Consider the following 229,849-nt stretch of genomic DNA (forward strand, 5'->3'; position numbering starts at 1 on the left):
CGGCGAGGTTCGCATTGGTCGCGACGATGATGCGGACGTTCGCCTGGCGGATGCGCGTTCCACCCACGCGGCGATACGTGCCGTCCTGCAGAAAGCGCAGCAGCGACGCCTGCGCCTTGAGCCCGAGCGCGTCGATTTCGTCGAGGAACAGCGTGCCGCCGTCGGCCTCGCCGATCAGTCCCGAACTGTCGAGTTTCGCGTCGGTGAATGCACCGCGTTCATGGCCGAACAATTCGCTTTCCACCAGCATTTCCGGCAACGCGCCGCAATTGACCGGCACAAAGGCGCGTTGCTTTCGCTCGCCGAGATAATGAATCGCCCGCACGGCCATTTCCTTGCCGGTGCCGGTCTCGCCGAGCACCGTGACCGGCACTTCCACGCTGGCGATCTTTTCGATTTGCCGTCTCATCGCATGCATTGCCGCGGACGAGCCTAGCAGATTGAGACGAACGAACGGATCCATGCGCACCCCGGAAGCTGGTCTATAAATTTGGCCGTCCGCGAGCGCCTCGCGGACGACTTCTTTTCTTGTAGAGCAACGCGGCGAGGCCGCAATTTCTTATATAGCGTATAGCTGAATCGGATGTCGGGAGGCGGATTAGCGCACGCATTTCGCATATCCTCGATATGCGCTCTAAAGCATAACGGCTTTCAATTAACTTTAAAGAAATTGTGCTAATTGCATAACCGATATGTGCCATCCCTGCACCGGTGAATCGCAGCATAACGAATCGCGACGCGCGTAGCCAGAAGAAAAAACCACGAGCGATTACGGTCGGTTAACGGAGTGTGGCCAGGCTGCGGTGCAGTACGAGCGTTGCCTATGCGCTAGTGGATGGAATTTCGGTGGCTACCAAAATTTAATTAACCGGAGATGACAGTCTGCTACTTCATGTGCGGAGTCGTCAGGATGCGACCAATTCCGGCCACACTATATTTCGCCGTCCCGAACATTTCTCTTTCGTTGACACATAACGTTAAGTAGATCGACATGGGCGATCTCCCCCTGAAAACTTCGGCGCACCAGACTCGATAAACGGTGGACTAGATGCCCAATTTTTTCAGCGAGCCGCAAGAGCCATGCAGTCCGCTTTGACGAAAAAGCATGTGTGCGGCAGCACTTCGCGCCCATTGTCGATTGCAGGCGCGGGCAGTTCATCGGGGACCCGGATTGGCCATCCGGCAATCACAGGATTGCGCAAAAACCTGTATGGATGTACAGTGCCTCCCGATGGATGTCCGAACCTGCCCACGAACCGTGGTGCGGGATCTCGCGAGCCACGCCGCGTAGTCGTGACGCTCCGCAAACGTGGGGCAAGCCCAAGGAGAAAACATGTTTCGATTTGCGATCCGAGGTGCTGTGCTGCTGGCGTTCGCTTCGACAGCGGTAGCCGGCGAGCACTACATCGAGATCTGGAACCCGCCGGAAGCGCGGCTCCCGCAGCCATCCGTTAGCGGCAAGGGTATGGCGGGCAAGACGCCGCTCATTCCCCACCATGCATCGAGAGCAACGCCGCGTCGGGTTGCGGATCCGGTTACGAGATCCGCTCCGGGCAAACGCGTGGCGGACACCTTTAAAAAGCCCATATCACCACGCCCCACCGACATCCCTCGCATCATGACGCCTGAAGGCAATGTGCTTCGTGTGAACTACACCGGTTCGCCGGTCCTGGTGCTGCGCTGATCGAAACGTCCCTCGCGGCAAGTATCGAAGCTGTGCTCGTCATATGAGTCGCGTTTGAGTCACGTTTATCCCCGCGACTTCACCGGCTTTTCCATGCATGCATCGACGTCGATACTTTCCTGATCGTCACCCTGCGCCCGGCTCGCCAGCCGCAAATAAGCGGCCGCGAGTCGTCGAAGCTCGTCTTCGGATGCGTCTTCAATGCCGATCAATTGATCGTTCGCCGCGCGATGCGACGCGAGCAGTTCATTCAGCTTCAGATGCACCGCCACGCTGTCCTTGTTCTGACTTTGCTGGATCAGAAAGACCATCAAAAAGGTAATGATGGTCGTGCCGGTATTGATCACCAGTTGCCAGCCGTCGGAAAAGTGGAATAGCGGACCCGTCACGCCCCAGACGATCACCGTGATTGCCGCGACGCCGAATGCAACCGGTGAGCCGGCCAGCCGCGTGACCGAACTGGCGAAGGTATCGAAAGCGCGCGTGATGGGGTGGCGTGCCGCGTACGCTGGGCTCGCTGTGTCCGGGACGGTGCTCAGGCTGTCTGCGTAAGAGCCCGGTTTTGCTGCTCGCATGGCTGCCTCCAACGGTTGTGATCCACATCCGCTGGGTAGCATTTTGCGTGCCGTGTGGCTGTGGCATGTGTTGGAGGATCATGCCGCCATGAAGCATGCGGTTACGCACGGCGTCGACGCTGTTAGTCAGTACAGGCGGGACACGCTACCGTTGTCGCTGTGGGCTCGCTGACCGGCTTGCCTGTCGGCTTATTGGCCACCTTGTTGGCGACCTTGCTGGCCGAATGAGTTACCGCCTCAGCCACCCCAGCCGCAACCGTCGCACCCTGCTCCCCCCGCCCGAAACTCAGCAACACACCGAGCCCCAGCAAGGCGAGCGCGCTACCAAGCAGAAGATCGGCCGAAATCCCGACGTGATCGACCACCATCCCGCCCACCAGCGAGCCGAGTGCGATCGCCACCTGAATGATGCTGACGAACAAAGCCGACCCGGCTTCCGGCGAATCCGGCGTGGCGCGCTGAATCCAGATACTGAAACACAACGGCAATGCGCCGAACGAAACGCCCCACGCGAGCACGAGCGCCGTTACGCCAATCGACGAATGCTGCAACAGCGGCAACGATACCAACGCGACCATCAGCAGCGACACCATCACACCCAGCGAGATCTTCAGATTGCGCGTGACCGTGGACGACACCGCGAAGTTGGAGACGAACCCGATAATGCCGAAACCGAGCAGCAGCCAGGTAATCGTGGACATGTTCAGATTCGCATTGCGCAACAGGAATGGCGTGATGTACGTGTACGACGAGAAATGCGCGCCGAACACCAGCGCCACCATCAGCATGCTTTTACGCGGATGCGAACGGCGCAGCAACGTCACGAGATCGTGCAGGCGCAATGCCGCATTCGACGGCAACGACGGCACGAAGAAGAACTGCGCGACGAGCGCCACCGCAACCAGCACCCCGGTCGCCATGAACGAAGCACGCCACGATGCGAAACTCGCGATGAACGTGCCGAGCGGCACGCCGATCACCGTTGCGCACGTTACGCCAGTCAATATCGTCGCCATGGCGCGCGCGGAATCTTTCGGCCGCACGAGGCGGCCTGACGCCGCCGTAGCCAGCGTCCAGAAACCGCCCAACGCGGCGCCGAGCAACGCACGGCCCACCAGCATGAAAAGGAAATCCGGCGCAAAGGCGGAGATCAGATTCGACGCCAGCAGCAACGCGGTGAGCAGCAGAAAAACGCGCCGCCGATCCATGCGCCCCGCCACCAGCATCAGACCCGGCGCCGAAATCGCCGCGATCACGCCGGGCACGGTGACCATCAACCCGGCAGTGCCCGGCGAGACGCCCAGATCCGCCGCGACGCGCGGCAACAATCCGACCGGCAAAAATTCGGTGGTCACGAAGGCAAAAGCGCCGATTGCAACGGCGCCGACCGCGAGCCACGAACGCACGGACGACGATGCACCATCGTCCGTCGAGGCGTGGCTCGACGGCAGATTATCTTCCATCAACATAGTATTGTTTGCGGGTTACTTAACAACGAGTGGGATTGGAGCGGCAGTGCCGGGCTAATCGAGTCGCGGACTGCCCACCCTGAATAAAAAAGCAGGTCCTGTGGACCTGCCAGAGATTGCGTCACCGGAACTCAGTGAGTGAAAACCAGTATGCGCACACCATAACATCGTATTAAACCGCTCGCTGACCGCCCCGAAAAATCGCAGTCGCGCGTGGGGTTATTGATGCGGTCCTGGCGCGTGGGCATAGCGCTTGCGCAAGCGCACGCGAGCGCTGCTTCTTAACGATGTCATCGGGGGATTTGCATGAAAGCGGTGCGAAGTTGCGATGTCTGTCACGCGCACCGCACCTTCGCCCGCCGGCCCTTTTCATTGACCAAAATAAACCCGGCATAATGGCCCGGAAGAACACGGCTGGCTCTGCCGGCCGCCCATTTCCGATTGCCCCGCGGCCACGCCGCCATAAGACGCGTTCCGCACGCGCTGCACGGGCTGTCCCGCTTCTCCGAACGACATGTCGGTGGTTGCTTGCACCGATTCGTTCGCGTTCTGTTGCATCAGCGTGCGGCCCGACATACCGTCGCCTTCGCCGCTATCCGTCTGCAGCGCGCCGACACTCACCGGCACGAGCAGCAGAACCGCGCTTGCCATTGCGACCCATAGATAAAATTTCATGTCCAGACTCCTCGAATCCGGCGCAGCAGAACTCGTCCTCCCAAAGAATTGATCCGCGAAAAAACGCCTGGCCGCCCAATCGGGCCGACGGACGAGTCATTGCTAATGCATGACTGCTGCGGCGAGTCACCGAACTAAACGAACTATTCATTGCCAGACCTGCAACCGATGTCGGACGCGTTCTCGCGGCGCGCCGGAATCGATCGCCACAGGCTGGAAACGCGGATTTTGGCTCCGCTGTTCCGTTATAGGTCGGCCGCTCAGGAATTCAATCTCCGACTCGCAAGCTATGCGATTTGCCGTCGGACCGGTTCGCTTAGCCGCACTCGCGAACAAAATCCGACAAACCAGCGCGTGCGTTGCCCGCGCAGTGCGTTATGATGCTGCCATAACGTAAAAAAACGGCCCCACGCGAGGCACCGGCGAGAGACGGAAGCGTGGACGTGAAACCAGCCGGACGCACTCAGCGCATCGTCAACATCGTTCGTTCCCAGGCGGCCGCAAGGCTTATCCAGCCTTATCTGCCGTCAGGCAGTGCGCCGGAATACGCGCTGAATGTGCTTGATCGTGCCGATCGGCATAGCTGGTATTAATGGCAGCCTGACCGGACAAATGCAGTACCGCAATTTACGGAGCAACGTTATTTAACGCTGCCAGAAGCATTTCCTTCAATCGATAACCCGACCGCGGGCCGGCCCCATTTAGATGGGCTACAGGCTTACGCGGCTTTTCCTTGCAATCTGTAACTGACAGAACGCCGGACGCTTTAGAAGGACGAATATCTTATGGACGAAAGGAAGCGAGATAGCATGATTGCGTATCTCCGCCATCGCATGGAAGAGTTTGGTATCGAGCCGGAAGATCTGGCTGCGATATTGGCGGCCGAGCCCGCAGCTCAAAAGGACGCACGCTACCGTAGCGCGACCGGAGATAGCTGGGACGGCCAGGGCGACATGCCGCAGTGGCTCAAACAGGCAATCAGCGCAGGGCAATCAATCGACCACTTTGAATTGTCGGCAGCGCCGGCGCCCACTCCGCAGCCGAAGAAAAACGTGGACTGGAAAAACGATCCGTTCGCAGGCAGCCCGCTGGCCCGTTCGAACAATCGTTAATCCGGCGCTCACGCGTTGCAGGTGGTGAGTTGCGGCGGCACCGTGTATTGCGGCAATTGAATGAATGCGCTGATCTGCCGCACGATTTGCCAGAACAGTTTGTCGAACAGCCGCCCGCGTTCCGCCTCCGAAACGTCGTCCGCCAGCGGATCGGCAAAGCTCCAGCGATACAAAGCCGGTTCCCCCGGAAAGACAGGCGCGTAAGGCGCGGCGACGAAGTCGTCCATGGCCACGATGACATCCATTCGCGGTGCCCACTCGCCGGTGAATTCCAGCCAGCTTTTGGCGCCGAGTACGCCGAGTTCCGAAATGCCCGGCCGCAATTGCGCCACGGCAAATGGATGAACCCGCGCGGCCGGTTCCGGCCCCGCGCTGAATGCATCGAAACGGTGTCCCGCTAGTTCCCGCAATAAAGCTTCGGCAATAATGCTGCTTGCTGAATTCTCACGGCAGAGAAACAGCACCTTATATTTTCTGGTCACGCTCACCCCGTACCCATATATTTTTGCTTCTGTGCAGCATTCTGCCGTCGCAGTCTTGCGCCCTCGTGACACTACGATGACCTGATTGATGGCGCTACGGGAAGTTGTACCAGGGGACTCGACTCTCCGGCGCCGCGCAATGCTTCTGCCCGCCAGTGTAGCAGCGTGAACAACCATGCTTTCATTAAGCTGTCGCTCATGCGCCGATACGCTGCGTTTCGTCACATGACTGCGGCGCATCAATCTCGTCAACTCGCGGCCTCGCTGTCGCGCCTCTCCGACACGATCCGATTAGCCGCGTCGCTGCCTTGCACCGTCGCGGGAAGAGTCGGCTCGAACTGCATGGCGGCTGCGGCAGGCTTGCTAACTGCCTTGACGCCGTTCGCAATGCCCGGCGCCGCGACGTAGGGAACGAAGGCCGCCACTGCGACGACAATAATGAAAGTGAACATGAGCGTCGTACCTCGTGGAGGGACTGCGTGAAAGACCGCGTGAGGGATTGCCTGATGGTGGAGATAGGTCAGAACGGAACGGCATTCGCTCGACTCGCGTCGCGAACGGTAAGAACGTGTCTTTGATTCTAGAAGCGCGGCTTGCCGCGCTAAAGGCCGAGGTCTCTATCAAATCGGCCTACGTCTATGGTCTGGCGGCCAACCTGTCTTTCGTCACACCACGGCGGATTCTTCGGCCTCTTGCGATGGCTCGTTGTCTTGTTCGTTCTGCTGCGCTCCCGTGCGGCTCAAAAACGCGAACGACGCACACGCGGACAGCAGCGTGATCACGATCAATACGTGCAGCAAACTCGTGAACGCCTGCGTATAGCTGAGCGCGAGTTCGTGCCGGCTGATTTGCGGCAAACTCGCGGCGGCGCTTGCCAGGTCGCCCGTGGTCAAACGCTGCGCGGCTTCGGCAATGCGCTCTGTCATCGCAGGGCTGCCGTCCGCTGTTATTCGCGTAAGGCTGTGTTGCGCGAGGCCCGCGAGTATCGCCGTGACGATCGCGAGCGCAATGCCTTCGCCCGCCACCCGCGTCGTGCTGAAAATGCCCGTGGCCATGCCCGCGCGCTCCTTCGGGACGACACTCACCGATAGTCCGTCCATCAAACCCCATGGCATCCCCGCGCCGATGCCGACGATCAGCATCGGCACAATCGCGGACCCGCGCGATGCGCCGATGTCGACACAGCTCAGCCAGTAAAGTCCCGCTGCGGCGATCAGAAAACCGAGCCCCGACAGCACGCCCGCCGATATCCACCGCGTCAACGCAGCAACCAGCAGCGGCACGGCAAGCAACGGTGCCGACAACGCGATCATCAGCAGGCCCGCCTCCATTTCGCTGAGACCCTCCGCGCCGATAAAACGCAGCGGCAACATCACGATCAGCACGATGTAGCAGTAGCAGGTGCCGACCGGCAGAATCTGCACCCCCACGAAACGCGGATAGCGAAACAGGCTCAGATCCAGCATCGGCCTGGCGACGTGCAGTTCCACCGTCACGAACACGGCCAGCATGACCGCCGACGCGCCCAGCAGGCCGACCACCAGCGCGCTGGACCAACCGGCTTGCGGCGCCTGAATCACCGCAACGGTGAAGAGCCCGAGCGTGCCGGTGAAGCTCAGCGTGCCGGGCCAGTCGAGACCGGTGGCGGCCGGGTCGCGTGTTTCGCGCATGCGCGGCACGCCGAACACGAACGCGAGCGCGCCGATCGCGGCGATCGCCACGAAGATCGCGCGCCAGCCGAAGTGCGTGATCAACGCACCCGCCATTAGCGGACCGAATGCGAGGCCGAGACCGAAACTCGTCCCCAGCAGGCTGAACGCGCGCGTGCGGGCGTGGCCGGTGAATTCCTGCGCAAGCGCCGCGGATCCGCTCGCCAGCGACGCCGCCGCCGCGACGCCCTGCAGCGCGCGCAACGCATCGAGCCAGGCCACCGAAGGCGCCAGACTCAGCGCCACCGACGCCACGATAAAACCGCCCAGCCCGGCCACGAAAAGCCGCTTGCGGCCGAACTGATCGGCGAGCGCGCCGGCCGCCATCAGCAGGCTGCCGAAGCTCAGCATGAAGGCGTTCGTGATCCAGGTGAGCGCGCCCGCGCTGCCGCCCAGATCGCGCCCGATCGCGGGTGTAGCGACCGCGCCGCCCGAGAACGCCAGCGGCAGCACCAGCGCGGATAAACAGACGGCGGCAAGAATCAGCGGTTTGGCGCTGGCCTCGCCGTGTGACGTTACAGTTTTCATCGATCAGTCCTTCCCCGAAATCCGGCCGTGGCATGGCGTGGCGAACCACGAGCGCCGGCCGGACGCGCCCGCGAAGCACCAGCACTCAAAGGCGTCATTCTGGCGACGGCGACGGGGCGGATAAAGAGCCTCCAGGTCGTGACTGAGCGGCCTGAAACGCGACAATCAGCGATGCTGAAGACGTAGCGGCGGCTTGGGGATTCGCTAACTACACGGCAAAAGGTCGGCAGCGATTGTCGCCATCACGGCGACACAGCATTTCCGTCAGACGGATTTTTCCGGGCGGCCGTCACGTTCATACTGGTGGTGATCTTTTACGCCGATGCGGCCTGAACCCCGCGCGCGGCACACCATGACGGGACCATCGGATGTTGAACAGAAACGCCATCAGCTCGGGCGCCTATCTCGAGAGCTTCGATTCGCTGCCCAAAGAAATGCTCTGGACCCAGGAGCGGATCGACGCGTCGCTCGCGCAAACGCTGCGCCAGCGTCCGGACGACGGCGAGGTCTGGGTGTTCGCTTATGGCTCGCTGATGTGGAATCCGATCTCCGACTTCGACTGCCGTCGCATCGCGACACTGCATGGTTGGCATCGCAGTTTCTGCATCCGGCTGATCGCGGGCCGTGCAACGCCTGAACAGCCGGGTCGCATGCTCGCACTCGAACCGGGCGGCAGCACGCAAGGCGTCGCGCTGCGCCTGTGCGGCGCGACGCTCGTCGAAGAATTGCGGATTCTGTGGATTCGCGAGATGGTGACCGGCGCGTATCGTCCGACCTGGGCACCCGTGACGCTCGAAGACGGCACGCAAGTCCAGGCGATCGCCTTCGTGGCCGAGCCGCAGGATCAGCAATACGAAGGCGACGCGCGGGCGTCGACGATCGGCGCGTCGATGGCGGTCGCGACGGGCCTGTTCGGCACCAATGCCGAGTACGTGTTCAAGCTACAAACCGCGCTCGTCGATTGCGGACTCAACGATCCTTATATCGACGACCTCGCGGCCGAACTGGCGCGACTCACGAACCAGCCCGCGTGATGCGTCAGAACCGCAAGCCGTTCAGGAATTGAAACCAGAGACCCCCGAGTACACCGGCGGGATGCGCGGCGGAAGTGGGGTCGGTGGGTTTGTCTTCATGCTGTTCTTCGCGCTTGTCGTCACGCGTGTCCTCGCGCTTGCCGCGGCCCGCGCGATTCGCCGGCGCTTCACGCGTCGCGGTGCCCGGTTGCGCGGAAGCCGAACCTGAAGCCGCCGCCTGCGCCGAAGCAGGCTTTGCGTTGTTGTCGAACGCGGCTTCGGCAGTCGCAACCTCCACGTCAACCTTCGCTGCCGCCGCTGCCGTCTCGCGCCGCGCCCTCTGCAAGGCCGCCACGCTGTCCGCGATCTGCGCGGCTCGCCGCGCCTCGCAGCGGCGCCCGAGCAACACGCCGAACAGCACGTCGCGGTTGTGGCCTTCGTCGGCGAAACGCATGGCGAGCGACACCATCTCCGCGTAGGCCACTTCGTCGGCGGCTCGCGCTGCTGCTTCGCGCTCCGCCTGAGCCCGTTGCTGACGCGTACGCTGCGCCTCCCAACCGCGCATCTGCTCGGCGTAGACGGCGTCGTACACCTTGCGTTGCGCGGCGTCGGAGAGGAGCGCGTACGCGTCCTTGATCTCCTGAAAAGTGGCGCGCGCAACGTCTTCCGCGCCGCTGTTGCGGTCCGGGTGCCACTTCATCGCGGCCTTGCGGTAGGCCCGCTTGATTTCGTCGTCGGTGGCGTGCGTGGGCACGCCAAGCGTTTCATAAAGAGTTGCCATTGCCTGCTCGACCTCGCCGTGAATCGCGTCGCGGATCATCCTAGCATGTGAAAAATGTCAGCCATCTGCATGAGCGCGCATGAACCGGCGTGACCGCGATTTCACGCCAAGGGCTTCGCGCGTCGCACGCGGCCAGCAGAGAGACTTGGTGGCGCACGCGAAAACCGCCCCGCTTTTCGAACGCTTTCTCGCGAAGCTGTCAGTTCCGGCGATAAAACAGAATACGGTTGGGGCGCAAAATCCCAATCGCACGCGCGATATTCGCGCCGATAGACGACATTCACCGTCGAGCAATATCTCTTCAAAAAACACCGTCGCGCGAGCAACCCCGTCGATTCGATTCCTATCTTCCGCCATTCCATAAAACCAACAGAATTCCACCGATTACTTTCTACAACTCGCTTCAACCGCTTCAGATTTTTTCGGCCCAGCACATTAACCCGCTCACCTCGCGCGCTATTCGCGCAATCGCGACGCATTCGAATCGCATAAATAAAATTACCAATACCTTTCATTTTTAAAATCCGTACTTCCTCTTCATGAAACTTTTTGTATTTTTATCAAAAAAAGTTTGCTATGTAATTTTTTTTCTTGATATCTTCACGATCCCAAGAGGGTCTGTAATGTGCCGCATGGAAAAAAGTATGAAACCTGTCGGACGAAAGTAGGCTGATTGCATATGTTTTTCAGGCCTTTTTATTCCCGAAAACGAGGTTTCAGCATTCCCGCTATACGCCCCCATGCCGCTTGAGCAGACGAAGTTGACGTTAAAACGATAGGTCGCAGTTTCGGCCATGCCTGAGTGAGACACGAGAAAACGAAGCACTTTCATTTCCATCACCCGGTAATCCGACACGTTGAAATTTAGCGTGTCCCGTCTGTTCGCCTTCAGCTTCGCGCACGGTAAATCAGCGCGAGGCGAAGTGAATGGATGGGACAGCTTTATATGGTGCGGCGCAATATCGCCGCCAATCGCGTGGTGAGGTTCACGAGACCTCGCCAACCATTTTTGGCGTAGCTCTATTTACAAGCGAGAAAGGGGAAAAATTGAAACAGCGTGCATTGGCATTAGCCATAAAAAGAATAATCTGGGCCGAGTTGGCGTTTTCGGCTGCGCTCGCCGTACCGGCATTCGCGCAGAGCCAGCCTACTGCGGCGGGAAATACGGCCGCGACACCGTCTGTCAATAGCGCTACGCCACCGGCCACGAGCCCGGCCACAACCCCGGCGACCGCGTCCAAAGAGAAGGTTCAACAGATCAAGACCTTCGAAGTGACCGGATCGCTGATTCGCAGCGCCGACAAGGTGGGCTTCAATCAGGTTCAGAAGATCACGGCGAAGGACATAGAAAACAGCGGCTATACCAATGTGGCCGACTACCTGCGCAACGTGTCCGCCAATTCGGCCAGCAGCTGGGGCGAGGGATCGACCAACAGCTTCGCGCCGGGCGGCGCGGGCATCGCATTGCGCGGCCTCAGCGAAAAGTACACGCTGGTGCTGGTCGACGGGCAGCGTGTCGCGCCTTACGCATTCGCCGTCAACGGGACCGATCAGTTTTTCGACGTCAATACGTTGCCGCTGAACATCATCGATCGCATTGAAATCGTGAAGACCGGCGCCGTCTCGCAGTACGGTTCCGACGCCATTGCCGGTGTGGTGAACATCATCACCAAGCACAACTTTCAGGGCCTGGAACTGGGCGGCAGCTACGGCGGCGCCACGCAGAACGGCGGCGGCCAGGGCACGACCCGCTTCAGTATCCTGGGCGGTATCGGCGATCTGAATTCGGACCGGTTCAACGTGACGGCCGCGCTCAGTTACTACAAATCGAACGGCTTTCTGGCCTCCGACCGCGATACGACGCAGAACCAGGATTTCTCGAATCAGCCCGGCGGCCTCTCGAACCAGTCGCCGTCGTACTGGCGGCGCGGCAACGGCATCGGCAACGTGCCGCTGAGTCCTTGCCCCAACGGCGGCACGGTCGCGCCGGCCAATGCCAATGCGCAGACTTATGGTTCCGGCGGCACCGTCTGCCAGAACAACACCGCCTACGCGACCTCCCTTTCGCCGTGGACCGAACGCCTGAGCGCAAAGGTCCACGCCGACTTCAAGATCAACGACGCGATGCAGGCGTTCGCCGATCTGTGGGAAAGCAACAATACGACCAACACCAACAATTTCGTCGGACGGTTGAGTTCCAGCACGCAGACTTACGATCCCGCCACCGGCGGCGTCAACCTGATCTCGAACGTTGTGCCTGCAAGCAATCCCTACAACCCGTTCGGCGTGCCGACGCAGCTTCGCTACGCGTTCCCGGCCACGCAGTCGGTGCGCACGAGTTCCAATTTCTGGCGCGCCGCTACGGGTGTGAAGGGCTCGTTCACCACCCCCGGCATTGGAGACTGGGACTGGAGCGCCGCGTATACGCATTCGCAGAACACGGTGTCGAACACCTTTTCCAACCTGATCAACGCGAACGCGCTGACCAACATCATTCAGAACGGTGGGTTCGACTTTGCCAATCCGGCCGCGACGCCGAACGGCCTGAATGGGTTGTACGGCAGCACCTCGACGCAGGCGATCACGAAACTCGACGCGGTTGACGCCACGCTGGCGACACCTCATCTGTTCACGCTGCCCACCGGCGACGTCGGGCTCGGTTTCGGCACCCAGTTCCTGCATCAGAGTCAGTACATCGGCACCGGCGCGGGCTACGTGAACGGCACCTACGTCAATCCGTCGATCCAGTCCGTCGACGGCGAACGCAACGTGGCCGCGGTCTATTACCAGGTCGATATTCCGCTCCTGACGAACCTGACCTTCAGCCAGTCCGGCCGTTACGATCACTACAGCGATTTCGGCGGTGCGTTCTCGCCGCGTTTCGCGCTTCGCTTCCAGCCGGTTCGTCAATTGACGATGTACGGGTCGTACACGCGCGGCTTCCGCGCGCCGACGCTGATTGAAAACACCTCGTCAAAAACGTTCGGTGCCCAGGGAGCGATTGATCCGCACGATCCGAACGATCCGGGCGCTTATGTGTTGCGTGAAGAAATCCAGGCGGGCTCGCGCAACCTGCAACCGGAGCGGACCAGGAACTACAACCTCGGCTTCCAGTTGTCGCCGACCCGCACCACCGACATCGGCTTCGACTGGTACAAGATCCACATCGACAACGTGATCGGCACGGACGATATCCAGTCCGTGGTGAATGAGAACGATCCGTCGAAGGTCATCCGGAACCCGAATGGCTCGATCGCGTATGTTTTGCTGCCGTACCAGAACCTGGCGTCGCTCGATACGGACGGCTTCGAAACGACGTTCCGGCAATCGGTGGCCACCAAAATCGGCACGTTCACCCTGTCCGGAGACTGGACGTACGTGTGGCACTTCAAAATGCCGGTGGGTGGCGTCACGACCGATTTCGCCGGCAACAACGGTGCGCAGAATACGCCGTTCGGCGCCAGCTTCCCGCGCTGGAAGGGCAATACCGATCTGAACTGGAACTACCAGAAGTGGAATGCCACCTTGACCTGGGTTTATACCGGGCCTTACGCGCAAGCCATTCTGCCGTCGGGGAACTATCCCGGCATGAAGGACGGCGTGTCGTCCTATAGCCAGTTCAATCTGTTCTTCAGCTACACGGGGATCAAGCACTGGACGCTCTATGCGGGTGTCGACAACATCTTCAACCGCGCACCGCCGTTCGATCCGACCTTCATGAACGCCAGCTACCAGTCGGGTTACGACACCTCGCTGTACTCCTATGTCGGGCGTTTTGCCCAGATCGGCGCGACCTACAAGTTCTGACGCACCACTACCGGGCCGCCTGCGGCCCGGTTCTCCACTCCCCACGATAGACGAAAAAAAGGCCTCGCCACTTAGCGTAGCGAGGCCGAGTCCCATGTCAAGGAGATGTCATGGAGGAGACGATTCGATCATAGCGTCCGCCCAGTGCGCCCCCAACGAATCGTTCGCCATATGCTTATCCCGCATCGATCCAAGTGCATTCCAGCGCACATTCGCGAGCAGAAAAAAGACCCGCTGCCTCACGCGGGTTATATCGTTAGAACAAAAAGTCGCTTCGCGCAGCAGGCGATGGTCTTTAAGATGACACTTCAAAGTCCGGTTCGTCCCGGCTTCGCTGCGCGCAGCCCCGCGCCGGCAAGCTGTGAGCCGTTACCGAAGGAGCATTTCGTTGACCAGTTTCGATCATCAGCGCCGGCCACTCGTTATCGGCATCGGCGGCACGACCCGCGCCGCCTCGTCGACCGAGCGCGCGCTCGGCTTTGCGTTGCGCGGCGCGGAAGCCGCCGGCGCACAAACCCGCCTGTTCGGCGGCACCTTCCTGCATAGCCTGCCCCACTACGCCCCTGAAAATCCCGCCCGCACCGACGAACAGCTCGAACTGATCGAAGCCGTGCGCCACGCGGACGCGCTGATCATCGCCACGCCGGGTTATCACGGCGGCGTGTCCGGGCTCGTCAAGAATGCGCTGGATACGCTCGAGGAATTGCGCGCCGACGAGCGTCCGTATCTGGACGGCCGCGCGGTCGGCTGTATCGTCACCGCGTACGGCTGGCAAGCCGCCGGTTCGGTGCTGACGTCGCTGCGTTCCATCGTCCATGCGTTGCGCGGCTGGCCCACGCCGTTCGGCGCCGGCATCAATACGCTGGAAACGCGCTTCGACAGCGTCGACACCTGCTCGGATCCGAAAGTGGTCGATCAGCTCGCCACGGTCGGCCAGCAGGCCGCGCAATTCGCACTGGCTTTTGCCTCGCATCGCACGCCTTCTGCCGCGTCGGTCTCCGGCGCGCAGAACGAAGCAGCACGCAACGAAACGCAACCCGCGCGCCTGTTGCACGCCGTTTAATCCTCTTCGAAACACGTTGCCTGAACGCCGTGGCGCCGCATTAGCGGTCCACGGCGTTCGCGCTTGTCCGAACCGTGCGCCACATAACAGACCACGGCCCCGCCACGCCGGATAGTGTGTGCGAGCACAACCGATATGGTCCGATGCGAACGGATGAAGTCCGTTCCCGAACCCCGCTGATTTGCTTACGACGAATGATTCGTTCACCGGCTGCGCAGTGCCCTCTACGCTTGATCCTGCCCGCCGACTCACCGGCCGCCCGACGCTGCCAATACGCGTCCCACGCGCCGGTTTCCTCGACAACGCAAGCGGGCATACTCACTGCCACGACCATGAATTCACATCTCCGCTACAAGGGTTACGAAGTCGCGCCGGTTGCGCAACGCCTGCCCAACGGCCTGTTCGCCGCCAACCTGACGATCGAGAAAACCGCTGCGAACCACGAGCAAGCCTATTCATTCGACGCGCTGGATTACTTCTTCGACGAAGAGCATGCGCTCGCGTACGCGTTCCGCTGGGGACGCATGTGGATCGATAACCACCAGTAACGCCATCCGCTACGGCCTTGCGTCGACCGGCGTCGACGCAAGGCAGGTTGTGCCAGAATAGACGACACCTCGAGCTCGTCCCTGCACGCCTGCCATGACCGACGTATCGACCGTTGTCGCCGCCCTCCGCTGCCCGCTTTTCCCTGCCCCTTCCTCCCGTACCGATCCGGCGGTCGTAGCCGAATGGCCTGCGTTCGCGCGTGCCGCACTGCGCTCGCTGCCTGCCACCAAACCCATCGCGCCGACCCGGCACCCTAACCTATGGAGACACCGGCCATGACATGGACCGTCGATGAACAACTCGCGCTAACCGCCACCGACGCCATCGCCGCCATCCAGTCGGGCCGCCTCAAAGCCGCCGACTACGTGGCCACGCTGCTCGCGCGCGCGGCGTCGCTTGGGAGCCTCAACGCGCTGACCACGCTCGACCTCGACGGCGCGCTCGCCGCCGCACGACGCATCGACGCGTTGCCGGCCGCCGCGCTCGCGCAATTGCCGCTAGCCGGCTTACCGATCGTCGTGAAGGACAACATCAACACAGCCGGTTTGCAAACCTCGGCGGGCACGCCGGCGCTGGAAGGCTTCATCCCGAAGGCGAACGCGCCCTCGGTGCAGCGTCTGATCGACGCCGGCGCGATCGTGCTCGGCAAGGCCAACATGCACGAACTCGCGTTCGGCATCACCAGCACGAATCTCGCCACGCACGCGGGCCCGGTGCGCAATCCCTACGATCCCACGCGGATTCCGGGCGGTTCGTCGGGCGGCACCGCGGCTGCGATTGCCGCGCGCATCGTGCCCGCCGGACTCGGCACCGATACCGGCGGCTCGACGCGCATTCCGGCGGCGTTGACGGGCACCGCGGGGTTTCGTCCTTCGGTCGGCAATGGCGGCGCTGAACGGCGTTATCACGACCCGGACGCCGTGGTGCCGATCAGCCATACGCGCGATACGGTCGGGCCGATGGCACGCACCGTCGCCGATATCGCGCTGCTGGACGGCGTGATTACCGGCAGCGGCGCGTTGCCGGATATCGCGCTGAGCGGCTTGCGCATCGGCTTGCCCGCGTCGCTGTGGGACGGGCTCGAGCGCCAGGTAGACGACATTGCGCGCGACGCGTTGCGGCGGCTCGAAGCAGCGGGCGTGGTGTTCGTGCCGGTGGCAATGCGTGAGCTCGATCATTTGAACGGCATGGTGGGCGGCCCGATTGCGATCCACGAGGCGCGCGACGACGTGCCCGCCTGGCTCGTCGCGAACGACGCGCCGGTTAAAACCGTCGCCGAACTCGCGGCCCGCATTGCGAGCCCGGACGTCCGTGCGATTTACGACGGCGTGCTCGGCGACGTGCTGGCCGCGCAATACGACGACGCGTTGAATCTGTGGCGGCCGCGTTTGCGGGCGTACATGGCCGCGACCTTCGCCGACGAGCGGCTCGACGCGCTGCTGTTTCCGACCACGCGTCTCGCCGCCGCGCCGATCGACGATGTGTATGGCTCGTCGTTCGTCAGCATCGACGGCGGCGAACCGATCGACACCATGGACGCGTTCCTGCGCAATACCGATCCGGCCAGCACGGCGGGTATTCCGGGGCTGTCGCTGCCTGCCGGCATGACCCCGGGTGGCTTGCCGGTCGGCCTGGAACTGGACGGGCCGCTGGGTGAGGACCGGCGGCTGCTGGCAATCGGCGTCGCGTTCGAGCGGTTGCTCGGTGTGCTGCCCGCACCGACGCTTTGATCCGCGCGCGACCTCCTTTGAAAATACCGACGAAATACCGATGATCGCACCGACAAAAACGCCAACCGATGCACCGTTGAAAACACACACGTCCCGCCTGTCACGGCGGGCTCTTTCGCGCCGCAGCGTCGGCCTGTTGTCTGCGATGGCCGCGCTGACCGTCGCGCTCGCGGCCACTGGCTGCGCACGCCTCGCCACGATCGATTCCAACGCGCTGTGGAAAATCGTCGACCTGCGCTGCGTGCCGTCGCAACAGGCAACCGGCACACCGGGCCAATGCACGACCGTCGATCTCGACCAACGCTATGCGATCCTGAAGGACATTGTCGGGCGGTCGCAGCATCTGCTGATTCCGACCGACCGCATCACCGGGATCGAAAGCCCGCTCGTACTGGCGCCGCACGCGCAGGACTATTGGGTCGATGCATGGGATTCGCGCCGTTACGTCGAGCAATCGGTCAAGCGCACGCTGCCCGACAATCAGCTCGGCCTTGAAATCAATTCGAAGTACCGGCGTTCACAGAACCAGTTGCATATTCACATCGATTGCATGCGTGGCGATATCAGCGACGCGCTTGCACGTCACGCGAAAGATGCACCCGGCGAATGGCATTGGGACACGCTCGACGGCAACCGCTACCGGATCATGCGCGTCACCACGCTGACGAACAGCGGCAATCCTTTCCGCGTCGTCGCACGCGATAATCCGGGCGAAGCGGCGATGGCCACGCAGACCATACTCGTGACGGGCGCGGGGCCGTCCGCGCAACAGGACGGCTGGCTGCTCGTGAATAGCGGCACCGAAGTGGACAACGGCAGCGGCACGGCGGAGCCCCTGCTCGATCACGCCTGCCGCGTGGCGGACGCGCATTGACCACCATTGACCGCCGGATCGGGCCGCACGCGCGCTGGCGATATGTACCCCGCCTAAGCACGTTCGGGCAGATGCATTGCTGAACAAAATGGTTCTGGCGGCGCCCATGGGTCCGTAGGATCGGTCTGAACATGCACTTCGACCGATCAAGCCCATGGCGTTTTACCTCGACGATACGCAGCGCAAAACCCTCGCCCAACTCGCGACAAGCTGGACATGGCGCACGCAGTGGCCGACATGGACGCTGATCGTCACGATTTACAGCGGATGGTTCGGTGTTGCCACCCATGCGCGCGAGCTCGGGTTGCCGCTTACCGTCGCACTGCTGGCTTTGCTCGGCGCGTGGTACATGTCACTGCAGCATGAACTGTTGCATGGTCATCCAACCCGCTCGCGCCTGTTCAATGCAGCACTCGGTATCGCGCCGCTTGCCGTGTGGTTTCCCTATGGCATCTATCGCAATTCGCATCTTCAGCATCATGACGATGCGCATTTGACGCACCCGGAACGCGATCCGGAAAGCTACTTCGTCAATGCATTGGTGTGGCAACGCGCGGGGTGGGCGATCCGTGCGTTGCTGACGTTCCGCAATACGTTTATCGGCAGATTGCTGGTTGGCCCGGCGTTTTCTATTGCAGCAACCGGTGTGGATGCACTCACCAAAGTCAGGCGCGGTGATTGGCGAGATGTGCCGGTGTGGTTTGCGCACTTTGCGGCGTTGACTGCTTTAACGCTGTGGTTGCGGAATGACTGCGGAATTCCGGCGTGGGCGTTTATTGTGGGTGTGGGTTACGGCGCGTTGTCGCTGGGTTCCATTCGCTCGTTTCAGGAACATCGCGTCGCGCAGGCTTCTGAACATCGTACGGTGATTAACGAAGCGTCGTGGTTCTGGCGGCTGCTGTTTCTGAACAACAACTATCATCTGGTGCATCATGACCTACCGCATGTGCCGTGGTTTGCGCTGCGGGGAATCTATGAGATGTCGCGTCAGCAATACGTTGAGCGCTCAGGTGGCTTTCTGGTCCGGGGTTACAGCGAATGGGTCACGCGCTATGGATTCGCTGCGGTCGCGCATCCCGTGGCGGCCGCTTCGTCCGACGTAGACCGGCGAAATCCGTCGCTCGGAACGCTCGCCAAATTCACGAATGAACGAAAACGCTCGACTCACGCACGAGCGTACCGGCGTCGCCCAACGGGTTTTCGGTGACGACCTCAAGCCGTAACTGACGATGCCGTCTGTGGTGCCATTCAACACCAAAGGGACTCCGGACGCTGCTGGCACTCGCGCTCAATTAGCCTTCAGCACATAAGCCGATTGACTATCGGGCCACCAGTTAATAACAAGAAGACGTCCAGTACTGACCTCAAGCGACTTGTTGAACGGGTCCAGAATTCCGGATGAATAATGAAACGCGCTGCCGTCCTTGGTCTTGATGAGAAAGATGACCGGCATCGACCGTAAGTCCTGCGGATTCGTGCACCGGATGATTTCGATGTTGGCCGGGTCCGCGTTTCCGGAGAAGCCGCTTCGCACCCCATCGCCGGGATATCCGCAGGCCGGGAAAGCCCAGCCATCGGGTACTGATGGACCGGTCAACTTCAGATAGCCGGCGGATATACCACCGCCTACATCAGGAGCGCTTCGGAAAAACTTGATCTCCGCGGACTCCGCCTGGAGCGACTGGCGACGCGACTGATCGACCACCTTGTATGAGCCGCTCAAATCGTTCTCATCAGACTGGCTCGATGGAACCGTGGTGACGCATCCCGTCAACAGACATGCCGTGGCAGCTACGGCGAAGACTGCCCGCGCGGCATTATTTTTGAGCGTGTTTTTCATCGTTGTGACCTTGTCTACATCGTCGGCAAAGTCTGTTTATCGGCATTTTCTTTGTGCGCTTTAGCCACATGCCTCAAAAGGCACACCGAGTTTGCTCTAATCCATGCTCCCGCCTTCACCCCACCAGTCCCGGCAATACCCGCATCAAGGCACCCGCGCAATCAATTGATGATGCGCGGTCTCGCCAATTGCGCCGCGCTCGCTGCCGTGCGTCTCGTTGTCGGAGTGATACACCACGAGCACGGCGTTGGCATGGCTCATCCGAGCCGGTGCAACCATGCTGACGTTTGCGAAGCCATTCGAATCGGCGACAAAAGAGTTGCCGTTTCCCGTACCGTCAACCGGCGTGAAACCAGTGGGTTGCTGGTCGAAGTGATTTTCGAAAAGGCTGAATTTCCCACCGGGTTTCAGGCCGTGCAACTGCACCGTTACGTCTTCCCGACCATCCGCGCGCGGCTTCAGCATCACGGTGCCACCGGCTGTGAACCATTGCCCGGCCGTCATCCCCAAGGGCGTACCTTTAGCCGTATAAAGATCCGTTGCGCCGGCATCGTCAATCTGTGCGTTGCGCACACCCGCAACATGTTCGATACCCTGCCAATAGCGCTCCGCCTGGGCGCTTTTGTCGTGCACGAAGACCTGCGGGTCGAGAATCGTTGGCGACGTCACCTCGCGGGAAAAATAGGCGGCATGTGTTTCGAACGGCAGCGTGACCGTCGGGTTGGTCTGCGCGTGCGCGAAGGCCGACAAACAGGAAAGGGCGCCAATGAGAAGAGAGATCAGTCGCATATTCAATGAAAGAACCGGAAGATTGTTATCGAAGAGACGTCGACGCATGGCCCACCAGGTTAAGACGAATTTCCTTGTCGCAATGACGCAGCGCCCCACCCGTTTCGCGCTGAGATCCGGAGCCGGGAAGGCCGTGATAAAAATGAACGGCAGCGTAGAGCCGAATTGAAAAAAAGCCGTTAATGAAGCGCGCCACGCGCCGTTTTCGGGTAGAGCGTCTCAAGTGCCTGCTCGAACGTTGCTCGCGAGAACGGCCCCAGATGCATTGCCAGCAGCTTGCCGTTCTGGTCGTAAAACAGCGTGGTCGGGAACGCTCTTGCGCCGACTGCGCGCGCAACGGCAAGGTTCGGGTCACGCGCGAGGTTGTGCAGCACAAGGCCGTGCTCCGTCACAAAGTCGTTCACTGCGGTTTCCGACTCCCCCTGATTGATAAACGCGATGTCCACCTGCGTGAAGTCTCTTTGCGCTTCGGCCAGAACGGGCATCTCGGCTCGACATCGCCCACACCAGCTCGCCCACAGATTCACGACTAGCGGCTTGCCGTCGTGATGGGCAAGGGGCTGCGGGTTGCCATTCATATCGAGCACCTCTACCGCGGGCAGAAATGCTGCAGGCTCTCCCGTGTCGGAGAAAGCCGTCGCCAGGCCCCAACTCGCGCATCCGGCAAAAACCGCGAGCATCGCGGCGCGGCGCACGTGTCGCCGCTTCGCGAGCAGCACTAGCAGAACCATCGCGCCGGCTACGGCGCCCGGTACCGGCTCGAAGCCGAGGTCGCGGAAATCGAGCATTTTCAGCACGTCTCCCCGATAGGCCGGCAGGTATTGCCCAACGAACGCGAGTCGGGACACCAACAGTCCGGTCACCACGCTATACAGAATGGTCGTTTCCGCTGCAGGGCCGCCATGGTTGGCCATGCGCGCCACCCAAAGCGCAATGCCGATGCTCGCCAGAAGAATGAGCGGCGCGACCGGGAACGAATAAGGGCCGATGTTCATTGATGGGCGGCGCGTGCCGGAACCTTGCCCAGCAGGATATTCAGGCCTTCGGAGATCAGCGGATGCGCGATGATCGCGTCGCGCACCGCCGTATAAGGGAGCTTGCCGATCATGGCCATCTGTACGGCCGTCACCACGTCGCCGGCGTTCGTGCCCAGCATCGTGAATCCCAGAATCTGGTCCGAATGCTGATCGACCAGAACCTTCATGAAGCCCTTCGTCGCTCCATTCGTGCGGGCGCGCGGCACGACCGCCATCGGAATCTTCGCCACCCGCACGTCGATACCGCGTGCCTTCGCTTCGGTTTCGTTCAGGCCGATGCGGCCGAGTTCGGGTTCGATGAACAGAGCGTAAGGAACGATGCGGTTTTTCGTCGTCATGTTGCCGCCAGCAAGTTGCGACTTCAGGACGCGGTAGTCATCGAACGATGCGTGTGTGAACATCGGTGTGCCCGCCACTTCGCCGATGGCCCAGGTGTTGGCGGCAGTCGTCGCGAGCCGCTCGTCGACCTTGATGAAGCCACGTTCGTCCGTTTCGACGCCGGCTGCGTCGAGCGCCAAATTCGTCGTCACAGGCGTGCGTCCCGCGGCGACGAGCACATGCGTGCCCGACACCAGCGCGCCGCTTTCCAGTTCGATCGTGACGGCGTGGCCCGACGTGCCCGTCACCTTAACCGGCCTGGCACCGACCAGAATCTCGACGCCCTCTTCGGCCAGCGCAGCCTGAATTTCCGACGTGACGTCTTCATCCTCGCGCATCGCAACACGGGGCGCTTCCTGAATGAGCGTCACGCTGCTGCCCAACCGCCGGAACGCCTGCGCCATTTCGAGGCCGATATAGCCGCCGCCGATCACGATCAGATGGTCCGGCAGCGAATCCAGTTGCAATGCTTCGACGTGCGTGAGCGGTTGTGCGTCTTTCAGACCCGGCACGTCGGGAATCGCGGCGGTGGTACCCGTATTGATGAAAACGTGCTCACCCTCGATGATCCGGGCAGCGCCTTCGTTCGTCTCGACATGAATCCTGCGCGGACCGACGAAGCGGCCGGTTCCCAATACCAGATCAAGGCCCGAGCCGAGAAATGCTTTCAGATTGATGTCCACCATGCCACTCACCACCGAGCGCACGTTACCGAGCACCTTTTTCATATCGGTTTTCGGGCCTTCGGTCACGTCGCTATCGTGCCGATGAGCATTGCGCACATGTGCGATCCGCGCATTCTGAATCAACGCCTTGGTCGGGATACAGGCCACATTGATACACGATCCGCCGATCATTCCGCGCTCGATCAGCGCAACCCGCTTGCCGGCTTGAGCCAGGTCCATCGCGAGTGTTTTGCCGCCCTTTCCGCCGCCGAGGAAAACATATTCATAGTGTTCGACATTCGACATCGCCAACTCCAGTTTGGGTTATCGCCCGGTGCGTTTCAACGGGAAGCGCATCGGCTCGGATCTCAGTGGCTGAATTCTATGAGCCCAACCGGCGTTTGCCGACGCTCGCGACGCTCGAAAACTAGCTCGATCGTCTCAATTGCCGCTATGAGTGTGAATAAAGATGACTTGTCACTCGAGTAACCCAGGCTATCCATGCGTATCGGTCCGGCTCGTTTTCGCGTTTGGGATGACTTGCCGCGTGAGACACTGGACGCTCACTTGCGCGCTATCGCCGGGACCAGTCGATGCTGCGCGATGCGACATTCGTCGTCCGCATGGCGATTTTCTTCAATTTTGGGAGCTACCGGTTATGACCCGTTCCGCCGCTGAATCGTTCGCACTTCCGCCCCACGTGATCAGCTTGCCGAGTAGCGCGGATTTTTCGACCACGGTGGCTCGTATCGAAGCCGCATTCGCGAGCCGCCATATCACTCTTTTCGCCAAGGTGGACCAGGCGCAGGCGGCGGCAGGTTCCGGCGCCGTTCTTCGGCCGACAGTTTTGCTGCTATTCGGCAATCCCGCGGCAGGTACGCCGATCATGGCGGCGAATCCGCATGCCGCGGTTGAATTGCCGTTGAAAGCCGTAGTGTGGGAGGACAGCGAAGCACGTGTCTACGTTGATTACCTCGACGTGACCCAGGTTCTGGCCGATGGCTATGGACTCGATCCCGCCTCGTTCGAAAAGCTCGAGAAGATTCCCGACATGCTGCGCAGCGCGATTACCGTCTGAAGAGGCAAGCGCCCCGCGTGCTTTGCGGGGCGCGTCGCCTTTCGCCTTACCCCTCCCGTCCTTCCACCACACGTTGCTACGGCATACGTTCGTCTAGGGTCGCCTGTCCAAAGACGGCGCGCGGCTAGTCGTTCGTAGAATGGGACTGCAGTGCGTACGCATCTATTCTTGTCATCAAGATTGCAACGTCACAACCGGGAGAAATGAAATGCATACGATCAAGTGTCTTGAGCTATTCAAGGCAGTCGCAGAACATAAAAGTTTTTCGAGGGTCGCCGCTGCAAACAACATCTCTCCCAGTGCGGTGACGCGTGCCATCCAGGAACTCGAAACGGAACTAGGTGTCCGGTTGTTTCACAGAACAACGCGAAAACTTTCGGTAACGGACGTCGGCATGTCGGTCTACAACCGGGCGGTCTCGTTGCTCGACAACTATTCGGAGATCAAAGGCATCAGCGAAGCGTGCGCCGGTACGATGAGCGGAACGGTGCGGGTGGCGATACAAAGGCTTCTTGGATTTGACTCCCTGTCGTTAACGCTGGATCAATACATGCGTTCCCACGATAACGTGACGGTGAGCGTCGATTTTTTCGACGCCGGAGATGACCCCCTCGCCTCTGGAGCAGACCTAGCCATCTCGTTGCAGAGCGAAGTTCGTGATGTCTACATTGCCAGGCAGATTGATTCTTTGGGCATGTCGCTCTTCGGCGGCAAGCGGTTCTTGGCGGAGACCCGTGCTTTGTTCCCTTCTGATCTTCTTCCGCAACAGCGCATGTCACCTGGCGGAAGCCACTGGGATCTAATAGCCCGTGGATCAGAAAGGCACCTGGTGCTTCCTTGCAGCTCCCGTTTTCGCTCAGCGAGCCCGCAAGCCATTGCATCGGCTGCTGTACAAGGGTTTGGAGTTGCCTTGCTTTCGTCCGCGATAGCGAATCCTCACGTGAAAGCCGGAGAGCTTTTCCCCGTTTTTGAAGCCTGGAGATCGCTACCAGTGCCGGTGTCAATCAGCTATCGTTCTCGTCAGTTCGTTCCTGAGCGGGTGCGCGGCCTGATTGCTTACATCAGTGACACGATGGGTCTTCGGAATCGTAGTGACCCGTCACTATCCGTCCGTAACCTTATTCAGTCTGCCCAGATTGAGAACGCGGATGAGGTTCTTCAACCTCGCGAGCTTGAGACGTGTAGCCCGTAGGGAACGCGAGAAAGGCTCTGGCGAATGGATAAAGCGACATACGTTCGCGGCTGTCGCTCATCCGGCGCTGATCGCGTCTCCCCCTACACCGACTGTATCGTCCCAAACGAACGTCCAGCGCTCCCCGACCGCAGCGACGACGACTCGGAAGGCAGCGCCGGCACCACACGGGGCGACGGATTCGACGCCGTGCGTGCCGACCCGTAGGCAAACGCCGCACCCGCCATCCACGATAGCGAGGACGCCGTGCCGTACCAGGCCGCACTCGTCGTATCGTTCTCCGACGACGCACGGACGGACGCCGCCGACAACCCGGCCGCCGCGAGATTCGCTACGCCGCTCGCGATCTGCAGCCCGCGACTGAATCTGCCGCGCGTACCGTCGAGCGCGGCGTGCGCCATGCTGGTGACCGCGCTCAAGCCCCATGCCGCCGACGATGCATAACCGAGATTCGTCTGCGTGCTGTCCGTATTGAACACGGACGCAGTACTCAACGCCCCCGCGCTAAAGTTCATGAAGTTGCCGAACGATGCCAGCCGGCTGGAGGGCTGCGTATTGCTCGCCTCCGACAACCCCGCAGCGCCGCCCCATAACACCCCGCTTACGGCGCCGCTTGCCGTCGAAGCGACGGAACCCGGTACGACTCTCGACGCCACCAGCGACGCCCCCGCGGCCAGACCATCGACCAGCGGTGCGAATTTGCCCACTTTTTGCCGTGCGGTTTCGGGGCTCGCGGGCTGTTGCGCCACCTGTTGTACCGCTTGTTGGCCGCCCTGCTGCAAGGGCGGCTGCGCAGGCGGATGAAGCGGTTGCGACGGCGCCAGATCGATCGCGACATGGTCGGGACGCGGCCCGGAAGCCTCACTGCCCGACGGCCGATGCAGCATCGGCGACAGCACCGGCGAGTTCGAGCCGCTGGACGGATTGTGCTGCATCGGTGTCAGCCCCGGCCCGTTCGATCGGTTCGACGGCGGAGGACGCATCGGCGACAGCGTCGCCGCACGCTCGGGGCTGCTGTGCGGCGGCGGGGTCATCGGCGACAGCACCGGGCTGCTGGCATGCATACCGATCGGGAGAGGCGCGCTCCGAGGCGGCGGCCTACCGCTGCCGACCGCTCCGTGCCCAGGGTCGTAGCGGGGCGTGGGCGGATGGAAGACTGGATCGCTTTTTGCGTTGAGCGGCTTCGGGCCTTTACTTCCGTTGCCATCGGATTGCCGCATGAGATTGTCCTGGCGTCAGGTGGGTAAGCTCAAGAAGAAGGCGAACAGACCCAGGCTGATCGAATGCTTCTCTCACCCCTCCTTCACACAAGCTTCGTGCCAGTTGGCCGCCAATGTGGCGCGCGCCTTGCTCCACAAGACCCACGCCGCAATCCGGCGGCGCTCGCGCACGCCTTGCTATGGGCGCGAATTCACCCAGGCCGGCGCTTGCTTCGATGGCGAAACCACTCGTCCGTTAAGCGTGAATCCGCGTTGTACCGAGGTTGTTTCGTCGGGTGCGAGATGGGAAAAAATCGCCCCCTCTGGATCGAATCGAACCCTGGCGTCATGAGCGATGAATCCCCTTCCCGTGCTCGGCTATTCCAGGCGAACGAGGGAGAAACGCATCTCCCTCGCCACCCTCACTCCCGTTCAAGCGCCTCGATCGCTCCCGCAACACCCGCACCATAAGCAGGATCCGCCTGACTGCAATGCTCGATATGCAACTGCTGCACCGGCTTCGACACGCCATTCAACGCACGCGCCGTGTTATCGAACAACGTCTGCTGCTGCACGGCCGTCATGTTGCGGAACAGCGCGCCCGGCTGCGAATAATAGTCGTCGTCGACGCGATGATTCCAGTGATCGGCCGCGCCTTCTATCGACAAAGGCGGTTCGCGATAGTCGGGCTGTTCCTGCCATTCGCCCCGCGTGTTCGGCTCATACGGCGTGGCGCCACCCGTATTCGCATCCACCCGCAACAGCCCGTCGCGATGGTAGCTGTGCACGTACTTCGCACCACGCGGCGCATTCACCGGCACCTGGTGATAGTTGACACTCAACCGGTAACGTTGCGCGTCGCCATACGAAAACAGCCGGCCTTGCAACATCTTGTCGGGCGAGAAACTGATGCCCGGCACCACGTTGGCGGGTGCAAAGGCGGCCTGCTCGACATCGGCAAAGTGATTGTCGGGATTGCGGTTCAACTCCATCACGCCGACTTCGATCAGCGGATAGTCGCGCTTCGGCCAGACCTTGGTCAGATCGAACGGATTGATCGGATAACCGCCTGCTTCTTTCTCCGGCATGATTTGCACAAACAGCGTCCAGCGCGGAAACTCGCGCCGCTCGATCGCTTCGTACAGGTCGCGATGGTGCGTTTCGCGATCGCGGCCCACCAGCGCTTCGGCTTGCGCGTCGGTCAGGTTTTCAATGCCCTGCTGCGAGCGGAAATGGAACTTCACCCAATACCGTTCGTGCGCGGCGCTGATGAAACTGAACGTGTGGCTGCCGAACCCGTGCATATGGCGGAACGTCTTCGGAATGCCGCGTTCGCTCATGACGATCGTGACCTGATGCAGCGCTTCCGGCAATTGCGTCCAGAAGTCCCAGTTGCTCTCCGCGCTACGCAACCCCGTGCGCGGGTCGCGCTTGATCGCGTGATTCAGGTCCGGGAACTTCAGCGGATCGCGCAGGAAGAACACCGGCGTGTTGTTGCCCACCAGATCCCAGTTGCCTTCTTCGGTATAGAACTTCAACGCGAAGCCACGAATGTCGCGCTCCGCGTCGGCCGCGCCGCGCTCGCCCGCCACCGTTGAAAAGCGCGCGAACATTTCCGTCTTCTTGCCGACTTCAGAAAAAATCGCGGCCCGCGTGTACTTCGTGATGTCGTGTGTGACCGTGAACGTACCGAATGCGCCGGACCCTTTCGCATGCATGCGCCGCTCGGGAATGACTTCACGGTCGAAGTGAGCCAGCTTCTCAAGAAACCAGACGTCTTCGAGCAGCGCCGGGCCGCGTGGACCGGCGGTGCGAATATTCTGGTTATCGACGACGGGTGCGCCGAAAGCGGTAGTGAGCTTTTTCATCGGAGATCCTGTATCAAACCGATATGACAAGCGTGGTCATGACCGGTGGGGACTGTTCGAATGCTGGCGTCATTCACCCTGTGCCGCTGCCCCGCCTGTGCATGCGCAACCGGCATGATGAGCGTGGTCGGCGCGACTGTCGTCCCATGCCGAGCCGAGAATGATCTGGCAGAAGTTCAGCCGCTTGTACGACGGATCGCGCAGCTCCAGCACGTCGGCCTTGACGTTGCCGAAAGTCGTCTCGGGCTTCTTGATCGTCCCTTGCGCGAACGCGTCGATAATGCCGTTCTTGAAGGTCTTTTCGCGCGGGTGGGCGGCCACCACCTGGTTGCGCTGATCGTCGCTGAACTCGTGGTAGGTCAGACCCAGCACGTCCATCTCGACCCCGGCGGTCACGAGCGCGACCACCGGCTTCATGTGTTCGGGAACGCCCGGCGTCGTATGCAGCGCGATCGAAGCCCACACCTGCTCGATGTCGTACTCGTTCATGCGGTACTGCGTCATGAAATCGCGCGCGGCATTCGCGCCGTCCACTTCGAAGCGATAGCTCTCGCTGCTATAGGCCGGCATCAGGCCCATGTCGTGGAACATCGCACCGAGGTACAGCAGTTCCGGGTCGTACTTCAGGCCTTTGCGGTTGCCGCTCAGCGCGCCGAACAGGAAGACGCGGCGCGAATGGTTGTACAGGAGATCGGTTTCGGTATCGCGAACCAGTTCGGTCGCGGCGCGTGCAATGGCGCTGTCGGGTATTTCGATGCCTGCGATGATGGTGTTAGTCATGTCGGTTCCTTCGCTGATGGGTGAAGGGAGGACACACACGCCCTCCCGATGTCCGCCTGGTGCAGTGGTTTGCGTCCAGGCCTCGCGGTGAAACCAGTATTGGCTAACGGCCGCCGGCGGGCAACGAAGTTGGGCCGCTGAAGTCTGCCAACGTTGCCGTGTAAGCTGCCATTGGGCTTTGGCACGGCGCGTTGCCAGGCGGAACACCTCGCCTGGCTGGCAGACTCCGGCGGCTATGACGACTCCACTCGACTCGACTTGACCCGACTCCCTACCCGCTCAGAACGGCTTGGTCGGCAGATACTTGCCGTCGAGCGTGATCACCGCACGCGAACCGCCCTCCGGATCGTCGACCTTCTGGATATCGAGCTTGAAATTGATCGCACTGATAATGCCGTCGCCAAACTTCTCGTGCACGAGCGCCTTGAGCGTCGAACCGTAGACCTGCACCATTTCATAGAACCGGTAGATCGTCGGATCGGTCGGCACGCCCCCAGGAATACTGCCGCGCACCGGCACGGTCTGTAACAGGCGCACGGCGTCTTCATCGAGATCGAGCTTGGCGGCGACGACCCTCGCCGCGTCCGCGGGCAGTGGATGCTGGCCGAGCAGCGCGGCCGTGACGAAGGCGAGACTCAGACCGGTCCCTTCATTGATCTCTTCAAACGTCAGGTTCTTGCGAATCTTCGCTTCGATGACGACATCGGTCAGGTTCTGGCGGGAGCTTGGGTTGACTTGCGATTGGATCATGATGGTTCCTTCGGTTGAAAACACAGGATTCACGCAGCCAGGGAGAGCCGCGCAGGCGTGGCACAGCCATCAGGATACGCGGCGAGCGAAACGAAGCGGTTTGTCGTGCCCCGTCAGCTTCCGCGCATTGATCGCAATCCCGTACCAAATGGCACAAGACCGTGCAATCTTCGGCCGGGTCTGGTTCCGTATGCTCTCTGTGCAGCGACCCACTATCGCTGGCATACCAGAACGGGGCCGGGCACGACCGTTGTTCATACCGTACACGCGGCATCAGCGTGGTCACCGGGCCTCCAGATCGCTGCTCTCTCTCAACGTTGGAGAAATCGTATGGCCAATTACAAAACCACCACTCTCGTCGTCGGTGCGTTCGCTGCCGCTCTCGCCGCCTTGACGGCCACCTCCGCCAGCGCACAGGAATTCACCGCGGCGCAGAAGAAGATTCAGGCCGAGCATACGGCGCTCGTGAAGTCGGGCAAGGTCGAGCCCTGCTTCGGCACCGCAATGAAGGGGCAAAACGACTGCTACGCAGGGGCGGGCACCACCTGCGCCGGCACCAGCACGACGGACTATCAGGGCAACGCATTCAAGCTGGTGCCCAAAGGAACCTGCACCGGCATCTCCACACCGAGCGGCCCCGGCAGCCTGTCGCCGAAGGCCTAACATCGATCGGCGGCCGGGCTTCGTCGAGCCCGGCCTCGCAGTGCTCACCGCAACAATGGTTCGCCATGTCAGAGTCATTCCCGCACGACGCCCGACAGAGCCTGCCTCAACGCGCCGGGGTTGGGCTTAAGGCGCAGCACTACCACACGATCCTCGAATCGCGGCCGGACATCGGCTTTTTCGAGGTTCATGCGGAAAACTATATGGGCGCCGGTGGTCCGCCGCACCGCTTTCTGTCCGCCATACGCGAGCGCTACCCGCTATCGATTCATGGTGTCGGTCTGTCGATCGGCGCGGACCGGCCGCTCGACCGGGATCATCTCCAGCGCCTCAAATCGCTCATGGCCCGCTATACGCCAGGCCTGTTTTCCGAACACCTGGCCTGGTCCAGCCACGACTGCGGCTTTCTCAACGACCTGCTGCCGGTTCCCTACACCGCCCAGAGCCTCGCGCGCGTAGCGGACCACATCGACCAGGTGCAGGAGGTGCTCGGCCGGCCGATGCTGCTGGAAAACCCGTCGACGTACCTCGCTTTCGAGGAAAGCACGTATTCGGAGACCGACTTCATTGCCGCCGTCGCACAGCGCACCGGCTGCGGTCTTCTGCTCGACATCAACAACGTGTACGTCGCGTCGATCAACCAGCAGTGGGACCCGTTGGCCTATATCGACAACTATCCGCTCGCGGCGGTGCAACAGATTCATCTGGCCGGTCACACACGCGAGGCAGACGAAAAGAACCGTCCGCTGCTGATCGATACACACGATCGTCGCATTGCGGACATCGTGTGGGAACTCTTCGCACGGGCGATCCGCCGGACCGGTCCCCTTCCCACCTTGATCGAATGGGACGCGAACTTACCCGACTGGCCGACGCTCAAGGCGGAAGCCGAGCGCGCCGACAGCGTCGTTCAGACCGTCATGCTACCGGTCGGTATCGACCACGTAAGCAGCCGGCCGCCATTCATCGCCACGCGTCACCCGCACACAGAGGTGCAGACAACATGATCAAGCGACAAGTCCTGGTGTATTACGCGTGGAGCCGGCCAGGCGAGAACGGTGCACCGCTCCATGTGATCGACGACCGGTTTCCGGCCCTCTTCGAAAGTCGCAGGATGGGTTTCCCGCGATTCCACGAATTCTCCGACCCGCACGAGTTCGATCAGAGCATTACCGGTTTCCTCGACCACATCATGAAGCGCAACTTCACCGCCTTTGTCGAACTGGCGGCGGCGTTGACGGGCCAGAGTGTGACGGAGATCGAACGCGTCGCGGACGACGGCACCCTCACGCCGCTCGACGCGCATCTTCTGAACGGCGTCGACACGCTGATCGTCATCAGTTTCGACTCGCTGCGCACCGCTCAAACGGCGGGCAGCGATGAGATCGACGCGCTGCGCACCTTCCTTGGACACGCCGACCATCTCGCCTTCATCTGCCCACACCACGATATCGGCGATGTCACGGGGCTGCCGGAAAACGAGTTACTGGATCGTCAGATCGCCGAATTTCATCATCACGGCGACACGACGATTCCACCGCGGCAACGGTTCGGCGGGTTCGCGCGTTCGTTGCTCGCGGCTCTTGGCGTACCGGTGGAAAACCGCTTCGGACTCAGGCCGTTGGCTGAAGCGGATGGAACGCCAACGCCGATCGAAGCGGATACGGCACTCGATCGATTGGGCCTGCTTCAACGAGTTGGCACGTTCAATCTGCACGCGCATTTACCGCAGCTCGAACGACTCGGCGAGGCCGTCGAAAAACTCGATGTACTGGTTCGTCAGCGAATCGATCTCCACGCGCCGCCGCATCCGTTCACCGCTGACCGCTCGACCTTCGATGCGCTCCTGCAGTCTCGACCGGATACGTTCGCCGGCAGCCTGCTCGTGAGCGATACGACGCTCTGGAGTTCAACGGCTGGCGGTGTCGACAGTCTTCGCGAGTTGTGGACGAATGTCGTTCAACGCCCGCTACGAACCTGAGCGCGTAATGGCACACCAAAACTTGCTCCAGGCATCCGCTGAAGCGTCGAGCGGCAGAGCCGACGTCCGCGCGGGTCTGCTGCCCGATTGCTTATGCGACCGGCAGAGGCACTTCGCTGCGGCGCTACTGGATCCGGGTAGCCCCGTTCCTCCCGGCCTGGTCGGCCCCGATCACGAACCCAGCGAAAAGCGCTTTAACGTCTATCGGAACAACGTCGTGGTTGGCCTCGTCGAGACGTTACGGGCGGCTTATCCTGCCGTGTGCCGCCTTGTCGGCGACGACTTCTTCGCGGCGATGGCGCGCGTCTACGTCGCACTCGAACCGCCGAGGTCGCCCATCATGCTCAACTATGGCGAAACGTTCGCGGCGTTCATCGAACGATTCGAGCCGGCGAATAGCGTGCCGTATCTGGCCGACGTCGCCCGACTCGAACGGGCGTGGGTCGAGGCATATCACGCCGCGGAGGCGCTGCCGATCGACCCCGCGCGACTCGCCACGATCGACTCGCAAAGCCTGCCTCAGGTCGTCTTTGCGCTGCATCCTTCGTTACGCGTCGTACGGTCGTCGTTTCCCGCCGTGCGGATATGGCAGATGAACATCGACGGCGGTGAGCCCACCGCTATCGACCTATCCAGCGGCAGCGAAAATGCCCTCGTCGTACGCCCGCTTGCCGAAGTGGAGGTACGCCAGGTGCCGGCAAGCGCAGCGACTTTTATCCAGAGCGTTGCGGCGCACGCGTCGGTCGCCGAAGCGACGACCCTCGCTTTCGACGAAGACGCCGATTTCGATCTGGCCGGCACCCTTCGAGACCTGTTCGCGATCAACGCGATCGTCGGATGGCGTCTTCAGGAAGCCGCCGAATTCAGCCCCACCGAGAGGGTCGCATGAATCAGATTAGCGCACGGACCAAGGGCCGCTTCGAACTGCTGATTCGCACGGCGTTGGAGCACATTCAGGCGCTCGGCTGCATGCTTGCACCGCCCATGCTGCGAATCGCCCTCGCGCTACCGTTCTTTCGATCCGGTCTGACGCGATGGGACGGCCCGCTGTCCATTTCGCCCGCTACGCTTTACCTGTTCGAGAATCAATTCAAGGTTCACGCGTTCGGCGGCGCCTATGGTTTCCCGGCACCCGACACGGTCGCGCTTCTGGTGGCCGTGGCGGAAATAACCTTCCCTATTCTGCTGGTGCTCGGATTCGCGACCCGGTTCGCGGCCTTGGCGTTATTGGTCATGACCGGCGTGATCCAATTGGTCTTCCCCGATGGCTGGGCGAATTTCCATCTCTATTGGGCGTCGCTCGCCGTGGCGATCATGGCGCTCGGTGCGGGACCTGTGTCGCTGGATCGTCTGATAAGCCGCTGGTTCTATTCACGCGATATCTGACGATCGCATCAATGCCATTGCGCCGGTCAATCCGCACGACTCGCGTTTAGATTCTTTCCAGAGAGAAACAATGGACCACCCCGAGACCGCCGATGCGTGGAAGTACTCTCTCGACTTGCTATTGCGGATGCAGTTGCCGAAACCGCGCTGCGATTCCCGTTCCGTTTCCGGCGCGGACGCGCACGGTTGTGGCAAGCGCACCGATGTTGCCACCCGTGGCAAGCGACGCGCTCGCGTGCTCCGCGAGCGGGCTGTCCATCTGCACATCGTGGAGAAATATTCGAGTTCGGCGATCGCGGTCTGCTGGCGCGACGCGACTTCCGGGTGTTATGGCGAGCAATTGTGGAAAGCCGTCACGGCGCGGGCCGGGGCGACTTGCGCGTTAAGCGGTTTGCGGATTCGTCGCGGCGACGCGGTTTTTCGGCCTTGGGCCCGTGGCTATAAGCCGATCAATGGCGACTCGATGATCCTCGCATCGGCAGTCGAGCAAACCGCTCAGGAGGCGTGCGATTTACTCGCGCAGTAAGCAGGGTTCGACGTTATTCGCGCGCGCCTTTCATCGCACGCCGTCTGCCGTTTTCCCGCGCGAACGCGGCCGGCGTGCAGCCCACGTGACGGTGAAAACGCCGGGTAAAGTGGCTCTGATCCGCAAAGCCCGTCATGAGTGCGATTTCCGAAAGCGGAATGGCGGTTTCCAGAATGAGCGATTGCGCGCGACGAATCCGGCATTGTTCGACAAAGCCGATCGCCGTCATTCCCGTGCTCTGCTTGAACAGGCGCGTAAAGTGGAAACGGCTTACGTTCACTATGCCGGCAAGTTCAATGAGCCCGATCGGTCGATCGAGATTCTCTTCCACGTACGCGGTGATCCGCGCCACTTCGACCCGGCTCAACGCCGGCAAAACCTGCGGTACAACGGCTTCAAAGACGTTGTAACTACGAAGCAGGTGCGCCGCGAGCGCAAACGACATCTGATCGACAATGAGCGTCTGCGCGGGATGCGCCTTCCGGTCCAGTTCGCCGATCAGCACCTGCGCGATGTGTTCGATGATGGGATCTTTCGTCTCGAACACATTCCGAATCTCGATCTGCGACGTGCTACGGCGGCCAATCTGCTCGGCGGCCGATTCGATCAGCGCGGTCGGAATACGCAATCTTGCGGTTGCGGAGGCACTCCCTTCCCACAACGAGTCGTATCCGGCCGGCATGAGCATTGAAACGCCTGCCGTAACCAGACTTTCGTGGACGGTCCCGTCGCGGCCCTGCACGAGGCGCGCGCTGCCGGTCGGGCAATAGCAGATCAGATGATGATCGAGCGCGGGATAGCGCTCGGATACGTCGGGGAGCGGAGCGTACATGTCGACCGTGACGCCTGGCCACTCCCGCTCGCGCGTGGTCGCCGTGGGACGATGCGACAAGACATGCACGATCTCGTCGATGGTGACAGGTTTATCCGCGGTTTGAGAAATCGTTGACATGTCACAGTGCCGGATCTGCTTGCTTCGAGCCGAAATGCTAACACGACAATAGTCCCGCTCGGGACGCCGTGAATCACTTTGGAAAACGAAAAATCAGCACACGATCCAGCGTTCCATCATGAACGCCGCGATTGTGTTCTTCAGGCATCAAGTATCAACCAAACTGAGCACGAGTGTTCAATTCAACGCTCGCGCGTTCTGCTACGCTGAAGTCACCTTTCTATGTCGCGACCCATTTCGACTGGCCGCGAGGGCGACCGCCCAATCCCGTTCTTTCCTCCCCGTTCGTGTGAGCTCAGGGCGCTAGCTTGATGAAACATTACGATGTCATCGTCATTGGGTGCGGCGCGGGCGGTTACAACACCGCGATTCGCGCGGCCCAGCTCGGCCTCTCTGTCGCCTGTGTCGAACGAGCGTCGAATGTCGGCGGAGCGGGCATGCGCAGCGGCTGCATTCCGTCGCGATTGCTGCTTCATACTTCCGAAATCTACGAGCTGGCCAGCAAGAATGCCGCGCTGGGCATCGACTGCGCGCCCACGCTCAATCTCGCGCAAATGATGGCGTATAAAGCCGCCACCGTTGAGAAGATGTCGAACGGCGTTCACAAACTGCTGCACAAGCACGGCGTCACGCTCATCTATGGTCACGCGCTGCTTGCCGCCGCGGGACAGGTGGTCGTCAGAAAAGCGGGCGGCGTGCAGCAATCCTTGCGCGGAACCGCCGTTGTGATCGCCACGGGTTCGGAACCCATCCCGCTCCCCTTTGCCCCTTTCGATCACACGCGGATTCTCGATTCGGCCGATGCGCTGTCACTCGATCGGGTACCGCGACATCTGGCGATCATCGGCGCGGGTGCAATAGGCGTGGAACTCGGTTCGATCTGGCGCCGCCTCGGCGCGCGCGTCACGCTGATCGAGCGTCGCGATCGTCTCTGCCATTGGCTCGATCGCGACGTGACCGCCACGCTGGAACGCTCGCTGCGGCGACAAGGTATGGCGATCCGCTTGTCGAGCGACGTGATCGATATCGACAAGCGCACGGACAGTGTTTCCATTCGACTGCGCACGGCGGAATCGGGCGAGATCACCACGCTCGACGCCGATATCGCGCTCGTCGCGATCGGCCGCCGACCGTCAACGGCCGGCCTTAATCTTGCAAGCGTGCGCGCGCCCTCCGCGCAGGAGGACGTATTGCCTCAGCAAGGTCTGCTGACGCGGGCCGCGGGAATCTGGGTAATCGGCGACGCCGCCGCCGGCGCGATGCTCATGTCCAAAGCCGAAGAAGAAGCGATAGCGTGCGCTGAGCGGATTGCCGGTCTGCCCGGCTTCGTCAATTACGCGGCGATCCCCTACGCGCTTTACACGCGCCCCGAGGTCGCGATGATCGGCAAAACCGAGGACGAGCTTCGCGGAAGCGGCATGGCATATCGCGTCGGTTACTGCCCGATCGCCGGCAACGCGCGTGCCGCAATCGGCAGCACCACCGACGGGTTTGTGAAACTGCTGGTCGACGCGCAGACGAACCTGATTGCGGGCGCTCATCTGGTCGGCCCTGGCGCGGCCGATCTGGTTTCGCAGGTGGCCGTCGCCATGGAAGCCTCAATGCTGTGCGAGGATTTTGCGCGTATCTGTCATCCCCATCCCGTCTGGTCCGAGGCACTGCGTCAGGCCGCCATGGCCGCGGGCGGATGGATGATGCACGCCTAGCACGTAGCGCACGGCGTCACGGCGTCATGGCATGCGACTACACGCCCAACCTCAGCTTCGCGAGCCGCGGCCGCTAAACCGCGACTCCTGCAGATCGACTTCCCGCACCAGATCTCGCACCAGTTCGTCCGTCAGCTTGCCCGACTGGGCGACGCGATAAAGTTCGTCCCGTTCAGCGCCGAGCGCCAGCAGACGCAGCCGGCGTTCGATCTCATCGATCTGCAAGCCGCGCCTCGCGTCCAGTCCGCTATCGCCGCGCAATGCGATCTGCTCGCGATAGTGTGCGATAAGCCGCGCGCCGGCCTGCGAAAAAAGGTCGGCGTCTTCGCTTGCCTGGCGCGTCTCATGAAGCGCGCGCTCAACAGCAACGATTGCTGCCTGAGCCGCAGCGCCGCGAGCGTCGTCCTCCTGCCGCCGCGCCAAGGTGCCGGGCGGCACCTTGATACCGCCCAGCACATAGGGCAAGCCGACGTTCGCAGCAATCAGGGTAACGATGATCACGCCGGCGGCAAGCAGAATGGCGAGGTCTCTTGCCGGGAACGGCGAACCGTTTTCAACGAGCAACGGTAGCGTCATCACGCCGGAGAGCGAAACCGCGCCACGTACGCCCGCTAACGACGTCGCCGTAATCAGGCGCCAGCCGGACGTGTTGATCGTCTGATTGCCCGGGCCAGTGCGAAACACAATCACGCGCAAGGCAGCCCAGGTCCACAAGAACCGTATGAGAAGTAACGCGCAACTGATTGCGGCGACATAGATCAGCAGCCAGATTTCCTGCTGCCTTCCGGTTTGGCCGATAACTTGCCCACCCCGATCGATCACGCTGAAAAGCTGCTGCCCGAGAAGCACGAAGATCACGCCATTGCCGGCGAATTGAAGCGCATCCCAAACCGCCGCACGGCGAATGCGTGTACTGGCCAACGCCTTTCCCGCCAGCTCCTCGTAACTCATCACGATGCCCGCCGTCACGGCCGCCAGGATACCCGATGCGGCGAGCCGGTCGGCCACGACATACGCGCCGAACGGCAACAGCAAACTGATCAGAATCTGCGTGCCGGTTTCCTCGCCGAACAATCGCGCGGTCCAGTCCTTCGCCGCATTCGCCAGCAGCGTGACCGCCGCGCCTGCCGCCACGCCGCCCGCCACCAGCCACAGGAAGGTGCCGCTCGCTTCGGCGACCGAGAACGAGCCCGTTACCGCGGCGGCAATCGCAAAACGCAGGCAGACGAGGCCCGACGCGTCGTTCAGTAGCGCTTCGCCTGCGAGAACATTCATCAAGCGCTGCGGAATCGGTACGCGTTCCGCAATGGCCGACACGGCAACCGCGTCGGTCGGAGAAAGCGTCGCCGCCAACGCAAAGGCCACCGGCAACGGCATGAGCGGAATCAGCCAATGAATGAAGAACCCCGCGCCCAGGACCGTGAACAGAACCAGCCCGAGAGCGAATGCACCGATCGTCCACTTGTCGCGGAACAGGCCTTCTTTCGAAATGCGCCAGCCGTCGAGAAACAGCAAGGGCGACACGAACAGCAGCAGGAAAACGTCGGGTGCGAGCGAAACCCGGAACCGGAAGATCTGCGCCATCAGCGCGCCGATGGCGATCTGCACGATGGCAAGCGGGAGCGGAATCCGCGCGGCACGTTTGACGATACTGCTCGCAATGACACACGCGAGCAATACGAGAGTGAGGGTGATCGTTTCCAAGTTCAGCCCGCGGGCTTGCACGCCGGTCAGGAAAGAAGGAATCCAGATAATAGGCCATAAAAAACGGTCTGAACGACTCGATTCGATTCGTTCCCGCTAAAGAGCACCGATCAACAATTTCGAGCAAGAAGGTGCAATCCTCCGCGCGCTCGCGCAAGTATCGTCGCCTCGTGATGTCGTGTCCCGGACAACGCAACTTTCCGAATGCTCCCCGCCTGAACCATGTGGAGAGCCTTCATTGACGTTACTCGTCTTTGGCCTCGTCATCGTCTTTGTCGTCGTGGTGAGGTCGCTGTGGATCATGGCCAACCTCAATCACATGACGATGCCCCTGTCGCCGATCATGAAGATGCAACCCTGACCCGCGCGCGGTCGATCCAACCCTGCCACCGAGAGGCCCATGATGCGCGTTGCCCTGTTTGTGCCTTGCTATGTCGATGCCTTCGAGCCGGAGGTCGGCATTGCCACACTGAACCTGTTACGCCGGTTCGGTATCGATCCGCACTATCCGTTCGACCAGACCTGCTGCGGCCAGCCGATGGTCAATTCAGGCTGCCACGCCGAAGCGAAAGCGACCGAGGAACTGTTCGTGCGCAACTTCGCCGGCTTCGACGCGGTCGTCGTGCCGTCGGGAAGTTGTACGCACCAGATACGCTGTCACATGACCGCGGTCGAGCAGACCGACGAGGTCCGCCATCTACGCGAACGGACCTATGACCTCGTCGAGTTTCTGCACGACGTGCTGGAGGTCGACGGCTTTCCGTGGGCCGAATTTCCGCACAAGGTCAGCTATCACAACAACTGCAACGCGCTGCGCGGTCTCTCCCACGGCAGTATGTCGGAGCGGCGCGAAACGCCCCACTCCAAGCCGCTGGACCTGCTGCGCATGGTGAAGGGACTGGAACTGGTCGAGAAGGCGCGCCCGGACGAATGCTGCGGCTTTGGCGGCACCTTCAGCGTATTCGAGCCGGCAGTCTCCGTGAAAATGGGTCAGGACAAAGTCCGCGACCACGCCGCGGCCGGTGCGGACTATGTCGTCTCAGCGGACAGTTCGTGCATGCTGCACCAGAAAGGTTGCGCCAAACACCTCGGCCTGCCGCTCAGGTTTCGCCATATCGCGCAGGTGCTGAACGGAGATCCGACATGAGCGCTCAGGAAAAATCCCGTCACGCGCAAGACGGTTTGCCGGCGCTGCTTCACGACGAACTGCACAGCGACAACGATCATGGCGCCAAGAGCATGGCCGGCGACCGGCTGAGTCATGCGGAAGCCACCTCGCGCCCACTCCAGCCGCCGCCGCACGAGCCCCAGCCACGCGGCGCGGTGCTGCATCGCCGCCAGCCGGTCGATCACAACGAAGCGGCGCAGCGTTTCATCGACGCCCCACGCCATGAAAAGATGCACGACGAGCGCCTGTGGGATCTGCGCCAGAAACGCGACCGGCAGATGCATGCCATGCCCGAATGGGAGGCGCTGCGCGAGCTCGCTTCGTCGATCAAACAGCACACGCTGGCTCATCTCGGCGACCATCTCGAACGCTTCGAAGCGCAGGCCCAGGCCAACGGCATCCACGTTCACTGGGCGCGCGACGGCGCCGAGCATAACCGCATCGTCCACGGCATCCTGGCCGATCATCGCGTGAAGCGGCTGATCAAGTCGAAGTCGATGCTCACGGAGGAAACCGGCTTGCGCCACTACATGGCGGGCGTGGGCATCGAGGTCGTGGAGACCGATCTCGGCGAGCGCATCCAGCAACTCGACGACGAGCTGCCCAGCCACATTGTCGTGCCCGCCGTACACAAGCTGCGCGCCGACGTGGCGGAGGTGTTCGCGAGGACGCTCGGCACCGATCCGGCCAACAACGACGTGCACTATCTGGCCGAGCAGCAGCGCGAAAAGACCCGCCCGCTGATTCTCGACGCCGAGGCCGGCATGACCGGCGCCAACTTCGCGGTGGCGGAAACCGGCAGCTTCGTGGTCTGCACCAACGAGGGCAATGCCGACCTTTCCGCGAATGTGCCGCCGCTGCATATCGCTTCGATCGGCATCGAGAAGCTGATCCCGCGCGTCGCGGATCTGGGCGTGTTCATTCGCCTGTTGTCGCGCTCCGCGCTGGGCTCGCCGATCACGCAATACACGTCGCACTTTCGCGGGCCGCGCGACGGCGGCGAAATGCATATCGTGCTGGTCGATAACGGCCGCTCGGCGCGGCTCGGCGAGCCCGAATTCTGGCAGAGCCTGAACTGCATCCGCTGCGGCGCGTGCATGAACACCTGCCCGGTTTACCGGCGCTCGGGCGGACTCTCGTATGGCGCGACCTACTCAGGACCGATCGGACTCATTCTCGATCCGACATTCGACCGGCGCCGCTATTCCACGCTGCCGTTCGCCTCGACGCTCAATGGTTCGTGCACCAATGTCTGCCCGGTGAAGATCAACATTCACGAACAGATCTTCGCGTGGCGCAAGGTGCTGGCGGAGAGTCATGACATCGGCGTGGGCAAGCAGGCATTGATGAAGGCGGCGGGGACGGTCCTTGCCCATCCGAAACTCTATCGCGCGGCCATCGCGGTCGCCGACAGCGCGCTGAAGGTGCTACCGGACTTCGCGATCGCGAATCCGCTCAACAGTTGGGCCGCGTCGGGGCGCAGCATGCCCGAACCGCCGAAAGAGACTTTCCATCAATGGTACGAGCGAACCCAGGGCGGACGGGAGGACGAACAATGAGCGCACGCGACGCCATCCTCGCCACGGTGCGAGCCAACCAGCCGCAGGGCGACTACGCGCTGCCCGACCTGCCGATCTTTCCGTTCGACGACGGCGGCGCACGAAGCACGCTCTTCATCAACAATCTCGAAGCCATGGGCGGAAATGGTTTCGCGGGCGGTGGTATCGCCGACCTTCTGCGGGAGCGGTTTCCCGCCGCGAAAGTCATCGCCTCTGCGGTTCCCGACTACGCCGGGAATCGCGATCTCCGATCGATTATGGACCCGCGCGAGCTGGCCGATGTCGACGTGGCCATCGTGCGGGCAAAATTCGGCGTGGCGGAGACCGGCTCTGTCCTGCTAACCGACGACGCGCTGATATCGAACGCGGTGGCCTATCTCGCGCAGCATCTGATCGTGCTGCTCGCGCCGGACGACATTCTGCCGACGCTTCAGGAAGCCTATCGCCGGGCGGAATTTCACCAGCATCGTTATGCGAGTTTCCACACCGGTCCGTCTGCTACAGCGGATATCGAAGGCGTGCTCATACACGGCGCGCAGGGCGTCCGCTCGTTGACGGCAATACTGCAGCCAACGCGGTGAATCGACGCGCGTCAGCGATTCCCGCGAACGGTTATGGCTCGCGCTTGCCGATGGACTGCGCCGAGCGCAGCCCCGAGCGTCGTCGTCCCTGCTCGCGCGCAAACACCGCGGGCGTGCAGCCGACATGCCGATGAAATCGCCGCGTGAAATGGCTCTGATCGACAAAGCCCACCGTCAACGCGATCTCCGCGAGCGGTCGGTCGGTGTCGGTAATCAGCGATTGCGCCCGGCGGATCCGACACTGTTCGACGAAACTGATCGCCGTGCTGCCGGTGCTGCGTTTGAACAGGCGGCTGAAATGGAACCGGCTCATATTCACGACCGAGGCCAGATCTTCGAGGCTGATCGTGCGATCGAGATTGTCTTCGATGAATTCCGTGAGGCGCGCGATTTCGAGCTTGCAGAGCGAGCGCTCCGGCGAGACCTCCACCCATTCGAATGCGTTATAGCCGCGCAGCATATGGGCGGCCAGCGCGGTGGATAGCGCGTCGACGATCAACACCTGAACGGGATGCGCCGGCCGGTCCATTTCCACCAGCAGCGTCTGCGCGAGGCGCTCGATCACGGGATCGCGCACCTGAAACACATTGCGGATTTCCACCTGGCCCGGCCGCTGACCCACCTGCTCCGCCGCCGAGTCGACCAGCGAGGTCGGCACGCGCAGCCGCGCGGACAATCCCGAATCGCCTTCCCACGCCGACTCGTAGCCGGCGGGCATGATATAGGACGTGCCAGCCGTAATGACGCTTGCATGAACGACGCCGGCGCGGCTCTGAACCAGTTTCGCGCTGCCCGACGGGCAATAGCAGATCAGATGATGATCGAGGCCCGCGTGGCGCTCGGCGCAACCGAAGTACGGACGGTGAAGGTCGGCCGTCACGCCACTCCAGCCGCGCTCGCGGGTGGTGGCAATCGGCCGCTGGGGGCGCGCGCTCAGGATCTCGTCGATGGAGATCAATTTCGTATGGGCCAGCGCGGGCAGCCGGTTCTGAGCCACGGTGTTATCCACGAGCAACGCTCCGTTGACGCCGATAGCCGGACGCCGAAGGTGGTGCATGGCAGGTCGACTGAGCGACCCGGGAGGGCTGTCGCGCCGCTGCGGTGCGTGATGCGAAGCTGGCGGCCATGTGCGCCTCCCTTACGTGTCATGCCTGCAGGGCGAACGCCCGTATCCTGCGGCGATCCTGACGTTTTATTGTGTCACAAGTTTCAACAGCGCAGAGAGCATACGGAAGCGGAGCCCGCGGAAGATTGCATGGTCTTGTGCCATTTGGTATCGGATTGCGATCGACGCGCAGCCATGGCACGCGAGCTCGTCTAAATACGCGGCGGGAGCGCTGCGGCAAAGAATTCCGTCGCGCGGCGCACGCGTGCCGGTATGAAGCGGCGTTTCGGCCACACGAGGCTGACGTCTCTGACGTCGCTGATGAAGTCGTCGAGAATCGTGATCACGTCCGGATGCCGCAGTTCATCGGCGAGCGAGAGCTTCGCGAACAGGCCAATTCCCACCCCGGCCAGCACACCCGCGCGGATCGTTTCGACACTGTTCGACGACAGATTGCCGCGCACGGACACACTGAAGCGACCTTCCGGTCCGACAAACGGCCAATTCGCCGATTCCAGTAAACCGCCGTACAGCAAGCAATTGTGATCGACGAGTTCGGCGGGCGTTTGGGGGACGCCGTGCTGCTCGAAGTAATGGCGCGAACCGACGCAAACGAGCGGCGTGCAAGCCACACGTTTGACGACCGCATCGGGATCGTCGACCGGACCCACGCGGATCGCCAGATCGATTCGATCGTCCACCATGTCCCGCACGAAGTCCGAAAGAATCAGATCGACCTGAAGGCCGGGATTGAGCGACAACAGCTCGGGGATGAGCGGCAGAACGTGAAGACGGCCGAACGTCGAGGCCACCGCGATCCTGATCGGACCCGAGACCTCCAGCGTGCTGCTGGTCAGTTCGCCGTCGGCTTCATCCATCTCGTCGACCAGCGGTTTCGTACGGTCGTAGTAGCGCTGCCCCTGATCGGTCAGCGTCACGCTGCGCGTGCTTCGGTTGAAGAGCCTCACGCCGAGGCGTTTCTCCAGCGCGCCGATGGCCTTGCTGGTCGCGGACTGGGATTCGCCGGTTCTGCGTGCCGCGGCGGAAAAACCGCCCGCTTCGACAACGGCGATGAAGGCATTCAATTCCTGAAACCGGTCCATCGTGGCCTGCTCCTCGATTAATTCTCTCGAAGAATAAACCTTATGAACCATCCGCTGATTATCAATGCGGGGACCCGCCACTACGATGGTCTCAACATTCACGAACACACAGAAGGTGTCTCATGTCCTCTCTTCTCCAAGACAAGATCGCCGTGATTAGCGGCGGCACGACCGGTATCGGTCTGGCGATTGCGCAACGCTTCGTCGCCGAAGGTGCTCATGTGGTGATCTTCGGCCGCCGGCAAGCGCAGCTCGACGAGGCCGTCGAACGGATCGGCCGCAACGTCACCGCGATTCAGGCCGACGCCACGAAGCTCGACGATCTCGACCGGGTCGTGGCGGCAGTCAAGCGCGAACGCGGTGTCGTCGATATCGTCGTGTCGAATGCGGCGCTGGTGGAGCAGGCTTCGATCGATACGCTCACGCCCGAGCATTTCGACCGGACCTTCAATCTCAATGCGCGCAGCCCCGTGTTTCTGGTGCAGAAGTTATTGCCGCTCATGACGCGTGGCGGATCGATCGTGCTGGTGTCGTCGGCGATGCACGTTATGGGTATTCCGGGTCATACGACCTACGCGGCGACGAAAGCGGCGTTGCGATCCTATGCGCGCACATGGGCAGCGGAATTCAAGGATCGCGGCATTCGCGTGAACACGCTGAGTCCCGGCGTGACCGACACGCCGATGCTCGACTCGCAAGGCACCTCGCCGGAAGACCGCGAAGCGTTGGTGAAGATGTACCTGAGCATGATCCCGATCGGACGACTCGCGCAGCCCGAGGAGATGGCTAACGCGGCGGTTTTTCTCGCGTCCGAGCAGAGTTCCTATATGACCGGCGCGGATCTGATGAACGACGGTGGCGTCGGGCAGGTTTGAAAGAACCGACAACTTATTCATGGAGAGATCAATGAGCTACGCAATCATCGGACTTGGCAAGATCGGTACGGCCATCGCTCACACATTCGACCATCAGGGAATCGAAGTCATCGTGGCCGGCCGGCGGCCGGTGGACACGCTCGCGGCGCAGATCGGGCCATCGCTCGTGCCCGGGCATATTGAGGACGCGGTCAAGGCCGATGTCGTCATCCTGGCGGTGCCTTTCGCCGCTCATCGGGACATCGGGCGGATGGCAGACCACTGGCAAGGGAAGATCGTGATCGACGCCACCAACGCATTCGGCGTGCCGCCGGAAGAACTGGACGGGTTGCCCTCTACTGCCGCTGTGGCGAAAGCGTTTCCGGGGGCGAAGGTGGTGAAGGCCTTCAACCACGTGGCGGCCGCGACACTGGCGCAAGGGCCGACAACACCCGCAGGCGGCCGGCGAGTCGTGTTTGTTTCCAGCGACGACGACGCGGCCAGCGCATCGGTGGCGGCGCTCGCCGAGCGGCTTGGCTTCGCGCCGATCGAACTGGGCAAGATCGGCGAAGGTGGGTTACTTGTTCAGGCGCGAGGCCGCACGTGGGGGCGGCTTATTTTTCAGGATCTGGTTAAGTTTGATTGATGATCAGGCGTTCGGATAAATCGCGAATTCGGTAGCGACACGTCTGATAACGATGCTCATTTTCAACGCGATCGATTTAGCATCAGGAAAATTCTCGACTGAATCGCAGACAACGGCCTGGGCTGGCATGCGGGCCGCATTAACTTCTTTGTCTGACCGTCAATCGCGGCGATTTTCGCTATTTGTCAGTTAAACTCGCCGCTCTTTGCCTTTGCACTGAGAGCTTTATGGCCGTTGTCTGAGGTGATTTTGGAAAAGCATTTGAACAGAATATGAATGCGCTGGGTCTGCCGGCTCCATCGAGTCTGTTCGGGACCATTCAGGCCGCGACATCGAATGTCGCCACGATGTTAGCCGCGCTGAAAACGCCAGGACCTGGCGCGACGATCGCCGAACTCATTGGCGCGACGACCGCACTTGAGTTGCTGTCCGTAGTCGGCGCGCTATCGGCGTCGTTTTATGCGGGCGCATGCATCGGTTCGTTGATCGTCGCCTCCAATACCGCCATGAAATGCACAAGCCGAGCTACTGTCGCTTCAACGCTCCAGACGTGGGCAGGTCGAAATAGGCGGGTTATCCCGCACTCCATACTCGTATTTATTCAACGTCATCCCGAAGTGCTGATTGATACGCCGTCGCGGCGCAACTACGCATTTCTGGCATCGCACCAGCGGGTAACGGCATGAAGTGGATTCACGATAAAGCGGCGCTTCTGCTGGCGGCCCTCGCCTGCGCCGGCGCTGCGTGGGGGCTCATTCACTACTCGGGCCAGTGGTTCTACCTGCTGCTGTTCGTTCTGGCCTTTGCCGGGTTGTTCGCCGACAACCAGCGCTTGTGGGCACGTTTGAGAGACCTGGGCGAAGATCCAGCCCGCAAACCCCGCCGCGACTAGATCGAAGAGGCTTCGGCGCGCACAAATAGCCGACCGGATTTTTCCGACCAGATCCAATTTGTGTCGGTCGCCTCCAATTCACCCCGAATGCCGGTTCCCCCACATACCTCCGCCTTACGATTTGTCATCCTGACACCTCGGGCGTGTGTGGGGAGGTCGCCATGTCGGTCTATGTCGATGAAGGGTTTCGGCCCTGTGTCACGGAATGCGCGACGGTCGCGTTCCGGGTCTGCTGCGATGATCGCGTGCAGATCTTCGAAGTCAGCGCCGAGGCGCTGATCACCTTCTGCGGTGCGGCCAGCAAGCGCAAGCAGGACCTGCTGATCGCGTTCGAAGACGCGCAGCAGGAAATCCTGTCCGTCGCCGCACACAAATGGACGTTCAGACCGACCGAGGCGGTGCGGCTCGGCCTAGACGAATTCCGAATGGTCAGACATTAGGTGTGCCAGAATCGCGCTCATGACCTGGATCGCCGCCCTGCCGATGTATAACGTCACGCCCGCTCTCGCCTTCGAATGGCGCGAGTGGCTGGCCGACGTGTTGCTGCGGGTCAAGCCCGCCTGCCGCATCGTCGAACCCGACGAAGAATTGCACGGCTTCTGGCGTCGCCCCAACCTGCTGATCTCGCAGACCTGCGGCTATCCGCTGATGCATGGCTTGCACGAGCAGGTTCAGCTGATCGCCGCGCCGCGTTACGACGCGCCGGGTTGCGAAGGCGCGGACTATTCGAGCGTGCTGGTGACTCGCGCCGACGCGCCATTCGACACGCTGGCCGCCTGCCGCGGCGCGCGCGCCGCCTACAACCAGGACGACTCGAATAGCGGCATGAACGTGTTTCGCCACGCCGTAGCGCCGCTCGCAGACGGCGGCGCATTTTTCAGCGCCGTGGTGCGGACCGGTTCGCATCTCGGTTCGTTGCGCGCGGTTGCGGAAAATCGCGCGGACATCGCCGCGATCGACTGCGTGACGTTCGCGTTTATCGCCGATGAAATGCCGGAACTCGCGCGGCAAGTGCGCCGGATCGGCGTGACGGCGCCGTCGCCGGGACTACCGTTGATCGCGTCGAATACGGTGCCGTCGCAGACTATCGAAGCACTGCGCGACGCGCTGAACGACACGCTGCTCAATCAGCCCGAACGCGTAAAACGCCTGCGTTTGCAGGGCTTTTCCACACTGACGTTCGCCGACTACGCACGCATCGAACAACTCGAAGACGAAGCGCGCGCCGCCGGTTATCCGCGCCTCGCCTGAGCATTACCTCTGAGCGTTACGCCGACTTCACGTCCAGCACCAGAAGCTGCGCGCCGTCGGCCACCTGATCGCCCACCGCATACAACACTTCCGACACCGTTCCCGCGGCCGGCGCGCCGATCGTATGCTCCATCTTCATTGCTTCCATCACGATCAGCGGTGTGCCCTTCTCCACCACCGTGCCCGGTTCGACCAGCACCGCGATCACCTTGCCCGGCATCGGCGCGGTCAGACGGCCTTCGCCGCCTTCCGCATCCGCGGCATGCGCGAGCAGGTTCTGCCACTCGAACGCCAGCGTTTCGCCAAGGCAGAACACATGGAACGTATCGCCATCCACGAACACACGGCCGGTTGCCCGCGCGTCGCCGATAGTCGCGCGAAACTCATGCTCGCCCGCGCCGGCCGACCAGCTGAAGCCTTCGCGCACGCCGTCGTGTTCCAGCGTTTGCGTCTCGCCGTCGCGGGCGAACGTAACGGTGAACGCGCTTTCGTCGTCGAGATTGCGCCAGCCGAGCGTCTGCGTGTAGCCGCTATTCAGCCGCCAATGCGACAACGCATCCCACGGCGACGCGCCATGGGCGGTGCCGCCTTCGCGCGTCAGCAGCGCGGCGCAAGCGAGCGCCAGCGCTTCCTTGAACGGCTTCTTCACCGGCGCGAACAACGCATCGTGATGACGCTCGATCAAGCCGGTATCGAGATCGCCCGTGGCGAATGGCTCGCTCGTGACAATGCGCTGCAGAAACTCGACGTTGGTATGCGGGCCGACCACCTCGCACGCATGCAGCGCGCGGCTCATGCGCGCCAGCGCTTCCTCGCGCGTGGCGCCATGCACGATCAGCTTGGCGATCATCGGATCGTAGAACGGCGTGATGGTGTCGCCTTCGCGCACGCCGCTGTCGATCCGCACCGGTGCCTTGCGTCCCGGCTCGCCCATGCCGATCACGAACTCCACGCCTTCCGGCATGCGCAGATGCCTGAGCGTACCCGTCGACGGCAAAAAGCCGCGCGCCGGATGTTCCGCGTAGATTCGCGCTTCGATCGCGTGGCCGTCGAGCTTGAGTTGTTCCTGCGTGAGCGGCAGCGGTTCGTCGCCCGCGACGCGCAGTTGCCATTCCACCAGGTCCTGCCCCGTCACCATTTCGGTCACCGGATGCTCGACCTGCAGGCGCGTGTTCATTTCCATGAAGTAGAAATCGCCGCTGGCGGTCATGATGAACTCGACCGTGCCCGCGCCGACGTAATTCACCGCGCGCGCCGCGGCCACGGCCGCCTCGCCCATTTCGCGTTTGATTTCAGCGGACAAACCGGGCGCCGGCGCTTCTTCCAGCACCTTCTGGTGACGCCGTTGCACTGAGCAATCGCGATCGAACAGATACACCGCGCCGCCGTGGCGATCCGCGAACACCTGCACTTCCACGTGACGCGGCCGCGTCAGATACTTTTCGATCAGCACGCGATCGTTGCCGAAGCTGCTCGCGGCCTCGCGCTTGCACGACGCCAATGCCGCCACGAAATCCTCGCTGCGTTCGACCACGCGCATACCCTTGCCGCCGCCGCCGGCGCTCGCCTTCAGCAGCACCGGGTAGCCGATCGCATCCGCCTCACGGTGCAACAACGGCGGGTCCTGATCGTCGCCGTGATAGCCCGGCACGAGCGGCACGGCCGCTGCATGCATCAGCGCCTTCGCGGCGGCCTTCGAGCCCATCGCGGCAATCGCCGCGACCGGCGGTCCGATGAAGACGATGCCGGCCGCCTCGCACTGCTGCGCGAAGTCTTCGTTTTCCGACAGGAAGCCGTAGCCCGGATGCACCGCTTGCGCACCGGTGGCGCGCGCGGCTTCGATAATGCGCTCGACGCGCAGATAGCTTTCTTTCGCGCTCGATCCGCCGATATGCACCGCCTCATCGCAGGCGGCTACGTGTTTCGCGTCGGCGTCCGCATCGGAATAGACCGCCACGCTCGCGATGCCGAGCCGCTTGCAGGTCGCGGCGACGCGGCACGCAATCTCGCCGCGGTTGGCTATCAGGATCTTGTTGAACATGAAATGTCTCGATGAAGTGTGCCGTGGTTCGGGGCTGTTGTTCTGGTCAGAACCGTGCGGCGCCCTGGAGAAGATGCGGCGCTCACGGGTTCGTGCTGTTTCAATCGCGCCAGGACGGCGTGCGTTTTTCGAGGAACGACGCGACGCCTTCGCGGCCTTCCGCGCCGGCCCGCGTGCGCGCGATGCGCGCCGCCGTGTCTTCGATCAGCGCGTCGTTCAACTCGCGGCCCGCGATGTCCTGGACGAGCTGCTTGCACGCGCGCACCGCCTGCGGTCCGTTCGCGCAGAGCGTGCCGGCGATCTGCTGCACGGTCGCGTCCAGTTGCTCCGCGCTCACCGCTTCGCTGACCAGACCGAGGCGCAACGCCGTCGCGCAATCGAACTGCTCGGCGGTCGTGAAGTAGCGCCGCGACGCCTGCTCGCCCAACGCGCGAATCACATACGGCGCGATGGTCGCGGGAATCAGGCCGAGACGCGCTTCGGACAGACAGAAACGCGCGCTCTCCACCGCCACCACGATATCGCACGCCGAAATCAGGCCCATGCCGCCCGCGTACGCGTCGCCGTTCACACGCGCGATCACCGGCTTGTTGCAGCGATAGATCGACGCCAGCATGTTCGCCAGCAGCATTGCGTCGGCGCGGTTCTCGTCGTCCGAGTAACCGGCCATTTTCTTCATCCAGTTCAGGTCGGCGCCCGCGCAGAAGGCCTTGCCGTTCGCGGCGAGCACCACCGCGCGCACGTCGTCGCGCGTGTTCAGCGACGTGAAGGCCGAGGTGATCTCGGCAATCATCGTTTCGTTGAACGCGTTGCGCACGTCCGGGCGATTCAGCGTGACCGTGGCGATCTGGGCGGACACTTCAAGCGTCAGCGTTTCGTATTGCATCGTGGCTCCTGCGCGGGGTTGCGTGACTGTGCTGTGCGCGCGTCACATTCTGAACACGCCGAAACGCGTTTCTTCGATCGGCGCGTTCATGCTGGCGGACAGACCGAGACCGAGCACGTCGCGCGTTTGCGCCGGATCGATCACGCCGTCGTCCCACAGCCGCGCGCTCGCGTAGTACGGGTGGCCCTGATGTTCGTACTGGTCGCGAATCGGCTGCTTGAACGCTTCCTCTTCTTCGGCGCTCCATGCGCCGCCCTTGCCTTCGATGCCGTCGCGCTTGACCGTGGCCAGCACCGACGCCGCCTGCTCGCCGCCCATCACCGAGATGCGCGCGTTCGGCCACATCCACAGGAAGCGCGGCGAATACGCACGACCGCACATGCCGTAATTGCCCGCGCCGAACGACCCGCCGATGATCACCGTGAACTTCGGCACCTTCGCCGTGGCCACGGCCGTCACCATCTTCGCGCCGTTACGCGCGATGCCTTCGTTTTCGTATTTGCGGCCCACCATGAAACCGGTGATGTTCTGCAGGAACACCAGCGGAATCTTGCGCTGGCAGCACAGTTCGATAAAGTGCGCGCCCTTGAGCGCCGACTCGGAAAACAGAATGCCGTTGTTCGCGATGATGCCGACCGGGTGCCCCCAGATATGCGCGAAACCGCAGACGAGCGTGGTGCCGTAGCGCGCCTTGAATTCGTCGAAAGCGGAGTCGTCGACGATCCGCGCGATCACTTCGCGGATATCGAACGGCTTGCGTGTATCCACCGGAATCACGCCGTACAGGCTCTTCACGTCGTAGCGCGGCGGCTTCGGTTCCTGCAACGCGACCGGCACCTGCTTCACGCGATTCAGATTGCCGACGATGCTGCGCGCGATCCCCAGCGCATGCGCGTCGTTCTGCGCGAGATGATCGACCACGCCGGAGAGACGCGTATGCACGTCGCCGCCGCCGAGGTCTTCCGCGCTCACCACTTCACCGGTAGCGGCTTTCACGAGCGGCGGGCCGCCGAGAAAAATCGTGCCCTGATTCTTGACGATGATCGACTCGTCGCTCATGGCCGGCACATACGCACCGCCCGCCGTGCACGAGCCCATCACCACGGCGATCTGCGGAATGCCTGCCGCCGACAGATTCGCCTGATTGAAGAAGATGCGGCCGAAGTGATCGCGATCGGGGAATACGTCGTCCTGATTCGGCAGATTCGCGCCGCCGGAATCGACCAGATACACGCACGGCAGATGATTTTCCGCGGCGACTTCCTGCGCCCGCACATGCTTTTTCACGGTGACGGGATAGTACGTGCCGCCTTTGACCGTTGCGTCGTTACAGACGATCACGCACTCCTGCCCCGCGATCCGGCCGATGCCGGTGATCACGCCCGCGCCCGGCGCGTCGTTGTTGTACATCTCGTACGCGGCGAGTTGCGAGAACTCGAGAAACGGCGTGCCCGGATCGAGCAGTTGCGCAATGCGCTCGCGCGGCAGCAGTTTGCCGCGGCCCGTGTGTTTGTCGCGCGCGGCCTGGCCGCCGCCCAGCGCGAGCTTTTCGATCTTCGCGCGAAGATCGGCGACCAGCGCTTCGAGCGCCGCCGAGTTGGCGCGGAAGTCGTCCGAGCGCGGATTCAGCTTTGATTCGATGATCGGCATTGCGAGTCTTCTCCAGTTGCCGCGAAAGATGGGCTAGCGCTTACGCCGTCTCGGCAAACAACTCACGGCCAATCAACATGCGGCGGATTTCGCTCGTGCCCGCGCCGATTTCATAGAGCTTCGCGTCGCGCCACAAACGGCCGACCGGATACTCGTTGATATAGCCGTTGCCGCCGAGAATCTGGATCGCCTCGCCGGCCATCCACGTGGCTTTTTCAGCGGTGTAGAGAATCACGCCGGCGCAATCCTTGCGCATCTGGCGCACGTGTTCGGCGCCGAGCGTGTCGAGTTGACGGCCCACCGCGTACAGATACGCGCGGCACGCCTGCAACGTGGTGTACAGATCGGCCACCTTGCCCTGAATCAACTGGAATTCGCCGATGGATTGACCGAACTGCTTGCGGTCGTGGATATACGGCACGACCGCGTCCATGACCGCGACCATGATGCCGGTCGGGCCGCCCGCGAGCACCGCGCGTTCGTAGTCGAGGCCGCTCATCAGCACCTTCACGCCGCCGTTGAGCTGACCGAGAATATTTTCTTCCGGCACTTCGACGTTCTCGAACACGAGTTCGCCGGTGTGCGAGCCGCGCATGCCGAGCTTGTCGAGCTTCTGCGCGACCGAGAAACCCTTCATGCCCTTCTCGACGATAAACGCGGTAATCCCACGCGAATTCGCTTCGGGATCGGTCTTGGCGTAGACGACCAGCGTGTCGCAATCGGGGCCGTTGGTAATCCACATCTTGGTGCCGTTCAGCACGTAGTGGTCGCCCTTCTTTTCCGCACGCAGCTTCATGCTGACCACGTCCGAGCCGGCGTTCGGCTCGCTCATGGCGAGTGCGCCGACGTGTTCGCCGGAGACCAGCCTGGGCAGGTATTTCTCTTTTTGCGCGGTGGTGCCGTTGCGGTGAATCTGGTTGACGCACAGATTCGAATGCGCGCCGTACGACAAACCGACCGACGCCGACGCCCGCGAGATTTCTTCCATTGCGATCATGTGGGCGGTGTAGCCCATGTTCGCGCCGCCGTATTCTTCCGAGACCGTCATGCCCAGCACGCCCAGATCGCCGAATTTGCGCCACAGGTCCATGGGAAACTGGTCCGTGCGATCAATTTCCGCTGCGCGCGGAGCGATTTCTTTGGCAGCGAATCCCGCGATGCTGTCACGCAGCATTTCGATTTCTTCGCCGAGCGGGAATTGCAAACCGGGCAGGTTGCGCATTGCGGTGTCTCCAAAGTTCGTTGGCGGCCGGGCAGCCAGGTCAGGCTGCCGGCGGATCCGAGTGCGGATCGGCGGACGGCGGCGGCCTTGTGAGCCGCCCCAGTCGTCACGCACGAGGCGCGAAACCTTCAAGCCGCATTTCACGCTAGATTGACGTAAGCGTCAATAGGTATTTTTGAGTGTCACTCAGAAATAATCCAGAGCGCATCCGAAGCGGGCATGGCGTGATAGCATCGGCATAGACAGGCTGATCCGGCCTGCGTTCCGGCCGTACTTCCGGCCGCTTCCGCCTCCCAAATCTGAACTTGACTCATATGACGGTTGCCCTTAAGGCCGAGTTACCCGCCTCGCGCCGCCAGCCGGCCGGGCGCAAGTCGCAGCAGCGCGTGAAGGAGATTCTTCAGGCGGGGCGCGACGTGTTCTCGGAGAAAGGCTACGAGCGCGCCACGACCGCGGAGATCGCGCAACGCCTCGGCATTTCCGAGGCGACCGTGTTCAGCTACTTTCGCGGCAAGCGCGAGCTGTGCGCGCGGGTGATCGGCGACTGGTACGACGAGATCATCGAGGCGATCGAATCCGGCCTGCCGCGCGACGGCAACGTGCGTCAGCAGTTCGCGTTCATCGTGCGTACGCATTTACGGCTGATGCTGGTGAACGGCACCGATCTGTGCGCGCTGGTGCTGTCCGAAGGGCGCGCGCGGCATCACGAGTTGAGCGAGGCGCTCACCGAGCTGCAGCGCCGCTACACCGCCCCGTTGATGCGCGTCCTCGCGCAGGGCCAGGAGAGCGGACAGATTCGCGCCGACATGCCGCTGCGCCTGCTGCGCTCGATGGTGTTCGGGCCGATGGAACACGTACTGTGGGACGCCACGCTGGCGAACCGGCATATCGACATCGACGCGACCGCCGATCAGTTGATCGACGTGTTGTGGGCCGCGCTCACGCCGCCGGACCTGGCGGTTAGCGCGTTGCAGCAGTTCCGGGTGGAAGTGGCGGAGGCGAACCGGCGGTTCGAGGCGGCGGCGAAAAAACGCTAATCTACGGCTTCCGAGTTGAAGCCTGAAGGAGCGTCCACGTGCCTGAAGCAAAACCCGCAAAGCCCGCAACGCCGGCCAAGGCAGCCAAGCCGGCAAAAACTGCTAAACCCGCTAAACCCGCTAAACCCGCAAGCCCTGCCACGCCCGACAAAGCCGCAAAAGCCTCTAAAACCACCCCGGTCGCCAACATCCGAGTCGGCATCGGCGGCTGGACCTACGCGCCGTGGCGCGGGCCGTTCTACCCCTCGGATCTCACGCAAAGCCGCGAACTCGACTACGCGAGCCGGCACCTCACGTCGATTGAAATCAACGGCACGTTTTATGGTTTGCAAAAGCCGTCGAGCTACGAGAAGTGGTATCAGGAAACCCCGGACGATTTCGTTTTTTCGCTCAAAGCCCCGCGTTACGCGACCAATCGCAAAGTACTCGCGGACGCCAGCGAAACGATCGAGCGTTTCCTTGCGAGCGGCGTGCTGCTGCTCAAACAGAAACTCGGCCCGATCAACTGGCAATTCGCGACGACCAAGAAGTTCGATCCCGAAGACTTCGAAGCCTTTCTGAAACTGCTGCCGGCGAGCATTGAAGGACAATCGCTGCGCCACGCCATCGAGGTCCGCAACGACAGCTTCAAGACGCCGGAATTCATCGCGCTCGCCCGGCAATACAAAGTCGCCATCGTGCTGGCCGGCGACAGCGATTACCCGCAGATCGCGGACCTGACCGCGCCGTTCGTGTACGCCCGCATCATGGGCACCACCGACAAACACGCCAAAGGCTACGCCACGAAAACGCTCGACGCCTGGGCCGAACGCGCACGTCAACTTGCTACGGGCACGACGCCCGACGATCTGGAAACCTCCGCCGAACCACCATCGAAACTCGCCGCCCGCGACGTCTATCTTTACGTGATCAGCGGCTTCAAGGAACGCAATCCGGCCGCCGCCATGGCGCTGATCGAACGGCTCTGAGCGGGCCTACCCTGGCCCCTACCCTGGCCCCCGCCTTAGCCGCGTCCTCGCCAGCATGCTGGCCGTCATGCGCGAGTGTCATAATCCCGGCAGCGAATCCGCCCCCCCCCCCACTCACATACACAGGCCGTGAGGCTGTCGCCTCACCCGGTCCGGGAGAATATCTTGAGCGCCCTCGACAATCCCCTGCACGATCAGGAGGTCGGCTCGGCCGACGCCACCCAGGACACCACGCGAATCGACGACACGCGCATCGGCGCGGTCCGTCCGCTGATTTCCCCCGCGCTGCTGCAAGACGAATTGCCGGTGCCGCCTTCGGTGCAGACGCTCGTCGAAAAGACCCGCGCGGAAATCGCCGACATTCTGCATGGCCGCGACGACCGGCTCGTGCTGATCGTCGGTCCGTGTTCGATTCACGACCACGATCAGGCCATCGAATACGCCCGCAAGCTGAAGCACGCCGCCGAGTCGTACAAGGACGATCTGCTGATCGTGATGCGCGTCTACTTTGAAAAACCGCGCACCACGGTAGGCTGGAAAGGCTATATCAATGACCCGCGTCTGGACGGCAGCTTCCGCATCAACGAAGGCCTGCGTCTCGCGCGGCAACTGCTGCTCGACATCAACGGTCTCGGCTTGCCGACGGCCACCGAGTTTCTCGATCTGCTGAGTCCGCAATACATTGCCGATCTGATCGCGTGGGGCGCGATCGGCGCGCGCACGACGGAGAGCCAGAGTCATCGGCAACTCGCTTCGGGCTTAAGCTGCCCGATCGGTTTCAAGAATGGTACGGACGGCGGCGTGCAGATCGCCGCGGACGCGATCGTCGCCGCGCGCGCGAGCCACGCGTTCATGGGCATGACGAAAATGGGCATGGCCGCGATCTTCGAAACCCGCGGCAACGACGACGCGCATGTGATCTTGCGCGGCGGCAAGCAGGGACCGAATTACGACAGCGCGTCGGTGGACGCGACTTGCGTTGCGCTCAAATCAGCCGGCCTGCGCGAGCAGGTGATGATCGACTGTTCGCACGCAAACTCCGGCAAATCGCATTTGCGTCAACTGGATGTGGTGGAAAATCTGGCGCGACAATTGACGCAGCATGACCGCCGCATTATCGGCGTGATGCTGGAAAGTCATCTGGAAGAAGGCCGTCAGGATCTGAAAGCCGGGGTGCCGCTGCGTTACGGCGTGTCGATCACGGATGCGTGCGTGAGCTGGACGCAAACCGAACCGGTGCTGGAAACATTGGCCGCCGCCACCCGCAAGCGTCGCGCGGACTGACGACCGGGACTAACAACACGGGCTGACGACAAAAACCCACGCGCCGCACCAGCCACCGATGGTTGATCTCACCGAGGGTTGGGCAGCGCGTGATTCCTCACGCCCGATGTTTCGCTAGTCACGCGCAAAGACTGCGCGCGCGCAAAACTCCGGCGCGAAGCGCGTTGCATTACGACGCGTTGACAGCTTCCTTGAAAGCCTTGCCTGCGGTGAACTTCACCGTCTTGGCCGCTGCGATCTGGATCTCAGCGCCCGTCGACGGATTGCGGCCCACGCGAGCTGCGCGCGCGCCGGTCGAGAAAGAACCGAAACCGACCAGTTGCACCGTATCGCCACCCACCACGGCTTTGGTCACCGCTTCGACGATTGCGTCGATGGTTTGGCCGGTGGCCGCTTTGCTTTCGCCCGTCGCTGCGGCGACTGCATCAATCAGTTCCTGTTTGTTCATAGCACTTCCCGTATGGTAATCATGGAACCGGCGCCACATCTGTTGCGCCGGGACCGACACACTAACGCATAGGCGCATATTCGCGCAAACCTTGGGTGTAAGCCTTGTATCACCCGCCCAGCGGCAATTTGACGATTTTTTTCGGCAAAGTGCCATAAGAATCGTGCGCTTACGTGATTCTCGCGTCCGGCAAGCGTTAAATCCGAATCACAATCCGTTGCAATTTCAGTGCTTTAGCGCGACACAAGCCGATGTCGACGGGCTTTTTTACTATGTTATGGTGGATCGCCTGAAACACGGCCAGAACCGGTGGCAGCGCCCGGTAGTAAAGAATTCGGGAGAATAAAAAAATGAAATTTCGCCATATTGCAACATCCGCACGGCTCGTCCTGGCGCCCTGCGGGGCCGCTGCGGCCACCGCAAGCGGTTGCGCGAGCCTCGTTACGGCTACCGGTTCGACGTCGCTGCACTCAATCAATATGCATTAATCGACGGGCGGCACAATTGACATATCGCCCGTTTTCGGCAGGTCGGAGTTACCGCACCGGATTTATTTCTGCGTTAATCACCCTCAAGCTTGCCCCAGTCCTGCCGATATACAAAGCTGCGTTGGCGGCGCAAACGTTAAAAGGACGGGCATGGTTCGACTAGCCAGATTGAGGGAGGCGCTATCTGTCGCGGAAGGCGACCCGGAGCTCGTGCGTTCGCAGCTCCAGGCGTTCGGTCGACAGATCCCGTTGCTCTATTTCATCCTGCTGGTCAACACCATGGCCGTCGCGATCACTCATGTGAATTGCGCGCCGGCCTGGCTGTCCATCTATGCGCCGACCGCCCTCTGCGCGCTGTGCGTGATTCGTTGCGTGCGCTGGTGGCGCGCCCGCCACCGCGTGCTGACTCACGACAAGGCCGTGCCCGAGTTGCGCAAGCTGATCTGGCTGTCGAGCATTTTCGGCATTGCGTTCAGCACCTGGTCGCTGCTGCTGTTTCCGTACGGCACCGCGTATCAACAGGCGCACGTCGCGTTCTATATCGCGACCACCGTGATGGGCGGTGTGTTCTGTCTGATGCATCTGCGCGCGGCGGCTTTGCTCGTGTTGTCGATCGTGATCCTAAGCTTCGCGACTTTCATGGTGTTCACCGGCTCGCCGGTGTTCATCGCGATGGCGATCGACATGACGCTCGTCGGCATTGCCCTCGCGTTTATCGTCGAGCAGTATTACCGCACGTTTACCGGTGTGGTTCACGCGCAGAGCGAATTGCTGGCAAGCCAGCAGAAAACCCAGCGTTTGAGCGACGACAATTTCCGGCTCGCGAGCATCGACAGTCTGACCGACCTGCCCAACCGGCGCAGCTTCTTCGCGTCGTTGCGCGCGCTGTCCGAACAGGCGCTCGGCAGCGGCGGCGGTGGCTTCAACGTGGGGCTGATCGATCTCGACGGCTTCAAGCAGGTCAACGATATCTACGGCCACGCGAGCGGCGATCTCGTGCTGCAGGAAGTGGGCGTGCGTCTGCTGGCGCTGGCCGAACCCGGCATCTTCTTCGCGCGGCTCGGTGGCGACGAATTCGGCGTGCTCGCGCAGCACAAGCAGTCGAACGAAACACTGGTCGAATTGGGGCAGCGCATTTGCCACGCACTGAGCCAGCCATACCGGGTGGCCGGCAATGTCGCCGAACTGTCGGGCACGATCGGCTGGGCCGCGTTTCCCGAAGCCGGCACCACGGTCGCGCAGGTATTCGAACGCGCCGACGCGGCGCTGTACGTCGGCAAGGAAAGCCGCCGCGGCACGCCGGTGATTTTCTCGACCGAACATGAAACGCGGATTCGCCGCTCGAGTCTCGTGACGCAGGAACTCCGCCACGCGGATCTCGACGCGGAACTGTTTCTGGAGTTTCAGCCGATCTACGACGTGATCTCGCAGCGCACGATCGGTCTCGAAGCGTTGGGACGCTGGCACAACGCGCGGCTCGGCGCGGTCAAGCCAGAGGAATTCATCCGGATCGCCGAGCGCACCGAACTGATTTTACGCATCACCGAAGTGCTGTTGCACAAAGCGCTCGACGAAGCCGCGCGTTGGCCCGCCGAGCTTTATCTGTCGTTCAACCTGTCCGCGATCGACATCTGCACGTCGGCGCGCGCGCGTCGCCTGATCGACATCGCGCAGGCGAGCGGCGTGCCACCGCACCGCGTGTCGTTCGAAATTACGGAAACGGCCGTGACGCGCGATTTCGAACAGGCCCGCGCCTCGCTGACCATGATCAAGAAAGCCGGTTGCCGTGTGTCACTGGATGACTTCGGCACGGGGTATTCGAGCCTGAGCTATGTGCACCGGCTGCCGTTCGATACGATCAAGATCGACCGTAGTTTCATGACGGATGTGGATACGAACAGCGCGTCCAAAAAGATCGTCAAGTCGGTGCTCGATTTGTGCCGCAATCTTGGGCTCGAATGTGTCGTGGAAGGATTGGAGACGTCGTCGCAAGCGGCCGTCGTGACCGCGCTCGGCGCGCGCGCCGTGCAGGGCTATCTGTTCAGCCGGCCGATGCGGGCGAGCGCCATCGCCGCTTATTTGCAGACGGCGCTCGGACAGGGTTATGCGGTTGAGGGACAGGCGTAGTTAAGTTGTGCGCCTGGCGGCCGCGGCTGAACGGCGGCTGCGGCTGAACGGCTGCGACTACGCATCTTGCAGCCTGACCTGAACCGCGGCTAACCCGGCGGCGCCGGATAGTCCAGCTTCGGATACCAATCGCTTCCCCGTCCGCCCGGCGTCATATCGAGCACGGTCCAGATCGGCATCACATCGGGCGCGCCGCGCGGGTCCTGTCCGGGATCGGCGGTCGACGGTCCCATCTCCTCAGCCCAGAAGTGCCGCACCGTGCCATCCGCGGCGCGCGTGAACACGTTGAACGCCGGGTTGTCGTCGCCCGCGGGATCTTCCGCCGCGTAGTCGCGATTGAAGGTGTTGCCACCCGACGACGCCAGCCGCAAATGCCGCCAGCCCCGCTCCTGCTTGAACGCGACGAGCTTCTCGATCGGCGCGCGGCCGATCACGACGAACGCCACGCGCTGCAGGATGTCGGGCATTTCGCCGTCGTACGCGCTCAGCAGCGACGTGCACATTGGACAAGGCCGCGTGCGCTGCGGACCGAACATCCAGTTATAAGTGACGAGCGTGTCGTGCGCGCCGAACAGGCCGGATAAGGTCACCGGCCCCGCTTCACCGTCGAAGCGATAGTCCTCCGGCACGATGCCGCCCGGCGGCAGCGCGCGGCGCTGCGCGGCGACCCGTTCGATATGGCGTCGCAGCTCGATTTCTTCGGCGAGTAAATCGTTGCGCGCACTACGATAGGCCGCGCTCTCGTTCGGAAAGCGCGGCGGCGAATCGGCCAGCAGGCGCGCCGGCTTCAGTGTCTGTGCGGATGTGTTTGCTTCGGTCATCAGCTATCTCCCATGCACGATCGTTGCGGTTGCGGGAAAGGATCAGAGGTGAGTTACAAAGAGCAAACGACCCGGCTTGCCTTTACTTCTCGCTCAAATCACGGCGCCGTCATTGACTCGCCCCCTATCCACACGACGAACAACGCGACAGCAAATCGACAACCCCAGTCAATTTTTTGCATTCCATCAGCTTTAACGTTGCCCTCTCCGGCACGAGCTGTCGACGCATCGCGCCAGGCGCCCAACAACCGGCCGCCCCCCGCAAGGTATCCTTCTGCCCAGAAACAGCCCGCGCGCCCGCTGCGCAACGGCACTGCCACGGCGCGCCACACGCCGTCCTGAGAGGATGCATCATGCCGCTTCGTCTGCCGCCTCTGCCGGCGCTTCGCCTGTTCGAAGCCGCCGGCAGGCATCAAAGTTTCAAGCTCGCCGCCGCCGAGCTGCACGTCACGCCGAGCGCGGTGAGTCATGGCATCGTCGGGCTGGAAGAAGCGCTCGGTGTCCAGTTGTTCGTGCGCGAACCGCGCGGCATTTCGCTGACCGCGACGGGCGCGGACTATCTGTCCTACGTGTCCGAGGCGTTCTCGCTGATCGCGATCGGCACGCAGCGTCTGCCGAACCATCGCGCGAATCGTCCGATCGCGCTGAGCTGCGCGCCGACCTTCGCGTCGCGCTGGCTGCTGCCGCGCCTCGCCCATTTTCGCGCGCATTGGCCGAATGTAAATGTGAGCGTCGACACCTCGCATCGGCAGGTGGGTTTCCCCGTCGACGGTTTCGATTTCGCGGTCCGCATGAGCCGTTCGCCGGTTGCCGGCGCGGCGTGGACGCGGCTGTTCGGCGAGCGCCTCGTGCCCGTGTGCAGCCCCGCGTACCTGGAGAATCTGCGCGACGCGCACGGCCATCTCGACCTGCGACGCGCGACGTTGATTCACGTGAACGCCGCGAGCGAAGACTGGCAAGCGTGGCTCGACGCGACCGGTGCGGACGATATCGAAACCGCCGATGGCTTACGCGTCGACACGATTCAACTCGCGTTCGAAGCCGCCGGCATGAGCCTTGGCGTCGCACTCGGACGCCGGCCGCTGGTGGATAGCGATCTCGCTAGCGGGGCGCTGGTCGAAGCCCGAGCGGAAACGATCGCGTCGGACACAGCCTATTGGCTGGTCAGCGCGGAAAACGCGGAACGTCGCCCGGAGTTGCTTGATTTCAGACGCTGGCTGGTCAGCGAGGCGGAACAGTTCGACGCGCAATCCGAAGCCGCCTGATACCAACCACGAACCACCAGCCACGAACCACGCCGCAAACGAACAAGTGAGCCCCACTCACCTGTCATCAAAATCTTTTCTTTTGCCGCTTCTGATGCTCGCTGCGATCATGGGGTCGAAGGAGATCAGAACCATGTCCACGACCCACAGCAAACGCTACGCCCCCGTCTTCAACCCGACGACTCTCGTGATCCTCGCCGGCGCGCTCGTGCTGAGCGCGGCGATGGGCATCCGCCAGACCTTCGGGCTCTTCATCGGGCCATTCTCGTTCGACCGCGGCCTGCCCGTCACGCAGATCGCGTTCGCCATCGCGCTGCACAACCTAGTGTGGGGTTTCGCCCAACCCTTCGCGGGCGCCGCCGCGGATCGTTACGGCTCGACGCCCGTGGTCGCATTCGGCGCGACGACATTCGCCGCGGGTCTGGCGTTCGCCGCGGTCGCACCGAGCGGCGCGATGCTGATCATCGGTATGGGATTGCTGGTCGGCATTGGTGTGAGTTGCACGACCTTCGGCGTGGTATTGCCGGCGGTGAGTCGCATCGCCACGCCGGAAAAACGCAGCATGGCGATGGGCCTGGTCAGCGCCGGCGGTTCTGCGGGCCAGGTGTTGATGGTGCCGCTCGCGCAAGGCGTGCGGCTCAGTTGGGGCATCGCCGCGTCGCTGTTCGTGCTGGCCTTTCTGATGCTGCTGGTCGCCCCGCTCGGCATGGTGCTCGACCGTCGCCAACGCACTGGCATGCCGGTGCGGGAAACAGCCGCCGAACCGCTGCGCAAGGTGCTGGGTCTCGCGGTCCGGCATCGGGGATACCGGCTGTTGACGCTCGGTTTCTTCACGTGTGGATTTCAGCTCGCGTTCATCGCCACGCATTTGCCCGAGTATCTGACGCTCTGTCATATGCCCGTCGGTCTCGGCGCGACCGCGCTCGCGTTGATCGGCCTGTTCAATATGGCGGGCAGTTGGGCATGCGGCTGGCTGGGCGGACGCTACCGTCAGCATCATGTGCTCGGCTGGCTGTATCTGATCCGCAGCGCGACGATCGGCACGTTCTTCGTGCTGCCGAAAACGTCCACGTCGGTGATCGTCTTCGCGGCGGTGATGGGCCTGACCTGGCTCGGCACTGTGCCGCTCACCAGCGGACTGGTCGCGAAAGTGTTCGGCACGCGGCATCTCGGCAGCCTGTTCGGCGTCTGCTTTCTGAGCCATCAGATGGGCTCGTTTCTCGGCGCGTGGCTCGGTGGCCTGGTGTTCGATCTGACCGGCTCGTATTCGCTGCTGTGGGAAGCCACCGTCGCGGCCGGACTGTTCGCCGCGATCCTGCACTTCCCGATCGACGACGCCACGGTCAACGCGCCCACGTTGCGCGCCGAACCGGCTAGCGCGTAAGCGGGCGGAGGAAAAGCGGACGGCTGCGGCTACAGCTACAGGCTTACAGCTACGGCTAAAGCTACGGCATGGCCGCGGTCGGCGCGCGGAAGACGGCCCGCGCTACGCCGTCGTCTTCTGCCCCGCCGCTTTCGGCACGCGCCCCATCAAAAAGAACTCATCATTCGGCCGCATGGAAATCACATTCGCCATGCGGTTCGACAGACCGAAAAACGCCGTGATCGCGGCAATATCCCAGATGTCTTCGTCGGTGAAGCCCTGCTCGCGCAGCGCCTGAAAGTCGCTTTCGTCGACGCTGCCTGACGCGCGGCACACCTTCAGCGCGAAATCGAGCATCGCTTTCTGGCGCGCGCTGATATCCGCCTTGCGGTGATTCACGGCGACCTGATCCGCCAGCAAAGGCGATTTTTCGTAAATGCGCAGAATCGCGCCATGCGCGACCACGCAATACAGGCACTCGTTCACCGCGCTGGTGGCGACCACGATCATCTCGCGCTCGCCTTTGGTGAGGCAGCCCTCCTTCAGCATCAACGCGTCGTGATAGGCGAAGAACGCACGGAATTCGTCCGGCCGATGCGCGAGCGTCAGGAACACGTTCGGCACGAAACCCGCTTTTTCTTGCACTTCGAGGATGCGCGCGCGGATATCGTCCGGCCAGTCGTTCGGTTCGGGCACGGGATAGCGGCTGATCGGGCTGGCTTGGGTCATGGCATGTCTCCGTTGTATTCGCGTGGTATTCGCGTCGTATTCGCTTACCTACGGCGACGATTCTAGCAACCGCCGTTCGCCCCGTCGCGCACGCCGCGTCGGGCAAGCTCGCAGCACCGTTTTCCCGCCTGTGCTTAAATCGGCCTTTGCCGTGCCATGCCCGCGTAACGACCGAGCGGGTACACTGCACGCCGTCGTGCGGGAACGGAACCTGCGCGGCGGGTCACGGCGCGCCGCCAGGGCGTGGCCGGTTACACCTTCCTTAATGCATTCCGAGGAGCGCGGTTGTGTGGCATTTTCCAGTGGCGATTCCACCCTCGCTCGGCGTTTGGGCCGTTTTCATGAGCGTGCTCGTCACGCAGCTCGGCCTGCCGGTTCCGGCCGCGCCGATGCTGATTCTCGGCGGCACGATGGCGGCCATGGGACAGACCTCGTATGCGAGCGTTGTGTTCGCCGCCGTGGCCGCCACGCTGATCGCCGATTCGCTCTGGTTCTTCACCGGCCGCGCCTACGGCCGGCGTCTGCTGAACTATCTGGTGCGCTTCTCGCTGTCGCTCGATACCACGGTGCGGGTCGCGCGCAACACGTATGAACGGCACGGCGCGCCGATCCTCACTGTCGCCAAGTTCCTGCCGGGGCTCGGCCTGATTTCCGCGCCGCTGCTCGGCACGACCGCGATCAACGTCAGCGTCTTTCTGCTGTGGGACCTGATCGGCGCGACGCTGTGGGCGAGCGTATGGGTGATCGGCGGCGCGGCGCTGCACGACCAGATCGTGCAGCTGATGCTGCTCGTGCGGCAGAACGGCGGCACGATCGTCGACGCGTTCGCGGCGATCTTCGTCGCCGCGCTGCTCTATCGCTGGGTACGCCGTCTGCAATTTCGCCGCTGGCTCGCGCACACGCGCATCTCGCCGGATCAACTCGACGAATTGATGAAGTCGAACGAGCCGCCGCTGATTTTCGACGCCAGACCGTACAGCGTGCGCGAGAAGGAATCGCATCGGATTGCCGGCGCCGTGCCGCTGGATCTGGATTCACCTGAGCTGATTCGTCCCGAACTGCTGAAGCGGCCGATTGTCGTCTACTGCGTGTGCCCGAACGAAGCGACCGCCAAGCGGATCGTCAACCAGTTGCATCGCAAGAATATCCACCATATTCGCGCGCTCAAGGGCGGCCTCGACGCGTGGGAAAAGCGCGGCTATCCGGTGGAACCGCTGCCGCACGATTTCTATACCGCGAAGGCTCATCTGATCGAAGATGAAGGCAACGAGGGCGAATATACGGTGCGCGCAAGACTCGCGGACTAAGCGACCGTTCGCCATATCGCCGCACTAAAAATCCGCTTGCGCCCATCACACAATGTGTGCAACATGCATATATGCACGTTGCACACATTGAGGTGTCCCCATGACGCAGCGCACAGAAAACCTGCTCGGCGTGCTCGCCCTGCTGGTCACCGACGAGATGAACGCACCGCCCGCCGCGGCGGCGCTCGCTGGCCCCACCGCGCGCGCCATGCTCAACGCGATCGGCCAATATCCGGACTCGTCGATTGAAGTGCTGCGCGAGGCGGTCGATCTGTCGCATCCCGCCGCCGTGCGCGCCGTGGCAGGGTTGGTCGACGCGGGCCTCGTCGAGAAAAACGCCGGAGCGGACAAACGCGCCGTCGCCCTTTCCTTGACCGCGGACGGCAAACGCGAGGTCAAACGCCTGCGCACGGCGCGCGACAGGATGCTGCAACGCGTGGTCGGGCGGCTCGACGACCGCGAGCGCGACGTGCTGGAAAGCCTGCTGATCAAGATTCTCTATAGCGAGACCCGCGACCCCGCGCACGCCATGCAGTTGTGCCGCCTGTGCGACGACGGGCCGTGCCTGAAGGCCGGCTGTCCGGTGGAATGCCGCGAACAGGGCCTACCGATGCCCGAACGGAGCGGTGCATGACTGCCCCCGCGCCCACGGTGCGCTGGCCGGCGATCGCCGCGCTGACCGCCGTGTCGGCGTTGGCGCAGATCGGCCAGTTCGGCATCGGCTTCATGGTGCTGCCCGTCTGGCTCGCGCAGCGCGGCCTGGATGCGCCGCGCGCCGGCCTGTTCTCGGCTGCGCAATGGGCCGGCATGCTGGGCGGTTTGTTGCTGGCGCCGTGGCTCATTGCGCGCATCGGCGCAAAGCGCACCGTGTCGCTCGGGCTCGCGGCCACACTCGTTGCGTTCGCCACCATCGGCGAGTTGGGGTGGCCGCTGTGGCTCGTGCCCGGACTGCTGACCGGGCTCGGCATCGGCTTGCGCTGGATCGCCAACGAAACCTGGCTCTATCGCCTCGTGCCGCCGGCATCGAGCGGACGTGTGGTCGGCGTGCATGAGGCGCTGATCGCCACGGCCGGTGTCGTCGGTCCCGCGTTGGCCGCCTGGTGCGCGGTCGACGAACGCGTCATCTTCGCGGCCGGCGCGGCCTTCACGGCCGCTGCGGCGCTGCCGCTGTGGCTGACCGCATCGGACGACAAACGGCCTGCTGGCGAGCCGTTAAAGCCCGCACAAAGCGACCGGCGCGTGCCGATCGGTCCACTGGTCAGCCTCGGCATGGTGGTCGTCGCGGCCGGCGGCATCGGCGACGGCGCGCTGTACGGCCTGTTTCCCCTGTTCGCCGACGCGCACGGTCTCTCTTCCACGCAAACGGCAACGCTGCTGATGCTGTTCGGCGTCGGCGGCATGGCGCTGCAATTTCCGGTGGGCTGGTTCGCGGATCGTGCCGGGCTCGCCGCCGCCGTAATCGTCTGCGCGGCGCTCAGCACGCTGGCGATCTGCGGGTTCGCGACCGCCGCGCCGGCATCGGCGCTTGCAGCCGCGAGCGCGGTGCTGCTCGGCGGCATGAACAGTTCGTACATCACGCTTGGGATGGTCGCGGCAGCCTGCGGCGAAAAGGCCGCGTTGACGCGCAATATGCGGTTGGTGTCGCTCACATTCACCGCGAGTTCGATCGTCGGCCCGCTCGCCGCGGGATTCGCAATGAAAGCGCGCGGCAGCGACATGCTGATGTGGCAACTCGCGCTGATGAGCGGCGCGCTGGCGGTCTACACGCTAGGTTTGCGCGAAGGCCGGCGCCAGCCTGGTCGATCTTCATCGATGGGCTAACGCCGGGCTTATCGCAACAACAACGCCTACGCGACGCGTGCGGCGCCTACTTTGCGCTGCCGCCACAAACACAGCAGATCGCAGGCGATATGCGCGGCGGCGATCGCCGTGATTTCGCTCTGGTCGTAAGCGGGCGCCACTTCCACGACGTCCGCGCCCACCAGATTCAACGCGCCGAGTCCGCGCACGATGGCCAGCCCCTGCGCCGACGACAATCCGCCCGCCACCGGCGTGCCCGTGCCCGGCGCGAACGCGGGGTCCAGACAGTCGATATCGAAAGTCAGATACGCAGGCCGTTCGCCGACAATCGACGTGATCCGCTCCACCGCCGCGCGCGTGCCGTGTTCGTGAACCCATGCGGCGTCGAGCAGATTGATGCCCATGAAATCATCGTTCCACGTCCGAATGCCGACCTGCACCGAGGTCTTCGGATCGATCAGACCGTCCTTCACCGCCTTGTAGAACATCGAGCCGTGATTCAGGCTGTCGGGACTGTCGTCGGCCCAGGTATCGCAGTGCGCGTCGAAATGAATCAGCGAAAGTGGCTTGCCGTACTTCTCCGCGTGCGCGATCAGCAGCGGATAGGTGATGTAATGATCGCCGCCGAGCGTCAGCATCTTCGCGTCGGAACGCAGAATCGTGCGCGCATGCTCGACGATCGATTGCTTGATCGTCAGCGGGTTGTGCGCGTCGAACCAGCAATCGCCGTAGTCGGTCACGGCGAGATCGTCGAACGGATTGAAACCCCACGGATACGGATGCAGCTCCGACAACTGCACACTGGCCGCACGCACCGCCGCGGGACCGAGCCGCGCGCCCGAGCGGAACGTGGTGGCCAGATCGAGCGGCACGCCGGAAACGACAACGTCGACGCCGTCGAGTTCGCGGGTGTACTTGCGGCGCATGAACGACAACACACCCGCGTAGGTGTTTTCGATCGACGAGCCATAAAGCGACGAACGGCGGATTGCGCCGTCGCCATAGACGAGTTCAGTCATGGATGACCTGACACCTGATAAACATACCGGCGCCACGCGCGAAGCTTCCCGTTGTGCGCGCAACCGCCGGCTTCGGATTCATTGGGAACGCGGCGGCGTGCCTCACACGCACGCCGCCGCGCTGGCTTGCGAATCCTTTAGCGCAGCCGCACCAGCGTGGACTTCAGCTCGGTGTACTTCTCCAACGCGTGCAACGACTTGTCGCGGCCGTTGCCCGATTGCTTGTAACCGCCGAACGGGAAATTCATATCGCCGCCTTCGTCGTAGCAATTGACCCACACCGTGCCCGCGCGCAGTTTGCGCGACACTTCATGCGCGGTCGTGAGATTCGACGTCCAGACCGCGGCGGCAAGACCGTACTCGCTGTCGTTGGCGATCTTGATCGCCTCTTCGACCGTGTCGAACGTGATCACCGACAACACCGGCCCGAAGATTTCCTCGCGCGCCACCTTCGCACCCGTGGCCGGGATCTCGAAGATGGTCGGTTCGATATAGAAGCCGCCCGTCTCTTCCTTCACGCGCGCGCCGCCCAGCAGCAGCCTGGCTTCGGCACGGCCCGCTTCGATATAGCCGAGCACGCGCTCGAGTTGGACCTTGTCGACGATCGCGCCCATCGACGTTTTCGGATCGAGCGGATTGCCCGGCGTATAACTACGCGCCGCCGCGATCAGCTTGTCGAGGAACGCCTCCTTGATGTCGCGATGCACGAGCAGGCGCGAGCCCGCCGTACACATTTCGCCCATGTTGTAGAAGATCGCGCCGGCCGCCGCATTCGCCGCGCGGTCCATGTCCGGGCAATCCGGCATCACGATGTTCGGCGACTTGCCGCCGAGTTCGAGCCATACGCGCTTCAGGTTCGACTGGCCGGCGTACTGCATGATCAGCTTGCCGACATTCGTCGAGCCGGTGAACGCGAGACAGTCCACGTCCTGATGCAACGCGAGCAGCTTGCCCGGTTCGCCCGCGCCCGGCACGACGTTGAACACGCCGGCGGGAATGCCGGCGTCGAGCGCGAGTTGCGCGAGACGGATCGCCGTGAGCGGCGACTTCTCCGACGGTTTGAGCACCACGCTATTACCCGCGGCCAGCGCCGGGCCAAATTTCCACGACGCCATCAGGATCGGGAAATTCCACGGCACGACCGCGGCCACCACGCCGATCGCCTCGCGCGTGACCAGCCCGACCAGATGATGATCGGCCGGCGCGACTTCACCGCCCACCTTGTCGATCGCTTCGGCGAACCACTCGACGCAATACGCGGCGCCCGGCACATCGACCGTGGTGGTGTCGGCGATCGGCTTGCCGGCGTCGAGTGTTTCGAGCAGCGCCAGTTCGTCGGCATGTTCGCGGATCGACGCGGCCCAGCGCAGCAACACCGCCTTGCGCTTGCGCGGATTCAACCCGGACCACACGCCCGAGTCGAATGCACGGCGCGCGGCGGCGACGGCCGCGTCGACGTCGGCCGCGCCGCTGTCGGCGACTTTCGCGAGCAGCTTGCCGTCGATCGGGCTCTGACAGTCGAACGTGCGCCCGCCTGCCGCGTCACGGTATTCGCCGTCGATAAACGCACGGCCTTCGATTGAAAGCGTAGCGGCTTTGTCTTGCCAGAAAGCGAGAGATTGCTTGTCCATCAGGATGCCTCAATGTTATGCGCTCGACGCAGACCGGCATCGACTTCATGCACGGTTGAACTGCGGCGTGGCGCGTTGGCGCGGAGTCTTCAGAACGTGGGCGGCGAATTGGCCGACACGACCTCGCAGAGATGCTCCGCGCTAGGATTGCGAAAACGGTGCGGCAAACGGCTTTCGAAGTAATAGCTGTCGCCGGGATCGAGCAGCCACGTAACGCCGTCCACCGTCAGTTCGAGTTGCCCGCGGACCACGACGCCGCCCTCGTGCCCCGCGTGCTCCAGCATTTCCGGCCCAGTGTCCGACAGCGGCTGATAGACCTCGCGCAGAATGCCCATGTTGCGGTCTTTGATGCTCGAGCCCGCCAGATAGAACTCGATCGACTCATTGCCGAGGTTCGGCATGTCCGCGCGGCGCGATACGACCGATCGTTCTACTTCCACCTCGAAGGTGAAGAACTCGGCGAGACTCATGGGTATGCATTCGAGCAATTTCTTCAGCGAGCCGACCGAGGGGCTCACGCGGTTCTGCTCGATCAGCGAGATCGTGCCGTTGGTCACCCCCGCCCGTTTCGCGAGTTCACGCTGGGACAAGCCGTTCTTCTTGCGGATGTACTGCAGACGGGTTGCTACTTCTATGGACATCGCTAGGTTCTCTGACATGGAAGACGATCGGGGCGCGTGGACTCGGGCAACATGTGCCCGCGAGTGTTGAATATTCTAGTCACTTTAATCGTTGCGCCGCTGGGGAAAACCCTGAAAGGATTCCGAAATACGACTTGCGCAACGAATGTTCCCACCGGCTGGGATTCTAGCTAGCCCCCCGGGAAAGCCCTGATAAATCTTTTATAAAAATGATTTGACGGCATTATTGGCTCGTATATGCTGGTTCACAGGCGATCTTCATACCAACGTCACAGAACCCGAAAGGGTGTTTGCGGCGCAGCGAACCCGGTTCGCACCGGTAAGAGAAGATCATCCCAGCGTCCTGTTTCTTTAAACGCCTTGTGCGGATTTCGAGCAGGCCGTTCAATACTTTCAACGTCGCCAGTCGAGTGTAATCGTGAGAGTCCGAGGCCCTTTGGTGAGATGGAATCGAAGTCAGGCGAGTTGTCCTCGCGCTGACGGCGCCATCGCCGACGGCAGCAACGGCAGCCTTGCGTTCCGCCGCTTCCTGTCCGTCTTCACGATCCTGTCCCGCCGTTCCGTTCGACGTCACAACTCTATCTCCGCGCGCGCCTTCATTGCCGTTCGCACGGACGAAGTCGCGTCGCTGCTGCCGTAGCGCCTCCCTCCTTTTCGTCGTTCGATTCATCCGTTTGCGTGAGCGCGCTCTTTGGAGCCCTGCGTTCCCGCGTGTGCGGTGCTGTCTGCCGCCCATGCATTTCACGCGACTCCGGGTGCTGGTGCACCGCAACGGATTGAATCGAACGACCCGCCCCAAGACCACGCGCGGCGCGTTTTCGCAAACGCCCACCGCCTGCACCACCCCGGTGGCTTGACGCTCTGCGTCCGGCTGCGGAATCGTGCCGCGCTGTGTTTAACGTTGTTCGTGCCGCGTCCCGCGGGGAACACACACGTCTATCTGTTATGCGAAACAAACCCCTGGTCGGCATTAGCGCCGACAGAACGATGATGGGAGTCCACCCATCGCACGTGGTCGGCGAAAAGTACGTCGCCGCGATCGTGGACGGCTCGCAGGCGCTGGCCATGCTGCTGCCGGCGCTCGGCGAACGTCAGTCCGTCGCCGAGGTCCTGGCGACGGTCGACGGCCTGTTCTTTACCGGCAGCTATTCGAATGTCGAACCGCACCGCTACGGCGGCGAGCCCAGCGCGCCGGGCACGTTGCACGACGCCGCACGCGACGCGACGACGCTGCCGCTGCTGCGCGCGGCGATCGCCGCCGGTGTGCCGGTACTCGCCGTATGCCGGGGCTTCCAGGAAATGAACGTGGTGTTCGGCGGAACGTTGCATCAAAGCGTTCACGCGGTGGCCGGCTTGAACGACCATCGCGAGAACAAGGAAGACGACCTCGACGTGCAATACGCACCGTCGCATTCGATCACGCTGACGCAGGGCGGCTTGTTGCAGCGCCTCGCGGGCGGCACGAATGAAGCGCGTGTGAATTCATTGCACGGTCAGGGCGTCGAGCGGTTAGGCGCCGGCCTCACGGCCGAAGCCATCGCGCCGGACGGCTTGATCGAGGCGGTGAGCGTAAGCGGAGCGCGTGCTTTTGCGCTGGGTGTGCAGTGGCACCCGGAATGGAAGCATGCGAACGACACGTTATCCACCGCGATCTTTCGCGCGTTCGGCGACGCCTGCCGCGATCGAATGCGCACCAAGGCCGGCTATGGCGCGGCATCCGCCGCTGCCACGCATGCCTGAGCCGGTCGCGCACCAAAACAGAGAGATAAAAATGCATGAAATCGACGATTTTCTGAAGAAGAACCGCGTCACCGAAATCGAAGCGATCATTCCGGATATGGCCGGGATCGCACGCGGCAAGATCATTCCGCGCAGCAAGTTCGAATCCGGCGAGTCCATGCGCTTGCCGCAGGCGGTGATGATCCAGACCGTCACAGGCGATTATCCGGAAGACGGCACGCTGACCGGCGTCACCGATCCGGACATGGTCTGCGTTCCCGATGCCAGCACCATTCGCATGATTCCGTGGGCCATCGACCCGACCGCCCAGGTGATTCACGATTGCGTTCACTTCGACGGCACGCCCGTCGAGATCTCGCCGCGCCGTGTACTGCGCCGTGTGCTCGAACTCTACAAGGCCAAGGGCTGGAAGCCGGTCATCGCGCCCGAACTGGAGTTCTATCTGGTCGACATGAACAAAGACCCGGACCTGCCGCTGCAACCGCCTATCGGCCGTACGGGTCGCCCGGAGACCGGACGTCAGGCGTATTCGATCGAAGCGGTCAATGAGTTCGACCCGCTATTCGAAGACATCTATGCATACTGCGAAGTGCAGGAACTGGAAGTCGACACGCTGATTCACGAAGTCGGCGCCGCGCAGATGGAAATCAACTTCATGCACGGCGATCCGCTGAAGCTGGCCGACAGCGTGTTCCTGTTCAAGCGCACGGTGCGTGAAGCCGCGCTGCGCCACAAGATGTACGCGACCTTCATGGCCAAGCCGATGGAAGGCGAACCCGGTTCGGCGATGCACATGCATCAGAGCCTGGTCGACGAAGAAACGGGTCAGAACCTGTTCACCGGTGCGGACGGCAAGCCGACTTCCATGTTCACCGGTTATATCGCCGGTTTGCAGAAGTACACGCCGGCGCTGATGCCGATCTTCGCACCGTATATCAACTCGTATCGCCGTCTGTCGCGCTTCATGGCCGCGCCGATCAATGTGGCGTGGGGTTACGACAACCGTACGGTGGGTTTCCGGATTCCGCATTCGGGCCCGGCTGCGCGCCGCATCGAAAACCGCATTCCGGGCGTGGACTGCAATCCGTATCTGGCGATCGCCGCCACGCTCGCCGCCGGTTATCTCGGCATGACGCAGAACCTCGAAGCCACCGAGCCGCTGCTCAGCGACGGCTACGAATTGCCGTACCAGTTGCCGCGCAATCTCGAAGAGGGCCTGACGTTGATGGGCGCCTGCGAGCCGATCGCCGAAGTACTCGGCGAGAAGTTCGTGAAGGCTTACCTCGCACTGAAAGAAACCGAATACGAAGCGTTCTTCCGCGTGATCAGTTCGTGGGAACGCCGGCATTTGCTGCTGCACGTCTAAGGCAAACGCAAGAAAAACTGGAGGCAGTATGAGCTACAGAACAGAAGAAGTCGCTTACGTCCAACCGGCCGTGCAAGCCAGCGCGCCGGCCGCGCAGCAACAACGCAGCACCGCCGAATACCGCGCGCTCGACGCCGCGCATCACATCCATCCGTTCTCGGATATGGGCGCGCTGAACCGCAGCGGCAGCCGCGTGATCGTCAAGGCCGAAGGCGTGTATCTGTGGGATTCGGACGGCAACAAGGTGATCGACGGGATGGCCGGCCTGTGGTGCGTGAACGTGGGGTATGGCCGCAAGGAACTGGCCGACGCCGCGTATAAGCAGATGCAGGAACTGCCGTTCTACAACACCTTCTTCAAGACCACGCACCCGCCGGTGATCGAACTGTCGGCGTTGCTCGCCGAACTCGCGCCGGCGCCGTTCAACCACTTCTTCTACTGCAACAGCGGCTCGGAAGGCAACGACACCGTGCTACGCATCGTCCACCATTACTGGGCGGCGCAAGGCAAGCAGTCGAAGAAGGTCGTGATCTCGCGCAAGAACGGCTATCACGGTTCGACCATCGCGGGCGGCACGCTCGGCGGCATGGGTTACATGCACGAGCAGATGCCCTCGAAGGTCGAGAACATCGTGCATATCGACCAGCCGTATTTCTTCGGCGAAGCGCAAGGCAATCTGACGCCGGAAGAATTCGCTCTGGCCCGCGCGCAACAACTGGAAGCGAAGATTCTCGAAATCGGCGCGGACAATGTGGCCGCGTTTATTGGTGAGCCTTTCCAGGGGGCGGGCGGTGTAATTTTCCCGGCCTCCACGTACTGGCCGGAAATTCAGCGCATCTGCCGCAAGTACGACATTCTGCTCGTCGCCGACGAAGTGATCGGCGGGTTCGGCCGCACCGGCGAATGGTTCGCGCATCAGCACTTCGGTTTCGAGCCGGATCTGATCACGATGGCAAAGGGTTTGACGAGCGGCTATGTGCCGATGGGTGCGGTCGGTCTGCATGACCGCGTCGCCAAAGTCATCATCGAAGGCGGCGACTTCAACCACGGCCTCACCTATTCGGGCCACCCGGTTGCGGCCGCGGTCGCTGTCGCCAACCTCAAGCTGCTGCGCGACGAGAAGATCGTCGAGCGCGTAAAAACCGACACGGGTCCGTACTTCCAGAAGAAGCTGCGCGACACCTTCGCCAATCACCCGATCATCGGTGAAATTTCCGGCGCAGGTCTGGTGGCCGGTCTGCAACTCGCGCAAGACCCGCAGGCGCGCAAGCGTTTCGCGAACGGCGGCGACGTCGGCACGATCTGCCGCGACTTCTGTTTCAACGGCAACCTGATCATGCGCGCCACCGGCGACCGCATGCTCCTGTCGCCGCCGCTGGTGATCAATAAGCTGGAAATCGACGAGATCGTCACGAAGGCCAAAAAAGCCATCGATGCGACCGCACAACAACTCGGTATTTCGTAACGGCAGTCCGTTCCGGCATGGGCACCCACATCTCACGCTCATGCCGGTTCTTCACATCAAGGGAAAAAACCATGAGCGTTAGTCATCTTCGTCATGCGGTCGCGGGGGCCGCGCTGCTCGCCTTCGCGGGTTTTACGGCGCTGTCGGTTACGCCGGCCCTTGCGGCCGACACGGAACTGAATGTGTATAACTGGTCGGATTACATCGCGAAAGACACGATTCCGAACTTCGAGAAGCAGGACGGCATCAAGGTCAAGTACGACAACTACGATAGCGACGACACGCTGCAGGCCAAGCTGCTCGCAGGCAGTTCCGGTTACGACATCGTGGTGCCCACGTCGAACTACATGGCCAAGCAGATTCAGGCGGGCGTGTATCAGAAGCTCGACAAATCGAAGCTGCCGAACCTCGCGAATCTCGACCCCGTGCTGATGAAGATGATCGCCGACGCCGACCCGGGCAACCAGTACGGTGTGCCCTGGGCCTACGGCACCGACGGTATCGGCTACAACGTGCAAGCCGTGCAGAAAGCGCTCGGCGCCAATGCACCGGTGGATAGCTGGGCCCTCGTGTTCGATCCGGCCAACCTCTCGAAGCTGAAAGGCTGCGGCGTATCGTTCCTCGACCAGGCTGTCGACGTATTCGCCGCTACGCTGCAATACATGCATAAGGACCCGAACAGCACGAACCCCGCCGACTATCAGGCTGCGTTCGAAGTGCTGAAGAAAGTCCGCCCTTATATCACCCAATTCAACTCGTCGGGTTACATCAACGACCTCGCCAATAACGACGTGTGCGTCGCAGTGGGCTGGTCCGGCGACGTCGGCATTGCGAGCCGCCGCACCGAGGAAGCGAAACGCTCGTACCAGATCAAGTTCTCGAACGTGAAGGAAGGCGGCTTGTTGTGGTTCGACGTGATGGTGATTCCGAAAGATGCACCGCACGCCGAAGCCGCCCTCAAGTGGATCAACTACATTGAAGATCCGAAGGTCAACGCAGCGATCACCAACGAAGTGTTCTACCCGACCGCGAACAAGGCCGCGCGCCAGTTCGTGACGCCGGCAGTCGTCCAGGACAAGACCGTTTATCCGGGCGACGACGTACTCAGCAAAATGACGCTGATGAAACCTATGCCGACCGATATTCTGCGCCTTGAAAACCGTCTTTGGGCACAGCTTAAAACCGGTCATTGATTAAACCAGTCTGATAAAACCTCGATCCCGCGCTCAGGGATCGCTCGAACCCTGAGCGCATGAATGGCAGTAACGGCAGTCAGCCTGCGCGCTATAGCGTCCCAGCCGCGCGCAGTCCCATGTATTCCGATCGCAGCGTACGTTGCGAGGCGCTTCCCGCGCCTCGTAGGGAGACACTTGCGCTCGCGATCCGCAAGGAATGGTTACATCATGAACTCGACGACTTCAAAAAGCGCAGCCGGCGCCACCCAGATGGCCCGCCCCGCAGTAGCGACAAAATCGAAACCGGAGGAGTTCGTCCGCATCGAAAACGTCGTGAAGAAATTCGGCGACAGCACCGCTGTCGACAATGTCAATCTGAGCATCGCCAAGAACGAACTGTTCGCGCTGCTCGGCAGCTCTGGCTGCGGCAAGTCCACCCTCCTGCGCATGCTCGCGGGGCTCGAGACGGTCACGTCCGGGCGCATTTTCGTCGACGGCGAGGATCTCGCCGCGATGCCGCCGTACAAGCGGCCGGTCAACATGATGTTCCAGTCGTATGCGCTGTTCCCGCACATGAGCGTGGAGGCGAACATTGCCTTCGGCCTGAAGCAGGAAGGCACGCCGAAGAACGAGATCAAGGAACGCGTCGCCGACGCGCTGCATCTCGTGCAGATGAGCAAGTACGCCCAGCGCAAGCCGCACCAGTTATCAGGCGGCCAGCAGCAGCGTGTGGCGCTCGCCCGTTCGCTGGTCAAGCGCCCCAAGCTGCTGCTGCTCGACGAGCCGATGTCGGCGCTCGATAAAAAGATCCGTCAGAAGACCCAGCTCGAACTGGTGAACATCATCGAGAAGGTCGACGTGACCTGCGTGATGGTCACGCACGATCAGGAAGAAGCGATGACCATGGCCGGCCGCCTCGCGGTGATGAGCGAAGGCCGCATCGTGCAGATCGGCTCGCCCAGCCAGGTGTACGAGTTTCCGAATAGCCGCTTTTCCGCCGAGTTCATCGGCTCGACCAATCTGTTCGAAGGCACGGTGGTCGCGGACGAACCGGATCACATCTTCGTGGAAAGCGAAGAGCTCGAATCGCGCATTTACGTGAGCCACGGCATTACCGGCCCGCTCGGCATGCCGGTGGGCATCTCGGTGCGCCCCGAACGCGTGAAGGTGTCGCTCGACAAACCGTCGACGCCGCACAACTGGGCGCGCGGCGTGGTCTCGGATGTGGCCTACATGGGCAGCTATTCGCTGTATCACGTGCGCCTGCCCAGCGGCAAGACCGTCGTGTCGAATCTCTCCAGCTCGCACCTGATGAGCGAAGGTGCGCCGTCCTATAACGACGACGTGTTCGTCTACTGGTCGCCGGCTAGCGGCGTGGTGCTGACGCAATGAGCCATCCCACCTCCTCCCCCGCGGCGCTCGGCGCGCCGTCCGGCAGCCGGCTGTTAGGCTCGCTGAAAAAACGCCTTGCGATGTTCGTGCCGTCGGGCCGCACGACCGTGATCGGCGTGCCGTTCCTGTGGCTCACGCTGTTTTTCGCGTTGCCGTTCGTGCTGGTGCTGAAGATCAGTTTCGCCGATCTGCGTCTGGGCATTCCGCCTTATACGGATCTGATGACGATCAAAGACGGCATCGTGCACTTCGCGATCCAGTTGGGCCACTACGCGTTCCTGCTGCAGGACGATCTGTATGTAGCGACCTATATCAGCTCGCTGAAAATGGCCGCCGTCTCGACCTTCTTCTGCCTGCTGCTCGGCTACCCGATCGCGTATTACATCGCCCGCTCGGAACCCGCCAAACGCAACCTGCTGATGATGGGCGTGATGCTGCCGTTCTGGACGTCGTTCCTGATCCGCGTCTATGCATGGATCGGCATCCTGAAAGACGACGGTCTGCTCAATCACACGCTGATGGCGATCGGCATGATTCATTCGCCGTTGCGCCTCTACCACACGGATATTGGCGTCTATATCGGCATGGTCTATTCCTACCTGCCCTTCATGGTGATGCCGTTGTACGCGCATCTGGTGAAGATGGATCTGACGTTGCTCGAAGCGGCCTACGACCTCGGCTGCAAACCGTGGACCGCCTTCACCCGCATCACGTTGCCACTGTCGAAGAACGGCATTATCGCCGGCAGTCTGCTGGTGTTCATTCCGGCGGTCGGCGAGTACGTGATTCCCGAACTGCTCGGCGGCGCCGACACGCTGATGATCGGCCGTGTCATGTGGGATGAATTCTTCAACGATATGGACTGGCCGATGGCATCCGCCGTCACCGTCGCGATGGTCTTGCTGCTGCTCGTGCCGATGGCCGTGTTCCAGTACTACCAGGTCAAGGAACTGGAGGACGCGAAATGATCAAGCCTAATAGAGCGCTTTCCAATAGCGTGCTGACGTTCGGGTTTCTCTTTCTGTATATCCCGATCATCAGCCTGATTGTCTATTCGTTCAACGAGTCGAAGCTCGTCACCGTCTGGTCCGGCTTCTCGCTCAAATGGTACGGCGCGCTGCTGCAGGACGACGAACTGCTGAACGCCGCGTGGCTCTCGATGAAAATCGGCCTGCTCACCGCGTTCGCGTCCGTGGTGATCGGCACATGGGCCGGCTTCGTGCTGGCGCGTATGGGCCGGTTTCGCGGCTTCACGCTGTTCGCCGGCATGATCAACGCGCCGCTGGTGATTCCCGAAGTGATTCAGGGCATCTCGCTGTTGCTGCTGTTCGTTGCGCTTGAACAGATGCTCGGCTGGCCGAAGGGCCGTGGTCTCTTCACGATCTGGATCGGCCACGTGATGCTGTGCGTCTCTTACGTGGCGATCATCGTGCAGTCGCGGGTGAAGGAGCTCAACAAGTCGCTCGAAGAAGCCGCGCTCGATCTCGGCGCCACGCCGTTCAAGGTGTTCTTCCTGATCACGCTGCCGCTGATCTCGCAAGCCCTGATGTCCGGCTGGCTGCTGTCGTTCACGCTGTCGTTCGACGACCTCGTGCTGTCCGCGTTCCTCTCCGGTCCGGGTTCGACCACGCTGCCGCTGGTCGTGTTCTCGCGAGTCCGTCTCGGCCTGAATCCGGAAATGAATGCGCTCGCCACGATCTTCATCACCACGGTGACGATCGGCGTGATTGCCGTGAACCGCTGGATGCAGCTCCGCGAGCGTAAGCGCAATCGCGACATGCAGCAGGCGTTCGCCCTCGCCGAAGCCGCCGACCCTTTACCTTCCGCACCACAACAAGCCGCCGTACGGAAACCGCTCGATACGGCACGCGCATAAGAAGTCCTTTTGCAATACGACCAATAAGGAGAATTTGCATGAGAAAGAAGCTCATCTGTCTGTTGGTGGCGGGGAGTTTGCCTGGCATGGCCATGGCAGACGCCACCAGCGACCAGATCAAGGCGCTCCAGGCCCAACTCAACGCACTGCAAAAGGAAGTGAAGCAGTTGCGCTCGGAAGTGGCGACCAAACCGAAAGCCAACGCGGCGATGGTGGCGGCTCCGGCACCTGCCCCGGCCATGGCCGAGGCGCCGGTCGACATTTCGTCGCCTGACTATGGCAAGTCGCGCGCCGCGTTGACCAACGACCAGGTCGACACGATGAAGCAGCAGATCGCCAACCAGCAACTGAAGGTCGATTCGCTGGTCGATGCCGCCAACACCGGACCGCTCGCGGGCCTGTCGGTCACCGGCTATATCGATCCGACCTACATTTACAACCGCGCGGCTAGCAGCTCGTCGTTCCTGTTCGCGAACCACGAAAGCAGCTACAACTACTTCAACAGTACCTTCGGCGATCTGTACCTCGACATCAAGAAGACCTTCGGTGTCGGCCCGATGGCGCCGTCGGCCGAAATCACGTTGATGCCGAACCGCGGCAACGGCATCACGTTGCTGCAGAACGAGCACGGCAATATCGGCAACAACATCCTGAACACGGCCGTTGTGACGATTCCGATGACGGCGACCACGACCTTCGTGGCCGGCCTGATGCCGAGCTTCGGCGGTTATGAAGTGCAGCAGTCGAATCAGATGCTGACGCTCACGCATAACCTGCTGTACGACTTCTCCGATCCGGGCAGCTATCTCGGCGTCGGCCTGAACTACACGGGCGACGGCAGCAACTGGGCATGGAAGTTCATGCTCGGCAACGAACAGTACCGCACGTACGGTTCGGTGGTGCAGACCGGCACCAATGCGCTGGGCGATCCGATCACGAGCAGCAACAAGATCCCGACCTTCACGGCTCGCGTCGACTACACCTGGTCGAGCGCGCTGGATATCGGCGGCTCGTTCAATATCGGTCGTCAGACGCTCTCCGCCGCGACGCAGAACGTGAACGGCAACACCATTCCGGTCTATGGCGTGGGCGGTCAGGCGTCGAGCGCATTCGGCACGTTCTTCTTCGGCGAAGCGGATCTGGCTTATACGCAGGCGGACGTGCAGTACAACGCCGAAGTCGACTACGGCCAGCAGCAGAATGCCGCGTTCAACGGCGGCCAGGCGCAGTGGTACGGTCTGTCGTTGCTGGCGCATCGCAAGTTCTCGATGCCGGGCCTCGGGCGCATGGGTTTCACCGCGCGTTATGACGTGCTGGTCGACAGCAAGAACGGTGGTGGTGGTGGCGGCGTCGCGTTGAACGCGAATGGCATGGACACCGCGGACGGCTTCGGTATCGGCGCGGACTGTCTGGCCAATTCGAAGGGTAATGGCGGCCTCGGTTTCGAATGCAAGGGCGCCACCCATCAGGACGTCTCGCTCGACCTGTTGTTCTACCCGACCCAGCAGGTGACGGTGAAGGTCGAATACCGGCACGATTGGGCCAACAAGCAGGTGTTCCTGAAGAACGACGGCTCGTACGGCAAGTCCAACGACCTGCTCGGCACGCAGCTGATTTACTCGTTCTAATCCGCACGGCCTGGGCGCGCGCCGCGCGCTCAGGCACTCTACCCCGCACACTGCCTATGCTCCGCTTCTCGAACCAGCCTCACGTACCTTCGTACTACGCCGCTACGGCCAACGACAACACGCGCCATCCCCCGCTGGACGACTCGATCACGGTCGACGTCTGCGTGATCGGCGCGGGACTGACCGGCATTTCCACCGCGCTGAACCTCGCCGAACGCGGCCACACGGTCGCGGTGCTCGAAGCGTCGAAAGTCGGCTGGGCGGCGAGCGGCCGCAATGGCGGCCAGTTGATCGGCGGCTTTGCGTGCGATATCGACACGTTCGCGAAGTTCATGCCCGCGGACGACGTGAAGCGGGTCTGGGCCATGGGCCTCGAAACGCTCGACATCGTCAAGGAGCGGATCGCGAAGCACCAGATCGACTGCGATCTGACGATCGGTTATCTGACCGCGGCGAACAAACCGCGCGATACGGATGCGCTGAAAAAATGGCGCGACGAAGCGCAACGCCGCTTCGGCTATGACCGCTTCAGTTATGTCGACGCCGACGGCATTGGCCAGTACGTGCAATCGCAGCGCTATCTGGGCGGTCTGTTCGACGCGGACAGCGGCCATCTGCATCCGTTGAATTACACGCTGGGTCTTGCACGCGCGGCGCGCGAGGCCGGCGTACAGATTTTCGAAGACAGTTGCGTGACCGCGCTGCGTGAAGAAAACGGCCGACATGTGGCCGAAACCGCGCGCGGCAAGGTGCATGCACAGTTCGTCGTGCTCGCCTGCAATACCTATCTCGGCCAGCTCGCGCCGGAGGTGGCGAGCAAGATCATGCCGGTCGGCACCTATGTGATCGCCACCGAACCGCTCGATGCCGACCGCGCCGAAGCGCTGATGCCCGCCAAAGCCGCGGTTTGCGACAGCCGCTTCGTGCTCGACTACTTCCGGCCCGCGCCCGATAATCGCCTGCTGTGGGGCGGCAAAGTCAGCTATTCGAAATTCGCACCGCGCAACCTCGGCGAAGCGATGCGCCGCGATATGCTGAAGACCTTCCCGCAACTCGACGATGTCAAAGTCGACTATGCGTGGGGCGGTTTCGTCGACATCACGATGAACCGCGCGCCGCATTTCGGGCGCCTGTCGCCCACCATTTATTTTGCGCAGGGCTTCTCGGGTCACGGCGTGAACACCACCGGTCTCGCCGGTAAGCTGATCGCCGAGGCGATCGACGGCCAGACGTCGCGCTTCGATCTGTTCGGCAAGATCCGCCACCTCGACTTTCCCGGCGGCGCTACACTGCGCACCCCTGCCCTCGTACTCGCGATGGCCTGGTATCGAATGAAGGACCTGCTTTGATGAATGCACCGACTCCCGGCTTCAACACACTCGACCTGCGCGCCGACGCGCTGATCGCCAACTCCTACTACGAGGCCAGCGCGCCCCGTCCGGCCGCCGACGATCCCACGCTAGACGGCGTGCTGGAAGCCGACGTGTGCGTGATCGGCGCGGGGTTCGCCGGCTTGTCGGTGGCGCTCGAATGCCGTGCGCGCGGCCTTTCGGTGATCGTGCTCGATGCACACCGGCCGGGCTGGGGTGCGTCGGGCCGCAACGGCGGCCAGACGCTGGTGGGTTTCGCGAAAGACGAGGTCCTCGAGAAACAGCTCGGACTCGACGGCGCACGCGCCGCGTGGGCCATGTCGGTGGAAGGTGTGGCACTGGTGCGCGAGCGCATTGAACGCTATGGCATCGAGTGCGATTTCACGGCCGGTTATTTAACGGTGGCGACGAAACCGAAACGCGTACCTGATTTGCGTGCGTGGATGGAATCGGCGTCGCAACGTTGGGGCTACACAAAACTCTCGTGGCTCGATACCGATGAAATCCGTTCGCGAGTCGCGTCGCGTCGTTATCTCGCCGGCGTTTACGATCCGTTTTCCGGCCATCTGCATCCGCTCAAATACTGCCTCGGTCTCGCCGATGCCGCGCGCCGCGAAGGCGCACAACTGTTCGCGCATTCGCCGGTAATCGATGTGGTGCGCGGCGCGCGGCCGGTCGTGCGAACCGCGCGCGGCGAAGTGCACTGCCGCTTCGTCGCCGCATGCGGCAACGCGACGATCGGCGACGTTCTACCCGCGCCGATCGCGGCGCGCATCGCACCGATCGCGTCGTATATCGTCGCCACGGAACCGCTCGGCAAAGCACGCGCGGACGCGCTGATCCAGCAGCGCGAAGCGATCTGCGACAACAACTTTTTCCTCGACTATTTCCGCTTGTCGGCGGATCACCGCGTGTTGTTCGGCGGTCGTGCAAGTTCGACGGGCGCGTCGCCGGTGCAACTCGGCGCGGAGATTCGCGAGCGCATGATCGGCGTGTTCCCGCAACTCGCCGACGTGAAAATCGACTATGCGTGGGGCGGGTTTGTCGACGTGACGCGCAATCGCGCGCCCGATTTCGGCTCGATCGATCCGAATTACTTCTACGTGCAAGGCTTTTCGGGGCACGGCGTGGCGTTGACGGGCATCGCCGGGCGCGTCGTCGCCAAGGCCATGGCCGGCGAGACGGCGGCGTTCGATCTGTTTGCGCAGTTACGGCACGCGCGCGTTCCTGGCGGCCCGGCGTTGCGCGGCCCCGCGCTCGAACTCGGCATGATGTATCACCGGATCCTCGAACTCTTCTAAGCGGTTTCGAAGTCCTCCAGAAATAAGGCGGCGGCCGTTGCAACGACGGCCCGCTGATCGCGGTATACGGTGCTTCTTCGCCCCTCATCCCCCACCTGATCGACCCGCGAGCGCGCTGTAAGTCCTCTAAGCCGGCGCGACTCGGCGTTTACCCTCAGCACACACTTTGTTGACTATTTATCGATAATTTATCGTGTTACATTTCCTCGCCGTCATGAGCGGCGTCACCTGTACAGGCTGACAGGTTTGATGTTCACCGCATTCGCGCTATTAATCTGCGTGACGGCCGGCTTCGCGATTACGCGGGTGTCGACCGTAACAGCGCGATCTAAAACGTCATGGCCGCCCGCTTTACTATTTTTTATCGTCACCGCCATACTGGCGTGTCCGTTCGTATGCCACTCCTGAGGAGGCGCCGATGACCCTTCTACTGACTCCCGAACTCGCTTCCCGATTCGCCAATCTCGCGCTCGCTCACCTCACGCGCGAATATCCGAACAAGCTGACGCATTCGCTGGACGGGCCGCAAGACGTGCAGGGTCCGCGCGCATTGCACCCAATTTTTTACGGCAGTTACGACTGGCATTCGTGCGTGCACGGCTACTGGTTGATCCTGCATCTGCTCGAGCGTTTTCCCGATCTACCGGAAGCGGCGCGTATCGTCGCCGTGGTCGATGAACATTTCACCGCGGCCAATGTGGCCGGCGAGCGCGCGTATCTCGATCTGGCGCATAACCGCGGATTCGAGCGTCCCTATGGTTGGGCGTGGTTGCTGGCGCTCAGCGCGCAACTCGAATCGCTGAAACTCTCGGACGCCGCGCGCTGGGCGAAAACTTTCGCGCCGCTCACCGAGGTCTTTGTCGAACGTTTCGAGGAGTTTCTGCCGAAGGCCACTTACCCGTTGCGGGTCGGCACGCACTTCAACATGGCCTTCGCGCTGTCGCTCACGCTGGATTTCGCGCGGCAAACCTCGCGCGGATCGCTGGAAGCGTTGCTCGTCAGCACGGCGGAACGCTGGTTTCTGAACGACGTGGCCTGTCAGGCATGGGAGCCTGCCGGCGACGAATTCCTGTCGCCGTCGCTCATGGAAGCGGAGTTGATGCGGCGCGTCTTGCCGCCGGCGCAATTCGTCGACTGGTTCGGACGCTTTCTGCCGGACATTGGCGCGAAAAAGCCCGCTACGCTGTTTGAACCCGTTACCGTGACGGATCGCACCGACGGCAAGATCGCGCATCTGGATGGCTTGAATCTGAGCCGTGCGTGGTGTCAGCGCTCATTGGCACGCGCGCTGCCCGCCGGCGACATTCGCCGCACGGTGTTGTTCGAGGCGGCCGAGCGGCATTTGCATAGCGCGCTGGCGCATGTGGCGGGCGACTATATGGGCGAGCATTGGCTGGGCACGTTCGCGACGCTCGCGCTGGAAGCGTGATGGCGGAGTTGGGGTGAGTTAAAGCTCGATCGCCCATTCAAGCGAGTAAAAAATAGCGGCGCCCTCAGCGCGAAACGGTTTGACCTTCTACCGTTTTGCGCCAGGAGCGCCGCTTTTCTATTACTGCATCAGTTTGGACGCGTTGGCTGCGCCCAGCCGGCGATCACGCCGGCTTATTGCATTACTGGGCCGTCAGCTTCTTCGGCTTCGGCGGCGCCTGAACCTTGTTGTACTGGAACTCGGGCGTTGCCTTCAACGCGTCTTTCGTCGCGCCGGCCAGATAGAAATTGCCGCCGCGAATATCCAGCGCAGCGATAGGCACCGCGACGTCATGCGACGCCACGCCGAGGAATCCGCCTGCGGAGACGATGGCCGCCGACAGCGAACCGTCCGGCGCTACCACCAGATCGCGCACCGTACCGATCTTCTCGTTCTGATCGTTGTACACAGCCTTGCCGAGAATGCTCTTCTTCACGCTCCAGCCGCTCAACAGCGCGGTGGATTGTTCGACCGTGACGCTCAGCGGCTGCGAGCCGGCGACTTGCGCCTGCGCGCCCAGGCTGGTTGCAGCAACTGCGACCGCAATCACAAGCTTGCTCAAAGTCATATCGTTTACTCCGTTCTTAGTAGACTTGACCGGCGCGGAATCCGCGCCGAAGGAATCGCTGCATGACGATGATACAGACTGCGCGACGCGGTTGCACCCAGCGTGCCAGGACGCCATGCGCATAGCGGTAAAATTATGCATGGCGATGACGCCCGCATTAGAGGTGGCAGTTTGACTGAGCTTGAACAGGGTTTCATATTGACCCGGCATTGGCGCGACACGCCCGCCGGCACGGAAGTCGATTTCTGGCTGGCAACAGACAGCGGGCCTCGTCACATCCGCTTGCGCCCGCAACCATCGGTCGCGTTCATTCCGGCCGAGCATCGCGAGCGCGCCGAAACCGTGCTGCGCCGCGAAGCGCCGCTCGATCTGCGTCCGCTCGAATTGCGCGACTTTCAGCATCGGCCGGTCATGGGGCTTTACTGTGCGCAGTACCGGCAATTGACGGGCTTCGAAAAGCGCCTGAAACAAGGCGGTGTCGACGTTTACGAAGCGGACGTTTTTCCGCCCGAGCGCTACATGATGGAGCGTTTCATCACGGCGCCGGTGTGGTTCGGCGGCGAGGCGCAAAACGGCGGTCCGCTGCTGAATGCGGAACTCAAACCGGCCACGGATTACCGGCCACCCTTAAAACTGGTCTCACTCGATATCGAAACCAGCGCGCATGCCGAGTTGTATTCGATCGCGCTCGAAGGATGCGGGCAGCGCCAGGTGTATATGCTCGGGCCGCCGAATGGTGATGCGGGTAATAAAGACGAACTCGACTTCGACCTCGACTACTGCGAAACCCGTGCGCTGTTACTGGAAAAGCTGAACGCGTGGCTGGAGAAGCATGATCCCGATGCGATCATCGGCTGGAATCTCGTGCAGTTCGATTTGCGGGTGCTGCAGCAGCACGCCGAACAATATCGCGTACCGTTGCGGCTCGGTCGCGGCGGTGCGGTGATGGAATGGCGCGAGCACGGTCTCAAGCAAAACCACTTTTTTGCGGGCGCTGCGGGGCGTTTGATTATCGACGGCATCGAGGCGCTGCGCTCCGCGACCTGGAGTTTCCCGTCGTTCAGTCTCGAACACGTGTCCCGCTCGGTGCTCGGCGAAGGCAAGGCGATCGACAATCCGTATCAGCGCATGGACGAAATCCAGCGCCGCTTCGACGAGGACAAGCCCGCGCTCGCGCGCTATAACCTCAAGGATTGCGAGTTGGTCACGCGTATCTTCGCGAAGACCGAGTTGTTGCGCTTTCTGCTGGAGCGCGCCACGGTGACCGGTTTGCCCGCGGATCGCAGCGGCGGCTCGGTCGCGGCGTTCACGCATCTGTATATGCCGCGCATGCATCGGCAAGGCTACGTCGCACCGAATCTCGGCGACGTGGCGGGCGCCGCGAGTCCCGGCGGATTCGTGATGGATTCGCGGCCGGGGCTCTACGATTCGGTGCTGGTGCTCGACTACAAGAGTCTGTACCCGTCGATTATCCGCACGTTTCTGATCGACCCCGTCGGCCTCGTGGAAGGCATGCTGAATCCCGCCGACGATCAATCCGTGCCCGGCTTTCTCGGCGCCCGTTTCTCACGGTCACGCCATTGTTTGCCGTCGATCGTCGAACAGGTCTGGCAAGGGCGCGAAGTCGCGAAACGCGAGCACAACGCCCCGCTTTCGCAAGCGCTGAAGATCATCATGAACGCGTTTTACGGCGTGTTGGGTTCGACCGGCTGCCGCTTCTTCGATCCACGTCTCGCGTCGTCGATCACCATGCGCGGCCATGAAATCATGCACACCACGCGTGAGTTGATTCAGGGCCAAGGTTATGAGGTGATTTACGGCGATACGGATTCCACCTTCGTCTGGCTCAAACACGCGCATGACGAGGAAGACGCGAGCCGCATCGGCCGCGCGATCGTCGAGCATATCAACGCGTGGTGGCGGGAGAATCTGCAAGCGCGGTTCGGCATCGATAGCGCGCTCGAACTGCAATTCGAGCGCCACTACCAGCGGTTCTTCATGCCGACCATTCGCGGCGCCGAGGAAGGCAGCAAGAAACGCTACGCCGGTCTGACGATCCGGCCGGACGGTAGCGAAGACATCGTTTACAAAGGGCTCGAAACGGTGCGCACCGATTGGACGCCGCTCGCGCAGCAGTTTCAGCAGGAGCTTTACCGGCGCATTTTCAAGCAGCAGCCGTATCAGGACTATGTACGCGATTACGTGCGCGATACGCTCGCGGGCAAACTTGACGATCAACTGGTGTATCGCAAGCGCCTGCGCCGGTCGCTCGGCGACTATGAGCGCAACGTACCGCCCCATGTGCGCGCGGCGCGCGTGGCCGACGAGTTCAATCGTCGTCAAGGGCGGCCGCTGCAGTATCAGAACGGCGGCTGGATCAGCTATGTGATGACGATCGCCGGACCCGAGCCGCTCGAAACGTTGCGCTCGGCGATCGACTACGAGCACTATCTCACGCGACAATTGCAGCCCGTTGCCGATGCAATCTTGCCGCTGCTGCGCGATGATTTTACGAGGTTGGTGTCGGGGCAAAGGCAGTTGTTTTGAGGCGGTGCTAGCATCGGGTACGGAGTCATACGATCAACAGTCGTCGCGATCAAATCTGCGGTGTCCGGCAGAAGCGGCCTACGTGAAGGAGTCGAACGTTGCAAACGGCAGACGAACCACAGCACGACGCGGCGAGCACGGCGGGTCGTGTATTTGCAGACGGCGCGCTCAGTATCGGACTCACGCTGCCCTTGCTGCGTCCGGGCACGATCGTGGCCGATTTCACGGAACAGGTCGCGCTCGCGCGCCTCGCCGATCAGCGCGGCTTCCGCGCACTCTGGATCCGCGACGTGCCGCTCAATAGCGCCGATTACCCGGACCCGGTCGGACACCTCGATCCGTGGGTATTGCTCGGCGCGCTCGCAGCGAGCACACAGCGTATCGCGCTCGCGAGCGGCGCGATCGTGCTCACGTTGCGGCATCCGTTGCATATCGCCAAGGCGGCACTGTCCGTCAACACGCTGAGCGGCGGACGCTTCATTCTGGGTCTCGGTTCAGGCGACCGTCCGCCGGAATACGCGGCGTTCGGCCGACACGCCGACGAACGGCGCGAACTCTATCGCGACCCCTGGGACACGGTGGCCGCGGCTTTGGGCACCCCTTCCCGCGTGATACCCGATCAAACGCCCGAAGGCGCGCCGACTTTCAATCTGCTGCCCGAGTCTACCGACACGGTGCCGTTGCTTGCGGTGGGTTCGGGTGGACAGAGCGTCGACTGGATTGCTCGCCATTCGTTGGGGTGGATGACTTATCACCGCGAGCCCGATGCACAGCGCGCCCGCTACAGCATGTGGCGCGCGGCTGTCGAACGCGCGGCGCCCGGCGCGTTCCGCGCGTTCGGTGTCGCGATGCGGCTCGAACTCAGCCACGACCCGCATGAGCCGGTGCAACCTCTCTCGCTCGGCTATCGAACCGGACGGCATGCACTCGTTGCGATATTGAACGAGATGCGGGCCGGGGGCACGCATCATGTGACGTTCAATCTGTCGCCGGAACGGCCTGTTGCCGAGGCCATCGAGGAACTGGCGGACGAGGTGCTGCCGCTGTTTCATTTCGAAGGCCAGGATCGCATCGCAGACGCCTGAGCGCTCGCCGGTCTTCGAGTCGCTAGCAGAATCAATCCACACGCCCGTCGATAAGCGCCGTCAACGGCCGATACAGGGCGCTACCCGCGGCGATGATCGGATTACCGCGTAACAGTCCGCCGTTCGCGAGGAAATCGTTCACCGTGCCGCCCGCCTCGCGCACCAGCACGATTCCCGCGAGGCAGTCCCACGAATTGATGTGCGGCTCGTAATAGCCGATCAACCGCCCCGCCGCGACATACGCCAGCATCAACGCGCCCGAGCCGTTGCGAATGAACATGCCGCCGTCGCCAAGTAGCCGATCGAGAAACGGCAAGAACGCCTCCCGCTTCAGCCGATGAGAAAAGCCCACGCCTAGCAGGCCTTCGCGAACGTTACGCGCCGGGCTGGCGTTTAACGGCGTCTCGCCGACAAACGCGCCGCGTCCTCGCGCGGCATGAAACAACTCGCCGCTGTTCGGATCGAACACCACACCGATTAGCGGCTCGCCGTCCACCAGAATGCCGATCGACACGCACCACGCGTACAGGCCGTTCAGAAAGCAACTCGTACCGTCGATCGGATCGACCACCCAGACCACCCGCTCGCTCGACAACGTAGCGGATGCACCGGCCGCGCTTTCTTCGCCGAGAAACGCATCGTCTGGAAATGCCTCGCTCACGGCTGTCCTGACAATACCCTCCACTTCCCGATCGGCAATGCTGACGAAGTCCTGCACGCCCTTATGCTCGACTTCGAGCGCGGCACGGTTGCGGAACATCTGCAACGCGCGTTCGCCCGCTTGCTGGGCGATCTTGCGCGCAAGCGTATAGCGGGCGTCGAGCTCGATCGGGAGTGGTGTCGGCGATTCAATGACCGTCATGCGTGCGCTCCAGCAAGTGCCAGGCTGTGAGTTTTGAACGGCAAATCGACCCGCATTTCACGCGAGAAAAACTGATTCAGACCATGGCGCACGACAAAGCTCTCCGGGTTCCGATTGAATGTTTGGCTGGCGCGACGGGCACCCACTGCGTTCCAGAAGCGCCTCTGTTACCTGCACCTGCACACGCGTGCAAACATGAGCACCGAGCATACCACGCCCGGTTAACACCCGCGATCACGTCGGTTTTTTCAGCGTCGCGTGACGGCGTTTTTTGAGGGATATACGACCTTTGCGCCATCCGCGTCGCCTTCCATAATTTGCCTCGAAGATCAAACCGGTTGCGCTTTCAACCTTCGGCTTGATCAATCACGAAGCAGAAGAAAAGGACTTAACGATGAGACTTAAGAACAAGTCAGCTTTGATTACAGGCGGTACGAGCGGCATCGGTCTGGCGACGGCCAGACTCTTCATTGCAGAAGGCGCACGTGTCGCGGTTACGGGTCGAGACGAGGCCGCATTTGAGCGCGTGAAAGCCGAGCTTGGCGAGAATGCGCTCGTTCTCAAGGGCGACGTCCGCTCGATAGAAGACATGCGGTCAATTGCCGCGGAGGTGAAAGAGAAGTTCGGCGGCCTGGATATCGTGTTCGCCAATGCGGGTTGGGCATTCCCGTCCCCGGTCAACGACATCGACGCACAGCTCTATGACGAGATCATGGACGTCAACGTCAAAGGCGTGGTGTTCACGCTTCAAGCGGTGTTGCCGGACTTGAGAGAAGGCGCCTCCGTCATTCTCAATACGTCGTTCGTTGCGCAGACCGGCAAGCATGGCATCTCGTTGACCGCGGCGGCGAAGGCCGCCGTTCGGTCGCTTGCGCGCAGTTGGTCCTACGAGTTTCTCGACCGCAACATCCGCTTCAACGCGATTGCGCCCGGCGCGATCGACACGCCCCTGCTCGGCAAATGGGGAATGCCCGACGAGCAGGTTCGCAACCTCAAGACCGAGTTCGCCAAAACCATTCCGGTGGGTCACATGGGCAAGGCCGACGACATTGCCTACGCGGCGCTCTATCTCGCCAGCGACGAATCCTGCTACGTCGTCGGCACCGAACTTGTCGTCGATGGCGGCGCCTCGCAACTTTGAGGCTTCGGCTCTCGATTCCAGACCTCTCCCCGTCATCCCGGCCCGACCTGGCTGCGCTTGCAGAGAAGGCCGAAGCATAGGAAAAAACACTGTGACAGACCCCATCGACCACAACGCCTTCCCGGCGCAATCGATCAACACGCGCCCTTCCCGCCGCGATGTTCTCAAGCTCGGCAGTCTTGCCACACTCGGCGCCCTGCTGGGAGGCAGCGCCCTACTTGGCCGCGCCACGCCCGCTCTCGCCGAGGCGGCCAGTACAGGAATACTTTCCCCGACCGAACCGCTCGACATCGTCATCGCGGTGTATCCCAACGGAACGCTTCTCGATTTTGCCGGCCCCAGCGAGGTTTTCCACTGGCTGCCCAATACCAACATTCGCTACGCAAGCCTGGACGGCGGTCCCGTGACCCTCGAATATGGCGTGGTGTATGGCAAGACTGAACGGCTCGCCGATGTTGCCAAGGCCGATCTGATCATGGTTCCCGGCGGCTCCGATCTGACGGCGCCGATGCAGCCGGCGTATCAGGCGCAGATCCGGCGTCTGGCGGACGGCGCCCGATATGTGACGTCGGTTTGCAATGGCTCGCTCGTGCTCGCCGCAACGGGCATTCTCAAGGGTAAGCGGAGCGCCTGCCATTGGGCCTTTATCAACGACCTGAAGGAATATGGCGCTATCCCCGTTCCGGACCGCTTCGTGGAAGACGACAACGGCCGGTTCATGAGCGGCGGTGGTATTACGGCGGGCATCGACTTCGCACTGCGCGTCGCCGCGAAACTACGCGGTCAACAGGTCGCCGAATTCGCGCAACTCCTGATCGAATATGATCCCGCGCCGCCGTTCCATTCCGGTCATCCCAGGGACGCTCGGCCGGAAATCGTTGCGATGGTCGAAAAAGAACTGCCCGGTGCATCCAAAGGGCTCGCACGCATTCCGGGCATCCGCTGAAACACCTGCAGGCAATCTGCACGAGGCCACACTGCTGGCCTCGATGAAGGCCGCATCCGACATTGCCTGATTCGCCTGCCCAATCGGATGCGGCCCTCTCCCATTCACCCCAGGATTTAAATTCATTCAATGCGACAGACTCGTCTTTGTGCCGCTGCCCTTGCAGCCTGCTTCTCCCTTTTCGCCTTTGCGGCGTCCGCCACGTCCAGTGGCCCACAGACTCAACCCGAGGCGGCCATTAGAGCCGAGAACGCACGATGGGCCGACGCCTTCCGGCGCGGGGATTATGAAGCGATAGGCCACCTCTATACGGAAGATGGCGCACTCTTACCGCCCGGGGGCGACAGAGTCATCGGGGCCAGCGCGATCGCCGAATACTTCACTAAAGGCTATGCAGGCGCCAAGCCGGATACCGTCTCCTTCAGCCATCCCGAGTTCTATGGCGACGATCGGATCGTGACTGAAGTTTCGGATACCGAGATCCGCGATCACAGTGGAAAGCTCAAATCTCGCGGTAAACAGATTCTCATCTTCCAGAAGCAGGACGGCACCTGGAAACTACATCGCGACATCTGGAATGCTTACGCGCCCGTGAAATCTGACGACCATTGAGCCAGCGGTGAAAGTACTCCGCGCGGCGTGGTTTGAAATCCGTTAGTGCGCCGTCGAAGGATCAGCGCCCCGCGTTCAATCTACTCGTGCGCCGGATCGATTGCGGCGGATGTCCGTGCAGTTTGACGAAAGCTCTCCGCATCCGTTCCGGATCGGAAAATCCCACGGCCAGAGCAATCTGTTCAATCGGTTCGCTACCATCCTGAAGGCGCAACCGTGCGGCTTCAACGCGCAAGCGCTCGACCGCCTTGGCCGGTGTTTCGCCCGTTTCCCGGCGGAATGCCCGGCCAAATTGTCGCAGACTTAATCTTGCGGCTTCGGCGAGTCGCTCGACCGGGAGCGCCTCCGCCAGATGTTCTCGGGCAAAATTCAAAGCAATGCGAATGCGGTCCGACTCCGGTTCCATTTGCGACATCGCGGAGAATTGGGACTGACCGCCTGGTCGACGGTAGGGAACGACCAAAAGCCTGGCGGTTGCGCGCGCAACTGTCGCGCCCATATCGGCTTCGATCATGGCAAGCGCGAGGTCTATTCCCGCGGCGATGCCCGCCGATGTCCACATACGTCCGTCCGCTATATAAATGCTATCGCCCTCGACCTTGGTGCGAGGAAAGCGCGACTGCAATTGAGCAGCGTAGCGCCAGTGCGTGGTTGCTCTCCGCCCATCCAGCAAGCCGGTTTCCGCCAGCAGAAACGCGCCCGTACATACGCTTGCCACTCGCGAGGCGTTGGCAGCCAATCGCCTGGCCGCGGTGATGTTCTCTGGTGTCTGCATCGGATCGATATCGCCGCCCACGAATACGACCGTGTCGAACGTGCGCCTCCGCGCGGGCTTCGTCTCGATAGAAAGGCCCGTGTTGCCGACAATCGGGCCTCCGGGCTGCGAGATGACATGGAGAACATAGGGAGTCTGGCCGGCGGCCATTGCCACCTGATTAAACGCCGAAAGTGGTCCGCCAAGATCCAGAGCGTCGTGGCCATCGCACACGAAAAATCCAATTCGATGCGTCATGAGGGAGTTAACCGTCAACACGTTGAATGACGTATTTTACCGAGAACCCTTAGATTGCGCCATTCGAGAATGGCGTGTTCGATGTGGCGCCGAACCTATTCAAACAACAGAGCGATGTCTTCCGCGGTCTCCAGCAACTCTTCACGCGACGCACCGTCGCGCGCCTGGATGGAGAACCCGAGCAGCACGGACGCCAGATGTCGTGCGGTGGATGCGAGCCGAGGATCCTCCAGCCATGGCGTCAGTACCGCAGCAATGTCCTGCCGAATCCCGTCACGGCGCTGCGCCAGTTCCGCGATCAGTTCGTGATGATCGGGGTGCGCGCAGAGCATGCCGCTTGACACCATGCAACTACGTTCACCCTCTTCGGCGGTCACCGTGTCGATCGCGGCGGCCAGCAATCGGCGCACCGCATCGGCGAGCGAATCAGCCTCCTGAACGGCCGACCGGTCGACCAGGTTGAACGCTTGCGAATAGCGGTCAAGCGCGCGACGGTACAAATCGGCCTTGCTGCCGAACACACCGTACAGGCTAGGCGGCGCCACACCAATCGCCTTGGTGAGTTCGCTCATGCCTACACCTTCGTAACCATGTCGCCAAAAAAGCCGCATAGCCGTCTCCACCGCCGTGTCTTCATCAAAAGCGCGCGGCCTGCCGGTCTTACGGGGCGAAGCGGATTTCTCCGCTGGAATCGTCTGTTTCATAGCGATCATTAAAAAACACTTGACGATGCCTGTCAAGGCCACCAGAATGCGTTTTTTAACGATCGCTAATAAATACGTATGACCAAGTCTGATTTCACTTCCACGATGCTCGTCCTGGTGCGTGATGCATGGCACGGCGGCCGCATGATCGATATGCCGCAAGAAACAGCGGATGTGATCGAGCACGCCGGTTTCGTGGTCGGCCAATCCGCCGCGCTAGAGGAGTAGATCATGTCTTCCCCAGCCTTTTTTCCGTCGTTGCAGCGCATCGACATCGAGGCCGGTGATGTGCGGTTTGCCGGCGCGATGGGCGGCGACGGTCCGCCTTTGTTGCTACTCCACGGTTATCCGCAGACCCACATCGCGTGGCGAAGGCTCGCTCCGGAACTCGCGAAACACTACTCGGTCGTCATTCCCGATCTGCCAGGCTACGGTGCCAGTCGGCCCCGCGACATGTCGCCGCGATGGACCAAGCGACGTGCCGGCGATGCGCTTGCCGCGCTCATGACCCATCTCGGTCACGATCGCTTTGCTATCGTCGGTCACGATCGCGGCGCGCGCGTGGGATATCCACTCGCGCTCGACCATCCGACGAGAGTAACGGCCTATACCTCGCTTACCGTGATACCGACCGCGGACGCCATGGCAGCGATCGACTATCGCTCTGCAGCGCACGCCTTCCACTGGTTTTTCTTCGCCCAGGAGGCGGACTTGCCCGAGCGCCTGCTTTCGGCCGATCCAGACGCTTTCATTGCACAGGCGCTGGCCAGGATGACCGACGGCCGGGACGTGATTGAGCCGGCAGCGCTGGATGCCTACCGAGCGGCGTTTCGCGACCCCGTTGTGCGACATGCCATCTGCGAAGACTATCGAGCCGCCTTAAACGAAGACCTCGCGCTCGATCATGGCGACCTCGCAGCGGGTCGAAAAATGCCATGCCCGGTACTCGTACTCTGGCCGCAGGCCGATCACGTGTCGGAGCAACAGACGCCGGTCGATATCTGGCTGCGGTGGGCAAACGACGTAAGCGGGAATGCGACTTCCGGCGGCCATCTCCAACCCGAAGAGACTCCGCAAGAAGTGTTGGCGTCGCTACTACCGTTTCTCGCACGGCACATTAGCGTCTGATTCGAAAAAATTAGTTAGCGTCGAATGTCCGCTCCATACGGCGCAAATCTTCTTCAATAGTTAGTCATTCTTACGAAGTAATCTGTTCATTTTTTAAGGACTTTATGATGTTCACCCGAATGCTGAATTACCTGTTGACCGCCGCAGTCTCGGTGGCAAGCCTGTTGGCGATCACACCTGACGCAATAGCCACTCCCTCGAACTACATGGTCACATCGAAGGACGGCGTCAAGCTCGCAGTTCAGGAAAGCGGCAATCCAGATGGTCCGCCGATCATTTTCATCCATGGTCTGCTCGGCAGTCGCCTGAACTGGGAAGAACAGATGCAGAGCCCCGAATTGCGTCAGTACCGACTCATTACGTACGATCTCCGCGGTCACGGTCTCTCGGATAAGCCATCCGGCGCCGAGCCTTATCATGACGGGCGCCATTGGGCCGACGACCTCGACGCCGTTATTGAAGGCTCGCATGCGAAAAAGCCCGTCGTAGTCGGCTGGTCGCTGGGTGGCGTCGTGATATCCAATTACCTCGCAACCTATGGCGATCGCCATATCGCCGGTGGTGTGTATGTCGATGGCGTGGTCGAACTTGCGGCGGGTCAGATCGTCGATCATCCCGACGTCTATCGGGACATGAATTCGCCGGACCTGAAGACGCATCTCGACGGCGAACGCATTTTCGTCGGACTGTGTTTCAACCATCGGCCGGATAGCGACACGTTCAGCCGACTGCTCGCGAATGCTGCGATGGCTTCGTGGGACATGCAGAAAGAAATCCCGACGATGACGGACTTCGCCGCCGAGGGGATCAGCAAGGCGCACGTGCCTCTGCTGTTTATCTATGGCGGCCACGATGCGCTGGTCGACACGCCTAGAACACTGGCTCGCGCAGCCGCGCTGAACTCACATATCGCGACCAAGGTGTACCCCGACGCGGGCCACGCGTCGTTCGCTGAAGAACCCGATCGCTTCAATCACGATCTGGCGGAGTTCGTCAAATCGACGTCCGCAAAATAACTCGCGGCGCCATGGCAATCGTCGCCGCTTAAGTGAGGGATCGGCGACATAGGCGAAAGCCGATCGAACTCACCGACCAATGGACGATTCCCTCTCGCCCGCTTCAACGCGGTCCTCCCGAAGCGCAGCCTGCCGCGCCGTCGCATCGCGCTTCGGCGACGTGCCGAACATGCGGGCATATTCACGGCTGAACTGTGAGGGACTCTCATAGCCGACCTCAAACGAGGCCGTCTCGACATTGGCGGCACACGAAATCATCAATCGGCGAGCCTCAAGCAAGCGGAGTTGCTTTTGATACTGCAACGGTGTCAATGAAGTCAGCGCCTTGAATTGACGATGAAAAGCCGACGCGCTCATCTGCGCAATATCGGCAAGATCCTCAATTCGGACCGTTTCCCTGAAGCGACTCCGCAAGCTGTGCATGGCGCTGATCACACGGTGCGACGGCCCGTTTGCCAGCGTCAATCTGGCAACGTCGGCGCCATGCGGCCCCGTGAGAAGCCAGTAGCAAATCTCCCGCAGGATGAGCGGAGCCAGCGTGGGAATCGCCTTGGGCGTGTCGAGTAGGCGCGCGAGGCGTAGCGCGCAATCGGCCAACGGTCCCTGGAAGTCGGTCACGAAGATGCCGCGGATCGCCTCCTCGCTGGCGAGAGGCATTGCATCCAGTTGGTCCGCGACACTTCGCATGACCGCGAGATCCAGTTCGAAGGCCAGAACGAGACAAGGCTGACCAGGGCTGGCCTCGACCACACGTCCTATCGAAGGCGTCTCGACGCCGATCAGCAGCGCCTGCCCGGCGCGGTAGACCAGGCGGCTGCCGCCGAACGTCGCCCACTTCGCACCCTGCGCCACGATGCATAGCGCGGGCCTGGAGATCCGGTGCGTGGGTTGCTTGGGGTGGTCTGATCGAAGGATGGCCAGTCCGTCGATCGCCGTCATGAAGGGGCTCTCCCCAGGCTGACGATCTGTATAGCGCAGAAGCGCCTCGGCCAACTGATCCGGCATCTCTGGTCTCCTTTCACGCCGCTTCTGCACTGGGCTCCGGCACGCCCGCAAGGAACGGGCAGGAACGAGTAGGAATAGGCAGGAAATTGGATGGTTTCGGCATTCTCCCACCGGCATGCCGTCGACATAATAAGCCCATACGTCGACAGCAGATGACGGAATCCTAACGGGAAATAAGCTATGCCAGCCAACAAAGTCGCTATCGTCACCGGGGGCAGTCGCGGAATCGGCCGCAACGCGGTACTCCGTCTCGCCAAACAGGGCGTGCATGCCATCTTCACGTACAAGTCGAGTCGGGCAGACGCTGACGAAGTGGTTGCGCTCACCGCGGAATCGGGCGCCCAGGCCATCGCGCTGCAACTCGACGTAGGCGACACGAACACGTTCGACGGGTTCGTGAACGACGTCCGAAAAGCGCTTGCCGAACTCGGTGTCGAGCGTTTCGATTACCTCGTGAACAATGCCGGCACCTCATCCGGCGCGAGCCTCGCAACGATCACCGAAGCGGAGATGGACTCGCTCTATCAGGTCCATTTCAAGGGTGTATTGTTCCTGACGCAGAAGCTGCTTCCGCTCATCAACGACGGCGGCCGCATCGTCAATATCTCCTCGGGACTCGCTCGTGTGGCCATGCCCAATCGCATCGGCTACGGCCCGATCAAGGCGGCCGTCGAAGCCTTGACCCGCTACCTGGCAGTAGAACTGGCCCCGCGCCGGATCGTCGCCAACGTGATCGCACCGGGCGCCATCGCGACGGATTTCAGCGGCGGAATCGTCCGCGACAATCCTCAGGTCAACAAGGCGGTCGCCGATATGACTGCGCTGGGCCGGGTGGGTGTGGCAGACGACGTCGGCCCCGTCATCGCGGCGCTGCTGTCCGACGATTTCGGCTGGGTCAACGCACAGCGAATCGAAGTCGCGGGCGGCATGCATATCTAGGCGCCAGCACGTCGAAAGCGTCAGACCGCCGGGTGTCGGCCGGCGGTCTTTTTCCCTTTACTTCGAGATGACTTCCAGCTCAAGCCCCTTCGTGCGCGGCCCCAGCAAGCCAATCGCCAGCATCACGATCAGCATCGCGCCCGCAATAAACACGAACGCGCCAGTATGTTTTGAGGCAAACGATGTGTCACGAACCGACGTCAGTTCAGAACCGTTTCTAGCAAAGGCATCAAGCCGCCGGTCCGGTCAAGCCGCGACAGTTCATCAAACCCACCGACATGTGTTGTACCGATGTAAATTTGAGGAACCGTTCTACGGCCAGTTCTCTCCATCATCTCGGCTTTTCGAGCAGGGTCTTTGTCTACAAAGATTTTTTCAACCTCGTCGACACCTCGAAGTTTCAACAGGCGCTGGGCTTGCTGACAATATGGGCAAACCTGCGTGCAGTACATCGTAATCTTGGACATCTGTGACCTCCTACGAAGATTTCGGGGGAACCATAACCTTTGTAAAACGGCGCTCCCGTTATTTCCGGTCCCCACAACAGCCTATGACCGGAGATGGCGACGTTGCTCGCAATATGACTACGCATGCTGCCAACAACCATAAAACGATTATACCCATGCTCCAGATTTTTTCTCTGCAGGCAATCGCAAAAAATCCAGGCAGTCGCGGACGCGCTGGGAGTCAGAGTCTTCGCATGGATCACGGTGGCATCAAGCGTTTGGCCTCGTCCCTAGAGTCGGAAGGGCGAGTGGCGGCGCAGCAAGATCAAAAATAGCCTCTTCGATTTAGAATAATGCTATTGAACAAATAGAAAGAAACATTCGTAGTGCCAGTTTCGTTGGGCCGAAAAACCGACGACTGCGTGGTGAACGAATGTTGATCTTCTGACAAGAAGATGTCTGTTTTTCTGGCGAAGCAAAAGCGTAGAAAGAAAGTAACGGTCGAGCAGCGCTAGAGCCATGCCTTTCATGATCCTGCTCCAGGCAACCGCCTCGATCGAAACCTGGAAAACGGACTGATCCACTTTGTTCACGGCTCGAAGCCTCGCAACGCAGGCTGGATTGGAACCCCGATACTTCGCTCGACTTTTGCAAGCTGAATGGGCGTTACTCATGGCTCTATGCTGTTCACAGAACTCCGCTCGCCGGCTAGATCAACGTCGCTCGGGCTGCGCTGGGCAAAATATCAGCAGAGCAGCCGACATACGGGTGATGCCGGCTGCAATCCCGAACGCTCGCTAGCTTAGTTCAAATCCTTGTCCAGCCGCCCCATGGTCTCCGGAACAATAAGAGCCCCAATCAAAAACAAAACACTTACTGAGACTAGCGCTCCGGCGAGGATCAATGGGAGTTCCTGTGGCGTACGGGCCAGCACGGAAACCACTGTCGGCATAATTCCGCCAATTGCGAATCCGATATTCCATGAAAGCCCAGTACCAGATGCGCGTATCGCAGTCGGGAAGCGTTCATTCAGAAAAATAAGGATCGGAGCATAGCTCGCGCTCCCAATCGAGCTTAGCAAGACCGCATAGAGTCCAATCATCCAGATGTTATCCGTACCGGCCATGGCAAGGTAAAACACGGGAAAACAGACGAGCCGGCCTACCCCAAGCCAGATGAAACTGCGTTTTCGTCCGATCAAGGTGCTTAGGTGGCCGGCCGCCGTCGAGGCCAACACAACTGCCACACTAGACACCAGGAGCACAAGCCCAGCGACGCTGTTAGGTGTATGGTTGATCACTTTCAGGAAAGTGGGAAGGTACCCGGAAGTCAGATAGTATCCGCTCCCTCCCCCAATAGTTAGCAGCAGGTTCACAAAAAGGATTGACCGGTATTTTCTTGAGAACAACACGCGTAGCGGTGATTCAGCAGGCTTCTCGGCGACGTCCTGAACTGACGCCAGCTCCTTTCGCTTTTCCCTCGCAAGTGCAGCCCAGACCGGCGACTCCTCGAGACTATTAAAGACGAATACTCCGAGTACTGAACTTAAGATTCCGGCAAAGAACATGCAACGCCATCCCCATACGTCGAACAGCGCCCCTGGGAATGCTGCCGACGTTGCCAGATATACGAGGGATGCAAGCAAGGCGCCCAAGCCTGCGCCTCCGCCGCCGACAAATCCGGAAACCGCGCCGCGATACTTGAGGCTGACAGTTTCAGTGCCGATTGTGTGCGTCGAGGCGACAACACCACCCACAAATACGCCCTGCACCAGACGCAGCAGAAGAAATAGGACGGGCGCGAGAAACCCCACCTGTACGACGGTCGGCAACAAGCCGAACGCCGCTGTCGAGACACCGACGCCAACAACTGACACAATCATCGCCCGCTTTCGACCGTGCTGGTCTGCGAACGAGCCGAAGATCGCCGATCCAAGCGGCCGCATCAACAGCGTCACTGCGAATGATGCATATACGGCCGCGAGCGAAAGCATGGAATTCGTCGATGGGAAAAATAGTCGTCCCACGACCGGAGCCACAAACAACACGACGAAGAGATCGAATAGGTCCAATGCCCACCCAAGACAGGACGCCATGACGGCGGCGAAGACCTGTTTCCCGCCGACCGTGCTTACTATTTGACCACTACGAAGAGCCTCTTCCATTTTCTATCTCCATCCAATGTCATTTATTTAGCGATACTATTTATAATGTATATATTTAGAACGTGAATTTCATGTGGCCGGCTACCGCTTGCTGACGTCCGAAACAACCGCCTCGGTCGGGACGTAATCGCCCCCGGACAACTTGCGGCGCAGAATCTTTCCTACGGGAGATTTCGGGATCTCCTCCACGAAGACGTATTCGCGTGGACGTTTGAAATTCACCAGATCGGAATCGCGGCAAAAGGCATCGAGAGCGTCCCCGTCGATATGAGTGGATCGCTTGATAAATGCCACGACCTTTTGCCCCCAACGCTCATCCTTAAGTCCAACGACAGCCACCTCGTCCACCGCCGGATGCAGCGACAGGAGCGATTCGATATCCACCGGCGATATGTTCTCGCCTCCGCTGATGATCATGTCATCAACGCGTCCGGTGACAAAAAGATCCCCGTCGGGGTCGAGATAGCCGGTATCGCCCGTGAAGTACCAGCCGTTCCGCAACGACTTCGCGTTGGCATCGGGACGATTCCAGTAACCTTCAAAAGCTTCGTCGCTGGCCAGTTCGACGACGATCTCTCCTTCTTCTCCCGCTCGTGCGATGTCGTCCGGACCCATTGCATCGAGCCTCACGACGCGAAGTCGAGTGTTGAATCCTGCTCGCCCGGCGCTTCCAGGTTTTTTAGTAGCGTTCTGGTCCACAGCGACCGTGTACACCTCCGACGAACCATAGTGATTGACAAACAGCTTCGGCCTGAAGGCGGCCGAACACCGTTTGAGCAGCCCGTCGTTCATCGGGGCTCCCGCGAACCCTAGCTTGGTGACCGAACCGATATCGGTTTCCAGGAATTCAGGCGCCGCGAGGAGATCGTGATACAGCGTCGGGACGAGATAGAGGCAGGTAAGCCTGAAGCGGTCGATCGAGGCCGCCGCGTACGCTGCATTCCAGCGGCGAACGCAAACAAAAAGACCATCGACCATCGCCATCGCGATAAGCGATCGGACACCCATCGTGTGATAGAGAGGCATGACCCCGAGCGTGCGCTCCCCCCGCTCATAGAGATTCTGGGCAACGTGAGCCAGTGCCGCAGCTCGTTCCTGCCGATGCCGTCGTGGGACGCCCTTTCCCATACCCGTGGTTCCAGACGTATAGAGCATCACCGAATAATCTTCAGGACTGGCCAGCGGGGTCAACGGTCCTTTACCGACCCTGTCATGGACATCCGCAAGGAGATCGTCAAGGCCGTACGACGCGCCCTCGACTCCATCCAGTCCGATTCTGATCGTGCGTTGAGCCGCCTCACTTTTTGACACGGCGTCGCTAGCTATCGGCTCGTACACCATGACCTTTGCACCCGCATCGGTCACAGTGTAATCAAGCTCTTCGGGCTTGGTTCTCCAGTTGATGGGGACCATTACGACACCGGCCATCTGACACGCCCAGTGCAGGGTCGCCATTTCCCATCGGTTCTGAAGAACGGCAATCAAACGATCGCCTCGATTGAGCTCGAGCCGACTCAGGATACTTATGAAATCTCTGATTCGCGTGTGCCACTCCGCGTAAGTCAATTGGAGATCGCCGTCGACGAGCGCCAGCGCATTCGGACTGCGCTCGACGGCCTGCAGGAATGTACGCCCCAAATCAAGCATGAGTCACCTCTTCCACGACGCGTTCATTGCGCCGCAAAGCAGCCACGTCAAGCACGGCCTGCACGATTGGGGTGTATCCCGTACATCGGCAAATGTGCCCTGACAGCATTTCGCGCACATCGTCTTCTGTCGGATTGGGTTCGCGCTGCAAATAGTCTTCACACGACATGAGAATGCCGGCCGTACAGAATCCGCATTGAAGCGCATGGCGCCGACGGAATGCCAGTTGCAGGTCGCTCAGCGTGTTGCCGTTCGCGAGACCCTCGACTGTGTCTATCCGACGCCCATCGGCCTGAACCGCGAGCATCAGGCAGGACCTTCCCGCAATGCCGTCGATATGGACCGTGCAGGCGCCGCAGACTCCGTGCTCACACCCTACGTGGGTACCCGTCGCGCCCAGCTCGTTCCGGAGAAAGTCCGACAGGAGTTCGCGCGGTTCACACTCAGCTCGACGCGTACGTCCGTTTAAAGCGAGCGTAACGACGCGTGTCTCTCCTTGCGGATGCGCTGCCTGCAATGGATTACTGCCTTTTCCTCTAATCACGTCGCCTCCTGTATAGCCTTCCAACCAAGCTGTCGAACCAGATGCCTTCGATAAGCCGCACTGACATGAGCATCGTCCTGCGCACCGAGCTTCCATGCGAGGTCATTGAGCGCGCCACGTAGATCATCTCCGTCCAGTTTTGGCAATGTTTCTACGACTGGACGATCAGATACTCCGCCGACGCCAATTCTTATCGCCTCATCCGTCACCACCGCCGCACACGACACCAAGGCAAAGTCGCCGTGTCGTGCAGAGAGTTCGGTGAAACCAAAGCGCTGCCCCGGCCGCGCCAGGGGGAAACGTACGGCGGCAACAAGCTCATCGGGCTCGCGCGCAGTCATCAACATCCCCTGGAAAAAGGCCTCAGCGCTCAAGACGCGCTTGCGCTTTTTAGACCTCAGCATGACGTCTCCTCCAAGCGTCGCCAACGCCAGGGGCAATTCGGCACTAGGGTCTGCGTGCGCGACCGAGCCACACACCGTTCCACGGTTACGAATCTGAAAGTGGGATATCTGCGGAAAAATGAGCGTCAATAGCGGAACCTCGTCGGCGAGCGTCTTTCGCCACTCGACCTGCCCCTGCGTCGCCGCGGCGCCAACAACGAGATGACCACCCGGTGTATCGGCCTCCACGACGTTCAGGTCTTCGGTACGGGAGATGTCGACGAGCCAGCGAGGCTGTGCCAATCGCATGTTTAAGACCGCCATAAGCGACTGGCCGCCGGCCAGGACACGCGCATCCGCGCCGCCATGATGCAGCGCCTCGAGCGCATGCTCTGTATCCATCGCGCGCAGGTAACTAAACTCGGGCGGCTTCATGAAGACCTCCTGAACCATCCCGCAATTTTTTTGAACCAGGAATTGCTGCCCTTGATCGGCATTCCGGACGCCTGCCGGCCCAAGGACTCGAACAACTGCGAAAGCACGACTTTTGCTGCACCCTCCAGCATTCGCCCTCCGACCGCGGCCACTTTCCCAGACACCTGCGCCTCGTAGTCGTACGACAGCAAGGTGCCTTTCGCGGTCGGCGTGAGTTCGACGAGGCCCTCGCCCTGAGCGCTTCCTAACGACGACAGTCCCGCGCCGGCCAGACGCAATCTCTTCGGCGCTTCGATATCCGACAGCCCTATCTTTGCTTCGAAACGGGCTTTGATCATGCCTACGCCAACGGTCACATCGGCCCGGTACTGGTTCTCGCCAATGGTCTCCAACGCATTACAGCCCGGAACCACCTTCGCGAGCGCAGCAGGGTCCATCAGAACGGCGAACACTGCTTCCGGCGTGGCTTCGATCTCGACGCTGCCTTGCGCCGTCAGCGCCTTCCCCGCTCCCGCCTGCTTTTTCTTCGGTGTCGCCCCACGATATTCGGGTCGCGACGGTTCCGGTTCGTCGATGCCAATCATCTCCATTACCTTTGCTGGAGTGAGCGGCAGCCGAATATCCTGGACGCCCAGAGCGTCCGCCACCGCGTTAGCCACGCAAGGCGGCGTGCTCATGTTGTTGCCCTCGCCAAGCCCCTTCGCACCAAGCGGCGTGAAAGGCGAAGGGGTTTCCAGGTGGATGATGATCGGGTCGGGCACTTCGCAGGTAGTTGGCATCAGATAGTCAGCGAGCGTGCCCGACTGGAAGCTTCCGTCCGCGCCATATCTGAACTCTTCGTAGAGCGCCGCACCCAGTCCTTGTGCGAAAGCGCCACGAATCTGGCCGTCGGCAAGGGCGGGATTCAATAACTTGCCCGCGTCATGGGTGGTCACGTACCGGTCAATGCGAATGCGCCCCGTCGCCGGGTCAATCTCGATTCCGCACATATCAAATGCGAACCCGTAACAGGCGGACGTATTGATCCTGTCCTCCGCATCGGGCGGTTCCATATTTGGCGGCGTCCAGAACACGGTCTCGCGAAGACCCGGCTCCTCCCCTTCGGGCAACAGTGAGGGAGCCCAGTGAGCTGCATTGCTAGCAACACGGTTGAACGGGAGTGCCTTCTCCGGCTGCTGCTTCGAGAAAATCCGCCCGTCTTCGAAAGCGATATCCTCCGGCTTGCACCCGAATTGAGCAGATAAGATGCGGCTAAGCTTGTCCTTCACTCGCATTGCCGCGAGATGGACCGTCCCAGCTACGGCGCCCGCAAATCGACTCGAGTAGTTCCCGGACGCGACCGACCAGGCATCCTTGTGCGTATCGAACTCAACATTGACGACGATATCCGCCGGGTTCAAACCGAGCGCGTCTGCGACGACCTGCGCGCAAACGGTCATATGGCCTTGTCCCGCCGGCGTGGAGGCCACAGTTACCACAACGCCCCCAAGCAGGTCGACGCTCACGGTCGCGCTGGCGATCGCACCGCTTTTTGGCCCAGCTTTGCGACGAGCCTCGACCGGCAACACGGTCGAGATATATCCCATGTTCGATACCGATGGTTCCACGATTGCGGCGAAACCTATTCCGTAGAGTCGCCCTTCGCTACGCGCAAGCTCACGGCGCTTAACGAGTTCGTCATAACCTCCCTCAGACAAGGAACGCCGAAGCGCTTCCTGATAATTCCCCGAGTCCAGAAGCGCACCCGCCGGCGTCCGATACGGAAACGCGTTGGACGCCACGAAATTCCGGCGATATACGTCGAGTACATCAAGCTGCAACTCAATGGCGATTCGTTGCACGAGTCGCTCGAGCGCGAAATACACCTGCGGTCCGCCAAAGCCTCGCACGAGCCCGGTCGGCGTTTTGGTTGTCAGGGCGACACGATTGCGCACGAGGAGATTGGGGATTGCATACGCCCCGGTCAGGCATCCATGCATCCGGTAGAAGGTCGCGGGCTCCGGCGCACGCAGATAGCCCCCGCAATCCTCAATCTGGTCGTAGGACAGCGCAGTAATACGCCCATCGCTCTCAACGGCGGCATCGATGGTGCTCCAGCGTGCCGTCGCGGACGTGGCGGCGGTAAGATGTTCGAGCCGGTCCTCGACCCATTTGACAGGCGCGCCGGCCTTACGTGAGGCGAGACACATCAACACGACGTACGGAAAGACGGCTTGCTTCACGCCAAAGCTGCCACCGGAATCACGCGGCGCTTTATGGCGCAAACGATTCGCCGGCACCTTGAGCGCCATCGACATCACCGCGTGGAGCGAGAAAGGCCCCATGAAATTCGACGTCACCTCATAGCCTTCATCCCCTTGCAGATGCTCGGCAATGACAACCGCGCATTCAATCGGCGTACAGGTGTTTCGGGGATAATGCGCCTCAATCGATACGCGATGAGGCGCCTTCGCGAATGCCTCTTCCGGCTCTCCATATCGAAAATTCCGGTCGCTCACGATGTTCGTCCCAACCTTTGGATGCAGGATTGGCGCATCGTCGGCCATGGCCGCCTGAATCGAAGTCACGGGAGCGAGCGGTGTGTAGTCGACCTTGATGCGCTCGATTCCGTCTTCGGCCATTGCACGTGACTCTGCAATCACCACCGCTACGGGTTCGCCGCTGTAACGGACACGGTCGATCGCAAGCGACCAGTGCTCCATGGTCGACTTCACACCAACCACAAACGGCTGCGACCACTGTCGAATATCCTCGCCGGTCAAGACGGCGTGCACCCCTTTTTGTGTGAGCGCCGCGCTGACGTCAATGCCGTTAATCTCTGCGTGAGGATGAGGCGAGCGGAGCACTGCAGCGTGCAATGTGCCGGGCTTGACTGCGATGTCGTCCCCGTACCGACCTCTTCCCGTCAGAATGGCCGCATCCTCAAGCCGTTCCATGGATCGCCCCAGGTAAGGAGTGCGCTCCGGCGTGGCCTCGGGGGTGGCGGGGATGGACGTACGGTTTGCGTGCCGCTCAACCAGTAATTCGGTCACGGATTCGCTCATTTGTGTCTCCTGCATTTTTCGTCGCGCTGCCGCATCAAAATTTGCGACTCGTGTCGCTTGTGCGCGCGCACGGGCATATCTCGAACGACTGATCACCTGACAGTCAGGCGCAGCCACTTTCGACCCGCACGAGAAATGTAACGCGGAGGGGCCGGGATCGGCTTACCTCAACGTCGTCCCAATTACCCTGGAGTCTGATGCTTTGCAGTCGACGCGTTTCCGGCAAAGACGCTTTCGCCGCCCGCAAATCGGGTAGGCGTCGTCGTTTCGCCGGCGGGTTGCAGACGATAAAACCCGGGGGAAATTTTGACCGTCCCGTTCGCTCGCGTCAGATTTCGACCTGATCGAGATTGGGATCGTAGATATCCACGACCTTGCGGTATTCACTCGGCGTAATGCCGAGATGCTGACGGAAAAACCGCGTGAAATGCCCAGGCGCCGAAAATCCCAGGTCGTACGAGATATCGGTCATCGAATTGCTGGTTGAGGACAGGTCTTTGATGGCTGCCTCCATACGCAATACGTTGAGGTAGACGTTGGGGGTGACGCCGGTGCAGCGATGAAACAGCGCGAAGAAGTGAGCACGTGACAAGCCGCAATGCTCCGCCAGTCCGTTCATGTCCGGATCGGCCCCGGTATTCTCGCGAAGCCAGGATATCGCCTTCCGGATGCGAGGGTCACTCGGGCGACGGCTGGCGACTTCCATCTGTCTCGACAATTCACGCCAGCTCTTTCCGGGGTCTATGACCGCGATCATCAAGTCGCAAAGCAGCCCCTCCAGACGCCCCGCAGCGATACTATCGGACCACCACATCTCAAGTCCAAGCTCCTCCGATAGTTTTCGCGCCGAGGCAGACATGGGCACGCAGGGCTGCGGGAAAAACTCAGGGCGTCCAGCGTGTCCGAGCGGATGTTGCACTTGAGCCAACCAGTCGGGCTCGATATACATCGCAAGAATGATCGTGTGCTGTTCCGCCTGGCTATTGTGTACGTAGGCGTGCGACTCCCAAGGATTTACAAGCACAGCCGTATCGGCCGTCAGGGGCTGCAATTCATCACGCACAGCAAAGAATGTGTCAGGTCCGGCCGCTTTTATCAGCAAATGGCAATGGTGATGAGCGTGCTGAACCAGCGGTGCGTCCATATCCAGCAACGCCACCCGACCGAACCTGCCCTGGTAAATTTTGATCGCACTGGACACTTGTCTGGTCCCTCATAGCAGACACATCGCATCGAGCCACGCATGCGATGTGGTTGTCTCCTTCTTACCCGTAGCGCCCTCGACTGCTATCGAAAATCCCGTGGCGGCTATGAGCTTTCTTTCCTCGTATGCGACCCGCACTTCGCCGCGATGTGTCTGCCCGCCCAGATGGACCGGACGAGCAATCGATTCAACCTTCCTCTGCTGGCCGTCAGGGCAGAACACTCGTTGATGCGCCCAGGAAATGGGAACTAATCGCCGTCATTTCAATTCGCAGACGCGCCACGAGAGTATCGCCGGTCATCTCACTGAAGCGTTCAGCGGATCACGTATCGTGCCACAAACGCGACATGCAACCGGTTGGTTGAATCGGGTCGCCTTAGCTACCGTTGAAAACAGCCTTGCGTTTCTCATGGAACGCCTCGACGCCTTCGCGGAAGTCGTTGGAACTACGCAGACGGCTGTAGCTGTGGCCTTCGAGTTCAATTGCAATCGACAACGGAGCATCCTCCGTGTCGTTCAGCAGCTTCTTCGCGGTACGCTGCGCTAAAGGCGAGAACGCAAGCAATTCACGGACAAGAGAATCTGTCGCACTTTCCAGTTCTGCGTCCGCTACCAGTTCGGTCGCAATGCCCCAGTTGTACGCCTGCTCTCCGGTAATGCGACGTGAGCGCATGACGATATCCTTCGTACGCCCGATCCCTACCATTTTCTGCAGACGCGCGGAGCCACCAGAGCCCGGAATCTGACCAAGCTTTTGTTCTGGAAGCGCATACAGCGTCGTCTCTGTTGCGATTCTGAAGTCGCACGCAAGCGACAGTTCGAAACCGACGCCGAAGCAGTACCCCCGATTTTCAGCGATTACCGGCTTACTGCACCGCGCCGGCGCCGCGATGTTCCATGCCAGCTTCGAGACATGTTCAGGCGAGGCTTCGATAAACCCTTTGATATCGCCACCGCTCGAAAAGTGCTCGCCAACAGCGCGAACCACGATCACGCGAACCCTCGGATCATCGTCCAAAGCCTCGAATGCGGCACGCAGCTGATCGCGCTGCAACATGGACACGATATTGAATGGCGGCCGGTCAAATACGATGTCGGCACGGGAGTCCGCCTCTTTAAACTCCACCCGAAAGCCATCGGGTTCCGCAAGCAGTCGTTGAGCGGGATGAACGATTCTGGTCATAGAAGTTCCTCTGTTGACGATGGTAAGGGTTACCCTCTCACTTGACCTGCCACTCGAAGGCATGACGAACGGCGGGATGTCGATCGAGCGTGCAGTCAAGTCTGATCATTGACAGCAATGAGGCCGGTAAAGCGTTGGACGCATTGGCCGCGCAAGTGGAAGATGTCTCGCAAATTATGTTGGTGGTTCCTGCTCAGGGCTCAGCCGAACCACCCGGCACCTGAGGCAGAAAATCGTTAATGCAGTATCGGACAACACTCAAGCGGCTGCTTACCAGCGAGTTCGGCGAGTTACCCTGGAGTCTGATTTTGTGACTCGGCGCGGGTTGACCGCGAAGCGAAAGGGCAATGTTTCGGACGGCGTTGTTGGCGGAATGGCGAATCGGGTCGCCGTAGACAAGAGCGCCAAGCAAGCCCGGCGTCCGCATGCAAACACCGCGCACATCCTATGTCGCAAGTCACCTCAGCCGATAATTCGGAGCTTCCCTGGTGATTTGAACGTCATGCACATGTGACTCGCGAAGGCCTGCACCCGTGATCTGCACCGTTTCCGCGCTGTCCTGAAACTCTTCGACGGTACCGCATCCGCAGTAGCCCATGCTCTCACGCAAGCCTCCAGCCATCTGAAAAATGATCGACGCGATAGGTCCTTTGTACTCAACCCGTGCCTCGATACCTTCCAGAACGAGCTTGTCGAGATTCGCAGAATTATCCTGAAAGTATCTGTCCGCCGATCCGTCTTTCATCGCCCCGATTGAACCCATACCGCGATACGCCTTGAACTGGCGTCCTTCGTACAGAAAAACCTCACCGGGCGACTCTTCGGTACCGGCAAGCAAGCTGCCGATCATCACGGAGTCTGCGCCTGCAGCCAGGGCTTTACTCGCGTCACCGGAGTACCGAACGCCCCCGTCCGAGATAACTGGAACACCTGAACCGCGAATCGCATCAGCGACAGATGCCACGGCAGTAACCTGCGGAACGCCGATCCCCGCCACGATGCGGGTGGTGCATATCGACCCTGGCCCGATACCAACTTTAACCGCGTCCGCGCCTGCGTCGACGAGGGCCTTTGCCGCCGCTGACCCTCTATGCCTATGACGCATTGGCTCGGGATTCGAGCGGGTGCGTTCCCGCCGGACTGCTTCAATCGCATGCGTCGCAATCGCTGTATGCATTTGATTTTCGATGTCGAACGCCAGCACTTCAGGACGCGGTAGCGTTAGGCCTCAACTGCAATCTATCCCTGAATTTCATGCCGGGTGCAAGTTGTCACCCTCTGTACGGAATCGACGCACTTCGTTCAACGGGCATCGATCTAATGCAGGGATTCTTCTTTTCCAAATCTCGCATTGGAAGCTTGCCCCAAGGTTCGACAGGAGCGGGGCGACGATATAGAAAGCGCCTCAACGTTCGCGTGAATCGTTCGGATAGTTCCATTCTTTCGCACCCGAACTTCGTCTTCATGGCCCGACACCTGTCAGGGCGTGACGAAATGTTTCCTGAATGCGCAACACCCGCCCGTTGATCTGTCAGGGCGTGCCCTTCGGAGAGTCATCTGCGCATGATCTCGGCACAATTTCGGCGAAACGTGCACCGGCGCGGGGCCCCTGGCGAGCGGATATCGCGACCTCTTTAAAAGCGGTCGCTGGCTGGATTTGACCAATCCGGCAAATCTGGCACTTTGGCACAGCGATTCAAGCCAAATGCTTCACGCGTCGGGCCAGTTGAGTCTTGTCGGCCCGAAAGTCGCTCTGTCTGCCTCATCTTCCGGCAGGTGTGCCGAAGAATATGAGGAGAGTGAAGATGCGGCTCAACAAAATTCCGACCACGGTGATCACCGGCTTTCTCGGCGCCGGCAAGACCACGCTGGTCAATCACCTTCTTGAACATGCGCGCCCTCTCCGCATCGGCATCATCGTCAACGAATTCGGCGAAGTCGGTGTCGATGGCGAACTGATCGTCGCCGACGAAAATGCGCTGGTGGAGATCAACAACGGCTGCGTATGCTGCACTGTCCGCAAGGACCTCGTTAAAAGCGTGTCCGAACTGCTCGAACGCCCGGGCGAGCCGCTAGCGCGTTTGATCGTGGAAACCTCCGGGCTGGCCGATCCCGCCCCGGTGTTACAGACCTTTCTTGCCGACCCGGATGTTCGCGAACGGGTGGAGCTGGAGTCGGTGGTCGCCGTCGTGGACGCGCATCATTTTCACGAGCAACTCCACAATGAGATTGCACGCGAGCAAGTCGTGTTCGCGGACCACATCATCATCAACAAGACCGATCTGGTTGATGCGCAGGAGGTGACGAGCCTCATCGCACGTATCCGCACACTCAACCCTAGCGCAGTTATCGACATTGCTCGTCACGGCGCGATCGACGTGAAATCGGTTCTCGGCACACGGCATTTCTCGCTGGATACGTTGCTCGCGGTCGAGCCGGATCTACTCGACGAAGGCGCACATGACCATGAACACGATAGCTCCATCACATCGTGTGCATTCGTTCTTCCAGGGCCACTGGACGCCACGCGCTTCAATCGCTGGGCCAACCAGCTCGTGCAGACCCACGGCCAACAACTCTTGCGCATGAAAGGGGTGCTGAACCTGCACGAAGAGCGTCGTCGCCTGCATTTCCATAGTGTCCACATGTTGCTCGACTCCAGCTTCGGAAAAGCGTGGGCGCGGGACGAACCGCGCGACAGCAAGTTCGTGATGATTGGCCGGGACCTCGACGTGCCGACCTTGCGCGATGGTTTGCGGGATTGCATGACCTGAGTGCCTATTTTTTTACCCACGTTCACTTACGTCCGGAGTTCAAAGATGAAAAAGTCAGAAGCCTATACCTTCAGCATCGGCGTGCTCGCGGTGGCCGATACATGGCTCACCGCCACCGTCTTTCCAGTGCCCGTGTGGGTCACGTTCATCGCGTGGGCGTCGTTCTTCGTACTCGGCGCGGGACGTGCAGGTTTCGTCAAATCAGTGGCGTCGAATCTGGCCGGCGCGGTGATCAGTTCACTCACCCTGCTTGCCATCGCAACGACTAGCGGCAGCGCGCTGGCGGTCGCTATCCTGGTCGGTGTCGGCAGCGCTGCGATGGTCCAGGCATCGAAGATCAAGCTGCTCGATGTACTGCCGGCGATCGTCTGGGGCTTCGCCTCGACGGTGGGCACAACCGTCGCGACCGGCAAACCCATCACCACGATCGGTCTGAGCAACCCCGGCCTCGTCGCGGCCGCGGCGCTCATAACCGGTGCCGCATTCGGGTTCGCGTCGGAACTGCTGGGCAACGCGCTTGCATTCAAACATGAGCACAAGCTCGGATAGGGCGTATGCGCCTCGCTTCCCCTACTCGCTAACTTACTGGAGTCAACTGTGAAACTACAGCACCACCTCGGCGGCGTCGAGAATCTGGGCCCCGTCAATGTCGAAACGCGTGTCTTCGTGGAGCCTTGGGAGCGTCGCATTTTCGGCATTCACACTGCCATGATGGCTGAGAGCAATCACCTCGGCGATGCGTTGCCGGCTTACCCGATCAAGACACTGCCGACCGCATTCAATAGCACATGGACATGGGCGTCGTTGCGCACCGGCGCGGAAGACATGCAACCATTCGAGTACTTCAAGTACCGTTACTACGAGAAATGGCTGATGGGTATCTCGCAGTTTTTTGTGGATCAGGGGTACATCACGGCCGCTGAACTCGCCGAACGCACTTCGCTCTATCGCGCCAATCCTCTGGCCCCTTTGCCGGAAAAACCCAGCGATCCGATCAGAGCGCAGATCGACGCTTATCTGGAGAAAGGCGATTCCGGCTATCACGAGCCGCGTGCTCCGGCGCGCTTCTCGAATGGAGAAACCGTGCAGATCGCGGATCCCGAAGCGGTCGATCACACCCGTTTGCCTGGGTATTTGCGCTGCAAGACCGGCAAGGTCGTCGAGGTGTATCCCGGCACATTTTCGTATTTCGTTTCAACCGGTGTGGATGGAATCGGCGAGCCGATGGCGGTCTACCGGGTCGCCTTCGACGCCGCCGACATTTGGGGCGAGGGAAAAAGCGAGCCCCACACCACGATCTACGCGGACCTGTACGAAGCCTACCTCCAGGCAACCGTCTAACCAGCGCAAAAAAAGGGAATTGTCATGACTCAACTGTTTCAGTATGACGGCGACCGTGAGGCGTCGAGCGCCGCTAAAGTGCGCGCGCTCGAAGCATTGCTGATCGAAAAAGGGGTAATCGGCAGCGACTCAGTCGACGCGGTGCTCGGCCACTTCGAAACCGCGGCGGGCCCGTTCAACGGCGCAAAGATTGTCGCCCGGGCGTGGGTCGACGAGGCGTTCAGGCAACGCCTCGTCGAGGATACGCCGAAGGCGATCGCGGAACTGGACCTGCCGGCCGGCATGTCCGGCGCGGAAGGGGAGCACATGGCGGCCGTGGCAAACGGCGACGGTGTGCACAACCTGATCATCTGCACGTTGTGCTCGTGCTATCCGTGGCCTGTGCTTGGCTTGCCGCCCTACTGGTACAAGGACCCGGTGTTTCGCGCTCGGGGCGTCCGCGAGCCACGAGCGGTATTGCGCGAATTTGGCGTCGACGTGCCGGCGGAAACCGAGGTCAAGGTGTGGGACAGCAGTGCGCAGATTCGCTGGTTCGTCGTGCCGGAGCGTCCCGCGAACACTGAACACCTGAGCGAACCTGAGTTGGCCGCGCTCGTGACACCGGAATCGATGATGGGTGTCGCGCTGGTCGCTTCGCCCGCTGCCGCGTGAGGTCGATCATGTTTACGCGCTTCGAGGAATATGCAGCGGCGTCGATGCTCGGCGCTGACGACTCTCCGCCACGGCTGGACGGCAAACTGGTGTTCTCCAGTCGTTGGGAGCGGGATGTGTTCGGCCTTGCGCTGTCGCTTTCGAAAGCGGGCTACTTCGAGTGGGAAGAGTTTCGCCAGTGCCTGATCGCGGCGATCGCGCGCTGGGAGTCGGCGCCGTGCGAAGGTCAGCCACGCTGGGATTACTACGAGCGTTTTCTCGAAGCACTGCTGGAGGTGGTCGAGTCGAGCGGAGTTCTGTCGCGCGACGAGCTCACGCAGATACTGGTCGCCAGACGGCCGGCGATAGCAACGGCAACGCATGCGGCAACGAGTCCGGCACACTTAAAAAGTCATTGAGTTTGAGTCTTCCCCAACCAGGAGAAACACATGGAAATGCTTAACGCCGTGATGACACGCGCCAACTCGCCTGCGCGCCGGAAGGTCGTCGCTATGTATGCGGCGCTCGCCCTCATCAACATTGTTGCGTGGGGGTGGGCGTGGATCGTACTGCGAGCGTCGCCCGCACTGATCGGCACCGCGTTTATCGCCTACAGTTTCGGCTTGCGCCACGCGATGGACGCAGACCATATCGCCGCGATCGACAACGTGACGCGCAAGCTGATGAACGACGGAAAACGTCCCGTGACGGTCGGCTTTTTCTTCGCGTTCGGCCATTCGCTGACCGTGGTATTCGGGGCGGTGGCCGTGGCGTTTACGACCAAAGCGCTGGCCCATCATTTCGATGCGTTTAAAGAAACCGGCGAGGCGGTTGGCGCCGTCGTATCCGCGTCGTTTCTGATCATGATCGGCGCGATGAATATCGTGGTGCTGCTGGGGCTATTCCGCGCGTTTGGACGCGTGCGCCGCGGTCAGCGTCACGACGGCGACCTTCGCCTGACGCAGTTCGACGGCAATCTGCTGGCGCGTCTGTTCAAGCCGCTGTTTCGTCTCGTCCGTTCGAGCTGGCTAATGCTGCCGCTCGGCATCCTGTTCGGGCTCGGCTTCGAAACGGCCACCGAAATGGCGCTGTTCGGCACTTCGGCCGCACAGGCATCGGCCGGCTTTTCGATCTGGACCATCCTGATGTTTCCGTGTCTGTTTGCGGCCGGCATGATCACCATCGACACGACCGACGGCATCCTGATGCTAGGCGCCTACGGCTGGGCCTTCGTCAAGCCCGTACGCAAGCTTTACTACAACCTGACGATCACGCTGATTTCCACGGTCGTCGCGCTGCTGATCGGCAGCATCGAGGCGCTCGGGCTGCTGGGCGACCAGTTGAGCCTGGCCGGTCCGTTCTGGCAAGCGATTGCTGGTCTCAACAATAATTTCGGCTTGCTAGGATATGGCATCGTCGCGGTGTTCGTGACCGGCTGGCTGGTGTCCGTTCTGCTTTACAAGTTGAAGGGATACGATCGCGAGACCGCCTCGGCCTGAGCGGGCGCCCACCATCCCCGACGATACCGTGGACGCTCCGTGACCTTGACGACCTGAACGCATGAACACAATGAAGCAGATCAAGATAGGCATGATTGTCTTTCCGGGCTTCCAGTTGCTGGATATCGCCGGGCCTAAGGACGCGTTCGCGGAAGTCAAGGTATTGAGCCAGGGTGAATGCCAATACGAAATGCTGACCGTGGGCACCACGCGCGGCAGCGTGCAATCGTCGAGCGGGCTGACGGTCGTGCCGGATCGTACGATCTTCGACCTGTGCCCGCACTTCGACACCGTGATCGTGCCCGGCGGCCTCGGCATATTCGACACCTTCGACGATCCGGCGCTCAGTGATTGGCTCAAGGAACAGTACAAACACGCCCGGCGCGTGTCCGCAATCTGCAACGGTCTGTTCGCGCTCGGCTCGGCCGGCCTGATCAACGACCGCGTGGTGACCACGCACTGGATGGATGTGCCGCGTCTGGCCGCGACGTTTCCGCGCGCCCGGATCGAGCCGGATCACGTGTATGTGAAAGACGGCAGCGTCTACACCACGGCAGGCGTGACCGCAGGGATCGATCTTTCGCTGGCGATGATCGAGGAAGACTTCGGCAGAAAAATGGCGCTGGACGTCGCCAAATATCTGATCGTGTATCTGCGAAGAGCAGGTGGCCAATCACAGTTCAGTCCGCTGCTCGAAACCCAGGCCGCGCCTGATTCGCAAATCGTGGTGATCCAGCAATACATGCTCGACAATCTTGCTGTCGAGCAGACGTTGGCGTCGCTCGCCGCGCGCGCTCATATGAGCGAGCGCAACTTGACCCGGCTGTTCATGAAGGAATGCGGCCTCAGTCCGGCATTGTTCCTGAACAACGCGCGTATCGACGCCGCAAGGCGCTATCTGGAGAGCACCGACCTTCCGTTGCGCGACATCGCCCGACGGTGTGGATTCGATGGTGCGGAGGGACTGCGACGCACTTTCCAAAGGCGGCTGCAGATCAATCCCGCTGACTATCGGAGTCGCTTCCGTTCAGCGGGTTCGCACGATCGTACAAAGAACGTTGCCGCCGAGGGGCGGTAGGCTTGGGTGGGCTACGCACTCCACCTGAGGCCGATGCCGATCGCCGCCTGAGTACGGCCCACTGCACGCAAACGCCGACAGGCGTCGAAACCGCGGCAGGTCAATGGCCGCTTCCTTGCCTGAAAGTCCCCCTGAACGTCCACACCGAATCTTCCCCGCGCCGCGGAGAGACGCAATCTGCACGATTGTGGAAACACCGCTCGCCGCCGCGTATAGCCAACTGGAACTGCACGCCACCGCTGATGCATTGACCGATGCTCTGCTCACTGCGGACGGATTGGTGCTGCGGCGTCACCGAAAGAGGCATAGTTTTCTGGCGGCACACTCTCAGCATCACCCGGGCACGCGCGCATTCGGCCGGCACTTTGGATTACAATAATAATCTTAAACAGTCCCGGCACAGATTGGCATCGGGCTTCATCTGATGAAATATGGCGAGTTTCATCGCATCTGTACGCGAGGATTGAGGTTATGTTCGAACGTTTAAAGTCTGACGTTTCTTGTTTTCGCAGGTGCGGCCGAAGCTGTCTTGTCGACGGAATATTCAAGGAGCGACGTTGGAGGCAACATGGCAATCGCGTATGAACTGCTCGGCGCGCCGACGGGAAACTGCCAGCGTGTCGCCGTGGCGCTGGAAGAGGCGGAAATACCTTACAAGGCCACCTTCGTTGATTTGTGGTCCGGCAGGCACCGCACCCGGGAACATCTCCGTTTGAATCCAGCCGGCAAGGTTCCCGTGCTCATAGAGCGCGACGACGCGGGCAACACCCGCGTGATATCCCAGTCGAACGCCATCCTGCTGCACGTTGCGCGGAAGGGGGCTGTACCGTTGCTGCCCAATCCGAATGAGCATTCGCATGCGATCGCACTCGAACGCTTCATGTATTTTGTCACCGATGTGATTGGGCCGAACTATGCGGGGCATGTCCTGAATGCGTGGCAGCAACCGCGTCAGGCGTCGTTGTTTCAACAAATGAGTCTGGAAGCATTTGAATTGGCCGAGTTTTACCTGGCAGACTCCCCATATCTCGCCGGTGAGCACTATTCCCTGGCTGATATTTGCGCTGCCACCGTTATCGCTCCAAGCGCCGGTGAGGTCGACTGGGAAAGGCTGGGCAACTTGAAGACCTGGTTTGACAGGGTGACGGCCCGGCCTGGATTTGTCAGGGGCATGCAGGCGTTTAGACGGGGCGCGTAGGCCCCAACGCTCTGAATCCGGGAGCCGTTCGTCGAGATTGAATCCGCTCGATATTAATCATTTTCGTCAGCAATCGATTTCCAGCTGCGATACCCGGCCAACCAAAGCGCTTCCAACCTCCCCTCTTTTCTTTACATACAAACAAGATTACGATAATGCTTTAGATTTCACCGCCTTCTCAACCGAGCGAAGAACCATGGGACACTCTCAAGCAGACAAGCTTGCAACGCATGAGCGTATTGTCAACGTTGCAGCCCAACGTTTCAGAGAGCTGGGGCTTGAGGGCATCAGCGTAGCTGACCTGATGACGGAGGCCGGCCTAACCGTTGGCGGCTTCTACAAGCATTTCGGCTCGCGCGACGAATTGGTCGTCGAAGCTCTAGCAGCTGCCCTGGTTGATTGGGATATCTGGGAGTCGACGGTTAAGACGAGCTTGCGCAAAGCAATTCGTTCATATCTCTCGGATGCCCATCGCGATAACGTCGCGACAAGTTGCGCCTTTGCAGCACTTGTGAACGATGTTAGTAGAAGCAGCGATGCGGCGCGAGACACGTTCGCTGGGCACCTTCAACGCATTTTTGATGCAACGGAAAAGGCGTTGCCGTCGGCCACGTCGGAAAACCGACGGAACAAATCAATCCTGCTGTTCAGCGCTTGCGTGGGCGCGCTTGCCTTGTCACGCTCGGTAGCAGATCCCAAGTTTTCCCAACAGATACTGGACAGTGTCGCCGACGAACTCGTCACGCTGTTTGCCCCCAGAAAAAGCCGCTCCCAAGGGTAGTGGCCAAGCCGGCGCAACAACATAACCTGCAGCCAACTGGGGGCCGACAGCGCCGAGACCCGCAGCGACGTCTTCAACATCGGCGATGACCTCGTCATGCCTCGACAACTCGACGGCGCCGTTCAGTGATTCCGTGTTGGGCACAAGGCCGATTTGCACGAATGTGCCTGAAATTTCGAGTTGTTTCGTGTCGCCCGACTGCACGTCCTTGTATGTAATTCCGTTAACCTTCTTGCCGTCACCCACCACTTCCATAATCTGAGCTTGCGTGATCACCAGCACATTCGCCAGGCTATGCAGCTTGCGTTGCAGTACCGCGTCACCGGGTTGAGCCGCAATGTATTGAGCAGATCGCACTTTGTGCTGAACTCACTATGCGTTTGTGCTAAACGGTTTGATCTTTCTATTAATGATAGACGTTCGGATTTCTTTCGGGACAATCGATGCGTATCGGAGCCCCAAACTCTGCCGGTCTCGCCTTCGATCCAAACTTATCGTCAGGCTTCGAAAAAAGCCGGCCCTTCAGGTCCACCGTTCGCCTGTTACGTCGCTTAGTGCACTGTTCTCGACGTCGCTGCAGGCTCGAGAAAGTGCTCGGTCGCTGAACGTAAGATCGCCTCGCGCGCGTCGATCGATTTGAGGGTGTGAGCACGTGAACGAGACCGTTTTAAAGGGTACATCTCCTCCAGCTTATCGACATCGAAAAGAGTAATTCCCAATATGGCAGGAAAATACCCGTCGACAATTGTCAGGCAATCCACGTCTTTCCACAGGCTTTGAAGTAATAAATCGGACAGTACGTCGACATCGCTTCCTGACGCTTCGTGCGCAATATTGCCCATCGACTGCGTTAAAAAAAATCGTGCAGAATGCGGGGCAGTCAATACCGCACTCGCTGAGCGCAGCAGCGCTTCACCGAACACCCGATCCTCCGATTCGGCAAGGCGCTTTTCCAGCCACCCATGAACCAGGCGAGCATAGTCAGGATGCTTGCGTGCAATAGCAGTCATGCCCAAAACAGCGTCGAAAGAACTGAGCGGTGTCCTCGAAGTTTCCAGAATGTCCAGATACCGCTCCAAAACGGGCGGCCCAAATGCCGAAGCCGCAATGGCGCCCTGGATCGCCGGCACGAAAGACCGCTCGCGGCACAGTCTAAGCGAAGGCGTCCATGAATACCAAGGCAGATCAAACGCCATGTCCTGGAGCCAGGTTCTATCCTTGCTGCTACACACGAGCATCATCAAGGCGCCGATCGCGTCTATCGTTCGCACGTAAAATTGCACCGAATGTTCTTGCGCGATATCCCGCTGCTTCACGCTCTTCTTCAGGCCAGCTCGATCCGCTTCGAGGCGCATCGACGCCAGCGTGATCCACCGATATGCGAGCGGCGCATAAAAATCTATCCAACGTGAAAGCTGACTGAAGGTAGATCGAGTTAGGCTGCCTGGCTCGCCCGTGACGTTGTGTATCCATTCTTGCGCAGTTTCGCGAGCACCTATCTCCCGGATTGCCTCGGCGATCGGGTCGATCTCACCTCTACTCAAGATTGATAGCGGTCGACACGGAGGCGCCAGTTCTTCCGGGTACAGGAGCGAGGTTTCTGCTACTCCCTTTTCATCAAGGAAGACGACCGGTCCCCGTGGATCGATCGCAATCACCCGAACCATCGCGCCATCCTCCCGGAGCACAAGCTCCGAGAACTGCATTGCCAAATCAGGTGACCTTTCCAACCCGATAGCCACTGACAGACGCTCCACCATCGAACCCACGATATCCTGCATTTCCCGCGAGTATTCCGCAATTCCTAATTTTGATCCTTCGATCATGCCTGGCGCCCCCCCGGCGATCACCGGCAAGCACCCGGATGATGCCGCCTCTATTCTGGCTCACAATCATACTCCTCTTATCAAAGAGACGACGGATGCGTAGTGCACGTTTTTAACCTGCAACCGGTCCTCGTCGATCCCTGGCGCAGAAGACCTTTAGACGCAAATCGGGCGGGCGTACCGCTCGAGCCGTCCCTCTTCCGTGCGGCAATCGCCACGACCTATGGTTTGGTCGACCGGGCCACAGGGCACAATCGAGATTCAGTTTTTCTGCGTTTCTAACTGCCTTATGCCGCCGGAACGAGATTGACATTTGCCGCGTCGGAACGCGGAGCAATGCGTCGTTTTTTAAAGCGCATCCTCTGATCAACGAAACGCACCCGAGAGCAAACGTGGATGTACCTTAGCTCTGGAAAAATTGGCGTCGTGGGTGACGAGCTTCCGAGAATTTCCTATAATCCTCAATTGAACTTGTCGGCTGCGAACTATTGCTGACGAACCGATCAGGTAATGCTTCGTAGCGCGAAATTCAAGGTGCTACGAGGTTGATGATGGTGAGAACCATGGACCGGCTACAAGCAATGCACGTATTCACACGCATCGTCGAGATGAACAGCTTTTCTCGCGCTGCCGACTCTCTAGACCTCCCTCCTGCGACCGTAAGCACGATTATCAAGAATCTGGAGTCGCATCTTCACGTTCGGCTCATGCAGCGGACAACAAGACGGCTCAACCTGACGCCGGAGGGCGCCCAGTATTACGAGCGTTGCGTACGAATTCTCGCCGAGGTCGAGGAAACTGAGGGAGCACTGGCCAATACTGGAAACGGACCACGCGGGAAGCTAAGAGTCGAAATGCCGCCATCGATCGGGCATCTCATCGTGATGCCCGAGATTTCTTCCTTCAAGAAGATGTATCCGGATATTTACCTCACGGTTGGCTTCGGCGATCGCCGCGTAGATCTGATACAAGAGGGTGTTGACTGCGCCATCCGCGTCGGCCCCCTGGAAGATTCGACCCTGGTAGCCCGACGCCTTGGAAATCTTCAGACTGTCACGGCGGCTAGCCCCGAATACATCGCTGAATTCGGAGAGCCAAAGTGCATCGATGACCTGCAACACCACACCGCGGTGCACTACTTTTCCAGCAGAACCGGCCGAGTTCTGGATTTTTGCTTCGAATACAACGACAAAACGACCGACGTCAACGTGAACGGAAGCTTGGCGGTCAACGACGCGGAAGCCTATGTCAGTTGCGGTGTCGACGGAGTCGGATTGATTCAACCGCCCAGGTTTATGATTCAGAACCACCTGGATTCAGGAAGATTAATCGAGGTGTTACCAAATTCCAGACCGCGGACGATGCCTGTTTCTGCGGTCTATCCGCACAATCGTCATCTCGCTGCGAAAGTTCGGGTCTTCGTAGAATGGATTGCGACGTTGTTTGATACCAGCCACCTGATGTCGTTGGAGCCGAAAGAATCAGGAAATGCGTACAGGAGCAACGCTTCATCAAATCCCAGTCACGATCGCACTCGCGCCGAAGCTCACGAAATCATCTTATGACAAAACAATGAGGAAGCATTCGACAAGATCTCACACAAATGCGTCGTCTCATCGCGCCAAGCCGCTGTTCGGCTCAGGCAACGCAGGATCACCCAGTCATTTCCATGTTTCCGCAACACATTTCATGCCGTGAAGGACTTCGGACAACGAGTCCCATTCATCGGGCCAGTCGCGGATTTATACGCGTCGGGGTTGTGTGATCCTCCAATCCTGTCAAATCCTTGACGCGGGCACGGCCTTAGGCCGTGCTTTTTTTGCAAATCATGCGGCACGGATCGCATCGGGCTTTCATAGCTCATGGCTCTTCACTGCACAGGCCTTCGCGACATGAAGTTCCAGTTTTTTCCAGGCGGTCAATGATGAATTCTCGATTTGAAGTGGGAACAGGTCGTCGACGAGCTAACGCCCAATCGACGAACCGCCATCTTTAGATCGAAAATCACCCCCGATCGCAGAGAGGGAAAAGTCGATTCCGGCCGTAACACAGAAGCCGCGGAAAATCGTCCGCCTTCCACGTGAATCCGGGCTAGTTCGGTACTTGCCCGTTTAGCAACAATCCCACGCCGAACCGCGAATCACGCTGCAAAAATTTCCCGGCCGGAACGACGGATCTTTATCCACGATAACGTCGGCTTTGACGTTCCCAAAAGTCGTCTCGGGCTTATGTTTGATTCCGTCGTAGAAAGCCTGGATGATGTCTTCCTTGAAATTTCCGCCACGCGGATGCTCACGCACTACCTGCTCCCGCTCGGCATCGCTGTACTGCGAATATGTCAATCCAAGCACGTCCATTTCCACACCGGCAGTCACGAGAGCAACGACCGGGTGCATGTGTTGAGGAATGCCCGGCGTGGTATGCAATGCAATCGCTGTCCATACAGTGTCGATGTCTTGCTGCGATATGCCATGTGTCTTCAGGAAATCGCGCGCGGCATTCGCCCCATCCACTTCGAATCGCTCGTCCCGGCTGCTGTGTTTGTGCGTCAGACCCATGTCATGGAACATGCAGCCGCAGTACAACAACTCCGGGTCGAACTTCAGGCCCTGCTGTTTTCCGGCCAATGCACCGAAGTAGTAGACGCGACTGGAATGGTGGAACAACAAAGGCGAAGCAGTGTCCCTTACCAGCTCGGTTATTTCGCGCGCTATCTTGCTGTCGGGAATTGAAATTCCGTCAACGTTGAAACTCATGGGTGATCTCCTGATAAGTGAACTGGCGTTGGTTGCGGCTGAAGCTCGAACCCCTGCGCCGTCCGCGCGTGGGTTCGAGCAAGCGGATAAGAGAGTGAACTCATCTCCCCACCGGCGTGGGAAGAAGCTTGAGATCCGACTATCAGCTATTCGGATCCGCTTAAAGCTCCGGCTCGGAACGGACGGCCGTTGTACCTGGTGCGTTGAGCGACTCCAGTGCCAGACGAACTCCCACCCCGTACGCAGCATCAGCTCGGGTGCAATGCTCGATATGCAACTCACGGATTGGCGTCGATACGCCGTGCATGGCCCGAGCCGTGTTCTCAAACAGAACCGTCTGTTGCTCGCGTGACATTAGACGGAACAGATCGCCCGGCTGCGAAAAGTAATCATCGTCGACCCTGTGATTCCAATGGTCGGCAGCACCCTCGATAGACAAAGGTGGCTCGCTAAAGTCAGGCTGGTCGAGCCATGCTCCCCGAGTGTTCGGGTTATACGAGGTGGTGCCGCCTTTGTTCCCGTCAACTCTCAAAACACCATCACGGTGGTAGCTGTTGTAGTGCGTCGCGGCACGCGGCGAGTTGACCGGGATCTGATGATGATTGACGGTGAGACGGTAGCGCTGCGCATCGCCATACGAGAACAGACGGCCTTGCAGCATCTTGTCGGGAGAGAAGCTGATGCCCGGGACAACGTTCGCCGGATTGAACGCCGCCTGCTCTACGTCTGCAAACCAGTTTTCAGCGTTCACGTTTAGCTCGAACTCTCCGACCTCTATCAGCGGGTAGTCCTTCTTTGACCAGACCTTCGTCAGATCGAAAGGATTCACCTTGCAATTCGCTGCTTCGTGTTCGGGCATGATCTGGAAGTACATCTTCCAACGCGGAAATTCCTTGCGTTCGATCGCCTCATACAGATCGCGATGATGTGTTTCGCGGTCGGAGCCGACTACTTCGACCGCCTCTGCGTCCGTCATATTTTCCACCCCCTGCTGGGTACGCATATGAAACTTGACCCAGAAGCGCTCGTTACTGGAATTGATCAGGCTAAACGTGTGGCTACCGTAACCGTGCATATGACGATACGTACGCGGAATCCCACGATCGCTCATCACGATGGTGACCTGATGGAATGACTCTGGAAGCTGCGTCCAAAAGTCCCAATTCCCCTCGGCACTGCGCAGACCCGTTCGCGGATCACGCTTAACCGCGTGGTTGAGGTCCGGAAATTTGAGCGGATCACGCAGGAAGAACACCGGGGTGTTATTCCCTACCAGATCCCAGTTCCCTTCCTCGGTATAAAACTTGAGGGCGAAGCCACGAATATCACGCTCGGCATCAGCGGCGCCACGTTCGCCCGCAACCGTCGAGAACCGGGCGAACATCTCGGTGCTCTTCCCAACCTCGGAGAAGATCTTTGCACGCGTATATTTTGTAACGTCGTGAGTCACGGTAAATTTTCCGAACGCACCCGAACCTTTCGCATGCATACGCCGTTCAGGTATCACTTCACGATCGAAGTGTGCGAGTTTCTCGAGAAACCAGACATCCTGAAGCAGAGCCGGTCCACGAGGCCCCGCGGTCATCGTGTTTTGATTGTCCGGCACCGGTGCGCCGAACGCAGTCGTCAGCTTGCTCATCAACATTCTCCTAGGGTTCAAGTTGGCGTGAACTATCGTTTCTCTGGGGGGATACGCTCATGGAACTACTTGATATGAGGGACGGGAAAGGTGATCGCGGAACCGCCGCCGTGCCTCAAAAAATCTCACGGGCACGCCGGAACACACATCGAACGGCCTTCAAACCGATCGCGAGGACCGAACGACTACGGCGCTATTGCATAGTCCAATCTTGCCGCAAATGGATGGTGGATGACATAGCAGGACGGCCCATGTTCCGGGACACCAAAAAATCCGTTCCGCGTAGAGATATTGGTCTTCGTGGGGAACGGATAACGTGATCACATCCGCTCGCGCGAGCTGCATGAGTATGAAAGATGGAGATCTGTCGGCACGGACAGCTCGGCGATCGGATGTCGGACCTCACAGTCGTGTGAAAGTAAAGACCACAGCGCTGCTCTCGAACTGACGACGTCAGCGCTCCGCCCTACGACGGATGGACACTGACATATGCACTTGTCGATGTCGGGACGCTCTGAACGCGAGACTGTCGCGTTCGGGCATTGGCTATCGAACGATGGAACCTAAATGGATTGGATGTTATGAAACTTACTGAAAACACAATCTTCATTACCGGCGCAACGTCTGGAATCGGTCGCGCGCTCGCCGAAGCTTTGCACCGCAAGGGCAATAAAGTCATCATTAGCGGACGCCGAAAAGCCCTGCTGGATGAAGTTGCTGCGGCAAACCCCGGGATCGACACCGTTCAGATGGACGTCACAGACCCCGCTCAAATCGCCGACGTGGCGAAAGACCTGATCAAAAAGTTTCCGTCCCTCAACGTCGTTATCAACAACGCCGGGATCATGCCGCTGGACGATGTAACGGGACCGCTAAACGACGCCGAGTCGATTCACCTGATCAACACAAACCTGCTTGGACCGGCTCGCATAAGCGGCGCGTTTGTCGAACACCTGAAGAAGCAGCCCGAGGCTTACATCATCAACACCAGTTCGGCGTTGGCCTACATTCCGTTCTCCGTTGCGGCACTGTATTCAGCAACAAAGGCGGCGATTCATTCTTACTCGCTTTCCCAGCGTTTTGCATTGCGTGACACGTCGGTACGGGTACTTGAGATCGCACCACCATGGGTTGATACGGATCTGGTCTTCAAGAGCGGAGACCCACGTGCAATGCCGCTTGAGGTGTTCATCGAAGAAACGATGGCGCTGCTGGAAGATGCGACTACTGAAGTCACGGTAGGCACTGGCAAGCAACTCAGAGATGCCGCTGGTCCCAACGAACATGGCTTTGTGAATCATCTGAACCAGATGATTGCCGATAGTCCTTTGCCGACCGCCTGACGCACGCCGGAAGAAACATCGGCAGGCGAACAGCTGCAACAACCTGCTCTGTCGCCTGCTTCACCTGAAATGCGTCTGTCGCCTTTCGTGTTCCACGTTGTTTGCGCCGCACTTTGATTTCGCGTGCGCTCACGCTCAATGAGACCGGGGCCGCACGAACAGCATTCGTGCGGCCCCGGCGTTCATGCTCCCGCCAGATCAGGCATGGCTACCGTCCGGCAGCGCCGGCGGCGGTTCCTGCGGATGCGGCTCGATCACATGCGTGCCCGCCGGCGGTTCATCGTTCGGCGGCTTCACTTTGAACCAGATCGCGTAGAGAGCAGGCAGGAACACCAGTGTGAGCACCGTGCCCACCGCTGTCCCGCCGATCAGCGTGTACGCCATCGACCCCCAGAACACCGACGTGGTCAGCGGGATGAACGCCAGCACCGCCGCCATCGCCGTCAGCAACACCGGCCGTGCACGCTGCACCGTCGCCTCCACCACTGCGTGATACGGGTCCATCTTCTCGTCGTGCACGTTGTTGCGGATCTGCTCGATCAGGATCAGCGTGTTGCGCATCAGGATCCCCGCCAGACCAATCAGGCCCAGAATCGCGTTGAAGCCGAACGGCTGGTGGAACAGCAGCAGCGTCGCCACGGTCCCGATGATGCCCAGCGGACCGGTCAGGAACACCATCGCCATCGTCGGGAACGAGCGAGTCTGCACGATCAGCACCAGCAGGATCAGCATCAGCATCACCGGGAAAATCGGCGCGAGCGCCGCATTCGCCTTGCCCGCCTCCTCGATGTTGCCGCCCATCTCGATCTTGTAGCCCGGCGGCAGTCCCGCGATGATCGGACCGAGTTGCTTCTCCACTTCCATCGACACCTGCGGCGGCTGCATCGTCTCATCGATGTCGCCACGCACCGTAATCGTCGACAGTCGATCACGGCGATGCAGGATCGGCTCCTCCGGACGCATTTCGATGTGACCGATCTGACTAATCGGCACCACCCGCCCATCGTGATTCACCAGGTTCATACCCGACATCTTCGACGGGTCCAGACGCGTGTCGCCGCCGCTACGTGCAACAAGCTCCACCGTCCGGATGTCCTCGCGCACCTGCGTGACCGGAATACCCGTGAGCAGAAACTGGATCTGCTGCGAGGCATCCTCCGAACTCAGCCCAATCTGTCGCAGCCGGTCCTGGTCGAGCACGAAGTGCAGCGTCGGCACCCGTTCCGCCCAGTCCTGGTTCACCTGGCGCATGTGCTTGTTCGCCTGCATCACCGCGAACACCCGTTGTGCGATCGCCCGAACTTGCGTCTGGTCCGGGCCCATCACGCGAAACTCTACCGGGAAGCGCGTATAGGGGCCAAACACCAGTTGCGTCACCCGCACCCGGGCCTCCGGCGCCAGACCATCGGCCACCGCCTGACGCATGCGCAGCTTCAGTTGCTCTCGCGTTTTGGCATCGGGCGTGAGCACGATGATCTTCGCGAACGACGGGTCCGGAAGCTCCGGGTTGTACGCGAGGAAGAAGCGTGGCGCGCCCTGTCCGATGTAGCTGGTGACGACTTTCGCCTCCGGCTGCTTCTTGAGCCACTGTTCAACCTCGACCGTTGCCTTGCGCGTCGCCTCGATGCTCGTACCTTCGGGCATCTGCACTTCGACCAGCACTTCGGGACGGTCCGACTCCGGGAAGAACTGCTGCTTCACCGCACCCATGCCCAGGATAGCCAGTACGAACAGCACCACCACCGTACCCGCCACCCAGAACTTGTGGTCCACACCGGCGCGGACCAGTCGCCGCATGCGCTCGTACATCGGCGTGTGATAGATCGAGTCGTAACCGTGCGCGAGCGGCTTGATATCCGGCAGCAGCTTCACCCCCAGATAGGGCGTGAAGGTCTGCGCACCGAGCCACGACGTGAGCAGCGCGAACGCCACGATCCAGAAGATGTTGCCCGCGTACTCACCGGCGGTGGAGCGCGCGAAGCCCACCGGCGTGAAGCCGATCACGATGGTCAGCGTGCCGGCGAGCATCGCGGGCGCCACGTGGTTCCATGAGTAGGTCGCCGCCCGTATCCGGTCGTAACCCTCCTCCATCTTCACCACCATCATCTCGATGGTGATGATGGCGTCGTCCACCAGCAACCCCAGCGCAATGATCAGCGCCCCGAGCGTAATCCGGTCGAAGATGCGCCCCGTCACACTCATGATCACGAACACCACGGCGAGCGTAAGCGGCACGGCTGCGGCCACCACGATCCCCACGCGCCAGCCCAGACTCACGATGCTCACGAGCATCACCACGCCCAGCGCGACGAAGAACTTCAGCATGAACTCGTCGACCGCATCCGCGATGTTCACGGCCTGGTCGGTGATCTTGCTGAACTTGTAGCCGACCGGCAGCGACGCCGAGATCTTCGTCTGCTCCTGCTGCAGCGACTTACCCAGTTCAAGACCGTTCCAGCCATCCTGCATCACCACGCCCAGCGCGAGCGACGGTACGCCGTTGTGACGGATCAGGAACGTCGCCGGATCCTCGTAGCCGCGCGAAACCTCCGCGATGTCCGAGAGTTTGAGCGTGCGTCCCTTTGCGACGATCGGCGTATCGCGGATCTTCTGCAGGTCGTTGAGTGCGCCGTCGAGACGCGCGTACACCTGCGGACCGTTGGTGTCGATCGACCCAGCCGGGGTCACCGCGTTCTCCTTCTGCAGCGCGGCGAACACATCCGCCGGATTCACCCCCAGGTTGGCCAGGCGCGCATACGAGAAATTCACGAAGATACGCTCGGGACGCTCGCCCAGAATCGTCACCTTCTTGACGCCCGGCACCTTCAGCATGTCCTGGCGGATGTTCTCGGCTTCGCGCGTCAGCAGTCGCGGCGGCAGGCCCGGCGCTTCGAGCGCGTACAGCGCGAAGGTCACGTCGGAGTATTCGTCGTTCACGAAGGGGCCCAGCACGCCCTGCGGCAGCTTCGCGCTCTCGTCGTGGAGCTTCTTGCGCGCCTGGTAGAACTGCTCCGGCACGTCCTTGGGCGGCGTCGTGTCCTTCAGCGTGAGTTGCATCAGCGCGAGGCCCGGCCGCGTGATCGTTTCGACCCGGTCGTACCAGTCCAGCTCCTGCATGCGTTTCTCGAGCGGCTCGGCCACCAGGTCCTGCATCTCCTGCGCAGTCGCACCCGGCCACACTGCCGTCACCGTCAGCACCTTCACCGTGAACGCCGGGTCCTCGGCCCGTCCGAGCTTCAGGAACGTCAGCACCCCGGTCAGAACCAGCGCAATGATCAGGAATAGCGTGACGGCCCGCTCCCGCACCGCTACCGCGGAGAGATTAAAGCCGCTCATTTTGTGTCCCCTTGCGCGCCGGGACTGCCGCTTACGTCAGCACTTCCTTCCGTCCACTGTTGCGTAGCAACCCGGACCTGCTCGCCATCGGTCAACTGATGGGCGCCGAGAGCCACGACCTTCTGGCCAGCAGAAAGACCCGAAGCCACCGTGGCGGTCTCGGAACCGGCAGAGCGAACCTGGACGGGGCGATATGTCAAATGCCCATCGCTTCCGATCAACCATACGCCCGGGCCTTTTCCGCGGTCCAGAATTGCGCCTAACGGGACAACCATTTCGTTCGCGTTGTCAGCTCGCTGCAAGCTAACGGTTACTGTCGCGCCGAAGGGCGCGTCCGCGGCAGCTCCGCTGAGGACATAGCGAGCGGCATAAGTTCGCGTGAGCGGGTCGGCCGCGTGAGACAACTCTCGCAGCTTCGCGGGGAAGCCCCCCGTGCCGTCGCCGCCGTACAGCGACGCCGTCGCGCCAGAACCGAGCTCCGGACGGACCATTTCAGGCAACGTAACAAGCGCCTCGCGCGGACCGTCCTGAGCCAGTACGAGCACCGTCTGGCCTGCGTTGACGACCTGCCCTGCATCCGCGTTCCGGCTAAGCACGACGCCGTCGACGTCAGCCCTGAGGATCGCGTACTCGTCTGCATTACGAGCAAGCCCGGACTGCGCCTGCGCCGCCGCGAGTTGCGCCTTTGCGCTGCGTGCCGCTTCAACTGCCAGATCGTAGTCCTGCGCAGAGACCGCACCCTGCTGCACCAGACCTTGCAGTCGCGCGAGATCGGCGTCGGCCTTGGCTGAGCGTGCATGCGCCGCGTCGACTGCGCCCTGCTGGGCGGTAACTCCCAGTACGAGATCGTTCGGGTCGAGCCGCATCAATGGATCGCCTCGATGCACGTGCTGACCGACGTCGACATAACGACGGATGATCTTGCCACCGACCCGAAATCCAAGGTCGCTCTCCACCCTGGCGGCAATGACACCGGTAAAGCTACGATCGGAAGTTCCCGCAGGCCTCACCGTAAAAGACTCTACGAGCGGCGGCCCGGTACGCGGATCGGCGGGGTGCGACTGGCTGCAGCCTGCAAGTACCCCGACAACGCCAAGTGTCGCAGCCCGGCGCAAAACGTACATGTGCATGATGGCGCTCCATCCAAGAATGAGATAAAGCGACATTTTGTTGTCGAGTTACGCATGTGTCAACTCGTAACTTGAAAACTTAAGGGGCAAGACTGCGTAAAATGAGACTCGCCACGGCAGCCAGCGCGGTCTCCAGCTGCTCACGCGAGCGATACTGCAAGGCGACCGGGTGCGAAAACAGTCGAAGCCCCTCGGCAATACCTGCCGCGACCTCATCGAGCGGCGTCTTTCGCTCGAACTCTCCGGACTCTCGCCCCGCTTGCACCAACTCCCGCGCCATGGTTTGAAGCGCGACTTCGTGAGCGGTCGCGGCACTCCAGGATTCTTCCATTGCGGAGATCACCAATTCGTGCAATCGCGTGCCGTCGAAAAAAATCGCAAGACTTCGCTCCAACGCAAGCTGCATGAACCGGCGCAGCCGGTGGGTCGCGGCGCCTGGCCCGTCGACGACCTGCCGCAACTCGGCGTCCATCTGACCGAGCACCGTCGCAGACACCGCTTCCCCAATGGCCTGCTTCGACCTGAAAAACCGATAGAGGTACGTGCTGGATACGCCGATAGCCTTGCCGAGATCCGCCACGGAGGTTTTGCGGTAACCGTACAGACGAAAATGCTCGTCCGCCGCCGCAATGATCTGGTGGCGCCGTTCATGGTCCGCGCTGCCGCGCTGCCCCGAGGTCGGCGACTCGGGCGGCCGGTTGGGTGATTTGTTCATGCAACGGATTATGACGTCAATCAGACATTGACAGGAAGTTACTATTTGTTGAACATGTAACTTTCCTGTTCGGTGTTAACTTGCCATGCGTGCCACAATCAAAATGAGTGCCAGTTCAGCCAGTGCGCTGTTCGCCGCGGCCGTCCTGCTGGCAGGATGTGCGGTGGGCCCCGACTATCACAACCCGTCGGTGTCCTTGCCAGCGACCTTCGCTCACGCCCCCGAAGTCGCAAGCCGTGCCACGGCCCAGCCCGGCCCTTCGCTCTCCACCTGGTGGCAGGGCTTCGCCGATCCCGAAATGAACCGCGTCATCGATATCGCGCTCGCCCAGAACCTCGATCTCGCCCAGGCCATGGCCCGCGTCAGCGAAGTCCGCGCCGGCCTCGAGAGCGCACGCTCCGCGCTACTGCCCTCCGCCGAGTTCGACGCCCAGGCCGCTCGCGCCCATCTCTCGCTCGAAGACCCCAACGTCGCCGCCCAGGCCGCCTCGCTGCCCGGGTACAACCGCAACTCCTACGACTACAGCGTCACCGCCGGCGCCACCTGGGAGATCGATCTCGCCGGCGGCCTGCGACGCAGCGCAGAAGCCGCACGCGCCGACTACGAGGGAAGCCAGGCGGCCATGGTCGCCGCCCGCCTCGAAGTCATCTCCTCCGCCGCCGATACCTACGTGCTCACGCGCACGCTGCAGGCGCGGCTGCAACTCGCCCAGCAGGAAACCGCCACCCAGCAGGACCGGGTCCGCCTGGTCGGGCTGCTCGCCGCGCGTGGTCTCGCGCCCGACTTCCAGCTACAACAGGCAAAAGGCGCACTCGCCGCCGTGTCGGCCTCCGTGCCCGCGCTGCAGGCCGGCCTCGTCTCCGCCCGCAATGCACTCGACGTCCTGATGGGCCGCAATCCCGGTACGCCCGACCCCGCGCTTGATTCGGCCGCACCGATTCCCGGCGCGCCCGCAATCAATACCGCCACCGGGCCGGCCGAACTGCTGCGCCGCCGCCCCGACATCGTCGTCGCGGAGCGTCGCCTCGCCGCATCCAACGCCCGTATTGGCGAAGCCCTGTCCGATTACTACCCGAAGTTCTCGCTGTCCGCTCTAGCCGGCTCGACCACTACCGTCGGCGGCCACCTGTTCGAGTCGCCCGCCAACGAGGCGCTCGGCGTGTTCGGCCTGCGCTGGCGCCTCTTTGACTTCGGTCGCGTGGACGCCGAGGTCAAGGCCGCGCGTGGGCGCAACGCGGAAGCGCTCGCCGCTTACCGCCAGAGCGTGCTGCAGGCCAGCGCCGACGTCGAGAACGCATTCTCCGCGCTCGCGAAGTACGACCAGCAGCAGCAGATCCTGAAAGACGGCGAGAACTCGCTCGCACAGGCACGTGCATCGACCTCGGCTGGCTACCGGAACGGCAGGAACAGCCAGCTCGACCTCGTGGAAGCCGATGCGCAGCTTCAGCGCATTCAGGAAGCGCGCATCCTCGCCCAGTCCGCAACCGCCCGCTCGGCGATCGCCTCGTTCAAGGCCCTCGGCGGCGGCTGGGATGCCGACCCCGCCACAGCACCGCAAACCGTCGTGAGCAACTAAATGTGCGGGGCGTCCGCAAAGCTTCAACGGACGCAAGGAAAGAAAGCGCTCTCGAAAGCCGGCGACGCTTTCGTCGACCGCGGCGATCGAGAAGCAGCACGGCCCCCTCTGTTTCCCGCATATCGGCGTGATCAGAGGGACGTGCATTCGATGATCAACCTCGCACCACGTCCGAAGGTCGCCGATTCATGCATACCCACCTTCTTGAACGAACGGGACGATCATGAACGATATGAAGACTGTCGTTTCGACCGAGCGGGTCCCGCCGGCATCTCGCCTGGATTTCTGGACGCGCCACGTGAGAAGTCATTTGACCGAACTGGAGTGCTCCACTCCTATCGACGGCGACTTCCTCGGTTCGATCGTGGCCTATCCCGCTGCCCCGGCGGGTTTAATCGAAATTGAAACGGCCACCCGATGGATTGCGCGGGCAAATCCAACTGCCACGTCAGCCAACAAAGAGCGGGCCTTCGTATGTATCCAGATCAAAGGGGTTGCCATTGTCGAGCAAGACAGCCGTCAAGGGATTCTGCGTGCTGGGGACATCACCCTGCTCGATGCATCGAAACCCTTCGTCGCGGACTTTTCACTCGAAATGGCCCAACTGGTGCTCCAGGTGCCCCGGACTCTCATCCGCAAGCAACTGGGCACGCTGGAGCGCTTCGTAGCAACGGTCGTGCCCTTCGAAAGCCCTTTGGGGAAAATGACAGGCGGATTCATTCGCGCATTAACTCAGAATTTCGAGCAGTTCCCCCCTGAGACCGCTCGACGCCTCAATGAACAGGCGCTCGATATGGTGGCCATGGCGTTCATGTCGGTATTTGATAGAAATCAGCCGGCAACGTCTTCTGTCAGCCGATCGATGCTTGCTTGTCGCGCACGGGCGTTTATCGAAACCAACCTCCGGGATTCCTCGCTCTCGCCGACGGACGTTGCTCAACATCTGGGCATTTCGACACGCTACCTAAGCAGCGTCTTTGCCGGCGACGGGCTATCTTTCGAGCGCTTCGTCCGGGAACGGAGACTGCACAAATGTGCAGGGGACCTGAAGGACCATGGCCAGGCGATGCGGCCGATCGGCGATATTGCGTACGCGTGGGGCTTTAATAATGTGACGCACTTCAGCCAATCTTTCAAAACAACCTTTGGAACGACACCCAGAGACTTTAGAAAACAGGCTGCGCCGCAACGTTCAGTCAATTCCTGACAACAAGGCCGGGGGCGAATTCGAATGACCCAACTCGCCCCGGCTTCGAAAACGGATAAGTGCGAAAATCGTGAAGAGCATAATCAACCTGCTTTCATTCGGGTCGGCGCTGCCCGGCGTTGCCTGAGTCTGCAAATGACAACGCTGCCAGACTATTTATCACCCGTTGCGCGTCAGTGCCGACTTCGCGAGAGAGGTCATTCATCGTGCTCTCCCAGAGTTGCATTGCGACCTCAAGTAAATCCCGACCTTGCGGGGTAAGCTCGACGCGTCGGAAGCGGCGATCGCGCTCCACATGCAATTCAAGCAGCGCGCGGCGCAGAAGAACGCCGATCTGAGCCGAGACGCGCGTCTGGTCGCAACCCAGGTTCTTAGCTAATTGCCCGACAGACAGGTCAGTCGTGCCCCGCAACTGCTCCAACACCGAGAACTGCACGGGGGTTAACCGCATCGGCTCGAGAGCGAGGGACAGGCGATGGTGCAGCGTCCGAAAGCCACGCTGGGCAAGCATAAATTTACTCGATATGTGCCCGGCATTGGCGAACTCCGCATTCTCTTCCGAGGGATCGTGTTCTTGCATGATAGATCTTCGAACTACATCGGTTAAACAGTCGTATGGAGCGAGGGGGAGCGACTCTACGTCTATCATCGTCGATGATCCATACGTCGTTGCACTCATTCGGAGTTGAAATGAAAGTTCGGAGGCCGCGAGTCGGCAACCATGTCACGCCACGCAGCGTGTAGACAGCGGGTATGAAGACGTAGAAACATCAAAATTGCAGCAGCGTTGCTTTACGCCTCCCGAGTCGGGGTGCAAGCCACCTCTGGAAAAACTCCGCCACCTCCGCAAGTACGTGGAAGTTCGACGCCACCGTCTCGTGTGAGGCATTCGGGCAATGAAAAATTTCCGTCGGCACGCCTGCGGCACTCAATTGGCTGGCGTATCTCTCACTTTCGGCATGAAGAAAATCGCTTTCCGGGGATCCGATAAACGCTGGAGGCAGTCCTTTCAGGCGCCTTGACTCAATCGGCGCCGCGTACAGATGCATCCCTACCACTGGATCAGGCAGATACGCTCGATACCCACGCGCACACTGGCGAGCGTTCAGATCCGAGGTCCGAGCGTCCCAATCTCCCGCAACCCGTGTCAAGCTCGGGTCAAGCAAAGGCGCGAGAAGCGCTTGAGCTGATATCTTGAATTCTGCTCGGTCGCGCACGACAGCGGCGAGACATGTTGCAAGGTTTCCGCCGGCATCGTGACCCGCCACTCCAATTCTCCCGGGATCTGCGCCCCAGGCTTTTGCGTTCCTAACCGCCCATTGCATGGCAATAAAAGTGTCCTCAAGGGCTGTTGGAAACGGAAACCGCGGCGCCAGTGAATATCCGACGGATACGACCCAAGCGGGTGTGATGCGCGAAATTTGCGTGGCCGCTTCTGCTGCGTCGTCCAGACATCCACTCGTAAAGCCGCCTCCGTGAAAGTAAAGCACGACAGGTAGCCCTTTCCCATCGTCGGGCCTGTAGCTCCGCATCGCGATGACCTGCGAGTGCCCCACCAGAGAAAGTTCTTCTGTCCTGATCGTCGAGTCGTTTCTCACGTACATGTCGGATTGGGCGCTGGCGCCCTTTTTCGTTTGCCAAGGACGTGATTTTGACGTCTGGCACCTTTCCGATAAATGCTTTTAATCCAGAACACAATTCGTCAGCGTGGAACAATAAATGTCCGCACCCGGTTCTCCAGGCTTCGCGACATTGTTCTTGCCGCCCCGCGACGTCACGCTGGACAGAGGCCAGCCTTCCATCAGCCCGGCGAGCGGCTCAACTTCTCAACAACACATTGGCGTACTCGCGCAAGCCCTCCACTGCGGAAGACGACGCCACCCGACTGACGAAGGCTGCGCTCAAATCGCAGACTGGTACGTTTGTACAACAGATCACGCTCATCGCTTTCAAGACCTAAGTCGCCCTTCGTCGCAACGCGGTCGAACACCGGCAACAAGATTTGTGGATTTGTTCTATACTCCACATCACGATCTTCCCATGCGAAGGTATGGGGTTGCAAGATTGAATGAGCGCGGAGCGATTTGTGGACCCGGGTGGCCGGGGCGTATCGCTTGTAACGCACGAAGGCTTGAGTATGGCGAATCCGCCAAGGCTAATTTAGCGAACCTTCACGCTGACCGCCGTTGAGACATGACATCGATCCAAGCCTCCTTGACGACTTATTGACGGCCTCTTTCTACCCGACAATTCGCACTTCTATCAACCCGAACGGAAAAAGTATGAACATCTCAACAAAAGCGCTGCTTGCCCTGCTTTTCGGCGTCGGGCCGTTACTCGCAAATGCGCACGACATCCCGAATACGGAACCCGCGGTGATTTCTCATAGCATTGACACCGGGCGCAAAACCACCGGAATAACTGAAGCGGGAAATTCTCCAGAAATGGCGGATGATCTAGCTCGGACGACTCGCTCCACAGAGTACCGTGGTGGCGCTGCGGGACGATCCACGGCAGGCTCCAGAGCAGTGTTCACGCCGACCTCATATTCGCCGCCGGTTTATATCATCCGTTGAACTGCTTCGCTGTTGAATAGATGAAGTATGCGGCGCCGCCCAAGGAAATCAGCTGACGAGAAGTTCCGAGTAGCTGCCGGTACGTGCACCGCGAATCGAGCACGAAATTTATCTTGCTGGATGTAAAGTTCCTTGGTTTCGTTCGCGAGTGCCACCGGCGCCGCCAAGGTTTCTTCCAACCTGTCATTCGGGAAGCGCCCAGAGAAACCTATGGCCGTTTCGCCTTCTCCGGCGCAAATGCAGCGACAAACACAAATGTTTTCACGTTGCGCAAGCCCTCTGTCAGCCCAGCCTCGCCCGAAGTCGGCCGAGCGAGTCGCGTTGACGACAAAACACACTCAAGGAGCCAGATGTGATCAAACAGATCCAGGTTTCACAGGTAACGATCTCGACAACCAGACCGTTCGATGACGTGATCCATGCCTTCGAGTCACAAGTGGGTTCGCTGGAAGAAACGGACTGGCAACAGGTCGTTTCCGACTCGTCTGATAAGGGCGCCTTTGAGCAACGGATCAACGAAAGTCTCGGGTCGAGTGGCTTCACACGATTTTTGACCGTCGACCACGGGAAATGGATGGCGCTGCAAGGACACCCATCCAGGTTTGTGATGTATACCATCGGCAATCCGTTCATCGCGATCACGATGCTACGGCATGATGTTGAAGCGGGACTCGATGTTCCCGTACGAATTGCAATCTACGAGCATCGCAGCGGTGACACAAGGTTCACCTACAACATTCCATCCAGCTTATTGAGTGGCATAAACAATCCCTCGTTGCACGAGGCCGCACTAAAGTTGGACTCCAAGCTCATGGCGCTCGCGGAATCAGTCACGGGATCTATCGCCTGATAGTTGCCCGATAGCGGGATCGCCGTCCGTCGATGGAATCTCGCACCGTCTAGCGGGGCATCTGCGTCTGGCCGAATGAGGTCAACGAATCCAATCGGTGGGTAGATGTCAATCAGGATCAAGCGCGCTGGCGTGTCCCGCAATGGGTTTCGTTCAAACTCGCATTGAGTTCTGCCTCCGCTGCCCTAGCCGCATCATTTGCCAAAGTCGCATCGCCGCTTACGAGTGCACAGCCATCGCTGTCATCCAGCAAAATCATCTATCGACGCGATAAATTCACTGAAATCGACTTCCGCGTCTGGCTGGGGATTCCATTGCCGGCTTTCTAAACCAACCGATCGCGTTGCAAGCGCACGAACTCAAGTAACCGCTCCTTGTGCCTCCTCGCAACAAGTCGGATCGGTCATTGCGAAACTTAATTTCCCCTGAAGCCTTGAGAAAAGCGCATCCGTGGAGATACCCCGGACGTCTCGCTGTCTATGCTGTTTTTAGACTTTAATCGCGAGCGGCCCTTCTCTTACCCTCGTCCCCAGGCGAGTCCGTCGCGCTGGAATTGGTATCGGCCGAGCAGCGAGTCGACAGGCAATTGTCTTAACTCAAACCGTTCTGTACAACGTCCGCACTTTCGCAACATTTCACGGAGACTTTCATGCGGCGTTCCGCGACGCTCACCGCCGCGAAGGTGGCAACGTTGAGCAATAACGCAATAATTCCAACGTTCACGTCACGAACTCCAGCCGGTAACTGCCGTAGCAGTGTGCTTAGATGAGCATTGGCAAACGTCATGAGCGCAACTGAGATGGTCCCAACACCAATTCCGGCAATCGCGCCCCTCGCCGTACCCGGGTTTCGTCGCAACAAGCTGGCGAACAATGAGGGTGCAAGCTGAGCAACAAAGTTATAGCCCATCAACAGCAGCGCCACGACAGTCTGGTTCCCCGAAAGCGCAAACACAGTACTAACGACAACGATAATCGGCACTAGCGCCTTTGCCAGACGACCTGAATGATCGTCCGCGAACCTGGGATAGGCAGTAGCCAGAACGTTTCTGGAAAGAAGGATGGCTGTTGTGAGTACCAACATTGACCCAGGAACAATTGCACAGAGCGCTCCCGTAGCGCCCAAAACTGCAATCATCCAGGAGGGCAATGCTTGCATCGACAGCGCAAACAAGCTCAGATCTGCTTTCGATCCTTTCAGTTCGGGCAGCACACCGACCGCGGTAAAGCCCACGAGAAATACCAGGGCGAGTAAAAGACTATAGATAGGAAGCAGGCAAGCATTGCGGCGCAATATCGCCACGCCACCCGATGTGAAGGTAGCGGCAAAAACATGAGGCCACATAAAAAATCCAAGCGCCGACAGAATAATAGTCGAGCTGAACCAGACGGCACTGAACCCGCTTGACGAAATCGCCAGAAAGCCCGGCCTACTGCTGTCTAACGAGGAAAACATGGCAGGAATGCTGCCGTAGAAGTGGATAGGAAGGAAGAGACCGAGAAAGACGACAAGGCACAGAATTAACACGTCCTTGACCGACGAGACCCATGCCGAGCCGTGCACGCCAGACAGCAGCACGTTCAACCCAATGGCGACGGCCCCCAGTAGCACCCCTACCGTCGGAGAGAGCGCACCGTATGAGGCCGTGCCGATAATTATCCCCATTCCTTTCAGTTGCAAGACGATATACGGAATGAGCGCGATGATTCCGACCACAGCCGCAAGCACACTTAAGGCTCGGTTGTCGTATTTTTTTCGCAAGAAATCCGGCAAGGAGACGAGTTGATGTTTCGTGCCGTATCGCCAGATAAGCGGCAAGAGCCAATAGGACAGCGTATATGCGATGCATTCATAGGCCAGGATGTAATACACGGCCCCGCCATGCCCATATGCGAACCCACTCGCGCCGAGCACGGTGAATGTGGTGAAACTTTCGCCAGCCATCAGCAGAAAAACGAACAGTGTGCCAAATCGCCGATTTCCGACGCTCCACTGTTCGAAGTTCATCTGCCGCCCCACGCGCGCGACGGCGCTCAATAGGACCGATGCCAGAATCGTGATGACGATGACAGACACAGAAAGATTCACGACCGCTCTCCACTCTCGGCGTCTGCCTCGGAAGGGCTAAGCAGGTTGATCAAGAATAAAGCCAGAGACGCCGCTATCACACAAGCCACGATCCAGAAAAACAGGAACGGCATGCCGAAAACAAACGGCCTGACCTTATTTTCAAAGAATATTCCGACGAATATGCCTACACACGGGAGGACTGCGATGTAGCCGATCCATGACATGACTCACTCTCTGAGAAGAAACCGTGCATGCTCGGATTCGGTCTGAATGGGTAACAGCTTTCGGACGAGTTCCACCCAGTACGACACTCCGAGGTCAACGAGTTGATCGTTAGATTCATGCTTAGGATGCTGACGCTGGTGTGACGCTCCACCTTCGTCACTGCCCAGCCAGACATAACAACCGGGTCTTTCCCGCACGAAATACGAGAAGTCTTCAGCAGCCATGGACGGCAGCATGCTTTGAAAAACATTGCCCTCCCCGACCACGGTCTCCGCTACTTTTGCTGCGATCCGCGCCAGTTCCAGATCATTAATGGTCGGTGGATAGTTCCGTTGATACCGGATGTCTACGGTCGCACCGAAAGCCGCCGCAACCGAGCGAGAAAGTTCACGAACTCGCAATTCCAGCACTTCCAGCACGGACTCTTTGTGCGCACGCACTGATCCGCTTACCGTCACTCTTTCGGGATGCACATGATATTCATACCCGCCGTGAATTTTTGCAACGCCCACCACCGCAGAGTCTCGCGGGTGGACATTGCGTGTCGGAATCGATTGTAAGGCCGTCACCAGGTGAGAAGCCGCCAAAATCGAGTCAACGCCTTCCTGAGGCATCCCTCCGTGGCAGCCCTTGCCGATCACATCGATATCAAAATAGTCGACGGCCGCCATGCACTCGCCGCTGTGCACTGCTGCGGTACCCAATTGCAATCCGGGCCAGGCATGAAGGCCCCAAAACGAATCGACAGGAAAACGCTCAAGCAATCCGTCCTCGAGCATGGCCTTCGCGCCGTAGGACCCCTCGTCGGCGGGCTGAAAAATCAGGATGAGCGTGCCGTCGAAATTTCTGGAGTCCACAAAGACCTCGGCGGCGCCCAGAAGTATCGCCGTATGAACATCCTGGCCGCGACCGAGCATTCTGCCTTCGCAAAGAGAATGATGTGCGACATCTTGGTGATCGGGAATCTGCAACGCGTCCATGTCCGCCCTCAGCCCAATTCGCAAGCCGCTCGACTTCGACCTCCCTTCGATCACGCCCACCACACCGGTCTGGCCGATGCCCGTGTACACATCTACCCCGAGCTCTTTCAGACGTGCAGCAACAGCAGCAGCCGTGCGATGCTCTTCAGGCACGACGCCCAGACCTCCGCACACATGCCGCCGAACCTGAACCAGGTTATCGATCTCCAATTCCGCTTTCATCATGATGGTAGCTCCATGGCGCGTCAGGTCGGATCGCAAGGTGGGCCCGCAGTACGCTACATGCTTTGTGTTTCTATTTAATGTACGTATCGTAAACTTATATGTCAATGCGGTAAACATATATGTCACATACGAAAACGGCGTGCGCCCGACTCCGCTCTCACACCCACTCAGGAGTTTATCCGCTCTCTTGATCGGTTGTGCGCTCGACGTACGAATGCATGCATTTGTGGGCGTCGACACTTTGCCACATTTTCGTCTGCTTAAACCTCGAAGATCTGGAGATTTGTACGCTCGACGCCTCTCTTTTCGTTACTTCACGTAAAGTAAATATATGGAATGGCGTATACAATGCACGACTGTGGCACGAAACGCCTTGAAAAATAATTCGGGAGCGCTATGAAGAAAGCAAACACTAGCCGGGAGATCCCCGTCGATACAGCCTCGGAGGTCGATCAATCACTCGAGAAGACCGCCCCTACCCGGGGCCGGCCTCGGTCCGAGGCCGCAGCTGCGTCAGTTCTCAACGCGGCGTATGCATGCGCTGCCCAGGAAGATGCACGCAACGTGACCATCGAGGCTATCGCCAAGGCATCCGGGGTCTCGAAGGTGACGATTTACAGATGGTGGGAAGACAAGCAGGCGCTGCTTACCGACGCCTTCCTTTGGCACATCCAGCGTCAGGTTCCGCTTTCAGAAAGCGGCGATCCGATTCGTGCGATCCATCGGCACGCGGTCCTGTACCTCTCGCAATTGAACGGAGAGATGGGGCGTGTTCTGAGGGTTGTCCTCGCCGAGTGCCTGACGAAGTCGGGTGACACATCAGTGTTTTGCGAGCGCTACCTGAATCACCGGCGCGAACTTGGCGGGCGCGTAATCGCGGCCGGGCAACGTTCGGGCGCAATCCCCTCGAAACGCTCACCGTTTCTTTTGTATGACCAGATCTACGGAACGATTTTTTATCGATTTGTGTTCGGCTTCCCGGGCCTGAACACCCGATTTCTCCGTGAGCTCATCGAGCACACGTTCCACGGCCCATGAATACTGAAAGGCGTGCGCGGACGAGTTGCCAAGCATGCAACTGCGGCGACAGAAGGACGGTCCAGCGGCGGGTTAATGTCGAATGCGGAAACGAGGTCGACGCGTTTATCGACATCGCGTCTAATCTGGGTGATGCCGCAGTGAAGTATGCGGATGGCCAACAATGCGAGGTCTCCCGAAAGTTGGCCGCCCTGTGTCGATAGCTCTCTGCGAGATCAATGCACGCCATCAAGGAACGCGTTGGCCTCTGCCACGAACAGGTCGTGATACTGAAACAACGAGCCATGCCCCGAGTCAGGATAAAGAATCAGGCGCGCGTTCGGAATATGTTGGAACAGCACATACGAGTTGACGGTGGGAATGATCAGATCGTGGCTACCGTTCACGATAAGTACTGGCTGCTTAATCGCCTCAAGTTGCGCAAAATTGGAAGGCGACATTCCCCACGTGATCAGCGCCTTGGCCTGCGCCCCGATCGACTCCTGCGAAGCCTGCTGCTCGACGTCAACGGTATGGTTGTTACTCCGTTTGACATACGCATTCCCCGCAGCGATACCCGCATCAGTCGCTGTAAAGAACAACGCCACCTTCGGATGAACCTTCATTTCGCCGGCCCGTTTAATCCCATCGGCGATCACGCTCTGGAGATCCTTGATACCCTCGCCGCCTTGCGGTCCAGCACCGACGAGAATCATCTTGCGGGGGAGATCCGGACGATCGGCGACTATTTGCTGGGCGACCGAACCGCCAATCGAAAACCCGAGAATATCAACCGACTTCAGGTTCAACGCGTCGATGAATCCTTCCGCCAGATGCGCCATCCCGGCGACAGAGTCCGGCGCCGGGCCAGCCGATGCACCAATGCCCGGATTTGCCAGAATGATGACGCGACGTCGCTTGGCAAGTCCATCGATCAACGCGGAATCCCAATCGTCCATTGTCCCCGTGAAGTGCTGCAACAACACCAACGGCGGCGCGTTTTCACTGGCACCGAGGCTACGGTATGCAAGCCGGACACCATCAACGGTTACGTATTGGTTGGGCGTATTGACGTACTTTTCCGCAGCTTCTGCGGCACCAGGCAGTGCCGCGCTGACCATAGCAAACGCGCCAACCAAACCACCCACCAGCCAGGAAGAGATTTTCATAATTGGAATCCAGTAAAGACATACATCTTTGATATCTCGATGAGAAGAGAACGCTGCCTGCATCCACCCTGAAACCGAGGGGTAGCTTTCATCAGCGCACTTGCAAATTGCAAGTTCAAGACTCTAGGGTATGGACTTGCAATTTGCAAGTGGATTTGGATTATCTTCCAGATCGCCAGATTCGGTGTTTGCCGATCCACGGTCGTGCGGAACGCACGTTAGGGATCACACGAGTCATGAGCGCCGGCGCAACTCCAGCCGCGCTGATAATTGGGATCGGACGTGCTTGGGTCTTTCGAGGCGCAAGAGACGATGGCCGCACGAACAGGATTTGTGTGGCCACGGGATCGGCGCTCCGCTACATCAGGCGTCGCTACCACGTGCCGGACGGCACGCCGAGCGCCTCAGTACGGAGGAAAACGTGCAAATGCACGATGGCGCGCTATGAAAAATGAGCGGCTATTTTGGTTTTCATGTTACGTTTTCTAAAAATCGTAATACACTCCTTCTCTTGCTATGGAGCGAGACTTCGCAAAACGAGGCTGGCGACGGCAGCAAGTGCCGCTTCCAACTGTTCACGTGGACGGAACTGAAGGGCCACCGGATGCGCAAATAACCGCATTGCCTCCGATATACCAACGGCCACCTCGTCGATGGGCGTTTTGCGCTCAAACTCACCCGATGACCTTCCCGCCTGCACCAACTCGCGCGTCATGCCGAGAAGCACGGACTCATGTGTCGTCGCGGTGCCCCACGACTCCTCCATCGCGGAGATCACCAGTTCGTGAAGCCGGGTGCCGTCAAAGAAAATCTCCAGACTGCGCTCAAGCGTCAGTTGCATAAAGCGCCGCAAGCGTTGCGTCGCTGTGCCTGGCCCGTCGACCACGCTTCGCAACTCAGCTTCCATCCGTTCCAGCACCGTTGCGCAGACCGCCTCTCCAATGGCCTGCTTGGAGCTGAAAAACCGATAGAGATACGTGCTGGACACGCCGATTGCCTTGCCGAGATCGGCCACGGAGGTCTTTCGATAACCGTAAAGGCGGAAATGCTCATCCGCTGCCGCAATGATCTGGTGGCGCCGCTCATGGTCCGCACTGCCACGCTGGCCCGGAGACGGCGATTCGGGCGCCTGGTTGGTAGTCTTGTTCATGGCCACGATTATCCCTCAATACAAGGTTGACAGCGAGTTACTACTTTGCAAATATGTAACTTTTCGTGTGTCGGTTAGCCATCACCTATCGATGTCGTTGCCGGCGACCTTCGCTCACGTCCCCCACAAATTCGCAAACCGGGCCGCCGTGGTCACTCCCCGCCTCGAGGTCATTTCGCCGCTGCCGACACCCGACGATGATTTGCCGCCCCCTCCGCATTGCCTCTTCGTCAGCCGCATCCGGGAAAAATCGAAGCAATCAGGAAAATAAACGAAATCCACTTGCAAAACGCAAGCGAAACATTTACAGTGAATTCAACTTGCAAAACGCAAGTGAATAAACGAAGTGCAGACCGCAAATAGTTGAAGCACAGCGCTCCGCAGAATTGCCTCACTTACCTCTAAGCACAACGCGCATCTTTACAGGAGCTTTACCATGAACATGTCCTCTGGCTACGTGACCGCGCCGAATCAATATGTAACGGTTGATGGCGTGCGACTCGCATATCGCAGTATCGGGTCCAACTCGAACGTGCCGCCGCTGGTGTTGTTCCATCACTTCACCGCAACGATGGATGACTGGGATTCGGCGCTCATCGACGGACTCGCGAAGCAACGACGTGTGATTATCCTGGGGAACCCCGGCATCGGCGCCTCCGGCGGCAGCGCACCTGACTCGGTTGCGGAAATGGCGCGATTTTCCGCAGGCTTCATCGACGCACTTGACCTGAAGTCGGTCGACGTAATGGGTTATTCGATCGGCGGAGCCGTGGCGCAACAGGTCGCGACGGATCGGCCGGAACTCCTGCGCAAAATCATTCTGGCTGGCAGCGGTCCGCGAGGTGGCGAAGGCATCGCAAATCTTCAGACCGTGATCAGTACCGGATTCGCGCAAGCCGAGCAGATGAAAGTCCACCCCAAGGTGGCGCTTTTCTTCACGACGACAACGGCCGGCATCGCTGCCGGGAACGAATTCGTCAAACGCATTAACAACCATACCGTGGACGTTGAAGAAGCGGCATCCCAGGAAGCAATGGGGGCGCAGGCCAAGGCGCTGATCACTTGAGGCATGTCGCCGTCGAACTTCGAAGAACTCGCAAATATCAAGCAGCCGGTGCTCATCGTCAATGGCAAGCAAGACCTGATCATTCCGACCGTCAACTCGTACGTGCTGTATCAGCATCTGGCAAATGCACGCCTCGTTCTCTACCCCGAATCCGGTCATGGCGCGCTGTTCCAGTTCCACGAATCGTTCGTCACCGAGGTCAACACGTTCCTGGACGGATCGAATTGAGTCGAACGTCGCACGGTCTCCAGCTTGACCAGATTTCCGAAGAAACGGGAGCCCATGGCGGCTGCCAGCCTAACGAGATATACGCGAAATTCGAGCGATTCGACCGTTGAAACTTAGTTGACGACTGATCCGCATCAGGCCGAGCAGGTACAATCGTCTATCAGCATCATGATGCCGATGACGAAACTACCGCTTGGCCTGCTACCCGTTTTGAAGGATTGCTTAGAGGCACCGCGAAGCAGCAGTGAGCGTCACGTCCTTCAAGTCAAGAACAGGATCGTATTCAATGAAACAAAGGAATAACAGCAACTGCCCGATCTGCTACTCACTCGATATCTTCGGGGATCGATGGACCTTGCTCATCGTCCGCGACATGGTGGCTAACCACAAGCAGTACTATCGGGAATTTCTGGGTTCGGACGAGGGCATCTCCACGAACATCCTGGCCGATCGACTTAAAAATCTCGTCGAACACGGACTTGTGACGAAGGAAGACGACCCCGAAAACAGAAGCCAATCGGTCTATCACCCCACGGAAAAAGCCTTGGCGCTAGGACCAGTGCTCGAAGCCATCATGGATTGGGGACTTAAATATGGTCCGGAGTCGTTGACACCTCCCCCCGGATGGCAAGCGGGCACCGCGGCAAGTTAATCGATACGTAAAGATATGTTCATTTCGAATGGGCGATCCGGCTAACGGAACGTTGAACGACGAATTCAGCTACTCGCGCGAATATTCTGGCGGCGTCAACTCGATGCCGTCGCGCGTTGTACCGCCGCCCCGCTGCGAGATACCGTTTCGCTCCACTCCATAGCGGCGAAACCTCTCGATTTTTGCGTAGCGGCCTGGGGTGATACGCGCTCCTCCCAAGCGCCTTGAGAACCTCAACGCAAAGACTCCTCCCTCGCACAAAACCTATACGGCTTTCCGTTCACTAGCGGACAGTCTCCCTCCGAATCAGCGGTCATAGCGCTCCCTGCCAGCGCACTCTTATCATGACAATTGTCATGTATAATATCGAGGCTAAACGAACGCATTTTGGGGGAAGAATGAAGGTCAGTCGCGAACAGGTTGCCGCGAATCGGCAAAGCATCCTCGAAGCCTCGGGCCGTCTCTTCCGGGAGCGAGGTTTCGATGCCGTCACGGTCGCAGAAGTGATGAAAGCAGCCGGCCTAACGCACGGCGGGTTTTATGGCTACTTCGAGTCCAAAGACGATTTGATAGCACAGACCTTGGCGCATGTGCTCGCGCAGGACGATGAGCGTCCCACAAACCCGATCGAGTACGCCAGGGCATATCTTGCTCCGGCGCATCGTGACGACGTTGCCGGCGGCTGCCCGACTGCGGCGCTTGGCGCAGAAACCATCCGCCAATCTCGTCAAGCTCGCGCGGCAATGACCGAAGGGCAACGCAGAACATTTGAACGATTTAGCGAAGGCTTGCCTGACGCAACTCCCGAAGAGGCACGACGCGCCGCGATTGGAAGTTGGGCTGCAATGGTCGGCGCAATGGTGCTGGCACGGCTTGCTGATGACCCAAAACTGTCCGACGAAGTACTAGACCAAACTTACGCCTGGATTCGCGACAAAAATACTCATACCCTGTCAAACTGACTCGCATCCTGCGGGGAGGCACAGCGGCACGCCTACCTAAATACGAATGTGAACAGCACTCGTAGCCTCGCCGGCGTGCGCAGGCAATCGCGCTGGTTGCTGCGAAACGCCGGCAACCACAAGCTCTTCGCCCATCCTCGCGCTGTCACGCGCAGACAGGTCACCGGCCGCCATGTGGCGCCGGAAAAGCGCCCCCCCAAATCGGCACCTCCGCCGCGAGAACCCAGGCCAGCAGAGCTTTTCCTGTCGCGCCAGTGGTTAGCCTCACTTCGCCTCTCACTGACGCCTTAGATCGCGACCTGGTAAGCGATGTTTGCGTCACCTCTCTTGCAGAGAAAGTGATGCTTCGATTTACTCGTCCAGGAACTGGATTGCGTGTTTCAGGAAGCGCTCCGGATACTGGAAGTGCGAACCATGGCCTGCGTCGGGATACAAAATAACTTGTGAGTCGGGAATGTTTTGCCCGAGGTAGAACGAATTGACTGTCGAAATCATGATGTCTTCAATGCCGTTTACCACTAGCGTCGGCTGCTTGATAGCTTTCAGATGTTCGTAGGGCTTGTCGCCCCCGATTGGCACCATATAGGCTTGGTAACCGTCCCATTGTGCTGCTGCCACTTCCGGCGAGCTAAGCGGATCGGCATCTTTCCGCTGATGACGGCGCTCCCAAAACTCCAGACCGGCCTTTCGGGCCTGCTCCGAACGGCCGAAGAACAGGAAGAGAAAATCCTCTGCATCATGCACCGGCTTGGGTGCAATCTCAGCCATTCCAGGATCGATCCAGGGATCACCGCCGCGCGGACCCGTACCGAGAAGCAAGAGTTTGCGGACGAGTTCCGGGTGACGCAGAGCGACCTCTTGTGCCTGGAACCCACCAATAGAGAATCCCACGATATCGACCTTTTCGATTCCGAGCGCACGGATCACCGATGCGATGTCATCGGCCATATCTTCGAAACGATTCCGAGGGGCTCCTGACGAACTGGCGATTCCACGACCGTTGTACAGAATGACCTCGCGACCCTCTGCGAGCCCGTCGGTCATCAGCGGGTCCCAGTGATCCATGCCGCCGCGAAAATGCTGGATGAAGAACAAGGGCGTCGTGCCCTTCTTCCCCCAGCGTCGATATGCGTAACGAACTCCGTCGACTTCGACAAATTGGGTCGGTGCTGTGACATGCGAGACAGACATAGTGCATCTCCGATTTCTAAAAAATTGACAGTAGTGAAAATTCATAATCATGATGTACATCATGATTAACGTAATCATGATCACTATCATGTATAGTGTCAAGCATGGGTTGATGGCCCTGGCAAAAAAAGAGGACGTCCGTCACGAGCGGGCTGCCACGGCCCCAAACTTTCCGATGAGGTCTTGAAAGAAACCTATGCATGGTTTCGAGCCGCCAACGTCGGTTATTCAACAAAGCGACCCGCGACGATGTCTCTGGCCAAACTTGCCGAACGTATGACGACATCGCCGCGTCACCTGATGCGGTTTCTAGTCCCCGGGCGTCTGCCGCTCCTTAACGATAGGCCCGGCAAAAGTCGCCTGTTAACTTATATGTGCCTACGGACTGGGACAGTTCGTCGGACACTTACCTTAGGAGAAGTAGACCCATGCAAGCACCAGGATCAGCAGTCACATTTTCGCGTCCGGACGGAAAGAAGGTCGAAGGGTATCTGGCACTGCCCAAAGAGGAAAAGGGAGCACCGTCGGTCATCGTCTTGCAAGAATGGTGGGGATTGAACGACCAGATTCGTGGCGTGGCCGATCGTCTGGCTAACGCGGGCTATATCGCTCTGGTTCCTGATCTGTATCGCGGCGAATCAACCGTCGAAGAGGAAGAAGCACACCACCTCATGGCCGGTCTGGATTTTGCCGAGGTTGCCTCTCAGGATGTGGCCGGCGCAGTGCAATTTCTCAAGGCGAAGTCCGATCGGATCGCAGTAATGGGTTATTGCATGGGTGGTGCACTAACGTTACTGTCGCTGTCCCACAATCCGGAGTTGGTGGCCGGTGCCGTGTGGTACGGATTTCCGCCGATTGAGTATATCGATGCGTCCAGGATCAAGGCTGCAGTGATTGGACATTGGGCCACCCAGGATGCTTTCTTTTCCATCGATACGGTTGGCGAGATCGAGGAACGCTTTCGGGAGGCCAAGGTGGATTTTGAGTTTCACCGCTACCTTGCCCATCACGGGTTTGCCAATGAAACCGCAGTCGGAAACGGACGAATTTCGCGTACCCAGTACGACGCTGCCTGGTCGCAGCAGGCGTGGGATCGAACGCTAACGTTCTTCGGCCGGACACTTTGGTCGTAAGACCGGACCTGACCTGACCTGATTTTCTAGCCATGACGACGTGAACCTACAATCCAGCGACAACAATGTCTCGAGCAAGAGTTCACGTCGCGACCATTGAGTACCGGACGTCGGCGGAGCGGCGAAACGCTTTTAACAGGTAGTGCTCGACCGGTCGAAAGACGAAGAACCAAAGCAATGCCACCCGCTATCGCAGCGGATAGCTGTTCGTCGGCCTAACGCGCTACATTTGACCGCTACCAGCGATGTCGGCCTGTGGTTATCTGACGCTCGTCGTGTCGTACATGTACCGGCGCGACGTGGGAATCGACGTGGCCGGCTTTCCTGCCTTTTGACAGAGAACCTGAAAAATAGCCACGTTGTCGACTGAGAAAGCATGCGCGCACCCGGCGAGATACACGCGCCCGATTCGATACTTTTGCTCACCAATCATGCTGCGGATCTTTGCACCATGACGCTCGTATTCCGCTGTCCACATTTCAAGCGTCTTCCTGTAACGACGCCTCAGGTTTTCGACATCCAACGCTTCCAACCCACCCTCCTGCATACACTTCAGCGCGAACGATAAATGGGGTAGCGCCCCTGACGGAAAGACGTATTTGTCGATAAAAGTGCCCCCGCCAAAAGGTGTATCGCCGCTTTGCGCATCCGTCGACGTGATCCCGTGATTGAGGACGACGCCATTGTCTGCCAGCAGACTATTGATCTTTCTGAAGTAGCCCGGGAGGTTGTCGAGACCAACATGCTCGAACATTCCGACGCTGGTAATACGGTCGAATGTGCCGCTCACATCTCGATAGTCCTGCAGCCTTATTTCAACGAGATGATCCAATCCAGCATCCGCCACCCGCTCCCTGGCGAGATCAAACTGACGATCAGACAGCGTGATGCCCACGCACCTGATTCCAAAACGCTCAGCAGCTCGAATTACAAGCGCTCCCCACCCGCAGCCGATATCAAGCAGCGTATTGCCGGGCGCTACCTGAATCCTGTTCAAGATATGATCAATCTTCTGCAACTGCGCTTGCTCGAGCGTTTCATCACCGTGCTCGAAGTATGCGCACGAGTAGACCATTCGTTTGTCAAGCCAGAGTTGATAGAACTCGTTGGATACGTCGTAGTGGTACGCGATTGCCTCCTTATCTTCTGTCTTTGAGCGAGCAAAGCGTCTTGCGATATTTTTGATGAATCCCTGTTTTTCCGGCGCGATCTGCGCGAGTTTGTAGGCCACGCCGATGACGTCGGTGAGACTGCCCTCTACATCGAGTTTCTGTTGAACGTACGCCTCTCCTGGCGTGTCGAGTAATGGACTCAACAATGCGGGAATGACACTGGAATCTATTGCGCGCAGCCTCACCGCCGGCTGATCGAAACGACCCAGCTTGAACGTTTGTCCGGACAAGAGCGCCAGTTCAATGGGCAGATTCACCTCCTGCTTCTGCCTCCGGATCGATCGCTGCGGAAAGTAGCGCTGAAAAACACCGAAGAGCCTAACCCGTCAGTGGTAAAGGTTTTTCACGTTGCGTCAGCTCATCCGAATCAGGCACTTGAACGAACGCACCTGGAACGGCTTACGCCAATTGGCTTCGCTTGATGCGAGACCAGCCTTCGACAACGTTGACAATGCGCGTCGACCGAGCGTCGAATCTGCTTCGACGATCCTCGCGAGTAAGGAGGAAGGCGCCTGCTGGTCGGCGTGGAACGCCAGCACGGCGATGATGTGCGCAGCGGCGGAAATCCGCACAGTCGTCAGGTCTCGCTAAGAGACTGTTTCTATCACAGTGTGAAATGTCAGTTGACGATGACAGCAAGCTCTCGACTGGCGAAACGGAGGATGACATGAGACTGCGAACGTAGAGGCGACGTGGCACCGTGTGATTCTTCGTCTTATACAAAGAGTGTATTCAATTTGCACAATTTAATAAGCCGACTCGGCGATATAGACTGAACCTTCTCTCTTCGAGAGCTTAGCGAAGCAGACTCACGACGTGACCAGCGCAATTTGCCGATATCAATCATGGAGTCGTCATGCAGTCAAAGTCTTCGACGGCCCCTTTTGATCGCGCTCCTGATAGCATCTACGTCCGTGTTTGCGAGCGGCTACAGCCGCGCTCCGCAATACAATCCGAGGTTAGGGGCACCCACTCCAAAACGCCGCCAAAGGGTTCAGGCGCTCGCATCGAAGAATCAGTTCACGTTCCGCTCAGACGCCGCTTATGGCCGCCGACAGGCACCGCGACACAGTCTGGAAGCAACGCGTCCGGTTTATATCGGGCAGAGCTGGCGATCGGCCAGTGAAGTGAACCATCAGGACGTCAGCGCTATGACGCAAGCACGATTACCAGACGCCCGTTCACTTTCGCTGGCAGTTAGATACGATAGTCACGCGAGCCCGGTGAATGCCGTGTCTCGTTCGAGCATGACTGACGCGCCCGCGTGGCGTTGGGTTGTTGAGGAACTGGCACTGAGCGATGGTCACTGGAATCCAGTAAAGGAGATTCAAAAACTCGAACGTGCTATCCCTCGGATTGGTGCGCACTCGTTCGCAGAATGTGCTTCGCTATCCTTGGGTCCACCCGACGACGCCAAGGAAGCGGGACGAGGTTATAAAAGGTTTGCACTCGTCGAGCGAGTTGAAGAAAAAACCGTGTTGCTCTCTTGGGCCGGATCGACTTGTGGGAGATTCACTGATCGGCGCTGGACGCTTTCTCGAAGTAGGGGCGAATTTCGATGCGCCATGAGCGGCATGAAAATAAGTCGCGGCGAGTTCGTATACAGGCCCGCCCCTCAGCGCGGCGAGATTCGGGTGGAAGAAGACGTCATTCTCGCGTCCGTTATTGATTCCGTGGCGCTCGATCAATCGACTGACTGAAAAACATCCGAGTCGGCTCTCGCTATTGCGTATCAGGCACACTCGGCCAGACTTGGCACCCTGGCGGGATGACAGGACGCAACAATACTCGACGGATGTTTTGGAAGAAGAATGGAGCTTCGCCGTTTCATACGTCACCTTGACGGACTTGGACGCACCGCAGCGCCGATACGAACTGCGTGAAATGTTCAATGCGCTGCGCTGGATGGCGCGAGCCGGTGGATCGTGGCGCATGCTGCCGACCAACTTCCCGCAGTGGTAACTGGTCTAGCAGCCAGCACAACGGTGGCTGAACGCGGGTTGCTTCGAGGCGATGGTCAACGATTTGCGTTCGGTGCTGCGCATGGCGCAGCACCGTCAGGGTCAGCCCAGTGCGGTTATCCGTGGAAATTTCAGCGCACCGGAGATCAAGGCACGCGACGACGCGGGTATTGTGTACTGACCGTAGTGGCTGGCAGCGATCGTCACTCAACTGCAGCCAAACCTTCTCACCGCCTTGCTCTGCGGTCTACTGAGATATCTTCTCCAGTTCAATACCCTTTGTTCGCGGCCCCAACAACCCAATTGCCAGCATCACAACCAGCATCGCGCCGGCGATGAAGACAAAAACCCCCACCGCGCCAAATTGCTTTAACACTTCAGCGATTAGGAAGGCCGTGAAAATAGCCGAAAACCGGCTCCACGAATACACGAAGCCCACCGCCCGCGCGCGAATGCTGGTCGGAAAAAGTTCGGTCTGGTACGCGTGGAAGCTGTACGAAATGATATTGCCCGCGAGCGTCAGGCACACACCGAGACTCACCAGCAACACCGCGCCCGACGCCTGACTGAACCACAGCCCGCAAACAATATTCACACCGGCCATCACCACGATCACCGTCTTGCGCTCGAAGCGATCGCCGATAAAGAGCCCGATGATCGGTCCAATCGGCGCAGCCAGTGCAATCACGCTCGAGTACATCAAGCTCGTGGTGATCGTAATGCCCTGCTTGATCAGCAACGTCGGCACCCAGTTCGCGAAACCGTAAAAACCCACCGTCTGGAAGATGTTGAAGATCGTCATCATCAGCGTGCGGTTGCGGTACGGCGGCACCCACATATCGCGGAAGCTGCCGCGCGGCGCCACCGGCACCGCCGGTGCGGGCGGCGGCAATTCACGACCGTATTCGCTGCGCACTTTCGCTTCGAGCGCGCTCATCACGCGGTCGGCTTCGGCGAGACGCCCTTGTTGCGCGAGCCAACGCGGACTCTCGGGCAACGCACGGCGAATCCACCAGACGAACAGCGCACCGTGCGCGCCGATCAGCACGACCCAGCGCCAGCCATCCAGGCCGAGCAAGGTACGCGGCACCAGCAGATACGACAGGAACGCCACCACCGGTACGGCGGTAAAACCCACGGCCTGCTCGCAAGCGAACGCGCGCCCGCGAATCTGCTTGGGCACCAGTTCGGAGATGTAAGTACCAATCGTCACCAACTCGACGCCGATACCGATACCCGCGACAAAGCGCCAGAAGTTCAGCCCGGTAGCCGTCTCCTGAAACGCCATCACGACGTTGGCCGCGGTGTACCACAGCAGCGAATACGTGAACACCGCACGGCGTCCGAAGCGATCCGCCAGAAAGCCGCACGCGATCGTGCCGATAAACAGGCCGCTGAATAGCGCGGCGATGAAACTCGCCACCCCGGTCGAGCCGAACAGACCATGCGTGGTCGCCGTCAGCAAACCGCTTTTGACGAGGCCAGGCGCGACATAGCCCGAGTACAGCAGATCGTAGAGTTCAAAGAAGAAGCCGAGGCTCAGCAGCACGACCAGTTTCCAGATGGAACGCGTGGCCGGAAGCCGGTCGAGGCGCGCGGAAATGCTGCCGGCGTCGAGCAACGCGGCGGGGCTAGCGGTGGCCGCATCAAAAGAGGCGACGCCGGGGCTGCGCTGTGTAGCGGACTCGGCGTGATCGGGGGATGCCATGTTGTTTGTCTCCTGTGTCGACCGGAGTCGGCGTGTCGCCCCGAGCGCTTACCCGGATTCCGAATCGCCTGCTCCGATCCGTGCAACGTGTTGCACGTGATACTGGCGCACCGCAATGCGGCGCACCGAAACCAGTCTTGTGCCGGCCTTCCTCTGATTCGCGCATGACGCGCACGCACCACGATGCCGGGCCGCAAGGTCCGGCGAGCATTCTAGCCGCGCGCGCGCTTCAATTGTTCGAAGGTAGTGATTTTTCCGGCCAGCGCACTCGCCGCCACCGTGTACGGACTCGCGAGCCACACGTCGCCCGGTCCCGAACGCCCGGGAAAATTGCGGTTAATCGCGCTGATCGTCACGTCATTCGCGTCGGCGGATTGCCCCGGTCCGCAATTTGCGCACGACCCGCAACCCGGCATCACGAGCGTCACGCCCGCGCGCTCGAACACCGGCAAATAGCCTTGTTCCTCGCAATACCTCCGCACGGCCATGGTGCCGAATTGCAGAAACAAACGTGTGCGATCCGGTACACGAATGCCTCGCTCGACACCCCAGCGCAGCACCTCGTGGTAGTAGTCGAAGTCTTCACGCTTGCCCGCGGTGCACGAACCGCCATAGGCGATGTCGATCGCGATTTCCTGCTCCAGTTGCGGCGCCGGCATGCCGTTGCCCGGGTCGCCTGGACGCGCGAGCATCGGTTCAATCCGGCTCGCTTCGATCCGGATCGTGTCGCGATAGGTCGCGCCCGGATCGCTTTTCATCCAGCTTTCCACGCTGAAATCGACGCCGCGGCGTTCTTTCAGAAACGCCGCGGTGCGCACGTCCGGTTCGACGATGCCGGTGAAGCCGCCCAATTCCGCGACCATGTTCGTCAAGGTTGCGCGCTCATCGATCGACATCGCGCGCACCGCCTCGCCGCCATATTCGAACACGAGTCCGATCGCGCCGCCCGAGCGGATCGCGTCCATCTGCAGCAGATAGAGCACCACGTCTTTGGCGGTCACGCCTTCGCGCAGACCACCGTCGATCTCGATGCGCAAGGTCTCCGGCACCTTGCAGCGCACATAGCCCGTCACCCAGCTATTGGCGATTTCCGTTGCGCCCGCACCGAATGCGAGGCAGCCGAGCGCGCCGGAATGCGGCGTGTGCGAATCGGTGCCGCAGGCCACTTGCCCCGGCAGTGCGTATTGCTCCGCCATCAGCGCATGACAGATCCCTTCGGAGCCGGGCAGCGTATCGAGCGCGCCGTGCGAGCGCACCGGGTAGTCGCGCGAGAACGACGTATGCCCTTCCATCAGATTGGCGACGCCCGGCAGTAAACCATCGCGCACGTGCGGAATGCTCTGCGCCGCGAGCACCAGATGATCCTGAAACGCGATGATGTGATCCGACTCATGCAACGGCGCGGGCTTGCCGAACGCGCGATGCATCAGATGCGCGCACATGCCGGTGAAGTAGTCGTGACTGAAGCGCCAGTCGGCGGCGATGAACACACCGTCGCCACGCCGCGCGTTCGTCATGCCGGGATGCAGATGCCGCGCGATGATCTTCTCGACCAGCGTCATCGGCTCGGCGCTCGCCGTAGCGTTTGCATTGGCGTTTGCATTGGCGTTTGCATTGGCACTCCCCGCCACACGCGGCGCGGGCCAATCCGCGAACTTGCTATACGCCAGCAGGCCGCCGCTGCGAATGATCTGCTGCGTGAGCGCATCGCGGCCTTCGAGAAACGCGTCGATCGGCACGGCCTCGCCGGCCATCAGCCGCTCGAGCACGGAGAAATCGGTGGTGGTGAGAATGCCGATGTTGTCGCAATTCTGCTGGTAAATACGCTCGAAACTCTCCGCGACGATCAAACGGATACCCGCCGACAACTCCGCGAGCGGGCTCGATTCGCGCGACGAACCCTTGCCGTAGCGCTTGCCCGCAACCGTGATCTGGAAGCCGCCGTCTTTCACCGCATTGCGCCCGATCGGCAGACGCTCACCGGCCTTGAAGCCGACGTACGGATACTGACCGAGACGTTCGTCGTAAGTGAGCATCACGGTGACGGGCGTGATCTCGTCGGTAGAGACGTTATCGCGCAGCGGACCGGCAGTCGTGCGCGTGAAGTTGCCGCCGGCCAGTTGCGCATCGATCACCGCGGGGTCTTGAGACAGGAACAGCACGCGGCCGTCCAGACGAATCGTATCGCTCATGAGCACTCTCCTTCTGCTCACTATACGGCGCGCGCAAGCGCTGCCGAAGTGCCGTTGCGGCAACGCTGACCTCTCGTTTCATGAGGTTTGCGCATCCTCGTCCCACGTCGCGCAGCACACGAAGCAGCAAATTATTCCGCATAGCCAGTTGACAATAATTCTCATTTACCATAAATTTGTAAGGCTTTAGTCATCTTTATTCATCCAATTCACCTACACGGTCCGCATTTAATGCGAACTGCCAGCCAGGTGCTTCTCGTCACCCAGCCAGCGTACGGGCTCGTTTGATCGGGAGAACCACACGTGCATCACCTCAATACAGCGCGACGTCCGCTGTGCACCATGCTGTCCGGCGTATTTGGCGTCGTCGGTCTTTGGGCCGCGCAGTCGGCTCACGCAGCAGATAACACGCCGGCTCAGAAAGCCACCGCGCAGCAGGTCGCGCAGGCGCCGCAAGCCGCATCGGCGGTACAACTCGCGTCGGGCAGACTGCTCGATCCGGTGACCGTTACCGCCACCCGCACCGCGTCCGCGCAGAGTCGCACGGCCGCGTCCGTCTCGGTGATCACCGACCAGGACCTCGAAGAACAGCAAGCCGAAAACATCAAGGACGCGCTGCGCTACGAGCCCGGCGTCACGGTGCGTCGCACGCCTTACCGGCCTGGCTCGGCAGCCCTGGGCGGCGGTCGCGACAACGATTCGAGCATCAACATTCGCGGCCTCGAAGGCAACCGCATTCTGATGATGGAAGACGGCATCCGCCTGCCCTATTCGTTCACGTTCGGCCCGCTCGAATCGGGTCGCGGCGACTATGCGGATCTCGGCACGCTCAAGCGCATTGAAATTCTGCGCGGTCCGGCCTCGGCGCTGTATGGCAGCGACGGCTTGACCGGCGCGGTGAACTTCCTGACCAAAGACCCGCAGGATCTGCTCGACATCTACAACAAGCCGACTTATTTTTCGGTGCGTCCGAGCTATGAATCGGCCGATCGCAGTTTCGGCGCAACCGTGCAGGCGGCCGGCGGCAACGACATGATTCAGGGCATGCTGATCGCCGACGGCCGGCGCGGCCACGAAGTGGACAACAAAGGCTCGAACAATTCGGCGACGACGCTGCGCACCACGGCGAATCCGCAGGACACGTATTCCGAAACGCTGCTCGGCAAGCTGGTCGTCAAACCGACCGCGCACGACACCTTCAAATTCACCGCCGAAACCGTCCGCGAACGGATCGACACGAACGTGCTCTCGGCGATCAACCCGCCCACCACGCTCGCGCTGACCGGCAACGACAAGCTCGAACGCAATCGCTACAGCCTCGATTACGACTTCAATAACGAGGCCGCGCCGTTTTTCCAGACCGCGCACGTTCAGGTGTACTACCAGGACGCATGGCAGGATCAGAACTCGTATGAGAAGCGTGGCTCGTCCGCTTCGCGCACGCGTTTGAGCCACTACGGCGAGCGCGTATTCGGCGGCTCGGCGTTCGCGGAGAGCAACTTCCGCACGGGCATCTTCTCGCACAAGCTGCTGTATGGCGGCGACGGCAGTCTCGATCGCGTGACGGCGCTGCGCGACGGCACCGTGCCGGGCGTGGGCGAAGCCGCGTTCCCGAACAAGCCGTTCCCGGATACGGATTACCGCCTGCTCGGCGCGTTCATTCAGGATCAGATCAGCTATGGCGGCCTGACCGTCACGCCGGGTTTGCGTTTCGACACCTACGCGCTGAACGCGAAAACCGGCGACCCGCAGTATCTGGGCAAGCCGGTTTCGTCGAGCGACAACGCGTTGTCGCCGCGCCTCGCGGTGCTGTACGAAGTGTCGCCCGCGTTGATTCCGTACGCGCAATACGCGCACGGCTTCCGCGCGCCGTCGCCGGATCAGGTGAACAACAGCTTCGCGAATCCGCTGTATGGCTATACGTCGATCGGCAATCCGAATCTGAAGCCTGAAACCAGCGACACCATCGAAGCCGGTTTGCGCGGCAAGCTCGGCACCGGCCTCGGCCCACTGCGCTATAGCGCGGCGATCTTCGCCGGCCGCTATCGCGACTTCATCGCGCAACAGACCGTGAGCGGCAGCGGCCGCCCGAACGATCCGCTGGTGTTCCAGTACGTCAACTATTCGCGGGCCTCGATTCACGGCCTCGAAGGACGCGCGGAATGGGCGCTGCCGTACGGCTTCACGGTCAAGACCGCGATGGCCTTCACCAAAGGCAGCGTGGAAGGCGGCACCGGCGCGAATCAGCCGCTCGACACCATCAACCCTTTCTCGGCCGTGTTCGGCCTTCGTTATGAACCGGGCGAACGCTGGTTCGTGCAAACGGATCTGCTGTTCCAGGCCGCGAAGAAAACCAGCGACATCACGCCGAAAAACTGCGCGTCGCAAACCTGCTTCGCGCCGGGCTCGAGTTTCGTCGTCGACCTGCGCGGCGGCTATCGCTTCAACAAGCACGTCGTCGCGTATCTCGGCGTGTACAACCTGTTCGACCGCAAGTACTGGAACTGGTCGGACGTGCGCGGCATTGCGGAGACGTCGCCGGTCAAGGACGCTTACACCGCCCCTGGTCGCAACGTGTCGGTCAGCATGAAGGTCGACTTCTGATGCAGCACGCGCACGCCGCTCTCCCCTCTTTCAACCCGCTATACGGCATTGCGAGGCACTTATCATGCTGAATTCCGCCCGTCACGACGTCGCTGCATTGACTCAGCTTCGTCACGATTTTCAAACTGTGAAAGCCGCGCAGAAACTGCGCAACCGCGAAGCCGCGCACGCGCTCGGCATTAGCGAAGGCGAAGCGCTCGCGGCGTTCGTCGGCGAACACGTGGTGCGGCTCGAACCGAACTTCGTCGAGCTGTACGAACAGATGCCGCAACTGGGCGCCGTGATGGCGCTCACGCGCAACGAGGCCGCCGTGCACGAGAAAGACGGCGTCTTCGAAGACATGAGTCACGACGGCACCGTCGGCCTCGTGCTCGGCAGCGCGATCGATCTGCGGGTGTTCTATCACGCATGGGCGTCGGGTTTCGCGGTGCGCGAAACCACCGCGCAAGGCGTGCAAAAAAGCCTGCAATTCTTCGACAGGCAAGGTCACGCGGTCCACAAGATTTTTCTGCGCGAGCACAGCAATCACGCAGCGTTCGACGCCTTCGTCGACCGCTGGCAAATGCGCGAACAGGCGCCGGGGCTCGCCACGGAAGAAGCGTCCGCGCCGCCCGCATTGAATCTGGATAGCGATATCGACGTCGCCGCGTTTCATGGCGCGTGGGACGCGATGACGGACACGCACCAGTTCTTCGGCATGCTGCGCAAGTTCGGTCTGGCCCGCACCCAGGCATTGCGGCTCGCCGAACGCCGCTACGCCTACCCGGTCGCCAACGACGCGCTGCAAGGCCTGCTCGAACGCGCCGCGCAGAGCACGCTGCCGATCATGGTGTTCGTCGGCAATCGCGGCATGATCCAGATTCACACCGGACCGGTCAGCAATATCCGCATGATGGGCCCGTGGGTCAACGTGCTCGATCCGGGCTTCAATCTGCATCTGCGCGGCGATCTGATCGCCAGCGCGTGGGTCGTGCGCAAGCCGACCAGCGACGGCATCGTCACCTCGCTCGAACTGTTCGACGCGAACGGCGAGAACGTCGCGATGCTGTTCGGCGCGCGCAAACCGGGTCAGCCGGAACTCGCCGGCTGGCGTGAACTGATCGACGGTATCGCGCCTCTCGAAGACGGAGCGGCAGCGTGAACGCCGCCCGCCTGAACGGGCAGCGGCGCCGCCTGATGCTCGGCGGCGGCGCGCTGTTGCTCGGCGCGTTGGCGCCGCGCGCATTCGCGCAGCCGCCGCGGCGCGTGATCGTGGTCGGCGGCGCGCTCGCCGAGATCATTTACGCGCTCGGCGCTCAGGGTAACGCGACCAGCGCGGCCAGCGTGCTGGTCGGCGCGGATACGACCTGCAGCTATCCGGCCGCCGCGCGTGCCTTGCCGAAGGTCGGCTATCAGCGCGCGTTGTCGGCGGAGGGCTTGCTGTCGTTGCGGCCCGATCTGATCCTCGCGTCGGCGGAAGCCGGGCCGCCCAACGTGCTCACGCAGGTCAAACAGGCGGGCGTGTCGGTCGTCTCGTTCGCGGAACAGCACAACGTGGACAGCGTGCGCGACAAGATCACCGGCATCGCCAAAGCGCTCGACGCGAAGCCGCAGGGAGACGTGCTACTGACGCGCTTCGACGGCGAATGGCAGCGCGCGCGCGAGGCCGTCGCGGCGTCGCCGCTCGCGCGCCGCGCGCAACCGCCGCGCGTGCTGTTCGTGCTGAATCACACGGGCAACAGCGCGATGGTCGCCGGCCAGCACACCGCCGCCGACGCGATGCTCGCCTATGCCGGCGCGCGTAACGCGATGCAGGGCTTCAACGGTTACCGGCCGCTGTCGGCCGAAGCGCTGGTGAGCGCCGCGCCCGATCTGATCCTGACCACCGACGAAGGCCTGAGCGCGGTCGGCGGCGCAGCGGCGATGCTGGCGAGCCCCGGTTTCGCGGCGACGCCCGCGGGACAGAACAAGCGCGTCGTCGCGCTGGACGCATTGTTCCTGCTCGGCTTCGGCCCGCGCCTACCCGGCGCGGTGACCACGCTGAACCAGAAGCTGCAGGAGGCGTGATGGAGTCGGACCTCGTGGCGTCAGCGTCAGGGCCAACATCAGCGCCAGGGCCAGGGCCGTCAAATCGCTATCAGCCGAAGTCGGCCACGCTGGCCGAGCGGCGACGACGCACCGCCCGTCTGCTGCTCGGGACGCTAGCCGTCGCGCTCGGTCTGGCGACGCTCGCCGCGATCTGCATCGGCGCGTATCGCATCAGCCCCGCGCTGGTGTGGTCCGCGTTGCTCGCGACACCCGCCGAGCTGGCCAACGATCCGGCGCTTCAACAGGCGCGCGCGGTCCTGCTGCAAATCCGTTTGCCCCGCGTCGTACTGGCGCTGCTGGTCGGCGCGGGCTTCGGCTCGGCGGGCAGCGCGCTGCAGGCGCTGTTTCGCAATCCGCTCGCCGATCCTGGGCTGATCGGTATTTCGAGCGGCGCGGCGTTGGGCGCCTCGACGCTGATCGTGCTCGGTCCGATGATCGGCGCCTTGAGTCTCGTGTGGCTGCCGGCCGCCGCGTTCCTCGGCGCGCTGACCGTGGCGGCGCTCGTCTACCGGCTCGCCGCCGCGCGTGGCCGGCTCGCGCTGCCGCTGCTGCTGCTCGCCGGCATCGCGATCAATGCGCTGGCCGGCGCCGCGATCGGCCTGCTCACCTACCTCGCCGACGACGCGCAATTGCGGTCGCTGACCTTCTGGAGTCTCGGCAGTCTCGGCGGCGCACAGTGGCCGGTGCTCGGCGCAGTCGCACCGTTCGTCGTGATCGGCGCGCTAGTGATCGCGCGTAACAGCCACGCGCTGAACGCGCTGCAACTCGGCGAAACCGAGGCGCAGCATCTCGGCGTGCCGGCTCAAGTGGTCAAACGCACGGTGCTGGTGGCGTCGGCGTTGGGTGTCGGCGCGCTGGTGTCGTGTACCGGCGTGATCGGCTTTATCGGGTTGGTCGCGCCGCATTGCGTGCGGCTCGCCTGCGGTCCCGATCAACGCGTGGTGATGCCCGGCGCGATGCTGCTCGGCGCCACGCTGACCGTGCTCGCCGATCTCGCGGCACGCACCGTCGCCGCGCCGGCCGAAGTGCCGCTCGGCATTCTGACCGCACTGATCGGTGCGCCCTTCTTCCTCGCGTTGCTGTGGCGCAGCCGCAGTCAACTCGGTCTGTGAGCGATCCAGACTTCCTGACGGAGAGCATCCGATGCTCATGACCAGCCACCTCTCGATCACCCGCGGCGACCGGCCGATTCTGCGCGATCTTTCGCTGACGGTTAAGCCCGGCTGCCTGACTACGCTGCTCGGCTGCAACGGGGCCGGCAAGAGCACGTTGCTGAAAGCGCTCGCGGGCGAGTTTCATGGCGGCGGTTCGACGCGGCCGCCGCAGTTGAGCGGCACGACGACGCTCAATGGCGAGTCGCTCGACGGTATGTCGCCGAAGCGTCTGGCGCGCTTGCGCGCGGTGTTGCCGCAAGCCTCCAACCCGGTGTTTCCGTTCACGGTCGAGGAGATCGTGCTGCTCGGCCGCTATCCGCATGCGGCGAGCGGCGCCGTGTCGCGCAACGATCGGCGGATCGTCGACGAAGCGTTAGCGCTGGCCGGCGCTGAAGCTCTCGCGGGCCGCGACATCACCACACTGTCCGGCGGCGAGTTGGCGAGGGTGCAGTTTGCCCGCGTGCTGGCGCAGATCTGGCCGCAGGACGACGACGCCGGTGACGCTCGTGGCACATCGGATCAACCGACCCGCTATCTGCTGCTCGACGAGCCGACTGCCGCGTTGGATCTGGCGCATCAGCATCGCTTGCTGGAGACCGTCAGGGCGTTGACGCGCCGTTGGCGGATCGGCGCGCTGGCTATCGTGCATGATCCGAATCTGGCCGCGCGCTATGCCGATGCGATCGCGTTGCTGGCGGACGGCACGATCATCGCGCAAGGCACGCCGAGGGAGATCATGCAGCCGGCGCTGATCGAGCGATGCTTCGGGTTTGCGGTGCGGATGCTGGATGCGGGAGATGGGTCGGCGCCGGTGGCGGTGCCGGCTTGAGGTTGCGGGTTTATTGCGGCCTGATTTCGGCCTGATTTCGGCCTGATTTCGGCCTGATTTCGGCCTGATTTCGGCCTGATTTCGGCCTGATTTCGGCCTGATTGCAGGCTTAGCCGCAAATCAGGCGGCACTCCCCAAAAACCCCACCAACGCCGCCGCACTCGCACTCAACTGCTCGCGCGCTTTAAAAATCACGATCAACCGACGCACCGCCCACGCATCGCTCAACGACAGCAAGCGCACGTCGAGCGCATTCACATAAAGCAAACCCACCTGCTCCGGCACGATCGCGATACCGAGTCCCGCGTGCACCATCCGGCACAACGCATCCAGACTGCTCACGCGGATCCTCACATCGAGTTGCCTGCCCTCCGCGGCCGCCTGTTGCGCGAGCATCTGCGTGAGCGCGCTCTCGCTGCGCAAGCCGACGAAGCTATCGCCGAGCAAACCGTTGAACGCCACGCGCGCCATGCCGGCGAGACGGTGACCGCCCGGCACCAGCACCGCTAACCGGTCCTGCCGGTACGGCACCTGCTCGAACGCTTCGCTGCCCACCACCGGATTGCAGATACCAAAGTCCGCCGCGTGCTCGGCCACCAGACGCAGCACCTCGGCGCTGTTCTCCTCTTCGAGTTCGATCGACACCTCCGGAAACGCGCGCCCGAAAGCGGCCACATCTTCCGGCAGAAACTGCACGATCGACGACAGATTCGCCACCACCCGCACCCGGCCCTTCGCGCCCGATGAAAAGCGCGACAACTCCGCGCTCATCTGTTCGATGTTGCCGATGATCGCCAGCGCGTAACGCAGCACCGTCTCGCCGACCGGCGTCACCGTAATGCCGCGCGATTGGCGCTGGATCACCGGCAAGCCGATCACTGCCTCGATTTCGGCGATGCGCCGGCTCACCGCCGACGGCGCGATGAACTCGCGCTCGGCCGCTCGCGCGATATTCCGTTCCTGGCAAACGGCGACGAACAGTCGCAGCGAAGTGAGATCGAGTTTCTTGAGAAGATTTTCCATTGAGCTTCCGTCACCGTAACGCCGAACCGAACCGACAAGACCCAGCCCGATCGTCTCGCCGGGACCCGCGATAATAAATCGGTCGAGGTCGTCCTCAGTGCGCGCGCTTTGTTTTCGCGGCCTTATCCGCTATCTTTGCGCACGCCGCATTTTGCACGCCGCGCTCGACACAGCGGCCTGAAGCGCGCCCACTCATCGCCGATTGGAGACCCATGAACGCCGTTCGACTCAGCCGCGCAACTCGCGCCGATGCCGCCGATCTGATCGCCGCCAACCGCGCGAATCAGGACTACCACTTGCCGTGGGTCGCCTCCTTTACTGATCAAGCCGGCTTCGACGGCTGGTTCTCGCGCACCCTGACCGGACCCAACGTCGGACTGGTGGCGCGGGAAACGGCATCGAACGAGATTGTCGGCATGATCAATGTCAACGAGATCGTCGCGGGCGTTTTTCAGAGCGCTTATCTCGGCTACTACGGCATGTCGGGTTTCGCGCGCCAAGGCCTGATGACCGACGCGCTGCGCGCGGCGGCGAGCTATGCGTTCGGCGAGATGGGCTTACATCGGCTGGAAGCCAACATTCAACCGGGCAACGAGGCGTCGATCGCGCTGGTGCGCCGGTTGGGCTTTCAGAAGGAAGGATATTCGCCGCGCTATCTGCGCATCGACGGCGAATGGCGCGATCACGAGCGGTGGGCGCTGCTGGCCGACACACCCGCCGGCAACGCGATCTAAGCGCCTAACGCGGGCTACACACTGCCCCGTTGCGCGGATGCCAGCGCAGCGCGCCGGTTCGAGACGCGAGCCATCGTCTTGCGGACCGGCGAATGGCGCGCGCCATCCGGCACGAACACGTAACCGTGACTGCGCACGGTCTGGATAAACCTCGGCGCGGACGGGTCGGCCTCGAGAATTCGCCGCAGCCGCCACACCTGCACGTCGACGCCACGGTCCGTCCGTTCGTCTTCCGAGCCGTGCAGCAATTCGAGCAGGCGCACCCGCGTCAGCGTCCGCATCGGATTCTCGACGAACACCTTCAGCAACGCGAACTCCGCCGCGGACAGAAAGAACGCGCCGCTGTCCATCTCCAGGGTGCGTAAGCGCAGGTCCAGCGTGAACGGACCGAATACGATCGCGCGGTCTTCTTCCCGCGCGGTGGCCGGCAGGCACGTATTGCAGCGCCGCAGCACTGCCCGCACACGCGCCAGCAGTTCACGCGGATTGAAGGGTTTGCCGATGCAGTCGTCCGCGCCCATTTCGAGGCCGATGATGCGGTCGACGTCGGTGGGTCGCGCCGTCAGAATCACCGGCACCTCGTTGCCCGCCGCGCGCAGTTTGCTCAATGCGTCCAGACCTTCGGTGCCGAACCGGATCTGATCGAGCACGACCAGATCGGGCGACGTCTGTTCGATCCTTTGCGCCAGCAAACTCACGTCGCGCAGGACGGAAACCGCCATGCCCGCCCGTTCCAGCAGGGTGGTCAGCACCTCGACGAGTTCGACATCGTCGTCAACGACCAGTATTTGTGCATTCATATCAAGGAGTCTGACGCGCAGGATGGCAAGCGGGTTTGCAATCACGCTAGCGGTCGACTCGCAGTGACCGGATCTTGAGGTCGGCTTTCAACGCCGCTTTCAAAACCGTCAGTCAGGTGCAAACCATGCGCAAACGTGCTGCCCAGATCTCTTGAACGGAGCGAACGGAGAGAATCCGTCGCTGAATGACTAATTATTTGCGTGGCGTCGCGCTGGGCTATGCGGTAAGGCGTGGGGTGGTCGCTCGAAAGCCGTCGGTAAGCGTGTTTTCAGGCTGCGGCCAGCAAGTGCGCCGACGCGGCGAAGGTGACTTCGTCGCGGAGCATTTAAACTTCGCCGGTGGCTTTCTGGTCACGAATTGCCAGCTGATCCCATTCACCCGGCGGTGCTATCGAAGTTCGAAGCGCCATGCCCTTCGGAGAGATCCATGCCGTTGCACATGTCGAGATTGATTCTTTATGTCCACGACGTCGCGCTGCTGAAGTCCTTCTATCAAACCCATTTCGCGCTGCCCGTCAGCGAAGAAATCGAACACGAATGGGTCGTGCTGCAAGCGGGCGCGGTCGAGATCGCACTGCATCGGGTCGGCGAGCCGTATCGCAAGCTGTCGGCCAAACCGAATCATTCGAATGCGAAGCTGGTGTTCTCGGTGGAGTCCGGGTTGACCGAGTTGCACGACAAACTCACGCGCGCAGGCGTACCGATGCGCGGGCTGAAACGCTACGACGGTTTCCCGCAATTGATGTGCGACGGCGAAGATCCCGAAGGCAACGTGTTCCAGCTTTCGCAAGCGGATTGAGCAGGTGTCGCGGCCTGATGTCCGCTTATGAACCCGGTCGATTCCGCTAACGTCGCGATCACGTTGCGATCACGTTCCGCTCACGCGCAACCGTCGATATCGCAACTCGGCCCGCTCTCCGGCGCCGATGAAGCCGTAGCGGACGCCGAAGCCCCCATCGAAGCGCCGGTCAAACGCGCAAGCTCGCGCGCCCATTCGACCGGCCGCCCGAGATACGCGCGAATATCGACGACACCGACCCGACCGTGCGCATCTTCCAGCGCGAAGGTCGGAAAGCCGTGGCCACCCACGTCGTCCAGCAAACGACGGCTAGCGTCGATATGCTGCTGCGTCGACGCCCCGCTCAGCTGCGCGAAGGCCGCGCGAAACGCGTCCGCCGGCAAGCCGATTTCCACGGCCAGTTCGTGCAGCACGGCGGCGTCACTGATGCGCTTGCCTTCCTGATAGTGCGCGCGCTGCTGACGGTGAATCATGTCGAGCCCGCGTCCAGCGACCGCTTCCGCCGCCAACGCCGCCGTAATCGGCGGCTCCGAATCCATCACCGCGCGCTCGTCGCGCAGCAGGTCGTCGAAATAGCCCGCGCCGAACGGCTGACCGGTCAAGTCGGCAATGCGCCGGTCGTGCGGCATCACGTAGTCGCGCCATTGCGGCGTCACGCGACGTCGCTGCGAACCCGCGAGCATGCCGCCGCCGTGAAATGCCAGCGCGAGACCGGGCACGGCACGCGCCGCCTCGACGAGCGGCGCGGCGCCATAGCACCAGCCGCACAGCGGATCGTAGATGTAGTGCAGCGTCGCCATCATGCGCCTCCTTGCGCGGCGGGCGTGCCGTTCGCGCGTTGACCCGCGACGGGCGCCGAGCCCGCAGCGGCCGGTTTGCTATCCGACGCCGCCGGCGCCGGCCATTGCATTTCGCCCTTGATAACCTTCGCGCTCAACTCCAGCGACGACACGCCGCCCAGGTCCGGATACGCCCGCTTCATCGCGTCGACGAGTTCGGTCGAATTCTTCGCCTTCGCGGCGGCGCTGTCGAAGGTCTTCAGATAGTCCGCGGTAAAACGCACTGCCTTGATACCGGTCGGCATCGGGCCGGTAAAGTGTCCGGGCACGACCGTCGCCGGCTTGAGCGCGACGATACCGTCGAGCGTACTCAACCACGCCGCGCGCGACGCCTCGCTCTGCGTATCCGCGACCCACACGTGATCGCCGCTATTGACCACCACGCCGCCCGCCACCGTCTTCAGCGACGGAATCCACAGATACGTGCGCTCGGGAGCCGGGCCCGTGAGGCCTTTGATTTCGAGGGTCCGGCCTTCCAGCGTCAGGCGATCGCCATGCAGCGCTTCGGGCAACACGAGACGCTTCGGCGCATTGTCCTTCAGCACCGGTCCCCAGTACGCGAGCTTGCCGTCCATCGTCGCCTTGATCGCGGCGACGGTTTGCGGCGTCGCGACGATCTTCGCGTGCGGGAACGCGTCCTGAATCACGTCGAGGCCGAAGTAGTAATCGGGATCGCTCTGGCTGATGTAGACCGTGGTCAGCGTCTTGCCGCTGGCCTTGAGCTTTTGCACCAGCGCTTCGGCGTCGCTGCGCTGGAACTGCGCGTCGATCAGCACAGCGTCGTGCGCGCCCGTAACAATCTCCGACGACACCGGAAACACGCCCTTGTCGCCTGGGTTGTAGACCTCGAGATGAAGCGGCGCGGCGCCGGCCGCGTGAGCGGCGAGGCCGACGCTCAGCAGTGCGGCGGGCAGGATCTGATGGAGTGGGGCAAAGCGGAAAGAGCGCGACATGGATTCTCCAATAGCGGGTTCTGAAACGATGCCGCCATTGTAAATTTCTTCGATCGATCTAAAAGCCGCTTATCATGCGCATATTTGTTGCATGAATCGATCGAATCATGGACCGTATCACCGCCGCCGAAGTTTTCGTGACGATCGCCGAACGGGGCAGCCTGACGGCCGCCGCCGACGGTCTGGACATGTCGCGCGCCATGGTCACGCGCTATCTGGCGCAGATGGAAGCGTGGTCGGGCGCGCGGTTGCTGCATCGGAGCACGCGGCGTATCAGCCTGACTTCCGCGGGCGAAGCGGCCCTGGCGCGTTGCCGGCAGATGCTCGAGATTGCCGGCCAGATGGCCGTGACCGACGGTCCCGAAGCGGAGACGCCGCGCGGGCTGTTGCGCGTGGCCTGTGCGCAGGTGCTGGCGCAGCAGGTGCTCGGCGCGGCGATGACCGCGTTCCTGAAGCGCTATCCCGCCACCGCCGTCGATCTCGTGGTCGACGGCCGTACGGTGAATCTGGTGGAAGAGCGCATCGATCTGGCGATCCGCATCACGGAGCAACTCGACCCCAGCCTGATCGCGCGGCCGCTCGGCGTCTGCCCGTCGGTGGTGTGCGCGGCGCCGTCGTATCTCGCCGCGCACGGCACGCCGCGCGACGTCACGGAACTGGCCGTGCACAACTGCCTGACTTACTCGTACTTCGGCAAGAGTCTGTGGAAGTTCAAGGACACGGCGAGCGGCGAGCCGTCGGCCGTGGCGGTGGGCGGCAATCTCAGCGCGAACGACTCGATGACCTTGCTGGCGGCCGCGCGCGAAGGCGCCGGCATTGCAATGCAACCGGTGTTCGAGGCGGCGCCGCTGATCGCGAGCGGACACCTGGTGCGTTTGCTGCCGGGTCACGAAGCGCAATCGCTCGACATTTACGGCGTCTATAACTCACGGCGGCAAATGCCTGCGGCGCTGCGTGTGCTGATCGATTTTCTGGTGGACTGGTTCGCGAAGCATGTAGCGACGTGAGGCATGTGACGGCCTGACGCGCCAGCGCCTCAATGGTCCGGGCTAAAGCCGCGCGCGTAGGCCAGCGCTTCGGCCAGCACGTCGACTTCCGACTGTTTTTCCCGCAACTGCGCGCGCAGTTCGGCGATCTGCTGAACCGCGTCCAGCACACTCGCGACATCGACCGGCTCGTGACCCGATGCCGCGCCCCCTTCGTGCGAGTGAAGACGACCCTGCGTTTTCCATCCATCGAGATTGCTCGATCCGGATAGCGTGCCCGCAGGCCGCTGACGGCGCACTCTGCCGCGCCCGGCATCGTGATCTTTACGGCAGTCGTTTTCCGCAGCCTCACAAGACGCGCGGCGCCGGGCGACTCGGGTGTGACGCGTAGCAAACAGCATGTTCTTCTCCGTTCCGGGGTACGACCGAACCACGCAAAGCCGCGCAGGCCCAAGCATACCCGGGACTTTATTTACGTTACTGGAACTGATACAGATACCCGACGCGCGCGGCGGGAATGAAGCGCCTGCCGACCAGCGGGCTATCGGCGATGCCGCTGCCGAGGCGCGTCACCTGCAGATCGAGACTCACCGACTGGCGCGGCGCGAGCTGATACGCGACGCGTGTGCCGATCGTCGCGTTCACTGCTGAACTGCCGTCATACGCAGGCCGCCCGGCGCGCGCCTCCGACGACGTCACGCCGTAGTAGTAGTCGACGTATTTGCCGGCGAACCAGGTGGCGTCGGCATGCGGCTCGATGCTCCAGCGTCCCATTTCGAACGCCTTCTTGAATTCGAGGCTGGCCTGCTGGCCTTTGTTGCCGCCCAGCAGATAGCTGCCGGTGAGCGTGCCGAATGCCGTATGCCAGCCCACCACCGGGCCGTACCAGAACGTCAGGCTGTCGCGATTCGGCAGGCCGTTCAGGATCGGCGCATCCGAGGCCCGATAGCCTTCGAGAATCCCCACGCGCGCGCGCAATGCAACTGTCACGCCGCTCCATTGTCCGACCTTGAGATCGAGCCGCGTGGCGTACGCGTTGATCCATTTATTGTCGATGTAGAACAGCGGGATCGGTGTGATGCGCGCCTTATCGCCGCGATAGGGCGACGCATCGACGCCCACGCCGGCGCCCAGGCCCCAGTGCGTCACGTTGGTCGCGTTGCTCAACACGGTGAAGCCGGAATCGGCCTCGTTGTCGACGCCGCCCGCCCACGCGAAGCGGGAACTCATCAGCAGCGCGGCGGCCAGCAGCAGCGGATAGTCGCGGCAACAGACCTTCTTCACGACGTCGGCAATACGACGCGTGGATTTCGACGAACTCGCCATTCAGTAACCTCCAATCAGAAGCGGCGAGATTACTCAGGCGATTCGACGCCATGATGTGCGCGATATTTCGAGCCCGATACAATGTGTCAGCCCTGAAATATTGACGGGGCACGGCTGACATAGATTAACGGCCGTTCAGGATTAGCATTTGGGAATGACTTATATGCCGCACGTACTGGTGGTTGACGACGAAGAGGACATCCGGTCCTTATTGACGGGGTTTTTTCGCCGACATGGCCACGAGGTCAGTATCGCGACCGACGGCGTCACGCTCTTCGAAATGCTCAACAGCCGACCCATCGACCTGGTGATTCTCGACGTCATGCTGCCCGGCGAAGACGGCTTCAGCCTGTGCCGGCGTTTGCGCGCCACGTCGAAAGTGCCCGTGATCATGCTCACCGCGGTGGCCGATCACGTGGATCGCGTGGTCGGCCTCGAAATCGGCGCGGACGATTACCTGGTGAAACCGTTCGACGCGCGCGAATTGCTCGCTCGCGTCAAAGCCGTTTTGCGTCGCACGACGCAATCCGATGTCGCGGTGGCGAGCACCGGCACGCGGCCGATGCTGTCGTTCGCCGGTTGGCGGCTCGATATTGCCCGGCGCGAATTGCGCTCCACCGACAACACGCTGATGATCCTGTCCAGCACCGAATTCGATCTGCTGCTGGCGTTCGCGGAACACCCGCAACGCGTGCTGTCGCGCGAGCAGTTGCTCGATCTCGCGCATGGCGCGGCGCATGAGGTGTACGACCGCAGCATCGACGTGCAGGTCGCGCGTCTGCGCCGCAAGCTCGATCTCGACGACAAGGAACCGCCCGTGATCCGCACGGTGCGCGGCGGCGGCTACATGTTCACCCCCACGGTGCGGCGCGGATGAAATTCAGTTTGCGGCCGCCCGATACCATCGGCTGGCGTATCGCGCTCACGGTCGGCTCCGCGATTGTCGGCGTGCTGCTGCTGAGCGTGGTGTTCAATCATTTCGCGGGCGTATGGGCGCGGCCCTCGGTCGAGGAAACCGCGCTGCTCGGGCGGGCCAACGACATCATCCTGATGGTCGAGGCCGTACCCGACAGCTATCGTCAGCCGGTGGCCAGCGCTTCACGTATTCCGACGACCTCGGTTGACTGGTATCCGGTGAACTCGCCGACCGCAGCCGTGCTCGCCACGGCGCCCAGGACAACCCGCGCCGACGCGGAACTGACGCAGTGGTTCGCGGCGAACGGGCACCCGCGCACCGTGTTGCTGTTCAAATCGGACGACGGTCTATCCGGCCGCTTGCCGCGCTATGACCGCACGCGCGACCCGCATGCGTACTTCATGGCCGCCGGACTGAGCGACGGCAGTTGGCTCGTGTTCACCGCCACCCGCCGCGCGTGGGGACTGCCGCGGCCGGCACAGATCGCGATTGCGCTGGGGTTCGTGGCGCTCTCCATTCTGGCGGCCTCGGTCGTGTCCACGTATTACCTGTCGAAGCCGTTACGGCGTTTTGCCGACGACCTGCGCCGTTTCGGCGGCGATCCGCGTTCCGGCCCGGTGCGCGAAGCGGGACCGCGCGAACTGCGCGCCGCGATCGCGGCGTTCAACGCGCTGCAGGCGCAGTTGCGCAAGTTTGTCGAAGACCGTACCGCGATGCTGGCGGCCATGTCGCACGATCTGCGCACACCGCTCACGAAAATCCGGCTGCGCGGCGAATTTATCGAAGACGACGATCAGCGCGAGCGCCTGTTCCGCGATGTCGACGATTTGCAGGCCATGGCGGATTCCGCGCTGTCTTTCTTTCGCGACGACTACAAGGACGAAGAGGCGACCGTGTTCGATTTCGCCGGCCTGTTGCGCACCATCGCCGACGACTACAGCGATCAGGGCAAGCCGGTTTTCTACGCCGGCCCGGAGCGTTTCGCGTTCAGCGGACGGCCGTTTTCATTCCGGCGCGCGTGTGCGAACCTGGTCGACAATGCGTTGAAATACGGCAACCGCGCGGAGCTGGAGCTCAAATGCTCGGCCACGCAGATCCACCTGAAAGTGATCGATCACGGCCCGGGTATTCCGTCGTATGCACTCGAAAAAGTGTTCGCGCCGTTTTACCGCCTCGAGCAGTCGCGCAACCGCTCGACGGGCGGCATGGGTTTGGGGCTGACGTCGGCGCGTGCGGTGATTCAGGCGCATGGCGGCGATATTTCGCTGAGCAACCGGCGAGGCGGCGGGTTGGAAGTGAACGTGACGCTGCCGGCGGTGTCTTGAGCAGATTGACTGCTGCACGGGGCGCGGTGCGCGGGGCCGCCATCGTCAGCGACCCCACGCCCAAGCCCCCCGCTCACGCTACGACAGGTGATGCACCTCCTGCAGCCCGAACACCGGTGTCGCAATCCCCTCCATGCGCGCTTTGAGTTGCAGCGACAGATACTGCGAGTAATGACGCGACTGATGCAGGTTGCCGCCATGAAACCAGAGCGCCTGCTGCTGCGTGGGCTTCCACATGTTGCGCTGCTCGCCCTCCCACGGCCCCGGGTCTTTCGTCGTGTTCGAACCGAGTCCCCACACCTTGCCCACCTTGTCGGCCACCTCGCGCGAAATCAGGTCGGCGGCCCAGCCGTTCATCGAGCCATAACCCGTTGCGTACACCACGACATCCGCTTCGAGCTCGCTGCCGTCGCTCAGCAACACCGAATGCTCTTTCAGCTCGACCACGTCGACGCCGCTTTTCAGCTTGATCTTGCCGTCGGCCACCAGTTGCGACGCGCCGACGTCGATGTAATAGCCCGAGCCGCGCCGCAGATACTTCATGAAGAGGCCGGATTCGTCGTCGCCGAAATCGAGCATGAAGCCGCTTTTTTCCAGCTTGGCGTAAAACTCGGCGTCGCGCTCGCGGATCGCGTTGAACACCGGAATCTGGAACTCGTGAAGAATCGCGTACGGGATCGACGCAAAGGTCAGATCGGCCTTCGCGGTCGTCATGCCGGCCGCGACCGCGCGCTCCGAATACAAGTCGCCGAGCGCGAGCTCCATCAGCGAATCCGACTTGACGATATGGGTCGACGAACGCTGCACCATCGTCACATCGACGCCCGCTTCCCAGAGCGCGGCGCAAATGTCATGCGACGAATTGTTCGCGCCGATCACCACCACCTTCTTGCCGCGATAGTTGTCCGGACCGGGATGCTGCGACGAGTGGTGCTGCTCGCCCTTGAACACGTCCATGCCCTTGAATTTCGGCAGATTCGGCTTGCCCGACATGCCGGTCGCGAGCACCAGTTGCTTCGGGTGCAACACGATCGTGCGGTCGCCGCGCTGGACTTCGACCGTCCATACGCCCTTGGTTTCGTCGTACACGGCGGACTTGCAGGTCGTGCCGCCCCAGTAGTTCAGCTCCATCACATTCGTGTACATCTCGAGCCAGTCGCCGATCTTGTCTTTCGGCGTGAAGACCGGCCAGTTGTCCGGAAACGGCAGGTAGGGCATATGGTCGTACCAGACCGGATCGTGCAGGCAAAGCGTCTTGTAGCGCTTGCGCCAGGCGTCGCCCGGCCGCTCGTTTTTATCGATGATGATGGTCGGCACGCCGAGTTGCCGTAGCCGCGCGCCGAGCCCGATACCGCCCTGTCCGCCGCCGACGACCAGGCAATACGGCTGCGTGGAAGTGCCGAGCGCGTCGAGTTCGGCCTCGCGATTTTCCTTCCAGCTCGTGCGGTTCTCGCGCGCGCCGTGTTCGGCGCCCATCGGCCGCTTCGCTCCCTTCGGCTCTTCGTGGCCTTTGAGTTCGGCCATGGTGGTCAGCAGGGTCCAGATGCGGCCGTCCTTCAAACGAATGAAGCCGCTGCCGCGCGCCGCCTCCGTTTCGAACGTGATCCAGCCTTGCGTGACGCCGTTCGCGTCAGTGGCGGGTTCCGGCTCCGCGAGCTTGAAACTCGACGGTTTGATCGCGCCTAGTTGCGCGCTCAACATGTCCGCGATTTGCTCGCGGCCTTCCAGGGTTTTGATATTCCACGTGAACGCGACCAGATCGCGCCAGTAGCAATCGGGCTGGAACAGCTCGACGGCGGCCGCGACATCGCCGCGTTTCAGCGCGCCTTCCAGCGTCTCCAGCACGCCGGATATCGTAGGTTTGAGGTTATTTTCAGGCATGGTTGCTCCTCCATACAGAACGGATGATCGAACTTCGATGGGAAACGCGGGTTCTACGCCCGCTAAAGGAATCGGTGCAGCGCGGCTAACACTTGTGCGGCGGTTTGATGCCCAGCCGCGCAATGCGCCGGTACAAGGTGGCACGCGAGATACCCAGCGCCTGCGCGGCCAGTTCGGTGCGCCACTTCGCGTCGCTCATCGCGGCGACGATGCGGCTGCGTTCGAGCGCGTCGTTGTCGGACAGGGGCGGCGTGGTCTGCGCTGTGGTCTGCGTCGCCGTCTGCGCTGCGGCGAGATCGCGTGCCGTTTGCGCTGGTCGTCTTGCCGTGCGCGCGAGCAAAGGCGGACGCACCCGCGCATACAGCGGCGAGCCGGTGTCGTTCAGCCTGAGCGAGACGAGACCGCGCGTCGCCTTGGCGTCGAACAGGCGCTCAGCCGGGATGTCGAACAACGTCGTCACATGGCGCGGCAATTGATTGAGCGCCGGCACGCATTCGCGCGCGCGCCGGTTCGCGGCGATCGCGTTGCCGCAGGCGTCGACGGCAATCAGGATTTCCGGCTGCGCTTCCACGTAATGGCGATTGCGGTGCGCGAGCAGCACCCAGCAGTCGGTTGCGGCGTTGAGGAAATACGCGTCTTCGATCAGCAACGCGCTCTGCCGCACGATATGGTTGACGAGCCGCTGGCTCTCGCGTTCGTCGGGGGAACGCACCGCAGACGCATCCAGCACGCCGAGCAGTTCGCCATGCAGGCCGAAGATCGGCGACGCGCTGCAGGTCAGCGTCGTGAACGCCGCGCGAAAATGATCCATGCGATGCACGGTGATCGGCTCGGCGTCGAGCAGCACGCTGGCCACGCCACAGGTGCCCTCCTCGCTTTCCGACCAGCACGAACCGAGATACAGGCCCGCGCGCTTGAAATCGTGACGCCGCTCGCGGTCGACGCGGTAGTCGATCGTCACGCCTTGCGCGTCGGTCAGCATCACGCAGTAGTCGGCTTCGCGCACCATTTCATGCAGCCGCGACAGACACTGCCCGGACGCACGCAGAAACGATTCCTCGCGATGCTGGACGTCGCGCAATTCGGGCACGGTGAGCACGCGCGGCCCGACGGTCGCGCCCGGATCGAGGTGATATTGCTCGAGCGACCGCCGGTACGAGGACGCGAGCCGCGCACCGTCCACGCCAGGACGCACCATCCGCCCTTCGATGACGTTGCACACGCGGTCGATATGTCGGGTTGACGGAACGTACGGCATCGCGAGTCTCCGGCGAATTCAGCGCTTGTCGGGTGCTGGAGGCATTGTGCGCCACCTGGGGCGCCGCATCGTCTCCAAAGCTGAAACGTATGGGACGATTTTTAGCACGCGTGCCGCAGGAGATCACACCGCAGTGCACCATCGGCGTCCGTGAGAATTTTTTCTCAGGCGCGGCACCGGCAAATTCAGGCGGACAAGTATTGCTGAGGCGCGCTGCCGGTGATCTGGCGAAACATCACGATAAAAGCGCTCGCGCTGCTGTAGCCGAGCTCGCCCGCCACGCGCGCCACGGGTTGGCCGAGCGTGAGGCGCGAAATGGCTTCGTCGACCCGCATATGCTGACGCCACAGACCGAACGTCATGCCGGTTTCGTCCTTGAAGCGGCGCGCGAACGTGCGGCCGCTTGCGCCCATGCGTGCGGCCCAGAAATCGAGCGACGTGTCGCTGCCGGGGTCGTTCATCAGGTGTTCGCAGATCTTCAGCAGGCGCTCGTCGTGCGGTAACGGCACACCGCTTTCCGGCATCGTAGCGGCTTCGGCGATGACCTTGAGCAGCAATGGCGCGGACAGCGCAGCCTGGCTCGTGGGCGCGTAGTCGTCGCCGCCGGCACTCAGATTGAGCGCGAGTTCGCGCAGCAACGGCGACGCCGACAGCGCCAGCGGTTCGCTCCACTGCCACTCGAACACTTCGGGTTCGATATACACGTTGCACAACTCGACCGCGCCGACCGCGTGCAATTCGTGATCGACGTTCGACGGCAACCACAACGCGCGCGATTGCGGCAGCGTCCAGGTGTGCTGCGGCGTCAGCGCGCGCACCACCCCGCGCACCGCGAACACCAGTTGCCCATGATGATGCTGATGCCACGAAATCCGTTCGCCGTGCCGATGCTGCGTCAACGATGCCATCACGCTGCGCGGCAACGGCAGCCGCGTCATCGGATAACGCTTCAGTAAAAACTCTTTCATCGGTTCCTCTTTGCCGGGCGGGACGCGTGCGTCGTGTTCACGTGACCACCGCCGGGCTGTTTCATCCCGCCTATCCCGATGATTGGACACATTTTGTCCAAAAATCGACATCGATTGTCGGCCTTTCGTGCCGCGCAACCGATATTCTCCTTGCCTATCAACGCTTAGGCCGCAGCCTGCGAGATATTAGGAATGAGTCTCATTCTCCAATTGGACGCCCATCTTAACCGGAAAGAATGCGTCTGGCATGGGTGTGACTGCCCTCGCGAGCACCACGCGCGGCACCGGCTGAAATCCGGCGACGCCATTCGCCGGATCGAATAACGACGCACGCGCCTCCCCGACTCGTCTCAGGAAATCCGCTTTCGGCCGGAAGGGCATTGCTCGTCCCTCTATTTTTAAACGCACCCAGTTCTTCACCCGATCTTCACCCGATGAAAACAACGACAGACCAGGCCCGACGCCACGTTCCACCACGACGTTTCAGCGCACCGCCCATGACCTGCCTCGCACTCGCGCTGCTCGCCGCGTGGTCGCTGCCGACGCACGCGCAAACCGCTCTGCCGGGCACCACCTTGCCCGCCGTTAGCGTGACATCCACCGCGGATGCCGATGCCTCGACCGAAGGCAGCGGCTCGTATGCGGCCCGATCCGCGACGGTCGGCAGCAAGGTGCCGGTCGCCATCAAGGAAACGCCGGCGTCGGTGTCCGTGCTGACGCGCCAGCGTATGGACGATCAGAACATGGTCACGATCCAGGAAGCGCTGCGCTATGTCACCGGCGTCGAGTCGGTCGATTACGGCGACGGCACCGCGTACTTCAAGGCGCGCGGCAACATGCTCGGGGTCGAGTTCGACGGCGTGCCGATCGTCAGCGGCCTGCAGTATCTGCCACAGTTCGATCTGGCCATGTACGACCGCGTCGAAATCATGCGCGGCCCGTCCGGCGTGATGGACGGCGCGGGCGATCCGGGCGGCACGGTCAATCTGGTGCGCAAGCGCCCGCTGGACACTTTCCATGTCTCGACGGAAACGCAGGCCGGTTCGTTCGGCTCGATCCGTCAGATGGTCGACGTGACCGGCCCGCTGAACAAGGACGGCTCGTTGCGCGGCCGCGCGGTGCTGGTGGGCAGCGACGGCCTGCAGTCGGTGGACGGCGTGCGCGAGAAGGAAGTGATGGCCTACGGCGCGCTCGACTACGACATCACGCCGCGCACCACGTTGTCGCTGTCGGCGGGGTATCAGAACAACCCGATTTCCGGTCTCGACTACGGCGCGAGCGGTATCGTCAACAGCGACCAGACCGCGTTGATCGGCCGCGTGCCGGGTTCGTATTCGCAGAACTTCAGCCCGAGCTGGAACTATGGCTACACGTCGGTGCAGGAGGCGAATGCGAACCTCGTGCATCGCTTCGAAAGTGGCTGGCAGTCGCAGACCACGCTGTTCTATCGCCACGAACTGCTGAAGGCGGACTACGCGTACGCCGGTCCGGGTGCGAGCGCGAGCGGTCTGTCGTCGTACGGCGAGCAGCGGCAACGCAACACCTACGACTGGTTCGGCGCGGACACCAACGTGTCCGGTCCGGTGCAACTGTTCGGACAGACCCACACGCTGACGTTCGGCGCGAACTACACGCTGCAGTCGAATACGCAGAACTCGGGTTTCGTGCTGGCCAACGGTCCCTTCGCCGACGGGACGTTTAGCCTGTACGACCCGAACGCGGTCTCGAAGGTCGACGTGCCGTTCAGCTACGGCGCCAACAACCGCTTCGAACAGTTAGGCGTGTATGGACAGGCGCGGATTCACATTACGCAGCCGCTCACACTCGTGCTCGGCGCGCGCGAGGCGTTCTACCATCAGACCGCGCAAACCACGCTGCCGACCGTCTCCGACTGGGCGACGCAGGCGCAACTGAATCACCGCTTCCTGCCCTCCGCGGGGCTCGTCTACGACATCGTGCCGTGGCTAACCGCGTATGCCAGCTACTCGAAGTTCCTCGCCGCGCAGACCGCGACGACCTATACCGGCTCGGCCTCGCGCCGCGCACTGGTGAGCAGTATGAAGCGGGCCTCAAAGGCAGTTTCCTGCACAACCGCCTCAACGCAACGGTCGCGGTGTTCAACATCAACGACAACAACCGCGCGATCACCGACCCGGATCATCCGACCGGCTCGATTGCGGGCGGCAAGTCGCGCGATCAGGGCGTCGAACTCGAAATATCCGGCCAGCCGTTGCCGAACTGGAACGTCTACGCGGGCTACACCTACCTGAACGTCAACTACGAAAACGACGTGCCAAATCTGACGGACGGCACGGACCCGAAACATCTGTTCAAGTTGTGGACGAACTATGCCTTCACGCAGGGCATGCTGAGCGGCGTGACGATAGGCGGCGGGATGCTGGCGCAAACGCGTATTACGCGCGGCGTCGAACAAGGCGCCTATGCGATCTTCAACGCGCAGGTCGGCTATAAGTTCAACAAGCATGTCGAGGCGTCGCTGCAGTTGAACAACCTGTTCAACCGCGATTACTACATTCGCCCGCCGGGCAACTTCTATAGCGTGTTCGGCGATCGCCGCAATGTGATGCTGACGCTGCGCTCGGACTTTTAAGGGCTTCGTTCTGCTTTGCGCGGCCTGCTCCGATCGATCGACTCCGGCAATGAAATCATCGACAATCGCGGCTCGGCCGTCGCATGACGGCGCACTGCTGCCGCACACACCGAGACGATCGACCCCATGCTCGCACTGCCCCAGAACCTTGGACTCGCTACCGATCTCCTGCTGCATGCCGAAACCGGCAGCGTGGAATCGACGGGTCGCTACGTGGTGGTTCGCACGCCTCAGGCGCCGGACTACTTTTTCGGCAACCTGCTGGTGTTGCGTGAGAGGCCTTCGGCCAGCGATATCGACCGACTGGAGGACGATTTCGCGCGGCTCGTCGGTGTCCCGCCGTCGATCGCGCATCGCACGTTTATGTGGGCTGAAACGTGGCCTGAAAAAGATGCGAGCACCGTGGATCTCGCGGCGTTTGTCGAGCGCGGTTACGACGCCACGCTGTACCGCGTACTGACGACAACGCCCGATCGAATCCGCCCGGCCGTCGCCCGCCCGAACCTCGAAGTCCGCGCATTCCACTCACAGCGCGACTGGGACGATTGGGCCGCCATGCAACTCGCGAATATGCCGGACCCAGCCGACCCCACCTCGCAGCGCTACATGGCGCAGCAGCAGATCGCCCATAAAAACGTCATCGCCCGCGGCCTCGGCGCATGGTGGGGGGCATTTATCGACGGCGAGCAGGTGGGTAGTCTCGGGCTGTTCTTTTTCGGCCGTATCGGGCGCTTTCAGGCGGTCATCACCAGCGAGCAGCATCGCAACCAGGGGATCTGCAAAACCCTGGTCAGCGAGGTAATCCGCGCGACGGCGGGTTCAGCCGATCACCTGGTGATGGTGGCGGACGAGAGCTATCACGCCGGAAAAATCTACGAATCGCTCGGCTTCGCGGAGCACGGCCGGCTCGGCAGCGTGTGCCGCGAGCCTGAGCCGGCGAGCGGAACACCATAAAAAGACTGACGACGTATTTCGGGGAGATGCCTCGAATGTTGGATCCCGCTGTGGCCGTCGCCAACGCCGCACTCATGAGCCTGGTACTGCTGGTGCTGCCCGTCTCGCTGCTGATCGTCGATCTCGATGACGCGAAGCGCTCGGGACGCGACAGGATATGCGTGCATCAGCCGCTCACGAACGGCGCCGGGCAGCCGCCGCGCGACAGCGCCGAACCCGCGCTTGCCCGTTGAACGGCCGCGCGCGAAGTCCCGGCGAATTTAAGCGCTGGGACCGAATTGCGCCAGCTTGTTGTGCAATTCCAGCGTCAACGATTCAATGCGTTCGCTCATCTGCTTGGTCAGCGCGGTGAGCTGCGTGTTCTGCTCGAGCAACGCCACCAGTTGCTCGGTCTGACGCGCGGCCAGCGCCTGACGCTGCTCGCTCGCCGTGGCGATATCCTCGCGATGACGCGCGTCGGCATCCGCATGAACCTTGTCGCGATCCGCCTGGCGCGTTTGCGCGAGCAGGATCAGCGGCGCGGCGTACGCGGCCTGAAGACTGAAGGCGAGATTCAGCAGGATAAACGGGTAGACGTCGAACTTGGTCCAGCCCAGCATGTTCACGACAATCCACACCGCCACGATCAAGGTCTGCGCAATCAGGAAGGTCGGCGTGCCGAAGAATCGCGCGAAGGCTTCCGCCTTCAGCGCGAACCAGTCGTCGCCGAAAACCGACGTGAGATGAACATGCGGCAGATGGAATCGATAATGATGATTGCCCTGCGCGTGTGATGGCTGGGGCTTCTCGTGTTTCGCGTCGCTCATGATGGTGGTCCGTTGACTGAAGGGATAAGGTCCATACCGGCTGCGGGCATTGGCGCGATTTTGCGTCTACTCTGCGGCTGCTCTGCGTCGATTTTGTGTCTACGCCTGTCGCGACCGACTATACCGGGCTGACCTATCGATCCTCTTACACGGCGAGCGGCGTGCTGCCCATCGCGGCATCTCGCGGTTTGCGCCGGCCGGTAAAGTAAACTTGCACGCCGGGCTTGCCGGCCTATGCTGTTCGACGAGACAACGCCGTTCACGAGGAGCACTTCATGCCAACGCTATTTTCCTATCCCGATCTGTTCGGCGTAGCGGATAACAATCCGTTCGGCCTGAAAGTTTTCGCGTTCATGCGCTTGTGCGGAATGGACTTCGAGCATCGCCATATCCTGGACACCCGCCTCGCGCCGCGTGGCCAACTGCCTTATCTCGCCGACGGCGACGTAACGATCGGCGACAGCGACGGCATCATTCTCTATCTGAAGGAAAAGTACGATTTAGGCATCGACAGCGCACTGTCGCCGGGACAACTGAATCTCGATTTCCTGGTCCGCCGGACGCTCGACGATCTGTACTGGCCGATGAGTTTTTCGCGCTGGCGCGACGAGCGTTTCTGGCCGTCTTTCCGCGAGGCCATTCTCACCACGCACGCCGACATCACCGCGAGCGACCTCGAAGCGGCGCGTGAATACAATCGCTTGCGGTATCACTACCAAGGCATCGGCCGTTATGAGCCGGACCAGATCTATGCACGAGGTATCGACGATCTGCGCGTCGTGGCGGACCTCCTCGGCCCTGACGGGTTTGTTTTTGGACCTCGCCCTACCAGCGTCGACGCAGCGATCTATGGCTTCGTCGCGAACATCTACTATTACGACATCGACACGCCGTTAAAACGGTACGTGCTATCGCGGCCCGCACTCGTTCGACATTGCAAAGCCATTCATGCGCGGATCGAATCGCCGCGCGGCGGCGGCCAGAAGGCTAACGACACGACGACCACTCTACTAACCTGACTTTTACGGAGTCTCTCCTTGCACGAACTTCATATCGAAACGTTGCAGGTCGGCGCGCTGCGCATGCGGGTCGCCAGTCAGGGCAGCGGGCCGCTCGTGCTTTTATGCCACGGGTTTCCCGAGTCGTGGTCCGCGTGGCGGCATCAATTGGCGGCGCTCGCCGCCGCGGGTTTTCGCGCGGTCGCACCGGACATGCGCGGTTACGGCGGCACCGATGCGCCGCCCGAGGCGGATGCCTACACCCTGCTGCATCTCGTCGGCGATATGGTCGAGCTGGTGAATGTTCTCGGTGAGCGCGAGGCGGTGATCGTCGGTCACGACTGGGGTGCGCCGGTCGCCTGGCATGCGGCCATGTTGCGGCCGGACCTGTTCCGCGCGGTGGTCGGTATGAGCGTGCCGTTTTATCCCCCTGCCCGCGACGATTTGCTGACGGCACTGGAACGGCAAGGCGTGCGCACCTTCTACATGCAGTACTTCCAGACGCCCGGGGTGGCCGAAGCCGAGTTCGAGGCGGATCCCGAAGCCGCCATTCGGCGCGTGACCTTCAGCATGTCGGGCGATGGGCCCGATCGTATCGTCGCCGGGATATTGGCCCCGGGCGCGGGATTTCTCGACAACACAGTCGATCCGGAAACGCTGCCGGCATGGCTCGATCGTGAAGAGATTGCTTATGTGGCCGGCGAGTTTGCGCGCACCGGTTTTCGCGGCGGCCTGAACTGGTATCGCGCGATTCGGCGCACGTCGGAATTAATGGCCGCGTGGCGCGGCTGCGTGATCCGGCAGCCTTCGCTGTTCGTGGCCGGCGCGAAAGACGACGTGCTCAAGTTTCCCGGCGCGCAGGCCCGTATCGACCATCTTGCGAGCGTGCTGCCCGGCCTGCGCGGCTGCCATATTCTCGACGGTGCCGGCCATTGGATTCAGCGCGAGCGCGCAGCGGAAGTGAGCGCTCTGCTCGTGGCGTTTCTGAAGGGTTTGTAGATTCGCAGGCGGGTGGCGGATTATGAGTCGCGGGTCGCGGCAACGATTCACATTGCCGCGAAACTGCAATCGCCCGCTTCACTCGACGCCGCGCTTGTCAGTCGGCGAAATAATCCAGACCCAGCGCGCTCTTCACCTCGGACAACGTCGCACCCGCGACTTCCCGCGCGCGCATCGTGCCGCTGCGCAGCATGGCCATCACTTCGCCACGGTCCGCTTCCATCTCGCGACGGCGTGCGGCGATCGGCGCCAGCATGGCTTGCAGGCGCTCGTTGAGCGCGCGCTTGACGACGCTGTCACCCAGTCCGCCGCGGCGATAGTGAGCCTTAAGTTCATCGACCTTCGCGACGTCCGGTTCGAACGCGTCGAGGAACGAGAACACCACGTTGCCTTCAACCTGGCCCGGATCGCTAACGCGCAGATGATTCGGGTCCGTGTACATGTTGTTCACGGCCTTCGTGATTTCGTCGGGCGTTGCGCCGAGCGGGATCGAGTTGCCGAGCGATTTACTCATCTTCGCCTTGCCGTCGATACCCGGCAGCCGCGTCACGTTCGAGAGCACCGCTTCGCACTCCACCAGCACCTGGCGTTCGACCGTGTTGTTGAAGCGCCGCACCAGTTCGTTGGTCTGCTCGATCATGGGCAACTGGTCGTCGCCGACCGGCACCTGAGTGGCCTTGAACGCGGTAATGTCCGCGGCCTGACTGACCGGATACGTGAGGAAGCCGGCCGGAATATCCCGCTCGAAACCGCGCAGAACGATTTCCTGCTTGATGGTCGGATTGCGTTCGAGGCGCGCGACCGTTACAAGGTTCAGCAGGTATTGCGTCAGTTCGGCGAGTTCAGGCACCTGCGACTGGATGAAGATGGTCGACTTCGTCGGGTCGATGCCGACCGCGAGATAGTCGAGCGCGACTTCAATGACGTTTTCCGTGACCTTCTGATGCCGGCCGACGTTGTCGGTCATGGCCTGCGTGTCGGCCAGCAGCAGAAATTGCTGCGCTTCGTGCTGCAATTGCACGCGGGCGCGCAACGAGCCGATGTAGTGGCCGAGATGCAGCGGGCCGGTCGTGCGGTCGCCGGTCAGAATGATGCGTTGCTTAGGTGTTTGGGTTTCTTGGGACATGATCCGAGTGTTCCGTGTTGATCGACACTACCAGTTTCTAGCGCGCCAAAACGACGATGCCGCCAGGCTGGCGGCATCACGTTTTCAATGTGTGTTCGGAAACGGGCCGCCTCGTTCAGGCGCGCCACCAGCGCTTCAATTGCAGCGGGATCCATGTCGTTTCCATCGCGCGAGTATACCGTCGCTTGCGCCGATGTGCCACCCGGGCATGAATCCGGGTGGGTTTTGCCGGGTTCCGCCGGCTTTTCCCGACGCAATACCTCGCCTAACCGTGGTGAATGTCCGTGAGCATGGTGCGCACGCCGAACGTCATCATCGCCAGAAAAACGAGCAACGCCAGATAATAAAACGCGTAGCTGAACTTGACCGAGGCCGGCAACGCGTAATACCGCACGTTCTGCGGATCGGCGGCGTCGTAGTGCCAGGCGCGCTTCAACTGCGGCAACGCCAGAATCGCCATGATCACCAGCAGCGGACTCGGGCGGTACAGGAACAGCGCGAGCAGCACCGGCACGCCGGCAAACCAGATGCGCGGCGACAGCACCGCCGTGATGCGGCCGCCGTCGAACGGCGATAACGGAATCAGGTTGAAGAGGTTCAGAAAGAACCCGGCATACGAGAGCGCCAGCAGCAGATTGCTATCCGTCCGACGCGCAATGAAATAGCAGGCCAGCGCCGCCAGCGTGCCCGCAAACGGACCCGCGAGTCCGACATAGGCTTCGGTCTCCGCGTCGTGCGGCAGTTCCTTGAGCTGGATCCACGCGCCGACGAACGGCACGAACGTCGGCAAGCCGACGTCGAGGCCGCGCTGCCTCGCGGCAACGTAGTGCCCGGCTTCATGCACGAACAGAAGCGCGACGAAGCCGGCGGCAAATGGCCAACCGTAGAACGCGGCATAGACGGCGATGGTCAACAGCATCGAGCCGGTCGTCGTCAGCACCTTGCCGAGCTTCACGCCTCCCAGCAACAGGATCAGCAGTTTGCTCATTGCGCGCGCCTCATCGGGGCTCCTGCCGGTCCGTTGTGACGGACGCCACCGGCGGCGCGGGCACGCGTTTTTTGAAGCGCCGCCTGATCGCGGCAGCGGCAAACGGCAACACCACGCCGATCTTGGCGAACTTGGCGACGAACGCGAGGAACACGGCCAGTAGCCCGAGTTTTTTCGCCGCGACGCCGACGACCAGCGCGGCAAGACCGTATTCGGCGACGTGATCGGTCGTCTTGTCGAAATCCGCGTAGTGCTTGCCGTTATCGAAGTCGATGTCGGCCAGCAATCCGTCCGCGATGATTTTGCTCTGGTTGAACGCGGCAAGGTGCGAGGCGACGCCTAACAGCAGGTGGCCGTCGCGGCCCAGCGCCACCGTCTCGTAGTTGACGTACCGATGCGCGTCGTCATCGGGTTCGCCCTGCTTGTGAGAGATCGCCGCCCACATCACGCGGTGCATCGTCGTGTCGTACGTAGGCGGCTGTGCCCAGCCTTCGACGTCCAACTCCGGAACGCCGTGCGACTTGCGGACCGGATTCGATTGCGCCTGAAGGACCCGCATTCTGCGAAGCAGGTCGTCCGCCTTCCAGTTTTGCGCGTCGTCGTCGCGCACATAGCCTTCTTTGGCGAACGAGAGAACCGCGCCCCAGCCCCCCTCGTCCCGAGCGGGAAATACCATGCCGACCAGCACCTTCTCGTTGACCGCTTGTCCGTAGGCTCGCATCACGCGCGCCGCCGCCTCGGCGGGAAGGAATACATCGCCCGCCGGCAGCGAAAACGTGGCTTCGTCGGATATCTTGATGCTGCGCGGACCCGCGAGCGCCGACTTCTCGACAATCGCCTTGATTGTCGCCATGGTGGCCTCGTATTGCCCGCTTTGCGCCAACGCTAATGAAGACGTCAACAACACGGCAATAGACAACGCGCATTTCAGGAATGCTTTCACACAGCCCCCGCTCGAAAATTTTAATTCTTATGTGCTCGCCTGATGAGGCTATTGATTTTCTATTCGGCGAGTCTGACTGGTTTTCTACAGCACTCCGCTAACGAACTACTTTCAGTTCGTTGAATTCGCAACAGATATTGCAATTCACCACGACGCAATCGCGATGAAAGCTTATCTCCGTAGAATCCCGCCACGACAGCAATCCAACCAATAAATCAACTATTCTGAGAGCTCGGGGAATTAATGAAACTCGCCAAATACCTCCTTTTGCCGACGCTTGGCGTCCTGTCGAGCCTGGCTCACGCGCAAAGCAGCGTGACGCTGTACGGATCGATCGACGAAGGATTCGAATACATCAGCAATCTGGGCGGCCATGCTGACTATGCGCTGGTGAGTAACACCCAGCAACTGGGCAGCCGTTGGGGTATTAAAGGCACCGAAGATCTGGGCGGTGGCGTCAACGCGGTCTTTCAACTCGAAAACGGTTTTAGCCTGAATAACGGCAGCGCTCTGCCGAATGGGCAGATGTTCGGCCGCCAGGCGTATGTGGGGATCGGCTCGAACCAGTTCGGGACGGTGACGCTCGGACGGCAGTACGACTCGGTAGTCGATTATGTCGCGCCGCTGGCGGCGGTGGGAAGCTGGGGCGGTACGTTGTTCTCGCATCCGTTCGATGCCGACAACCTTAACGAAACCATCCGGATCAACAACTCGGTGAAATACACCAGCGCCGACTACGCGGGATTGCAGTTTGGTGGCTTGTATGGCTTCAGCAATCAGGCGGGTGCGTTCGCGGATAACCGGGCATGGAGCGTGGGTACGCGATATCAGAACGGTCCGTTGTCGGTCGCCGCGGCGTATATGAATATCGACGGTGCTAGCGCTACAACGACCGGCGCCGTCGTTGCGTCGCCCTATCTGTCGGCACAACAGCGCGTGGCGGGCGTCGGCGCGAACTACACGATCGGACCGGCCGTGCTTGGCCTGGTTTACACGCATACCGATATCGTCGACCGGCCGACCTTTCCCGTCAGCACGGTCAAGTTCGACAACATCGAGTTCAACGCTAAAGTCAATATCACTTCAGCGTGGTATCTGGCCGCCATGTATGGCTACACTCACGCTTCCCTCACGTATTCAGGCGGACGCGACCATTCACACGACAATCAGGTCGGTCTGATGGCGGACTATCGCCTGTCGAAGCGAACCGATCTCTACGCACAGGGCGTCTACCAGAAGGCTTCGGGGAATCGTATTATTGCCTTGATCGGCAATAACAGCGGATCGTCAGATTCAAACCAGACCGTCGCTCGCGTCGGCATCCGCACTTCGTTCTGATTTGCCGACACGATAACAAGTCGGACATAGACGCGAATCCGGGCGGTTCGCGTCTGGCGGCCTGGCTGGACGGTGCTCAACACCGCCAGCCAGGCCGCGTCATCTGGCGCGCCGACTCACGTCGACCTCACTGAATGTGTTCAAACCCGTTGACGCCCCGCAGTGCAAACGCCCGTGGCGTCACGCCGAACCGGCTATGAAACAGCGTGATAAACGCCGACGTCGACTCATACCCCAGCGACGCCGCCACGCTAGACACCGCCTCGCCTCTCTCCAGCAACGGCAACGCCGCGAGCAGACGAACCGCCTGCCGCCACTCGGTGAACGACAAGCCCGTGTCGCTGCGGAACACTCTCGATAGCGTGCGACGGGTCGCGCCCACATAAAGCCCCCACTCGTCGAGACTACGCGGATCGCCTGGATTAGCGTGCAACGCGCGCGCGAGTTTCAGAAGCCGCGGATCCGTCGGCATAGGCACGACTAACGGCGCCGGCCGCAAGCGCCTGATGCGGTCCGCGAGCAGGCACACCAATGCGCCGTCCGGACCGTGCGTATCGTAATGAACGGGCAATTCGGAAGTCGCCAGCACCAGTTCGCGTAGCAGTGGCGTCATGCAAAGCAGCATGCACTCGCTCGCGAGGTTGGCGCCCGTCAAACTGCCGTCGAGATACAGGCTATGAAACGCCACGCATTCGCGCGTGACCACCGTATGCGCGACGTGCGGCGGAATCAGCATCGCGTAGTGCGGCGGTAGCAGATGGTGGCCGTGCGGCGTGCTCACTTCCAGCACGCCGGCCGTTGCGTACATGAACTGCGCCCACGCGTGACTGTGCGCGCTCACCGTGCCATTGCCCGGTATCGCGAAAGCACGCACGAATAACGGTCGCGGCAGCGCGCTCATCGGCGGCACCAGGTATTCGTCTTTCGTTTTTCCCGCGAGCAGCATAACGTGTCCCCCCAGCGCAATTCCACACAGGAGGCGGATGATAACGTGACGCTCCTTTATCAGCACCGGAGAAGTCGAATGAGCACGCACAAGGCCGCGACACGCAAAACCACGATAGATATCCGCGCACTCAAAGGCGCGGGACGTCTGGTTTCTCTCACCGCGTATTCCGCGCCGATGGCGAAACGGGTGGACCCGTACGTGGACGTGATCATCGTCGGCGATTCAGTCGGAATGGTGCTGTACGGCATGCCGAGCACGCTGGGCGTGACGCTCGACATGATGATCGCGCACGGCAAAGCCGTCGTGCGCGCGTCGGACAACGCGTGCGTGGTGGTCGATCTGCCGTTCGCGACGTATCAGGCGTCGCCCGCCGAGGCATTTCGTTCCGCCGCTCGCCTGCTCGCCGAAACGGATGCGCAAGCGGTCAAGCTCGAAGGCGGCGTCGAAATGGCCGAGACGGTGCGCTTTTTGTGCGAACGCGGTGTGCCGGTGATGGCGCATATAGGCCTGATGCCTCAGCAGGCGAACGCCATGGGCGGCTTCAAGGCGCAAGGTATCGACGAGCGCTCCGCCCAACGGATCTTCGACGCGGCGTTAGCCATGGAACAGGCCGGCGCATTCTGCGTGGTGATCGAAGGCACGGCCGAAGCGTTGGCGAAGCGCATCACCGAAGTACTGCAAGTGCCGACGATCGGCATTGGCGCGTCGCCGGCGTGCGACGGGCAGGTGCTGGTGGCCGAAGACATGCTCGGCGCGTTTAGCGCCTACACGCCCCGCTTCGTCAAGCAATACGCGGAGACGAACGCCGTCATGGAAGTCGCGATCAGACAGTATGCTGATGAGGTTCGTAGCGGAGCGTTTCCTGAGTCGAAGCATTGCTTCGCGTACGGGAAGCCGCTGGCGATTTCTGGCAATGACGTACTTCGCACGGCAGCCACATTGCCCGTGTGATCGATGAGGTGCGGCGCAGGCAGGGGCCGACGTTCATTGTTTCCAGCGGGATATCGAACCAATCACCCGTTCCGGACGGCCCCATCGCCGTATCTGTACGGTATCAGCGAAGCTATCGCGCCGGCCCAGAGAATCAGCCCCGCGCAAAACGGACCTGAAGAACTCGCGGGTCCCGCATCCGTCAGATGGGGGTAGACAAGCGCCACCAGCATCAAGGCAATTCCAATCACGTACCGTGCCTTCGACTTGAAGACAACCCCAATAGGAATGAAATGCGCGCCGATCGTAAAGATCACGAACGGCATTATCCAGATGCTTTGGTTCAGTTTCGTAAGCACGGTCGCCCCGACGATAATGATCACCCACTAAGCCGCGTTGATGATGTTAAAGGTTCGCGATTGCCTGAGCCTGCGCGGTGTGCCTTGATTAGCGCGATAGGCGGATCTATTACGCCTGAACTGGGCAGACGAGAGCAGAAGAAGACCGACGCCCGCTGCCACGATGATCAGCAGGACGCCGAGCGCTGCACCGTACACCTGCAGGCACCATAAGACCAGCCAGGCTGCGCCGAATACGGTGAAGAAGATCGCACCGATCGCACGGCTTGCGCGCACCTCCGATTGCTGCGAGGTCTGATCGGTTTCGATATGCTGGACAGCGCTCATATACCGCCTATGCATTTAGGTAGGTTACTAACAGAAAATCTGTAAGCTGAGAAGAAACGTTCCGTTCTTATCCACATCAAAAGCTGGCTGATTGTACACATCACTACTATTCCGACGCCTCTATTTATAGGAGCTTATTACCTAATTATTGCGCGCGGAAAAGTTACCTTGCCAAACCAAATCGCATATAAAGACAAATCCACCGAAAGAAAAAGAAGCCCCTCCTGGAGATGGTCCCCGCGTCGGACGGACGCGTATTGGACCCGGACAACACGATCGTGCGAATGCCGCCGGACCCGCCCAGAAGAAAGCGCGCCTCGGGTCGCGCAGGCAGCGTTCGATGTGTCTCCGGCAACATTAGGCTTCTATATGGGCACTATCACCGCCGGGTTCAAAGTCGGCGGCACCGCTTCGTCTGATGCTGCTGCCCCCTCTGATTGCGCTACTCGCTGCGTTATATGTGCGTGTCCTGGATGCACACGAAGCGCATTGATGAACGGACACGGATGCGTGGCTCTTTGTGGTGAGTCATTGACTCATTCGTGACGCGTCGTCTAATGCGCGCTTATGTTTAATCTATTTGGCATCGTCTTTATCGTCGATATCCGTCGATGCAATTCGATGCGTCATTGCCCTGGGAGCCATTTGTTCCGGGCATCAATAGAAGCGCTAAAGCGCATTGAATCCGATGCCTGCGTCGATCGTCATGTCACGTTACGCCGAGTGGGAACAGTGTCCTGTTCTCTCGTGACACGCGACACACGCAACGCGAACGCATGCCGTTCAACTCGCCTTTAACCCGCGCCGTAGCGACGCCCCGCCTCGTCGCGACGACGAAGTGCCAATTGGCACGTTCTCTGCAGATACACGCCTCGCATTCACCACAGCGGCACTAACCAACACAGAGAGGCAGGGCGATGGAAAAGAACTTCGCAGGGACTGCGGTTACCGCAATAGCGTTGTGCGCGGCTGCAGCATTCGGCATGGCTGCAAGCGGAGCGGCCATGGCAGATTCGACGGTGCCGAGCGCCGGGCTGACATTGGGCGTCGGCGCGGGCGTGACGCCTGGCTCGATTGCGTTGGGCGTTGTTGGCGGCGGCACGGCCACGGCTAACGACGTCACGGTGACGGTGGGTGGCGCGGGCGGTGTCGCGATCAATTTCGGCAACCAGCCGCTTGCTCCGTTGACGGGCTTGCTGGGGACGGTGACGGGGAGCTTGCCGGGAGTGGGCGGCACGAATCCGTTGGCGCCGGTGACGGGTGCAATCAACTCGGTGACGGGTGCACTTTCCGGCGCTGCTGGTGGTGATCCTCTCGCGCCAGTAACCGGCGCCATCGGGACTGTCACCGGTGCGTTGTCTGGCGCAGCAGGTAGCAATCCACTGGCACCGGTAACGGGTGCGATCAACTCGGTGACGGGTGCACTTTCCGGCGCTGCTGGAGGCGATCCGCTCGCACCAGTAACCGGCGCCATCGGGACTGTCACCAGTGCGTTGTCTGGCGCAGCAGGTAGCAATCCACTGGCACCGGTAACGGGTGCGATCAACTCGGTGACGGGTGCACTTTCCGGCGCTGCTGGAGGCGATCCGCTCGCGCCAGTAACCGGCGCCATCGGGACTGTCACGAGCGCGTTGTCCGGCGCAGCCGGTAGCAACCCTCTGGCACCGGTGACCGGCGCAATCAACTCGGTGACGGGTGCATTGTCTGGCTCAGCCGGAAGCGATCCGCTCGCACCGGTCACAGGTGTCGTCAACACCGTCACGGCTTCGCTCGCCAATGCCACGAGTGGCAATCCGCTCGCCCCGGTGACTGGTGCGGTCACCTCAGCGACGGGTGCACTAACCGGCGCAATCGACTCCGGCACAGGCAGTCTGTCGAACACGATCAACTTGACCACCGGCGTACTCACCACGGCTGTCGATTCGACCACCGCCAACGTGGCGAACAGCGTCAATGGAACGACAGCCGTCGTCGCTAACGCGGTGGACTCAGGTGCGAGCACGGTGTCGACCGCCGTTAATTCGCTGACCGGCATCGTCACGGGCGCAGCAGGTAGCAATCCGTTAGCGCCTGTCACGGGCGCGGTGAACTCTGTGACGAGCACACTCGCTGGTGCAGCCGGAAGCGATCCGCTGGCTCCCGTTACGGGCGTAGTCAACTCTGTGACGAGCACCCTCGCAGGCGCCGCAGGCAGCAACCCGATCGCCCCTGTAACAAGCGCCCTCAGCTCGGCAACCGCGCCGATCAGTGGAGTGGTCAACAGCGTGACGAGCACCCTCGCCAGCGCTAACCCGATCGTGCCGATCACCAGCGCGCTCAGCACGGTCACGGGGACCGCCGGCTCGTTGACGGGCACCTTGTCGGGTATCGCGAAGAGCAATCCGATCGTGCCGCTGGCCACCACGGTGACGACCACGCTCGGCAACACGCTCGCCTCGACGACCGGCATTACCGCGTCGGTCACGGGTCTCGTCAACGCGGGTGTCGGTGTATCCAGCAGCGTCGTCAATGCCGGTGCAGGCGCCGCGGCGACGACAGGCGGTTCGACAAGCTCGGCGGCATCGGGTCTGCTCGCCCCCGCAACCGGTCTGGTCGCCGGGCTGACCTCAGCCGCCTCGCACACGGGCAGCGGCACGACCGCGCTCGCACCGGTGACGAACCTGCTAAGCGCCGTAACCGGCACATTGCCCAAGTAAGCGGGCGGCGCTTTCAAAGCGGGGCCGGCTTCGTTCTCCTGCAAGAGGATGAAGCCGGCCCCGCAACGTCATCACGAATTCGCCGGCCCCGCACCGCGGCACGAGAACCAGCGCCGCGGCGTCTTCGGCGCGTCGGCAACCGCTGCAACGTCGACGGCATCGACGACCTCGACCACCTTGCGCCACCACCGCTCGCCGCGATGCGGCGCGGCGAGATCCAGCCGCTCGCCCATACGCGGCGTCGACAGCGCAATGCCGCGCACAGCGGCCAGTCCGATCACGCGCTCGAACGGCTCGTACCACCGATGCATCGCCAGATCGAACGTGCCGTTATGAATCGGCACCAGCCAGCGGCCGCGCAGATCGGTATGCGCCTGCACGGTGTCGTCGGGCTGCATGTGGACGTACGGCCAAAGTTTGTCGTACGCGCCGGTTTCGACGAGCGTCACATCGAACGGACCCAGCCGCTCGCCGATCGTCTTGAAGCCGTCGAAGTACCCGGTATCGCCGCTGAAAAACACCCGCAGATCGCCGTCGACGATCACCCACGACGCCCACAACGTGCTGTTGCCATCGAACAGGCTGCGACCGGAGAAATGCTGCGCGGGCGTTGCCGTGAACGCGATGCCGTCGATCTCCACACCCTGCCACCAGTCGAACTGGCGCACCTTGCGCGCGTCGATGCCCCATTCGATCAGCCGGTCGCCGACACCCAGCGGCGTCAGAAACACGTTGGTCGTGGCGGCGAGCGCCAGCACCGTCTCGCGGTCCAGATGGTCGTAGTGATCGTGCGACAGGATCACGCCGGCCAGCGGCGGCAGATCGGCCAGCGCAATGGGCGGCGCATGAAAGCGCTTCGGCCCGAGCCGCCGGAACGGCGACGCGCGTTCGGCGAACACCGGATCGGTCAGCCAGAACTGCCCGCGCAGCTTCAGCAGCAACGTGGAATGCCCGAGCCGGTAGAGGCTGCGGTCGGGCGCGGCGTCGAGCTGCGCGCGCGTCAACGTGTCCACCGGCAGCGCACCCGTCGGCACGGTGCCCGACGGTTTGTTGACCAGCACGTTCCACGCAATGCTCAAGGTCTTGGCGAACCCTTCCACCGGCCGCGGCTTGACGTTGCGAAAGCGCTCGCCGTCATGCTGCGCCGACCCTGGCGAACGTTCGCGCCCGCGTCGTGCGGCGGTGAAACCCAAAGCATGGCGGATGGAACCGATGAGCGAAGTCATGTAAGACGCCTCGACGCAAAAAGTAGACTACCCAGTGTAGTTTATTTTTGAGAAAAGTAAACTACCCGGTGTAAAATTTCGCGATGGACCCGAACGACACGCCCCAACGCCTGACCGACCGCAAGCGCCTCGCCATCATCCGCGCGGCGATCGAAGAATTTCTCGCGGCCGGTTTCGACGCGACCAGCATGGACCGCATCGCCGCCAGCGCGACCGTCTCGAAGCGCACGGTGTACAACCATTTCCCCAGCAAGGAAGCGCTGTTCGCGGAGATCCTGCGGCAGTTGTGGGAGGCCAGTCACGAAGGCGAGCCGCCCGCCTATCGCGGCGACCGGCCGTTGCGCGCGCAACTGCTCGCGCTGCTGTCGCGCAAGCTGAAACTGATTAACGACGACGCGTTCCTGTCGCTGGCGCGGGTCGCGATCGCAGCGGGAATTCATTCGCCGGAGCGCGCGCGTGAGATGGTGGCGCGGCTCGGCGAACGCGAGGAAGACCTGACCGTCTGGGTCCGCGCAGCCGCTGCCGATGGACGTCTCGACACGACGGATCCGCTGTTCGCGGCGCATCAGTTGCAAGGCCTGGTGAAGTCGTTTGCTTTCTGGCCGCAGGTGGCGATGGGACAGCCGCCGCTGGGTCCGGATGAACAGCAGCGGCTGGCGGAATCGACGGCCGATATGTTTCTCGCGCGCTATGCGAGCGCGTCGGCGGGCACGCAGGATTGAGCGGCATGCGGGCGTCTGGGCGTGTGCGGTCGATCCGCGTTCGCTCGCGTCGGATGGTTCGCGCGTCAAACCCGTTAGCGCGATTCAGCGGCCAGCTTAGTCCACGACTCAACCACTAACTCAGCGCCCTCGCCCACTCAACGCACCCGGCCGAAGCCGCGAAACTGCCTTAGCGCCGCGCTGAAATAAGCCTCATCCTCAACCACAACCGACGCTGACGCCGACGCCGCGCCAAGCTCGCGCGCCAGCGCCGGAAGCGCCGTCCACGGTATGGTGGGATGCCGGTGATGCAACTGGTGCAGATGATGATTCATCAGCACCCCTTGCCAGACGACCGGCACACGAAAGTTGCGAGCCCGCTGCGGAGTGTCGAGCGAAACGTCGTAATGCGGCAGGTTGTCCGCTATCGAGAGCCACACGCCGCGCAAATACATCGTCACGGCAAGCGCCGGCCACCACGCGCCATACAGATAGAACGCGCCGCCATGCAGCACGATCGACAGTAGCCAGTCGCGCCGAATGCGACGGCGTCGCTCCGGGTTGCCGGCAAAGCCGGTGAACAGCCGCTGCACGTCGTCGCCCGCCGGGCCTTCATTGCCGATCTGCGACGCGACCAGCCGGCACGTCCACCGTGCCGGCAGAAACGACAGCAGCGGCAACGCCATTTCCGCCAGATACAACCCGCCCAGCAAACGCAGCGTATAACCGGCCCGGGCATAGGCGCGAAGCGTCGTGCCGTCGTGGACGTCCGGTTGATCGTAGGGCTCGCGCGTAAAACGATGATGCATCAGATGCCCGAAACGCACAGCGTCGAACGGCAACAGATAGGCGATGGCGAGCAAGCGGCCGAGCGCTTCGTTGAGCCGCCGCTGCGGCAGCAACTGGCCGTGAATCGCTTCATGGATCAAGCCCCAGTGCGTCGGCGCCAGCACCACGAGCGGCACGGCAAAACACAGCGCGGCCACGCCCCAGTGCCGTAATAGAAACGGCCACGCGACGAACTGCAGCACCATCGCCGCGCCGACGAGCGTCAGCAGCGTCAGGTTCGCGCGGCGGTCGATCGCGACCTGGCGCGGCGCGCGCCGCACGCGTGCCGGCTCGGACACATCGGGTTCTGCTGCGGCGCATGCCTGTGAGTCCATCGGTTCTCCGTCGACGACAAGTCGTCGCAGAACTTAGCAATGCGTTGTGACAGTCTGAAGAATTGCGCCCGCCCCATGCGCGATTCGAGCGGCACCGCCGCTTGCCAATTCTTACGCGTCCATCCGGCGACGACGTTTTATCTCGACGCTTCCTCTCGCGATACCGCCATGACAGCGACCTCCGCGCCTCTGTACGCCCGGCCACACAGGCTCGTGAGGCCTCCATGCACAATCGGGGCGATATCCGGGCGGCCGCCCCCTTTCCGCGTGGAGCAACCATGGGTTGGAAGAGTTGGAAGAGCCTTGCCATCGAAACGCCGGTCTGGCTGGCCGGCCGCTTCTATCCGCCGCGCTTCGATCCGCGGCGCGCCATGCCGCGCGAAATTCTCGTGCTGCGTCCAAACGACTTCGGCGAACTTCTGACCACCACGCCGCTCTTCGAAGCGCTGCGAAAGCGTTTTCCGACGACGCGCCTGATCGCCGGCATCGGCGCCTGGGGACGGCCGATCCTCGAGAACAATCCGTTCGTCGATGAAATCGTCGAGATTGACGCGCCCTGGAACAACAAGCTGGTCGACGACCGCTCGCACCGCAACGTGCTGCGCTTTCTATGGCGCTCGCCGCAGGTCGCCGCGTTGCGCGCGCGCGGCGGCGTCGACGTCGGCATCGACGTGCTCGGCAGTTATATGGGCGCCGTGTTGCTGATGCGTGCCGGCGCGCGCTATCGCATCGGCGTGCGCGGTTATCGCGGCGGCTGGAGCGGCTGTCAGGCGCACATCGAATTCGCCGCGCGTCAATGCGGACGCGCGGCACTCGCGCAAGCCGAGTTGCTGGGCGCGACGGAACTGCCCGAAGCGCGCCCGCAACTCTTCCTGACCGACGACGAACGCGCTCACGCCACACGCATCTGGAGCGCCTGCGCGGATGCGTCGGGCCGCCGCGTCGTACGGATCGTCGCGGGCGTGGGCGCTGGCGTGAGCAGCAAGGCATGGGACGCGCGTCAGGCAGGCGCCGCGCTCGCGCAGATCGCGCGGGCCATCGGCAAAGGCGGCGATGTTTGCGATATCGTGATCGTCGGCAGCGTGGCGGATCAGGCGCGCGCCGCCGAAGCGATCACCACGGCGGGCATGGGCGTATCGATCCGCTCGGTGGCGGGCCAGGCGCCGATGCGCATCACCTTCGCGCTCACCGAACAGGCCGACGTCGTGCTGACCAATTCGTCGATGCTGATGCACGTCGCGGCGGCGTTTCACCGGCCGACCGTGGCGGTGATCGGCGGCAGCATTACGCGGCCCGAGCGGCACGATGCGATCTGGGGTTATCCGCCGCCGTATCGCAGCGTGTCCCCCGAGCAGGTTGTAGCGGACGAACCCGCGCGCAACTGGCCGGGTGTCGAGCGGGTCGTGCAAGCGGTGCTGGAATCCATCGGCAGGCAACGCACGCCGGCGGCGGATGCGGCGGCTTGAGGTGAGCTTGAGGTGAGCTTGAGGTGAGCTTGAGGTGAGCTTGAGGTGAGCTTGAGGTGAGCTTGAGGTGAGCTTGAGGTGAGCTTGAGGTGAGCTCGAAGTGAGCTTGATGCGATTGAGCCAGACCCAAAACAAAAGGGTTGCGTCGATCCCGACGCAACCCTTCCGAGCCCACCTAACCTGCTGACCGCTCGCTACACACCGGGCGGTCTTTCATCGCTTAAGGCTTGTACCCGTCGTTCAAGGTCTTCAGGAACGCGATGATGTCCTTGATATCCGCATCCGTCATGGCCGGCTTATCGCCGAATTTGCGGTCGAACGGTGCATCCTTATCGTCGATGTTCGCCTGGTACTTGACCGGCAGATCGTCGTACTTCTGAACCTTGCCGTCCGGTCCGAGCGGATAGAACTTCTTCGGATCGGTATTGCGATCGTTGTAGAACGCCATCACGTCTTCGAGCGTCTTATACACGCCGTTGTGGAAGAACACCTGGCGCGTCGACACATTGCGCAGCGTCGGCGTGAGGAACATGCCGCAGTACTGCGTCTGGTCCTTGATGTCTGTCCGGAACGGACCACAGATGCCCATATCGTAGAAGCTGTGATCCTTGTTGACGGCCAGATGCGGATTGCGCGGCACGCCGAGCGCTTCGTACTGATAGTCCGTGAACATCGGCGGCAATCCGTCCGTACCCGGCTTCGAAAGATGGCAGCCCGCGCAGTTCGCCTTGTTCGGGTCGTTGAACAAACGCAGTCCGTGCAGTTCGGCCTGGCTCAAGCGCGCCTTGCCTTCCAGCCAGTAGTCGTACTTGCTGGTGTACGGATGGAACGCCTGCTCTTCCACCTGATAACGCGCGACCGCGAACATCGCTTCCGACATCGCGAGGTTCGTGTTCTGGAACACGTTGGGACCGAACAACTGCAGGAAGTCTTTGCTGTACTGCGTGTGCTGAAGCTTCGTCAACACGTCGCCCGCATTCGCGTTGGCCATCTCGACCGGGTTGAGCATCGGACCGGACGCCTGCAATTGCAGCGTGTCGGCACGACCGTCCCAGAACAATCCGCCTTGCGGCACCATCGCGGGCGCGGCCGGCGCTACGCCGGCATTCTTCTGCGCGCGAGCCACGCCGGTGGCCGCACTCGCAGCCGCCGTCAGATCCGGGGCAACGTCCGCGTCGCCCTGATCCGGGCCGATGCTGAAGTTCGGCTGACGGTACAGGTACATCAGCGATTGCGGCGGCCGGTAGCCTTCCAGCGTCAGATGCGCGCCACCCAGTTGCACCGCCAGATCGTTCGGCGGACCAAACGCATGGTCGGGGCTATGACACGAAGCACACGACTGACGACCCGACGCGGACAGCGTCGGATCGAAGAAAATTTTCTTGCCCAGTTGCGCGACGGCACTCAACTGAGGCGGTGCAACGGGACGCTGAAGCGCGATCGGCGTGGCGTTCGCGCCGGTGAGGTCCTCGACCATCATGCCGACGGCCGCGGGCACGCGCGACGGATACAGCAGCGCCCACACGCCAAACACGACGGCGGCGAGAATCACTGCGACGACAAGCTGCACAAGCAAACGCCGGATACCGGATCCGGGCGGGTTCTGAATAGGACTTGTTTCCGTTGGGCGAGCTGAGGAGGCGGGCATATGAGCGACGACAAGGGAAGCTGAAAGCGAAAAATGTTGCCAGCCCAAATGGGCTGGCAACACGGGGATACTGCCTGCTTCGCATCGACGCAACCGCGCCGATGCGATTCACGAATTTTAGATAGCCGGGACCGACGAGACCACCGTGCCCAGATTCGGGTCGACGAACACGGTCGGGTTGTTGCCGCTGCCGCTGAAGTTGAACAGGCTCATGATGCTGCCTGCCGTGGCGTCGAACGAACCGCCGCCGAGGCGTTGGCTACCGAGCCAGTTGTCTTCGATGAAACGAACCACGGATGCCTGGCTGATCGGCGTGTGGTCAACATAATTGACCTTGGCCCACGGCGAGATCACGAGGAACGGAATACGCGTACCCGGGCCGCAACGGCCGTTGACCACGCCACCATTCACGCCCACCGGAGCCGTACCCGTGCCGCACTTGCCGGCGCCGTTCAACTGGTCAGCTTGCGAGTCGAACGACGAGCTCGTCGTGTTCGCGAACGCATGGTCGTACCAGCCGTCCGAATCGTCCCACGCCACGATCACAGCGGTGCTCTTCCAGTCCGGCTGTTGCTGCAGGAAGTTGACCACCTTGGCCGTGAAGGCCTGTTCGTCCAGCGGATCCGAATAGCCTGCGTGGCCGTCCTGGAACGCCGGTGCCTTGATGAAGCTGACCGACGGGTAGTTACCGGCCTTCACCGACGCGAAGAAGTCGTCCGTGTCGTACTGGTGGTTAGCCGGTTCAGCGGTCTTGCCGTCGGCTTCCAGCGAGTAGCCGATCTGGGCCGTCGCGCTCGGGCGCAAGTGTTGCGGATTGGCCGTCGACGCGAAGTACTGGAACCAGTTGTGGTGCGGGATGTAGTCGTTCGTCGGCTGACCGACCACCGGCGACACCGTGCTGCGCAGGCAGCCCGTCGTATTGTTCGCGTTGACCGTGCTCAGGTTGAAGCCGCCCATGAAGCCGCCCCACGTGAGGCTCTTCGCGTTCAGCAGATCGCCGATGTTCTTGCCGGTCATCATGATCTGATCGGTCGTGCTCGAGCAGGTGTCGCCGCCCGGGTCCGCGTCGTTGATCAGCGTGAAGCCGCCTTGACCGTCGTTGACGTAGTACGAGCTCGACGCCGTCGTCAGATTGAATACCGGGTGCGAGGTCTTGATGATCTTCACGCCGTTGTTCTGACCGGAAACGACTTCGAGTGCGCCCGGCGTCGACGGACCGTACGTGTCCGTGTACGCGTTGTCGCTCATCGAGAAATGCTGGGCATAATTCCACAGCGCGCCCACGGTGTTGCCGTCGTAATAGCCCATCACCTGGCCGCTCGTGCCGAATGCGCCTGCGCCGCCGCTCGAGCCTTTACCCGTGTACTTCGGGAACAGGTCGGCCAAACCGTTATCGTAGGCTTGCTGCTCTGCCGTGTAGGCGTGGTTCTGGTCGGCCGTTGCCGCTTGCGTGCGGTCCAGGCGGAACGGGTTCGCCGCGCCGGCGCCGTTCAGCGTGTTGGTCAGGTTCGGGTTGGCGGTGAGCAGCGTGCCGCTCAGACCGTTGACCGTCGGCGTGCCTGCGGCCGCGCTGAACGCCGGTTCACCCGTCGGGTTCCCCGCCACCGGGTAGGTCGCGAAGTAATGGTCGAACGAGACGTTCTCGTTATAGATCACCACGACGTGCTTGATCGGCGTGGACGTAGCGGCCTGGTTCTGCACGGAGATCGGCGACAGCGTGTTGCCGTTTCCGTTGTTGCCGCCGCATGCGTATAGCGAGACCGCTAACGCAATGCCGGACACGCCAAACAGGAATGCTCGGGAAAACATAGGTGTTAACTCCGGATGTCGTTCTGCTAGTTATTCTTTAACCGCTTTCTATTGCACTTGAGCGGCCGTGTGGGGAGCGTTTCAATACCCGACGACATTGGAACACCGCGCCGTTACGGGGAAATGGCGCTTTGCTTACCTCGACATTACGGATTTTTCGTGACTGGAGGCAGATTGAAGGGTTCGGGCGAGACCCGGCTTGCGTAGAAAATGAGCGACGCTACCTTGTCCGCAGAATGCGCCAAGGATGTAAAACGATTGTGAACGCAACCTTCTTGCAACCGGTTTTTTTGAAGCGCGAATTTGAAGCGCCGATATGAATTGGCTCCATTCGCCCGCTTCTATCCAATACAAATAATTGAATTGTTACGTCATCCAGAATGTTCATAGGATTCTGAAAATACCTCCTATGATGGGAAAACCAACTTCGGGGGAGACAGACAATGTGCACCGACTTTCTTCTTAAAGCCGCTGATGGAAGCGTAGTGAATGGCCGCAGCATGGAGTTCGGCGCCGAGCTCAACTCCAGATTTCTCGTGGTCGGCCGGGGTACGCCGATGCACAGTACGACGCCGGACCTTTCGCACGGTCTGCGCTGGACCTGCAAGCATGGCATGGTCGCGATCAACGCGTTCAACCTGCCCATTGCAACGGATGGCGTGAACGAGGCCGGCTTGTCGGTCGGCGTGCTATGGCTGCCGGGCATTACGCAATATGCCAGTACCGCAAGCGATCCTTCGCGCGCCCTGTTCGTCGGGCAACTTGCGAACTGGCTGCTCGCGAGTTTTGCTACGGTGGGTGAAGTGAGAGAGGGTCTGTCGGGCGTCGATATCTGGGGTGGCGGCAAAGCGGTGGAGCAACGGCTTCCCGTTCACTTCGCGGTTCATGACAGGCACGGCCATAGCATCGTGATCGAGTTTACGGACAAGTCCGGCAAGCCCACGGTCTACGACAATCCTGCGGCCGTGCTGACGAATGCGCCGGCGTTCCCGTGGCATCTGTCGAATATCGATAACTTCGTGGGCTTGCATGCCCGCGACGCGGAACCGCTCGAAGCAGGACACACCGCGTTCAGTCCGTGCGGCCACGGCAGCGGCATGAGAGGTCTGCCGGGCGATTCGACGCCGCCGTCCCGCTTTATCCGGGCGTTCTATCTGAAGCGCTTTGCAACCCAGCCCGCCGACGCGGCGTCGGCGCGCAATCTCGCGCTGCATCTTCTGAATACCGTGGATATTCCGCTGGGCACCAGCCGCTCGCTGCCGGAAAACGGCAAGACCGAAGACGATTACACACAATGGGCGGTGGTCAAGACGCTCACCGCGCCGTCACTCGGTATCCGTACCTACGGGAACACGACGCTGATGGAAATCGATCTGAAGCAGATCGACCTGGAAACGCCCGGAGAGCGAACCTACCCGGTGCCGACCGAGCCTGTCGCGATCAATATCAGTGCGACGCTTCGGCCTCAGTAACGCCGTTGTCGGTAAGCGGGCCGCGCATCGGCACTTGAGTTTGCCGGTGCGCGGCCGCGTCGGTTACGCCGGCTGAGCGAACAGCTCCGCGATATAACCCGCTGCTTTGATACCCGTGCCGGTCAACAACACGACCGTTCGCTCAGTTGACTTGATGGTGCCGCGACGGGTCAATTCGTCGAGTGCGGCGGCGGCGTGCGCGCAAGTCGGTTCGACGAAAATGCCTTGAATCGCGAGCTTTTTAAGCGCGGCGACGATGTCGTCTTCGGCAACCGCAACGGTGGAGCCGCCGCTGTCGCGAAGTGCCGCGACCATTTCCCGCAAGCGAAGCGGATGCGCGATCGCGGTGCCTTCGGCAATGGTCTTCGAAACAACGCGCGCCACCGGCACATCCAGACCCGCCTGGAACGACGCGTCGAGTGGAGAACAATTCAACGGCTGCGATGCGAAGAGTCGCGGCAGCTTCTTGATCTGCCCCGCCGCCAGCAACTCCTTGAAGCCGATATCGCAACCCAGCAGATTGCTGCCCGCGCCGACCGGAATGATGATGTTGTCCGGCGCTTCGAAGTTGAAGTCTTCCCACAGTTCATACGCGATCGACTTGGTTCCTTGCAGGAAGAACGGTTGCCAGTTGTGGCTCGAATAGAATATCTCCGCCGACTGCCGGATCGCCTCGGCCTGCGATTCCTCGCGCGGCCCGTCGACCAGTTGAATCTGCGCGCCATATGCGCGGACCTGCGCGACTTTGGCCGGCGACGTATAAGCCGGCGCGAGAATCTTCACGCCCATGCCGCCCGCCGCGCCGAACGCCGCGACCGACGCGCCACCATTGCCGGAGCTGTCCTCGAGTACCGCGTCAACACCGATGCCGCGCAGGAACGACAGCATCACCGCCGTGCCGCGATCCTTGAAACTGCAGGTCGGGTTGAACCACTCCAGTTTGAAGAACGGACGCAAGTCGTTCCACTCTTTCTGCACGAGCGGCGTGCAACCTTCGCCCATCGAAATCGGTTTGACGATATCGACCGGCAGCGCCGCCCGGTAACGCCACAACGAGCGATTAGCCCGGTCGATGTCGTCGCGCCCAATGCCGGGCTGCGCGGTAATCAGCAGCGGCGTCTGCGTATCCGAACACCAGCGCGGCACGTCGAACGGATAGTGGGTTCCAGTGAGCGGATCGATGTATTGAGCTTGAGACATGATTTCTCTCGGTAGGGATGGGTACTTCAAGCGGGTACTGCCTGCGGCCTCGCAACCGCACTACCGCACTACCAAGGCCATGGAATGCTGGACCCCACTCGCCCGGCAAGCGCCCGCTGATACAGCATTCGCGCGACGGTCAGATCCTGCAACGCAAGACCCGTCATATCGAACAGCGTGATATCGGTCGGCTGCCGGTGGAAGCTCTCTTTGCCCGTGAGCAGGTCGCCGATTTCCACGCTGGGTGTCGACGGCGCCCATTGCATTTCGCCAATCCGCTTCGCCTGTTCACGGTCGTCCACGACGAGCGTCACGCGCGCCAGCACGCCCTCAGGCAGCTCACGTTTGCCCTGTGTATCCGCGCCGACGCAGTTCAGATGCGTGCCCGCTTGCAGCGCTTGTGCGTCGAATAAAGCGCCCGCGCCGGGAGTCGCGGTGATGACGATGTCGCTGGTCGCGACGGCGTCGTTTCTATCCGTTGCGAGCGACACATCGCATCGCGCTGAAAACGCGGCCTCGAAGGGCGGGTTCGGCTGGCCGTCATAGGTGACGTAACGAACCTTCTCGAGCGCGGGCAGGTGATCCAGCGCAAAGCGCAACTGGATCGCCGCCTGCACGCCCGCACCGAACACGCAAACGCTCGTGCTGTCGGCGCTTGCCAGCGTCTTCAGCCCCCACGCGCCCGCCGCGCCGGTGCGCAGGGTGGTAATCGCGTTGCCGTCGATCACGCAGAGCGGCCGGCCGGTGGCCGGGTCCATCAGCATCACGGTGGCCTGATGCGGCTCGCCGCCCCGTTTGCGGTTGTCTGGCCAGAAGCCCGCGGCCTTGAAGCCGAGCAAGCCCTGCGATGGCACGTCGCCCGATTTGATGCCGAAGATGCCGCCCGTTGCGAGCGCCTCGCGCACGACCGGGAACACACGGCCTTCGCGATCGCTGTGCAACACGAAGGCTTCCCTGACCGCGTCCATGACGTCGGCCGGTTGCATCAAACGCTCGACCTGGTCTTTGTCGAGCAACAGAAGGTACGCGTCGATCGGCATCACTTGGTATCGCTATAAACGGTGGCCCGCGAGACGCCCAGATACTGTGCCGTCACTTCCATGGCTCGGCGGATTTCCATGATTCCCGACTCCTTGAGTTCCTTCAGCAACGCGCGACGGTCTTCGGTTTTGAGCGCACGCGGCGTGGTCGCGAGCCGCGCGGCGAACTGGTCGATCCGCGCGCGGATCAGATCGGCGCCGGCGGGGTCCAGCGACTCCTGCGTCGCCGCGCCCGCATCGACCCGGACGAATTGTCCGACCGCGCTTTGCAAACCGCGGAACAGCGTCAGGTCGATATTCATGCACAGCGCGGCCACGTATTTCCCGGACGAATCCTTGATCCCGATCGACGTGCTCTTCGCGGGCCGGCCATCGGCGAATTGATTGGCGTAGTTCGCGATCACCTGCGGATACTCCGGATCGGCGATACGCGCAAGGCCGAGTTCCGTTGCCGGGTGACCGGCCTCGCGGCCGGACAGATTGTTGTGGATTGCCAGCACGGCGTGCTTCGGATCGAGCAGGTCGTGCACGACCACTTCGCAGAATGGCGCGAACGTCTGCGCCAGTCCGTCTGCAATCTGGCTGATCTGGTCCAGCAGCGCGCGCTGCTCAGCGGTATGTTTCGTCATCTGGACATACTATCCAGAGTTGTACATTTTGTCAAAAACAGAAAAAATGTCTGAATAGGGTCGTGCGGCAGACGTGGCGATGCTTGCGCTCGCCGCGCTATCCAATTAGCGAACCGTGGGACTGAGGGTTTGGGAGAAACGAGGAATGAAGCGGTGACGCAGCGTCGACGGCGCGCAGTCGCGCCGTCGGCCGTGCTTTTGAAAGTTACGCGCGCGCGTCGCCGTGACGCAGTTTGAACGTCCCCACGATGCCCGACAGGCCATGCGCCTGCTCGTTGAGCGTCGCGGACGCGGCGGTCGATTGCTCGACCAGCGCGGCGTTCTGTTGCGTTGCCTGGTCCATCTCGGCGACGCTGCGGTCAATCTGGCTGATGCCGGCGCTCTGCTCGTTCATCGCGCCGTCGATCTCGCCGATCACGCGATTCACGCGCTCGATCCCATCGACGATTTCCTGCATCGCCGCGCCGGCCGCCTGCACGCGTTGCGCGCCCGTCCCCACGCTCGTTTCCGACGACTGGATCAGGTCCTTGATCTCGCGCGCGGCCGTCGCGCAACGTTGCGCGAGCGTGCGCACTTCGCCGGCCACCACCGCGAAACCGCGACCGTTCTCGCCGGCCCGCGCCGCTTCGACCGCCGCGTTCAGCGCGAGAATGTTGGTCTGAAACGCAATGCTGTCGATCACGCTGATGATTTCGGTAATCCGCGCCGACGACTTCGCGATATCGTCCATCGTGCTGACCGCGCTCGTCACGACCGCGCCGCCGCGCGCCGCCGCCTGGCTCGCCGAGGTCGCGAGCCGCGACGCTTCCACCGCGCTCTCAGCCGACTGCTTGACGCTCGCGGTCAATTCCGTGAGCGCCGCCGACGTGTGCTGCAGATTGCTGGCCGACGTCTCCGTGCGTTGCGACAGATCGCGGTTGCCCATTTCGATCTCGCCGGTCGCGGTTTTCATGTTCTCCACACCGGCCCGCACTTCGAGCAATACGGTGCCGATCTTGTCGACGAACGCGTTGAACGACGCTGAAATCTGCGCCACCTCGTCGTTGCCGACCACCGGCAGACGATGCGTGAGGTCGCCGCTGCCCGAACCGATCGTGTCCATCGCATCGCGCACCTGCGAGAGGCTGCGGAACGAATGCGACGTGAAGAACGCGGCGACACCGACCGCCGCCAGCGTCAGCAGCACCATCGCGATGCCGAGCGCCTGCAGCACGTTGGCCAGACCCGCCGTCGCTTCCGCCTTGTCGAGCGCGATCACCAGATACCAGTCAGTGCCCGTCACCGGTTGCGCCTTCAACAGTTTCGGCACGCCGCCCAGTTCCACTTCCATCGGCGCGCCGGCTTGCGCGAGCGAGGCCAACGCGGCGGGCGTGAGCGCAGTGGAGATGTCAGTGGACTGTTTGAGGATCAGCCTGGCGTCCGGATGCGCGATGACCTGGCCGTCGCGCGTTACGACGAACGCGAGGCTCGACGGCGTCGGGTGCACGGTGGCGACCACTTCGCGCACGCCTTCGAGCGGCACCGCGCCGCTCACCGCACCGGCCGGCTGGCCATTGCGGATCATCGGCGCGGCGAACGATACGAACGGCATGCCCGTCGACGCGTCGCCGTAGGGTTTCGTTACGACGAGCCCGCCTGCAGCGATCGCCGCCTTGTACCAGGGACGCGCGGTCGGGTCGTAATCCGGCGGCGTGCCGCTGGTCGAGAAAAAGGTCTTGTCGGTCCAGCCGACGGTGGTAATCGGGAAGCCGTCCGCGCGACTCATATGCTTGACAAAGCCTTGCGGATCGCCGTGCTCGACATCGTCGGCCGTTGCCTTGACGGCCTGCACTTTGGCATCGACCCACTTGTCGATGGCCAGCGTGTTGGCGCCGGCAATGGCGCTCAGGTTCTGCGCGATGGTTTCCATCGTATTGGCGCGCACGGTGACGTAGGCGGCGGTGCCCGATAGTGCGAGCGCGCCGATAACCGTGGCGGAAGAAATGATCAGGATGCGGCTTCGGAGTGAGGAAATCATGTTTTCGTGAAGAGAGGATGGGTACTGCACGAATCGGAATACCTGCTGCAATAGCTTGAAACAGCGCCTGAACCAACGCCTGAAACAACGCCTGAAACAACGAAAGCCGGGCCGCAATGCTGAAGCCACTTTTACGGTCTACGGCGGGAATGGGGAAAACTTGAGGGAGAAGCGGGGTGCGGGGGGGGGATAGCGAGGGAGTTAAAGCGGCAGTCGACGGGTCTCAGCGACTACCCGCCCGACTGCAATCGATCACACCGCGTGAAGCCAGTTTCTCAGCTTGCGGTTCAGCGGCTCGGAATAAAACCGCACTACGCAGGCACTCAATAGGGCGGACAACGCGAAGAACAGTGCCAGCAGCAGGAGTTTTTCATCGCCAATCACGACACGCGGCGACCGCACCGTACGTATCGCGCCGAGCACGATCAGGTGGAACAGGTAAAGCTCATAGCTGCGCCGCCCGAACCACGCGATGCCCGCCGTTGCCGTATACCACGCGCCCTTTTCTCGCGGCGCGTCGTTCCGTTCATAAGCGGCCAATAACAGCACCGCCGTTCCAAGCGCCATGGCTGTGACGCCGAGAACATTCGTTTCGCCGATGGGCGCATATAGATACAGGTACGCCATACCGGCCACCACGACACCTTGCAGCACGACCGCCCCGCGACCCCGCAGCACGAATCGTTTCGCGAGCACTGCCGCGCAGCAACCAATCGCGATCCCGTCGAAGCACGCGAAATACGCGTAGAGGAACCCACCTTCGTCGCTCTGATGCGTGAAGCGATACAGCGGGCCAATAGCGGCAATCACCAACCAGAATGCAAGCAGCCGCGACTCGCGACGAAGCACGATGCACAGAAGCGGAAACGCCAGATAAAACACTTCCTCGACCGACAACGACCACAGCACGCCCAGCGGATAATTGACCCAGCCGCGCGCGGCGATCAGCACGTTCATCCAGAAGGTCAGCGACGCCAGGTTCACGATCCAGAAAGAAACCGATGTGCCGGCCGGTGCGTGATTCTGGAACATCGCCAGCCCCGCCAGCGCGGCCACGTTGACGATGGCGAGCAGCAACAGCAGGCAAGGCACGATGCGAGCCACGCGCCGCGCGTAGAACGCCCGTGTATCGACACTGCCGAGTCCCGCCCAACGCCGCGCGGCATTCGATGTGATCAGGAAGCCCGAGATCACGAAGAACATCGTCACGCCGTAATTGCCGTTACGCGCAACCGCACGAACGGCATTCCAGCCGAATGTGGCGGCTAGCGTCGTGTCGTTCAGGTGGTAAGCAATATTGAAGTGATGAAACAACACGAGCAGAATCGACACGCCGCGAATCAGATCGATCCGCCGGTTACGCTGACCGGCTTCGTTCATGCGCTCGCCTTGGCCCACTCCACGAAACCGTGGCCGGCTTCGCGCAATACGGTCTCGCGAAGCTCCATGCTGACGCCCGGTGCATCGTAATAAGCGGCGACGAGCAATGGCGCCCGGCCCGGCGGACGCACGATTGCGTAGTCGTTGGTTTCGCGTTCCACGCTCGTGCCGGGACGGTCGCCCGCAAGCCAGTTCGCGGGCAAGGCAGCGCGAAGCCGGTTGAGTCCCGGCTTGCAGGCGACCATCCACTCTTCGAGTTGCCGGCGCGCTTGATGGCTCAATACATCGCCCAAAAGAATACGCGCGGCCGATGTCGCGATGGCCCTCGGTGTCGTGGTATCGAGCAAGCCGCTATATTGGTTCGACTCGGGTTCGTAACGATCGGAGCGCGTAACGGAATCGCCGAGACCTCGCATGAAACGGGTCAGTGCCGCGGGGCCGCCAGTGCTTCTCATCAACAGGATCGCGGCGGTGTTGTCGCTCACCTCGACGGCGGCCTGACAGAGCGCGCCGACCGACATGGCACCCTGCGCCACGTTCGCTTTGGTAATCGGCGACGTGAAAATGAGGTCACGCTCGGTGTAATGCACGAGGCGTTCGAGTGTCTCCTTGCCGGCGTCGACGCGGGCGAGCACCTGCGCAACGAGCAAACCTTTGAAGGTGCTGCACATCAGGAATCGCTCGTCGGCGCGATAGGCTAGCGTTCGTCCTGAGCCGGTGTCGACGGCGAATAGGCCGAGGCGGCCGCCGTAGCGACGTTCGATCCCGGCTATCGGAGATTCAGCCGCGAAAAGCGGTGTGGAGATGCCGCTACCTATACCGAGCAGCAGAGGGAGTCCAAGGGCAAGACGGCGGCGTGTTCTGGAAGTCTTCAACGTAATGGCTTATCGGTTGGGGATTTCGAACACGAGGCAGGTCGTCGTGGCGTGCGCGTAGAGCGTGCCATCGGGGCCGACGAGGCGCGCTTCGGCGGTCGCCAGTTGACGGCCACAGTGGATCACTTTGCCCTCGGCGCGCACACGCTGCACGCGGGGCAGCACGGCCTTCACATAGTTCACGCTCAGTTCGGCAGTCGTATAGCCGCGTCCGACCGGCATCAAGGTGTGTACCGAGCAACCCAGCGCGGAGTCGAGTAGCGTCGCCATCCAGCCGCCGTGAACGGTGCCGAGCGGATTCAGATGCTGGGCGAGCGGCGTGCCCTGAAACACCGCCTGGCCTGCCGACACTTCGATCAAGGTGAAGTCGAGCGTCTTGGCGATCGCGGCATAAGGCAATTCACCGGCGATCATCGCCTGCAAGACTTCCAGTCCTGTCTTGCCCGCAACCTGCTCCGGACTCGCAAGGCCCGGTCCCGGACCGGCGTTGACACTAGCAAGGACTTCCTGTTCTTTCGCCAGCCAGTGTTCGAGGGTTTGTTCGTGAGTCAAAGCAGGTCTCCCAGACGAATGAAAATCGAAGGCATCGATTAAATCATCATTTGGTCGTCACTGCTGCGCCGAGACAACGGACCTGTGGCGACGTGCATCCACTGCGGCCAACGTGAATGGCAGGGAGGTCCGGTGTGTCCACATCCCATGCGTTTTAGAGGTTTTCCTTGAAAAGGGCATTGCCTTCGCCATGGCGGCCGAATAGTGACAGGTATTTAAATACAAAATGTACTTTCCAGAGTCTCCGCACTGCTTCGAAACAGGACACACGAGAGAGTCCTCCCACTCAAATGTGCGACAATCCTCAACCATTTTGGCGTCCGCGTCCGCTTCAGATTCGTTTGCCTTTATTCGGCTTTCATTTATATTCACGCACAACTATTAGACAACTTCCGACCTGTGAAGAGACGCTCACACGTCGATTGAAAAGAAAAGATTGCACAAAAACACTGGGCACGCGGAGACATTGTCAATGCCAACGAGAACCGTACATCGAGCGGCGGCGGAACACGTTTCCGACCTCACCGAGATCCTGAACGACGCAGTCGCGTACAAGCTCCGGCAAGGCGACGTGGCGTGGGGACAGACGGGATGGACCAAGGCCGGTGTGCTGCAGACCATTACGCGTAGTGAAGCCTACGTCATCGAGCAGGACGGTGTCTGCGTCGCGACCATGTCGCTCTCGTGGCAAGACGAAAAGTACTGGGGGATTCAGGAGCCGGTCGCCGGTTATGTCCACCGGATCGCCGTGCGCAATGGCTGTCGTGGACTCGGCATTGGCGGTTTCGCAATGGACTGGTGCGCGAATCAGGTCAGCGCCCGAAACCGGCGTTTTCTTCGACTGGATTGCGACCAAAGGAATACAAAGCTCTGCGCTCACTATGAGTCGCTCGGTTTTGTACGGATCGGAACCCGCCCCATTCCGGAGCTAAGGGACTACGTCGCGTCGCTCTACGAGAAAGCGGCGCGTTAAGTCGCCGTCTGACCGGGACGTCGCTGCCGCTTCACGCGCCCGCAACGGTCCCTACCGCACCGCGCCCGATTGCGCTTCCGCATACTGACCCGACGCCAGCCCGCGCGCTACGACACGGCGCGCACGCGCCCAGGCGAGCGACATCCGCGCCTCATACTCGGTCACCATGGCATCCAGACCATCGTCACCGCACGCTTTGCGGTCATTGATCGTATCGCGCAGGTCTTCCAGTTCGAGAAGCTCGCGCAACGCATCGAATCCATCGGACGACGCCGGCGCGTCCATGTCGCCCGCAAGCCTCTCCGTCACGGCGGGCGCGGCACATTCGCCGGAAAACGCCACCCCGTCGCTGATTACCACCGCCAACCGGTCAGCGATTTCCCCCAGCGCGAAGGACCGTTGCCATTCCCCGCCGAACGAGTAAGCGGTATCCGCCTGCTGCCAGATCGCAGTCAGTTCACGCATCAGCATGGGATGAACACCTTGTTCCCCGCTATCGCCCCGCGTTGCCTGCGCAGCGCCCGGAGCACGCGCGGCGGGGCGCGCGTTCAACGCCTCCGCGACACGTTTTTCCAGCACGCCATCGCCGCAGACGCGCCGTTGCGAAGCTCGCGAGCCGTTCGATTGATTCGCCCTGCCGCTGATCACTCGCGATTCACCGGCCGGACCATGCGCCGCACAACTCCACTTCTCAGCCATAGCGGCCTCCAAGTCAGGCATTCTCATGTAAAGACCGCAGCGTCGCGGCGTGACTGCCGGCTATGGGCTCCGACGGCGCCTCGCCGGAAATGCGCATTGCAACCGCGGTGGCGACCGTGCTCGCATAGACGTTGAGCGCCGTACGGCCCATGTCGAAAAACGCGTCGAGGCCGAGAATCAGCAACACGGCTTCGGGCGGCAAGCCGACCGCCGACAGGATCGCCGTGATCGCCACGATCGCGCCGGACGGCACATTAGCTGCGCCGTCGATCGTGATGATCGTCAGCACGATGATCGTGAACACCAGCGGCCAGGTCCACGCCAGGTGATAGGCATCCGCGAGATAGCCGACGGCCAGCGCCGTGTACAGCACCGCGCCGTCGCGATTGAAAATGTACGACAGCGGCAAGATGGTCGACGCGACGGACGACGGCACGCCCATTTCCGTCAGCCGCTTTAGATGGACCGGAAACGTGATTTCCGACGAACGCGTACTGAACGCGAGAATCAGCGGCTCGCTGACATGCTTGATCACCGCGCGCGGCGACAATCCGACCAGCTTGATGATCAGCGTGAGCACCACCGCCAGGATCGCCATGCCGAGGTACGCGACGCCCAGCAACTTGAGCAGCGGCGTGATGGAAGCAATCCCCTTCGACGACACCAACGCCGCCAGCCCCGCAAACACGGCAAACGGCGACAACGCGATGACCCATTCGATCATCTTGAAGAGTGCGGCCAGCAGAGATTCGAACACGGCGACCAGCGGCGCCGCGCGGTCCTCGACCACGGACAGCGCCGAACCCAGTAACACGCCGAAAACCAGCACCGGCAACGCGTTCCCTTCAGCCAGCGCCGCCACGATATTCGCCGGCACCAGGTCGACGACGAACTTCGTCCAGTCGATTCCCGGCGCGAGGTTCTTCGGCATCACGGCGGTTTGCGCGAGGCTCGCGCCGAGTCCCGGCCGGAACAGCATATTGAGCCCCAGGCCGAGCGCGCTGGCCAGCAGCGTCATGAGCAGAAAAAAGCCGATGCTCAGCATCGCCGTCTTGCCCAGATGCCCGCGCTGCACGCCCGCCCGAAACGCGCCGAGCGTGACGGACAACAGAATCAGCGGCATCACGACCATCTTGATGGCGTGCGCGAAAATCGCGGAGATAAACGACAGCTTCGCGCTGAGGTCCGGGACATAAATACCGGCGAGGATGCCTAGCGCGAGACCCACCAGCATCTGCACCGGCATGGAGATCCGCTTACTTGACGGTTTCATTCTGAGCCCTTATTAGATTGATTCTTGCGTCAGTGCCATCGATGATGTGATTCCACATATGACGTCGCGCCGCCTCCGGCTCGTTGGCCTTGATCGCGGCGTAGATGTTCAGGTGTTCCAGCGTGCCGCGTCGAACCGTCGCTACATCGTCGCGATGCAGTTCGTTCAGCGCCAACCCCGTTTGCGCGCGGAGCACCTTGTATGTGGTGAATAAACGTTCGTTGCGGGAGGCCGCGAACATCTCCTGATGAAACACCCAGCCCGTGCGCTGCTCGACCGATAGATTGGTGGAAGGTTGTTCGAGCAACTGCTGCATTTGCGCAGCCGCTCGGGTCAATCCTTCCGTCGCGCCGTTGACCGCAGCCAGATACGCCGCCGTGCTTTCCAACGCCAGACGAACCTCGAAGATTTCCCGCAGATCGTTGTTCGTCGGCGCCGAGACGTAGGTGCCTTTTTTAGGAATGACCTCGACCAGCCCTTCGACAACCAGCCGTTGAATTGCGGAACGCACAGGCGTGTGCCCGAGCATCAGATCTTCCGCCACATTGCGGGGCGAAAGCGGATGACCCGGCGCCAGCCGCCCATCGAGAATTCTCGTGCGGAGCTGGACATATGCGGACTGCGTATCGGATTGAGTTTCCTCTAACATCTGAGATCTCAGTTGGCTCTCTCGAATAAACTGTATTTACAACGTTGGCGATGATTGCTCTAATGCGAGCACCGCGCAACTATTATTTTTGATAGGTACTCACTCTATTCATTCCAGATTGCAGATTGATCTGAAGCGCATAGATATGAAATTCCAGGCGGCTCTGTTGGCCGATCAGGGAGACCTGGATCAAAGTTTAAAGATGCTTCCCGAAATAAACTATTCGCCCCTTTCGGGCGCCATTCACTTTGTAGGTACGGACTCAATTTATGCTGCGTGATCGTTCGCTGTTCGCCATACGCTCGGTTCCAGCCGAGCAGGTCTATCCGATCCGGACTTCTGTTCTGCTGGACGGCGATACGTCGCAGTGCCGATTCCGCGGCGACGATCAGGACTCGACGTTGCATCTGGCGATCTGCGACGGCGACGCTATCGTTGCGGCTGCAACGGTGTGTCAGGAAGCCTTTCCCGGCTCTCCCGGCGATCACGCGTGGAGATTACGCGGCGTGGCCGTGGAACCGTCGATGCAGCGGTACGGCTTTGGCCGGATGCTGATCAAACTGTGCTTCGATCATGCGCGCAAGGAAGGCGGACGTATCGTCTGGTGTACGGCGCGGGAAAGCGCGCGAGGGTTTTATGAGGCGCTCGGGTTCGCTTCCGCGTCTCCTCCGTTTACCTTACCGACGCGGGGCGACGTGTTGTTCTATGAAATGCACTACGTCCTGCCGGGAGAGCCTGTTACGGATGTCGAGTAGCAGACAAAGGCTCGCACTGGCAATGACGTGGAGATAATCGGCATTGTTCTCAAGCGGCGCTCACTGGCAATAGACGGCGGGGATCCGATAAATAACCGCCTTGTATTTCGGCCGCTCGCAGTGCTCCACGATCACGCCGCCTAGCGATTCGGCAATGCGCCGGCTGGGCAGGTTCTCTTCGGCAACCGGGTAGATAAAGCTCTCGGCGCCAAGGGTTTGCGTTGCCCACCGCGCAACCAGCGTGACGGCTTCGCGACCGAAATGTTCGCCATGACGATCTTCCCGAATCCAGATGCCGAGTTCCTGCTTCCCGGTGTTCACGTAGTGAAGTCCGACCAAACCGAGAAAGCCTCCGTCGGTGCGGTGACGGATGGCGAAAACATAATCCGATCCGTTTTCGATGGACGGTAGCCAGCCCTGCCAGATGCGGTCGAATTCATCCCGCGAGGCCGCCGGCTCCCACGCCATGTAACGCGTCAGCGATAAGGTGATGCATGAGAACGCGGCGTCGGCGTCGGCGGGTGAGAACGGTTGGATAAGAAGCCGCGTTGATTCAATCGTAATGGCTTGTGCGTTGGGCAATCGTTTCATCAAGGCTGCCAACTCGAAGAAAGAGATCGCACAGAGTACGTGAATCCATTCCTTGCGAATAGCCCGCTGACTCTCACCTCGCCTGAAAATCGGTTTACCGTGGTCAACCGGATTAGTTCTCGGCCGTTGAGTGAGTACCGGTTTCGCGGCGAACATCTACCTCGATTACAACAAGAAAGGAGCGGTGCAATGCGGCAAAGCGTTAGGGTGGTCGCAGGCTGCATGCTTGCATTGTCATGTGCGGTGGCGCAGTCGGACGCGGTGTTCTCCGACACCGGCTATGCCGCCGACGCTTACGGCGCCGCGGATCATTATCCGCTGCCCGTGCCGGGCAAGCCCAGAACGCAAGCGCAGTTTGTCGGCTACTACAGCCATTTCGACGAGGTTCATCCGAGCAATCTGATTGCCAAAGCCGGCGTTGCGTCCACACTCAAAACTGCCGAACACGAACTCGTACTGAACTATCCGTACGGAGGCCAGTATCGCAGTGTCAACGACTACCTCGATCGTAATCCGGTGACCGGCCTGCTGATCGCGCGCGGCGACACGATTCTTTACGAACACTATCGCTACGCCCGGAAGGACACCGATCGCTTCATGTCGCAATCCATGGCGAAAACGATTGTCGGCATGTTGATCGGTATCGCCATATCGGAAGGCGCGATTCACTCGATCGACGATCTTGCGGATGTCTATGTACCGCAGTTGGCCGACACCGCCTACGGCCAAACGTCAATTCGCGATCTGCTGCATATGTCTTCCGGCGTCCATTTCTTCGAAGACAGCAACGCAGGCGACGATCGCGACAAACTAGGCCGCGATCTCTTCAGCCCGCACGGCGCGGGAGCCATCGAAGCTGTCAGGCGCTTCAATCAGCGCGACCACGCACCCGGCACGCATTTCAGCTACGCAAGTATCGAAACGGAAGTACTCGGTCTGGTTTTAAGTCATGCAACGCATCAGTCCGTCGCGCAGTATGCGAGCGAGCGCATCTGGAAGAAGATGGGCATGGAATCCGATGCATCGTGGGGACATGACGCGACCGGGCTGGACAATACCTACTGCTGCGTGAACGCCACGCTGCGTGATTGGGCGAGACTTGGACTGATGCTGGCCTATGACGGCAAGTGGAACGGGCAGCAGATCGTGCCGCGTAACTGGGTGCTACAAGCGACCAGCGTCGCCTCTCCCGATAGCTTTCTCGCCCCGGGCAGGGCCAATCCGCTATTCGGCTATGGTTACCAGGTGTGGATTTTGCCCGGCGACCACCGTATGTTCGCGTTGCAAGGCATGGACGGCCAAAGAATTATCGTCGACCCACGCTCGAAGCTCGTACTCGTGCAAACAGCCATATGGACTAGCGATCATGACCCCGGCATGCGAGAGGTCTACGCGTTGTGGAACGCGCTGGTCGCCCAATTCGGATAACGTAAGCGCGGGAAGGCTTGCGGCTAATTCCAATCGCCCAGCCTTCCCACGCGATGAATCTCGCTAGATCAGCCCTTGAGCCGTCATGGCCAGCAGCAGCCGCTCCGCGCCAATGCCGAAACCCGCTCCCTCGCGATACGCCCCACCACCCACCACTTGCTGTTGCGCGCCGAGTTCGGTACAACGCAACTCGAAACCCCGGCCGTTCAGATAGTAGCTAAGGCCTCTCCTCGCCGCGGTGTCGATCTCGTAGCGAAGTCCGAGCGAATCGAAAAAGCCCGTCACGATCTCCTGACTGCGTCTCGTCGCGAAGTCGGGATCGGCGCACAGGTACTCGAATCCGAGTTGCGAGAACTCGCGATAGCGACCGGCCTGTGGCCGCTCATAGCGATAGCACCGCGCGATATAGAACAACATCCGTTCCGGTTGTCGATCCAGCAGTTCGGCGCAACGCTCCTAGAATAGCGCGGTCGCTTCTGGAATCAGGCAACAGGGTCGCCCTTTCTTGTCGGGGAAGGCCCACATCTGGCCGATTATCTCGCTGCCGCCGGCCTTCTGGATAAACGTGTCCTGCGACCATAGCGCAGGAACGATCGCCTCCTCCGCGCCAAGGTCAATGAAGATAACTCCGGAATTGATTTTCCAGTGCGCGTATCTGTGCCGCCTCTTTCCCAACGACGAAGCGAGTTCCGCGAATCATGGTCATGAGAAACCTCTCTAATTTAGTGGTGTAAAGGTGCTGGAAATAAAAAAAGGCGCCTGAGGGGCGCCTTGGTTGTACGTGCAGGGAAGGGAGTTGAAATCCCGCGTTCCTTGCTATGGACGTAACGAACCACGGCGCAATGCATTGCGACCGTGATGATGATGAAACTTGCTCGGGACGTTACGGGGTTCCATGTTCTCCATAGTCGCACACTAATAAGTTTTTGTGTGCCTGCAAAATTTGTCTCGTACGTCGATCCGATCAACCCGACCGACGTACGCCGTCTTTGACCGGCAACCAGATCTCCAGAACACCCGCCCCCGCGCAGGGATCGAAGTCTTCGCTATAGCGCTCGAACTCGGGCGCTTCCGCCGCCTCCATGCCCGACTCCGGCAGCCATTTATTCCAGATGCTGTGGACCGTTTCGTGCAACGTCGAGATGTGTCCTTTATGTTCAAAGACGGCGTAGCGCTGCGGTTCGATTTCCACGCAGCGGAAAGCGGCGGGCAAACGGTCCCGGCTTCTCACCTGCACACCCGCGATGTAGTCGAATCCGCCCTCCCCATCCGCGCTGCAGCACACGCCGTAGGTCACGCAACTCAGCTGGTCGGGCAAGTTGCCAATGTACGGGTTGAAAGTCTGCCAAAGCGCTGGAATGCCTTCGTTGGTTTCGAACGTGAAGCGACCGCCTATTCCGGCGATCAGCAAGCTTTCGCTCATTTCGAAACGCGGCTCGGCTATATCAGTGAGTTTCGTTTCTTTCATACGTAGCGGCTCCGCCAGAGAAAGACCATCGAGATCGCGCCGTGCCCGCACCTGTTCGGGCGTGACGCCGAACAAATCGTGAAAGGCGCGCGTGAATGCCTCGTGAGAACCATATCCGGCGTCGATCGCCACGCTGAGAATATCCGGTGCGCCCTGCGTCAACGAGCGCGCGGCGCGCGTCAACCGTCGTGAACGGACGTAGCGCATGACAGGCCAACCTGTACTCATCGAGAAGAGGCGTGACAGACCGAAGCGCGACATGCCGCAAGTCGCTGAAATTCGCTCGAGCGTGAGTTCGTCGCCAAGTTCGATTTCAATAAACCACAGCGCCTTTGTAACCGGATTCATACCGTTCCCAAGATAAGTGTCCGACGGGAATATACGATATCGGCCGACGTTTCATTTGATCGTTCTTGCGCGATGTCTGGCGAACCCCGGCGACCAGGCCGGCTCAACTGTGTTGGTCGAGGCGACAGCACTGTCCATATGAAAAGAATTGCGTGAGCTTCAGAATGCCTTTCAGCCGTGTTGCGCGTCACGCGTGCTGCAACGAACCTCGTCCCCAGTCCACTGAGGCTACGCCCATGAATCGTCCGCCCGCAATTTCCACGCAACAGGTATCGAACGAACGCGTGATCGTCACTGAATGGCGTTTTGCGCCCGGGGCCGAGACCGGCTGGCATCGACACGGACATGACTATGTCGTCGTGCCGCAAACCGACGGACAGCTTCTGCTAGAGACGACGCAAGGCAATCGCGAAACGCAACTGCGAGCCGGACAGAGTTATGCCGGGCTAAAAGGCGTCGAGCACAACGTCGTCAACGCGACCGATCACGAGGTCGTGTTCATCGAGGTGGAGATTCGCTAGCCGATCGCGCGCATCAGATCGCCTCGGCCACACGCACAATCAGAAACGCGGCCGGCACCAGCATCAATTGCGCGAGCAGGGTTCCCACGACCCGCGCGCCGATCAGCGTGGTGATGGCGCGCCGGAATCGGTTTTCCGTGACGCGCCCTTCTATGACGTCGTCCGTCATGACGGATATTTGCGGGTCGATAACGACCGTCAGCACGATCGTCGCGAATCCATTGATCACCGAAGAAAGATTCGCGCAGGTCACGCGCAACTCCGGTTTCAAAAACCCCGCGTATAGCGACGCAAAAACGCCGACCGTCCAAAGCGACATGGCGAAGACATTCAGCGTAATCACTTTCCACGACACGCCGGCATCGGACGTCAATTGCGTCACGTTTTCTCTGGCAGGCAGGCGAGCACCGCCGCGAATGTACGCGATTCCACCGCGGCTGAACGCATGAAGCGCCAGCCGCGGAATCGATCGATGCACCTGGAAATGAATCACCGCGCGGCTGAAGTAGCGCTGAAAGGTGGGAATGAGAAACGCCCCCACGACCGTGGCAAGCGTCGCCGCCAACAGGAAAAGCCGGAAATCCCCCAGCATGCCGGCCTGTACGTGATGGGCGAGATCTTCTTCGACCCGCTTCGCCAGAAACGGCCCCTGGAACGAGTTCGCCGTGCGCGACACCAGCGCGATGATGCCGAACAACGCGAACGAAACGGCGATCCGTCGGGTACGAACCCCGGCGATCCGAACGGCGTAGGCCAGGGTCGCGATAACGTGGATCACGAACGTGAGCGCGCAGATGATGATCAGTTGGGTATCCATGAGCGTGACGGGAGTCCGGGCCGAGAGAGTCTACCCGACCCGCCTCAGCCCATCGGTACTGCAACCTCAGCGCGTGCCCACCTTATGCTGGCTCATCGGCATATCGGAGCGTCTTTCGAGTACGGCAGGCGCCGTTTCCCGCATGGACAGCGCGCACAGGCTGGAGATAATGCCGAGCAGCGAGAACATGACCGCCGGCCCCATCCAACCCACCACGCCATACAGGCCAGTGGCAACAAACGGCAGCAAGCCCGCCACGACCGACGCCCCGTTGTACCCCAGCGAAATCCCCGACGACCGCACATTCGCCGGAAACTGCTCGGAGAACCAGCTCGATTCGACCGCAAAGATCGGATCGTGGCTGAACAGCAGCGACAACGTCACCGCCGTAATGACCATGATCGCCGCACCGGTGTTGATCAGCATGAACATCGGCATGCCGAACACGATGGTGAACAACGCACCGAACAGGAACAGCGGACGCCGCCCTAACCGGTCGCTCAGCATGCCATAAAACAGATGGCTGCCGAGACCGAGCGCCGAACCGATCATCGTCCCCCACAGCACATTTTCTTTGGCAGACACATGCGCGAGGATCACGTACGACAGCATGAAACTGGTCGTGATGTAGTAGCCGCCCGTTTCCGCGAGACGCAAGCCGATGATCTTCAGGATCATGCGCCAGTCGCTGCGAATCACCTGCAACGCGGGCTGCTTGACGATCGTGTCGCTGGCCTTGATCGCTTCGAAGGCGGGCGACTCCTTCACGCTCAAACGGATAAAGAGGCCGATCGCCACCATCACGAACGACACCAGAAACGGCGCACGCCACACCCAGTTACCTTCGAACATCGTCGACGAAAGAAGGAACGCGCCGTTGGCCAGCAGCAGCCCCAACGGAATCCCCACCTGCGGCACCGCACCGAAGAATCCGCGACGTTTGGCCGGCGCATGCTCGCACGCCATCAGGACCGCACCGCCCCATTCCGCGCCGAAACCGATGCCTTGCACCATGCGCAGCAGAATCAGCAGTACAGGCGCCAATACACCGACCTGATCGTAGGTAGGCAGCGCGCCGATCAGCACGGTCGCGGCGCCCATGGCGAGCAGCGACCAGAACAGCACCGTCTTGCGCCCCAGACGATCGCCATAGTGCCCCGCCAGATAGCCACCGAACGGCCGCATCAGAAAGCCGACCGCCAGCGTGGCGAACGCCGCCATGATGCCGACGATCGGCTCGTTCGTATGAAAGAAGATCTTGCCGAACCAGCCGGCGGCGGCCGTGCCGTAGATGAAGAAGTCATAGCTCTCCACCGCCGAGCCGATCATCGATGCAAAGGACACCTTGATCGGATTGTCCTTGGCAGGAAGTGTCGCGGATGAGGTACTCATGGCTTGTGTCTCCGAATCGTTTTAGTAGGTGAATAGCGCGCTGAGGGCGAAGCCCGAGGCTGAAACCGCCCGTCAACGCCAGGTTTCGATCACCCGGCTGTCGTCGTGCAATCCCAATCCCGCCTCAGCGGCCTGCCGATAACGCTCGTGCGCGATTTTCAGCAGCGGCACGTCGGCGCCACATTGCGCGGCGGCCGCATTCACCAAGCCGCTGTCTTTAACGAAAATATTGATCGCGCTGGTGACTTCGACGTCGCTGCCGGCCACCATGCGCGGCCCGCGATCCGACAGCATCCAAGAGCCGGCCGCGCCTTTTTCGATCAGCTTCAGCACGGCGGCCGGATCGAGTCCGAGCGCGCCGGCGAGATTCAGCGCTTCGGCGGCGGCCACGATATGCACCGAACACAGATGCTGATTCACCACCTTGATGCTTTGCCCGTCGCCGAGTTGCTGGCCCGTGACATGCACGCTGCCCATGGCGTCCAGCACCGGCAACACGCTGTCCACATCCTGCTGCTCGCCGGCCGCGAAGATCACGAGCATGCCGGTTTTCGCGCGCGCGACGCCGCCCGTCACCGGCGCATCGACCACGCGCGCGCCGGCCTCGCGCAAACGCGCGCCCTGCTCGCGCACGCTCGCCGGACCGACCGTGGACATAATCACCCACGTCTGCCCTTTTACCGCGCTCACGGCCTCATCGACCAGCGTCGACAGATGTTCCGGCGTGGCGACCATCACGACGACGATCTCCGCCGCCGGCGCCGCGCTGAAACTGGCGACCGCCTCGATCCCGCTCATCTGCGCGTTTTCACGCGCGCGGCCGAACACATCCACGCTGGTCACCGCATGCCCCGCCTGCTGGATGCGTAGCGCCATCGGCAAACCGATCGCGCCGACTCCTACAAAGGTCACGTTCATGGTGGTCTCCTCACGCTAACCATTGTTTGATGCTGCCCACCAGCGACGACGTCGAGATGCCGTAGCGGTCGTGCAGCGTGGGCAACGCGCCCGCCGCGAGAAACTGATCCGGCAGCGCGATCTGCCGGAATTCCGGCTGCACGCGTGCGCGCATCAACGCCGTGGCGACGGCTTCTCCCAGTCCGCCGACACAACTGTGATTCTCCGCGACGATCACGAGACGCCCCGAACGCCGGCACGCTTCGACGATGGTCTCCTCGTCGAGCGGTTTGATGGTGGGCACGTGCAGCACCGCGACGTCGGCGGCGCCGTCCCCGAGCACTTGTGCGGCTTCGAGTGCGCGCATCGTCATGATCCCCGACGAGATGATCAACACGTCGCGGCCGTCGCGCAGCAGCTTCGCTTTGCCGAGTTCGAACTGGTAGTCGTATTCGTCGAGCACCAGCGGCACCTTGCCGCGCAGCAGACGCATATACACCGGACCATCATGCGCGGCGATCGCGGCGACCGCCTGTTCGGTATCGAGCGCGTCGCACGGATCGACGATCGTCAGCCCCGGAATGCCGCGCATCAGCGCGATGTCTTCGGTGGCCTGGTGGCTCGGACCGTAGCCCGTCGTCAGGCCCGGCAGCGCGGCGCAGATCTTCACGTTGAGGTTTTCTTCGGCGATCACCTGGTGGATGAAGTCGTACGCGCGGCGCGTGGCGAACACCGCGTAAGTCGTCGCGAACGGAATGAAGCCTTCCTTCGCCATGCCGCCGGCGGCGCCCATCAGCAACTGTTCGGCCATGCCCATCTGGAAATGGCGCTGCGGGTACTCGTTGGCGAAGATGTGCAGATCGGTGTACTTCGACAGATCCGCCGTCATGCCGACGATATTCGGCCGCTTCGCCGCTTCCGCCACGAGCGCGTGCCCGAACGGCGCGGCCATGGTGCGCTGGCCTTCCGTCGCGATCGACGCGATCATCGCCGACGTCGTCAGGCGGGGTTTATTGATGACGGTGCTCATGCTCGGTCTCCCGCGGGTTGCGCTGCATCGAGCACGGCGATGGCCTGCTGCCATTCCTCCGGGTCGACGCGAATGAAGTGGTTTTTCTCGCGTTGTTCGAGAAACGGCACGCCCTTGCCCATCAGCGTATCGAACAGGATCACGCGCGGCACCGGCTCGCTGACGTCGCGCGCCTGATCGAATGCGGCAATCACGGCAGCGAGATCGTTGCCGTCGACGCGTTGCACATGCCAGCCGAAGGCGCGCCATTTGTCCGCCAGCGGCTCGAAACCGAGAATGCGCTGCGACGGGCCGTCCGCCTGCTGCTGGTTGACGTCCACCAGCGTGATCAGGTTGCCGAGTTGATGGTGCGCCGCGGACATCGCGGCTTCCCATGTGGCGCCTTCATCGAGTTCACCGTCGGACATCGAATTGAAGACCCACGCCGGGTTGCCTTTCTGCCGCAGACCGAGCGCCATGCCCACCGCGATGCTCAAACCCTGGCCCAGCGAGCCGCCCGAGATTTCCATGCCGGGGGTGTAGCTCGCCATGCCGGACATCGGCAGGCGGCTGTCGTCGGAGCCGTAGGTCTCCAACTCCGCCTCGGCAATCACGCCCGCTTCGATCAGCGCCGCGTACAGCGCGATCGCGTAGTGCCCGTGCGACAGCAGAAAGCGATCCCGGCCTTCCCACTCGGGTTCGTCGGGGCGCAGGTTCATCGCGTGGCAGAACGCCACGGCGAGCACGTCGGCGAGGCCCAGCGCCTGGCCGATATAGCCCTGGCCTTGCACTTCGCCCATGCGCAGCGCAAAGCGGCGGATCCGGTACGCATGGCGCGCGAGGTCGGCGTGGGAGTTAGCGTGGGAATTAGCGGGCGTGGCGGCGCTCTGTCGCCGTGTTTCGGTGATGGCTGTCATGTCTCCGTCCTGAATGTCTTTGGAATGCGGTGCCCGGCGTGGCGGGCTGGTCAGCTGACTCACTGGCAACAGATGCTTTTCATTCATCAGTTGCAAACCAGTTCGACGCAGAGCCAGCGTATCATTGGGAAAAACCCACTGACAAAAGAAAAGATTGCACCCATTCATGAACAAAATTCACGCATGAAGCCGATTCGCAAGTTACCGCTGCCGTTCCTGCGTGTGTTCGAGGCGGCCGGCCGCACCGCGTCGTTCGCGACGGCGGCACAAGAACTGGATCTGTCGCCGAGCGCGGTCAGCCACTCCATTCGTAAGCTGGAAGAAACCGTGGATTTGCGACTGTTCCAGCGCAGCACACGCGAGGTCACGCTGACCCGCGAAGGCGCGATCCTGCTCGAACACGTGCAGCGCGGCATGGAAGAGATGCGCCGCGGACTCGCGCTCGTCACGACCGACGAACCCAGTCCGCTGCGTCTTCACACCGCCCCGAGTTTCGCCACGCAATGGTTGCTACCGAGACTCGCGGGCTTCGTGAAAGAAAATCCCCGGATCGACCTGCGTTTTTCCGCGAGCACGGACTACGCGCGTTTCGAGGACGACGACTTCGACCTCGATATCGTGTACGGCGAGCCCAAGCCGTCGCCGTATGAAAAGATTCCGCTCGCGCTCGAGAAACTGACGCCGCTTTGCGCGCCGGAACTCGCGCGGAAAATTCAGCGCCCGGAGGATCTGTACGAACACACGCTCATTCAGTGCGACGTTCAGATGTTCCAATGGAAAGGATGGTTCGAGGCCAACCATCTGAGCCCGCCGAACCAATATGGATTGCGCTTCGATCGGAGTTCGATGGCGATCGCCGCGGCCGTCGGCGGGCTCGGTGTGGTGCTCGAATCCACCCTATTGGCCGAGCGTGAATTGAATCAGGAGACGCTGATGTCTCCGTTGATCGGCACTACGCGGGAAGTCCCGTACGTCGGTCACTATCTCGTGTATCCGAAACGGCTTCATCATCACCAGGCGTTCGACACGTTCAGGAGCTGGTTACTGAAGGAGTTGGGGATCGAGAACTTACCTGGCTCTTTAATCTAAACCGGTTTGCTAGATGGCACATGAAATGAAAAGTAAGTTGGGCTGCATTCCGACAATGCATCGAGCATTAAATTAGCTGGCACACTATTCAAATGCTCGCGCTCATTTAATGAGGCATCCGACGTACTTGCTTTAGATTCAGGACTGCTTTATCGTAAGCCGTATCGCGTCGACAAGAAGCAAAATAGACGGCACTCCGGCTGCACCGCAGCAACGGCAAAGACACTAAACGAATCGATCAACGCACAGGCCAGCGTTAGGCGCAGGGCCAGGTTCTTCGTCAACGAAGAGTCCTGCCAGGTTGTCATCCATCACTAGTCGAGCTCTTCTGAAAGCCGTCAACCTATGCAAAGCAGCTATAACCTGGGGCTAGTCGCCTTTTCGCTTGTCGTCGCGACACTGGCGTCCTATACGGCACTCGATCTCGCCGACCGTATTTCCTTACTCGCTTACTCCCGTTCCCGACACATATGGCTAGCCGGCGGTGCATTGGCCATGGGAATCGGTATCTGGTCGATGCACTTTATCGGCATGCTCTCGTTTTCCCTGAGTATTCCCATTGGCTATGATTTTGCGGTGACGGGTTACTCGCTCGTCATCGCCATTCTGGTTTCGTGGTTCGCGTTGCATGTCGTCACGCTCGATCGTCTGAAGATGTCGGGCTTAATCGCCGGCGGCACGCTCATGGGTTTCGGTATTTCCGGCATGCACTACCTGGGCATGGCCGCGATGAAGATGAATCCGGCTATTCAGTACGAGCCCACCATCTTCGCCGCGTCGATTCTGATTGCGATTGCCGCGTCCACGGCGGCACTCTGGCTCACCAATACATTGCGCGGCGCGGGGCCGAACCGTTTGATGCGCAAACGTATCGGCGCGGCTTGTGTAATGGGCGTTGCGATTGCCGGCATGCATTACACCGGCATGGCCGCGGCGGATTTTCCGGTTGGCTCGATTTGCGGTGCGGCGGGCGGCGTCAAGCCTCAATGGCTGGCGCTTGCGATCATTCCGTTGTCGATCGCGATTCTTGTCGTGACGTTGCTGCTTAGCCGACTCGATGCGAGAGCGACGTTTCTGTCGAACTCGATTACGCGGCTGAATGAGCAGATCGATCGGATCCAGGGGCCGGCGCGGTAAGCCGCTTCAACCTTTACGCGCCCCTCATTGCGGTTTCCGCGCGTAGTAGATATCCCATTCGTCTTCCGCCTCCTTGACGAACCCATGCCGCTGATAAAAGCGGTTGGAGTCGCTATCGCGAAGCGCGCCCAGTTTGACTTCAATGGAACGCGCGTCCGCATCGGCGAGGATCGCCTGCATCACGGTGGAGCCGATGCCCTTTCCCTGATGCTCAGGCACGACATAGAAATGATCGAGCTTCAGATAGCCCTTTTCGGGCCGCGTTAATACGAAGCCCACCGACACGCCGTCGATCACAATGAACTTGCACAGGTCCGGCTCAAACGATGCAAGAAAACGATCGCGCGCCCGCTGCGGGTCGAAGCGGCCAATCCGCTCCAGACTTTCCCTCATCGCGGCGATACGCATTTGAACCAGCGTGTCGGCGTCGCCGTGAGTTGTGTTCGCGAACGTCAGGTTCATTCTCATGGCTCTAAAAATAGCGTTATTCGTGGGTCTACAAATCATGGCACGATTTTCTTATCGTGTGAGCCTTCCCGATTAAACGCACGGAGTTCCGCCATGACTGCCCCCGAAGCCGCGCCGCCATCCGAGCGCAGCCGCATTCGCCGCCTCGCGCAACGTGGACATTACGACCGCGCCACACTCCACGCGGTCATCGACGCCGCGTACGTGTGCCATGTCGCCTTCACCGACGACCACGGCGTGCACTGCATCCCCACCGCGTGCTGGCGCGACGGCGACTATCTGTACATTCACGGCTCCAACGGCAGCCGCATGCTGAAGCTGGCCGCCAGCCGCGCGCAGGTTTGCGTGACGATCACGCACCTCGACGGCCTGGTGCTGGCGCGTTCGGCGTTCAACCATTCGATGAACTATCGCTCGGCGGTTATCTACGGTGAATTCGATGTGATAGCGGACGCGCTCAAGTCCGCGGCGCTCGATACGTTGATGGAGCACATCGCGCCGGGCCGTTCACGAGAAGCCCGCCCCGGCGACACCAACGAACTGGCCGCGACGACCATCCTGCGTATTCCGCTCGACGAAGCCGCGTGCAAGATCAGCAGCAGCGGTCCCGAAGATGACGAAGCCGATCTGAATCTGCCGGTCTGGGCCGGCGTGCTGCCGCTGGCGCTGCAACCGGGAATGCCCGTGGTCGTCGCCGCGCCGCGCGGCACGCCCGACTATGTGGAACGTTGGCAGGACGCTGCGGTTCATCGCACGGCCGTGGACGCGCTGACGTCGACAACGTCCTGATCGACCCCGCGCGCTCGCGTCACCCTGCGTGCTTCTGCCGGTCCACTTCTTTCGACTGATCCGGCGAAGCCGCGGAGGTCTGCTCGGTGCGTTGCTTCAACGCCTCGTTCATCTCGCGCATGCTGTCGACGGTGGCTTTCAGAACACTGAGAGTCAGCCGCCCGACGAGAACCCCGGTGAATGTTTCGCCTTGAATAAAGCGGGTTCTGTTGCCCACCGGCTCAAGAACGAACCAATGCTCGCCGTCGAAGAGACCAGGAAGCCAGACGTACCCTTTCCATCGCAACTCCCGCTCCGGTCGAACCACAAGAATTCGCGGATGAAACACCATGGCGTCCGGCCCGGTTCCTTCGGCGAATTCAATCACGTTGCCTTCGCGGAGTTGTCCCTCCAGCCGCGAAATCTCGGGATTCCACGCGGGGTAGTCGGCGGTTGCGGTGAGAACTTGCCAGACTGCTTGCGGCGAACTGTCGATCAACACGTCGGTTTCTATCGCGCCATTGCGGTGCAGCGCGAATAGCGCCAACGCAACTACGACAATCAGGCCAGGTAAGCCGACAATAAAGCGGTTCAGCAGACTCAAGTTTGATTCCTCGATGTATGCGCGGGAGCATCGTTATCAATGAGAATGATTTCGTCCAATCCTTCCGACAACGACGGCGCCTCGAATAGCCTGAAGACGTTGGCGATCGCCTCATCCGGCACGATCTCGTCGTGCGGACGGGTTCTGTTGCGGCCCAGAGCCGTTTCCAGAGAAACCCTGATCCAGACCCCCGTAACGGGCGATTTTGCACGTCTCGCGATCTCAATCAATCGCGATCTGCGCGCCGCAGTGGCGAGCGTCGAGTCCACGCAGATGACGTCCGCCGCAGACTGAAGGCGCGCCTTGACCCAGGTGGATTTTCCTGAGCCCTGCACGCCGATTACCAGAAAGACTCGCCGCGGGCTGTCCGCTAGCGCCGCGGCCAGGTCGGCATAAAGTCGTTCCCAAGCCGTCGTGTTACGTTCGGGTGTAAAGACCCGTCGGCCGTCTATCTGAAGGTAATGATCGGGATTGAGATGCACGGAGTAAGGAGTCTCGTAGCGGACGGGCGCCGCACTATCGCCCAAGCGGCCAATAGGACATGAAATGCCGCTCGTCCGTCGATCGATCGACCTTGAAGCCGTTTCTCTCGTAGAGCTGTCGAGCCGGATTCACACGCAACACGCGCAATCGGATTGGCTTGCCACTCGCGTGCGCACTTTCAATCAGACCTCTCAACAGCAACGTGCCGACGCCACGCCCTTGATGCGTCGGCAGGACGTAGAGCTTTTCCAGCATCACGGCATCCGGCTCTTCCGCTACCGCAATGCAACCGATCTCACCGTCGTCGCTTTGAATGATCTGGTGGATTTCCAGCCGACACGCGTCGCGCGGTTCCGGGAACCAGGTGCCCCACGTCTGTACGGCATAGTCGCGCATGCATGTCTCGTGGACCGCCGCCAGAAAATCCCAATCAGACTCGGTAGCGTGGCGCAAAGTGATATTCGGCATCGAAGTTCTTTGCATCAGTGGTCCTCCATTTCAATTCGCCGCATCCCGTTCCTCGTCATCCCGCACCCAGCGCAAACCCCATGATCGGCTGCAAAAAAATATGGGTGCCAATGTGAGCGGTTTGCGCCGTGACAAAGCCATATCGCCAGTAGAGAAAACCCCACAAAACACCGGCCAGAATGAACCGCACGACCACATACAGCAGGAAACCCGGTGTCAGGTGCGGCGGATAGAACGGCGCCTCGTTG

General features: G+C 61.2%; 210 protein-coding genes and 5 pseudogenes (2 of these 215 cut by a window edge). 110 read left to right on the forward strand and 105 right to left on the reverse strand.

Annotated elements, in window-relative coordinates; translation table 11 throughout:
* On the reverse strand, positions 1 to 463 hold the 5' end (the start) of the coding sequence (locus FA94_RS29600) for a sigma 54-interacting transcriptional regulator (protein ID WP_035558078.1). The gene continues 539 nt to the left of window position 1, outside the view; the window shows 463 of its 1,002 coding nt (coding positions 1–463); the start codon lies at positions 461 to 463; its stop codon lies off the left edge, out of view.
* 870 nt (positions 464 to 1,333) lie between these two features.
* Between FA94_RS29600 and FA94_RS29605 the strand changes: the two genes are divergently transcribed.
* Positions 1,334 to 1,684, forward strand: coding sequence for a hypothetical protein (locus FA94_RS29605; protein ID WP_051980881.1), 351 nt, complete (start codon positions 1,334 to 1,336; stop codon positions 1,682 to 1,684).
* Between the two features lie 65 nt (positions 1,685 to 1,749).
* Here FA94_RS29605 and FA94_RS29610 read toward each other — a convergent pair whose 3' ends face one another.
* From FA94_RS29610 to FA94_RS29620, 3 genes are all read right to left on the reverse strand, one after another.
* Positions 1,750 to 2,259: a low affinity iron permease family protein gene (locus tag FA94_RS29610; RefSeq protein WP_035558081.1), complete on the reverse strand. Its 510-nt coding sequence runs from the start codon at positions 2,257 to 2,259 to the stop codon at positions 1,750 to 1,752.
* A 122-nt stretch (positions 2,260 to 2,381) separates the two neighbouring features.
* The gene (locus FA94_RS29615) at positions 2,382 to 3,728 is read right to left on the reverse strand and encodes an MFS transporter (protein WP_231585057.1); all 1,347 of its coding nucleotides are present in this window, start codon (positions 3,726 to 3,728) and stop codon (positions 2,382 to 2,384) included.
* Between the two features lie 369 nt (positions 3,729 to 4,097).
* Positions 4,098 to 4,403 carry a hypothetical protein gene (locus FA94_RS29620; protein ID WP_035558084.1) on the reverse strand — a complete coding sequence of 102 codons (306 nt, stop codon included), beginning with the start codon at positions 4,401 to 4,403 and terminating at the stop codon, positions 4,098 to 4,100.
* Between the two features lie 785 nt (positions 4,404 to 5,188).
* Between FA94_RS29620 and FA94_RS29625 the strand changes: the two genes are divergently transcribed.
* Positions 5,189 to 5,515, forward strand: a complete 327-nt coding sequence (locus tag FA94_RS29625) for an H-NS family nucleoid-associated regulatory protein (RefSeq protein ID WP_081936234.1) — start codon at positions 5,189 to 5,191, stop codon at positions 5,513 to 5,515.
* An 8-nt stretch (positions 5,516 to 5,523) separates the two neighbouring features.
* Here FA94_RS29625 and FA94_RS29630 read toward each other — a convergent pair whose 3' ends face one another.
* The 3 genes from FA94_RS29630 to FA94_RS29640 form a co-directional block, all read right to left on the reverse strand.
* Positions 5,524 to 5,997 carry an arsenate reductase/protein-tyrosine-phosphatase family protein gene (locus FA94_RS29630; protein WP_051981358.1) on the reverse strand — a complete coding sequence of 158 codons (474 nt, stop codon included), beginning with the start codon at positions 5,995 to 5,997 and terminating at the stop codon, positions 5,524 to 5,526.
* A 248-nt stretch (positions 5,998 to 6,245) separates the two neighbouring features.
* Positions 6,246 to 6,449, reverse strand: coding sequence for a hypothetical protein (locus FA94_RS29635; protein ID WP_035558090.1), 204 nt, complete (start codon positions 6,447 to 6,449; stop codon positions 6,246 to 6,248).
* A 213-nt stretch (positions 6,450 to 6,662) separates the two neighbouring features.
* A complete protein-coding gene (locus FA94_RS29640) occupies positions 6,663 to 8,234 on the reverse strand; it encodes an MFS transporter (RefSeq protein ID WP_035558093.1) in 1,572 nt (523 codons plus the stop codon).
* 368 nt (positions 8,235 to 8,602) lie between these two features.
* Between FA94_RS29640 and FA94_RS29645 the strand changes: the two genes are divergently transcribed.
* Positions 8,603 to 9,268 carry a gamma-glutamylcyclotransferase gene (locus FA94_RS29645; protein ID WP_035558096.1) on the forward strand — a complete coding sequence of 222 codons (666 nt, stop codon included), beginning with the start codon at positions 8,603 to 8,605 and terminating at the stop codon, positions 9,266 to 9,268.
* A 4-nt stretch (positions 9,269 to 9,272) separates the two neighbouring features.
* On the opposite strand, the gene FA94_RS29650 is transcribed toward FA94_RS29645, so the two are convergent.
* On the reverse strand, positions 9,273 to 10,028 hold the full coding sequence (locus FA94_RS29650) for a J domain-containing protein (protein WP_051981360.1): 756 nt from the start codon (positions 10,026 to 10,028) through the stop codon (positions 9,273 to 9,275).
* Positions 10,029 to 10,107: 79 nt separating this feature from the next.
* Here FA94_RS29650 and FA94_RS38875 point away from each other — a divergent pair, with 79 nt between their 5' ends.
* Positions 10,108 to 10,392, forward strand: a complete 285-nt coding sequence (locus FA94_RS38875) for a hypothetical protein (protein ID WP_156126734.1) — start codon at positions 10,108 to 10,110, stop codon at positions 10,390 to 10,392.
* Between the two features lie 210 nt (positions 10,393 to 10,602).
* On the opposite strand, the gene FA94_RS38880 is transcribed toward FA94_RS38875, so the two are convergent.
* Entirely contained in the window at positions 10,603 to 10,866 is a 264-nt protein-coding gene (locus tag FA94_RS38880; protein ID WP_156126735.1) for a hypothetical protein, read from the reverse strand.
* A gap of 209 nt (positions 10,867 to 11,075) precedes the next feature.
* On the opposite strand from FA94_RS38880, the gene FA94_RS29655 reads away from it, so the two are divergent.
* The 6 genes from FA94_RS29655 (at position 11,076) to FA94_RS29680 (ending at position 19,258) form a co-directional block, all read left to right on the forward strand.
* Entirely contained in the window at positions 11,076 to 13,835 is a 2,760-nt protein-coding gene (locus tag FA94_RS29655) for a TonB-dependent receptor (protein WP_035558101.1), read from the forward strand.
* 388 nt (positions 13,836 to 14,223) lie between these two features.
* Entirely contained in the window at positions 14,224 to 14,898 is a 675-nt protein-coding gene (locus tag FA94_RS29660; RefSeq protein WP_035558104.1) for an NADPH-dependent FMN reductase, read from the forward strand.
* Between the two features lie 332 nt (positions 14,899 to 15,230).
* Entirely contained in the window at positions 15,231 to 15,446 is a 216-nt protein-coding gene (locus FA94_RS29665; protein WP_035558106.1) for a DUF6566 family protein, read from the forward strand.
* A gap of 276 nt (positions 15,447 to 15,722) precedes the next feature.
* On the forward strand, positions 15,723 to 17,177 hold the full coding sequence (gene iaaH, locus FA94_RS29670) for an indoleacetamide hydrolase (protein WP_035558109.1): 1,455 nt from the start codon (positions 15,723 to 15,725) through the stop codon (positions 17,175 to 17,177).
* A gap of 145 nt (positions 17,178 to 17,322) precedes the next feature.
* On the forward strand, positions 17,323 to 18,051 hold the full coding sequence (locus FA94_RS29675) for a CDP-diacylglycerol diphosphatase (protein WP_197070308.1): 729 nt from the start codon (positions 17,323 to 17,325) through the stop codon (positions 18,049 to 18,051).
* 154 nt (positions 18,052 to 18,205) lie between these two features.
* The gene (locus FA94_RS29680) at positions 18,206 to 19,258 is read left to right on the forward strand and encodes a fatty acid desaturase (protein ID WP_081936236.1); all 1,053 of its coding nucleotides are present in this window, start codon (positions 18,206 to 18,208) and stop codon (positions 19,256 to 19,258) included.
* An 81-nt stretch (positions 19,259 to 19,339) separates the two neighbouring features.
* Here FA94_RS29680 and FA94_RS29685 read toward each other — a convergent pair whose 3' ends face one another.
* The 4 genes from FA94_RS29685 to FA94_RS29700 form a co-directional block, all read right to left on the reverse strand.
* Positions 19,340 to 19,891: a hypothetical protein gene (locus tag FA94_RS29685; protein WP_035558112.1), complete on the reverse strand. Its 552-nt coding sequence runs from the start codon at positions 19,889 to 19,891 to the stop codon at positions 19,340 to 19,342.
* Between the two features lie 144 nt (positions 19,892 to 20,035).
* Complete coding sequence (locus FA94_RS29690) at positions 20,036 to 20,728, reverse strand: hypothetical protein (protein ID WP_231585058.1); 693 nt, start codon at positions 20,726 to 20,728, stop codon at positions 20,036 to 20,038.
* 131 nt (positions 20,729 to 20,859) lie between these two features.
* Positions 20,860 to 21,594, reverse strand: a complete 735-nt coding sequence (locus FA94_RS29695; protein ID WP_197070257.1) for a TlpA family protein disulfide reductase — start codon at positions 21,592 to 21,594, stop codon at positions 20,860 to 20,862.
* 77 nt (positions 21,595 to 21,671) lie between these two features.
* Positions 21,672 to 23,066, reverse strand: coding sequence for an FAD-dependent oxidoreductase (locus tag FA94_RS29700; protein ID WP_035558118.1), 1,395 nt, complete (start codon positions 23,064 to 23,066; stop codon positions 21,672 to 21,674).
* A gap of 352 nt (positions 23,067 to 23,418) precedes the next feature.
* On the opposite strand from FA94_RS29700, the gene FA94_RS29705 reads away from it, so the two are divergent.
* Both FA94_RS29705 and FA94_RS29710 read left to right on the forward strand, forming a co-directional pair.
* Positions 23,419 to 23,838 carry a DUF302 domain-containing protein gene (locus tag FA94_RS29705; protein ID WP_035558121.1) on the forward strand — a complete coding sequence of 140 codons (420 nt, stop codon included), beginning with the start codon at positions 23,419 to 23,421 and terminating at the stop codon, positions 23,836 to 23,838.
* A gap of 208 nt (positions 23,839 to 24,046) precedes the next feature.
* Positions 24,047 to 25,030, forward strand: coding sequence for a LysR family transcriptional regulator (locus tag FA94_RS29710; protein ID WP_035558122.1), 984 nt, complete (start codon positions 24,047 to 24,049; stop codon positions 25,028 to 25,030).
* A gap of 83 nt (positions 25,031 to 25,113) precedes the next feature.
* Here FA94_RS29710 and FA94_RS38290 read toward each other — a convergent pair whose 3' ends face one another.
* The 4 genes from FA94_RS38290 to cynS all read right to left on the reverse strand — a co-directional run bounded on the left by FA94_RS38290 (position 25,114) and on the right by cynS (position 29,627).
* Positions 25,114 to 26,094, reverse strand: a complete 981-nt coding sequence (locus FA94_RS38290) for a hypothetical protein (protein ID WP_051980886.1) — start codon at positions 26,092 to 26,094, stop codon at positions 25,114 to 25,116.
* Between the two features lie 557 nt (positions 26,095 to 26,651).
* Positions 26,652 to 28,097, reverse strand: coding sequence for a catalase (locus tag FA94_RS29720; protein WP_035558125.1), 1,446 nt, complete (start codon positions 28,095 to 28,097; stop codon positions 26,652 to 26,654).
* A gap of 69 nt (positions 28,098 to 28,166) precedes the next feature.
* The gene (locus FA94_RS29725) at positions 28,167 to 28,877 is read right to left on the reverse strand and encodes an HD domain-containing protein (protein ID WP_035558128.1); all 711 of its coding nucleotides are present in this window, start codon (positions 28,875 to 28,877) and stop codon (positions 28,167 to 28,169) included.
* A gap of 279 nt (positions 28,878 to 29,156) precedes the next feature.
* Positions 29,157 to 29,627, reverse strand: coding sequence for a cyanase (cynS, locus tag FA94_RS29730; RefSeq protein ID WP_035558130.1), 471 nt, complete (start codon positions 29,625 to 29,627; stop codon positions 29,157 to 29,159).
* A 330-nt stretch (positions 29,628 to 29,957) separates the two neighbouring features.
* On the opposite strand from cynS, the gene FA94_RS29735 reads away from it, so the two are divergent.
* From FA94_RS29735 to FA94_RS29760, 6 genes are all read left to right on the forward strand, one after another.
* The gene (locus tag FA94_RS29735) at positions 29,958 to 30,290 is read left to right on the forward strand and encodes a BufA1 family periplasmic bufferin-type metallophore (protein WP_035558133.1); all 333 of its coding nucleotides are present in this window, start codon (positions 29,958 to 29,960) and stop codon (positions 30,288 to 30,290) included.
* A 65-nt stretch (positions 30,291 to 30,355) separates the two neighbouring features.
* Positions 30,356 to 31,297: an MNIO family bufferin maturase gene (gene bufB, locus FA94_RS29740; RefSeq protein ID WP_051980888.1), complete on the forward strand. Its 942-nt coding sequence runs from the start codon at positions 30,356 to 30,358 to the stop codon at positions 31,295 to 31,297.
* Complete coding sequence (locus FA94_RS29745; RefSeq protein ID WP_035558136.1) at positions 31,294 to 32,271, forward strand: hypothetical protein; 978 nt, start codon at positions 31,294 to 31,296, stop codon at positions 32,269 to 32,271. The genes bufB and FA94_RS29745 overlap by 4 nt, the downstream gene beginning before the upstream one ends.
* Before the next feature lie 7 nt (positions 32,272 to 32,278).
* Positions 32,279 to 33,160 carry an HvfC/BufC N-terminal domain-containing protein gene (locus tag FA94_RS29750; RefSeq protein WP_051980890.1) on the forward strand — a complete coding sequence of 294 codons (882 nt, stop codon included), beginning with the start codon at positions 32,279 to 32,281 and terminating at the stop codon, positions 33,158 to 33,160.
* Positions 33,157 to 33,657: a DoxX family protein gene (locus tag FA94_RS29755; protein ID WP_035558138.1), complete on the forward strand. Its 501-nt coding sequence runs from the start codon at positions 33,157 to 33,159 to the stop codon at positions 33,655 to 33,657. The genes FA94_RS29750 and FA94_RS29755 overlap by 4 nt, the downstream gene beginning before the upstream one ends.
* Positions 33,658 to 33,727: 70 nt before the next feature.
* Positions 33,728 to 34,183 (forward strand): DUF3331 domain-containing protein, encoded by a 456-nt coding sequence (locus tag FA94_RS29760; protein WP_231585059.1) that lies wholly within the window; start codon positions 33,728 to 33,730, stop codon positions 34,181 to 34,183.
* A 13-nt stretch (positions 34,184 to 34,196) separates the two neighbouring features.
* Here the strand turns inward: FA94_RS29760 and FA94_RS29765 are convergent, their stop codons facing one another.
* Positions 34,197 to 35,135: a helix-turn-helix domain-containing protein gene (locus FA94_RS29765; RefSeq protein WP_035558140.1), complete on the reverse strand. Its 939-nt coding sequence runs from the start codon at positions 35,133 to 35,135 to the stop codon at positions 34,197 to 34,199.
* 311 nt (positions 35,136 to 35,446) lie between these two features.
* Between FA94_RS29765 and lpdA the strand changes: the two genes are divergently transcribed.
* A complete protein-coding gene (gene lpdA, locus FA94_RS29770; protein WP_035558144.1) occupies positions 35,447 to 36,841 on the forward strand; it encodes a dihydrolipoyl dehydrogenase in 1,395 nt (464 codons plus the stop codon).
* Positions 36,842 to 36,892: 51 nt separating this feature from the next.
* On the opposite strand, the gene FA94_RS29775 is transcribed toward lpdA, so the two are convergent.
* The gene (locus FA94_RS29775) at positions 36,893 to 38,545 is read right to left on the reverse strand and encodes a Na+/H+ antiporter (protein WP_035563472.1); all 1,653 of its coding nucleotides are present in this window, start codon (positions 38,543 to 38,545) and stop codon (positions 36,893 to 36,895) included.
* A gap of 238 nt (positions 38,546 to 38,783) precedes the next feature.
* Between FA94_RS29775 and FA94_RS39815 the strand changes: the two genes are divergently transcribed.
* From FA94_RS39815 to FA94_RS29790, 4 genes are read left to right on the forward strand one after another with little or no spacing between them, the layout of a single operon-like run.
* Positions 38,784 to 38,906, forward strand: coding sequence for a hypothetical protein (locus FA94_RS39815; protein WP_279614068.1), 123 nt, complete (start codon positions 38,784 to 38,786; stop codon positions 38,904 to 38,906).
* 42 nt (positions 38,907 to 38,948) lie between these two features.
* Positions 38,949 to 39,692, forward strand: a complete 744-nt coding sequence (locus FA94_RS29780; protein WP_035563476.1) for a (Fe-S)-binding protein — start codon at positions 38,949 to 38,951, stop codon at positions 39,690 to 39,692.
* A complete protein-coding gene (locus FA94_RS29785; protein WP_035558147.1) occupies positions 39,689 to 41,272 on the forward strand; it encodes a lactate utilization protein B in 1,584 nt (527 codons plus the stop codon). Before FA94_RS29780 ends, FA94_RS29785 begins: the two co-directional genes overlap by 4 nt.
* A complete protein-coding gene (locus FA94_RS29790) occupies positions 41,269 to 41,853 on the forward strand; it encodes a LutC/YkgG family protein (RefSeq protein WP_035558151.1) in 585 nt (194 codons plus the stop codon). Before FA94_RS29785 ends, FA94_RS29790 begins: the two co-directional genes overlap by 4 nt.
* Before the next feature lie 31 nt (positions 41,854 to 41,884).
* Here FA94_RS29790 and FA94_RS29795 read toward each other — a convergent pair whose 3' ends face one another.
* Both FA94_RS29795 and FA94_RS29800 read right to left on the reverse strand, forming a co-directional pair.
* Positions 41,885 to 42,862 (reverse strand): AraC family transcriptional regulator, encoded by a 978-nt coding sequence (locus FA94_RS29795; RefSeq protein WP_231585060.1) that lies wholly within the window; start codon positions 42,860 to 42,862, stop codon positions 41,885 to 41,887.
* Positions 42,863 to 43,170: 308 nt separating this feature from the next.
* Positions 43,171 to 44,061, reverse strand: coding sequence for a LysR family transcriptional regulator (locus FA94_RS29800; protein WP_035558154.1), 891 nt, complete (start codon positions 44,059 to 44,061; stop codon positions 43,171 to 43,173).
* 122 nt (positions 44,062 to 44,183) lie between these two features.
* Here FA94_RS29800 and FA94_RS29805 point away from each other — a divergent pair, with 122 nt between their 5' ends.
* The 6 genes from FA94_RS29805 to FA94_RS29830 all read left to right on the forward strand — a co-directional run bounded on the left by FA94_RS29805 (position 44,184) and on the right by FA94_RS29830 (position 47,704).
* On the forward strand, positions 44,184 to 44,936 hold the full coding sequence (locus FA94_RS29805; protein ID WP_035558156.1) for an SDR family NAD(P)-dependent oxidoreductase: 753 nt from the start codon (positions 44,184 to 44,186) through the stop codon (positions 44,934 to 44,936).
* A 31-nt stretch (positions 44,937 to 44,967) separates the two neighbouring features.
* Entirely contained in the window at positions 44,968 to 45,561 is a 594-nt protein-coding gene (locus FA94_RS29810; protein WP_035558159.1) for an NADPH-dependent F420 reductase, read from the forward strand.
* 272 nt (positions 45,562 to 45,833) lie between these two features.
* Complete coding sequence (locus FA94_RS29815) at positions 45,834 to 46,247, forward strand: hypothetical protein (RefSeq protein WP_197070258.1); 414 nt, start codon at positions 45,834 to 45,836, stop codon at positions 46,245 to 46,247.
* Positions 46,244 to 46,453, forward strand: coding sequence for a hypothetical protein (locus tag FA94_RS29820; RefSeq protein WP_035558162.1), 210 nt, complete (start codon positions 46,244 to 46,246; stop codon positions 46,451 to 46,453). The genes FA94_RS29815 and FA94_RS29820 overlap by 4 nt, the downstream gene beginning before the upstream one ends.
* Before the next feature lie 161 nt (positions 46,454 to 46,614).
* On the forward strand, positions 46,615 to 46,893 hold the full coding sequence (locus FA94_RS29825; protein WP_035558165.1) for a DUF1488 family protein: 279 nt from the start codon (positions 46,615 to 46,617) through the stop codon (positions 46,891 to 46,893).
* A gap of 19 nt (positions 46,894 to 46,912) precedes the next feature.
* A complete protein-coding gene (locus FA94_RS29830) occupies positions 46,913 to 47,704 on the forward strand; it encodes a phosphate/phosphite/phosphonate ABC transporter substrate-binding protein (RefSeq protein WP_035558168.1) in 792 nt (263 codons plus the stop codon).
* A 16-nt stretch (positions 47,705 to 47,720) separates the two neighbouring features.
* On the opposite strand, the gene FA94_RS29835 is transcribed toward FA94_RS29830, so the two are convergent.
* The 4 genes from FA94_RS29835 to FA94_RS29850 all read right to left on the reverse strand — a co-directional run bounded on the left by FA94_RS29835 (position 47,721) and on the right by FA94_RS29850 (position 53,503).
* A complete protein-coding gene (locus FA94_RS29835) occupies positions 47,721 to 49,745 on the reverse strand; it encodes an acetyl/propionyl/methylcrotonyl-CoA carboxylase subunit alpha (protein WP_035558170.1) in 2,025 nt (674 codons plus the stop codon).
* A gap of 100 nt (positions 49,746 to 49,845) precedes the next feature.
* Entirely contained in the window at positions 49,846 to 50,631 is a 786-nt protein-coding gene (locus tag FA94_RS29840) for an enoyl-CoA hydratase/isomerase family protein (RefSeq protein WP_035558173.1), read from the reverse strand.
* 42 nt (positions 50,632 to 50,673) lie between these two features.
* Positions 50,674 to 52,281: a carboxyl transferase domain-containing protein gene (locus FA94_RS29845; RefSeq protein WP_035558176.1), complete on the reverse strand. Its 1,608-nt coding sequence runs from the start codon at positions 52,279 to 52,281 to the stop codon at positions 50,674 to 50,676.
* Between the two features lie 40 nt (positions 52,282 to 52,321).
* Positions 52,322 to 53,503 carry an isovaleryl-CoA dehydrogenase gene (locus FA94_RS29850; RefSeq protein WP_035558179.1) on the reverse strand — a complete coding sequence of 394 codons (1,182 nt, stop codon included), beginning with the start codon at positions 53,501 to 53,503 and terminating at the stop codon, positions 52,322 to 52,324.
* A 314-nt stretch (positions 53,504 to 53,817) separates the two neighbouring features.
* On the opposite strand from FA94_RS29850, the gene FA94_RS29855 reads away from it, so the two are divergent.
* The 3 genes from FA94_RS29855 (at position 53,818) to FA94_RS29865 (ending at position 56,792) form a co-directional block, all read left to right on the forward strand.
* A complete protein-coding gene (locus tag FA94_RS29855; protein WP_035558182.1) occupies positions 53,818 to 54,540 on the forward strand; it encodes a TetR/AcrR family transcriptional regulator in 723 nt (240 codons plus the stop codon).
* 188 nt (positions 54,541 to 54,728) lie between these two features.
* Complete coding sequence (locus tag FA94_RS29860; protein WP_231585152.1) at positions 54,729 to 55,508, forward strand: DUF72 domain-containing protein; 780 nt, start codon at positions 54,729 to 54,731, stop codon at positions 55,506 to 55,508.
* A 165-nt stretch (positions 55,509 to 55,673) separates the two neighbouring features.
* Entirely contained in the window at positions 55,674 to 56,792 is a 1,119-nt protein-coding gene (locus FA94_RS29865) for a 3-deoxy-7-phosphoheptulonate synthase (RefSeq protein ID WP_035558189.1), read from the forward strand.
* 169 nt (positions 56,793 to 56,961) lie between these two features.
* Here FA94_RS29865 and FA94_RS29870 read toward each other — a convergent pair whose 3' ends face one another.
* On the reverse strand, positions 56,962 to 57,240 hold the full coding sequence (locus FA94_RS29870; protein WP_006049832.1) for an HU family DNA-binding protein: 279 nt from the start codon (positions 57,238 to 57,240) through the stop codon (positions 56,962 to 56,964).
* 638 nt (positions 57,241 to 57,878) lie between these two features.
* Here FA94_RS29870 and FA94_RS29880 point away from each other — a divergent pair.
* Positions 57,879 to 59,855 carry a putative bifunctional diguanylate cyclase/phosphodiesterase gene (locus FA94_RS29880; RefSeq protein WP_035558194.1) on the forward strand — a complete coding sequence of 659 codons (1,977 nt, stop codon included), beginning with the start codon at positions 57,879 to 57,881 and terminating at the stop codon, positions 59,853 to 59,855.
* 89 nt (positions 59,856 to 59,944) lie between these two features.
* Here the strand turns inward: FA94_RS29880 and FA94_RS29885 are convergent, their stop codons facing one another.
* Positions 59,945 to 60,676, reverse strand: coding sequence for a DUF899 family protein (locus tag FA94_RS29885; protein WP_035558196.1), 732 nt, complete (start codon positions 60,674 to 60,676; stop codon positions 59,945 to 59,947).
* Between the two features lie 353 nt (positions 60,677 to 61,029).
* On the opposite strand from FA94_RS29885, the gene FA94_RS29890 reads away from it, so the two are divergent.
* Together FA94_RS29890 and FA94_RS29895 are read left to right on the forward strand one after the other, a co-directional pair.
* Positions 61,030 to 61,941, forward strand: a complete 912-nt coding sequence (locus FA94_RS29890) for a LysR substrate-binding domain-containing protein (protein ID WP_035558198.1) — start codon at positions 61,030 to 61,032, stop codon at positions 61,939 to 61,941.
* A 133-nt stretch (positions 61,942 to 62,074) separates the two neighbouring features.
* Positions 62,075 to 63,325 carry an MFS transporter gene (locus FA94_RS29895; protein ID WP_035558200.1) on the forward strand — a complete coding sequence of 417 codons (1,251 nt, stop codon included), beginning with the start codon at positions 62,075 to 62,077 and terminating at the stop codon, positions 63,323 to 63,325.
* Positions 63,326 to 63,427: 102 nt separating this feature from the next.
* On the opposite strand, the gene FA94_RS29900 is transcribed toward FA94_RS29895, so the two are convergent.
* A complete protein-coding gene (locus FA94_RS29900) occupies positions 63,428 to 64,033 on the reverse strand; it encodes a peroxidase-related enzyme (protein ID WP_035558203.1) in 606 nt (201 codons plus the stop codon).
* Positions 64,034 to 64,320: 287 nt separating this feature from the next.
* Here FA94_RS29900 and FA94_RS29905 point away from each other — a divergent pair, with 287 nt between their 5' ends.
* The 3 genes from FA94_RS29905 to FA94_RS29915 all read left to right on the forward strand — a co-directional run bounded on the left by FA94_RS29905 (position 64,321) and on the right by FA94_RS29915 (position 67,161).
* The gene (locus tag FA94_RS29905) at positions 64,321 to 65,340 is read left to right on the forward strand and encodes a VTT domain-containing protein (RefSeq protein WP_035558206.1); all 1,020 of its coding nucleotides are present in this window, start codon (positions 64,321 to 64,323) and stop codon (positions 65,338 to 65,340) included.
* Positions 65,341 to 65,440: 100 nt separating this feature from the next.
* On the forward strand, positions 65,441 to 65,974 hold the full coding sequence (locus FA94_RS29910; RefSeq protein WP_035558209.1) for a MarR family winged helix-turn-helix transcriptional regulator: 534 nt from the start codon (positions 65,441 to 65,443) through the stop codon (positions 65,972 to 65,974).
* The gene (locus tag FA94_RS29915; RefSeq protein WP_035558212.1) at positions 65,971 to 67,161 is read left to right on the forward strand and encodes an MFS transporter; all 1,191 of its coding nucleotides are present in this window, start codon (positions 65,971 to 65,973) and stop codon (positions 67,159 to 67,161) included. The genes FA94_RS29910 and FA94_RS29915 overlap by 4 nt, the downstream gene beginning before the upstream one ends.
* Positions 67,162 to 67,187: 26 nt before the next feature.
* Here FA94_RS29915 and speB read toward each other — a convergent pair whose 3' ends face one another.
* From speB to FA94_RS29930, 3 genes are all read right to left on the reverse strand, one after another.
* A complete protein-coding gene (speB, locus tag FA94_RS29920) occupies positions 67,188 to 68,159 on the reverse strand; it encodes an agmatinase (protein ID WP_035558215.1) in 972 nt (323 codons plus the stop codon).
* Positions 68,160 to 68,296: 137 nt separating this feature from the next.
* Positions 68,297 to 69,790, reverse strand: coding sequence for an aldehyde dehydrogenase (locus FA94_RS29925; RefSeq protein WP_035558218.1), 1,494 nt, complete (start codon positions 69,788 to 69,790; stop codon positions 68,297 to 68,299).
* Positions 69,791 to 69,879: 89 nt separating this feature from the next.
* Positions 69,880 to 70,431, reverse strand: a complete 552-nt coding sequence (locus tag FA94_RS29930; protein ID WP_035558221.1) for a cupin domain-containing protein — start codon at positions 70,429 to 70,431, stop codon at positions 69,880 to 69,882.
* Between the two features lie 418 nt (positions 70,432 to 70,849).
* Between FA94_RS29930 and FA94_RS40010 the strand changes: the two genes are divergently transcribed.
* The 12 genes from FA94_RS40010 (at position 70,850) to FA94_RS29985 (ending at position 85,173) form a co-directional block, all read left to right on the forward strand.
* Complete coding sequence (locus tag FA94_RS40010) at positions 70,850 to 71,071, forward strand: hypothetical protein (protein WP_171983793.1); 222 nt, start codon at positions 70,850 to 70,852, stop codon at positions 71,069 to 71,071.
* Positions 71,072 to 71,376: 305 nt separating this feature from the next.
* Entirely contained in the window at positions 71,377 to 72,171 is a 795-nt protein-coding gene (locus tag FA94_RS29935; protein WP_035558224.1) for a gamma-glutamyl-gamma-aminobutyrate hydrolase family protein, read from the forward strand.
* A 31-nt stretch (positions 72,172 to 72,202) separates the two neighbouring features.
* A complete protein-coding gene (locus tag FA94_RS29940; RefSeq protein ID WP_035563483.1) occupies positions 72,203 to 73,537 on the forward strand; it encodes a glutamine synthetase family protein in 1,335 nt (444 codons plus the stop codon).
* Between the two features lie 28 nt (positions 73,538 to 73,565).
* A complete protein-coding gene (locus tag FA94_RS29945; RefSeq protein ID WP_035558226.1) occupies positions 73,566 to 75,002 on the forward strand; it encodes an aspartate aminotransferase family protein in 1,437 nt (478 codons plus the stop codon).
* Between the two features lie 71 nt (positions 75,003 to 75,073).
* Entirely contained in the window at positions 75,074 to 76,195 is a 1,122-nt protein-coding gene (locus FA94_RS29950) for a polyamine ABC transporter substrate-binding protein (RefSeq protein WP_035558229.1), read from the forward strand.
* A 210-nt stretch (positions 76,196 to 76,405) separates the two neighbouring features.
* Positions 76,406 to 77,569: an ABC transporter ATP-binding protein gene (locus FA94_RS29955; protein WP_035558231.1), complete on the forward strand. Its 1,164-nt coding sequence runs from the start codon at positions 76,406 to 76,408 to the stop codon at positions 77,567 to 77,569.
* Positions 77,566 to 78,537 (forward strand): ABC transporter permease subunit, encoded by a 972-nt coding sequence (locus FA94_RS29960; RefSeq protein ID WP_035558236.1) that lies wholly within the window; start codon positions 77,566 to 77,568, stop codon positions 78,535 to 78,537. The genes FA94_RS29955 and FA94_RS29960 overlap by 4 nt, the downstream gene beginning before the upstream one ends.
* Positions 78,534 to 79,445 (forward strand): ABC transporter permease subunit, encoded by a 912-nt coding sequence (locus FA94_RS29965; RefSeq protein ID WP_035558238.1) that lies wholly within the window; start codon positions 78,534 to 78,536, stop codon positions 79,443 to 79,445. Before FA94_RS29960 ends, FA94_RS29965 begins: the two co-directional genes overlap by 4 nt.
* A 38-nt stretch (positions 79,446 to 79,483) precedes the next feature.
* On the forward strand, positions 79,484 to 81,073 hold the full coding sequence (locus FA94_RS29970) for a DUF3138 family protein (RefSeq protein WP_035558241.1): 1,590 nt from the start codon (positions 79,484 to 79,486) through the stop codon (positions 81,071 to 81,073).
* A 56-nt stretch (positions 81,074 to 81,129) separates the two neighbouring features.
* The gene (locus FA94_RS29975; protein ID WP_035558244.1) at positions 81,130 to 82,422 is read left to right on the forward strand and encodes an NAD(P)/FAD-dependent oxidoreductase; all 1,293 of its coding nucleotides are present in this window, start codon (positions 81,130 to 81,132) and stop codon (positions 82,420 to 82,422) included.
* Entirely contained in the window at positions 82,422 to 83,744 is a 1,323-nt protein-coding gene (locus FA94_RS29980) for an NAD(P)/FAD-dependent oxidoreductase (protein ID WP_035558247.1), read from the forward strand. The genes FA94_RS29975 and FA94_RS29980 overlap by 1 nt, the downstream gene beginning before the upstream one ends.
* A 418-nt stretch (positions 83,745 to 84,162) precedes the next feature.
* A complete protein-coding gene (locus tag FA94_RS29985) occupies positions 84,163 to 85,173 on the forward strand; it encodes a DUF2891 domain-containing protein (protein WP_035558249.1) in 1,011 nt (336 codons plus the stop codon).
* A gap of 181 nt (positions 85,174 to 85,354) precedes the next feature.
* Here FA94_RS29985 and FA94_RS29990 read toward each other — a convergent pair whose 3' ends face one another.
* Positions 85,355 to 85,780, reverse strand: coding sequence for a PRC-barrel domain-containing protein (locus FA94_RS29990; RefSeq protein WP_035558253.1), 426 nt, complete (start codon positions 85,778 to 85,780; stop codon positions 85,355 to 85,357).
* 171 nt (positions 85,781 to 85,951) lie between these two features.
* Between FA94_RS29990 and FA94_RS29995 the strand changes: the two genes are divergently transcribed.
* Positions 85,952 to 88,327 carry a DNA polymerase II gene (locus FA94_RS29995; RefSeq protein ID WP_035558257.1) on the forward strand — a complete coding sequence of 792 codons (2,376 nt, stop codon included), beginning with the start codon at positions 85,952 to 85,954 and terminating at the stop codon, positions 88,325 to 88,327.
* 98 nt (positions 88,328 to 88,425) lie between these two features.
* Complete coding sequence (locus FA94_RS30000; protein WP_035558261.1) at positions 88,426 to 89,412, forward strand: LLM class oxidoreductase; 987 nt, start codon at positions 88,426 to 88,428, stop codon at positions 89,410 to 89,412.
* Positions 89,413 to 89,443: 31 nt separating this feature from the next.
* On the opposite strand, the gene FA94_RS30005 is transcribed toward FA94_RS30000, so the two are convergent.
* On the reverse strand, positions 89,444 to 90,274 hold the full coding sequence (locus FA94_RS30005; protein WP_051980892.1) for an inositol monophosphatase family protein: 831 nt from the start codon (positions 90,272 to 90,274) through the stop codon (positions 89,444 to 89,446).
* A 394-nt stretch (positions 90,275 to 90,668) separates the two neighbouring features.
* Here FA94_RS30005 and FA94_RS30010 point away from each other — a divergent pair, with 394 nt between their 5' ends.
* The 3 genes from FA94_RS30010 to FA94_RS30020 all read left to right on the forward strand — a co-directional run bounded on the left by FA94_RS30010 (position 90,669) and on the right by FA94_RS30020 (position 92,973).
* Entirely contained in the window at positions 90,669 to 91,415 is a 747-nt protein-coding gene (locus FA94_RS30010; protein WP_035563491.1) for an SDR family oxidoreductase, read from the forward strand.
* 91 nt (positions 91,416 to 91,506) lie between these two features.
* Positions 91,507 to 92,361, forward strand: coding sequence for a DJ-1/PfpI family protein (locus FA94_RS30015; RefSeq protein ID WP_035558263.1), 855 nt, complete (start codon positions 91,507 to 91,509; stop codon positions 92,359 to 92,361).
* A 129-nt stretch (positions 92,362 to 92,490) separates the two neighbouring features.
* A complete protein-coding gene (locus FA94_RS30020; protein ID WP_035558266.1) occupies positions 92,491 to 92,973 on the forward strand; it encodes a YybH family protein in 483 nt (160 codons plus the stop codon).
* Between the two features lie 61 nt (positions 92,974 to 93,034).
* Here FA94_RS30020 and FA94_RS30025 read toward each other — a convergent pair whose 3' ends face one another.
* Both FA94_RS30025 and FA94_RS30030 read right to left on the reverse strand, forming a co-directional pair.
* Complete coding sequence (locus tag FA94_RS30025; RefSeq protein WP_035558269.1) at positions 93,035 to 93,985, reverse strand: GlxA family transcriptional regulator; 951 nt, start codon at positions 93,983 to 93,985, stop codon at positions 93,035 to 93,037.
* Positions 93,986 to 94,080: 95 nt separating this feature from the next.
* Entirely contained in the window at positions 94,081 to 94,896 is an 816-nt protein-coding gene (locus FA94_RS30030; protein ID WP_197070259.1) for a TetR/AcrR family transcriptional regulator, read from the reverse strand.
* Between the two features lie 24 nt (positions 94,897 to 94,920).
* On the opposite strand from FA94_RS30030, the gene FA94_RS30035 reads away from it, so the two are divergent.
* On the forward strand, positions 94,921 to 95,817 hold the full coding sequence (locus FA94_RS30035) for an alpha/beta fold hydrolase (RefSeq protein WP_035558271.1): 897 nt from the start codon (positions 94,921 to 94,923) through the stop codon (positions 95,815 to 95,817).
* Positions 95,818 to 95,924: 107 nt separating this feature from the next.
* The gene (locus FA94_RS30040; RefSeq protein WP_035558274.1) at positions 95,925 to 96,833 is read left to right on the forward strand and encodes an alpha/beta fold hydrolase; all 909 of its coding nucleotides are present in this window, start codon (positions 95,925 to 95,927) and stop codon (positions 96,831 to 96,833) included.
* Between the two features lie 69 nt (positions 96,834 to 96,902).
* On the opposite strand, the gene FA94_RS30045 is transcribed toward FA94_RS30040, so the two are convergent.
* Entirely contained in the window at positions 96,903 to 97,838 is a 936-nt protein-coding gene (locus FA94_RS30045) for an AraC family transcriptional regulator (RefSeq protein ID WP_035558276.1), read from the reverse strand.
* Positions 97,839 to 98,018: 180 nt separating this feature from the next.
* Here FA94_RS30045 and FA94_RS30050 point away from each other — a divergent pair, with 180 nt between their 5' ends.
* Positions 98,019 to 98,777 (forward strand): SDR family NAD(P)-dependent oxidoreductase, encoded by a 759-nt coding sequence (locus tag FA94_RS30050; RefSeq protein WP_035558279.1) that lies wholly within the window; start codon positions 98,019 to 98,021, stop codon positions 98,775 to 98,777.
* A 200-nt stretch (positions 98,778 to 98,977) separates the two neighbouring features.
* On the opposite strand, the gene grxC is transcribed toward FA94_RS30050, so the two are convergent.
* The 9 genes and pseudogenes from grxC to FA94_RS30095 form a co-directional block, all read right to left on the reverse strand.
* Positions 98,978 to 99,244 (reverse strand): glutaredoxin 3, encoded by a 267-nt coding sequence (gene grxC / locus FA94_RS30055; protein ID WP_035558282.1) that lies wholly within the window; start codon positions 99,242 to 99,244, stop codon positions 98,978 to 98,980.
* 781 nt (positions 99,245 to 100,025) lie between these two features.
* Entirely contained in the window at positions 100,026 to 101,387 is a 1,362-nt protein-coding gene (locus tag FA94_RS30060) for an MFS transporter (RefSeq protein ID WP_035558285.1), read from the reverse strand.
* 81 nt (positions 101,388 to 101,468) lie between these two features.
* Positions 101,469 to 103,034, reverse strand: a complete 1,566-nt coding sequence (locus FA94_RS30065) for an AMP-binding protein (RefSeq protein ID WP_035558287.1) — start codon at positions 103,032 to 103,034, stop codon at positions 101,469 to 101,471.
* Complete coding sequence (locus FA94_RS38300; protein WP_197070310.1) at positions 103,027 to 103,551, reverse strand: (2Fe-2S)-binding protein; 525 nt, start codon at positions 103,549 to 103,551, stop codon at positions 103,027 to 103,029. Before FA94_RS38300 ends, FA94_RS30065 begins: the two co-directional genes overlap by 8 nt.
* A gap of 23 nt (positions 103,552 to 103,574) precedes the next feature.
* A complete protein-coding gene (locus FA94_RS30075; protein ID WP_035558293.1) occupies positions 103,575 to 104,396 on the reverse strand; it encodes an FAD binding domain-containing protein in 822 nt (273 codons plus the stop codon).
* On the reverse strand, positions 104,393 to 107,440 hold the full coding sequence (locus tag FA94_RS30080) for a xanthine dehydrogenase family protein molybdopterin-binding subunit (RefSeq protein ID WP_035563498.1): 3,048 nt from the start codon (positions 107,438 to 107,440) through the stop codon (positions 104,393 to 104,395). Before FA94_RS30080 ends, FA94_RS30075 begins: the two co-directional genes overlap by 4 nt.
* A gap of 328 nt (positions 107,441 to 107,768) precedes the next feature.
* Complete coding sequence (locus tag FA94_RS30085; protein WP_035558296.1) at positions 107,769 to 108,641, reverse strand: helix-turn-helix transcriptional regulator; 873 nt, start codon at positions 108,639 to 108,641, stop codon at positions 107,769 to 107,771.
* Between the two features lie 379 nt (positions 108,642 to 109,020).
* A complete protein-coding gene (locus tag FA94_RS30090) occupies positions 109,021 to 109,827 on the reverse strand; it encodes an enoyl-CoA hydratase/isomerase family protein (RefSeq protein WP_035558301.1) in 807 nt (268 codons plus the stop codon).
* A 457-nt stretch (positions 109,828 to 110,284) separates the two neighbouring features.
* Positions 110,285 to 110,911 (reverse strand): annotated as a pseudogene (locus tag FA94_RS30095) (guanosine monophosphate reductase); the annotation flags it as partial.
* Positions 110,912 to 111,632: 721 nt separating this feature from the next.
* Between FA94_RS30095 and FA94_RS30100 the strand changes: the two are divergent.
* The 9 genes from FA94_RS30100 to FA94_RS38305 all read left to right on the forward strand — a co-directional run bounded on the left by FA94_RS30100 (position 111,633) and on the right by FA94_RS38305 (position 119,128).
* On the forward strand, positions 111,633 to 112,601 hold the full coding sequence (locus FA94_RS30100) for a CobW family GTP-binding protein (protein WP_035558304.1): 969 nt from the start codon (positions 111,633 to 111,635) through the stop codon (positions 112,599 to 112,601).
* A 45-nt stretch (positions 112,602 to 112,646) separates the two neighbouring features.
* A complete protein-coding gene (locus FA94_RS30105; RefSeq protein WP_035558306.1) occupies positions 112,647 to 113,150 on the forward strand; it encodes a DUF1097 domain-containing protein in 504 nt (167 codons plus the stop codon).
* A 48-nt stretch (positions 113,151 to 113,198) separates the two neighbouring features.
* Positions 113,199 to 113,942 carry a nitrile hydratase subunit beta gene (nthB, locus tag FA94_RS30110; protein WP_035558309.1) on the forward strand — a complete coding sequence of 248 codons (744 nt, stop codon included), beginning with the start codon at positions 113,199 to 113,201 and terminating at the stop codon, positions 113,940 to 113,942.
* 24 nt (positions 113,943 to 113,966) lie between these two features.
* Positions 113,967 to 114,593, forward strand: a complete 627-nt coding sequence (gene nthA / locus FA94_RS30115) for a nitrile hydratase subunit alpha (RefSeq protein WP_035558311.1) — start codon at positions 113,967 to 113,969, stop codon at positions 114,591 to 114,593.
* An 8-nt stretch (positions 114,594 to 114,601) separates the two neighbouring features.
* Positions 114,602 to 114,991, forward strand: coding sequence for a nitrile hydratase accessory protein (locus tag FA94_RS30120; protein WP_035558313.1), 390 nt, complete (start codon positions 114,602 to 114,604; stop codon positions 114,989 to 114,991).
* A 30-nt stretch (positions 114,992 to 115,021) separates the two neighbouring features.
* Complete coding sequence (locus FA94_RS30125) at positions 115,022 to 116,071, forward strand: HoxN/HupN/NixA family nickel/cobalt transporter (protein WP_156126736.1); 1,050 nt, start codon at positions 115,022 to 115,024, stop codon at positions 116,069 to 116,071.
* 61 nt (positions 116,072 to 116,132) lie between these two features.
* Positions 116,133 to 117,149, forward strand: a complete 1,017-nt coding sequence (locus FA94_RS30130) for a GlxA family transcriptional regulator (RefSeq protein WP_231585061.1) — start codon at positions 116,133 to 116,135, stop codon at positions 117,147 to 117,149.
* 568 nt (positions 117,150 to 117,717) lie between these two features.
* Complete coding sequence (locus tag FA94_RS30135; protein WP_035558319.1) at positions 117,718 to 118,347, forward strand: glutathione S-transferase family protein; 630 nt, start codon at positions 117,718 to 117,720, stop codon at positions 118,345 to 118,347.
* A gap of 37 nt (positions 118,348 to 118,384) precedes the next feature.
* Entirely contained in the window at positions 118,385 to 119,128 is a 744-nt protein-coding gene (locus FA94_RS38305) for a TetR/AcrR family transcriptional regulator (protein ID WP_231585062.1), read from the forward strand.
* A 551-nt stretch (positions 119,129 to 119,679) separates the two neighbouring features.
* Here the strand turns inward: FA94_RS38305 and FA94_RS30145 are convergent.
* Positions 119,680 to 120,954: a hypothetical protein gene (locus FA94_RS30145; protein ID WP_156126737.1), complete on the reverse strand. Its 1,275-nt coding sequence runs from the start codon at positions 120,952 to 120,954 to the stop codon at positions 119,680 to 119,682.
* A 563-nt stretch (positions 120,955 to 121,517) separates the two neighbouring features.
* On the opposite strand from FA94_RS30145, the gene FA94_RS30150 reads away from it, so the two are divergent.
* Complete coding sequence (locus tag FA94_RS30150; protein WP_051981370.1) at positions 121,518 to 122,519, forward strand: LysR substrate-binding domain-containing protein; 1,002 nt, start codon at positions 121,518 to 121,520, stop codon at positions 122,517 to 122,519.
* Positions 122,520 to 123,065: 546 nt separating this feature from the next.
* Here FA94_RS30150 and FA94_RS30155 read toward each other — a convergent pair.
* Together FA94_RS30155 and FA94_RS30160 are read right to left on the reverse strand one after the other, a co-directional pair.
* The gene (locus tag FA94_RS30155) at positions 123,066 to 123,710 is read right to left on the reverse strand and encodes an HD domain-containing protein (RefSeq protein ID WP_035558328.1); all 645 of its coding nucleotides are present in this window, start codon (positions 123,708 to 123,710) and stop codon (positions 123,066 to 123,068) included.
* A 160-nt stretch (positions 123,711 to 123,870) separates the two neighbouring features.
* Positions 123,871 to 125,349: a catalase gene (locus FA94_RS30160; RefSeq protein ID WP_035563510.1), complete on the reverse strand. Its 1,479-nt coding sequence runs from the start codon at positions 125,347 to 125,349 to the stop codon at positions 123,871 to 123,873.
* A 581-nt stretch (positions 125,350 to 125,930) separates the two neighbouring features.
* On the opposite strand from FA94_RS30160, the gene FA94_RS30165 reads away from it, so the two are divergent.
* Positions 125,931 to 126,692, forward strand: a complete 762-nt coding sequence (locus FA94_RS30165; RefSeq protein ID WP_035558330.1) for an SDR family oxidoreductase — start codon at positions 125,931 to 125,933, stop codon at positions 126,690 to 126,692.
* 198 nt (positions 126,693 to 126,890) lie between these two features.
* Here the strand turns inward: FA94_RS30165 and FA94_RS30170 are convergent, their stop codons facing one another.
* The 3 genes from FA94_RS30170 to FA94_RS30180 form a co-directional block, all read right to left on the reverse strand.
* Positions 126,891 to 130,028: an efflux RND transporter permease subunit gene (locus FA94_RS30170; protein ID WP_051980895.1), complete on the reverse strand. Its 3,138-nt coding sequence runs from the start codon at positions 130,026 to 130,028 to the stop codon at positions 126,891 to 126,893.
* On the reverse strand, positions 130,025 to 131,158 hold the full coding sequence (locus FA94_RS30175) for an efflux RND transporter periplasmic adaptor subunit (protein ID WP_156126836.1): 1,134 nt from the start codon (positions 131,156 to 131,158) through the stop codon (positions 130,025 to 130,027). The genes FA94_RS30170 and FA94_RS30175 overlap by 4 nt, the downstream gene beginning before the upstream one ends.
* Before the next feature lie 79 nt (positions 131,159 to 131,237).
* Positions 131,238 to 131,873, reverse strand: coding sequence for a TetR/AcrR family transcriptional regulator (locus FA94_RS30180; RefSeq protein ID WP_035558333.1), 636 nt, complete (start codon positions 131,871 to 131,873; stop codon positions 131,238 to 131,240).
* An 85-nt stretch (positions 131,874 to 131,958) separates the two neighbouring features.
* On the opposite strand from FA94_RS30180, the gene FA94_RS30185 reads away from it, so the two are divergent.
* Entirely contained in the window at positions 131,959 to 133,449 is a 1,491-nt protein-coding gene (locus FA94_RS30185) for an efflux transporter outer membrane subunit (RefSeq protein WP_231585063.1), read from the forward strand.
* 223 nt (positions 133,450 to 133,672) lie between these two features.
* On the forward strand, positions 133,673 to 134,656 hold the full coding sequence (locus FA94_RS30190; protein WP_035558337.1) for a helix-turn-helix domain-containing protein: 984 nt from the start codon (positions 133,673 to 133,675) through the stop codon (positions 134,654 to 134,656).
* Positions 134,657 to 134,750: 94 nt separating this feature from the next.
* On the opposite strand, the gene FA94_RS37460 is transcribed toward FA94_RS30190, so the two are convergent.
* On the reverse strand, positions 134,751 to 135,236 hold the full coding sequence (locus tag FA94_RS37460; RefSeq protein WP_156126738.1) for a MarR family winged helix-turn-helix transcriptional regulator: 486 nt from the start codon (positions 135,234 to 135,236) through the stop codon (positions 134,751 to 134,753).
* A 190-nt stretch (positions 135,237 to 135,426) separates the two neighbouring features.
* Positions 135,427 to 136,260 carry an alpha/beta hydrolase gene (locus FA94_RS30200; RefSeq protein WP_035558340.1) on the reverse strand — a complete coding sequence of 278 codons (834 nt, stop codon included), beginning with the start codon at positions 136,258 to 136,260 and terminating at the stop codon, positions 135,427 to 135,429.
* 678 nt (positions 136,261 to 136,938) lie between these two features.
* On the opposite strand from FA94_RS30200, the gene FA94_RS38885 reads away from it, so the two are divergent.
* Positions 136,939 to 137,232: a hypothetical protein gene (locus FA94_RS38885; RefSeq protein WP_156126739.1), complete on the forward strand. Its 294-nt coding sequence runs from the start codon at positions 136,939 to 136,941 to the stop codon at positions 137,230 to 137,232.
* Between the two features lie 352 nt (positions 137,233 to 137,584).
* Positions 137,585 to 138,082: a DUF302 domain-containing protein gene (locus tag FA94_RS30205; protein ID WP_051980899.1), complete on the forward strand. Its 498-nt coding sequence runs from the start codon at positions 137,585 to 137,587 to the stop codon at positions 138,080 to 138,082.
* A gap of 591 nt (positions 138,083 to 138,673) precedes the next feature.
* On the opposite strand, the gene FA94_RS30210 is transcribed toward FA94_RS30205, so the two are convergent.
* Genes FA94_RS30210 through FA94_RS30220 form a run of 3 tightly spaced genes read right to left on the reverse strand, consistent with a single transcriptional unit; the run spans position 138,674 to position 141,582 of the window.
* A complete protein-coding gene (locus FA94_RS30210; RefSeq protein WP_035558342.1) occupies positions 138,674 to 140,170 on the reverse strand; it encodes a sodium:solute symporter family protein in 1,497 nt (498 codons plus the stop codon).
* Positions 140,167 to 140,376, reverse strand: a complete 210-nt coding sequence (locus FA94_RS39950; protein ID WP_035558345.1) for a DUF3311 domain-containing protein — start codon at positions 140,374 to 140,376, stop codon at positions 140,167 to 140,169. The genes FA94_RS30210 and FA94_RS39950 overlap by 4 nt, the downstream gene beginning before the upstream one ends.
* Positions 140,377 to 140,379: 3 nt before the next feature.
* Positions 140,380 to 141,582 (reverse strand): amidohydrolase, encoded by a 1,203-nt coding sequence (locus FA94_RS30220; protein WP_231585064.1) that lies wholly within the window; start codon positions 141,580 to 141,582, stop codon positions 140,380 to 140,382.
* A 396-nt stretch (positions 141,583 to 141,978) separates the two neighbouring features.
* Between FA94_RS30220 and FA94_RS30225 the strand changes: the two genes are divergently transcribed.
* The gene (locus FA94_RS30225) at positions 141,979 to 142,620 is read left to right on the forward strand and encodes a TetR/AcrR family transcriptional regulator (protein WP_051980900.1); all 642 of its coding nucleotides are present in this window, start codon (positions 141,979 to 141,981) and stop codon (positions 142,618 to 142,620) included.
* Positions 142,621 to 142,835: 215 nt separating this feature from the next.
* On the opposite strand, the gene FA94_RS30230 is transcribed toward FA94_RS30225, so the two are convergent.
* Both FA94_RS30230 and FA94_RS30235 read right to left on the reverse strand, forming a co-directional pair.
* Entirely contained in the window at positions 142,836 to 143,768 is a 933-nt protein-coding gene (locus tag FA94_RS30230; protein WP_051980902.1) for an alpha/beta fold hydrolase, read from the reverse strand.
* A gap of 514 nt (positions 143,769 to 144,282) precedes the next feature.
* A complete protein-coding gene (locus tag FA94_RS30235) occupies positions 144,283 to 144,918 on the reverse strand; it encodes a TetR/AcrR family transcriptional regulator (protein ID WP_035558348.1) in 636 nt (211 codons plus the stop codon).
* Between FA94_RS30235 and FA94_RS39615 the strand changes: the two genes are divergently transcribed.
* The 5 genes from FA94_RS39615 (at position 144,917) to FA94_RS30250 (ending at position 147,826) form a co-directional block, all read left to right on the forward strand.
* Positions 144,917 to 145,189 carry a hypothetical protein gene (locus FA94_RS39615; protein ID WP_176057383.1) on the forward strand — a complete coding sequence of 91 codons (273 nt, stop codon included), beginning with the start codon at positions 144,917 to 144,919 and terminating at the stop codon, positions 145,187 to 145,189. The two genes, FA94_RS30235 and FA94_RS39615, sit on opposite strands and share 2 nt — an antisense overlap.
* Before the next feature lie 165 nt (positions 145,190 to 145,354).
* Positions 145,355 to 145,984 (forward strand): alpha/beta fold hydrolase, encoded by a 630-nt coding sequence (locus FA94_RS30240; RefSeq protein WP_051980904.1) that lies wholly within the window; start codon positions 145,355 to 145,357, stop codon positions 145,982 to 145,984.
* 3 nt (positions 145,985 to 145,987) lie between these two features.
* Positions 145,988 to 146,212: an alpha/beta fold hydrolase gene (locus FA94_RS38310; RefSeq protein ID WP_051980907.1), complete on the forward strand. Its 225-nt coding sequence runs from the start codon at positions 145,988 to 145,990 to the stop codon at positions 146,210 to 146,212.
* Positions 146,213 to 146,498: 286 nt separating this feature from the next.
* Positions 146,499 to 146,864 (forward strand): winged helix-turn-helix transcriptional regulator, encoded by a 366-nt coding sequence (locus FA94_RS30245; protein WP_051980909.1) that lies wholly within the window; start codon positions 146,499 to 146,501, stop codon positions 146,862 to 146,864.
* A gap of 356 nt (positions 146,865 to 147,220) precedes the next feature.
* Entirely contained in the window at positions 147,221 to 147,826 is a 606-nt protein-coding gene (locus FA94_RS30250; RefSeq protein WP_231585065.1) for a TetR/AcrR family transcriptional regulator, read from the forward strand.
* Positions 147,827 to 148,177: 351 nt separating this feature from the next.
* Here the strand turns inward: FA94_RS30250 and FA94_RS30255 are convergent, their stop codons facing one another.
* Positions 148,178 to 149,017 carry an alpha/beta fold hydrolase gene (locus tag FA94_RS30255; RefSeq protein WP_035563541.1) on the reverse strand — a complete coding sequence of 280 codons (840 nt, stop codon included), beginning with the start codon at positions 149,015 to 149,017 and terminating at the stop codon, positions 148,178 to 148,180.
* Positions 149,018 to 149,445: 428 nt separating this feature from the next.
* On the opposite strand from FA94_RS30255, the gene FA94_RS30260 reads away from it, so the two are divergent.
* Positions 149,446 to 150,150 carry a dienelactone hydrolase family protein gene (locus FA94_RS30260; RefSeq protein ID WP_035558354.1) on the forward strand — a complete coding sequence of 235 codons (705 nt, stop codon included), beginning with the start codon at positions 149,446 to 149,448 and terminating at the stop codon, positions 150,148 to 150,150.
* Positions 150,151 to 150,409: 259 nt separating this feature from the next.
* Here FA94_RS30260 and FA94_RS30265 read toward each other — a convergent pair whose 3' ends face one another.
* Positions 150,410 to 151,579: a class I SAM-dependent methyltransferase gene (locus tag FA94_RS30265; protein ID WP_231585066.1), complete on the reverse strand. Its 1,170-nt coding sequence runs from the start codon at positions 151,577 to 151,579 to the stop codon at positions 150,410 to 150,412.
* A 990-nt stretch (positions 151,580 to 152,569) separates the two neighbouring features.
* Here FA94_RS30265 and FA94_RS39285 point away from each other — a divergent pair.
* Both FA94_RS39285 and FA94_RS30275 read left to right on the forward strand, forming a co-directional pair.
* The gene (locus FA94_RS39285) at positions 152,570 to 153,022 is read left to right on the forward strand and encodes a DUF3331 domain-containing protein (protein WP_197070260.1); all 453 of its coding nucleotides are present in this window, start codon (positions 152,570 to 152,572) and stop codon (positions 153,020 to 153,022) included.
* A 52-nt stretch (positions 153,023 to 153,074) separates the two neighbouring features.
* A pseudogene (locus FA94_RS30275) lies at positions 153,075 to 153,404 on the forward strand (transposase); the annotation flags it as partial.
* A gap of 126 nt (positions 153,405 to 153,530) precedes the next feature.
* Here the strand turns inward: FA94_RS30275 and FA94_RS30280 are convergent.
* Both FA94_RS30280 and FA94_RS30285 read right to left on the reverse strand, forming a co-directional pair.
* Complete coding sequence (locus FA94_RS30280) at positions 153,531 to 154,991, reverse strand: MFS transporter (protein WP_035558363.1); 1,461 nt, start codon at positions 154,989 to 154,991, stop codon at positions 153,531 to 153,533.
* A gap of 212 nt (positions 154,992 to 155,203) precedes the next feature.
* Entirely contained in the window at positions 155,204 to 157,183 is a 1,980-nt protein-coding gene (locus FA94_RS30285) for an aconitase family protein (RefSeq protein ID WP_035558366.1), read from the reverse strand.
* Between the two features lie 342 nt (positions 157,184 to 157,525).
* On the opposite strand from FA94_RS30285, the gene FA94_RS30295 reads away from it, so the two are divergent.
* From FA94_RS30295 to FA94_RS30315, 5 genes are all read left to right on the forward strand, one after another.
* Complete coding sequence (locus FA94_RS30295) at positions 157,526 to 159,787, forward strand: TonB-dependent hemoglobin/transferrin/lactoferrin family receptor (protein ID WP_051980911.1); 2,262 nt, start codon at positions 157,526 to 157,528, stop codon at positions 159,785 to 159,787.
* Positions 159,788 to 159,851: 64 nt separating this feature from the next.
* Positions 159,852 to 160,928 carry a hemin-degrading factor gene (locus tag FA94_RS30300; protein ID WP_051980913.1) on the forward strand — a complete coding sequence of 359 codons (1,077 nt, stop codon included), beginning with the start codon at positions 159,852 to 159,854 and terminating at the stop codon, positions 160,926 to 160,928.
* A gap of 35 nt (positions 160,929 to 160,963) precedes the next feature.
* Positions 160,964 to 161,833, forward strand: a complete 870-nt coding sequence (locus FA94_RS30305; protein WP_051981376.1) for a heme/hemin ABC transporter substrate-binding protein — start codon at positions 160,964 to 160,966, stop codon at positions 161,831 to 161,833.
* The gene (locus FA94_RS30310; RefSeq protein WP_051980917.1) at positions 161,833 to 162,966 is read left to right on the forward strand and encodes a FecCD family ABC transporter permease; all 1,134 of its coding nucleotides are present in this window, start codon (positions 161,833 to 161,835) and stop codon (positions 162,964 to 162,966) included. The genes FA94_RS30305 and FA94_RS30310 overlap by 1 nt, the downstream gene beginning before the upstream one ends.
* A 31-nt stretch (positions 162,967 to 162,997) precedes the next feature.
* Complete coding sequence (locus FA94_RS30315) at positions 162,998 to 163,837, forward strand: heme ABC transporter ATP-binding protein (RefSeq protein WP_035558379.1); 840 nt, start codon at positions 162,998 to 163,000, stop codon at positions 163,835 to 163,837.
* 120 nt (positions 163,838 to 163,957) lie between these two features.
* On the opposite strand, the gene FA94_RS30320 is transcribed toward FA94_RS30315, so the two are convergent.
* Positions 163,958 to 164,860 carry a LysR family transcriptional regulator gene (locus FA94_RS30320; RefSeq protein WP_035558382.1) on the reverse strand — a complete coding sequence of 301 codons (903 nt, stop codon included), beginning with the start codon at positions 164,858 to 164,860 and terminating at the stop codon, positions 163,958 to 163,960.
* Between the two features lie 212 nt (positions 164,861 to 165,072).
* On the opposite strand from FA94_RS30320, the gene FA94_RS30325 reads away from it, so the two are divergent.
* Entirely contained in the window at positions 165,073 to 165,594 is a 522-nt protein-coding gene (locus FA94_RS30325) for a GNAT family N-acetyltransferase (RefSeq protein WP_035558385.1), read from the forward strand.
* A gap of 80 nt (positions 165,595 to 165,674) precedes the next feature.
* On the opposite strand, the pseudogene FA94_RS30330 reads toward FA94_RS30325, so the two are convergent.
* A pseudogene (locus tag FA94_RS30330) lies at positions 165,675 to 166,394 on the reverse strand (response regulator); the annotation flags it as partial.
* Positions 166,395 to 166,821: 427 nt separating this feature from the next.
* On the opposite strand from FA94_RS30330, the gene FA94_RS30335 reads away from it, so the two are divergent.
* A complete protein-coding gene (locus FA94_RS30335; RefSeq protein WP_035558388.1) occupies positions 166,822 to 167,193 on the forward strand; it encodes a VOC family protein in 372 nt (123 codons plus the stop codon).
* 80 nt (positions 167,194 to 167,273) lie between these two features.
* Here the strand turns inward: FA94_RS30335 and FA94_RS30340 are convergent, their stop codons facing one another.
* Together FA94_RS30340 and FA94_RS30345 are read right to left on the reverse strand one after the other, a co-directional pair.
* Complete coding sequence (locus tag FA94_RS30340) at positions 167,274 to 167,993, reverse strand: DsbA family protein (RefSeq protein WP_035558391.1); 720 nt, start codon at positions 167,991 to 167,993, stop codon at positions 167,274 to 167,276.
* Positions 167,993 to 168,985, reverse strand: a complete 993-nt coding sequence (locus tag FA94_RS30345; protein WP_081936248.1) for an MBL fold metallo-hydrolase — start codon at positions 168,983 to 168,985, stop codon at positions 167,993 to 167,995. Before FA94_RS30345 ends, FA94_RS30340 begins: the two co-directional genes overlap by 1 nt.
* Before the next feature lie 107 nt (positions 168,986 to 169,092).
* Between FA94_RS30345 and FA94_RS30350 the strand changes: the two genes are divergently transcribed.
* Positions 169,093 to 169,992 carry a LysR family transcriptional regulator gene (locus FA94_RS30350; protein WP_035558394.1) on the forward strand — a complete coding sequence of 300 codons (900 nt, stop codon included), beginning with the start codon at positions 169,093 to 169,095 and terminating at the stop codon, positions 169,990 to 169,992.
* Positions 169,993 to 170,021: 29 nt separating this feature from the next.
* Here the strand turns inward: FA94_RS30350 and FA94_RS30355 are convergent, their stop codons facing one another.
* Positions 170,022 to 170,372 carry a hypothetical protein gene (locus tag FA94_RS30355; RefSeq protein WP_156126740.1) on the reverse strand — a complete coding sequence of 117 codons (351 nt, stop codon included), beginning with the start codon at positions 170,370 to 170,372 and terminating at the stop codon, positions 170,022 to 170,024.
* A 76-nt stretch (positions 170,373 to 170,448) separates the two neighbouring features.
* On the reverse strand, positions 170,449 to 171,297 hold the full coding sequence (locus FA94_RS30360) for a MipA/OmpV family protein (RefSeq protein ID WP_081936249.1): 849 nt from the start codon (positions 171,295 to 171,297) through the stop codon (positions 170,449 to 170,451).
* Positions 171,298 to 171,451: 154 nt separating this feature from the next.
* On the opposite strand from FA94_RS30360, the gene FA94_RS30365 reads away from it, so the two are divergent.
* Both FA94_RS30365 and FA94_RS30370 read left to right on the forward strand, forming a co-directional pair.
* A complete protein-coding gene (locus FA94_RS30365; protein ID WP_081936250.1) occupies positions 171,452 to 172,174 on the forward strand; it encodes a response regulator in 723 nt (240 codons plus the stop codon).
* Complete coding sequence (locus FA94_RS30370; RefSeq protein ID WP_035558399.1) at positions 172,171 to 173,538, forward strand: sensor histidine kinase; 1,368 nt, start codon at positions 172,171 to 172,173, stop codon at positions 173,536 to 173,538. Before FA94_RS30365 ends, FA94_RS30370 begins: the two co-directional genes overlap by 4 nt.
* 78 nt (positions 173,539 to 173,616) lie before the next feature.
* Here the strand turns inward: FA94_RS30370 and FA94_RS30375 are convergent, their stop codons facing one another.
* The 3 genes from FA94_RS30375 to FA94_RS30385 all read right to left on the reverse strand — a co-directional run bounded on the left by FA94_RS30375 (position 173,617) and on the right by FA94_RS30385 (position 177,645).
* Positions 173,617 to 175,419: an NAD(P)/FAD-dependent oxidoreductase gene (locus tag FA94_RS30375; protein ID WP_035558401.1), complete on the reverse strand. Its 1,803-nt coding sequence runs from the start codon at positions 175,417 to 175,419 to the stop codon at positions 173,617 to 173,619.
* Between the two features lie 85 nt (positions 175,420 to 175,504).
* The gene (locus tag FA94_RS30380) at positions 175,505 to 176,677 is read right to left on the reverse strand and encodes a sigma-54-dependent Fis family transcriptional regulator (protein ID WP_035558405.1); all 1,173 of its coding nucleotides are present in this window, start codon (positions 176,675 to 176,677) and stop codon (positions 175,505 to 175,507) included.
* A 185-nt stretch (positions 176,678 to 176,862) separates the two neighbouring features.
* Positions 176,863 to 177,645 (reverse strand): AraC family transcriptional regulator, encoded by a 783-nt coding sequence (locus FA94_RS30385; protein ID WP_051980919.1) that lies wholly within the window; start codon positions 177,643 to 177,645, stop codon positions 176,863 to 176,865.
* Between the two features lie 743 nt (positions 177,646 to 178,388).
* On the opposite strand from FA94_RS30385, the pseudogene FA94_RS30390 reads away from it, so the two are divergent.
* The 3 genes and pseudogenes from FA94_RS30390 to FA94_RS30400 all read left to right on the forward strand — a co-directional run bounded on the left by FA94_RS30390 (position 178,389) and on the right by FA94_RS30400 (position 181,443).
* A pseudogene (locus FA94_RS30390) lies at positions 178,389 to 180,256 on the forward strand (TonB-dependent siderophore receptor).
* 126 nt (positions 180,257 to 180,382) lie between these two features.
* Positions 180,383 to 181,210 (forward strand): GNAT family N-acetyltransferase, encoded by an 828-nt coding sequence (locus tag FA94_RS30395; protein ID WP_035558408.1) that lies wholly within the window; start codon positions 180,383 to 180,385, stop codon positions 181,208 to 181,210.
* Between the two features lie 35 nt (positions 181,211 to 181,245).
* The gene (locus FA94_RS30400; RefSeq protein ID WP_035558411.1) at positions 181,246 to 181,443 is read left to right on the forward strand and encodes a hypothetical protein; all 198 of its coding nucleotides are present in this window, start codon (positions 181,246 to 181,248) and stop codon (positions 181,441 to 181,443) included.
* A gap of 27 nt (positions 181,444 to 181,470) precedes the next feature.
* Here the strand turns inward: FA94_RS30400 and FA94_RS30405 are convergent, their stop codons facing one another.
* Positions 181,471 to 182,016 (reverse strand): DUF1003 domain-containing protein, encoded by a 546-nt coding sequence (locus FA94_RS30405; RefSeq protein WP_035558413.1) that lies wholly within the window; start codon positions 182,014 to 182,016, stop codon positions 181,471 to 181,473.
* Positions 182,017 to 182,291: 275 nt separating this feature from the next.
* Between FA94_RS30405 and FA94_RS30410 the strand changes: the two genes are divergently transcribed.
* The gene (locus tag FA94_RS30410) at positions 182,292 to 183,035 is read left to right on the forward strand and encodes a glutathione S-transferase C-terminal domain-containing protein (RefSeq protein ID WP_051980920.1); all 744 of its coding nucleotides are present in this window, start codon (positions 182,292 to 182,294) and stop codon (positions 183,033 to 183,035) included.
* A gap of 18 nt (positions 183,036 to 183,053) precedes the next feature.
* Entirely contained in the window at positions 183,054 to 184,013 is a 960-nt protein-coding gene (locus FA94_RS30415) for an alpha/beta fold hydrolase (protein WP_081936251.1), read from the forward strand.
* A 97-nt stretch (positions 184,014 to 184,110) separates the two neighbouring features.
* Here the strand turns inward: FA94_RS30415 and trpS are convergent, their stop codons facing one another.
* The 3 genes from trpS to FA94_RS30430 all read right to left on the reverse strand — a co-directional run bounded on the left by trpS (position 184,111) and on the right by FA94_RS30430 (position 186,980).
* The gene (trpS, locus tag FA94_RS30420; protein ID WP_035558416.1) at positions 184,111 to 185,139 is read right to left on the reverse strand and encodes a tryptophan--tRNA ligase; all 1,029 of its coding nucleotides are present in this window, start codon (positions 185,137 to 185,139) and stop codon (positions 184,111 to 184,113) included.
* Positions 185,140 to 185,404: 265 nt separating this feature from the next.
* Complete coding sequence (locus FA94_RS30425; RefSeq protein ID WP_035558419.1) at positions 185,405 to 186,127, reverse strand: site-2 protease family protein; 723 nt, start codon at positions 186,125 to 186,127, stop codon at positions 185,405 to 185,407.
* 10 nt (positions 186,128 to 186,137) lie between these two features.
* On the reverse strand, positions 186,138 to 186,980 hold the full coding sequence (locus FA94_RS30430) for a DUF2167 domain-containing protein (RefSeq protein ID WP_051980921.1): 843 nt from the start codon (positions 186,978 to 186,980) through the stop codon (positions 186,138 to 186,140).
* 333 nt (positions 186,981 to 187,313) lie between these two features.
* Between FA94_RS30430 and FA94_RS30435 the strand changes: the two genes are divergently transcribed.
* Complete coding sequence (locus tag FA94_RS30435; RefSeq protein ID WP_035558426.1) at positions 187,314 to 188,408, forward strand: porin; 1,095 nt, start codon at positions 187,314 to 187,316, stop codon at positions 188,406 to 188,408.
* Positions 188,409 to 188,535: 127 nt separating this feature from the next.
* Here the strand turns inward: FA94_RS30435 and FA94_RS30440 are convergent, their stop codons facing one another.
* A complete protein-coding gene (locus tag FA94_RS30440; RefSeq protein WP_035558429.1) occupies positions 188,536 to 189,354 on the reverse strand; it encodes an AraC family transcriptional regulator in 819 nt (272 codons plus the stop codon).
* A 78-nt stretch (positions 189,355 to 189,432) separates the two neighbouring features.
* Here FA94_RS30440 and panB point away from each other — a divergent pair, with 78 nt between their 5' ends.
* Positions 189,433 to 190,308 carry a 3-methyl-2-oxobutanoate hydroxymethyltransferase gene (gene panB / locus FA94_RS30445; protein ID WP_035558432.1) on the forward strand — a complete coding sequence of 292 codons (876 nt, stop codon included), beginning with the start codon at positions 189,433 to 189,435 and terminating at the stop codon, positions 190,306 to 190,308.
* A 62-nt stretch (positions 190,309 to 190,370) separates the two neighbouring features.
* Here panB and FA94_RS30450 read toward each other — a convergent pair whose 3' ends face one another.
* Positions 190,371 to 190,670, reverse strand: coding sequence for a hypothetical protein (locus FA94_RS30450; protein ID WP_035558436.1), 300 nt, complete (start codon positions 190,668 to 190,670; stop codon positions 190,371 to 190,373).
* A gap of 3 nt (positions 190,671 to 190,673) precedes the next feature.
* Positions 190,674 to 190,973: a hypothetical protein gene (locus tag FA94_RS30455; protein WP_035558439.1), complete on the reverse strand. Its 300-nt coding sequence runs from the start codon at positions 190,971 to 190,973 to the stop codon at positions 190,674 to 190,676.
* A gap of 1,004 nt (positions 190,974 to 191,977) precedes the next feature.
* Here FA94_RS30455 and FA94_RS30460 point away from each other — a divergent pair.
* The gene (locus FA94_RS30460; protein WP_051980924.1) at positions 191,978 to 193,669 is read left to right on the forward strand and encodes a beta strand repeat-containing protein; all 1,692 of its coding nucleotides are present in this window, start codon (positions 191,978 to 191,980) and stop codon (positions 193,667 to 193,669) included.
* A 71-nt stretch (positions 193,670 to 193,740) separates the two neighbouring features.
* On the opposite strand, the gene FA94_RS30465 is transcribed toward FA94_RS30460, so the two are convergent.
* Entirely contained in the window at positions 193,741 to 194,895 is a 1,155-nt protein-coding gene (locus FA94_RS30465) for an MBL fold metallo-hydrolase (RefSeq protein WP_035558442.1), read from the reverse strand.
* 83 nt (positions 194,896 to 194,978) lie between these two features.
* Between FA94_RS30465 and FA94_RS30470 the strand changes: the two genes are divergently transcribed.
* Positions 194,979 to 195,617, forward strand: a complete 639-nt coding sequence (locus tag FA94_RS30470) for a TetR/AcrR family transcriptional regulator (protein ID WP_035558445.1) — start codon at positions 194,979 to 194,981, stop codon at positions 195,615 to 195,617.
* A gap of 137 nt (positions 195,618 to 195,754) precedes the next feature.
* On the opposite strand, the gene FA94_RS30475 is transcribed toward FA94_RS30470, so the two are convergent.
* Positions 195,755 to 196,759 (reverse strand): fatty acid desaturase, encoded by a 1,005-nt coding sequence (locus tag FA94_RS30475; RefSeq protein WP_051980926.1) that lies wholly within the window; start codon positions 196,757 to 196,759, stop codon positions 195,755 to 195,757.
* Between the two features lie 278 nt (positions 196,760 to 197,037).
* Here FA94_RS30475 and FA94_RS30480 point away from each other — a divergent pair, with 278 nt between their 5' ends.
* Positions 197,038 to 198,225: a glycosyltransferase family 9 protein gene (locus FA94_RS30480; protein ID WP_035558448.1), complete on the forward strand. Its 1,188-nt coding sequence runs from the start codon at positions 197,038 to 197,040 to the stop codon at positions 198,223 to 198,225.
* Positions 198,226 to 198,445: 220 nt separating this feature from the next.
* Here the strand turns inward: FA94_RS30480 and FA94_RS30485 are convergent, their stop codons facing one another.
* The gene (locus tag FA94_RS30485; RefSeq protein WP_035558450.1) at positions 198,446 to 199,873 is read right to left on the reverse strand and encodes a cytochrome-c peroxidase; all 1,428 of its coding nucleotides are present in this window, start codon (positions 199,871 to 199,873) and stop codon (positions 198,446 to 198,448) included.
* Between the two features lie 117 nt (positions 199,874 to 199,990).
* Positions 199,991 to 201,682: a phospholipase C gene (locus FA94_RS30490; protein ID WP_035558454.1), complete on the reverse strand. Its 1,692-nt coding sequence runs from the start codon at positions 201,680 to 201,682 to the stop codon at positions 199,991 to 199,993.
* 443 nt (positions 201,683 to 202,125) lie between these two features.
* Here FA94_RS30490 and FA94_RS30495 point away from each other — a divergent pair, with 443 nt between their 5' ends.
* Positions 202,126 to 203,154 carry a linear amide C-N hydrolase gene (locus tag FA94_RS30495; RefSeq protein WP_035558456.1) on the forward strand — a complete coding sequence of 343 codons (1,029 nt, stop codon included), beginning with the start codon at positions 202,126 to 202,128 and terminating at the stop codon, positions 203,152 to 203,154.
* Positions 203,155 to 203,217: 63 nt separating this feature from the next.
* Here FA94_RS30495 and FA94_RS30500 read toward each other — a convergent pair whose 3' ends face one another.
* From FA94_RS30500 to FA94_RS30530, 7 genes are all read right to left on the reverse strand, one after another.
* Complete coding sequence (locus FA94_RS30500) at positions 203,218 to 204,354, reverse strand: threonine synthase (RefSeq protein ID WP_035558459.1); 1,137 nt, start codon at positions 204,352 to 204,354, stop codon at positions 203,218 to 203,220.
* Positions 204,355 to 204,422: 68 nt separating this feature from the next.
* The gene (locus FA94_RS30505; protein ID WP_035558462.1) at positions 204,423 to 205,394 is read right to left on the reverse strand and encodes an ornithine cyclodeaminase family protein; all 972 of its coding nucleotides are present in this window, start codon (positions 205,392 to 205,394) and stop codon (positions 204,423 to 204,425) included.
* On the reverse strand, positions 205,394 to 206,023 hold the full coding sequence (locus FA94_RS30510; protein WP_035558464.1) for a helix-turn-helix transcriptional regulator: 630 nt from the start codon (positions 206,021 to 206,023) through the stop codon (positions 205,394 to 205,396). Before FA94_RS30510 ends, FA94_RS30505 begins: the two co-directional genes overlap by 1 nt.
* A gap of 205 nt (positions 206,024 to 206,228) precedes the next feature.
* Entirely contained in the window at positions 206,229 to 208,040 is a 1,812-nt protein-coding gene (locus tag FA94_RS30515) for a methyl-accepting chemotaxis protein (protein ID WP_035558467.1), read from the reverse strand.
* Between the two features lie 252 nt (positions 208,041 to 208,292).
* Positions 208,293 to 209,420, reverse strand: a complete 1,128-nt coding sequence (locus FA94_RS30520) for an acyltransferase family protein (RefSeq protein WP_035558470.1) — start codon at positions 209,418 to 209,420, stop codon at positions 208,293 to 208,295.
* Complete coding sequence (bla, locus tag FA94_RS30525) at positions 209,417 to 210,250, reverse strand: class A beta-lactamase (RefSeq protein WP_353611452.1); 834 nt, start codon at positions 210,248 to 210,250, stop codon at positions 209,417 to 209,419. Before bla ends, FA94_RS30520 begins: the two co-directional genes overlap by 4 nt.
* 54 nt (positions 210,251 to 210,304) lie before the next feature.
* Entirely contained in the window at positions 210,305 to 210,847 is a 543-nt protein-coding gene (locus tag FA94_RS30530; RefSeq protein WP_035558473.1) for a PaaI family thioesterase, read from the reverse strand.
* Between the two features lie 472 nt (positions 210,848 to 211,319).
* Between FA94_RS30530 and FA94_RS30535 the strand changes: the two genes are divergently transcribed.
* A complete protein-coding gene (locus FA94_RS30535) occupies positions 211,320 to 211,820 on the forward strand; it encodes a GNAT family N-acetyltransferase (RefSeq protein ID WP_035558476.1) in 501 nt (166 codons plus the stop codon).
* A 51-nt stretch (positions 211,821 to 211,871) separates the two neighbouring features.
* Here the strand turns inward: FA94_RS30535 and FA94_RS38890 are convergent, their stop codons facing one another.
* From FA94_RS38890 to FA94_RS30550, 3 genes are all read right to left on the reverse strand, one after another.
* On the reverse strand, positions 211,872 to 212,291 hold the full coding sequence (locus tag FA94_RS38890; RefSeq protein ID WP_156126741.1) for a hypothetical protein: 420 nt from the start codon (positions 212,289 to 212,291) through the stop codon (positions 211,872 to 211,874).
* 241 nt (positions 212,292 to 212,532) lie between these two features.
* Positions 212,533 to 213,792 (reverse strand): dicarboxylate/amino acid:cation symporter, encoded by a 1,260-nt coding sequence (locus FA94_RS30545; RefSeq protein ID WP_035558482.1) that lies wholly within the window; start codon positions 213,790 to 213,792, stop codon positions 212,533 to 212,535.
* Complete coding sequence (locus FA94_RS30550) at positions 213,776 to 214,441, reverse strand: GntR family transcriptional regulator (protein ID WP_035558485.1); 666 nt, start codon at positions 214,439 to 214,441, stop codon at positions 213,776 to 213,778. Before FA94_RS30550 ends, FA94_RS30545 begins: the two co-directional genes overlap by 17 nt.
* 269 nt (positions 214,442 to 214,710) lie before the next feature.
* Between FA94_RS30550 and FA94_RS30555 the strand changes: the two genes are divergently transcribed.
* Positions 214,711 to 215,196, forward strand: a complete 486-nt coding sequence (locus FA94_RS30555) for a GNAT family N-acetyltransferase (protein WP_035558488.1) — start codon at positions 214,711 to 214,713, stop codon at positions 215,194 to 215,196.
* Positions 215,197 to 215,256: 60 nt separating this feature from the next.
* Here FA94_RS30555 and FA94_RS30560 read toward each other — a convergent pair whose 3' ends face one another.
* Positions 215,257 to 215,787, reverse strand: coding sequence for a GNAT family N-acetyltransferase (locus tag FA94_RS30560; protein ID WP_197070262.1), 531 nt, complete (start codon positions 215,785 to 215,787; stop codon positions 215,257 to 215,259).
* A 222-nt stretch (positions 215,788 to 216,009) separates the two neighbouring features.
* Here FA94_RS30560 and FA94_RS30565 point away from each other — a divergent pair, with 222 nt between their 5' ends.
* A complete protein-coding gene (locus FA94_RS30565) occupies positions 216,010 to 217,215 on the forward strand; it encodes a serine hydrolase domain-containing protein (RefSeq protein WP_231585067.1) in 1,206 nt (401 codons plus the stop codon).
* 63 nt (positions 217,216 to 217,278) lie between these two features.
* On the opposite strand, the gene FA94_RS39620 is transcribed toward FA94_RS30565, so the two are convergent.
* Entirely contained in the window at positions 217,279 to 217,632 is a 354-nt protein-coding gene (locus FA94_RS39620; protein WP_231585068.1) for a HisS family protein, read from the reverse strand.
* Positions 217,633 to 218,179: 547 nt separating this feature from the next.
* Entirely contained in the window at positions 218,180 to 219,031 is an 852-nt protein-coding gene (locus FA94_RS30575; protein WP_035558494.1) for an AraC family transcriptional regulator, read from the reverse strand.
* A gap of 236 nt (positions 219,032 to 219,267) precedes the next feature.
* Here FA94_RS30575 and FA94_RS30580 point away from each other — a divergent pair, with 236 nt between their 5' ends.
* Positions 219,268 to 219,552: a cupin domain-containing protein gene (locus tag FA94_RS30580; RefSeq protein ID WP_035558498.1), complete on the forward strand. Its 285-nt coding sequence runs from the start codon at positions 219,268 to 219,270 to the stop codon at positions 219,550 to 219,552.
* A 13-nt stretch (positions 219,553 to 219,565) separates the two neighbouring features.
* Here FA94_RS30580 and FA94_RS30585 read toward each other — a convergent pair whose 3' ends face one another.
* The 5 genes from FA94_RS30585 to FA94_RS30605 all read right to left on the reverse strand — a co-directional run bounded on the left by FA94_RS30585 (position 219,566) and on the right by FA94_RS30605 (position 224,467).
* The gene (locus tag FA94_RS30585; RefSeq protein ID WP_035558501.1) at positions 219,566 to 220,369 is read right to left on the reverse strand and encodes a lipid II flippase Amj family protein; all 804 of its coding nucleotides are present in this window, start codon (positions 220,367 to 220,369) and stop codon (positions 219,566 to 219,568) included.
* 66 nt (positions 220,370 to 220,435) lie between these two features.
* Positions 220,436 to 221,761: an MFS transporter gene (locus tag FA94_RS30590; protein WP_051980930.1), complete on the reverse strand. Its 1,326-nt coding sequence runs from the start codon at positions 221,759 to 221,761 to the stop codon at positions 220,436 to 220,438.
* Positions 221,762 to 221,833: 72 nt separating this feature from the next.
* Positions 221,834 to 222,679: an NAD(P)-dependent oxidoreductase gene (locus FA94_RS30595; protein WP_035558504.1), complete on the reverse strand. Its 846-nt coding sequence runs from the start codon at positions 222,677 to 222,679 to the stop codon at positions 221,834 to 221,836.
* A gap of 10 nt (positions 222,680 to 222,689) precedes the next feature.
* Positions 222,690 to 223,688 (reverse strand): transketolase family protein, encoded by a 999-nt coding sequence (locus FA94_RS30600; protein WP_035558507.1) that lies wholly within the window; start codon positions 223,686 to 223,688, stop codon positions 222,690 to 222,692.
* Positions 223,685 to 224,467: a transketolase gene (locus FA94_RS30605; protein ID WP_231585069.1), complete on the reverse strand. Its 783-nt coding sequence runs from the start codon at positions 224,465 to 224,467 to the stop codon at positions 223,685 to 223,687. Before FA94_RS30605 ends, FA94_RS30600 begins: the two co-directional genes overlap by 4 nt.
* Here FA94_RS30605 and FA94_RS30610 point away from each other — a divergent pair.
* Both FA94_RS30610 and FA94_RS30615 read left to right on the forward strand, forming a co-directional pair.
* Complete coding sequence (locus FA94_RS30610) at positions 224,390 to 225,673, forward strand: LysR substrate-binding domain-containing protein (protein ID WP_231585070.1); 1,284 nt, start codon at positions 224,390 to 224,392, stop codon at positions 225,671 to 225,673. The two genes, FA94_RS30605 and FA94_RS30610, sit on opposite strands and share 78 nt — an antisense overlap.
* A 345-nt stretch (positions 225,674 to 226,018) precedes the next feature.
* Positions 226,019 to 226,792, forward strand: a pseudogene (locus FA94_RS30615) (MHYT domain-containing protein); the annotation flags it as partial.
* Between the two features lie 42 nt (positions 226,793 to 226,834).
* On the opposite strand, the gene FA94_RS30620 reads toward FA94_RS30615, so the two are convergent.
* Positions 226,835 to 227,272: a GNAT family N-acetyltransferase gene (locus FA94_RS30620; RefSeq protein ID WP_156126742.1), complete on the reverse strand. Its 438-nt coding sequence runs from the start codon at positions 227,270 to 227,272 to the stop codon at positions 226,835 to 226,837.
* Between the two features lie 99 nt (positions 227,273 to 227,371).
* Between FA94_RS30620 and FA94_RS30625 the strand changes: the two genes are divergently transcribed.
* The gene (locus FA94_RS30625) at positions 227,372 to 228,067 is read left to right on the forward strand and encodes a pyridoxamine 5'-phosphate oxidase family protein (protein WP_035558512.1); all 696 of its coding nucleotides are present in this window, start codon (positions 227,372 to 227,374) and stop codon (positions 228,065 to 228,067) included.
* A gap of 19 nt (positions 228,068 to 228,086) precedes the next feature.
* Here FA94_RS30625 and FA94_RS30630 read toward each other — a convergent pair whose 3' ends face one another.
* The 4 genes from FA94_RS30630 to FA94_RS30645 form a co-directional block, all read right to left on the reverse strand.
* Positions 228,087 to 228,650 carry an SRPBCC domain-containing protein gene (locus tag FA94_RS30630; RefSeq protein ID WP_051980936.1) on the reverse strand — a complete coding sequence of 188 codons (564 nt, stop codon included), beginning with the start codon at positions 228,648 to 228,650 and terminating at the stop codon, positions 228,087 to 228,089.
* Positions 228,647 to 229,132, reverse strand: a complete 486-nt coding sequence (locus tag FA94_RS30635; RefSeq protein WP_035563595.1) for an AAA family ATPase — start codon at positions 229,130 to 229,132, stop codon at positions 228,647 to 228,649. Before FA94_RS30635 ends, FA94_RS30630 begins: the two co-directional genes overlap by 4 nt.
* Positions 229,133 to 229,166: 34 nt before the next feature.
* Positions 229,167 to 229,529, reverse strand: a complete 363-nt coding sequence (locus FA94_RS30640; protein WP_051980938.1) for a GNAT family N-acetyltransferase — start codon at positions 229,527 to 229,529, stop codon at positions 229,167 to 229,169.
* Between the two features lie 127 nt (positions 229,530 to 229,656).
* Positions 229,657 to 229,849, reverse strand: partial view of a hypothetical protein gene (locus tag FA94_RS30645; protein ID WP_156126743.1) — the end only. The gene runs 383 nt beyond the window's last position; the window shows 193 of its 576 coding nt (coding positions 384–576); the start codon falls outside the window, past its right edge; it ends in the stop codon at positions 229,657 to 229,659.

Origin of the sequence: Burkholderia sp. 9120, from assembly GCF_000745015.1 — a bacterium.
In the GTDB taxonomy this organism is placed as follows: domain Bacteria; phylum Pseudomonadota; class Gammaproteobacteria; order Burkholderiales; family Burkholderiaceae; genus Paraburkholderia.

Bases quoted from the DNA above. Each gene is read 5' to 3' on its own strand.
- FA94_RS29605 (WP_051980881.1), top strand. From the start codon at position 1,334: ATGTTTCGATTTGCGATCCGAGGTGCTGTGCTGCTGGCGTTCGCTTCG.
- FA94_RS29610 (WP_035558081.1), bottom strand. From the start codon at position 2,259: ATGCGAGCAGCAAAACCGGGCTCTTACGCAGACAGCCTGAGCACCGTC.
- FA94_RS29615 (WP_231585057.1), bottom strand. From the start codon at position 3,728: ATGTTGATGGAAGATAATCTGCCGTCGAGCCACGCCTCGACGGACGAT.
- FA94_RS29620 (WP_035558084.1), bottom strand. From the start codon at position 4,403: ATGAAATTTTATCTATGGGTCGCAATGGCAAGCGCGGTTCTGCTGCTC.
- FA94_RS29625 (WP_081936234.1), top strand. From the start codon at position 5,189: ATGGACGAAAGGAAGCGAGATAGCATGATTGCGTATCTCCGCCATCGC.
- FA94_RS29635 (WP_035558090.1), bottom strand. From the start codon at position 6,449: ATGTTCACTTTCATTATTGTCGTCGCAGTGGCGGCCTTCGTTCCCTAC.
- FA94_RS29640 (WP_035558093.1), bottom strand. From the start codon at position 8,234: ATGAAAACTGTAACGTCACACGGCGAGGCCAGCGCCAAACCGCTGATT.
- FA94_RS29645 (WP_035558096.1), top strand. From the start codon at position 8,603: ATGTTGAACAGAAACGCCATCAGCTCGGGCGCCTATCTCGAGAGCTTC.
- FA94_RS29650 (WP_051981360.1), bottom strand. From the start codon at position 10,028: ATGGCAACTCTTTATGAAACGCTTGGCGTGCCCACGCACGCCACCGAC.
- FA94_RS38875 (WP_156126734.1), top strand. From the start codon at position 10,108: ATGAACCGGCGTGACCGCGATTTCACGCCAAGGGCTTCGCGCGTCGCA.
- FA94_RS38880 (WP_156126735.1), bottom strand. From the start codon at position 10,866: ATGGAAATGAAAGTGCTTCGTTTTCTCGTGTCTCACTCAGGCATGGCC.
- FA94_RS29665 (WP_035558106.1), top strand. From the start codon at position 15,231: ATGAATTCACATCTCCGCTACAAGGGTTACGAAGTCGCGCCGGTTGCG.
- iaaH (WP_035558109.1), top strand. From the start codon at position 15,723: ATGACATGGACCGTCGATGAACAACTCGCGCTAACCGCCACCGACGCC.
- FA94_RS29675 (WP_197070308.1), top strand. From the start codon at position 17,323: ATGGCCGCGCTGACCGTCGCGCTCGCGGCCACTGGCTGCGCACGCCTC.
- FA94_RS29680 (WP_081936236.1), top strand. From the start codon at position 18,206: ATGGCGTTTTACCTCGACGATACGCAGCGCAAAACCCTCGCCCAACTC.
- FA94_RS29685 (WP_035558112.1), bottom strand. From the start codon at position 19,891: ATGAAAAACACGCTCAAAAATAATGCCGCGCGGGCAGTCTTCGCCGTA.
- FA94_RS29690 (WP_231585058.1), bottom strand. From the start codon at position 20,728: ATGCGTCGACGTCTCTTCGATAACAATCTTCCGGTTCTTTCATTGAAT.
- FA94_RS29695 (WP_197070257.1), bottom strand. From the start codon at position 21,594: ATGGCCAACCATGGCGGCCCTGCAGCGGAAACGACCATTCTGTATAGC.
- FA94_RS29700 (WP_035558118.1), bottom strand. From the start codon at position 23,066: ATGTCGAATGTCGAACACTATGAATATGTTTTCCTCGGCGGCGGAAAG.
- FA94_RS29705 (WP_035558121.1), top strand. From the start codon at position 23,419: ATGACCCGTTCCGCCGCTGAATCGTTCGCACTTCCGCCCCACGTGATC.
- FA94_RS29710 (WP_035558122.1), top strand. From the start codon at position 24,047: ATGCATACGATCAAGTGTCTTGAGCTATTCAAGGCAGTCGCAGAACAT.
- FA94_RS38290 (WP_051980886.1), bottom strand. From the start codon at position 26,094: ATGCATGCCAGCAGCCCGGTGCTGTCGCCGATGACCCCGCCGCCGCAC.
- FA94_RS29720 (WP_035558125.1), bottom strand. From the start codon at position 28,097: ATGAAAAAGCTCACTACCGCTTTCGGCGCACCCGTCGTCGATAACCAG.
- FA94_RS29725 (WP_035558128.1), bottom strand. From the start codon at position 28,877: ATGACTAACACCATCATCGCAGGCATCGAAATACCCGACAGCGCCATT.
- cynS (WP_035558130.1), bottom strand. From the start codon at position 29,627: ATGATCCAATCGCAAGTCAACCCAAGCTCCCGCCAGAACCTGACCGAT.
- FA94_RS29735 (WP_035558133.1), top strand. From the start codon at position 29,958: ATGGCCAATTACAAAACCACCACTCTCGTCGTCGGTGCGTTCGCTGCC.
- bufB (WP_051980888.1), top strand. From the start codon at position 30,356: ATGTCAGAGTCATTCCCGCACGACGCCCGACAGAGCCTGCCTCAACGC.
- FA94_RS29745 (WP_035558136.1), top strand. From the start codon at position 31,294: ATGATCAAGCGACAAGTCCTGGTGTATTACGCGTGGAGCCGGCCAGGC.
- FA94_RS29750 (WP_051980890.1), top strand. From the start codon at position 32,279: ATGGCACACCAAAACTTGCTCCAGGCATCCGCTGAAGCGTCGAGCGGC.
- FA94_RS29755 (WP_035558138.1), top strand. From the start codon at position 33,157: ATGAATCAGATTAGCGCACGGACCAAGGGCCGCTTCGAACTGCTGATT.
- FA94_RS29760 (WP_231585059.1), top strand. From the start codon at position 33,728: ATGGACCACCCCGAGACCGCCGATGCGTGGAAGTACTCTCTCGACTTG.
- FA94_RS29765 (WP_035558140.1), bottom strand. From the start codon at position 35,135: ATGTCAACGATTTCTCAAACCGCGGATAAACCTGTCACCATCGACGAG.
- lpdA (WP_035558144.1), top strand. From the start codon at position 35,447: ATGAAACATTACGATGTCATCGTCATTGGGTGCGGCGCGGGCGGTTAC.
- FA94_RS29780 (WP_035563476.1), top strand. From the start codon at position 38,949: ATGCGCGTTGCCCTGTTTGTGCCTTGCTATGTCGATGCCTTCGAGCCG.
- FA94_RS29785 (WP_035558147.1), top strand. From the start codon at position 39,689: ATGAGCGCTCAGGAAAAATCCCGTCACGCGCAAGACGGTTTGCCGGCG.
- FA94_RS29790 (WP_035558151.1), top strand. From the start codon at position 41,269: ATGAGCGCACGCGACGCCATCCTCGCCACGGTGCGAGCCAACCAGCCG.
- FA94_RS29800 (WP_035558154.1), bottom strand. From the start codon at position 44,061: ATGGACCGGTTTCAGGAATTGAATGCCTTCATCGCCGTTGTCGAAGCG.
- FA94_RS29805 (WP_035558156.1), top strand. From the start codon at position 44,184: ATGTCCTCTCTTCTCCAAGACAAGATCGCCGTGATTAGCGGCGGCACG.
- FA94_RS29810 (WP_035558159.1), top strand. From the start codon at position 44,968: ATGAGCTACGCAATCATCGGACTTGGCAAGATCGGTACGGCCATCGCT.
- FA94_RS29815 (WP_197070258.1), top strand. From the start codon at position 45,834: ATGAATGCGCTGGGTCTGCCGGCTCCATCGAGTCTGTTCGGGACCATT.
- FA94_RS29820 (WP_035558162.1), top strand. From the start codon at position 46,244: ATGAAGTGGATTCACGATAAAGCGGCGCTTCTGCTGGCGGCCCTCGCC.
- FA94_RS29825 (WP_035558165.1), top strand. From the start codon at position 46,615: ATGTCGGTCTATGTCGATGAAGGGTTTCGGCCCTGTGTCACGGAATGC.
- FA94_RS29830 (WP_035558168.1), top strand. From the start codon at position 46,913: ATGACCTGGATCGCCGCCCTGCCGATGTATAACGTCACGCCCGCTCTC.
- FA94_RS29835 (WP_035558170.1), bottom strand. From the start codon at position 49,745: ATGTTCAACAAGATCCTGATAGCCAACCGCGGCGAGATTGCGTGCCGC.
- FA94_RS29840 (WP_035558173.1), bottom strand. From the start codon at position 50,631: ATGCAATACGAAACGCTGACGCTTGAAGTGTCCGCCCAGATCGCCACG.
- FA94_RS29845 (WP_035558176.1), bottom strand. From the start codon at position 52,281: ATGCCGATCATCGAATCAAAGCTGAATCCGCGCTCGGACGACTTCCGC.
- FA94_RS29850 (WP_035558179.1), bottom strand. From the start codon at position 53,503: ATGCGCAACCTGCCCGGTTTGCAATTCCCGCTCGGCGAAGAAATCGAA.
- FA94_RS29855 (WP_035558182.1), top strand. From the start codon at position 53,818: ATGACGGTTGCCCTTAAGGCCGAGTTACCCGCCTCGCGCCGCCAGCCG.
- FA94_RS29870 (WP_006049832.1), bottom strand. From the start codon at position 57,240: ATGAACAAACAGGAACTGATTGATGCAGTCGCCGCAGCGACGGGCGAA.
- FA94_RS29880 (WP_035558194.1), top strand. From the start codon at position 57,879: ATGGTTCGACTAGCCAGATTGAGGGAGGCGCTATCTGTCGCGGAAGGC.
- FA94_RS29885 (WP_035558196.1), bottom strand. From the start codon at position 60,676: ATGACCGAAGCAAACACATCCGCACAGACACTGAAGCCGGCGCGCCTG.
- FA94_RS29890 (WP_035558198.1), top strand. From the start codon at position 61,030: ATGCCGCTTCGTCTGCCGCCTCTGCCGGCGCTTCGCCTGTTCGAAGCC.
- FA94_RS29895 (WP_035558200.1), top strand. From the start codon at position 62,075: ATGTCCACGACCCACAGCAAACGCTACGCCCCCGTCTTCAACCCGACG.
- FA94_RS29900 (WP_035558203.1), bottom strand. From the start codon at position 64,033: ATGACCCAAGCCAGCCCGATCAGCCGCTATCCCGTGCCCGAACCGAAC.
- FA94_RS29910 (WP_035558209.1), top strand. From the start codon at position 65,441: ATGACGCAGCGCACAGAAAACCTGCTCGGCGTGCTCGCCCTGCTGGTC.
- FA94_RS29915 (WP_035558212.1), top strand. From the start codon at position 65,971: ATGACTGCCCCCGCGCCCACGGTGCGCTGGCCGGCGATCGCCGCGCTG.
- speB (WP_035558215.1), bottom strand. From the start codon at position 68,159: ATGACTGAACTCGTCTATGGCGACGGCGCAATCCGCCGTTCGTCGCTT.
- FA94_RS29925 (WP_035558218.1), bottom strand. From the start codon at position 69,790: ATGGACAAGCAATCTCTCGCTTTCTGGCAAGACAAAGCCGCTACGCTT.
- FA94_RS29930 (WP_035558221.1), bottom strand. From the start codon at position 70,431: ATGTCCATAGAAGTAGCAACCCGTCTGCAGTACATCCGCAAGAAGAAC.
- FA94_RS29935 (WP_035558224.1), top strand. From the start codon at position 71,377: ATGCGAAACAAACCCCTGGTCGGCATTAGCGCCGACAGAACGATGATG.
- FA94_RS29940 (WP_035563483.1), top strand. From the start codon at position 72,203: ATGCATGAAATCGACGATTTTCTGAAGAAGAACCGCGTCACCGAAATC.
- FA94_RS29945 (WP_035558226.1), top strand. From the start codon at position 73,566: ATGAGCTACAGAACAGAAGAAGTCGCTTACGTCCAACCGGCCGTGCAA.
- FA94_RS29950 (WP_035558229.1), top strand. From the start codon at position 75,074: ATGAGCGTTAGTCATCTTCGTCATGCGGTCGCGGGGGCCGCGCTGCTC.
- FA94_RS29955 (WP_035558231.1), top strand. From the start codon at position 76,406: ATGAACTCGACGACTTCAAAAAGCGCAGCCGGCGCCACCCAGATGGCC.
- FA94_RS29960 (WP_035558236.1), top strand. From the start codon at position 77,566: ATGAGCCATCCCACCTCCTCCCCCGCGGCGCTCGGCGCGCCGTCCGGC.
- FA94_RS29965 (WP_035558238.1), top strand. From the start codon at position 78,534: ATGATCAAGCCTAATAGAGCGCTTTCCAATAGCGTGCTGACGTTCGGG.
- FA94_RS29970 (WP_035558241.1), top strand. From the start codon at position 79,484: ATGAGAAAGAAGCTCATCTGTCTGTTGGTGGCGGGGAGTTTGCCTGGC.
- FA94_RS29975 (WP_035558244.1), top strand. From the start codon at position 81,130: ATGCTCCGCTTCTCGAACCAGCCTCACGTACCTTCGTACTACGCCGCT.
- FA94_RS29980 (WP_035558247.1), top strand. From the start codon at position 82,422: ATGAATGCACCGACTCCCGGCTTCAACACACTCGACCTGCGCGCCGAC.
- FA94_RS29985 (WP_035558249.1), top strand. From the start codon at position 84,163: ATGACCCTTCTACTGACTCCCGAACTCGCTTCCCGATTCGCCAATCTC.
- FA94_RS29990 (WP_035558253.1), bottom strand. From the start codon at position 85,780: ATGACTTTGAGCAAGCTTGTGATTGCGGTCGCAGTTGCTGCAACCAGC.
- FA94_RS30005 (WP_051980892.1), bottom strand. From the start codon at position 90,274: ATGACGGTCATTGAATCGCCGACACCACTCCCGATCGAGCTCGACGCC.
- FA94_RS30010 (WP_035563491.1), top strand. From the start codon at position 90,669: ATGAGACTTAAGAACAAGTCAGCTTTGATTACAGGCGGTACGAGCGGC.
- FA94_RS30020 (WP_035558266.1), top strand. From the start codon at position 92,491: ATGCGACAGACTCGTCTTTGTGCCGCTGCCCTTGCAGCCTGCTTCTCC.
- FA94_RS30025 (WP_035558269.1), bottom strand. From the start codon at position 93,985: ATGACGCATCGAATTGGATTTTTCGTGTGCGATGGCCACGACGCTCTG.
- FA94_RS30035 (WP_035558271.1), top strand. From the start codon at position 94,921: ATGTCTTCCCCAGCCTTTTTTCCGTCGTTGCAGCGCATCGACATCGAG.
- FA94_RS30040 (WP_035558274.1), top strand. From the start codon at position 95,925: ATGTTCACCCGAATGCTGAATTACCTGTTGACCGCCGCAGTCTCGGTG.
- FA94_RS30045 (WP_035558276.1), bottom strand. From the start codon at position 97,838: ATGCCGGATCAGTTGGCCGAGGCGCTTCTGCGCTATACAGATCGTCAG.
- FA94_RS30050 (WP_035558279.1), top strand. From the start codon at position 98,019: ATGCCAGCCAACAAAGTCGCTATCGTCACCGGGGGCAGTCGCGGAATC.
- grxC (WP_035558282.1), bottom strand. From the start codon at position 99,244: ATGTCCAAGATTACGATGTACTGCACGCAGGTTTGCCCATATTGTCAG.
- FA94_RS30060 (WP_035558285.1), bottom strand. From the start codon at position 101,387: ATGGAAGAGGCTCTTCGTAGTGGTCAAATAGTAAGCACGGTCGGCGGG.
- FA94_RS30065 (WP_035558287.1), bottom strand. From the start codon at position 103,034: ATGCTTGATTTGGGGCGTACATTCCTGCAGGCCGTCGAGCGCAGTCCG.
- FA94_RS30075 (WP_035558293.1), bottom strand. From the start codon at position 104,396: ATGAAGCCGCCCGAGTTTAGTTACCTGCGCGCGATGGATACAGAGCAT.
- FA94_RS30080 (WP_035563498.1), bottom strand. From the start codon at position 107,440: ATGAGCGAATCCGTGACCGAATTACTGGTTGAGCGGCACGCAAACCGT.
- FA94_RS30090 (WP_035558301.1), bottom strand. From the start codon at position 109,827: ATGACCAGAATCGTTCATCCCGCTCAACGACTGCTTGCGGAACCCGAT.
- FA94_RS30100 (WP_035558304.1), top strand. From the start codon at position 111,633: ATGCGGCTCAACAAAATTCCGACCACGGTGATCACCGGCTTTCTCGGC.
- FA94_RS30105 (WP_035558306.1), top strand. From the start codon at position 112,647: ATGAAAAAGTCAGAAGCCTATACCTTCAGCATCGGCGTGCTCGCGGTG.
- nthA (WP_035558311.1), top strand. From the start codon at position 113,967: ATGACTCAACTGTTTCAGTATGACGGCGACCGTGAGGCGTCGAGCGCC.
- FA94_RS30120 (WP_035558313.1), top strand. From the start codon at position 114,602: ATGTTTACGCGCTTCGAGGAATATGCAGCGGCGTCGATGCTCGGCGCT.
- FA94_RS30125 (WP_156126736.1), top strand. From the start codon at position 115,022: ATGGAAATGCTTAACGCCGTGATGACACGCGCCAACTCGCCTGCGCGC.
- FA94_RS30130 (WP_231585061.1), top strand. From the start codon at position 116,133: ATGAACACAATGAAGCAGATCAAGATAGGCATGATTGTCTTTCCGGGC.
- FA94_RS30135 (WP_035558319.1), top strand. From the start codon at position 117,718: ATGGCAATCGCGTATGAACTGCTCGGCGCGCCGACGGGAAACTGCCAG.
- FA94_RS30145 (WP_156126737.1), bottom strand. From the start codon at position 120,954: ATGATCGAAGGATCAAAATTAGGAATTGCGGAATACTCGCGGGAAATG.
- FA94_RS30150 (WP_051981370.1), top strand. From the start codon at position 121,518: ATGGACCGGCTACAAGCAATGCACGTATTCACACGCATCGTCGAGATG.
- FA94_RS30155 (WP_035558328.1), bottom strand. From the start codon at position 123,710: ATGAGTTTCAACGTTGACGGAATTTCAATTCCCGACAGCAAGATAGCG.
- FA94_RS30160 (WP_035563510.1), bottom strand. From the start codon at position 125,349: ATGAGCAAGCTGACGACTGCGTTCGGCGCACCGGTGCCGGACAATCAA.
- FA94_RS30165 (WP_035558330.1), top strand. From the start codon at position 125,931: ATGAAACTTACTGAAAACACAATCTTCATTACCGGCGCAACGTCTGGA.
- FA94_RS30170 (WP_051980895.1), bottom strand. From the start codon at position 130,028: ATGAGCGGCTTTAATCTCTCCGCGGTAGCGGTGCGGGAGCGGGCCGTC.
- FA94_RS30175 (WP_156126836.1), bottom strand. From the start codon at position 131,158: ATGCACATGTACGTTTTGCGCCGGGCTGCGACACTTGGCGTTGTCGGG.
- FA94_RS30180 (WP_035558333.1), bottom strand. From the start codon at position 131,873: ATGAACAAATCACCCAACCGGCCGCCCGAGTCGCCGACCTCGGGGCAG.
- FA94_RS30185 (WP_231585063.1), top strand. From the start codon at position 131,959: ATGCGTGCCACAATCAAAATGAGTGCCAGTTCAGCCAGTGCGCTGTTC.
- FA94_RS30190 (WP_035558337.1), top strand. From the start codon at position 133,673: ATGAACGATATGAAGACTGTCGTTTCGACCGAGCGGGTCCCGCCGGCA.
- FA94_RS37460 (WP_156126738.1), bottom strand. From the start codon at position 135,236: ATGCAAGAACACGATCCCTCGGAAGAGAATGCGGAGTTCGCCAATGCC.
- FA94_RS30200 (WP_035558340.1), bottom strand. From the start codon at position 136,260: ATGTACGTGAGAAACGACTCGACGATCAGGACAGAAGAACTTTCTCTG.
- FA94_RS38885 (WP_156126739.1), top strand. From the start codon at position 136,939: ATGAACATCTCAACAAAAGCGCTGCTTGCCCTGCTTTTCGGCGTCGGG.
- FA94_RS39950 (WP_035558345.1), bottom strand. From the start codon at position 140,376: ATGTCATGGATCGGCTACATCGCAGTCCTCCCGTGTGTAGGCATATTC.
- FA94_RS30220 (WP_231585064.1), bottom strand. From the start codon at position 141,582: ATGATGAAAGCGGAATTGGAGATCGATAACCTGGTTCAGGTTCGGCGG.
- FA94_RS30225 (WP_051980900.1), top strand. From the start codon at position 141,979: ATGAAGAAAGCAAACACTAGCCGGGAGATCCCCGTCGATACAGCCTCG.
- FA94_RS30230 (WP_051980902.1), bottom strand. From the start codon at position 143,768: ATGAAAATCTCTTCCTGGCTGGTGGGTGGTTTGGTTGGCGCGTTTGCT.
- FA94_RS39615 (WP_176057383.1), top strand. From the start codon at position 144,917: ATGGCCACGATTATCCCTCAATACAAGGTTGACAGCGAGTTACTACTT.
- FA94_RS30235 (WP_035558348.1), bottom strand. From the start codon at position 144,918: ATGAACAAGACTACCAACCAGGCGCCCGAATCGCCGTCTCCGGGCCAG.
- FA94_RS30240 (WP_051980904.1), top strand. From the start codon at position 145,355: ATGAACATGTCCTCTGGCTACGTGACCGCGCCGAATCAATATGTAACG.
- FA94_RS38310 (WP_051980907.1), top strand. From the start codon at position 145,988: ATGTCGCCGTCGAACTTCGAAGAACTCGCAAATATCAAGCAGCCGGTG.
- FA94_RS30245 (WP_051980909.1), top strand. From the start codon at position 146,499: ATGAAACAAAGGAATAACAGCAACTGCCCGATCTGCTACTCACTCGAT.
- FA94_RS30250 (WP_231585065.1), top strand. From the start codon at position 147,221: ATGTATAATATCGAGGCTAAACGAACGCATTTTGGGGGAAGAATGAAG.
- FA94_RS30255 (WP_035563541.1), bottom strand. From the start codon at position 149,017: ATGTCTGTCTCGCATGTCACAGCACCGACCCAATTTGTCGAAGTCGAC.
- FA94_RS30260 (WP_035558354.1), top strand. From the start codon at position 149,446: ATGCAAGCACCAGGATCAGCAGTCACATTTTCGCGTCCGGACGGAAAG.
- FA94_RS39285 (WP_197070260.1), top strand. From the start codon at position 152,570: ATGACTGACGCGCCCGCGTGGCGTTGGGTTGTTGAGGAACTGGCACTG.
- FA94_RS30280 (WP_035558363.1), bottom strand. From the start codon at position 154,991: ATGGCATCCCCCGATCACGCCGAGTCCGCTACACAGCGCAGCCCCGGC.
- FA94_RS30285 (WP_035558366.1), bottom strand. From the start codon at position 157,183: ATGAGCGATACGATTCGTCTGGACGGCCGCGTGCTGTTCCTGTCTCAA.
- FA94_RS30295 (WP_051980911.1), top strand. From the start codon at position 157,526: ATGCTGTCCGGCGTATTTGGCGTCGTCGGTCTTTGGGCCGCGCAGTCG.
- FA94_RS30300 (WP_051980913.1), top strand. From the start codon at position 159,852: ATGCTGAATTCCGCCCGTCACGACGTCGCTGCATTGACTCAGCTTCGT.
- FA94_RS30305 (WP_051981376.1), top strand. From the start codon at position 160,964: ATGCTCGGCGGCGGCGCGCTGTTGCTCGGCGCGTTGGCGCCGCGCGCA.
- FA94_RS30310 (WP_051980917.1), top strand. From the start codon at position 161,833: ATGGAGTCGGACCTCGTGGCGTCAGCGTCAGGGCCAACATCAGCGCCA.
- FA94_RS30315 (WP_035558379.1), top strand. From the start codon at position 162,998: ATGCTCATGACCAGCCACCTCTCGATCACCCGCGGCGACCGGCCGATT.
- FA94_RS30320 (WP_035558382.1), bottom strand. From the start codon at position 164,860: ATGGAAAATCTTCTCAAGAAACTCGATCTCACTTCGCTGCGACTGTTC.
- FA94_RS30325 (WP_035558385.1), top strand. From the start codon at position 165,073: ATGAACGCCGTTCGACTCAGCCGCGCAACTCGCGCCGATGCCGCCGAT.
- FA94_RS30335 (WP_035558388.1), top strand. From the start codon at position 166,822: ATGCCGTTGCACATGTCGAGATTGATTCTTTATGTCCACGACGTCGCG.
- FA94_RS30340 (WP_035558391.1), bottom strand. From the start codon at position 167,993: ATGGCGACGCTGCACTACATCTACGATCCGCTGTGCGGCTGGTGCTAT.
- FA94_RS30345 (WP_081936248.1), bottom strand. From the start codon at position 168,985: ATGTCGCGCTCTTTCCGCTTTGCCCCACTCCATCAGATCCTGCCCGCC.
- FA94_RS30350 (WP_035558394.1), top strand. From the start codon at position 169,093: ATGGACCGTATCACCGCCGCCGAAGTTTTCGTGACGATCGCCGAACGG.
- FA94_RS30355 (WP_156126740.1), bottom strand. From the start codon at position 170,372: ATGCTGTTTGCTACGCGTCACACCCGAGTCGCCCGGCGCCGCGCGTCT.
- FA94_RS30360 (WP_081936249.1), bottom strand. From the start codon at position 171,297: ATGGCGAGTTCGTCGAAATCCACGCGTCGTATTGCCGACGTCGTGAAG.
- FA94_RS30365 (WP_081936250.1), top strand. From the start codon at position 171,452: ATGACTTATATGCCGCACGTACTGGTGGTTGACGACGAAGAGGACATC.
- FA94_RS30370 (WP_035558399.1), top strand. From the start codon at position 172,171: ATGAAATTCAGTTTGCGGCCGCCCGATACCATCGGCTGGCGTATCGCG.
- FA94_RS30375 (WP_035558401.1), bottom strand. From the start codon at position 175,419: ATGCCTGAAAATAACCTCAAACCTACGATATCCGGCGTGCTGGAGACG.
- FA94_RS30380 (WP_035558405.1), bottom strand. From the start codon at position 176,677: ATGCCGTACGTTCCGTCAACCCGACATATCGACCGCGTGTGCAACGTC.
- FA94_RS30385 (WP_051980919.1), bottom strand. From the start codon at position 177,645: ATGAAAGAGTTTTTACTGAAGCGTTATCCGATGACGCGGCTGCCGTTG.
- FA94_RS30395 (WP_035558408.1), top strand. From the start codon at position 180,383: ATGCTCGCACTGCCCCAGAACCTTGGACTCGCTACCGATCTCCTGCTG.
- FA94_RS30400 (WP_035558411.1), top strand. From the start codon at position 181,246: ATGTTGGATCCCGCTGTGGCCGTCGCCAACGCCGCACTCATGAGCCTG.
- FA94_RS30405 (WP_035558413.1), bottom strand. From the start codon at position 182,016: ATGAGCGACGCGAAACACGAGAAGCCCCAGCCATCACACGCGCAGGGC.
- FA94_RS30410 (WP_051980920.1), top strand. From the start codon at position 182,292: ATGCCAACGCTATTTTCCTATCCCGATCTGTTCGGCGTAGCGGATAAC.
- trpS (WP_035558416.1), bottom strand. From the start codon at position 185,139: ATGTCCCAAGAAACCCAAACACCTAAGCAACGCATCATTCTGACCGGC.
- FA94_RS30425 (WP_035558419.1), bottom strand. From the start codon at position 186,127: ATGAGCAAACTGCTGATCCTGTTGCTGGGAGGCGTGAAGCTCGGCAAG.
- FA94_RS30430 (WP_051980921.1), bottom strand. From the start codon at position 186,980: ATGGCGACAATCAAGGCGATTGTCGAGAAGTCGGCGCTCGCGGGTCCG.
- FA94_RS30435 (WP_035558426.1), top strand. From the start codon at position 187,314: ATGAAACTCGCCAAATACCTCCTTTTGCCGACGCTTGGCGTCCTGTCG.
- FA94_RS30440 (WP_035558429.1), bottom strand. From the start codon at position 189,354: ATGCTGCTCGCGGGAAAAACGAAAGACGAATACCTGGTGCCGCCGATG.
- panB (WP_035558432.1), top strand. From the start codon at position 189,433: ATGAGCACGCACAAGGCCGCGACACGCAAAACCACGATAGATATCCGC.
- FA94_RS30455 (WP_035558439.1), bottom strand. From the start codon at position 190,973: ATGAGCGCTGTCCAGCATATCGAAACCGATCAGACCTCGCAGCAATCG.
- FA94_RS30460 (WP_051980924.1), top strand. From the start codon at position 191,978: ATGGCAGATTCGACGGTGCCGAGCGCCGGGCTGACATTGGGCGTCGGC.
- FA94_RS30465 (WP_035558442.1), bottom strand. From the start codon at position 194,895: ATGACTTCGCTCATCGGTTCCATCCGCCATGCTTTGGGTTTCACCGCC.
- FA94_RS30470 (WP_035558445.1), top strand. From the start codon at position 194,979: ATGGACCCGAACGACACGCCCCAACGCCTGACCGACCGCAAGCGCCTC.
- FA94_RS30475 (WP_051980926.1), bottom strand. From the start codon at position 196,759: ATGGACTCACAGGCATGCGCCGCAGCAGAACCCGATGTGTCCGAGCCG.
- FA94_RS30480 (WP_035558448.1), top strand. From the start codon at position 197,038: ATGGGTTGGAAGAGTTGGAAGAGCCTTGCCATCGAAACGCCGGTCTGG.
- FA94_RS30485 (WP_035558450.1), bottom strand. From the start codon at position 199,873: ATGCCCGCCTCCTCAGCTCGCCCAACGGAAACAAGTCCTATTCAGAAC.
- FA94_RS30490 (WP_035558454.1), bottom strand. From the start codon at position 201,682: ATGTTTTCCCGAGCATTCCTGTTTGGCGTGTCCGGCATTGCGTTAGCG.
- FA94_RS30495 (WP_035558456.1), top strand. From the start codon at position 202,126: ATGTGCACCGACTTTCTTCTTAAAGCCGCTGATGGAAGCGTAGTGAAT.
- FA94_RS30500 (WP_035558459.1), bottom strand. From the start codon at position 204,354: ATGTCTCAAGCTCAATACATCGATCCGCTCACTGGAACCCACTATCCG.
- FA94_RS30505 (WP_035558462.1), bottom strand. From the start codon at position 205,394: ATGCCGATCGACGCGTACCTTCTGTTGCTCGACAAAGACCAGGTCGAG.
- FA94_RS30510 (WP_035558464.1), bottom strand. From the start codon at position 206,023: ATGACGAAACATACCGCTGAGCAGCGCGCGCTGCTGGACCAGATCAGC.
- FA94_RS30515 (WP_035558467.1), bottom strand. From the start codon at position 208,040: ATGATTTCCTCACTCCGAAGCCGCATCCTGATCATTTCTTCCGCCACG.
- FA94_RS30520 (WP_035558470.1), bottom strand. From the start codon at position 209,420: ATGAACGAAGCCGGTCAGCGTAACCGGCGGATCGATCTGATTCGCGGC.
- FA94_RS30535 (WP_035558476.1), top strand. From the start codon at position 211,320: ATGCCAACGAGAACCGTACATCGAGCGGCGGCGGAACACGTTTCCGAC.
- FA94_RS38890 (WP_156126741.1), bottom strand. From the start codon at position 212,291: ATGCTGATGCGTGAACTGACTGCGATCTGGCAGCAGGCGGATACCGCT.
- FA94_RS30545 (WP_035558482.1), bottom strand. From the start codon at position 213,792: ATGAAACCGTCAAGTAAGCGGATCTCCATGCCGGTGCAGATGCTGGTG.
- FA94_RS30550 (WP_035558485.1), bottom strand. From the start codon at position 214,441: ATGTTAGAGGAAACTCAATCCGATACGCAGTCCGCATATGTCCAGCTC.
- FA94_RS30555 (WP_035558488.1), top strand. From the start codon at position 214,711: ATGCTGCGTGATCGTTCGCTGTTCGCCATACGCTCGGTTCCAGCCGAG.
- FA94_RS30560 (WP_197070262.1), bottom strand. From the start codon at position 215,787: ATGAAACGATTGCCCAACGCACAAGCCATTACGATTGAATCAACGCGG.
- FA94_RS30565 (WP_231585067.1), top strand. From the start codon at position 216,010: ATGCTTGCATTGTCATGTGCGGTGGCGCAGTCGGACGCGGTGTTCTCC.
- FA94_RS39620 (WP_231585068.1), bottom strand. From the start codon at position 217,632: ATGTTGTTCTATATCGCGCGGTGCTATCGCTATGAGCGGCCACAGGCC.
- FA94_RS30575 (WP_035558494.1), bottom strand. From the start codon at position 219,031: ATGAATCCGGTTACAAAGGCGCTGTGGTTTATTGAAATCGAACTTGGC.
- FA94_RS30580 (WP_035558498.1), top strand. From the start codon at position 219,268: ATGAATCGTCCGCCCGCAATTTCCACGCAACAGGTATCGAACGAACGC.
- FA94_RS30585 (WP_035558501.1), bottom strand. From the start codon at position 220,369: ATGGATACCCAACTGATCATCATCTGCGCGCTCACGTTCGTGATCCAC.
- FA94_RS30590 (WP_051980930.1), bottom strand. From the start codon at position 221,761: ATGAGTACCTCATCCGCGACACTTCCTGCCAAGGACAATCCGATCAAG.
- FA94_RS30595 (WP_035558504.1), bottom strand. From the start codon at position 222,679: ATGAACGTGACCTTTGTAGGAGTCGGCGCGATCGGTTTGCCGATGGCG.
- FA94_RS30600 (WP_035558507.1), bottom strand. From the start codon at position 223,688: ATGAGCACCGTCATCAATAAACCCCGCCTGACGACGTCGGCGATGATC.
- FA94_RS30605 (WP_231585069.1), bottom strand. From the start codon at position 224,467: ATGGGCGAAGTGCAAGGCCAGGGCTATATCGGCCAGGCGCTGGGCCTC.
- FA94_RS30620 (WP_156126742.1), bottom strand. From the start codon at position 227,272: ATGAACCTGACGTTCGCGAACACAACTCACGGCGACGCCGACACGCTG.
- FA94_RS30625 (WP_035558512.1), top strand. From the start codon at position 227,372: ATGACTGCCCCCGAAGCCGCGCCGCCATCCGAGCGCAGCCGCATTCGC.
- FA94_RS30640 (WP_051980938.1), bottom strand. From the start codon at position 229,529: ATGCGCGACTATGCCGTACAGACGTGGGGCACCTGGTTCCCGGAACCG.